The organism is Streptococcus sp. oral taxon 431 (genome assembly GCF_001553685.1).
Lineage (GTDB): Bacteria > Bacillota > Bacilli > Lactobacillales > Streptococcaceae > Streptococcus.
In genome coordinates this window covers 358,358-589,043 of record NZ_CP014264.1, presented here as the reverse complement: position 1 = coordinate 589,043, position 230,686 = coordinate 358,358, and the positions used below count along the sequence as shown (strand labels likewise).

Annotated in this window: 223 protein-coding genes, 1 tRNA gene, 1 other RNA gene, 1 pseudogene and 1 riboswitch (1 of these 227 only partly in view); of the genes and pseudogenes, 58 read left to right on the top strand and 168 right to left on the bottom strand. The window is 40.7% G+C overall.

Features of this window, described 5'->3' with window-relative positions; translation table 11 throughout:
• Positions 1 to 72: 72 nt before the first annotated feature.
• From rplA to AXE83_RS02820, 7 genes are all read right to left on the bottom strand, one after another.
• Positions 73 to 762 carry a 50S ribosomal protein L1 gene (rplA, locus tag AXE83_RS02850; protein ID WP_001085672.1) on the bottom strand — a complete coding sequence of 230 codons (690 nt, stop codon included), beginning with the start codon at positions 760 to 762 and terminating at the stop codon, positions 73 to 75.
• A gap of 96 nt (positions 763 to 858) precedes the next feature.
• A complete protein-coding gene (gene rplK, locus AXE83_RS02845; RefSeq protein ID WP_001085808.1) occupies positions 859 to 1,284 on the bottom strand; it encodes a 50S ribosomal protein L11 in 426 nt (141 codons plus the stop codon).
• Positions 1,285 to 1,479: 195 nt separating this feature from the next.
• Complete coding sequence (locus AXE83_RS02840) at positions 1,480 to 1,962, bottom strand: GNAT family N-acetyltransferase (protein WP_060956360.1); 483 nt, start codon at positions 1,960 to 1,962, stop codon at positions 1,480 to 1,482.
• Entirely contained in the window at positions 1,937 to 2,356 is a 420-nt protein-coding gene (locus AXE83_RS02835) for a ParB/RepB/Spo0J family partition protein (RefSeq protein WP_060955353.1), read from the bottom strand. The genes AXE83_RS02840 and AXE83_RS02835 overlap by 26 nt, the downstream gene beginning before the upstream one ends.
• 26 nt (positions 2,357 to 2,382) lie before the next feature.
• Positions 2,383 to 3,033: a phosphatase PAP2 family protein gene (locus AXE83_RS02830; RefSeq protein ID WP_060955352.1), complete on the bottom strand. Its 651-nt coding sequence runs from the start codon at positions 3,031 to 3,033 to the stop codon at positions 2,383 to 2,385.
• Positions 3,023 to 3,586 carry an ECF transporter S component gene (locus AXE83_RS02825; protein WP_060955351.1) on the bottom strand — a complete coding sequence of 188 codons (564 nt, stop codon included), beginning with the start codon at positions 3,584 to 3,586 and terminating at the stop codon, positions 3,023 to 3,025. Before AXE83_RS02825 ends, AXE83_RS02830 begins: the two co-directional genes overlap by 11 nt.
• A gap of 158 nt (positions 3,587 to 3,744) precedes the next feature.
• Positions 3,745 to 3,979, bottom strand: a riboswitch (FMN riboswitch).
• A 48-nt stretch (positions 3,980 to 4,027) separates the two neighbouring features.
• Positions 4,028 to 4,531, bottom strand: a complete 504-nt coding sequence (locus AXE83_RS02820; protein WP_060955350.1) for a tRNA (cytidine(34)-2'-O)-methyltransferase — start codon at positions 4,529 to 4,531, stop codon at positions 4,028 to 4,030.
• A 393-nt stretch (positions 4,532 to 4,924) separates the two neighbouring features.
• Between AXE83_RS02820 and trkA the strand changes: the two genes are divergently transcribed.
• Together trkA and AXE83_RS02810 are read left to right on the top strand one after the other, a co-directional pair.
• On the top strand, positions 4,925 to 6,274 hold the full coding sequence (trkA, locus tag AXE83_RS02815; RefSeq protein ID WP_060955349.1) for a Trk system potassium transporter TrkA: 1,350 nt from the start codon (positions 4,925 to 4,927) through the stop codon (positions 6,272 to 6,274).
• 3 nt (positions 6,275 to 6,277) lie between these two features.
• Positions 6,278 to 7,717: a TrkH family potassium uptake protein gene (locus tag AXE83_RS02810; RefSeq protein WP_060955348.1), complete on the top strand. Its 1,440-nt coding sequence runs from the start codon at positions 6,278 to 6,280 to the stop codon at positions 7,715 to 7,717.
• Between the two features lie 41 nt (positions 7,718 to 7,758).
• On the opposite strand, the gene AXE83_RS02805 is transcribed toward AXE83_RS02810, so the two are convergent.
• The gene (locus tag AXE83_RS02805; protein WP_037612702.1) at positions 7,759 to 9,015 is read right to left on the bottom strand and encodes an ISL3 family transposase; all 1,257 of its coding nucleotides are present in this window, start codon (positions 9,013 to 9,015) and stop codon (positions 7,759 to 7,761) included.
• A 286-nt stretch (positions 9,016 to 9,301) separates the two neighbouring features.
• Between AXE83_RS02805 and AXE83_RS02795 the strand changes: the two genes are divergently transcribed.
• The 7 genes from AXE83_RS02795 (at position 9,302) to AXE83_RS02765 (ending at position 17,507) form a co-directional block, all read left to right on the top strand.
• On the top strand, positions 9,302 to 9,934 hold the full coding sequence (locus AXE83_RS02795; RefSeq protein ID WP_060955346.1) for a hypothetical protein: 633 nt from the start codon (positions 9,302 to 9,304) through the stop codon (positions 9,932 to 9,934).
• 59 nt (positions 9,935 to 9,993) lie between these two features.
• Complete coding sequence (locus AXE83_RS02790) at positions 9,994 to 10,686, top strand: CPBP family intramembrane glutamic endopeptidase (protein WP_060955345.1); 693 nt, start codon at positions 9,994 to 9,996, stop codon at positions 10,684 to 10,686.
• A 356-nt stretch (positions 10,687 to 11,042) separates the two neighbouring features.
• Entirely contained in the window at positions 11,043 to 12,272 is a 1,230-nt protein-coding gene (gene arcA / locus AXE83_RS02785) for an arginine deiminase (RefSeq protein ID WP_060955344.1), read from the top strand.
• Between the two features lie 67 nt (positions 12,273 to 12,339).
• Positions 12,340 to 13,353, top strand: coding sequence for an ornithine carbamoyltransferase (argF, locus tag AXE83_RS02780; RefSeq protein ID WP_186822203.1), 1,014 nt, complete (start codon positions 12,340 to 12,342; stop codon positions 13,351 to 13,353).
• Positions 13,354 to 13,610: 257 nt separating this feature from the next.
• Entirely contained in the window at positions 13,611 to 14,561 is a 951-nt protein-coding gene (arcC, locus tag AXE83_RS02775; RefSeq protein ID WP_060955342.1) for a carbamate kinase, read from the top strand.
• 90 nt (positions 14,562 to 14,651) lie between these two features.
• A complete protein-coding gene (locus tag AXE83_RS02770) occupies positions 14,652 to 16,160 on the top strand; it encodes a YfcC family protein (protein ID WP_060955341.1) in 1,509 nt (502 codons plus the stop codon).
• A gap of 18 nt (positions 16,161 to 16,178) precedes the next feature.
• Entirely contained in the window at positions 16,179 to 17,507 is a 1,329-nt protein-coding gene (locus AXE83_RS02765) for a dipeptidase (protein WP_060955340.1), read from the top strand.
• Positions 17,508 to 18,007: 500 nt separating this feature from the next.
• Here AXE83_RS02765 and AXE83_RS02760 read toward each other — a convergent pair whose 3' ends face one another.
• The 3 genes from AXE83_RS02760 to AXE83_RS02750 all read right to left on the bottom strand — a co-directional run bounded on the left by AXE83_RS02760 (position 18,008) and on the right by AXE83_RS02750 (position 21,161).
• A complete protein-coding gene (locus AXE83_RS02760) occupies positions 18,008 to 19,552 on the bottom strand; it encodes a peptide chain release factor 3 (protein ID WP_060955339.1) in 1,545 nt (514 codons plus the stop codon).
• A 207-nt stretch (positions 19,553 to 19,759) separates the two neighbouring features.
• A complete protein-coding gene (locus AXE83_RS02755; RefSeq protein WP_060955338.1) occupies positions 19,760 to 20,452 on the bottom strand; it encodes a YwaF family protein in 693 nt (230 codons plus the stop codon).
• Positions 20,453 to 20,486: 34 nt separating this feature from the next.
• Positions 20,487 to 21,161, bottom strand: a complete 675-nt coding sequence (locus AXE83_RS02750) for a YwaF family protein (protein ID WP_060955337.1) — start codon at positions 21,159 to 21,161, stop codon at positions 20,487 to 20,489.
• A gap of 212 nt (positions 21,162 to 21,373) precedes the next feature.
• On the opposite strand from AXE83_RS02750, the gene gatC reads away from it, so the two are divergent.
• The 8 genes from gatC (at position 21,374) to nusB (ending at position 28,240) form a co-directional block, all read left to right on the top strand.
• Positions 21,374 to 21,676: an Asp-tRNA(Asn)/Glu-tRNA(Gln) amidotransferase subunit GatC gene (gene gatC, locus AXE83_RS02745; RefSeq protein WP_060955336.1), complete on the top strand. Its 303-nt coding sequence runs from the start codon at positions 21,374 to 21,376 to the stop codon at positions 21,674 to 21,676.
• On the top strand, positions 21,676 to 23,142 hold the full coding sequence (gatA, locus tag AXE83_RS02740) for an Asp-tRNA(Asn)/Glu-tRNA(Gln) amidotransferase subunit GatA (protein ID WP_060955335.1): 1,467 nt from the start codon (positions 21,676 to 21,678) through the stop codon (positions 23,140 to 23,142). The genes gatC and gatA overlap by 1 nt, the downstream gene beginning before the upstream one ends.
• Positions 23,142 to 24,587 carry an Asp-tRNA(Asn)/Glu-tRNA(Gln) amidotransferase subunit GatB gene (gene gatB / locus AXE83_RS02735; RefSeq protein WP_060955334.1) on the top strand — a complete coding sequence of 482 codons (1,446 nt, stop codon included), beginning with the start codon at positions 23,142 to 23,144 and terminating at the stop codon, positions 24,585 to 24,587. The genes gatA and gatB overlap by 1 nt, the downstream gene beginning before the upstream one ends.
• Positions 24,588 to 24,672: 85 nt before the next feature.
• Entirely contained in the window at positions 24,673 to 25,629 is a 957-nt protein-coding gene (locus AXE83_RS02730; RefSeq protein WP_060955333.1) for a zinc-ribbon domain-containing transport protein, read from the top strand.
• Positions 25,630 to 25,638: 9 nt separating this feature from the next.
• Positions 25,639 to 26,766, top strand: coding sequence for an SPFH domain-containing protein (locus AXE83_RS02725; RefSeq protein WP_045763690.1), 1,128 nt, complete (start codon positions 25,639 to 25,641; stop codon positions 26,764 to 26,766).
• Between the two features lie 80 nt (positions 26,767 to 26,846).
• Positions 26,847 to 27,407, top strand: a complete 561-nt coding sequence (gene efp / locus AXE83_RS02720; RefSeq protein ID WP_000568646.1) for an elongation factor P — start codon at positions 26,847 to 26,849, stop codon at positions 27,405 to 27,407.
• 28 nt (positions 27,408 to 27,435) lie between these two features.
• Positions 27,436 to 27,825 (top strand): Asp23/Gls24 family envelope stress response protein, encoded by a 390-nt coding sequence (locus tag AXE83_RS02715; RefSeq protein ID WP_049548992.1) that lies wholly within the window; start codon positions 27,436 to 27,438, stop codon positions 27,823 to 27,825.
• Positions 27,818 to 28,240, top strand: coding sequence for a transcription antitermination factor NusB (nusB, locus tag AXE83_RS02710; protein ID WP_060955332.1), 423 nt, complete (start codon positions 27,818 to 27,820; stop codon positions 28,238 to 28,240). Before AXE83_RS02715 ends, nusB begins: the two co-directional genes overlap by 8 nt.
• Positions 28,241 to 28,291: 51 nt before the next feature.
• On the opposite strand, the gene AXE83_RS02705 is transcribed toward nusB, so the two are convergent.
• From AXE83_RS02705 to AXE83_RS02635, 15 genes are all read right to left on the bottom strand, one after another.
• Positions 28,292 to 29,017, bottom strand: coding sequence for a CPBP family intramembrane glutamic endopeptidase (locus AXE83_RS02705; protein WP_060955331.1), 726 nt, complete (start codon positions 29,015 to 29,017; stop codon positions 28,292 to 28,294).
• Between the two features lie 381 nt (positions 29,018 to 29,398).
• Positions 29,399 to 30,166, bottom strand: a complete 768-nt coding sequence (locus AXE83_RS02700; protein ID WP_060955330.1) for an acetyl-CoA carboxylase carboxyl transferase subunit alpha — start codon at positions 30,164 to 30,166, stop codon at positions 29,399 to 29,401.
• A complete protein-coding gene (gene accD / locus AXE83_RS02695) occupies positions 30,166 to 31,029 on the bottom strand; it encodes an acetyl-CoA carboxylase, carboxyltransferase subunit beta (protein ID WP_049503080.1) in 864 nt (287 codons plus the stop codon). The genes AXE83_RS02700 and accD overlap by 1 nt, the downstream gene beginning before the upstream one ends.
• Positions 31,030 to 31,216: 187 nt before the next feature.
• The gene (accC, locus tag AXE83_RS02690) at positions 31,217 to 32,584 is read right to left on the bottom strand and encodes an acetyl-CoA carboxylase biotin carboxylase subunit (RefSeq protein WP_060955329.1); all 1,368 of its coding nucleotides are present in this window, start codon (positions 32,582 to 32,584) and stop codon (positions 31,217 to 31,219) included.
• A gap of 11 nt (positions 32,585 to 32,595) precedes the next feature.
• Entirely contained in the window at positions 32,596 to 33,018 is a 423-nt protein-coding gene (gene fabZ / locus AXE83_RS02685) for a 3-hydroxyacyl-ACP dehydratase FabZ (RefSeq protein ID WP_006145014.1), read from the bottom strand.
• On the bottom strand, positions 33,015 to 33,497 hold the full coding sequence (gene accB / locus AXE83_RS02680) for an acetyl-CoA carboxylase biotin carboxyl carrier protein (protein ID WP_060955328.1): 483 nt from the start codon (positions 33,495 to 33,497) through the stop codon (positions 33,015 to 33,017). The genes fabZ and accB overlap by 4 nt, the downstream gene beginning before the upstream one ends.
• A gap of 2 nt (positions 33,498 to 33,499) precedes the next feature.
• Entirely contained in the window at positions 33,500 to 34,735 is a 1,236-nt protein-coding gene (gene fabF / locus AXE83_RS02675; RefSeq protein ID WP_060955327.1) for a beta-ketoacyl-ACP synthase II, read from the bottom strand.
• Positions 34,736 to 34,757: 22 nt separating this feature from the next.
• Positions 34,758 to 35,492 (bottom strand): 3-oxoacyl-[acyl-carrier-protein] reductase, encoded by a 735-nt coding sequence (gene fabG / locus AXE83_RS02670; RefSeq protein ID WP_060955326.1) that lies wholly within the window; start codon positions 35,490 to 35,492, stop codon positions 34,758 to 34,760.
• A 32-nt stretch (positions 35,493 to 35,524) separates the two neighbouring features.
• Positions 35,525 to 36,445 carry an ACP S-malonyltransferase gene (gene fabD, locus AXE83_RS02665; RefSeq protein WP_060955325.1) on the bottom strand — a complete coding sequence of 307 codons (921 nt, stop codon included), beginning with the start codon at positions 36,443 to 36,445 and terminating at the stop codon, positions 35,525 to 35,527.
• Entirely contained in the window at positions 36,438 to 37,412 is a 975-nt protein-coding gene (fabK, locus tag AXE83_RS02660; protein ID WP_060955324.1) for an enoyl-[acyl-carrier-protein] reductase FabK, read from the bottom strand. Before fabK ends, fabD begins: the two co-directional genes overlap by 8 nt.
• A gap of 221 nt (positions 37,413 to 37,633) precedes the next feature.
• Entirely contained in the window at positions 37,634 to 37,858 is a 225-nt protein-coding gene (locus AXE83_RS02655; RefSeq protein ID WP_060955323.1) for an acyl carrier protein, read from the bottom strand.
• A gap of 56 nt (positions 37,859 to 37,914) precedes the next feature.
• Positions 37,915 to 38,889 carry a beta-ketoacyl-ACP synthase III gene (locus tag AXE83_RS02650; RefSeq protein ID WP_060955322.1) on the bottom strand — a complete coding sequence of 325 codons (975 nt, stop codon included), beginning with the start codon at positions 38,887 to 38,889 and terminating at the stop codon, positions 37,915 to 37,917.
• Positions 38,889 to 39,323: a fatty acid biosynthesis transcriptional regulator FabT gene (gene fabT / locus AXE83_RS02645; RefSeq protein WP_000386343.1), complete on the bottom strand. Its 435-nt coding sequence runs from the start codon at positions 39,321 to 39,323 to the stop codon at positions 38,889 to 38,891. The genes AXE83_RS02650 and fabT overlap by 1 nt, the downstream gene beginning before the upstream one ends.
• A 90-nt stretch (positions 39,324 to 39,413) precedes the next feature.
• On the bottom strand, positions 39,414 to 40,199 hold the full coding sequence (locus AXE83_RS02640; RefSeq protein WP_060955321.1) for an enoyl-CoA hydratase: 786 nt from the start codon (positions 40,197 to 40,199) through the stop codon (positions 39,414 to 39,416).
• Between the two features lie 110 nt (positions 40,200 to 40,309).
• Entirely contained in the window at positions 40,310 to 40,870 is a 561-nt protein-coding gene (locus AXE83_RS02635; RefSeq protein WP_060955320.1) for a hypothetical protein, read from the bottom strand.
• A gap of 159 nt (positions 40,871 to 41,029) precedes the next feature.
• Here AXE83_RS02635 and AXE83_RS02630 point away from each other — a divergent pair, with 159 nt between their 5' ends.
• The 3 genes from AXE83_RS02630 (at position 41,030) to serS (ending at position 44,256) form a co-directional block, all read left to right on the top strand.
• Entirely contained in the window at positions 41,030 to 42,394 is a 1,365-nt protein-coding gene (locus AXE83_RS02630; protein WP_060955319.1) for an aspartate kinase, read from the top strand.
• Between the two features lie 2 nt (positions 42,395 to 42,396).
• Entirely contained in the window at positions 42,397 to 42,768 is a 372-nt protein-coding gene (locus AXE83_RS02625; RefSeq protein ID WP_060955318.1) for a DUF956 family protein, read from the top strand.
• A gap of 213 nt (positions 42,769 to 42,981) precedes the next feature.
• Positions 42,982 to 44,256, top strand: coding sequence for a serine--tRNA ligase (serS, locus tag AXE83_RS02620; protein WP_060955317.1), 1,275 nt, complete (start codon positions 42,982 to 42,984; stop codon positions 44,254 to 44,256).
• Between the two features lie 204 nt (positions 44,257 to 44,460).
• Here serS and groL read toward each other — a convergent pair whose 3' ends face one another.
• From groL to AXE83_RS02465, 31 genes are all read right to left on the bottom strand, one after another.
• Positions 44,461 to 46,080, bottom strand: coding sequence for a chaperonin GroEL (gene groL / locus AXE83_RS02615; RefSeq protein WP_060955316.1), 1,620 nt, complete (start codon positions 46,078 to 46,080; stop codon positions 44,461 to 44,463).
• A gap of 15 nt (positions 46,081 to 46,095) precedes the next feature.
• Positions 46,096 to 46,380, bottom strand: coding sequence for a co-chaperone GroES (gene groES, locus AXE83_RS02610; RefSeq protein ID WP_060955315.1), 285 nt, complete (start codon positions 46,378 to 46,380; stop codon positions 46,096 to 46,098).
• A gap of 155 nt (positions 46,381 to 46,535) precedes the next feature.
• Positions 46,536 to 46,931, bottom strand: a complete 396-nt coding sequence (locus AXE83_RS02605) for a single-stranded DNA-binding protein (protein WP_060955314.1) — start codon at positions 46,929 to 46,931, stop codon at positions 46,536 to 46,538.
• 76 nt (positions 46,932 to 47,007) lie between these two features.
• Entirely contained in the window at positions 47,008 to 47,769 is a 762-nt protein-coding gene (locus AXE83_RS02600; protein ID WP_060955313.1) for an SDR family NAD(P)-dependent oxidoreductase, read from the bottom strand.
• A gap of 29 nt (positions 47,770 to 47,798) precedes the next feature.
• Positions 47,799 to 48,425 (bottom strand): YtpR family tRNA-binding protein, encoded by a 627-nt coding sequence (gene ytpR / locus AXE83_RS02595; protein ID WP_060955312.1) that lies wholly within the window; start codon positions 48,423 to 48,425, stop codon positions 47,799 to 47,801.
• Positions 48,426 to 48,438: 13 nt separating this feature from the next.
• Positions 48,439 to 48,756: a thioredoxin family protein gene (locus tag AXE83_RS02590; RefSeq protein WP_060955311.1), complete on the bottom strand. Its 318-nt coding sequence runs from the start codon at positions 48,754 to 48,756 to the stop codon at positions 48,439 to 48,441.
• Positions 48,753 to 49,043, bottom strand: a complete 291-nt coding sequence (locus AXE83_RS02585) for a DUF4651 domain-containing protein (RefSeq protein ID WP_000850671.1) — start codon at positions 49,041 to 49,043, stop codon at positions 48,753 to 48,755. Before AXE83_RS02585 ends, AXE83_RS02590 begins: the two co-directional genes overlap by 4 nt.
• 76 nt (positions 49,044 to 49,119) lie before the next feature.
• A complete protein-coding gene (locus tag AXE83_RS02580; RefSeq protein WP_060955310.1) occupies positions 49,120 to 49,374 on the bottom strand; it encodes a DUF1912 family protein in 255 nt (84 codons plus the stop codon).
• Positions 49,375 to 49,383: 9 nt separating this feature from the next.
• Positions 49,384 to 50,718: a DUF438 domain-containing protein gene (locus AXE83_RS02575; protein ID WP_060955309.1), complete on the bottom strand. Its 1,335-nt coding sequence runs from the start codon at positions 50,716 to 50,718 to the stop codon at positions 49,384 to 49,386.
• Positions 50,718 to 50,951 (bottom strand): DUF1858 domain-containing protein, encoded by a 234-nt coding sequence (locus tag AXE83_RS02570; protein WP_000368732.1) that lies wholly within the window; start codon positions 50,949 to 50,951, stop codon positions 50,718 to 50,720. The genes AXE83_RS02575 and AXE83_RS02570 overlap by 1 nt, the downstream gene beginning before the upstream one ends.
• A gap of 321 nt (positions 50,952 to 51,272) precedes the next feature.
• A complete protein-coding gene (locus AXE83_RS02565) occupies positions 51,273 to 51,455 on the bottom strand; it encodes a hypothetical protein (protein ID WP_060955308.1) in 183 nt (60 codons plus the stop codon).
• A gap of 1 nt (position 51,456) precedes the next feature.
• Positions 51,457 to 52,236: a hypothetical protein gene (locus tag AXE83_RS02560; protein ID WP_060955307.1), complete on the bottom strand. Its 780-nt coding sequence runs from the start codon at positions 52,234 to 52,236 to the stop codon at positions 51,457 to 51,459.
• A gap of 159 nt (positions 52,237 to 52,395) precedes the next feature.
• Positions 52,396 to 52,746, bottom strand: a complete 351-nt coding sequence (gene rbfA, locus AXE83_RS02555; protein WP_001273596.1) for a 30S ribosome-binding factor RbfA — start codon at positions 52,744 to 52,746, stop codon at positions 52,396 to 52,398.
• Between the two features lie 251 nt (positions 52,747 to 52,997).
• Positions 52,998 to 55,751, bottom strand: coding sequence for a translation initiation factor IF-2 (gene infB / locus AXE83_RS02550; RefSeq protein WP_060955306.1), 2,754 nt, complete (start codon positions 55,749 to 55,751; stop codon positions 52,998 to 53,000).
• 16 nt (positions 55,752 to 55,767) lie between these two features.
• Complete coding sequence (locus AXE83_RS02545) at positions 55,768 to 56,067, bottom strand: YlxQ-related RNA-binding protein (protein ID WP_060955305.1); 300 nt, start codon at positions 56,065 to 56,067, stop codon at positions 55,768 to 55,770.
• Positions 56,060 to 56,353 carry an RNase P modulator RnpM gene (rnpM, locus tag AXE83_RS02540; protein WP_006144965.1) on the bottom strand — a complete coding sequence of 98 codons (294 nt, stop codon included), beginning with the start codon at positions 56,351 to 56,353 and terminating at the stop codon, positions 56,060 to 56,062. Before rnpM ends, AXE83_RS02545 begins: the two co-directional genes overlap by 8 nt.
• Positions 56,354 to 56,374: 21 nt before the next feature.
• Positions 56,375 to 57,511: a transcription termination factor NusA gene (gene nusA, locus AXE83_RS02535; RefSeq protein WP_060955304.1), complete on the bottom strand. Its 1,137-nt coding sequence runs from the start codon at positions 57,509 to 57,511 to the stop codon at positions 56,375 to 56,377.
• Between the two features lie 42 nt (positions 57,512 to 57,553).
• Complete coding sequence (rimP, locus tag AXE83_RS02530) at positions 57,554 to 58,033, bottom strand: ribosome maturation factor RimP (RefSeq protein ID WP_000338687.1); 480 nt, start codon at positions 58,031 to 58,033, stop codon at positions 57,554 to 57,556.
• A gap of 126 nt (positions 58,034 to 58,159) precedes the next feature.
• On the bottom strand, positions 58,160 to 58,795 hold the full coding sequence (gene trmB / locus AXE83_RS02525; protein ID WP_060955303.1) for a tRNA (guanosine(46)-N7)-methyltransferase TrmB: 636 nt from the start codon (positions 58,793 to 58,795) through the stop codon (positions 58,160 to 58,162).
• Positions 58,792 to 59,586 (bottom strand): cell cycle regulator CcrZ, encoded by a 795-nt coding sequence (gene ccrZ, locus AXE83_RS02520; RefSeq protein WP_060955302.1) that lies wholly within the window; start codon positions 59,584 to 59,586, stop codon positions 58,792 to 58,794. The genes trmB and ccrZ overlap by 4 nt, the downstream gene beginning before the upstream one ends.
• 161 nt (positions 59,587 to 59,747) lie before the next feature.
• The gene (locus tag AXE83_RS02515; protein ID WP_060955301.1) at positions 59,748 to 60,359 is read right to left on the bottom strand and encodes a CPBP family intramembrane glutamic endopeptidase; all 612 of its coding nucleotides are present in this window, start codon (positions 60,357 to 60,359) and stop codon (positions 59,748 to 59,750) included.
• A gap of 29 nt (positions 60,360 to 60,388) precedes the next feature.
• Positions 60,389 to 60,637 (bottom strand): immunity protein BlpZ, encoded by a 249-nt coding sequence (gene blpZ, locus AXE83_RS02510; RefSeq protein ID WP_060955300.1) that lies wholly within the window; start codon positions 60,635 to 60,637, stop codon positions 60,389 to 60,391.
• Between the two features lie 41 nt (positions 60,638 to 60,678).
• Positions 60,679 to 61,368, bottom strand: a complete 690-nt coding sequence (locus tag AXE83_RS02505; protein ID WP_060955299.1) for a CPBP family intramembrane glutamic endopeptidase — start codon at positions 61,366 to 61,368, stop codon at positions 60,679 to 60,681.
• A gap of 214 nt (positions 61,369 to 61,582) precedes the next feature.
• Positions 61,583 to 61,894, bottom strand: coding sequence for a hypothetical protein (locus tag AXE83_RS02500; protein WP_060955298.1), 312 nt, complete (start codon positions 61,892 to 61,894; stop codon positions 61,583 to 61,585).
• 329 nt (positions 61,895 to 62,223) lie between these two features.
• Entirely contained in the window at positions 62,224 to 62,826 is a 603-nt protein-coding gene (locus AXE83_RS02490; RefSeq protein ID WP_060955296.1) for a CPBP family intramembrane glutamic endopeptidase, read from the bottom strand.
• 502 nt (positions 62,827 to 63,328) lie between these two features.
• Positions 63,329 to 63,733, bottom strand: coding sequence for a hypothetical protein (locus tag AXE83_RS02485; RefSeq protein ID WP_060955295.1), 405 nt, complete (start codon positions 63,731 to 63,733; stop codon positions 63,329 to 63,331).
• Positions 63,730 to 63,882: a hypothetical protein gene (locus AXE83_RS10930; RefSeq protein ID WP_148130295.1), complete on the bottom strand. Its 153-nt coding sequence runs from the start codon at positions 63,880 to 63,882 to the stop codon at positions 63,730 to 63,732. Before AXE83_RS10930 ends, AXE83_RS02485 begins: the two co-directional genes overlap by 4 nt.
• A 197-nt stretch (positions 63,883 to 64,079) precedes the next feature.
• Positions 64,080 to 64,436 carry a hypothetical protein gene (locus tag AXE83_RS02480; protein WP_060955294.1) on the bottom strand — a complete coding sequence of 119 codons (357 nt, stop codon included), beginning with the start codon at positions 64,434 to 64,436 and terminating at the stop codon, positions 64,080 to 64,082.
• Between the two features lie 101 nt (positions 64,437 to 64,537).
• Complete coding sequence (locus tag AXE83_RS02475) at positions 64,538 to 65,887, bottom strand: sensor histidine kinase (RefSeq protein ID WP_060955293.1); 1,350 nt, start codon at positions 65,885 to 65,887, stop codon at positions 64,538 to 64,540.
• Between the two features lie 13 nt (positions 65,888 to 65,900).
• Positions 65,901 to 66,638 carry a response regulator transcription factor gene (locus AXE83_RS02470; RefSeq protein ID WP_060955292.1) on the bottom strand — a complete coding sequence of 246 codons (738 nt, stop codon included), beginning with the start codon at positions 66,636 to 66,638 and terminating at the stop codon, positions 65,901 to 65,903.
• Between the two features lie 4 nt (positions 66,639 to 66,642).
• On the bottom strand, positions 66,643 to 66,981 hold the full coding sequence (locus AXE83_RS02465; RefSeq protein ID WP_049504297.1) for a LytTR family DNA-binding domain-containing protein: 339 nt from the start codon (positions 66,979 to 66,981) through the stop codon (positions 66,643 to 66,645).
• A 280-nt stretch (positions 66,982 to 67,261) separates the two neighbouring features.
• Between AXE83_RS02465 and AXE83_RS02460 the strand changes: the two genes are divergently transcribed.
• Entirely contained in the window at positions 67,262 to 67,591 is a 330-nt protein-coding gene (locus AXE83_RS02460; protein WP_060955291.1) for a hypothetical protein, read from the top strand.
• A 156-nt stretch (positions 67,592 to 67,747) separates the two neighbouring features.
• Here AXE83_RS02460 and AXE83_RS02455 read toward each other — a convergent pair whose 3' ends face one another.
• Positions 67,748 to 68,797, bottom strand: coding sequence for an ABC transporter permease (locus AXE83_RS02455; protein ID WP_060955290.1), 1,050 nt, complete (start codon positions 68,795 to 68,797; stop codon positions 67,748 to 67,750).
• Positions 68,794 to 69,525 carry an ABC transporter ATP-binding protein gene (locus AXE83_RS02450; RefSeq protein WP_060955289.1) on the bottom strand — a complete coding sequence of 244 codons (732 nt, stop codon included), beginning with the start codon at positions 69,523 to 69,525 and terminating at the stop codon, positions 68,794 to 68,796. Before AXE83_RS02450 ends, AXE83_RS02455 begins: the two co-directional genes overlap by 4 nt.
• Before the next feature lie 67 nt (positions 69,526 to 69,592).
• Between AXE83_RS02450 and AXE83_RS02445 the strand changes: the two genes are divergently transcribed.
• The 3 genes from AXE83_RS02445 (at position 69,593) to AXE83_RS02435 (ending at position 71,038) form a co-directional block, all read left to right on the top strand.
• Positions 69,593 to 70,003 (top strand): HIT family protein, encoded by a 411-nt coding sequence (locus AXE83_RS02445; RefSeq protein WP_060955288.1) that lies wholly within the window; start codon positions 69,593 to 69,595, stop codon positions 70,001 to 70,003.
• Between the two features lie 9 nt (positions 70,004 to 70,012).
• Positions 70,013 to 70,300 (top strand): hypothetical protein, encoded by a 288-nt coding sequence (locus AXE83_RS02440; protein ID WP_045763640.1) that lies wholly within the window; start codon positions 70,013 to 70,015, stop codon positions 70,298 to 70,300.
• 84 nt (positions 70,301 to 70,384) lie between these two features.
• Complete coding sequence (locus AXE83_RS02435) at positions 70,385 to 71,038, top strand: hypothetical protein (protein ID WP_083500974.1); 654 nt, start codon at positions 70,385 to 70,387, stop codon at positions 71,036 to 71,038.
• Positions 71,039 to 71,237: 199 nt separating this feature from the next.
• Here AXE83_RS02435 and dnaJ read toward each other — a convergent pair whose 3' ends face one another.
• The 24 genes from dnaJ to recJ form a co-directional block, all read right to left on the bottom strand.
• Complete coding sequence (gene dnaJ, locus AXE83_RS02430) at positions 71,238 to 72,374, bottom strand: molecular chaperone DnaJ (protein ID WP_060955286.1); 1,137 nt, start codon at positions 72,372 to 72,374, stop codon at positions 71,238 to 71,240.
• A gap of 199 nt (positions 72,375 to 72,573) precedes the next feature.
• The gene (locus AXE83_RS02425) at positions 72,574 to 73,206 is read right to left on the bottom strand and encodes a DJ-1/PfpI family protein (RefSeq protein WP_060955285.1); all 633 of its coding nucleotides are present in this window, start codon (positions 73,204 to 73,206) and stop codon (positions 72,574 to 72,576) included.
• 208 nt (positions 73,207 to 73,414) lie between these two features.
• The gene (gene dnaK / locus AXE83_RS02420; protein WP_045763636.1) at positions 73,415 to 75,238 is read right to left on the bottom strand and encodes a molecular chaperone DnaK; all 1,824 of its coding nucleotides are present in this window, start codon (positions 75,236 to 75,238) and stop codon (positions 73,415 to 73,417) included.
• A gap of 374 nt (positions 75,239 to 75,612) precedes the next feature.
• Positions 75,613 to 76,128 (bottom strand): nucleotide exchange factor GrpE, encoded by a 516-nt coding sequence (grpE, locus tag AXE83_RS02415; protein ID WP_060955284.1) that lies wholly within the window; start codon positions 76,126 to 76,128, stop codon positions 75,613 to 75,615.
• 26 nt (positions 76,129 to 76,154) lie between these two features.
• Positions 76,155 to 77,189, bottom strand: coding sequence for a heat-inducible transcriptional repressor HrcA (gene hrcA / locus AXE83_RS02410; protein WP_060955283.1), 1,035 nt, complete (start codon positions 77,187 to 77,189; stop codon positions 76,155 to 76,157).
• 167 nt (positions 77,190 to 77,356) lie between these two features.
• Positions 77,357 to 77,863: a DUF2812 domain-containing protein gene (locus AXE83_RS02405; RefSeq protein WP_060955282.1), complete on the bottom strand. Its 507-nt coding sequence runs from the start codon at positions 77,861 to 77,863 to the stop codon at positions 77,357 to 77,359.
• A 21-nt stretch (positions 77,864 to 77,884) separates the two neighbouring features.
• Positions 77,885 to 78,460: a DUF2812 domain-containing protein gene (locus AXE83_RS10450; RefSeq protein WP_083500972.1), complete on the bottom strand. Its 576-nt coding sequence runs from the start codon at positions 78,458 to 78,460 to the stop codon at positions 77,885 to 77,887.
• Complete coding sequence (locus AXE83_RS02395; protein ID WP_060955281.1) at positions 78,460 to 78,780, bottom strand: PadR family transcriptional regulator; 321 nt, start codon at positions 78,778 to 78,780, stop codon at positions 78,460 to 78,462. Before AXE83_RS02395 ends, AXE83_RS10450 begins: the two co-directional genes overlap by 1 nt.
• Before the next feature lie 119 nt (positions 78,781 to 78,899).
• Positions 78,900 to 80,246 (bottom strand): type I glutamate--ammonia ligase, encoded by a 1,347-nt coding sequence (gene glnA / locus AXE83_RS02390; protein ID WP_045763630.1) that lies wholly within the window; start codon positions 80,244 to 80,246, stop codon positions 78,900 to 78,902.
• 35 nt (positions 80,247 to 80,281) lie between these two features.
• On the bottom strand, positions 80,282 to 80,638 hold the full coding sequence (gene glnR, locus AXE83_RS02385; RefSeq protein ID WP_000659543.1) for a transcriptional repressor GlnR: 357 nt from the start codon (positions 80,636 to 80,638) through the stop codon (positions 80,282 to 80,284).
• Between the two features lie 75 nt (positions 80,639 to 80,713).
• The gene (locus AXE83_RS02380) at positions 80,714 to 81,241 is read right to left on the bottom strand and encodes an FUSC family protein (RefSeq protein WP_025171302.1); all 528 of its coding nucleotides are present in this window, start codon (positions 81,239 to 81,241) and stop codon (positions 80,714 to 80,716) included.
• Positions 81,242 to 81,370: 129 nt separating this feature from the next.
• The gene (gene mraY, locus AXE83_RS02375; protein WP_049508285.1) at positions 81,371 to 82,351 is read right to left on the bottom strand and encodes a phospho-N-acetylmuramoyl-pentapeptide-transferase; all 981 of its coding nucleotides are present in this window, start codon (positions 82,349 to 82,351) and stop codon (positions 81,371 to 81,373) included.
• Between the two features lies 1 nt (position 82,352).
• A complete protein-coding gene (gene pbp2x / locus AXE83_RS02370; RefSeq protein WP_060955280.1) occupies positions 82,353 to 84,608 on the bottom strand; it encodes a penicillin-binding protein PBP2X in 2,256 nt (751 codons plus the stop codon).
• Positions 84,609 to 84,611: 3 nt separating this feature from the next.
• Entirely contained in the window at positions 84,612 to 84,929 is a 318-nt protein-coding gene (ftsL, locus tag AXE83_RS02365; protein ID WP_060955279.1) for a cell division protein FtsL, read from the bottom strand.
• 9 nt (positions 84,930 to 84,938) lie between these two features.
• Positions 84,939 to 85,889, bottom strand: a complete 951-nt coding sequence (rsmH, locus tag AXE83_RS02360) for a 16S rRNA (cytosine(1402)-N(4))-methyltransferase RsmH (protein ID WP_060955278.1) — start codon at positions 85,887 to 85,889, stop codon at positions 84,939 to 84,941.
• 70 nt (positions 85,890 to 85,959) lie between these two features.
• The gene (gene uvrC, locus AXE83_RS02355) at positions 85,960 to 87,783 is read right to left on the bottom strand and encodes an excinuclease ABC subunit UvrC (RefSeq protein ID WP_060955277.1); all 1,824 of its coding nucleotides are present in this window, start codon (positions 87,781 to 87,783) and stop codon (positions 85,960 to 85,962) included.
• A gap of 70 nt (positions 87,784 to 87,853) precedes the next feature.
• Complete coding sequence (locus AXE83_RS02350) at positions 87,854 to 88,555, bottom strand: M57 family metalloprotease (RefSeq protein WP_060955276.1); 702 nt, start codon at positions 88,553 to 88,555, stop codon at positions 87,854 to 87,856.
• A gap of 78 nt (positions 88,556 to 88,633) precedes the next feature.
• The gene (locus AXE83_RS02345; protein WP_060955275.1) at positions 88,634 to 89,800 is read right to left on the bottom strand and encodes an aminoacyltransferase; all 1,167 of its coding nucleotides are present in this window, start codon (positions 89,798 to 89,800) and stop codon (positions 88,634 to 88,636) included.
• Between the two features lie 4 nt (positions 89,801 to 89,804).
• Positions 89,805 to 91,034, bottom strand: a complete 1,230-nt coding sequence (locus AXE83_RS02340; protein ID WP_060956358.1) for an aminoacyltransferase — start codon at positions 91,032 to 91,034, stop codon at positions 89,805 to 89,807.
• Positions 91,035 to 91,242: 208 nt separating this feature from the next.
• Positions 91,243 to 92,022 carry an alpha/beta hydrolase gene (locus AXE83_RS02335; protein WP_060955274.1) on the bottom strand — a complete coding sequence of 260 codons (780 nt, stop codon included), beginning with the start codon at positions 92,020 to 92,022 and terminating at the stop codon, positions 91,243 to 91,245.
• A 68-nt stretch (positions 92,023 to 92,090) separates the two neighbouring features.
• Positions 92,091 to 93,752, bottom strand: coding sequence for a ribonuclease J (locus AXE83_RS02330; RefSeq protein ID WP_060955273.1), 1,662 nt, complete (start codon positions 93,750 to 93,752; stop codon positions 92,091 to 92,093).
• A 230-nt stretch (positions 93,753 to 93,982) separates the two neighbouring features.
• On the bottom strand, positions 93,983 to 94,066 hold the full coding sequence (locus AXE83_RS11715; RefSeq protein WP_075230490.1) for a DUF2695 domain-containing protein: 84 nt from the start codon (positions 94,064 to 94,066) through the stop codon (positions 93,983 to 93,985).
• Between the two features lie 37 nt (positions 94,067 to 94,103).
• Positions 94,104 to 94,373, bottom strand: a complete 270-nt coding sequence (locus tag AXE83_RS02325; protein ID WP_060955272.1) for a hypothetical protein — start codon at positions 94,371 to 94,373, stop codon at positions 94,104 to 94,106.
• Between the two features lie 276 nt (positions 94,374 to 94,649).
• Entirely contained in the window at positions 94,650 to 96,875 is a 2,226-nt protein-coding gene (gene recJ, locus AXE83_RS02320) for a single-stranded-DNA-specific exonuclease RecJ (protein ID WP_060956357.1), read from the bottom strand.
• A gap of 206 nt (positions 96,876 to 97,081) precedes the next feature.
• Between recJ and ssrA the strand changes: the two genes are divergently transcribed.
• Positions 97,082 to 97,429: a transfer-messenger RNA gene (gene ssrA / locus AXE83_RS02315) on the top strand.
• A 551-nt stretch (positions 97,430 to 97,980) separates the two neighbouring features.
• On the opposite strand, the gene AXE83_RS02310 is transcribed toward ssrA, so the two are convergent.
• Both AXE83_RS02310 and AXE83_RS02305 read right to left on the bottom strand, forming a co-directional pair.
• Entirely contained in the window at positions 97,981 to 105,471 is a 7,491-nt protein-coding gene (locus tag AXE83_RS02310) for an LPXTG cell wall anchor domain-containing protein (RefSeq protein ID WP_060955271.1), read from the bottom strand.
• 751 nt (positions 105,472 to 106,222) lie between these two features.
• The gene (locus tag AXE83_RS02305) at positions 106,223 to 116,518 is read right to left on the bottom strand and encodes an Ig-like domain-containing protein (RefSeq protein ID WP_060955270.1); all 10,296 of its coding nucleotides are present in this window, start codon (positions 116,516 to 116,518) and stop codon (positions 106,223 to 106,225) included.
• Between the two features lie 275 nt (positions 116,519 to 116,793).
• Between AXE83_RS02305 and AXE83_RS02300 the strand changes: the two genes are divergently transcribed.
• The gene (locus AXE83_RS02300) at positions 116,794 to 118,263 is read left to right on the top strand and encodes a M protein trans-acting positive regulator PRD domain-containing protein (RefSeq protein WP_060955269.1); all 1,470 of its coding nucleotides are present in this window, start codon (positions 116,794 to 116,796) and stop codon (positions 118,261 to 118,263) included.
• Between the two features lie 331 nt (positions 118,264 to 118,594).
• Here AXE83_RS02300 and AXE83_RS02295 read toward each other — a convergent pair whose 3' ends face one another.
• Both AXE83_RS02295 and AXE83_RS02290 read right to left on the bottom strand, forming a co-directional pair.
• Positions 118,595 to 119,032: an Rrf2 family transcriptional regulator gene (locus tag AXE83_RS02295; RefSeq protein ID WP_060955268.1), complete on the bottom strand. Its 438-nt coding sequence runs from the start codon at positions 119,030 to 119,032 to the stop codon at positions 118,595 to 118,597.
• Positions 119,033 to 119,103: 71 nt separating this feature from the next.
• Positions 119,104 to 119,943, bottom strand: coding sequence for a metallophosphoesterase family protein (locus AXE83_RS02290; RefSeq protein WP_060956356.1), 840 nt, complete (start codon positions 119,941 to 119,943; stop codon positions 119,104 to 119,106).
• Positions 119,944 to 120,088: 145 nt separating this feature from the next.
• Between AXE83_RS02290 and AXE83_RS02285 the strand changes: the two genes are divergently transcribed.
• Positions 120,089 to 120,541, top strand: coding sequence for a universal stress protein (locus AXE83_RS02285; protein WP_049504821.1), 453 nt, complete (start codon positions 120,089 to 120,091; stop codon positions 120,539 to 120,541).
• A 116-nt stretch (positions 120,542 to 120,657) separates the two neighbouring features.
• Here AXE83_RS02285 and AXE83_RS02280 read toward each other — a convergent pair whose 3' ends face one another.
• Positions 120,658 to 122,049, bottom strand: a complete 1,392-nt coding sequence (locus AXE83_RS02280; RefSeq protein ID WP_060955267.1) for a Cof-type HAD-IIB family hydrolase — start codon at positions 122,047 to 122,049, stop codon at positions 120,658 to 120,660.
• Positions 122,050 to 122,114: 65 nt separating this feature from the next.
• Here AXE83_RS02280 and AXE83_RS02275 point away from each other — a divergent pair, with 65 nt between their 5' ends.
• Positions 122,115 to 123,077, top strand: a complete 963-nt coding sequence (locus tag AXE83_RS02275; RefSeq protein ID WP_060955266.1) for an asparaginase — start codon at positions 122,115 to 122,117, stop codon at positions 123,075 to 123,077.
• 406 nt (positions 123,078 to 123,483) lie between these two features.
• Here the strand turns inward: AXE83_RS02275 and ccpA are convergent, their stop codons facing one another.
• A complete protein-coding gene (ccpA, locus tag AXE83_RS02270; RefSeq protein WP_049503580.1) occupies positions 123,484 to 124,491 on the bottom strand; it encodes a catabolite control protein A in 1,008 nt (335 codons plus the stop codon).
• A gap of 205 nt (positions 124,492 to 124,696) precedes the next feature.
• On the opposite strand from ccpA, the gene AXE83_RS02265 reads away from it, so the two are divergent.
• Positions 124,697 to 125,014 (top strand): DUF960 domain-containing protein, encoded by a 318-nt coding sequence (locus AXE83_RS02265; protein WP_060955265.1) that lies wholly within the window; start codon positions 124,697 to 124,699, stop codon positions 125,012 to 125,014.
• A gap of 48 nt (positions 125,015 to 125,062) precedes the next feature.
• Here AXE83_RS02265 and AXE83_RS02260 read toward each other — a convergent pair whose 3' ends face one another.
• The 7 genes from AXE83_RS02260 to AXE83_RS02230 form a co-directional block, all read right to left on the bottom strand.
• Positions 125,063 to 126,346, bottom strand: coding sequence for a hypothetical protein (locus AXE83_RS02260; protein WP_060955264.1), 1,284 nt, complete (start codon positions 126,344 to 126,346; stop codon positions 125,063 to 125,065).
• Positions 126,339 to 127,160: a 2-amino-4-hydroxy-6-hydroxymethyldihydropteridine diphosphokinase gene (folK, locus tag AXE83_RS02255; protein ID WP_060955263.1), complete on the bottom strand. Its 822-nt coding sequence runs from the start codon at positions 127,158 to 127,160 to the stop codon at positions 126,339 to 126,341. The genes AXE83_RS02260 and folK overlap by 8 nt, the downstream gene beginning before the upstream one ends.
• Before the next feature lie 158 nt (positions 127,161 to 127,318).
• Positions 127,319 to 127,873 carry a GTP cyclohydrolase I FolE gene (gene folE / locus AXE83_RS02250; RefSeq protein ID WP_000380927.1) on the bottom strand — a complete coding sequence of 185 codons (555 nt, stop codon included), beginning with the start codon at positions 127,871 to 127,873 and terminating at the stop codon, positions 127,319 to 127,321.
• A gap of 1 nt (position 127,874) precedes the next feature.
• The gene (locus AXE83_RS02245) at positions 127,875 to 129,173 is read right to left on the bottom strand and encodes a bifunctional folylpolyglutamate synthase/dihydrofolate synthase (RefSeq protein ID WP_060955262.1); all 1,299 of its coding nucleotides are present in this window, start codon (positions 129,171 to 129,173) and stop codon (positions 127,875 to 127,877) included.
• Between the two features lies 1 nt (position 129,174).
• Positions 129,175 to 130,125 carry a dihydropteroate synthase gene (folP, locus tag AXE83_RS02240; protein WP_060955261.1) on the bottom strand — a complete coding sequence of 317 codons (951 nt, stop codon included), beginning with the start codon at positions 130,123 to 130,125 and terminating at the stop codon, positions 129,175 to 129,177.
• A gap of 134 nt (positions 130,126 to 130,259) precedes the next feature.
• Positions 130,260 to 131,459 (bottom strand): phosphoglycerate kinase, encoded by a 1,200-nt coding sequence (locus AXE83_RS02235; protein WP_001096781.1) that lies wholly within the window; start codon positions 131,457 to 131,459, stop codon positions 130,260 to 130,262.
• 239 nt (positions 131,460 to 131,698) lie between these two features.
• A complete protein-coding gene (locus AXE83_RS02230; protein WP_060955260.1) occupies positions 131,699 to 136,510 on the bottom strand; it encodes an endo-beta-N-acetylglucosaminidase in 4,812 nt (1,603 codons plus the stop codon).
• A gap of 304 nt (positions 136,511 to 136,814) precedes the next feature.
• Between AXE83_RS02230 and AXE83_RS02225 the strand changes: the two genes are divergently transcribed.
• Complete coding sequence (locus tag AXE83_RS02225; RefSeq protein WP_060955259.1) at positions 136,815 to 138,446, top strand: Na/Pi cotransporter family protein; 1,632 nt, start codon at positions 136,815 to 136,817, stop codon at positions 138,444 to 138,446.
• Positions 138,447 to 138,474: 28 nt separating this feature from the next.
• Here the strand turns inward: AXE83_RS02225 and AXE83_RS02220 are convergent, their stop codons facing one another.
• The 12 genes from AXE83_RS02220 to AXE83_RS02165 form a co-directional block, all read right to left on the bottom strand.
• The gene (locus AXE83_RS02220) at positions 138,475 to 138,771 is read right to left on the bottom strand and encodes a hypothetical protein (protein WP_060955258.1); all 297 of its coding nucleotides are present in this window, start codon (positions 138,769 to 138,771) and stop codon (positions 138,475 to 138,477) included.
• Between the two features lie 24 nt (positions 138,772 to 138,795).
• Entirely contained in the window at positions 138,796 to 139,860 is a 1,065-nt protein-coding gene (pepA, locus tag AXE83_RS02215) for a glutamyl aminopeptidase (protein ID WP_060955257.1), read from the bottom strand.
• 103 nt (positions 139,861 to 139,963) lie between these two features.
• Positions 139,964 to 140,218 (bottom strand): membrane protein insertion efficiency factor YidD, encoded by a 255-nt coding sequence (yidD, locus tag AXE83_RS02210; RefSeq protein ID WP_060955256.1) that lies wholly within the window; start codon positions 140,216 to 140,218, stop codon positions 139,964 to 139,966.
• A complete protein-coding gene (locus AXE83_RS02205) occupies positions 140,218 to 140,943 on the bottom strand; it encodes a pseudouridine synthase (protein WP_060955255.1) in 726 nt (241 codons plus the stop codon). Before AXE83_RS02205 ends, yidD begins: the two co-directional genes overlap by 1 nt.
• Positions 140,930 to 141,499: an SMC-Scp complex subunit ScpB gene (gene scpB, locus AXE83_RS02200; RefSeq protein ID WP_060955254.1), complete on the bottom strand. Its 570-nt coding sequence runs from the start codon at positions 141,497 to 141,499 to the stop codon at positions 140,930 to 140,932. Before scpB ends, AXE83_RS02205 begins: the two co-directional genes overlap by 14 nt.
• A 12-nt stretch (positions 141,500 to 141,511) precedes the next feature.
• Entirely contained in the window at positions 141,512 to 142,246 is a 735-nt protein-coding gene (locus AXE83_RS02195; protein ID WP_060955253.1) for a segregation/condensation protein A, read from the bottom strand.
• Positions 142,246 to 142,980 (bottom strand): site-specific tyrosine recombinase XerD, encoded by a 735-nt coding sequence (gene xerD / locus AXE83_RS02190; RefSeq protein WP_060955252.1) that lies wholly within the window; start codon positions 142,978 to 142,980, stop codon positions 142,246 to 142,248. The genes AXE83_RS02195 and xerD overlap by 1 nt, the downstream gene beginning before the upstream one ends.
• Positions 142,977 to 143,438: a cyclic-di-AMP-binding protein CbpB gene (cbpB, locus tag AXE83_RS02185; RefSeq protein WP_060955251.1), complete on the bottom strand. Its 462-nt coding sequence runs from the start codon at positions 143,436 to 143,438 to the stop codon at positions 142,977 to 142,979. The genes xerD and cbpB overlap by 4 nt, the downstream gene beginning before the upstream one ends.
• Positions 143,435 to 143,956, bottom strand: a complete 522-nt coding sequence (locus AXE83_RS02180) for a metallophosphoesterase (protein ID WP_004251713.1) — start codon at positions 143,954 to 143,956, stop codon at positions 143,435 to 143,437. Before AXE83_RS02180 ends, cbpB begins: the two co-directional genes overlap by 4 nt.
• Entirely contained in the window at positions 143,932 to 144,903 is a 972-nt protein-coding gene (locus tag AXE83_RS02175) for a nucleoside-triphosphate diphosphatase (RefSeq protein ID WP_060955250.1), read from the bottom strand. The genes AXE83_RS02180 and AXE83_RS02175 overlap by 25 nt, the downstream gene beginning before the upstream one ends.
• Positions 144,900 to 145,694, bottom strand: a complete 795-nt coding sequence (gene racE / locus AXE83_RS02170; RefSeq protein WP_049503242.1) for a glutamate racemase — start codon at positions 145,692 to 145,694, stop codon at positions 144,900 to 144,902. The genes AXE83_RS02175 and racE overlap by 4 nt, the downstream gene beginning before the upstream one ends.
• 205 nt (positions 145,695 to 145,899) lie before the next feature.
• The gene (locus tag AXE83_RS02165; protein ID WP_060955249.1) at positions 145,900 to 146,145 is read right to left on the bottom strand and encodes a YneF family protein; all 246 of its coding nucleotides are present in this window, start codon (positions 146,143 to 146,145) and stop codon (positions 145,900 to 145,902) included.
• A 305-nt stretch (positions 146,146 to 146,450) separates the two neighbouring features.
• Here AXE83_RS02165 and AXE83_RS10435 point away from each other — a divergent pair, with 305 nt between their 5' ends.
• A complete protein-coding gene (locus AXE83_RS10435; RefSeq protein WP_083500969.1) occupies positions 146,451 to 151,664 on the top strand; it encodes an SIALI-17 repeat-containing surface protein in 5,214 nt (1,737 codons plus the stop codon).
• 84 nt (positions 151,665 to 151,748) lie between these two features.
• On the opposite strand, the gene AXE83_RS10430 is transcribed toward AXE83_RS10435, so the two are convergent.
• The 6 genes from AXE83_RS10430 to nrdR all read right to left on the bottom strand — a co-directional run bounded on the left by AXE83_RS10430 (position 151,749) and on the right by nrdR (position 157,856).
• Positions 151,749 to 153,097 (bottom strand): IS3 family transposase gene (locus AXE83_RS10430; RefSeq protein WP_150114512.1). Its coding sequence is split into 2 segments (ribosomal slippage): positions 151,749 to 152,656 and positions 152,656 to 153,097, totalling 1,350 coding nucleotides; the frame shifts between segments, so codons are not numbered across the junction.
• Positions 153,098 to 153,284: 187 nt separating this feature from the next.
• Positions 153,285 to 154,595 carry a ribosome biogenesis GTPase Der gene (gene der, locus AXE83_RS02145; protein WP_049508964.1) on the bottom strand — a complete coding sequence of 437 codons (1,311 nt, stop codon included), beginning with the start codon at positions 154,593 to 154,595 and terminating at the stop codon, positions 153,285 to 153,287.
• 13 nt (positions 154,596 to 154,608) lie between these two features.
• A complete protein-coding gene (locus tag AXE83_RS02140) occupies positions 154,609 to 155,322 on the bottom strand; it encodes an NADPH-dependent oxidoreductase (RefSeq protein ID WP_060955246.1) in 714 nt (237 codons plus the stop codon).
• Entirely contained in the window at positions 155,319 to 156,215 is an 897-nt protein-coding gene (dnaI, locus tag AXE83_RS02135; protein ID WP_049549027.1) for a primosomal protein DnaI, read from the bottom strand. The genes AXE83_RS02140 and dnaI overlap by 4 nt, the downstream gene beginning before the upstream one ends.
• Complete coding sequence (locus AXE83_RS02130; RefSeq protein ID WP_060955245.1) at positions 156,216 to 157,382, bottom strand: DnaD domain protein; 1,167 nt, start codon at positions 157,380 to 157,382, stop codon at positions 156,216 to 156,218.
• Positions 157,383 to 157,856, bottom strand: coding sequence for a transcriptional regulator NrdR (gene nrdR, locus AXE83_RS02125; RefSeq protein WP_001203674.1), 474 nt, complete (start codon positions 157,854 to 157,856; stop codon positions 157,383 to 157,385).
• A gap of 139 nt (positions 157,857 to 157,995) precedes the next feature.
• Between nrdR and AXE83_RS02120 the strand changes: the two genes are divergently transcribed.
• From AXE83_RS02120 to AXE83_RS02110, 3 genes are read left to right on the top strand one after another with little or no spacing between them, the layout of a single operon-like run.
• Positions 157,996 to 158,361: a GntR family transcriptional regulator gene (locus AXE83_RS02120; protein WP_000119157.1), complete on the top strand. Its 366-nt coding sequence runs from the start codon at positions 157,996 to 157,998 to the stop codon at positions 158,359 to 158,361.
• Positions 158,362 to 158,364: 3 nt separating this feature from the next.
• A complete protein-coding gene (locus AXE83_RS02115; protein WP_060955244.1) occupies positions 158,365 to 159,060 on the top strand; it encodes an ABC transporter ATP-binding protein in 696 nt (231 codons plus the stop codon).
• A gap of 15 nt (positions 159,061 to 159,075) precedes the next feature.
• A complete protein-coding gene (locus tag AXE83_RS02110) occupies positions 159,076 to 159,807 on the top strand; it encodes a hypothetical protein (protein ID WP_060955243.1) in 732 nt (243 codons plus the stop codon).
• A 33-nt stretch (positions 159,808 to 159,840) separates the two neighbouring features.
• Here the strand turns inward: AXE83_RS02110 and AXE83_RS02105 are convergent, their stop codons facing one another.
• Both AXE83_RS02105 and AXE83_RS02100 read right to left on the bottom strand, forming a co-directional pair.
• Positions 159,841 to 160,536 (bottom strand): LrgB family protein, encoded by a 696-nt coding sequence (locus AXE83_RS02105; protein ID WP_060955242.1) that lies wholly within the window; start codon positions 160,534 to 160,536, stop codon positions 159,841 to 159,843.
• Positions 160,533 to 160,907, bottom strand: coding sequence for a CidA/LrgA family protein (locus AXE83_RS02100; RefSeq protein ID WP_000781321.1), 375 nt, complete (start codon positions 160,905 to 160,907; stop codon positions 160,533 to 160,535). The genes AXE83_RS02105 and AXE83_RS02100 overlap by 4 nt, the downstream gene beginning before the upstream one ends.
• Before the next feature lie 181 nt (positions 160,908 to 161,088).
• Between AXE83_RS02100 and AXE83_RS02095 the strand changes: the two genes are divergently transcribed.
• The 7 genes from AXE83_RS02095 (at position 161,089) to queF (ending at position 164,634) form a co-directional block, all read left to right on the top strand.
• Complete coding sequence (locus AXE83_RS02095) at positions 161,089 to 161,469, top strand: MarR family winged helix-turn-helix transcriptional regulator (RefSeq protein ID WP_060955241.1); 381 nt, start codon at positions 161,089 to 161,091, stop codon at positions 161,467 to 161,469.
• Positions 161,470 to 161,565: 96 nt separating this feature from the next.
• Complete coding sequence (locus AXE83_RS02090) at positions 161,566 to 161,787, top strand: DUF4649 family protein (protein WP_000570260.1); 222 nt, start codon at positions 161,566 to 161,568, stop codon at positions 161,785 to 161,787.
• A gap of 14 nt (positions 161,788 to 161,801) precedes the next feature.
• The gene (trxA, locus tag AXE83_RS02085) at positions 161,802 to 162,116 is read left to right on the top strand and encodes a thioredoxin (RefSeq protein WP_060955240.1); all 315 of its coding nucleotides are present in this window, start codon (positions 161,802 to 161,804) and stop codon (positions 162,114 to 162,116) included.
• 202 nt (positions 162,117 to 162,318) lie between these two features.
• On the top strand, positions 162,319 to 162,972 hold the full coding sequence (gene queC / locus AXE83_RS02080; protein WP_060955239.1) for a 7-cyano-7-deazaguanine synthase QueC: 654 nt from the start codon (positions 162,319 to 162,321) through the stop codon (positions 162,970 to 162,972).
• Positions 162,972 to 163,415 (top strand): 6-carboxytetrahydropterin synthase QueD, encoded by a 444-nt coding sequence (queD, locus tag AXE83_RS02075; protein ID WP_060955238.1) that lies wholly within the window; start codon positions 162,972 to 162,974, stop codon positions 163,413 to 163,415. The genes queC and queD overlap by 1 nt, the downstream gene beginning before the upstream one ends.
• Positions 163,408 to 164,124 carry a 7-carboxy-7-deazaguanine synthase QueE gene (gene queE, locus AXE83_RS11175; RefSeq protein ID WP_060955237.1) on the top strand — a complete coding sequence of 239 codons (717 nt, stop codon included), beginning with the start codon at positions 163,408 to 163,410 and terminating at the stop codon, positions 164,122 to 164,124. The genes queD and queE overlap by 8 nt, the downstream gene beginning before the upstream one ends.
• An 18-nt stretch (positions 164,125 to 164,142) precedes the next feature.
• Positions 164,143 to 164,634 (top strand): preQ(1) synthase, encoded by a 492-nt coding sequence (gene queF, locus AXE83_RS11170; protein WP_000082589.1) that lies wholly within the window; start codon positions 164,143 to 164,145, stop codon positions 164,632 to 164,634.
• A 316-nt stretch (positions 164,635 to 164,950) separates the two neighbouring features.
• Here queF and AXE83_RS02060 read toward each other — a convergent pair whose 3' ends face one another.
• Positions 164,951 to 165,619, bottom strand: a complete 669-nt coding sequence (locus tag AXE83_RS02060) for an MIP/aquaporin family protein (protein WP_060955236.1) — start codon at positions 165,617 to 165,619, stop codon at positions 164,951 to 164,953.
• A 110-nt stretch (positions 165,620 to 165,729) separates the two neighbouring features.
• Entirely contained in the window at positions 165,730 to 166,521 is a 792-nt protein-coding gene (locus AXE83_RS02055) for a DUF2785 domain-containing protein (RefSeq protein ID WP_060955235.1), read from the bottom strand.
• A gap of 274 nt (positions 166,522 to 166,795) precedes the next feature.
• On the opposite strand from AXE83_RS02055, the gene AXE83_RS02050 reads away from it, so the two are divergent.
• Entirely contained in the window at positions 166,796 to 167,560 is a 765-nt protein-coding gene (locus AXE83_RS02050) for a (S)-acetoin forming diacetyl reductase (protein WP_000048146.1), read from the top strand.
• Positions 167,561 to 167,661: 101 nt separating this feature from the next.
• Here AXE83_RS02050 and AXE83_RS02045 read toward each other — a convergent pair whose 3' ends face one another.
• From AXE83_RS02045 to AXE83_RS02005, 9 genes and pseudogenes are all read right to left on the bottom strand, one after another.
• On the bottom strand, positions 167,662 to 168,111 hold the full coding sequence (locus AXE83_RS02045) for a thioredoxin domain-containing protein (protein ID WP_223299869.1): 450 nt from the start codon (positions 168,109 to 168,111) through the stop codon (positions 167,662 to 167,664).
• Positions 168,112 to 168,286: 175 nt separating this feature from the next.
• The gene (gene pepF, locus AXE83_RS02040; RefSeq protein WP_060955234.1) at positions 168,287 to 170,083 is read right to left on the bottom strand and encodes an oligoendopeptidase F; all 1,797 of its coding nucleotides are present in this window, start codon (positions 170,081 to 170,083) and stop codon (positions 168,287 to 168,289) included.
• Between the two features lie 10 nt (positions 170,084 to 170,093).
• Positions 170,094 to 170,837 carry a 16S rRNA (uracil(1498)-N(3))-methyltransferase gene (locus AXE83_RS02035; protein ID WP_060955233.1) on the bottom strand — a complete coding sequence of 248 codons (744 nt, stop codon included), beginning with the start codon at positions 170,835 to 170,837 and terminating at the stop codon, positions 170,094 to 170,096.
• 1 nt (position 170,838) lies between these two features.
• Entirely contained in the window at positions 170,839 to 171,789 is a 951-nt protein-coding gene (prmA, locus tag AXE83_RS02030; RefSeq protein WP_150114555.1) for a 50S ribosomal protein L11 methyltransferase, read from the bottom strand.
• A 137-nt stretch (positions 171,790 to 171,926) separates the two neighbouring features.
• Positions 171,927 to 172,400, bottom strand: a pseudogene (locus AXE83_RS02025) (GNAT family N-acetyltransferase).
• The gene (locus AXE83_RS02020; RefSeq protein ID WP_049509292.1) at positions 172,397 to 172,831 is read right to left on the bottom strand and encodes an NUDIX hydrolase; all 435 of its coding nucleotides are present in this window, start codon (positions 172,829 to 172,831) and stop codon (positions 172,397 to 172,399) included. The pseudogene AXE83_RS02025 and the gene AXE83_RS02020 overlap by 4 nt, the downstream one beginning before the upstream one ends.
• A gap of 49 nt (positions 172,832 to 172,880) precedes the next feature.
• The gene (locus tag AXE83_RS02015) at positions 172,881 to 173,414 is read right to left on the bottom strand and encodes a hypothetical protein (RefSeq protein WP_060955231.1); all 534 of its coding nucleotides are present in this window, start codon (positions 173,412 to 173,414) and stop codon (positions 172,881 to 172,883) included.
• Between the two features lie 28 nt (positions 173,415 to 173,442).
• Complete coding sequence (locus AXE83_RS02010; protein ID WP_060955230.1) at positions 173,443 to 174,516, bottom strand: M50 family metallopeptidase; 1,074 nt, start codon at positions 174,514 to 174,516, stop codon at positions 173,443 to 173,445.
• A gap of 18 nt (positions 174,517 to 174,534) precedes the next feature.
• Positions 174,535 to 175,005, bottom strand: a complete 471-nt coding sequence (locus AXE83_RS02005) for a DUF3013 family protein (protein WP_060955229.1) — start codon at positions 175,003 to 175,005, stop codon at positions 174,535 to 174,537.
• Positions 175,006 to 175,120: 115 nt separating this feature from the next.
• On the opposite strand from AXE83_RS02005, the gene AXE83_RS02000 reads away from it, so the two are divergent.
• The 3 genes from AXE83_RS02000 (at position 175,121) to AXE83_RS01990 (ending at position 177,593) form a co-directional block, all read left to right on the top strand.
• A complete protein-coding gene (locus AXE83_RS02000) occupies positions 175,121 to 176,392 on the top strand; it encodes a replication-associated recombination protein A (RefSeq protein WP_060955228.1) in 1,272 nt (423 codons plus the stop codon).
• Positions 176,393 to 176,654: 262 nt separating this feature from the next.
• Positions 176,655 to 176,727 (top strand) — tRNA-Lys (locus AXE83_RS01995).
• Positions 176,728 to 177,077: 350 nt separating this feature from the next.
• The gene (locus tag AXE83_RS01990; protein ID WP_049509307.1) at positions 177,078 to 177,593 is read left to right on the top strand and encodes a DUF308 domain-containing protein; all 516 of its coding nucleotides are present in this window, start codon (positions 177,078 to 177,080) and stop codon (positions 177,591 to 177,593) included.
• Positions 177,594 to 177,864: 271 nt separating this feature from the next.
• Here the strand turns inward: AXE83_RS01990 and AXE83_RS01985 are convergent, their stop codons facing one another.
• Both AXE83_RS01985 and AXE83_RS01980 read right to left on the bottom strand, forming a co-directional pair.
• A complete protein-coding gene (locus AXE83_RS01985) occupies positions 177,865 to 178,953 on the bottom strand; it encodes an AI-2E family transporter (protein WP_060955227.1) in 1,089 nt (362 codons plus the stop codon).
• 9 nt (positions 178,954 to 178,962) lie between these two features.
• The gene (locus AXE83_RS01980) at positions 178,963 to 180,252 is read right to left on the bottom strand and encodes a hypothetical protein (protein WP_060955226.1); all 1,290 of its coding nucleotides are present in this window, start codon (positions 180,250 to 180,252) and stop codon (positions 178,963 to 178,965) included.
• Positions 180,253 to 180,901: 649 nt separating this feature from the next.
• Here AXE83_RS01980 and AXE83_RS01975 point away from each other — a divergent pair.
• The 5 genes from AXE83_RS01975 to AXE83_RS11525 all read left to right on the top strand — a co-directional run bounded on the left by AXE83_RS01975 (position 180,902) and on the right by AXE83_RS11525 (position 184,337).
• Positions 180,902 to 181,333, top strand: coding sequence for an Rrf2 family transcriptional regulator (locus tag AXE83_RS01975; RefSeq protein ID WP_060955225.1), 432 nt, complete (start codon positions 180,902 to 180,904; stop codon positions 181,331 to 181,333).
• A gap of 77 nt (positions 181,334 to 181,410) precedes the next feature.
• Positions 181,411 to 182,415 carry an NADP-dependent oxidoreductase gene (locus AXE83_RS01970; protein WP_060955224.1) on the top strand — a complete coding sequence of 335 codons (1,005 nt, stop codon included), beginning with the start codon at positions 181,411 to 181,413 and terminating at the stop codon, positions 182,413 to 182,415.
• Positions 182,416 to 182,428: 13 nt separating this feature from the next.
• Positions 182,429 to 183,265, top strand: coding sequence for an alpha/beta fold hydrolase (locus tag AXE83_RS01965; protein ID WP_060955223.1), 837 nt, complete (start codon positions 182,429 to 182,431; stop codon positions 183,263 to 183,265).
• A 1-nt stretch (position 183,266) separates the two neighbouring features.
• Positions 183,267 to 184,145: an SDR family NAD(P)-dependent oxidoreductase gene (locus AXE83_RS01960; protein ID WP_060955222.1), complete on the top strand. Its 879-nt coding sequence runs from the start codon at positions 183,267 to 183,269 to the stop codon at positions 184,143 to 184,145.
• 66 nt (positions 184,146 to 184,211) lie between these two features.
• A complete protein-coding gene (locus tag AXE83_RS11525; RefSeq protein WP_257721057.1) occupies positions 184,212 to 184,337 on the top strand; it encodes a hypothetical protein in 126 nt (41 codons plus the stop codon).
• A 25-nt stretch (positions 184,338 to 184,362) separates the two neighbouring features.
• Here the strand turns inward: AXE83_RS11525 and AXE83_RS01955 are convergent, their stop codons facing one another.
• From AXE83_RS01955 to AXE83_RS01930, 6 genes are all read right to left on the bottom strand, one after another.
• Positions 184,363 to 185,682, bottom strand: a complete 1,320-nt coding sequence (locus AXE83_RS01955) for a glycoside hydrolase family 32 protein (protein WP_060955221.1) — start codon at positions 185,680 to 185,682, stop codon at positions 184,363 to 184,365.
• Between the two features lie 9 nt (positions 185,683 to 185,691).
• On the bottom strand, positions 185,692 to 187,308 hold the full coding sequence (locus tag AXE83_RS01950; RefSeq protein WP_060955220.1) for an ABC transporter substrate-binding protein: 1,617 nt from the start codon (positions 187,306 to 187,308) through the stop codon (positions 185,692 to 185,694).
• 31 nt (positions 187,309 to 187,339) lie between these two features.
• On the bottom strand, positions 187,340 to 188,230 hold the full coding sequence (locus AXE83_RS01945) for a carbohydrate ABC transporter permease (protein WP_060955219.1): 891 nt from the start codon (positions 188,228 to 188,230) through the stop codon (positions 187,340 to 187,342).
• 10 nt (positions 188,231 to 188,240) lie between these two features.
• Positions 188,241 to 189,158 carry an ABC transporter permease gene (locus tag AXE83_RS01940; protein ID WP_060955218.1) on the bottom strand — a complete coding sequence of 306 codons (918 nt, stop codon included), beginning with the start codon at positions 189,156 to 189,158 and terminating at the stop codon, positions 188,241 to 188,243.
• Positions 189,159 to 189,319: 161 nt separating this feature from the next.
• Positions 189,320 to 190,309: a LacI family DNA-binding transcriptional regulator gene (locus AXE83_RS01935; protein WP_060955217.1), complete on the bottom strand. Its 990-nt coding sequence runs from the start codon at positions 190,307 to 190,309 to the stop codon at positions 189,320 to 189,322.
• Between the two features lie 198 nt (positions 190,310 to 190,507).
• Positions 190,508 to 192,220, bottom strand: coding sequence for a DUF262 domain-containing protein (locus AXE83_RS01930; protein WP_060955216.1), 1,713 nt, complete (start codon positions 192,218 to 192,220; stop codon positions 190,508 to 190,510).
• Between the two features lie 446 nt (positions 192,221 to 192,666).
• On the opposite strand from AXE83_RS01930, the gene AXE83_RS01925 reads away from it, so the two are divergent.
• Complete coding sequence (locus AXE83_RS01925; protein ID WP_060955215.1) at positions 192,667 to 193,200, top strand: hypothetical protein; 534 nt, start codon at positions 192,667 to 192,669, stop codon at positions 193,198 to 193,200.
• A 336-nt stretch (positions 193,201 to 193,536) separates the two neighbouring features.
• Here the strand turns inward: AXE83_RS01925 and AXE83_RS01920 are convergent, their stop codons facing one another.
• From AXE83_RS01920 to rpsL, 11 genes are all read right to left on the bottom strand, one after another.
• Complete coding sequence (locus AXE83_RS01920; protein WP_060955214.1) at positions 193,537 to 194,091, bottom strand: hypothetical protein; 555 nt, start codon at positions 194,089 to 194,091, stop codon at positions 193,537 to 193,539.
• 179 nt (positions 194,092 to 194,270) lie between these two features.
• Positions 194,271 to 195,299, bottom strand: coding sequence for a tRNA preQ1(34) S-adenosylmethionine ribosyltransferase-isomerase QueA (gene queA, locus AXE83_RS01915; RefSeq protein WP_060955213.1), 1,029 nt, complete (start codon positions 195,297 to 195,299; stop codon positions 194,271 to 194,273).
• 39 nt (positions 195,300 to 195,338) lie between these two features.
• Complete coding sequence (locus AXE83_RS01910; protein WP_060955212.1) at positions 195,339 to 196,247, bottom strand: LysR family transcriptional regulator; 909 nt, start codon at positions 196,245 to 196,247, stop codon at positions 195,339 to 195,341.
• Between the two features lie 327 nt (positions 196,248 to 196,574).
• The gene (locus AXE83_RS01905) at positions 196,575 to 196,805 is read right to left on the bottom strand and encodes a GlsB/YeaQ/YmgE family stress response membrane protein (protein WP_049504434.1); all 231 of its coding nucleotides are present in this window, start codon (positions 196,803 to 196,805) and stop codon (positions 196,575 to 196,577) included.
• 9 nt (positions 196,806 to 196,814) lie between these two features.
• Positions 196,815 to 198,056 carry an aminopeptidase gene (locus AXE83_RS01900; RefSeq protein ID WP_060955211.1) on the bottom strand — a complete coding sequence of 414 codons (1,242 nt, stop codon included), beginning with the start codon at positions 198,054 to 198,056 and terminating at the stop codon, positions 196,815 to 196,817.
• Positions 198,057 to 198,076: 20 nt separating this feature from the next.
• Positions 198,077 to 198,229 carry a hypothetical protein gene (locus tag AXE83_RS10890; protein ID WP_060955210.1) on the bottom strand — a complete coding sequence of 51 codons (153 nt, stop codon included), beginning with the start codon at positions 198,227 to 198,229 and terminating at the stop codon, positions 198,077 to 198,079.
• A 13-nt stretch (positions 198,230 to 198,242) separates the two neighbouring features.
• Positions 198,243 to 198,920, bottom strand: a complete 678-nt coding sequence (locus tag AXE83_RS01890; RefSeq protein WP_060955209.1) for a hypothetical protein — start codon at positions 198,918 to 198,920, stop codon at positions 198,243 to 198,245.
• Between the two features lie 37 nt (positions 198,921 to 198,957).
• Positions 198,958 to 203,352 carry a PolC-type DNA polymerase III gene (locus AXE83_RS01885; RefSeq protein WP_060955208.1) on the bottom strand — a complete coding sequence of 1,465 codons (4,395 nt, stop codon included), beginning with the start codon at positions 203,350 to 203,352 and terminating at the stop codon, positions 198,958 to 198,960.
• A gap of 113 nt (positions 203,353 to 203,465) precedes the next feature.
• Entirely contained in the window at positions 203,466 to 205,547 is a 2,082-nt protein-coding gene (gene fusA, locus AXE83_RS01880) for an elongation factor G (RefSeq protein ID WP_000090332.1), read from the bottom strand.
• A 319-nt stretch (positions 205,548 to 205,866) separates the two neighbouring features.
• Positions 205,867 to 206,337, bottom strand: a complete 471-nt coding sequence (gene rpsG, locus AXE83_RS01875) for a 30S ribosomal protein S7 (RefSeq protein ID WP_000087876.1) — start codon at positions 206,335 to 206,337, stop codon at positions 205,867 to 205,869.
• A 19-nt stretch (positions 206,338 to 206,356) separates the two neighbouring features.
• On the bottom strand, positions 206,357 to 206,773 hold the full coding sequence (rpsL, locus tag AXE83_RS01870) for a 30S ribosomal protein S12 (protein WP_001142333.1): 417 nt from the start codon (positions 206,771 to 206,773) through the stop codon (positions 206,357 to 206,359).
• Between the two features lie 344 nt (positions 206,774 to 207,117).
• On the opposite strand from rpsL, the gene AXE83_RS01865 reads away from it, so the two are divergent.
• Both AXE83_RS01865 and AXE83_RS01860 read left to right on the top strand, forming a co-directional pair.
• Entirely contained in the window at positions 207,118 to 207,558 is a 441-nt protein-coding gene (locus tag AXE83_RS01865) for a LytTR family DNA-binding domain-containing protein (protein WP_060955207.1), read from the top strand.
• Entirely contained in the window at positions 207,555 to 208,013 is a 459-nt protein-coding gene (locus tag AXE83_RS01860) for a DUF3021 domain-containing protein (RefSeq protein ID WP_060955206.1), read from the top strand. Before AXE83_RS01865 ends, AXE83_RS01860 begins: the two co-directional genes overlap by 4 nt.
• Positions 208,014 to 208,053: 40 nt before the next feature.
• On the opposite strand, the gene mutS is transcribed toward AXE83_RS01860, so the two are convergent.
• Both mutS and argR read right to left on the bottom strand, forming a co-directional pair.
• Complete coding sequence (mutS, locus tag AXE83_RS01855) at positions 208,054 to 210,588, bottom strand: DNA mismatch repair protein MutS (RefSeq protein ID WP_060955205.1); 2,535 nt, start codon at positions 210,586 to 210,588, stop codon at positions 208,054 to 208,056.
• Between the two features lie 199 nt (positions 210,589 to 210,787).
• Complete coding sequence (gene argR, locus AXE83_RS01850; RefSeq protein WP_001231485.1) at positions 210,788 to 211,234, bottom strand: arginine repressor; 447 nt, start codon at positions 211,232 to 211,234, stop codon at positions 210,788 to 210,790.
• A 142-nt stretch (positions 211,235 to 211,376) separates the two neighbouring features.
• On the opposite strand from argR, the gene argS reads away from it, so the two are divergent.
• Both argS and AXE83_RS01840 read left to right on the top strand, forming a co-directional pair.
• Positions 211,377 to 213,068, top strand: coding sequence for an arginine--tRNA ligase (gene argS / locus AXE83_RS01845; RefSeq protein ID WP_060955204.1), 1,692 nt, complete (start codon positions 211,377 to 211,379; stop codon positions 213,066 to 213,068).
• A gap of 602 nt (positions 213,069 to 213,670) precedes the next feature.
• Positions 213,671 to 213,919 (top strand): hypothetical protein, encoded by a 249-nt coding sequence (locus tag AXE83_RS01840; protein WP_006146258.1) that lies wholly within the window; start codon positions 213,671 to 213,673, stop codon positions 213,917 to 213,919.
• A gap of 33 nt (positions 213,920 to 213,952) precedes the next feature.
• On the opposite strand, the gene AXE83_RS01835 is transcribed toward AXE83_RS01840, so the two are convergent.
• The 13 genes from AXE83_RS01835 to AXE83_RS01775 all read right to left on the bottom strand — a co-directional run bounded on the left by AXE83_RS01835 (position 213,953) and on the right by AXE83_RS01775 (position 222,804).
• The gene (locus AXE83_RS01835) at positions 213,953 to 214,162 is read right to left on the bottom strand and encodes a hypothetical protein (RefSeq protein ID WP_060956354.1); all 210 of its coding nucleotides are present in this window, start codon (positions 214,160 to 214,162) and stop codon (positions 213,953 to 213,955) included.
• A 69-nt stretch (positions 214,163 to 214,231) separates the two neighbouring features.
• A complete protein-coding gene (gene nrdI / locus AXE83_RS01830; RefSeq protein WP_060955203.1) occupies positions 214,232 to 214,699 on the bottom strand; it encodes a class Ib ribonucleoside-diphosphate reductase assembly flavoprotein NrdI in 468 nt (155 codons plus the stop codon).
• Positions 214,700 to 214,771: 72 nt separating this feature from the next.
• Positions 214,772 to 215,305, bottom strand: a complete 534-nt coding sequence (locus AXE83_RS01825) for an ABC transporter permease (protein WP_060955202.1) — start codon at positions 215,303 to 215,305, stop codon at positions 214,772 to 214,774.
• Positions 215,306 to 215,367: 62 nt separating this feature from the next.
• Positions 215,368 to 216,654, bottom strand: coding sequence for a response regulator transcription factor (locus AXE83_RS01820; protein WP_060955201.1), 1,287 nt, complete (start codon positions 216,652 to 216,654; stop codon positions 215,368 to 215,370).
• Between the two features lie 2 nt (positions 216,655 to 216,656).
• Positions 216,657 to 218,330, bottom strand: coding sequence for a sensor histidine kinase (locus AXE83_RS01815; protein ID WP_083501019.1), 1,674 nt, complete (start codon positions 218,328 to 218,330; stop codon positions 216,657 to 216,659).
• Positions 218,308 to 218,922, bottom strand: coding sequence for a YesL family protein (locus AXE83_RS01810; protein ID WP_060955200.1), 615 nt, complete (start codon positions 218,920 to 218,922; stop codon positions 218,308 to 218,310). The genes AXE83_RS01815 and AXE83_RS01810 overlap by 23 nt, the downstream gene beginning before the upstream one ends.
• Before the next feature lie 614 nt (positions 218,923 to 219,536).
• On the bottom strand, positions 219,537 to 219,743 hold the full coding sequence (locus AXE83_RS01805) for a CsbD family protein (RefSeq protein ID WP_060955199.1): 207 nt from the start codon (positions 219,741 to 219,743) through the stop codon (positions 219,537 to 219,539).
• Between the two features lie 37 nt (positions 219,744 to 219,780).
• Positions 219,781 to 220,398, bottom strand: coding sequence for an Asp23/Gls24 family envelope stress response protein (locus AXE83_RS01800; RefSeq protein ID WP_060955198.1), 618 nt, complete (start codon positions 220,396 to 220,398; stop codon positions 219,781 to 219,783).
• 11 nt (positions 220,399 to 220,409) lie between these two features.
• Positions 220,410 to 220,580, bottom strand: coding sequence for a DUF2273 domain-containing protein (locus tag AXE83_RS01795; RefSeq protein WP_060955197.1), 171 nt, complete (start codon positions 220,578 to 220,580; stop codon positions 220,410 to 220,412).
• 11 nt (positions 220,581 to 220,591) lie between these two features.
• The gene (gene amaP / locus AXE83_RS01790) at positions 220,592 to 221,155 is read right to left on the bottom strand and encodes an alkaline shock response membrane anchor protein AmaP (protein WP_060955196.1); all 564 of its coding nucleotides are present in this window, start codon (positions 221,153 to 221,155) and stop codon (positions 220,592 to 220,594) included.
• An 85-nt stretch (positions 221,156 to 221,240) separates the two neighbouring features.
• Positions 221,241 to 221,480 carry a GlsB/YeaQ/YmgE family stress response membrane protein gene (locus AXE83_RS01785; RefSeq protein WP_060955195.1) on the bottom strand — a complete coding sequence of 80 codons (240 nt, stop codon included), beginning with the start codon at positions 221,478 to 221,480 and terminating at the stop codon, positions 221,241 to 221,243.
• A 359-nt stretch (positions 221,481 to 221,839) separates the two neighbouring features.
• The gene (cadX, locus tag AXE83_RS01780; protein ID WP_000711083.1) at positions 221,840 to 222,178 is read right to left on the bottom strand and encodes a Cd(II)/Zn(II)-sensing metalloregulatory transcriptional regulator CadX; all 339 of its coding nucleotides are present in this window, start codon (positions 222,176 to 222,178) and stop codon (positions 221,840 to 221,842) included.
• 11 nt (positions 222,179 to 222,189) lie between these two features.
• Positions 222,190 to 222,804: a CadD family cadmium resistance transporter gene (locus AXE83_RS01775; RefSeq protein WP_000615745.1), complete on the bottom strand. Its 615-nt coding sequence runs from the start codon at positions 222,802 to 222,804 to the stop codon at positions 222,190 to 222,192.
• 28 nt (positions 222,805 to 222,832) lie between these two features.
• On the opposite strand from AXE83_RS01775, the gene AXE83_RS11375 reads away from it, so the two are divergent.
• Positions 222,833 to 223,018 (top strand): FanG protein, encoded by a 186-nt coding sequence (locus tag AXE83_RS11375; RefSeq protein WP_080566886.1) that lies wholly within the window; start codon positions 222,833 to 222,835, stop codon positions 223,016 to 223,018.
• A gap of 75 nt (positions 223,019 to 223,093) precedes the next feature.
• Here AXE83_RS11375 and rpmG read toward each other — a convergent pair whose 3' ends face one another.
• The 4 genes from rpmG to AXE83_RS01755 all read right to left on the bottom strand — a co-directional run bounded on the left by rpmG (position 223,094) and on the right by AXE83_RS01755 (position 224,803).
• Positions 223,094 to 223,243: a 50S ribosomal protein L33 gene (gene rpmG, locus AXE83_RS01770; protein WP_001265622.1), complete on the bottom strand. Its 150-nt coding sequence runs from the start codon at positions 223,241 to 223,243 to the stop codon at positions 223,094 to 223,096.
• A gap of 15 nt (positions 223,244 to 223,258) precedes the next feature.
• Positions 223,259 to 223,441 carry a 50S ribosomal protein L32 gene (rpmF, locus tag AXE83_RS01765; protein ID WP_000290417.1) on the bottom strand — a complete coding sequence of 61 codons (183 nt, stop codon included), beginning with the start codon at positions 223,439 to 223,441 and terminating at the stop codon, positions 223,259 to 223,261.
• A gap of 151 nt (positions 223,442 to 223,592) precedes the next feature.
• Entirely contained in the window at positions 223,593 to 223,793 is a 201-nt protein-coding gene (locus AXE83_RS01760) for a PTS ascorbate transporter subunit IIC (protein WP_000796544.1), read from the bottom strand.
• 2 nt (positions 223,794 to 223,795) lie between these two features.
• Complete coding sequence (locus tag AXE83_RS01755; RefSeq protein WP_060955194.1) at positions 223,796 to 224,803, bottom strand: SPFH domain-containing protein; 1,008 nt, start codon at positions 224,801 to 224,803, stop codon at positions 223,796 to 223,798.
• Positions 224,804 to 224,987: 184 nt separating this feature from the next.
• Here AXE83_RS01755 and ilvD point away from each other — a divergent pair, with 184 nt between their 5' ends.
• On the top strand, positions 224,988 to 226,691 hold the full coding sequence (ilvD, locus tag AXE83_RS01750) for a dihydroxy-acid dehydratase (protein WP_060955193.1): 1,704 nt from the start codon (positions 224,988 to 224,990) through the stop codon (positions 226,689 to 226,691).
• A gap of 105 nt (positions 226,692 to 226,796) precedes the next feature.
• Positions 226,797 to 227,165: a hypothetical protein gene (locus AXE83_RS01745; RefSeq protein WP_060955192.1), complete on the top strand. Its 369-nt coding sequence runs from the start codon at positions 226,797 to 226,799 to the stop codon at positions 227,163 to 227,165.
• Between the two features lie 43 nt (positions 227,166 to 227,208).
• On the opposite strand, the gene AXE83_RS01740 is transcribed toward AXE83_RS01745, so the two are convergent.
• From AXE83_RS01740 to tgt, 3 genes are all read right to left on the bottom strand, one after another.
• Positions 227,209 to 227,550, bottom strand: a complete 342-nt coding sequence (locus AXE83_RS01740; protein WP_045763083.1) for a metal-sulfur cluster assembly factor — start codon at positions 227,548 to 227,550, stop codon at positions 227,209 to 227,211.
• A 277-nt stretch (positions 227,551 to 227,827) separates the two neighbouring features.
• Positions 227,828 to 229,645, bottom strand: coding sequence for an acyltransferase family protein (locus AXE83_RS01735; RefSeq protein ID WP_001220901.1), 1,818 nt, complete (start codon positions 229,643 to 229,645; stop codon positions 227,828 to 227,830).
• Between the two features lie 132 nt (positions 229,646 to 229,777).
• On the bottom strand, positions 229,778 to 230,686 hold the 3' portion of the coding sequence (gene tgt / locus AXE83_RS01730) for a tRNA guanosine(34) transglycosylase Tgt (protein ID WP_004250663.1). Its footprint extends 234 nt past the window's final position; only the last 909 of its 1,143 coding nucleotides appear in the window; its start codon lies off the right edge, out of view; it ends in the stop codon at positions 229,778 to 229,780.

The window sequence follows — 230,686 nt, the reverse complement described above, 5'->3', positions numbered from 1 at the left end:
TATACGTATTTATATTTTTTGAATAGAAAAAAGGTTGAGACAAAATGTCCCAACCTTTTGATTCTTTACTAATTAAAGTGAGTTAACGTCAACCTTGATACCAACACCTTGAGTAGTTGTGATTGTCAAGCTTGTTACGTAAGTTCCTTTAGCAGTAGCTGGTTTAGCTTTTTGGATTGTTTCGTTGAATGCTTTGAAGTTTTCAACCAACTTGTCAGCTTCAAATGAAACTTTACCGATGATCGCTTGTACGATACCTGCACGGTCTGCACGGTAAGTGATTTTACCACCTTTAGACTCTTCAACTGCTTTAGCAACATCCATTGTTACAGTGCCAGTTTTAGGGTTTGGCATCAAGTTACGAGGTCCAAGGACACGTCCAAGACGTCCAACAAGAGCCATCATGTCAGGTGTAGCGATAACTACGTCGAAGTCCAACCAACCGTCGTTGATTTTAGCAACAAGGTCATCTTCACCAACAAAGTCTGCACCAGCAGCTTTTGCTTCTTCAGCTTTTGCACCACGTGCAAATACAAGAACGCGAGCTGTTTTACCAGTACCGTTTGGCAATACCATTGCTCCACGGATTTGTTGGTCAGCTTTTTTAACGTCAATGTTCAAGTTGTAAGCAACTTCTACAGTTGCATCAAATTTTGCAAAGTTAGTTTCTTTTGCAAGAGCTACAGCTTCTTCTACGCTGTATGCTTTTGTGCTGTCGATCTTCTCAAGAGCAGCACGAAGTTGTTTGCTTTTTTTAGCCATTTTCTATTCTCCTTGTAAGTGGTTCAATCGATTTTCATCTCCCACGTCACTTCTCGAAATGATGAAGTCTTGCGGGTTATATAGGGATGTTATTGATTAGTCAACAACAGTGAATCCCATAGAACGAGCAGTACCTTCGATCATACGCATTGCAGACTCAATGTTTGCAGCGTTCAAATCTGGCATTTTAGTTTCTGCAATTTCTTGTACTTGTGCACGAGTAACTGTAGCAACCTTAGTTTTGTTAGGTGTACCTGATCCTTTTTCAACACCTGCAGCTTTTTTCAAAAGAACAGCAGCTGGTGGTGTTTTTGTAACGAAAGTAAATGATTTGTCTTCGTATACTGAGATAACAACTGGAATGATCATACCAGCTTGGTCAGCAGTACGAGCGTTGAACTCTTTTGTGAATCCCATGATGTTGATACCAGCTTGACCAAGAGCAGGTCCAACCGGTGGAGCTGGTGTAGCTTTACCAGCAGGGATTTGCAATTTTACAAGTTTTTCGACTTTTTTAGCCATTTTTAAATCCTCCTTTGTGGTTTTGGCGGTAATTTAGAGATTTTTACCTCCCACAAGTATGCTTTACACATACCCATCTATTATACACTATTTTTAAAAAATTGCAAGAGAAATTTTTATTTTTGATATTTCTTTATGTTACACCTTTTTTTGGTGCAATTAATCTTCAAAATCTTCTACCATGATGGAAAGAATTCATTCGCTCAAAGTCAGTACAAAACTCAAGCCCTTTTCAGTAGCACCGCTTTCCACAAATCCAAGAGACTCAAAACATCTTATAGAGATACGATTGAAAGTGTAGATTTCTTGAACGTTCAATTTTTTCCAACCCTTTTGCCGAGCTAGATCAATCAAAGTCTTCAATACCTTGCGTCCAAGTCCCTGATGTTGATAAGTCGGATTGCCAATCACAATAGGAAGATTCTCCTGAGATAAGGTTACATCCCCAATTGGAAGCCACTCTCCCTTTTCTCGAAACTCAATCCAGAACAAATGCCCGTGACTCTCTAAATAGGAATACATAGCATTTAATTTTTCTGAACTATAAGGTATTCTAATACCGTCTACAAGTTCCACCAAATCCACATCTTGATACCAGGCCAAAGCTGCATCCTGATGATCTGCTAAAAAATAGGGAACTAAACGTAAGGAATCATCTATCTGAATGATTTTTGTCATCATTTTCTACTCCTAATACTAGCTCCACTGCTTGATTAAAACCATCACACCAGTTATACCATTTTGCTTCATACTCATCTTGAGGTAAGATATGATTTTTTAAATCAAGAACAGAGTATATCTTTCTTTTCTCACAAGCTTGCGCATAGAGATGATATAGTTCATCACCTCCATCTCTATCAAACTCAGCAGAAATTGTATCCTGGCCTACCAACAAAGCCTGATAAGCCCTGTGATGGCCATCTGTAATCAAGAAGCAATTTCCAAATGCAAGAACGATAATTGGATTGATATTGGGCTTTTCTTTCGACTGATAAAGCATCTGGATATCTTGTAACTTCTTTTCTGATAAGTATAGTTGAGTTGGATGAAGATCTTTTATGTTGACTTCCATTTTATCTCCTCAAGAAGGGGCAATTCCTACTTCTGCTTTCCTTTGAAGCGCCATTGAAAACGCAGTTTATCGTAGAAAGGAAACTCCATAAACAAAACTCCTAGGCCTACACAAAGGCTGGCAATCACATCTGATGGGTAGTGAACTCCCAGATAAATTCTTGATACCAATACACTGACTAAGTAAATGCCAAGTCCGATTTGCACGACTTTTCTCCAAGTTGTATTCTTAATCCGTTGGCTCAAAATCACAATCAAAGATCCTACCATGAGCGTCACAGCTAGAGAATGTCCACTAGGAAAAGAAAAACCTTTTTCCTCTACTAGATGTACTATTTCTGGTCTAGGTCGTTGGTAGATATTTTTAAAAGTTACGATTAAGATTCCAGCTAGAGTCAAATTACCCAGCATGAGATAACTTTCCAGTTTCCATTGCTTACGGTAAAAAATAAAAGCTACAATGAGAACCCAAGTGATAATGACTGGGATATCAATTAAATGTGTGATTGTTCTGAAAAGAAAGGTCAAGGAAGCAGGTAAGTCACCTCGAATAGCAGTCTGGATTGGTTGATCAAAGCCAATCAGCATATTAGGGTAAAACTTGACAATATAACCTAAAATTACAAAAAGCAAAAGGGCAAAAGAGCCCTTCATCAAATATGTTTGTTTATCTTTCATAGTATTTTAAAGTTGGTTTCAAAAGGACAAATAACAACCAGAAAGAGATGGCAAAGATAATACCTTCAATCAGATTAAAAGGCAAGACCATAGTCATCAGGTAGTTGCTCAATCCTAAGATTTTCTCAATATCAAAATTAGCAAACTTAGCGTACAAAGGAACAGCATAGACGTAGTTCAGAACTAGCATAGCTAGAGTCAAACCAAGCGTACCAGCTAGTGAAGCTAGGACGAAACGCATGGCTGTTCGCTCTTTTTTCCAAATCAAACCAAAAGCAAGCACAAAGACTCCCAAGGCAACAATATTCATCGGTAAACCAATATAGGTACTAACCCCTTGATTGTTCAAAAGGATTTTCAACAAGGACCGAAGGAAAAGCACTCCAAAAGCTGCTGGTAAATCCAAGACTACCAAGCCCACAAGGACCGGTAAAATACTGAACTCAACCCTCAAGAAGGATGCCGCTGGCAAAAGCGGAAAGTCAAAGTACATCAACACAAATGAAAGCGCTGATAGAATTGCAATGGTCGAAAGTCGACGTGTGTTTGTCATAACAGGTTCCTCCAATTTTCTATAAAATCAGAAGAAGTTGGAAAGGATTCCTCTATCTACCCTCTATTTTTATATTCCAAAAGTTTCCCCTCACTCTGTTTAAGCAAGCGGTTGCAATTTACCTATAAAAAAATCAATTAGAATAGACAAAGTCATTCTTTCGTCTTCTCCCATCCAGACTATACTGTCGGTTGTGGAATCTCACCACATCAGCTTGCGCTCGCGGACTTCTTTTAGAGTAAGGAAATGGAGATTTTTCTTTTAGACTAGGCGACAAGCTGTAGGCATAACTTTTGGTTAGGCAAAGCTTGGCAACAAAGTATAAAAGGAAAAGAACATTTCCGAGTAAAAGTCACCGCCGGTCGGGAATTACACCCAGCCCTGAAGACCCCTTTATGATAACAAGAAAAGCTTGCAAGCGCAAGCATTTTATCTAAGTGTTTATTTCAATTTATCTGTTTCATAAGTATGAACCAGTTCGAGGCCCACAAAGTTTTGTTGTCGGAGAGCCTCATAGACAATCATACATACTGTATTAGATACATTCAGGCTACGAACATGTTCATCATTCATCGGAATTCTGAGAGCCTTTTCTGGATGCTCACGCATAAATTCCTCAGGCAAGCCCTTATCTTCACGTCCAAAGAGAAAATAGTGATCTCCTTCTGTCGTGAAATCTGCATCTGAATAGACTTTTTCTGCAAACTTGGAAATCAGGTAGAGCTGACCATCCATTTTTCCCATAAAACCAGCCAAGCTATCATAAAAATGAATCTCAAGCTTGTCCCAATAATCTAGACCTGCCCGCTTCATCTTACGATCATCAATAGGAAAACCCATCGGTTTGATAATATGAAGGGGCGCATTCGTTGCTGCGCAAGTACGAGCAATATTACCCGTATTTTGTGGAATCTGGGGTTCAAATAATACAATATGATTTGTCATGCCTTGTTTCCTCTCACTAGTGCAAAAAAATAGCCACACTGCCCGGAGTCAAGCTCAGCAAACAGCGTGGTTAAGGCGTCGTTAACTTACCTCACAACAGGTTTGAAGTAAATCAGCGAAACTACTGTTTTAGTATATCACTTTCAGCTTGATTGTCAATAGAAATGACTTGATTTTTTCAATTTTTTTACAAACATATTTACATTAGTTAAAAATGCTTCTATATTCATTAGAATTAGACGAAAATAGCTGATTTATATCTTAAATTTTGAACAAGTAAGATTATTAATGAGACAATTTTCCACCCTAATAATGAAAAGAGTCGGTTGCCGAGTGCATTTTATTCTAAAAAAGAGTATGATAGATACATATTGAAAAAGTAGGTTATATAACATGAAGATTATTCTTGTCGGAGGGGGGAAAGTTGGTTCTGCCCTTTGTCGTTCACTTGTCGCTGACAATCATGATGTTGTCTTAATTGAACAGAACGAAACAGTTCTTAACTACATGACAAGCCGTTTTGATATTATTGGAATTGCAGGTAATGGGGCTGACTTTGCCATGCTAGAAGCTGCCAATGTTCAAGACTGCGATATTTTCATTGCTATGACTCAATATGACGAAGTCAATATGGTCTCTGCTGTCTTAGCTAAAAAGATGGGGGCTAAAGAAACCATCGTCCGTGTCCGCAATCCTGAGTATTCCAACCCCTATTTCAAAGAAAAAAATATTCTCGGATTCTCTCTCATTGTCAATCCTGAACTCCTTGCAGCTCGTGCCATTGCTAATATCATCGATTTCCCAAATGCTCTTTCTGTTGAGCGTTTTGCAGGTGGTTTGGTTAGTTTGATGGAATTTGTTGTCCGTAAGGATAGCAACATCTGTCAGATGTCTATCGCAGACTTCCGGAAAAAGTTTGGTAATGTAATCGTCTGTGCTATTGAGCGAGATCATAAGCTCATGATTCCAAGTGGAGACATGGTCCTCCAAGACAAGGATCGGATTTTTGTTACTGGCAATCGTGTAGACATGATGCTTTTTCATAACTATGTCAAATCTCGTGTCGTTAAAAGTTTACTCATTATCGGAGCTGGGAAAATCGCCTACTACCTCGTTGGTATTTTAAAAGATAGCCGTATTGATACCAAGGTCATTGAGCTCAATCCAGATCGCGCAGCATTTTTCAGTCAAAAATATCCAAAACTCTATATTGTACAAGGAGATGGAACTGCAAAAGATATTCTCCTAGAAGAAAGTGCCCAACACTACGATGCTGTCGCAACCCTTACTGGAGTTGACGAAGAAAACATTATTACATCTATGTTCTTGGATAGTGTTGGTGTTCAGAAAAACATCACTAAGGTCAATCGAACTAGTCTCTTAGAGATTATCCATGCACCTGAGTTTTCTAGTATCATCACACCGAAAACCATTGCTGTAGATACTATCATGCACTTTATCCATGGTCGTGCCAATGCCCAATATTCAGATCTTCAAGCGATGCACCACCTAGCAAATGGACAGGTTGAGACTCTTCAATTCCTTATCAAGGAAGCTAACAAAATGACTGGCAAACCCTTGTCTCAACTTAAATTCAAAAAAGATTTGTTGATCGCTGCTATTATTCGTAATGGGAAAACAATCTTCCCAACAGGTGAAGATAGCCTTCAAGTCGGTGATAAGTTAGTTGTCATCACACTACTATCAAATATCACCAAGATTTATGATCTGTTAGAGAGGTAAGCTATGAATAGAAGTATGGTACGATTTCTTCTTGCAAAGCTACTCTTGATCGAGGCTGGTCTACTTTTAGTTCCAGTTAGCATTGCTCTTTATTATCGAGAATCGAGTCAAGTTTTTACAGCTCTTTTCTCTACCATCGGGATCCTTGTTGTTCTAGGTCTTCTTGGAATCATCAGCAAGCCTAAAAAACAGCGAATCTATGCAAAAGAAGGGGTCTTAATTGTAGCCCTCTGTTGGATCCTCTGGTCATTCTTTGGTGCCCTTCCCTTTGTCTTTTCAGGGCAAATTCCCAATATGATAGACGCCTTCTTTGAGATTAGTTCTGGCTTCACAACAACGGGAGCAACCATTTTAAATGATGTTTCTGTCTTAAGTCGTTCTCTTCTATTTTGGAGGAGTTTTACCCACCTCATCGGAGGAATGGGGGTACTGGTTTTTGCCCTAGCTATTATGGACAATGCTAAAAATAGTCACCTAGAAGTTATGAAGGCTGAGGTCCCAGGACCAGTATTTGGCAAGGTTGTATCTAAGCTAAAAAATACAGCCCAAATCCTTTACATCCTCTACCTGGCTATGTTTGCCCTCTTTGTGGTTATTTATTACCTTGCTGGTATGCCACTCTACGATAGTTTTGTTATCGCTATGGGTACTGCTGGTACTGGTGGATTTACTGTTTATAATGACGGAATTGCCCACTATCACAGTTCTCTCATCACCTATCTGACAAGTGTCGGGGTTTTGATGTTTGGTGTCAATTTCAATCTCTACTACTACCTCATGCTCCGTCGTATCAAGGAATTCTTTTTTGATGAAGAACTCCGAGCATATCTCTTGATTGTAGCCATATCTACTGGTCTAATCACACTCAACACGCTTCACCTCTATAGCGGAGTTTCTCAAAGTTTTGAGATGGCCTTCTTCCAAGTATCTAACATCATTACCACTACCGGTTTTGGATATGGAGATATCACGAACTGGCCTTTGTTCTCTCAATACATCTTGCTAATGCTGATGGCAATCGGTGGTTCTGCTGGTTCTACCGCTGGTGGTCTCAAGATCATCCGTGGAGTCATCCTGTCTAAAATTGCTAAAAATCAAGTCTTGTCTACCATATCACCTCACCGTGTGTTAACCCTTCAGGTTAATCAAACGGTTATTGATAAGGATACCCAGCACAAGATCCTGAAGTATTTTGTGGTTTATATCATGATTCTACTCAGTTTGATTTTCATCGTCAGTTTAGATACCAATAATTTAATGGTTGTCACGAGTGCTGTTTTCAGTTGTTTTAACAATATCGGTCCTATTTTAGGAACAACTGCAAGTTTCTCAATTTTTAGTCCATTTTCAAAACTTCTACTATCCTTTGCAATGATTGCAGGACGTCTTGAAATCTATCCAATCATACTGCTCTTTATGAAGCGAACTTGGTCTAAACGTTAGAACAATCGGCTCTTTGTCAACTGTAGTGGGTTGAATAAAAGCTAACATCTGGAGAGGACAATCGTTGTCCTCTCCATTTTTATATTCAGAGCGATGAAAATTCGTTTCTTAAAGTTGTCAAAGTTCCTAAAACCAAAAGCATTTCGTTTGATGAGTTTAATGAGATTATTAGTCGCTTCCAATTTAGCGTTGGAATAAGGTAATTGAAGGGCGTTGACGATTTTCTCCTTGTCCTTTAGAAATGTCTTAAAGACAGTCTGAAAAAGAGGATGAACCTTTTTTAGATTGTCTTCAATAAGTCCGAAAAATTTCTTAGGCTCTTTATTCTGAAAGTGAAAAAGCAATAGTTGATAGAGATCATAGTGGTGTTTCAAGTCTTCGGAATAGCTTAAAAGCTTGTCTAGAATCTCTTTATTCGTCAAGTGCATACGAAAAGTAGGGCGATAAAATCGCTTATCACTCAATTTACGGCTATCTTGTTGGATGAGCTTCCAGTAGCGCTTGATAGCCTTGTATTGATGGGATTTTCTATCGAATTGGTTCATAATTTGAACACGAACTCGACTTATAGCTCGGCTTAAGTGCTGAACAATGTGGAAACGATCAAGTACAATTTTTGCATTAGGAAAAAGCTGTTTAGCCAAGTTATAGTAAGGATTAAACATATCCATAGTAATGATTTTCACTCGACATCGGACCGCTCTATCGTAGCGCAGAAAGTGATTGCGGATGATAGCTTGTGTTCTTCCCTCAAGAACAGTAATGATATTGAGCTGATCAAAATCTTGTGCGATAAAACTCATCTTTCCCTTGGTAAAGGCATACTCGTCCCAAGACATAATCTCTGGAAGACGAGAAAAATCATGCTTAAAGTGAAAGTCATTGAGCTTACGAATGACAGTTGAAGTTGAAATGGATAGCTGATGTGCAATATCAGTCATAGAAGTCTTTTCAATCAACTTTTGAGCAATCTTTTGGTTGATAATATGAGGAATTTGATGATTCTTCTTAACGATAGAAGTTTCAGCGACTATCATTTTCGAGCAATGATAGCACTTAAAACGACGCTTTTTAAGAAGAATTCTGGTAGGCATACCAGTCGTCTCGAGGTAAGGAATTTTCGACGGTTTTTGAAAATCATATTTCTTCATTTGACCTCCGCACTCAAGGCAAGATGGGGCGTCATAGTCCAGTTTAGCGATGATTTCCTTGTGTGTATCCCTATTGATAACATCTAGAATCTGGATATTAGGGTCTTTAATATCGAGTAGTTTTGTGATAAAATGTAATTGTTCCATATGATTCTTTCTAATGATGGTTTAGTCGCTTTTCATTATAGATCTTATGGGACTTTTTTTCTACACAAAATAGGCTCCATAATATCTATAGGGGATTTACCCACTACAAATATTATAGAGCCGAACAATCAACTTTACACCCTATCTCTCCTCTTCAAGGAACCCTTGAAGGGGGATTTTTTAGTTTCAAAAGACAAGACAGCTCTAAAAATCGACAATTGGGAATTTAAGGATTTTTCTCTCCTATCTTTTAGCTATAATAAGAAAAAAATATAGGGGATACTTTATGGAAAAAGTCATAAAATCAATTCGACTACTCTTGTTCTTTGCCTTAATCCAACTGGCATTTTGTAGTTGTATCTTTTGGTCTGGAACCTCTCTAGCCCTCAAACAATCCTGTTTTTATTTTCTACTGGCTTTATTGGGCTTATCTGGGTCTTGTGCCTTTATGCATTATTTATCTAGTCACAACCTGAAAAGAGATAGACTGATTGATAGGAGTCGCTTTATCTTTTTATTTTATAGTATGATGATTGTGGTCAACCTCTGCGGGGTTGGACTGGTTCTATCAGATACTATCGTTACTGTCAACTTACTTCAAAAAAAAGCTGTAGAACTCATCCTCCCCTCCTTCTTTTTTCTCTTTGGAGTTGATCTTATTACCTTTCTCCCCTTGAAAAAATGGAAAAGGTTGCAAAAAAATTCCAGTAGCAAGGAAGTGAGATTTTCCATCATCATTATTTCCATTTTAATCTTCCTACGTAATCCAATCACCATTTTATCCATCGCTTTTTATATTGGCCTTGGCGCTTTATTTCTCAGTTTTTTATTCCCAAAAAACTTAAGAGAAGAGGTGTCATTCTACAGTCATTTGATTCGGGATATTCTATTTGTCGTCTGTACCTTCCTCTTATGGTAACAAATAGAATCCTTGCAATAATTATGTTATAATTAAAAAAAATTTTAGGAGATACATCAATGAACTTTTTTAAAGATTTTCGTAAACGACTCGCTTGGTTTGGGATTTTGTTAGTAGCTATCTTTCTATCTCAGACTCCTATGCTAACTCTAGCTATACTAACTAAAATTCAGTTTAATCCAATCTGGTCAACAATTCTTGTGTCCCTTATTTCGATTCTTGTACTTGCTATCTTTTTATACGGAGCCCATAAGAGCAAGTTGCTGGATTTAAAATCTAAACTTCTCACCATTAACGATCTTCCTCGCATTGTCTTAAGCTATCTAGCTATTTATGTTGGAAATCTTGTGGGTGGAATCTGGTTACAACTCGTGAAACAAACAACAACTGCTAATCAACAAGTAATTAACAACCTTGTTTCTGAAAGCTCTCTGATTAGCAGTTTCTTCCTCATCGTTTTAATCGCACCTATTTGTGAAGAAATCATTTGTCGCGGGATTATTCCTACCAAACTCTTCCAAGGCTACGAAAAGTTTGGCTATGTCATTGGTTGGCTAATCTTCCTCCTTGCACATATGCCTTCTAATCTCCCTTCCTTCTTGATTTATGGTTGGATGTCAGCCGTCCTCACTTGGACTGCTTATCGTACCAGACGTTTGGAAATGTCTATCTCGGTCCATATGCTACTTAATAGTATCAGCTTCATCTTACTGGCACTCTTCACAATTTTTATGAAAAATTTCGGTATCTAATACCCAACTATTCATTCCTTTAGGCTAGATCAATCGTCCTGGTCTAAGGGATTTTTTTGTTTCAAGCAGCACTTTATCTCGGAAAAATTCATTTTTTCTACCATCTTAAAAAAATTTTTTTAAATATTTTAAAAATATTTTTATGCATAAATTTTATAGAATATAAAAATAAGTTAATTCAACATGTATATTTGTGAATATTCTTATAAAAAAATGTAAGAAATCCTTTAAAATAGGCATTTTTAAGCCTTTTAGGCCTTATCATATCTCTTGTAATGCATATTAATTTGTGATACTATTAATTTGTAAGCGATACCAATATAATTTGGTACACACGAGAAAAAAGGAGGATTCACATGTCTTCACATCCAATTCATGTTTTCTCAGAAATTGGAAAACTGAAAAAAGTTATGTTGCACCGTCCGGGTCAAGAATTAGAAAACTTGATGCCAGATCACCTTGAGAGGTTGCTCTTTGATGACATCCCATTCTTAGCAGATGCCCAAAGTGAACACGACGCCTTTGCTCAGGCACTCCGTGACGAAGGAATCGAAGTGCTCTATCTTGAACAATTGGCTGCTGAATCATTAACTTCTCCTGAAATACGTGACCAGTTCATCGAAGAATACCTCAACGAAGCAAATATTCGTGGTCGACAAACTAAAAATGCCATCCGAAAACTGCTTCATGATATTGACGACAACCTTGAACTGATTAAGAAAACAATGTCAGGTGTTCAAAAAGTTGAATTACCTGACATCCCTGAAGAAGGCAAAGGATTAACTGACTTGGTTGAATCTAACTATCCGTTTGCCATCGATCCAATGCCAAATCTTTACTTCACTCGCGACCCATTTGCGACTATCGGGAATGCAGTATCACTCAATCACATGTACGCCGATACACGCAATCGCGAAACACTTTATGGTAAGTACATCTTCAAGCATCACCCAATCTATGGTGGTAAGGTAGAGCTCATCTATAATCGTGAAGAAACCACTCGTATCGAAGGTGGAGATGAACTTGTTCTTTCAAGAGATGTCCTAGCAGTTGGGATTTCTCAACGGACCGATGCCGCTTCTATCGAAAAACTCTTGGTTAATATCTTCAAAAAAAATGTTGGCTTCAAGAAAGTTTTGGCTTTTGAATTTTCAAACAGCCGTAAGTTCATGCACTTGGATACCGTCTTCACCATGGTAGACTATGACAAATTTACAATCCACCCTGAAATCCAAGGCAACCTTCGTGTTTATTCCGTTACTTACGAAAATGAAGAACTCAAGATTGTTGAAGAAAAAGGAGATTTGGCAGAACTCCTTGCTCAAAACCTTGGTTTAGAAAAAGTTACACTCATTCCTTGTGGTGATGGGAATATCGTTGCAGCTGCTCGTGAACAATGGAATGATGGCTCTAACACACTCGCTATTGCACCAGGTGTCGTAGTCGTTTATGAACGCAACACTGTGACAAATAAGAAACTTGAAGAATATGGACTTCGTCTCATTAAGATTCGCGGACGGGAATTGGTACGTGGACGTGGTGGACCTCGTTGCATGTCAATGCCGTTTGAACGCGAAGACATTTAGATTCTTCCTATTTCTGCCTAGCATCTGCTAGCAGAATCATGCTTGTTAGAAAAGGATATATAGAATGATACATTCAGTATTTCAAGGAAGAAGTTTTCTAGCTGAAAAAGATTTTACCCGTGCAGAGCTCGAATATTTGATTGGACTTTCAGCTCACTTGAAGGATCTTAAAAAACGAAACATCGAACACCGCTATCTAGCTGGTAAAAATATTGCTCTTTTATTTGAAAAAACTTCTACACGTACACGCGCAGCCTTCACTACTGCAGCAATTGATCTTGGTGCACATCCAGAATACCTAGGGGCCAACGATATTCAACTAGGTAAAAAAGAAACTACTGAAGATACCGCAAAAGTTTTGGGACGTATGTTTGATGGTATTGAATTCCGTGGTTTTAGTCAAGATATGGTTGAGGAATTAGCTAAATTCTCTGGTGTTCCTGTTTGGAATGGCTTGACGGATAAATGGCACCCAACTCAAATGCTTGCAGACTATTTGACAGTACTAGAAAATTTCGGACATCTTGAAGGTTTGACTTTGGTTTACTGTGGTGACGGCCGTAATAATGTTGCCAATAGCCTTCTAGTAACAGGAGCCATCCTTGGGGTGAACGTTCATGTCTTTTCACCAAAAGAACTTTTCCCAGATCAAGCAGTTGTTGCTCTGGCTGAGGGATATGCCAAAGAAAGTGGGGCTCACATTCTCATCACAGAAGATGCTGACGAAGCTGTAAAAGGGGCTGATGTCCTTTACACTGATGTTTGGGTATCTATGGGCGAAGAAGATAAGTTTGCAGAACGCGTCGCTTTGCTAAAACCTTACCAAGTCAATATGGATCTTGTTAAGAAAGCAGGCAATGAAAACTTAATCTTCCTCCACTGCTTACCAGCCTTTCATGATACAAACACAATCTATGGCAGACAAGTAGCTGAGAAATTTGGCGTTAAAGAAATGGAAGTAACTGATGAGGTCTTCCATAGCAAATATGCTCGTCAGTTTGATCAAGCAGAAAATCGTATGCACACCATTAAAGCCGTTATGGCTGCTACACTAGGAAATCTCTACATTCCTAAAGTGTGATACAAACTATAAGAAACAGCTTAGGGACTGAGACTAGTGTTTTAGTCCGGTCCCTTTTTGTAGTAGTAACGAGCTCTGAGTTGGAGTTTGCTGATAGTCACCATTCAAGCAAAAACCTCATAACAATAACAATTAACTGTCTTCCAGTTATTCGCAATTTCAACTCAACTCGTCTGTCAAAAGTCTTTCTTCTCAATTTCCAAATCCAAGCTTTTAACCAAAATTGGCTTTTGTTCATCCAAAAGAAAGGAGCGCTCATGTCTCATCGTAAAATCGTTGTCGCTCTTGGAGGAAATGCCATTCTTTCCACAGATCCATCTGCTCAAGCTCAAGAAGCCGCTCTGGCAGAAACAGCACGCCATCTGGTGAAACTCATCCAAAATGGCGATGAATTGATTATCACCCATGGCAATGGACCGCAAGTCGGTAACCTCCTCCTCCAACACCTAGCAGCGAATTCCGAAAAAAACCCTGCCTTTCCTCTCGATTCACTTGTTGCTATGACAGAGGGTAGCATCGGTTTTTGGCTCCAGAATGCTCTGGAAAATGCTTTACAGGATATTCATCTTGATAAAACTGTCGTTTCTGTTGTCACACAAGTTGTCGTGGACAAGAATGATCCTGCCTTTCTCAATCCAAGTAAACCCATTGGTCCATTCTACTCAGAAGAAGAGGCTAAAGCAGAAAGCGAAAAAACTGGGGCTAACTTTAAAGAAGATGCAGGTCGTGGTTGGCGTAAGGTAGTGGCTTCTCCAAAACCTGTTTATATCAAAGAAATCGATAGTATACGCACACTCTTGGACAAGGGACAAATTGTCATCGCAGCAGGCGGTGGAGGTATTCCTATCACCAAAAATAAAAACGGTTACTTCTCAGGAGTAGAAGCTGTCATCGATAAGGATTTTGCATCGCAATGCTTGGCAGAGCTAGTCGAAGCAGATCTCTTCATCATTTTAACTGGCGTCGATTATGCCTATATCAACTATAACAAACCAAATCAAGAAAAGTTGGAACGGGTAACTGTAAGTCAACTTCAAAAATACATTCAAGAGGGGCAATTTGCTCCTGGTAGTATGCTACCAAAAATCCAAGCTGCCATTGATTTTGTGACTAATCGTCCAGCAGGAAAAGCAGTTATCACTTCTCTTATCAATCTAGGAGCTTTGATTGAATCTGAAAGTGGAACAATCATCGTGAAAGATGAATAGTTTAGTCATACCTTTCAAGAAAGTTTAGTCAGCACTCTTGCCACATCATTCGTTTTTATACTGTGTGACATAGTTTAGGAGGAAAAACAAATGAGTGAAAATAAAAAAAGGTTTCAAATGCCTTCAGCATACACTGTTTTGATTATCATCATTACCATCATGGCAGTTTTAACCTGGATCATTCCAGCAGGTAAGTATGATACCAATGAAGCAGGTAACCTCATCGCAGGTACCTATCAAACTGTTGACTCAAATCCTCAAGGGATTTACGATGTCCTCATGGCACCAATTCGTGCCATGCTCGGTCACAAACCAACCAGCGCTGCTATCGACGTTGCCTTCTTTATCCTTATGGTCGGAGGTTTCCTTGGTGTCGTAAATGCTACTGGTACACTCGATGTAGGAATTGCCTCCATCGTTAAAAAATATAAGGGCCACGAAAAAATGTTGATTCTCATCCTCATGCCCCTCTTCGCACTTGGAGGAACTACTTATGGTATGGGAGAAGAAACTATGGCCTTCTATCCCCTTCTTATTCCTGTGATGATGGCAGTTGGTTTTGATAGTATTACTGCCGTAGCCATCATCTTACTAGGTTCTCAAGTTGGTTGTTTGGCATCTACATTGAATCCATTTGCTACTGTTATTGCTTCTGATACTGCAGGCATTTCATCCATGGATGGTGTTATTCTCCGTGTTATCTTCTGGTTTGTAATGACTGGACTCAGCACCTACTTCGTCTATCGTTATGCAGAAAAGATTCAGAAAGATCCGACTAAATCACTCGTTTACGCTCAACGCGAAGAAGATATTAAACACTTCAATGTTTCTGACAATGAGGATACACCGTCTACCTTGAGCAAGAAACAAAAACATGTTCTCGCTTTATTTGTAGTAACCTTTATCATTATGATTGCAAGTTTCATCCCTTGGGTTGATTTGCATGTTACTATCTTTGAAGACTTCAAAAATTGGTTAATCGGTTTTCCTGTAATCGGAGGCATCATCGGTTCATCTGCTCAACCATTCGGTAGCTGGTACTTCCCAGAAGGCGCTATGCTCTTTGCCGTCATGGGGATCTTGATTGGTGTTGTCTATGGTCTTAAAGAAGGAAAAATCGTCTCTACCTTCTTAACTGGTGCTGCAGATTTGCTTTCAGTAGCCTTGATTTGTGCGGTTGCTCGTGGTATCCAAGTTATCATGAACGATGGTATGATTACTGCAACCATTCTACATTGGGGTGAAGTTGGCCTTCAAGGTCTCTCTCCTCAAATCTTCATCGTATTAACCTATATCTTCTACCTACCTATGTCCTTCCTCATTCCTTCTTCATCTGGTCTGGCTAGTGCAACCATGGGGATCATGGCTCCTCTTGGAGAATTTGTCAATGTCAAAGCCAGCCTGATTGTTACTGCCTACCAATCTGCATCTGGTGTCCTTAACCTAGTGACTCCTACTTCAGGTATTGTCATGGGAGCTCTTGCTCTCGGTCGTGTCAGCCTTGGAACTTGGTGGAAATTTGTCGGAAAACTTGTCATCTCAATTGTCATTGCAAGTATTCTACTTCTTATCTTGGGTACCCTAGTGCCATTCTTATAGTCAAAAGGGGAAATACGGATGAAATCCTATATTACAGAATCAATCAAAGAGGATTTTCTTCAAAGTTTGAAAACAATCATCTCTTATCCTTCTGTTCTCAATGAAGGTGAAAATGGCACTCCCTTTGGTCAAGCCATTCAAGATGTCCTGAAAAAAACGCTAGACTTGTGTCAAGATCTTGGTTTTAAAACCTATCTTGATACTCAAGGATATTATGGGTATGCAGAAGTTGGTGAGGGGGATCTCCTTGCCATCCTCTGCCACCTAGATGTAGTTCCTGCAGGCGATTTGACAGAGTGGGAAACTCCTCCATTTGAAGCTAGTATCAGAGATGGGCGGATTTATGGTCGGGGCTCGCAGGATGATAAAGGACCTTCTCTTGCAGCACTTTACGCAGTCAAAAGCTTACTTGACCAAGGAATTCAATTCAAAAAACGGGTTCGTTTCATATTTGGTACTGATGAGGAAACTCTTTGGCGTTGCATGGCAAGATATAATGCCCTTGAAGAACAGGCCAGCATGGGATTTGCTCCTGACTCATCATTCCCATTAACCTATGCAGAAAAAGGGCTCCTTCAGGTCAAACTTCATGGACCTGGATCAGAACAACTCGCCTTAGATATAGGTGGAGCCTTTAATGTCGTACCTGATAAGGCAACTTATCTAGGACCACTTATGGAACAACTCCAAGAAGCTCTAATAGCTGCTGGCTACGATTATCAACAAAATGATCAGTCCCTTACTGTTCTAGGACTATCTAAGCATGCCAAGGATGCCAGTCAAGGGATTAATGCAGTCATTCGACTAGCCACCGTCCTTGATTCCATTCAATCCCATCCTGCACTTACATTTCTTGCCAAAGAAGTTGGTCAAGAGGGTCAAGGAAAAGGAATCTTTGGTGATATCAGTGACCAGCCTTCTGGACATTTATCCTTTAATGTGGCCGCCTTAATCATTACTCCCGAAAGTTCTGAGATTCGAATTGATATCCGAATCCCAGTCCTTACTGACAAGGATGAACTTGTCAATCAGCTGATAGAGTGTGCAAAATCTTACCAACTTAGCTACCAAGAATTTGACTACCTAGCACCACTTTACGTGGCAAGAGATAGTATGCTCGTCACAACACTCATGCAGGTTTATGAAGAAAAAACTGGTGACAATAGTCCCGCTCTATCATCTGGCGGTGCAACCTTTGCACGTACCATGCCAAACTGTGTCGCTTTTGGTGCCCTCTTCCCAGGAAGAGAGCAAACGGAACACCAAGCAAATGAATATGCAATCCTAGATGATCTCTATCATGCTATGGATATCTATGCTGAAGCTGTTTACCGATTAGCGACCTAAAAAAGACCTCCTAAACTCCGTCCCTCACCAGGGCGGAGTTTTAGGAATTTTGTTAACACCAGCCTACAAGAAAAGCCAAGAAGATATTTTTCTTGGCTTTTTTCAATAGATTTGAGGTATGGGACCAACTAAGGTACTCATTTTCCGCTACAAAACGCAATTAGTATTCCAATGGCAGGCAGCTAGACCACTTTCTAACTATTACGACGAAAAAGTCCACGAATCGATACCATTCGTGGGCTTTTCCTAGTGAAGCGTTTAGGTGAACTGCCATAGCGGTTACCGTTTATTAGATTACGACACGGAGTTTGGCAAATCGATTCTATTTGCCAAACGAAGTTAGTAAGACAGTTAGCTAGTTCTCTTCCTTTCTGTTACGACGTAAAGTTTTACGAATCGATAATATTCGTAAAACTATACTAGTGGAGCGCCTAGCCAAGTTCCATAGAAACTTGGCGTTAGTTACTAAGATTGTTACACAATCAAGTAACTTTGGCGATCTACATCTTTTCCTCTAACTCTACATCCGGATACTTATCTGCAAACCATCGGAGGGCAAAGTCGTTTTCAAAAAGGAATACAGGCTGGTCAAAGCGGTCTTTGGCAAGGATGTTTCGGCTTGAAGACATACGCTCATCCAGATCTTCAGGTTTGATCCAGCGAACCGTCTTTTTACCCATTGGGCTCATAACCACTTCTGCATTGTACTCATTTTCCATACGGTGTTTGAAGACTTCAAACTGCAATTGACCAACGGCACCCAACATATATTCACCTGTTTGGTAGTTGGTATAAAGCTGAATAGCTCCTTCTTGCACCAATTGCTCAATTCCCTTGTGGAAAGATTTTTGTTTCATGACGTTCTTAGCAGAAACTTTCATGAAAATCTCAGGTGTAAAGGTTGGCAGTGGTTCAAACTCAAACTTATTTTTTCCAACAGTTAGTGTATCCCCAACCTGATAAGTACCGGTATCGTAAACCCCGATGATATCTCCAGCTACGGCATTAGTGACATTCTCACGACTTTCTGCCATAAACTGAGTAACATTTGACAGCTTAGCTCCCTTACCAGTACGAGGGAGATTAACACTCATACCACGCTCGAATTCACCCGATACGATACGGACAAAGGCGATACGGTCACGGTGACGAGGATCCATGTTGGCTTGAATTTTAAAGACAAATCCTGAGAAGTCTTTGTTATAAGGATCAACAATTTCTCCGTCTGTTTTCTTGTGTCCATGAGGTTCTGGAGCAAACTTGAGGAAGGTTTCTAAGAAAGTCTGCACACCAAAATTAGTCAAGGCTGATCCAAAGAATACCGGAGTCAATTCACCCGCAAGAATGGCTTCTTCTGAGAATTCATTCCCAGCTTCTTGCAAGAGCTCGATGTCATCCTTCACTTGCTCATAGAAAGGGTTGCTGGCAAATAGCTTGTCCCCATCTTCCAGACTAGCAAAGCGTTCATCCCCTTTGTAAAGTTCCAAGCGTTGGTTATAGAGGTCATACAAGCCTTCAAAGGCTTTCCCCATCCCGATTGGCCAGTTCATTGGATAACTTGCAATACCCAAGACTTCTTCCAATTCTTGCAAGAGATCCAGTGGCTCACGACCGTCACGGTCTAACTTGTTCATAAAGGTAAAGACTGGAATCCCACGGTGTTTGACAACCTCAAATAACTTTTTGGTTTGGGCCTCGATACCCTTGGCAGAGTCCACAACCATGACAGCCGCATCCACCGCCATCAATGTACGATAGGTATCTTCTGAGAAATCCTCGTGCCCTGGAGTATCTAGGATGTTCACGCGTTTGCCATCGTAGTCAAATTGCATAACAGATGACGTTACCGAAATCCCACGTTGTTTCTCGATATCCATCCAGTCAGATTTGGCAAAGTTACCTGTTTTCTTCCCTTTGACAGTACCTGCCTCACGAATCTCTCCCCCAAAGTAGAGCAACTGCTCTGTAATCGTCGTTTTACCAGCATCCGGGTGGGAGATAATGGCAAAGGTACGGCGTTTTTTAATTTCTTCTTGAATGTTCATAAGTTCTCTTTCTTTCTACTTTTTTAATTATTTCAATTTATAATCACTCTTTATTACATCGGACCCTAACATTCCTTTCAACACTCCATTATATCGGATTTTAGGGAGTTTTTCAATTGCTTACACAAGAAAAAGCAGGTCAAGATAGTAGACCTGCTCTTCAGATTCATTTGTTGATTATTTATATCTATCACTCTTAATATCGCTTCACAGATGAATCGTTTCTAGAGCAATTTTCTTTTGCCAACGTTTTTTAAACAAAATATCAAAGAGCACTAGAGCTGCAGATAGAATGATTGAAACCAGAAGATATTTTATCCATATAGGAGCATCTGGGATAAAAGGTGTGGTATTCAAAAGCCCGTAATTCCCACCTGTGACTTGATTAACTCCAACTAGGAAAAGGTTGAGGACAAAAGTGTAGGCGATAATGCGATACTTTTTAAGTAGGTTTTTATCGTAGTGGTTCATGAGATAGACCAAGGAATTAACCAAGAGAGCATAATGCCCAATCAGGAATGAAAAACTGGTAATATGTGGGAAATCATATGGATCAAAAACCGGATAGCCCAAAGCAAATACTGCCCCACTAGCTCCCATAAGGGCAAAATACTGCTTGGTTTTCCATTTATCTGGCAAGAAAACTACTGCAAGCATGGCCAAGCGGCAATGGTAAAGAGGCAGACTGTTCGAAAATGGAATGCTAAAACCAATATACCAAGTGTAAAGAGCTAGCAGTTGCGCTATTTGAATCCACTTAAATAATCGAACAAATTTGGGATTTTTGTAGTAAGTAAAAGAAGCATAAATAGACAAGGCAAGAAGACCTATCATGACACCGTACCAAAAAATCGGAATAGGCGGTGGCGTCGTTTGGGTTCTTGTAATAAAATGATGCATAAAGTCTCCTTAATGTAACGATTTCAGTTGTATATTAACTATTCTTATGTTTATATTTAACGAGTTGATTGATAAGGATGAGAATACCTGTCATCAAACTAGTCACTATCAAATAGTTAAGCAAACTACCATGATCCCCAATCACAGGGGGATTACTCATAAAGCCATAATTCCCTCCTGTCAAGAGGTTGGCTAGAAAGATAATAGCATTGACACCAAAGGTCATCTGACATATTTTCCAAGCATCCCCTTTTTCAACTTTATAATATCTAATAAGATAAATCAAGCAGTTAGCCAAGAGGGCCCAGTGTCCGAAAACATTGTTGACCGAGGAAACATGAGGGAAAGGAAACGGATAAAAGACAGGGTAAACTAAAGCCATAATAGAACCAAATACTCCAACCAAGGCAAAATATTGTTTGAAAAAGGTCTTATTAGGGGCAAAAAGAATCATCCACATAGCCATGCGACTATGGTAAAAAGGGAGAGCCTCAGACAAGGGCAGGCGTGCAGCAATATACCAAGCGTTGATAATCAGTAATTGAATCAATTGACCCCAATACCAAAAATCTCGATAAGGTTTAAAGGAGGCATAGCGAATTGATAGAGCAGCTATGACTAGCAAAGAAGTCGGTAATAAAATGTACCATATCCCCAAGTCTGGAGGCACCGTTTTTTTACTGGTAAAAAGTAAATCCCAAAGTGTCATGTTTCACCCCTAATGTGTTTTCATTTGATCAATCATCCAACTCGTTTTCCAACTTAAAACGACTCTTAGTCTTTCCTCTAATTTCAACCATTATATCGAATTAAAATCCTTTTTTCAATTTCTGCTTCTTTTCAACTTGGCTTACCTTATTTATAGGAAAATATGGTAAAATAGAACAGATAAATAATCATCATTTCACGAAAGGATGCAAGATGAAAATTACGCAAGAAGAGGTAACACACGTTGCCAATCTTTCAAAATTAAAATTCTCAGAAGAAGAAACTGCTGAGTTTGCGACAACCTTGTCTAAGATTGTTGATATGGTCGAATTGCTCGGCGAAGTCGACACTACTGGTGTTGAACCAACGACTACCATGGCAGATCGCAAGACCGTTCTTCGCCCAGACATAGCCGAAGAAGGAACTGACCGTGATCGCTTATTTAAAAATGTACCTGAAAAAGACAATTACTATATCAAGGTACCAGCTATCCTGGATGATGGAGGAGATGCCTAATGACTTTTAACAATAAAACCATTGAAGAGTTGCACAACCTCCTTGTATCTAAGGAAATTTCTGCAACCGAACTAACGCAAGCAACGCTTGAAGATATCAAGGCGCGTGAAGAAGCTATCAATGCCTTTGTCACTATCGCTGAAGATCAAGCTCTTGCTCAAGCTAAAGCTATTGACGAAACTGGAATTGACGCTGACAATGTCCTTTCAGGAATTCCACTTGCTGTTAAGGATAACATCTCTACAGACGGTATCCTCACAACTGCTGCCTCAAAAATGCTCTACAACTACGAACCAATCTTTGATGCGACAGCTGTTGCCAATGCAAAATCTAAGGGCATGATCGTTGTTGGGAAAACCAACATGGACGAGTTTGCCATGGGTGGTTCTGGTGAAACATCTTACTACGGTGCAACTAAAAATGCCTGGGACTACAGCAAGGTTCCCGGTGGATCATCTAGTGGTTCCGCAGCTTCTGTAGCTTCAGGACAAGTCCGTTTGTCTCTTGGTTCTGATACAGGTGGATCCATCCGCCAACCGGCTGCCTTCAACGGGATTGTCGGTCTCAAACCAACCTACGGAACAGTTTCACGTTTCGGTCTGATTGCCTTTGGTAGTTCATTAGACCAGATTGGACCTTTCGCACCAACCGTTAAAGAAAATGCGCTCTTGCTCAATGCTATTGCCAGCCAAGATGCTAAAGACTCTACTTCTGCTCCTGTCCGCATTGCCGACTTTACTTCAAAAATCGGACAAGACATCAAGGGCATGAAAATTGCTTTGCCTAAGGAATACCTTGGTGAAGGGATTGACCCAGAAGTTAAAGAAACTATCCTCAACGCAGCCAAACACTTTGAAAAACTAGGTGCTATCGTGGAAGAAGTTAGCCTTCCACACTCAAAATATGGGGTTGCTGTATACTACATCATCGCTTCATCAGAAGCATCATCAAACTTGCAACGATTTGACGGTATCCGCTATGGTTTCCGTGCTGAGGACGCTAAAAACTTGGACGAGATTTACGTTAACACTCGTAGCCAAGGCTTCGGTGACGAAGTAAAACGTCGGATCATGCTTGGTACTTTTAGTCTTTCATCAGGTTACTACGATGCCTACTACAAAAAAGCTGGTCAAGTTCGTACTCTCATCATCCAAGATTTTGAAAAAGTCTTTGCAGATTACGATCTCATCCTTGGTCCAACAGCTCCAAGCGTAGCCTTTGACTTGGATTCACTCAACCACGATCCAGTTGCCATGTACTTGGCTGACCTCTTGACAATCCCAGTCAACTTGGCAGGCCTCCCAGGAATTTCAATTCCTGCAGGATTTGCTCAAGGCCTACCAGTAGGACTGCAATTGATTGGTCCTAAGTATTCAGAAGAGACTATCTACCAAGCTGCTGCTGCTTTTGAAGCAACAACAGACTACCACAAACAACAACCCGTGATTTTTGGAGGTGATAACTAATGAACTTTGAAACAGTCATTGGACTTGAAGTCCACGTAGAGCTCAACACCAATTCAAAAATCTTCTCACCTACTTCTGCCCACTTTGGAAATGACCAAAATGCCAATACAAACGTGATTGACTGGTCTTTCCCTGGCGTACTGCCAGTTCTCAATAAAGGTGTTGTCGATGCTGGTATCAAGGTTGCACTCGCTCTTAACATGGACATCCATAAGAAGATGCACTTTGATCGCAAAAACTACTTCTATCCTGATAATCCCAAAGCCTATCAAATTTCTCAATTTGATGAGCCAATTGGTTACAATGGATGGATTGAAGTGGAACTAGAAGACGGAACAACTAAGAAAATCGGTATCGAGCGTGCTCACCTAGAGGAAGACGCTGGTAAGAACACCCACGGTACAGATGGTTTCTCTTATGTCGACCTTAATCGTCAAGGCGTGCCATTGATTGAGATTGTATCTGAAGCCGACATGCGCTCACCAGAAGAAGCCTACGCTTATCTAACAGCCCTCAAGGAAGTTATCCAGTATGCTGGTATTTCTGACGTTAAGATGGAAGAAGGTTCCATGCGTGTGGATGCCAACATCTCGCTTCGTCCTTATGGTCAAGAGAAATTTGGTACCAAAACTGAGTTGAAAAACCTCAACTCCTTCTCAAACGTTCGTAAAGGTCTTGAGTACGAAGTGCAACGTCAGGCTGAAATCCTTCGTTCAGGTGGTCAAATCCGCCAAGAAACACGCCGTTATGACGAAGCGAACAAGGCAACTATCCTCATGCGTGTCAAGGAAGGGGCTGCAGACTACCGCTACTTCCCAGAGCCAGACCTACCACTCTTTGAAATCTCTGATGAGTGGATTGAGGAAATGCGTACTGAATTGCCAGAGTTTCCAAAAGAACGCCGTGCTCGCTACGTATCTCAACTTGGTCTATCAGACTACGATGCTATCCAGCTGACTGCCAATAAAGTCACTTCTGATTTCTTTGAAAAAGCTGTCGCCCTCGGTGGTGATGCTAAACAAGTTTCTAACTGGCTCCAAGGTGAAGTCGCTCAATTCTTGAACGCCGAAGGTAAGACACTGGAACAAATCGAATTGACACCTGAAAACTTGGTTGAAATGATTGCTATCATCGAAGACGGTACTATCTCGTCTAAGATTGCCAAGAAAGTCTTTGTTCACCTAGCTAAAAATGGTGGTGGAGCGCGTGAATACGTTGAAAAAGCAGGTTTAGTTCAAATCTCAGATCCCGATGTCTTGATTCCAATCATCCACCAAGTCTTTGCGGATAACGAAGCCGCTGTTGCCGACTTCAAGTCAGGAAAACGTAACGCTGACAAGGCCTTCACAGGATTCCTCATGAAAGCAACCAAGGGTCAAGCCAACCCACAAGTAGCCCTTAAACTACTTGCCCAAGAATTGGCTAAGTTGAAAAACGATCAATAATCAATCTCAATATAACTGTCACAAGTTGATGAAATCAGTCATTGCTTGATGCCTTGCACTTTGTACTCACATAGTTAGGAGACATATGAAAAAGTTATATACTCTTCTCGCCACTTGTTTATTGTTGTTCTTCTTCACACCATTTAACTCAATTGATGCTGGCGTTGGCCATTCGCGAAGTGGTAGCTCTAGCCGAAGCAGTTCAAGAAGTAGCAGCCGCAGTAGCTCAAGTCGCAGCTCCTCTTATAAAAGTAGCTATCGCTCTGGAAGTAGCTCCTCTAGTTCAGGTGGTTCTTTAGGTACTGGTATGAACATGCTTATCATGTTTGGTGTAGGAGGTTTCTTACTCTACATGTTCATCAAATATCTAAGCGACCAGAATTCATCTTCTGGCAAGTCTTACGGTAGTTCAACTGGGTATAATCCACCTAGCCATCGCCGAGTAGAACACAACACACTAGCTGTTAATCGTGTCAAATATGGTGATCCAAACTTTGATGCTGATGCCTTCGCTTCATGGGTTAAAGAAGTCTATATTCAGTTGCAGGCAGCCTGGACTAAAAAGGATTGGAATTTGGTTCGCTCTCTCGAAAGTACTAGTCTCTATTCCCAACATAGTACTCAACTCGAAGATCATATTCGGGCAAAAACAACCAATGTTTTAGAAAAAGTCTATGTTGAAAATATCCGCATCAAAGATTTCTACGAAAATTCAGATGGAAATGATACTTTAGTGGTTATCCTTTCATCTACACTCAGAGACTATGTTATCGATGATAAGACTCGTAAGGTTATCGAAGGAGACCCTCAACAAGATCTATTTACAGTTTATCAAATGAACTTCATCCGCAAACATGGTAGCCAAACTGAAAACACTGTTCAAGATGAAGCTGTTAGCGACCACTGTCCAAACTGTGGTGCTCCACTTAAAATCTCAGCTATTAGCCAATGTGAATACTGCGGAGCTGAGCTCACACGTAGTCCAAATCAATGGGTACTCGATACCTACGATGTTGTGGATGAAGACGAACTTTATAATTAGGAGGAAATTATGGGATTTATTCGTGCCGCCCTATCTTCAGGGCTTAATAGTTTTAACGATAGCAAATTTAAAGAAGCGATCGTACTTCCAAATAACCTAACAGCCGATGCTTTGGCCATTAAAGGCCAACTTCTTTCAAAAGATCCAGATGGCAAATCTAGACAAAGTAATCAAAACACTGGACTACTAACAGATGGTAGTGTCGTTATTGTTCCTCAAGGCTATGTCGCTATTCTAGTGAACAACGGTACCTTCCTTGGAGACGTCTTAGAAGCTGGTAGCCACGAATGGCGTTCTGGAGACAATGCCTGGCTTCTTGAAAAAGGTGGACTAAAGGGTACTTGGGAAAATTTCAAAAACCGCTTCTCGTTTGGTGGTCAAGTCATTACCCAACAAGAAATCATCTTTATTCGTATGCAACCCGTTGCCGGAAATAAATTCGGTACACAGAATGCTGTAGAATACTTCAGTGAACGTTATCAACAATTACTTAACATCCGCTTCTACGGCTTATTTGATATCAAAGTTGCTGATCCAGTCCTATTCTACGTCAGTTCCATTAGTCAACAGATTGAAGACCATAAAGCCTTTACATTACAAAATGTAGCTCAAGGAACACTTCGACAAAATATCGCACCAAAGATTGCCATTGCAATTGCTAAATTTACCAATGAAAACAAGGTAGATATCTATAGCCTTAATGCCAATCAAGATACTTTCAATGAACTAGCTAAACAAGAAGTTAACAAGGTATGGGCTGGACTTTATGGGATTGAAACAACCAACATCCTGCTTGAAGATTTGAGCTATGATCAAGAAAGCTTAGATATTGTCCGTAAGCTTGATAGCGAGCTTGTCGCTATGAAGTACAATACGATTGAGATTGAAGAACGTCGTGCTCGTAATGAAGCTCTCATCGCTGCTGCTAACAATGAAGGCAATGGCAATGGTATGAACATGATTATGGGAATGAACCTAGGACAAACACTTGGTGGTCAACTCAACCAACAAGCCCAAACTCAAGCCCCTGTTCAAAATAACGGGCAAACTGCAAGCAAGAACTTTTACATCGAGGTAGACGGTAAGTATGTTCTCGTAACCAAAGATGAAGAAGGAAATATCGTACCAGTCAACTAATTCAAGCTCATCTGATATTTGAGAATTATTGCATTTTATGGTACAATAAAGAGTAAACTATTTATTAAAGAGGTAAAAACATGATTGAAGCAAGTAAACTAAAGGCTGGTATGACTTTTGAAACAGCTGAAGGAAAATTGATCCGCGTTTTGGAAGCTAGCCACCACAAACCAGGTAAAGGAAACACTATCATGCGTATGAAATTGCGTGATGTCCGCACTGGTTCAACTTTTGAAACAAGCTACCGCCCAGAAGAAAAATTTGAGCAAGCGATCATCGAAACAGTTCCAGCTCAATACTTGTACAAAATGGACGACACAGCTTACTTCATGAATACAGAAACTTATGACCAATACGAAATTCCTGTTGTGAATGTTGAAAACGAATTGCTTTACATCCTTGAAAACTCAGATGTAAAAATCCAATTCTACGGAACTGAAGTAATCGGTGTAACTGTACCAACTACTGTTGAATTGACAGTTGCTGAAACACAACCATCTATCAAAGGTGCTACTGTTACAGGTTCTGGTAAACCAGCAACAATGGAAACTGGTCTTGTCGTGAACGTTCCAGACTTCATCGAAGCAGGACAAAAATTGATTATCAACACTGCAGAAGGAACTTACGTTTCTCGCGCCTAATCTCTAGAAACTAGAAAGAGGTCATTCTATGGGAATTGAAGAACAACTTGGCGAAATCGTCATCGCCCCACGTGTACTAGAAAAAATCATTGCTATTGCAACTGCGAAAGTTGAAGGCGTACACTCTTTTTCAAACAAATCAGTATCTGACACCCTTTCAAAACTTTCTCTTGGTCGTGGCGTATACCTAAAAGAAGCCAACGATGAACTTACAGCTGACATCTACCTCTACCTAGAGTACGGTGTCAAAGTTCCTAAGGTTGCTATGGCTATCCAGAAAGCTGTTAAGGATGCTGTCCGCAATATGGCTGATGTTGAAATCACTGCAGTCAACATTCACGTTGCTGGTATCGTTCCAGATAAAACACCAAAACCAGAATTGAAAGACTTATTCGACGAGGACTTCCTCAATGACTAGTCCATTATTAGAATCAAGACGTGAGCTACGTAAATGTGCTTTCCAAGCTTTGATGAGTCTTGAATTTGGTTCAGATCTAGAAACTGCTTGTCGCTTCGCCTACACGCATGATCGCGAAGATGCAGATGTGCAACTTCCTAACTTCCTTGTGGAGCTCGTTTCTGGTGTCCAAGCTAAAAAGGATGATCTGGATAAACAAATCACTCAACATTTGAAAACTGGTTGGACCATCGATCGTCTGACTTTAGTGGAAAAAACTCTTCTACGCCTAGGAGTTTTTGAAATCACTTCATTTGATACTCCTCAACTCGTAGCTGTTAACGAAGCCATTGAGCTTTCTAAAAGCTTTTCAGATCAAAAATCAGCCCGTTTTATCAACGGACTCCTCAGTCAATTTGTGACAGAAGAAGATTAAGTATAGAAAAAGTGTTTGACTCAAATCAAACACTTTTTTCTTTGCCTTCCACTATCTAAAAAAGTGGTAATAGACATAATTATAAACAAATATCCAGATGGGTTTTACATAAATGAGAAAATTGAAAAAACTATGGCATAGGATGGTAATTTTTAAGTTCTTTGTCCAACGGTAGACCAGAGCATAGAAGAGACCGCCTAAACTATAAATGATCAAACTGATAGGATCTCGGTGAGTTAGGATCAAATGACTAATTCCAAAGATAAGAGCAGATAGGATAACATCCAGATAGTACTTGGACTGGGGGAAAAAGGTATTCATAAAATACCCTCTATCAACCAGTTCCTCCAATATAGGTCCGACGACTACTGTTAAACTAAAACTGAGAACAGTTGATAGAAAAGTTGGTTGCCCATTGGAGTATAGAATCGAAAGAATGTCTTGAAAGATATACTTGTTATCAATTAAGTGATGAAACTGTAACTGAAAAGCATCCACCAATTGACGATCAAAATAAGTAGCCACTAGACCAACTACAAGGTAAAAGAATCTTGACTTCTTAGAACCCTTTTTTTCAAAAATATAGAGCATCTCTTTCTTTTTGAGCCAGTAGATAAATAATAGCAAAAGAGCTATTACTTCAACTGTTGAAAAGATAGAATAGCCATCTATCCCCCATCCTAAAAACTTAGTCAGATGCACAATCCCTAACTCTGGTAGATAAACTGATAGAAATATCAGTAAGATAAAGACTCCCAAATGCCCTAGTTTTTTCATACTCACTCCTAAAAAATTAAAATTACCTTGATGGAGGGAAAGATTAACACCCCCTATTCAGTTTATCAGTTATATACTGATCTAGCACAGCATAAAATCTATAAAAACTTATACTCTTCGAAAATCAAATTCAAACCACGTCAGCTTCACCTTGCCGTACTCAAGTACAGCCTTCGGCTAGCTTCCTAGTTTGCTCTTTGATTTTCATTGAGTATTAATCTATTCTCTGTAGCACTTATAGATTATCATTCCTTATTATATAATATACATCTTTTGTTAACGACTCTCAGTTCCATTTCCTCAACTGTCAATTTTTAATCCTGAAATGAATTTTTGAGAGAAACCAAAAAGCTAGAACCGTTTTTAGTTCTAGCTTTCTTTTTAATACTTTCTAAAGCGTTGATAACGTTCTTCCAAAAGTTTCTCCAAGGATAATTGTTTTAATTGTTCAATTTCTGTTTGAAGTTCATTTTTTACACGAGCTAGCAGCTCTTTGGCAGAGAGACCTCTCTCTGAAATAACCTTATCAACGACTTCCATCTCCAAAAGTTCATGGGAAGTGATTTTCATCAACTCAGCTGCTTCCATTGCACGCGTACCATCTTTCCACAAGATAGAAGCAAATCCTTCAGGACTCAGTACCGCATAGATGGAATTTTCAAGCATCCAAACACGGTCAGCTACTGCTAGAGCTAGAGCTCCACCAGAGCCTCCTTCACCGATAATAATGGCAATAATGGGCACTTGTAAGTCGCTCATTTCAAAGAGATTTCGAGCAATGGCTTCACCTTGACCACGTTCTTCTGCGCCTACACCAGGATAGGCACCAGCAGTATTGATAAAGGTTACAATTGGACGACCGAACTTTTCTGCTTGTTTCATCAAACGAAGGGCTTTTCGATAACCTTCAGGATGAGGTTGACCAAAGTTACGGTTAAGATTATCTTGTAAACTTTTACCTTTTTGGATTCCAACAACAGTCACTGCTTGGTCTCCCAACCAACCGATACCACCAATAATAGCACCATCATCACGGAAGGAGCGATCCCCATGCAGCTCAATAAAATCATCAAAAATTCCTGTTGCGAAATCCAAGGCTGTTAGGCGAGTTTGTTCACGAGCTTCTCTAACGATTTTCGCAATATTCATCAACTCTCCCTCCTGTGTAGTCTTACTAATCGAGCAATCGTATCTGGCAATTCTCGCCGTTTAATAATTGCATCCACAAAACCATGTTCCAGTAAAAACTCTGCTTTCTGGAAGTCTTCTGGTAGGTCTTCTCTTACTGTATTTTCAATCACACGGCGTCCAGCAAAACCTACCAAACTTTGAGGTTCCGCCAAGATGATATCCCCTTCCATTGCGAAGGAAGCTGTTACTCCTCCAGTCGTCGGGTCGGTAAGGATTGTCAGATAAAAGAGACCTGCATTGGAATGACGTTTGACTGCTGCAGAGATTTTGGCCATCTGCATCAAGCTCATGATTCCTTCCTGCATGCGTGCTCCGCCAGAAGCTGTAAACAATACGACAGGTAATTTTTCAGCGGTCGCATATTCGAACAAGCGAGTGATTTTCTCACCAACAACTGTCCCCATTGACGCCATAATAAAGTTAGAATCCATGATGCCAAGGGCAACTTTCTCTCCCTTAATCAAAGCTGTTCCTGTTACAACAGCCTCATCAAGACCTGTCTTTTCACGCATCAAAGTCAATTTTTTACGATAACCTGGAAAATTCAGAGGGTCCTGAGTTTCAATCCCTTTAAACATTTCCAAAAACGTACCCATATCAATGGTTAAAGCTAAACGCTCTTGAGCTGAAATACGGAAGGTATAGCCACAGTGAGGGCATATACGCTCACTCCCCAAGTCCTTTTGGTAAATCGTGTATTTGCATCCTGGACATTGGGAAAAGAGCTCATCTGGAACCTCTGGCTTAATCTGAGGTTGATTTACAGTCGAACGATTGGGATTGATTCGAATATATTTATCTTTTTTACTAAATAGAGCCATACATCCCCCTTTTCGGTCTTATACTCTTTTTATACTCAATGAAAATCAAAGAGCAAACTAGGAAGCTAGCCGCAGGTTGCTCAAAGCACTGCTTTGAGGTTGTAGATAAGACTGACGAAGTCAGTTACATCTATCTACGGCAAGGCGAAGCTGACGCGGTTTGAAGAGATTTTCGAAGAGTATTACATTATTCTTTTTCTTGATAGTGTGGTAAAAATGTTTCCATCAAGAAGGAAGTATCGTAGTCCCCTGCTATCACGCGCCGATCAGAGATTAGATCCAGTTGGAAATCAGCATTGGTAACGACTCCTTCAATTTCGAGTTCATATAGAGCTCGTTGCATTTTCATAAGTGCATCAAAACGATTTTCCCCATGAACAATAATCTTAGCAATCATACTATCATAGTATGGTGGAATGGTATAACCTGGATAAACTGCAGAATCTACGCGCAAGCCCACACCTCCACTTGGTAGATAGAGATTGGTAATCTTACCAGGACTTGGTGCAAAATTAAAGGCTGGATTTTCCGCATTGATACGACACTCAATGGCATGTCCTTTTAGAACAATATCTTCTTGTTTCAAGGCCAATGGTTGACCTGCTGCAATACGGATTTGTTCCTTGACAATATCCACACCAGAAACAAATTCAGTGACTGGATGTTCTACTTGAACACGAGTATTCATCTCCATAAAGTAGAATTTACCAGTCGCTTCATCCAATAGGAACTCAATGGTCCCAGCATTTTCATAACCAACAGATTCAGCTGCACGGACTGCTGCAGCACCAATTTCATTCCGAAGTGTTTTCCCGATAGCAATAGAAGGACTTTCTTCCAAAACCTTTTGGTTATTTCGCTGCAGCGAACAGTCACGTTCACCTAGGTGAATAACATGTCCCATTTGATCAGCAAGAATCTGTACTTCAATGTGGCGGGCAGGATAAATCACCCGCTCAAGGTACATAGCCCCATTACCAAAGTTGGCTTTGGCTTCACTAGAAGCTGTTTCAAAGGCTGATACGAGATCCTCTGCCTTTTCAACCTTACGAATCCCTTTACCACCGCCTCCAGCTGATGCCTTGAGCATAACTGGATAGCCAATTTTTTCGGCAACAGCCAGAGCCTCTTCTGCAGTATGGACTTCTCCATCTGAACCTGGAATGACGGGCACATTTGCCTTAATCATCTGAGCACGGGCGTTAATCTTATCCCCCATGACATCCATTACGCGAGCTGATGGTCCGATAAATTTGATCCCGACTTCTTCACACATAGTTGCAAATTTGGAATTTTCACTTAAAAATCCAAATCCAGGGTGAATAGCTTCAGCTTCAGTCAATACTGCAGCTGAAAGGATAGCGTTGATGTTCAGATAAGATTCTGTAGCCTTCCCAGGGCCGATACAGATAGCCTCATCAGCCAAAAGAGTGTGGAGGGCTTCCTTGTCAGCAGTCGAATAAACAGCGACTGTAGCAATTCCTAACTCTCGTGCCGCACGAATAATACGAACAGCAATCTCACCACGATTGGCAATTAAAATCTTACGAAACATGGAAAACCTCCCTAGTTTCCAATAGCAAAGGTCAGAGTCCCGCTTGCTGCAAGCTTACCATCTACTTCTGCCTTCGCTTCTACTACGGCGATTGTGCCACGACGTTTGACAAACGTTGCTGTCATGACAAGCTGATCACCAGGAACAACTTGCTTCTTAAATTTGACTTTGTCCATACCAGCATAGAAGACAAGCTTCCCTTTGTTTTCAGGTTTTGATAATTCCAAAACACCTGCTGTTTGTGCCAAAGCTTCCATGATTAATACACCTGGCATCACAGGATAAGCTGGGAAGTGCCCATTGAAGAAAGGTTCGTTAATTGTTACATTTTTAATGGCAACGATGGTATCTTCACTGACTTCTAAAACACGATCCACTAAGAGCATGGGATAGCGGTGCGGTAAAGCCTCTTTAATTCCTTGAATATCAATCATTTGATACGTACCAAGCCTTTCCCGAACTCAACCATTTCTTCATTTTCAACAAGAATTTCTGTTACGACACCATCTTTAGGTGCTGGAATTTCGTTCATGACCTTCATAGCTTCGATGATGACCAGGGTTTGGCCTTTTTTAACAGTATCACCGACTGAAACAAAATTAGGTTTGTCTGGTCCGGCAGCCAAGTAAGCAACTCCGACAAGTGGACTCTCTACAAGGTCCCCCTCAGCTACAGATCCAGTAGTGCTTGATTCTGAAACTGTTTCTACATCTGGTATTGTAGTTGGAGCTTGTGGTGCAACTGTAGGTGCAGCTGCTGGAAGCACAGGTTGAGGTGCTGGACTTGTTTCTGCAACAAGTTTTGCTTCATTCTTACTGAAGAGCAACTCATCCGTTCCATTTTTATAAGAAAATTCTTTCAAGCTTGACTGGTCAAATTGAGCCATCAAGTCTTTGATTTCATTTAAATTCATCTTTACTTATTCTCCCAACGTTTGAAAGCAAGAACTGCATTATGCCCACCAAATCCAAAAGTATTTGAGATAGCATATGGAATCTCACGTTCCACGCCTTGTCCATAAATAACGTTTGCTTCAATGTATTCTGACAATTCTGTAGTTCCAGCTGTCATCGGTACATAGTTGTTACGGATTGCTTCAATTGTTGCAATGGCTTCAACTGCACCCGCTGCACCGAGCAAGTGTCCTGTAAATGACTTAGTTGAAGATACAGGTACTTCCTTACCAAGAACAGTTACAATCGCTCCACTTTCTCCCTTTTCATTAGCAGGAGTTGATGTACCGTGAGCATTGACATAAGCTACTTGGTCTGGTGTAATCTCAGCTTCCTCCAAGGCAAGTTTGATAGCTTTAATAGCACCTTGTCCTTCTGGATGTGGTGAAGTCATATGATAGGCATCACAAGTGTTACCGTAACCAACAACTTCAGCTAGGATAGTTGCACCACGTTTTTCAGCATGCTCTAAACTTTCAAGAACCAACATACCTGATCCTTCACCCATAACAAATCCATTACGATCCTTATCAAATGGAATAGAAGCACGAGATGGATCTTCCGTTGTTGAAAGAGCTGTTAAGGCTTGAAAACCTGCAATCGCAAATGGAGTAATAGATGATTCTGAACCACCAACCAACATGATATCTTGGAAACCAAACTTAATAGAACGGAAGGCATCTCCGATAGCATCATTTGATGAAGCACAAGCTGTATTGATAGATTTACAAATCCCATTTGCCCCAAAGCGCATAGCAACATTTCCTGCAGCCATGTTTGGCAAAGCTTTTGGAAGTGTCAATGGTTTTACACGTTTTGGTCCCTTATCATGAAGTCGAAGCACTTGATCTTCAATTTCTTTAATTCCACCGATACCTGATGCAACGATGACACCAAAGCGGTCTCTATCAAGAGTCTCTACATCAAGATTAGCATTGTTCACTGCTTCTTGAGCTGCATACAAGGCATACAAAGAATAGTCATCAAAACGATTGGTATCTTTTTTTACAAAGTATTTATCAAACGGAAAATCCTGGATCTCTGCCGCATTATGAACGTCAAAAGAACTGTGATCAAATTTGGTGATTTCACCAATTCCAATCTTTCCATTTTTAAGACTGTTCCAAAATTCTTCTGGTGTGTTCCCAATTGGAGATGTCAATCCATAACCTGTTACTACTACACGATTTAGTTTCATTTTCATACCTCTATTTTAACTCTTATTGCATGGTTAGTCCACCATCAATTGCAATGACCTGTCCCGTTAGATAATCTTGACTTGCAAGAAAGGCTGTGACCTCTGCGACTTGCTCAGCTTGGCCAAATTGTTTCATCGGAATTTGTGCTAACATAGCATCTTTGACCTTATCAGATAGAACTGCTGTCATATCTGATTCAATCATTCCTGGCGCAATAGCATTTACTCTCACATTACGATTAGCAACCTCACGTGCTACAGACTTGGTAAAACCAATCAATCCTGCCTTTGAAGCAGCGTAGTTTGCTTGACCGATATTTCCCATCAAACCAACAACACTGGACATATTGATAATGGCACCTTCACGAGCTTTTAGCATCTGTTTCAAGACTGCTTGTGTCATATTGAAGGCACCCGTAAGATTGACTTTTAAGACCTTCTCAAAGTCTACTTCTGTCATCTTGAGCAGGAGAGTGTCTTGGGTAATCCCGGCATTGTTGACTAAAACATCAACTGAACCTAGCTCTTCAATGGCTTGGTCCACCATACGCTTTGCGTCCGCAAAATCAGAAACGTCACCAGAAATAGCAAGGACCTTCACTCCGTATGGTTTAAATTCGGCTAGAAGCTCCTCAGAGATTTCACCACGACTATTCAAGACAACATTGGCTCCCAAGCTGGCAAATTTATGAGCAATGGCAAGACCAATTCCTCGACTTGAGCCTGTGATAAAGACATTTTTATTTTCTAGTTTCATGTTTCTCCTTTCAGAACTTCTACCATTTTGGTCTAATTTTCTAAGAGTGCTTGTAAACTTGCTTGATCTTCCACATTAGCCAGTTGAGCAGTTTTATCAATCTTTTTGACAAATCCTGACAAGATCTTCCCAGGACCAATCTCGATAAAACGATTCACACCAGTTTCTTGCATAAGAGCAATACTTTCATAAAAACGCACCGGTTCCTTAACTTGACGAGTCAAGAGTTCTGCAATGCGTTCTTTTTCCATGACCTTTGCTTCTGTATTTCCAACAAGTGGACAAGCAAAATCAGAAAACTCAATCTCTGTCAAGGCTTGAGCTAATTTTTGACTAGCAGGTTCCAATAAAGCTGTATGGAAAGGACCCGAAACATTGAGCGGAATTAAACGTTTTGCTCCGGCCTCTTGCAAAAGTTCAACTGTACGATCTACCGCTACTACCTCACCACCAATAACAATTTGACTCGGCGTATTGTAGTTAGCTGGAGTTACAACACCAAGTTTAGAGGCTTCTTGACAAGCTTTTTCAATTACTTCAACCGGTGTATTAAGCACAGCTACCATTTTACCAGACCCTGCAGGTGCTGCTTCTTCCATATAAGCCCCACGTTTAGCAACTAGAGCCACTGCATCTTCGAAATCCAAGGCACCACTAGCTACAAGGGCAGAATATTCTCCAAGAGACAGGCCTGCCACTATATCTGGTTGGAAACCTTTCTCCTTTAGTAGTCGGTAAATGGCAACGGATGTAGCCAAAATAGCTGCTTGTGTGTAACGAGTCTGATTTAGTTTCGTTTCATCATTGTCAATCAAATCCCGAAGGTCATACCCTAAGACTTGGCTAGCTTGGTCGATAGTTTCCTTGACGATAGCATATTGGTCGTATAGCTCACGTCCCATTCCTAGGTACTGGGCTCCTTGACCTGCAAATAGAAAGGCTGTTTTAGTCATTTCTTGTAACTCCTGCCCAACGAGCAGCTTCTGCTTGAATCTTTTCAGCTGCACCGTAGTAAATACCTTTTAAGATTTCTTCAACAGTTTCTTCTTTCGAAACCAGACCTGCAATCTGACCAGCCATCACTGAACCGCCATCTACATCACCATGGACAACAGCCTTAGCTAAGGCTCCTGCGCCCATTTGTTCAAAAATTTCTAAATCTGGATTTTCTTGTTTGAAGGCATCTTTTTCAGCTTGCTCGAAATCACGAGTCAATTTGTTTTTAATGGCACGAACTGCGTGTCCAAAATGTTGTGCTGAGATAGTTGTGTCAATATCACGAGCTTTTAAAATTTTAGCTTTATAGTTTGGATGAGCATTTGATTCTTTAGCAACTACAAAACGAGTTCCTACTTGCACAGCTTCTGCACCAAGCATAAAGCCAGCAGCTGCACCCTCGCCGTCTGCTATACCTCCAGCAGCAATAACAGGAATTGAAACAGCAGCTACAACTTGACGAACCAAGGTCATAGTTGTTAACTTGCCAATGTGTCCCCCAGCTTCCATACCTTCAGCAATGACGGCATCCGCACCAATTTTTTCCATGCGTTTTGCCAAAGCCACACTTGGGACAACTGGAATAACAGTAATCCCTGCCTCATGGAATCGTTCCATGTATTTACTTGGATTCCCTGCGCCAGTTGTAACAACCTTAACCCCTTCTTCAATCACAAGATCAACGATATCTTCAACAAATGGAGACAAAAGCATAATGTTGACACCAAATGGCTTGTCTGTTAATGATTTAATCTTATCGATATTGGCCTTAACCACTTCCTTGGGAGCATTTCCTCCACCAATGATACCCAGACCACCTGCTTTTGAAACAGCACCCGCCAGGTCACCATCAGCAACCCAGGCCATTCCTCCCTGAAAGATAGGATATTTAATATTCAATAATTCTGTAATACGTGTTTTCATAGTGCCTCCATGAGTCTTGCTTAGGTAATAGTTCGACCATATTATACTTTGACTGTCAAACTATTACCTGAACAAGAGGGAGCGGGTTTCCCTACTCCTTCTCCGTTTATTTAATACTCAATGAAAATCAAAGAGCAAACTAGGAAGCTAGCCGAAGGCTGTACTCGAGTACAGCAAGGCGAAGCTGACGTGGTTTGAATTTGATTTTTGAAGAGTATAAATTATTTTGTTTGCTCTTCAACATAAGCAACCAAGTCACCAACTGTTTTCAAGTTGTCTTCTGCTTCGATTTGGATATCAAAAGCATCTTCGATTTCAGAGATTACTTGGAACAAGTCCAATGAATCTGCTTCCAAATCATCAAAAGTAGATTCAAGTGTTACTTCTGATGCGTCTTTTCCAAGTTCTTCAACGATAATTTCTTGTACTTTTTCAAATACTGCCATGATAGACTCCTTTAAAATAAATAGTTTTTATAACAATGTGTTCACCACATGATTACCTAAATTGTAACAACAAGTGTGCCCCATGTCAAACCTCCACCGAAGCCTGATAAGAGTATTTTTTGGCTACCATTCAAATGGATTAAGCCTTCTTCTACACACTCTGAAAGCAAAATCGGAATACTTGCCGCACTCGTATTGCCATACTTGGTCATATTTGCGGGAAGCTTATCACGATCTACACCGATTTTTCTAGCCATTTTATCCAAGATACGGTTATTGGCCTGATGAAGCAGGAGATAGTCTAGTTCTTCTGCAGATACAGGACTCATCTCTATGGTCTCTTTGATAGACTTAGCAACATCTCGAATTGCAAAGTCAAAAACTGCTCGGCCATCCATTTTCAAGAAAGCGTCTGGCTTTTCTTGAACTGAAAATGGGGAAGTCAAACCTGTCTGTCCATAGGTCAAGCACTCACTACGTGAACCATCGCTATTGAGACTCTCCGCTAGGAAATGTTGCTTATCACTTGCTTCTAACAAGACGCCACCAGCTCCATCTCCAAATAGGACAGCTGTTGAACGATCTGTCCAGTCCAAGGTTTTGGACATAGTTTCACTACCGATGACCAAGCCCTTGCCAAATCGTCCAGATGATATGAATTTCTCAGCAGTTGAAAGGGCAAAGGTGAAACCACTACAAGCAGCAGTTAGATCAAATGCAAAGGCCTTACGAGCACCAATACGAGCCTGTACACGTGCTGCAGTAGAAGGCATCATTGAGTCAGGTGTCATCGTAGCTAGGATGATAAAATCCAACTCTTCAGCAGAAATCCCTGACTTCTCTAGGAGTTGTTTTGCAACTGCCGTTGCCAAATCTCCTGTTGATTCTGTCTTAGAAATGCGACGTTCCTTAATCCCAGTTCGACTTGAAATCCATTCATCACTCGTATCCATAACCTGAGCTAAATCCTCATTTGTGACAATCTGCTCTGGTACATAATGAGCAACCTGGCTTATTTTTGCAAAAGCCATTATTTCAAATCCTCCAAAAATTGATAAAGATTGGTCAAACCTTTACTCATAACGTCCATTTCCTCTGGGCTCATACCTTCGATAATTCTTTCGACCATGGCCTTATGGAAACGTTTATGGAGCCGATGTACCAAGCGACCTTTCTTTGTCAAATGCAGATGTACTACACGACGATCCTGATCTGATCGCAAGCGCTCGATATAACCTTTTCGTTCCAAGTTGTTTAAGCTAGTTGTCACGGTTCCTAGAGTTACCATCAACTCTTTGGACACTTGACTTGGAGTCACATCTGGAAACTTGCCGATCACATCAATCGTGTGCATTTCCTTGATGGAGATATCCTTGAAACGACTACCTCTCAAACTCACTTCCTCAATCACCAGGACGTTATTAAAAATAGATGTTAAATAGTCATTGATCCGTTGGTAGTCCAATTTTCTTCCCTCCCTCATCAAAAAGTTTAACTATCAAAACATTTGACAAAAAAAGTATATCAAACTTCAAAGAATTGCGCAAGTATTTTATTATTTCCCCCAAAATTTTGGACGTCTTCTTTCAGAATGTGCACGAACACCTTCCTTAAAATCTTCGGTATAAGATAGAGTTTCCTGTAGCTCCAGTTCCAATTTGGTATATTCATGCCACTGCTTAAACTCGCTTTCCCAGACCAATTTCTTAATGGCTGCGTAAGAGTTAGTAGAGCCTCTTCTCAACTTCTTCAACAGTTGCTCTCTTGTCTTTTCCAGTTGATCACCAGCACACATCCGGTAGACAGCACCTGCTTCTAAAGCCTTCTCAGCTGTAAAAGCTTCACCGGTCATAGCAAGCTGCGTTGCCCGAGTCGCTCCTAGTGATCGTGTCAGCAAGAATAAACCACCCGCATCAGGAGCCAAGCCTACGCCTACAAAGGCTTGAATAAATTTAGCCTTGTCCGACGCAATACAGAAGTCAACAGCCAAAGCCATATTAGCCGCAGCTCCAGCAACTGCTCCATCCACCTCCATAATGACTGGTTTAGGAATTTGCTTTATTTTATAAGAAATGGCATTGACTAATTCTGCAATCTGAGCCAAGGATGCAATATCATCCTCATCGACAGCTCGTTTCATCTCTACCAAGTCCCCTCCGACAGAAAAAACTTTGCCTCTTGCATTTATGAGAATATAGGAAACAGCACTATCTTTTTCAGCTAATTCTAAGGCTTCTAAAATTTCCTGACACATAGGAATATGAAAGCCATTTGCTACCTCGGGACGATTCAGAGTAAGCATCGCTAGATCGTCCTGAACTTGATAGATAATATGATTCATAGCCACTCCTTTCAAATTAAAATGATGTTTAAATTATTTTATTTTCAAATTATATCTTTTTCCAGCTTTTTAGACAAGAGAAAAATCGACCGAAAGTGTCTCGGCCGATTTTAAAATCTTAGTTTGGTCTCTAAAAATACAGGAAAACCAGTACTTGTATCATCCATGAAATCATAAATCACTTCAAGCATTCGTCCTCCTTCTCTCTGATAGAGCTGTTCTTGGTTGGATCCCTTATGGTAGAATTCTCCTGAAACCATGTAAAAAACACGATTTGGATCTTCAAGGTAGGCAAAAAGATTTCCTGTAAAAGGAGCTTCCTTGTCTCCGTCCTTGTTGACCAGACTTGTAGCTAAGAGTTTTGTGATTCCTCTAAATTGTCCACTTTCATCTATTCGACAATAAAATTTGACTCTAGCTTCATAGTTAGGATTGACGATAAGCTTTTCAGAGAGAATTCGATAGGTCCTTGCCTTACTATCTGACAAGCCGATAGATAAGATAATTTTAGCCCTCTCAACTGAAATCTGACGCTCCTGCGCATACTCCATCGCTAATTCTTCTCCGGTCAAACGGCCACTGGGAAGAGGATGAGACCTTGCTCCGATATTTGTAGGAATCATCACGAAGGTAAGGACTAGTAAGATTAAACAAACTACTCTTTTAATCATCTTCCCCCAACTCCTTTCATTAGAAGAGTCTTTCATCCTACACCTTTATTATAAGCTTTTCTGATGAGACTTTCAAACAATTGTATAGGATATTTTTCAGTTTGAAAAAAGCCCCTCTTTCTGCTATAATCGTATAAAATACTTACTTTAGGAGTTCTTATGAAGGTTGTTAAATTTGGTGGAAGCTCGCTTGCCTCTGCTAGTCAGTTAGAAAAAGTTTTAAATATTGTCAAAAGTGATCCAGAACGTCGTTTTGTGGTTGTATCTGCACCTGGTAAACGCAATTCTGAAGATACCAAGGTGACAGATGCCTTGATTAAATACTACCGCGACTATGTAGCTGGTAATGATATCAGTAAACGTCAAAACTGGATTATTGATCGCTATGCTGCCATGGTTAGTGAGCTAAAACTCAAACCAACAGTTCTAGAAAAAATCTCAAAAAGCATCCGTGCTCTTGCAACTCTTCCAATTGAAGATAATAAGTTTCTCTATGATACCTTTCTAGCAGCTGGAGAAAATAACAATGCCAAGTTGATTGCAGCCTACTTTAACCAAAATGGCTTGGAGGCGCGTTATGTTCATCCTAGAGAAGCTGGTATCGTTGTGACAAGCGAACCTGGAAATGCGCGAATCATCCCATCAAGTTATGATAAAATCGAGGAATTGACAAATTCAACTGAAGTTCTTGTTATCCCTGGTTTCTTCGGTGTTACTAAAGAAGATCAAATTTGTACCTTCTCACGTGGGGGATCAGATATTACTGGTTCTATCATCGCTGCTGGTGTCAAAGCTGACCTCTATGAAAACTTTACTGATGTAGATGGAATCTTTGCAGCTCACCCTGGTATTATCCATAAACCACACTCTATCCCTGAATTAACCTACCGTGAAATGCGTGAATTGGCCTATGCAGGATTCTCTGTACTACACGATGAAGCACTTCTACCTGCCTACCGTGGGAAAATTCCTCTTGTCATTAAAAATACCAACAATCCTGAGCATCCAGGTACTCGTATCGTTCTAAAACACAGTAGTGATGAATTTCCAGTTGTAGGAATTGCTGGTGATTCAGGATTTGTCAGCATTAATATGTCTAAGTATCTGATGAACCGCGAGATCGGTTTTGGTCGCAAAGTTCTTCAGATTCTTGAGGACCTTAATATTGGTTGGGAACACATGCCAACTGGTATCGATGACCTGTCTATCATCTTACGTTCACGAGAATTAACTCCGATCAAGGAAGAAGAAATCCTTCGTCAATTAGTCCAAAAAGCAGAGGTAGACCACGCTGAAATCGAACACGACCTCTCTATCATTATGATTGTTGGGGAAAAAATGAAGCGTCATATCGGGGTAACTGCTACAGCTACTCGTGCCTTATCTGAGAACAAGATCAACATTCAAATGATGTCACAAGGTTCTAGTGAAGTTTCTATCATGTTTGTTGTCCATAAAGACCAAGAAAAAGCCGCTCTTAAAGCTCTCTACCAAGCATTTTTCGGTGAAAATAAGGAAGGCTAAACATGGCACAATCCCTCAACAAGGTCGTCGACTTGCAAACAACTGGAACCTCCTATCTCTCCATTACAGGAAAGGTTGGAAAATTTCTGGTTGGAGATCATGCGCTAGAATTTTACTCAGATCGTAATGTCGAGGACTATATTCAAATCCCATGGTCCAGCGTTAACCAAATTGGAGCCAATGTTTCAGGCCGCAAGGTTAGTCGGCATTTTGAAGTCTTTACAGATCAAGGAAAATTCCTCTTCGCCTCAAAAGACTCTGGAAAAATTCTTAAAATAGCTCGTGAAAAACTGGGAAATGACAAGGTAGTCAAACTTCCTACCTTAGTCCAAATCATTGGTCGAAAAATTAAAAATCTATTTGCAAAAAAATAGAAAGTTTAGTATAATCTTAGAAACGGATAAGTAGGTTACTTCCTTCTTTCAGAAAGTCTGCGGGTGCTGCGAGCAGATAGAAGATTTAATTGAAATTCTACCGTTGTTTTAAATCAAATACAGAATCAAGTGCACACCTGTGAAGTTGGATGGAACCGTGGCCCTGCCACTCCAACGCTTTGTCAGGTGTGCTTTTTTCATAAAGGAGTTTATATGTTAGATATCAAACGTATTCGTACAGACTTTGATGCTGTCGCTGAAAAACTAGCTACACGTGGTGTAGATGCTGCTATCTTGAACGAGATGAAAGAAATCGATGCTAAACGTCGTGACATCTTGGTGAAGGTTGAAACCCTTAAGGCTGAGCGTAACACGGTTTCTGCTGAAATTGCTCAAGCTAAACGTAACAAGGAAAATGCAGATGATAAGATTGCTGCTATGCAAACCCTCTCTGCCGAGGTAAAAGCTCTTGATGCTGAATTGGCAGAAATCGATGCGAAATTGACTGAATTTACTACTACACTTCCAAATATCCCAGCTGATAGCGTGCCTATCGGTGCAGACGAAGATGATAACGTAGAAGTTCGCCGTTGGGGAACTCCTCGTGAGTTTGACTTTGAACCAAAAGCCCACTGGGATCTCGGAGAAGACCTTGGTATTCTTGACTGGGAACGTGGTGGAAAAGTCACTGGAGCTCGTTTCCTCTTCTATAAAGGCCTCGGAGCTCGCTTGGAACGTGCCATCTACAACTTTATGCTAGATGAGCATGGTAAGGAAGGTTATACTGAAGTCATCACGCCTTACATGGTTAACCATGATTCTATGTTCGGTACTGGTCAATATCCAAAATTCAAAGAAGATACATTTGAATTGAAAGATACGAACTACGTCCTCATTCCTACTGCTGAAGTTCCTCTGACCAACTACTACCGTGATGAAATTCTTGACGGAAAAGACTTGCCAATCTACTTTACTGCTATGAGTCCATCATTCCGTTCTGAAGCTGGTTCAGCTGGTCGTGATACTCGTGGTTTGATTCGTTTACACCAATTCCACAAGGTAGAAATGGTGAAATTTGCCAAACCTGAAGAGTCATACGAAGAACTAGAAAAGATGACAGCCAACGCTGAAAACATCCTTCAAAAACTCAACCTTCCATACCGTGTGGTTGCTCTCTCTACTGGAGATATGGGCTTCTCTGCTGCTAAGACTTATGACTTGGAAGTATGGATCCCTGCTCAAAATACCTACCGTGAAATCTCAAGCTGTTCAAATACAGAAGATTTCCAAGCTCGTCGTGCCCAAATCCGTTACCGTGATGAAGCCGATGGTAAGGTTAAACTTCTTCATACTTTGAATGGTTCTGGACTTGCTGTTGGACGTACAGTCGCTGCTATCCTTGAAAACTATCAAAACGAAGATGGTTCTGTTACCATTCCAGAAGTTCTTCGTCCATACATGGGTGGAGTTGAAGTTATCAAACCATAATTAAATAAATGTAAAAAGAGGAGGCTGATACTCAATGAAAATCAAAGAGCAAACTAGGAAGCTAGCCGCAAGCTGTACTTGAGTACGGTAAGGCGACGCTGACGTGGTTTGAATTTGATTTTCGAAGAGTATGAGCTTCCTCTTTTTGAGTAATTCAAAAGAAACAGGTAGAAATCTTTCATTCTACCTGTTTTTATTTATTTATTAGTAACCACCCATCATAGATGGATCCATAGCTGGCGCTGGTGCAGCTGGTTCTGGTTTGTTAGCTACGACTGCTTCTGTTGTTAGAATCAAGCTTGCTACTGAAGCTGCGTTCTGAAGGGCTGAACGGCTAACCTTAACAGGATCGATAATTCCTGCTTCAATCATGTTGACCCATTCACCTGTTGCAGCATTGAAGCCTGTTCCAAGTTCTGCATTTTTCAAACGATCAATAACAATTGAACCTTCATACCCTGCATTATAAGCGATTTGACGAACAGGCTCTTCTAAGGCGCGAAGAACAATATTGCGACCTGTTGCTTCATCGCCTTCTAATTCCAAGGCAGCAACAGCAGAGATAACATTAACAAGGGCAGTACCACCACCTGCAACGATTCCTTCTTCAACAGCTGCGCGAGTCGCATTGAGGGCGTCTTCGATGCGGAGTTTCATTTCTTTCAATTCTGTTTCAGTCGCAGCTCCGACCTTAATAACTGCTACTCCACCTGATAATTTAGCCAAGCGTTCTTGGAGTTTTTCACGGTCAAATTCTGAAGTTGTTGTTTCAATTTGTGATTTGATGACAGCAACACGATTAGCAATTGCTTCAGGATTACCTGCACCTTCTACAATGACTGTACTATCTTTATCAACAGACACTTTAGCTGCTTGACCAAGTGCTTCAATGGTAGCATCTTTCAACTCAAGACCAAGATCTTCTGTAATGACTGTACCACCTGTCAAAATCGCGATATCTTCCAGCATAGCCTTACGACGGTCACCAAATCCAGGCGCCTTAACAGCAACGACGTTGAAGGTTCCACGGATCTTGTTCAAAACAAGAGTTGGAAGAGCTTCACCGTCAACGTCATCAGCAATAATCAAGAGGGGACGACTGCTTTGAAGGATGCTTTCTAGTAGTGGCAAGATTTCTTGGATATTTGAAATCTTCTTATCTGTAATCAAAATGTATGGATTTTCAAGGTCTGCAACCATTTTTTCATTGTCAGTGACCATGTACTGTGATAGATACCCACGGTCAAATTGCATTCCTTCTACAACTTCAAGCTCTGTTTCCATCCCACGTGATTCTTCTATGGTGATGACTCCATCCTTGCCAACTTTTTCCATGGCTTCAGAGATGTACTCACCTACTTTTTCAGAACGAGAGGATACGGCAGCGACTTGTGCAATAGCTTCCTTGCTTGATACTGGAATGGCATTGTTCTTCAAGGCTTCTACAGCAGTTGCAACTGCTGCTTCAATCCCACGACGGATACCGATTGGGTTTGCGCCAGCCGTAACGTTTTTGATCCCTTCACGAACAATAGCTTGGGTCAAAACTGTTGCAGTAGTTGTCCCGTCACCAGCAATATCATTGGTTTTAGAAGCCACTTCTGACACCAATTTGGCACCCATATTTTCAAAATGGTCTTCTAGTTCGATTTCTTTAGCGATGGTTACACCGTCATTGGTAATCAATGGTGAACCGAATGATTTTTCAAGAACGACGTTACGGCCTTTAGGTCCCAAGGTTACTTTAACAGTATCAGCTAGGATATCAACACCACGGACCATTGCTGAACGTGCATCAGATGAAAATTTAATCTCTTTTGACATACTTACTTCCTCCTATTATTCTTCAACGATTGCCAAGATGCTAGCCTCACCTACGATGAGGTATTTTTCATCCCCATCTTTGACCTCGATACCTGCATGAGATTCGACTAAAACTTGATCACCAACTTTTACACTTGGAGCGACTAGTTCACCGCTCAAGGTACGAACACCTTGTCCAGTAGCCACGACTGTAGCTGTTTTCGTTTCTTCTTGGGCTGATTTTGCGAGGACAAATCCCCCAACAGTTTGTTCTTTTTCTTCAATTTTCAAGACCACACGGTCTCCTAATGGTTTCAACATCTGTTTTCCTCCATAATTCAATCATATTATTAGCACTCTTTGTACACGAGTGCTAAACCATATTTCTATTGTATCACTTGGTCAAAAATAGTCAAGAAAAAAGTCTGATTTATAGCATAAAAAGAGTTGGAGAAAACTCTCAAACTCTTGTCATTTTAAAATGGAAGTTCCTCCTCTTCCAAGACCAGGTCTACCAAATCTTGTCCTGCATTATTTTCACGCATAGCACGTTGGGCGCGACTTTCTAAAAGTTGGAAGCCTGTAGCGAGAACTTCGGTCACATAGTTGGTCTGGCCATTCTTCTCAAACTTACGGGTACGAAGTTCGCCATCCACAGAAATGAGACTACCTTTGCTTCCATAACTAGCCAAGGTTTCAGCCAATTTGCCCCAGACCACAATATTGATGAAGTCTGCTTCACGTTCCCCATTTTGATCTTTATAACGGCGATTCACTGCGATAGTTGCTCGTGCAACGGACTTGTCATTGTTGGTTTTGTGCAATTCTGGTGTTGCCACGATTCTTCCAATAAGAATAATTTTATTATACATTTTTTCATCCTCCTACTTATCTATTCGAAGGTAAAAGAAAAAAGTTACAAAATTTGTAACTTTTTTAAAAATAATGTTATTCTCTATGAATCATAAATCCAGTTGCTTGTTGATTAGCCATGATGGTCATATCTGTGATTTGTACACGTCGTGGTTGACTGGTTACATAGACAACAGCATCTGCAATATCTTGCGCCTGCAAGGCTTCAAGTCCCTGATAGACCGTTGCAGCCCGTGCCTCATCTCCATGGAAACGGATCTTAGAAAAGTCAGTCTCTACAATACCAGGCTGAATAGTTGTCACCTTGATATCTGTAGCTATGGTGTCAATCCGAATCCCATCTGAAAAAGTTTTGACAGCTGCCTTGGTTGCTGAATAGACTGCTGCACCAGCGTAGGCGTAAATACCTGCGGTTGAACCCATATTAATGATATGGCCTTGATTTGCAGTCACCATAGAAGGCAAGAGACAACGAGTAACAGACATCAAGCCCTTGACATTGGTATCCAGCATGGTCAACATATCCAACTCTTCATAGTCCTGATAGGGTGCTAAACCGAGAGCCAGCCCAGCATTATTAACTAAAATATCAATCGAACCTACTGCTTCAAGAATTTCTGAACAAACAGTTTTAACCATTGTCATATCGGTCACATCAAGGGGAAAGGTCCAAACTTTTTGATTTGGAAAAGCTTTTGCAAACTCAGTTTTAAGAGATTCGAGTCTTTCTGTTCGACGCCCTATAAGAACGATACTTTCACCTTTTTCTAGATAGGCACGCGCAATAGCTTCACCAATACCTGATGTTGCACCTGTGATCACAACATTTTTTGCCATCTTACTTTCTCCTATCTAACTTAACAAATTTAAGCTGTCCAGTGTTTTGCTGGGTCAAATGGTGTTCCGACAACTTGGTCTTCTGACAATTCAATGACACCACGCTTTTGTGGAGCATTTGGTAAGGCAAGTTCACGAGGACTGCACATCATCCCAAAGCTCTTTTCACCACGAAGTTCCCCTGGGAAAATGAGATTCCCTTTTGGCATCATAGCTCCTGGAAGAGCTACAATGGTCTTTAAACCGACACGCGCATTAGGAGCTCCTGCAACGATTTGCACTGTCTTATCACTCGCAACTGCCACTTGGCAGATATTGAGGTGATCACTATCTGGATGTGCCACCATTTCTACGATTTCACCAACGACAAATTTCGGTTCCTTGTCATTGATAATCTCTTCGGTAAAATCTTGAGCTTGCAATTCTTGGTTCAAACGTGCTACTTGGTCATCTGTTAAGAATACTTGGCCTCGCTTCTCAATCTCAAATAAATGAGAAACTTCAAAAATATTCCAAGCAACAGTTTCACCAGTTTCCTTTAGGAAAACACGTGCCACATTGCCTTTACGCTCAACATCTAGTTTGGCATCGCCACTGTTTTTCACGATGACCATAAGGACATCACCGACATGTTCTTTGTTATATGTAAAAATCATTCTTTCTTTTCTCCTATTTTAATTCTGCTAAAAAGTCGTTTATTTGTGCCTTGGTTTTACGGTCACGATTAACAAAGCGTCCAATCTCCTTGTCCTTATCTAAGACAACAAGACTTGGAATCCCATATACATCCCATAGTTTTGCAAGTTCCATGTACTCATCTCGGTCTACTCGTATAAAGGTAAACTCTGGATTGGCCTCTTCAATCTCTGGCAGAGCTGGATAGATATAGCGACAATCGCCACACCAATCCGCAACAAAAAGGAAGACCTTCTTGCCATCCTGTTCTACTAGATTTGCTAATTCTTCTATACTCTTAGGAGAAATCATATGACTTCCTCCTCGTAGATGAGATCTTCATCTTCGTAGACAAAGGTATAGTGACGTCCATCTTCAAAAATAACACCACCAACAAGACGTTCTAAGCTACTTTCGTACACTTGGACATAGAGAGTTCCAATCTCACCCATTTCTGAGAAATAGTCACGCACAATAGCAGTTAACTCTTCCTGTGTCTTCATGAGTTTGTGATCATCAGCGACTTTCTTAGCACCAAAGGCAAGTGCTCCAAGCCCTGCCACGACTAAACCTGTTTTAATAATATTTTTCGTTTTCATGCTAACATTGTAACACAAAAAGGCTCAAGGAACAATGAAAAAGGGAGTTCCCCTCCCCTTTACCAATATTGAAAACTTAATAGTTTCTCTCTCCAAATAAATCTTCTGGTAAATCATGGAATCCCTTGCCTGTCTTGAAATTTTCAAACTTGCCTAGCAAGAACTGGTAGGCATCTAAGCGGCTTTCATAGCGAATCATGGCATCTTTAGCCCGCTCATCTTGATCTTCTTCATAGACCTTTTGGCTTTCCTTGAGCGCCATATCATTAATCATGATTTGGGTATTAACCCAGGCTTCAAATTCCTTCATAAATTCTTGTTCGTAACTCATTGTTTCTCCTTATTCTATTCCTCGATAATAATCTGTATCAATCTCACGGTAAGGCTGGATATCCTGAACATACTCCAATACACCTTGAAATTCTCCATTTTCATCGTGTACAGCAGCATAAGTGATATGAACAAACTTGCCCCGTGATTCTGACTTGAACCACATCTCGTACTTGTCTTTTTTCCCTTCACGAAGACCTTGCATAATGGTTTTTACCTTATCCAAATACTTGGGCGGATGACATAGTTCGACATTGCGCCCGACTTGAGACGGTGTCCGCTTGAAAATCATCTCATCTGCTGGCGTATTGTCATTGTAATACTGGAAGATATCATCCTTATTAACAAAGGTAATCTCCATAGGCAAATGATTAAGGATAAGATTAGCTTGTTCAACTGAAAGATAGCCATTTCCAAAAGCCTGCTGACTATTTCGGTCCATCACTGCTTCCTTTTCCTTAGGTGTAAAGGTGATAGTAAACTGACCCTCTGGCGTATCAATCACTTGTTGAACCTGTCCATCTACAGTTTCTGGCTGAGTTGGTTCTTCTACACTTTTTTCCTCAACAAAACTTTGACGTTCAGGAACCCATTTCTCAGACGGACGGATGATCGCATAGCCATAAGCATCACTTTCCTCTGCAATCTGAATCCAGTCATCCTGGGTGAAGGATTCGAGCAGAATCATGAGGAGGATGGACTCTTCCTTGAAAATCATACTCTCAAATTCAGTCGCAAAAGCTTCAAAAGCTTCCTTTACGGCGGAAATTGGCACTTCTGGGAGCGACTTAGTTGACGCTAAAGCTGTTTGAAAGAGTTCCCTGATCTGGTCATCCACTCCCCACATAACTTTTGGTGGCGAATCATGTCCGTAACGCTCCATAATAGGAAAGAAGAGCTCTTCCTTCCGCTGGTAGTGACGGTCAAATTGACCTACAAGTCCCATCTGCCGAACCAAACCCTTACGCATCTCCGCAAGCATTTCCTCGTCTTCCATAGACTCATATGTATCTAATAATCTACGAACACGAATCAAGGCAGCACGAAGGGCTAGATTTTCATCTTTAAAAACACGGACAGGATGACCTGGATGCTCGGTATCTTCAACTTCGACGCCCTTAACAGCATTTTTAAAAAGATTGGCATGGACATCACAGAGCTCCATGACATCTTCAAAGGTTACGCCTGAGTCAGAGTTCATCAACTCGTGCTCCATAAGGGAAATCTCGATAGCAGATACACCTGTAAAGGTTGCATCAAAGCGCTCCTGAACGGATTCAGGGGAGGCTCCATTATGCAATTCTAATAAAATATCCCGTAGGACATGAATTCGTTCATCTGCCATTAGTCTAATCCAATCACTTCGTAACCATTTGCTTCCAGTGTGCGTACAATCTTGTCCATAGGAGTTCCCTCGAGCTTAGACCCCTGTTTGAGCGATACTTTTCGTCCGACTGTATTTCGCATCAAGGGATTTGCAAGAGGTTTAAAACCAAGTTCTACTAGGATATCCAAAACTTCTGGATGCTTGTCCACAACTTCCGCAACAGGAATAGATACATCAATGATATTGTCCATCATAACCTCCATCATATTCTCTAACAGTTTTTTCTTTTTTATTATACCACAAGGGCAAAGATTAAAAAACTAGCAGTAGAAGACTTGCTAGTTTATTTCGTATCACTTCATTATTTCTAATTATATAGACTCTTCCTAGTAAAACCTCAAAGTCTTATCCTTACCATGATCATCAGAGAAGTTTGAAAAACCAGTCTATGATCTTGAAAAGAATCTTATAGAACAGTAATTGGAAGGCGAAAGAGACTAAAAACCAGAGAATTTTTATCAGACCGACAATTGGTGTTATAAAAAGAAGAGTGAAGAGCTTCCAAAAAGATTTCATTCTTTATCCTCCGGCTTCATCAACCAAGTAGCTGTATCCATAAGCTTATCTACGAGAAGTAATTTTCCTAAACTTACTACTGTGTTTTCATCTTTTTTTATGGTTTCTGCAACTTTTAAAGCTTGCCTTGTAAGAAGATAATTACCGTAGGTTTTGGCCAGTATTGTTATGATCCCCATGTCATTCTCCTTCGATGATTTCAACCTCTTTTTGGATAGTGGCAACATCTCTTTGATATTGTGCTTCATCGTAGTTAATCAATTTGGACAATTCTTTTTGCAATCTTTCTCCCATAGGTTTCATGGTCGCAAAAGTTAAGCCTCCTGATAGGACTCCACCTAAAATAGGAATAACTTTCCCCATCCCCTTAGCCAATCCTCCCTTGGTCAGATTCACTCCAAAGATTTTCAGAACTTTTTCCAAAATTGGATACCAAAGAGTCTTTGTCAAAGCCTTTTTGTTTACGATTTTCATCACTTGCTTAGCAACTGTAACACCACCAGAACGAAGGAGAGCGCCCGCACCATTTACTCCCAACATCACTCCCAGATAGAGCAAGAGGGTATTTTTAGCTTCTTCACTCAATTCATTTCGCGAAGCCCAGAGATCATCATAGCCGTAAATATAACCTAGCTCCTGAGCTAGTTTCAGTGAAAATGCGTAAAACTGGGCTACATCTGTCGGAATGGTAACTGCCATGGCAATACCTCCAGGCAAACCTGCTAAAACAGATGTTCCACTTGCTAGCAATACATTATCTCTAATACATGCATTAGCCACTCGATCTAAGGTTTCCTGAGATAATAAAGCTGTCGGCCCTTCTTCCAATAATCTAGGAATATCCTTTGAAGCCACTTCCTTAGAGAATTTGTCCATTAAAAATTTTGACCGGTTCACTTTGACGACAGGAAGTTTTACTACCTGTTGCAACACTTGCATCGCCACATCTTCTTTAGCCATCTCTATCTCCATTTTTCATTCATATCAAGCTTTATCTTATCATATTTATGCAATAAATGATATTTTCAAGATTTATTTTATTGATTTCTACTCATCTAATCTGACTAGACAATGACCTACTTATAGACACACAAAAAAGAGGGTTGCCCCTCTTTCAGCTTAATTCTTATCCAGATTGCGTAGCATCTCGTCAATCTTGTTTCCATATTCGATGGATTCGTCTTTGACGAAAGTTAAGTCTGGAATTTTGTACAATTTCAAATTGCGACCAAGTTCACGTTTGATAGTTCCGGTTGCTTTTTCAAGTCCGACTTGAGCTTTCTGATTATCTGAGGCAAGATTACTCAAAATAGTGTAGTAAACCTTAGCCATAGATAAATCACCTAGCATCTGAACATCAGTGATAGTCACACCTTGGACACGCGGATCACGGACTTTCTTTTGCAAAATCTCATTGACTTCGCGCTTGATTTCCATGCCCACACGATCCGTACGGAAATGATTTGCCATACTTTTTCCTTTCTCTCAATTGAACCAAAAGCTAGGCCAGCAGACCTAGCTATTTTTAAACTTATTGATTTTCAATTCAAATTGAAACGAAGTTCAATTTGAACTTATCTGCTTCTTTCGCCGTGGTGAAAGTGATTGGACTGATAATTCAGTTCAATCACTGGGGATTTTTGAGACTCTAGGCTCAAAAATAAGCAATGAAACCATCGGTTTGCTTGCGTCCCTCACCACCTAAGAAAGGAGCAAAAATCTTATCTCTTGATTTCTTCCATGATATAGGCTTCAATCACATCATCCATCTTGAGGTCATTATAGCCATCAATCATGAGACCACCTTCACGGCCGTTTGTAACTTCTTTGACGTCATCTTTATAGTGTTTCAAGCTTGCAAGTTCACCATCGTAAATAACGACACCGTCACGAATAACACGGACTTTAGAATCACGGGTAACTTTACCGCTAGTAACCATAAATCCACCGATTGTTCCGACTTTAGACACTTTGAAGGTTTCACGGATAATTGCTTCACCGATAACTTTTTCTTCAAATTCTGGATCAAGCATACCTTTCATGGCTTCTTCCATCTCTTCGATAACCTTGTAAATAATGCTGTGGAGACGGATTTCTACATCGTCGGCTTCTGCTTGTTGGCGAGCTTGTGGTGTAGGACGTACGTTGAAACCAACGATAAAGGCATTTGAAGCTTCAGCAAGAGTCACGTCAGATTCGTTGATAGCACCAACTGCTGAGTGGACGATGGTAACTTTTACACCTTCCACGTCAATCTTTTGTAGTGAGGCAGAGAGGGCTTCAACTGAACCTTGTACGTCGGCTTTGATGATGACGTTAACAGACTTGAGTTCACCAGCTTTAAGAGTATCAAAGAGGTTTTCAAGACTTACACGCTGTGTAGCTTGACGTTGTTTCATAAGAGCACGTTTAGCACGTTCTTCACCAGCTGCACGAGCAGACTTCTCATCTTCATAAACGGCAAAGTGATCACCTGCCATTGGTGCTTCGTTTAGACCTGTAATGGATACTGGTGTTGATGGTCCAGCAACCTTCACACGACGTCCAAGGTCATTGGTCATAGCACGGACACGTCCAAATGTATTACCTACAACGATTGGGTCTTGAACATTCAAAGTACCTTGTTGAACAAGAAGGGTTGCGACCGCACCTTTTCCTTTATCCAAGCGAGCTTCGATAACAGTACCGATGGCACGAACTGTTGGATCTGCTTTGAGCTCTTGGATTTCAGCTACAAGTAGAACAGTTTCCAAGAGTTCATCGATGTTTTGGTTGAATTTAGCCGAGATTTCTACAAACTCAGAATCTCCACCCCAAGCTGTTGACATAACACCGTGTTCAGCCAATTCGCCGATTACACGTTCTGGGTTGGCACCTGGTTTATCAATCTTGTTAATAGCAACGATGATTGGAACATTAGCTGCTTTTGAGTGGTTGATGGCTTCGATAGTTTGAGGCATAACCCCGTCATCTGCCGCTACGACCAAGATCGTAATATCGGTAACAGAGGCACCACGTGCACGCATAGAAGTAAAGGCCGCGTGTCCAGGTGTATCAAGGAAGGTAATCTTCTTGCCATTTTCCTCAATCTGGTAGGCACCAATATGCTGAGTGATACCACCTGCTTCTCCTGTAGCGACACGAGAATTACGTAGGGTATCCAAAAGGGTTGTTTTACCATGGTCAACGTGTCCCATGATCGTTACAACTGGTGGACGTTCAACCAACTTGTCTTCATTTAGATATCCATCTTCTACGAAGAAACGTTCGATATCCGCATTGTCCACTTCTACCTTTTGTTTAGCTTCAATTCCATAATCAACCATGAGGAGTTCGATTGTTTCTCCATCCAAAGATTGGTTTTGAGTGGCCATAACGCCCATCATAAATAGTTTCTTAACAATCTCAGCTGGTTCACGTTTGATACGTTTTGCGATTTCCGCAACAGTCATACCATCTGTATATTCAAATTCTGTTGGCAATTCATGGAATTTACGCTCTGTAATAGGTTTTGGAGCCTGATTACGGTTATTTTGTTTATTGCCTTTTTTATTTTTCTTATTGTTATTCCAGTTACTATTTCTTTGATTTCTCACTTGATTCTGACTACTTCGATTCTTTTGTTGTTTTCTAGGACCATCTTCCTCATGATCGTAATCATCACGATCTTTGTCTGGTCGGGCTTGTTTCTTACGACGTGTATCCACTACAGCCTCTTTGGCTACAGGAGCTACTTCAACCACTGGTTGAACTGGCTGCGCTTGTTCAGCTAACTTAGCAGCTTCTTCAAAGATTTCCTCAGGTTCCTTGCGTTTGTTTGCTTGAGCCAAGGCTTCTTTGGCAGCTTGAGACTGCTTGAAGCGTTCCTCACTTGAACGAGCATATTCTGCATTTTGCTCTGCTTTTAGAGCAGCTGCACGGGCTTTGAAGTCAATGCGTGGTCCAGCCTGATTTGGACGTTTGTCCTCTTGCTGACGGCGATCATTCCCACGATTTTGCTGACCTTGTTGTTTTTTACCTTGATCATTGAATCGACGGTTGTCACGATTGCCTTGACCTTGTTTACCACCATTACGGTTATCATTTTTTTGACGATTCCCATTTTGTTGATGGTCACGGTTATTGCCCTTATTTTGCTTGCGTCGTTCAGCCTGCTCTTTTGCACGTGCTTCACGCTCAGCCTTAAAGTTTCGACTCTGCGGTTTTGCTGGTGCCACTTTTTCTTCTTTAGGAGCAACAGTTGCTGCTGGTTTTGCCTCTTCCTTAGTGACAACTGGCTTTGGAGCCACAGGTTTCGATTCTACCTTTGGAGCAGGAGCAGGTTTAAAACTTGCTACGATTTTTGAAGCAGCTGCTTCCTCCACACTTGATGAGTGGCTTTTTACATCCAAGCCCAACTCTTTTGCACGCGCTACAACTTCTTTACTTTCTTTTCCAAGTTCTTTGGCGATTTCGTACAATCTTTTCTTAGACAAATCATGTCCTCCTCTTCTATTCCATAAGAGACCTCATTTTCTTTGTAAATCCAGCATCTGTCACAGCTAAAACCTTTCTTGATTTTCCAACTGCTATGCTTAATTCCAGTGTTGAAAACACGGTTACAACTTCTACTTGATAATAGTGACTTTTATCCTGAATCTTCTTGGTCAGGTTGAGAGCAGCATCATGCGCTAGAAATACCAGCTTAGCTTTCTGTTCCTGAATGGCTTTGACAACCATTTCTTCACCCGAGATAATTTTCCCTGCTCGTTGAGCAAGTCCCAAGAGATTACTTACTTTTTGCTTATTCAAGTCCTAACTCTCTTCTTTTTACTTTGTGATCAACATAAGCAATCAACTCGTCATAAAAACTTTCTTCAACTTCCATATTAAAGCTACGGTTAAAGACTTTTTTCTTTTTAGCCTCTAGGGCTTCTGCATTGTCTAGCTTGATATAAGCGCCACGGCCATTAGCCTTGCCTGTCGGATCGATAAAGACTTCGCCTTCTTTGTTCTTGACAATACGAAGTAAATCTCGCTTATCGATCACTTCGTTAGAAACAACAGACTTGCGCAAAGGGATTTTTCTTGTTTTCATCCTTCCCTCCTCTTGCAGCTTTTATTCTTCAGTCAATTCGTCTGTGTCAGCGAAATCAACTTGACCAGCTTCTTCCATCGCTTCAAATTCACTTGCAGACTTGATATCGATACGGTATCCAGTCAAGTGAGCTGCCAAGCGAACGTTTTGCCCACGACGACCGATGGCAAGAGATAGTTTGTTATCTGGCACGACGACCAAGGCACGCTTGCTATCATTTTCATCAAAGATAACTTGGTCAACTTCTGCAGGAGCAATAGCATTGTAGATAAATTCAGCTGGATCTGCTACCCATTCGATAACGTCGATGTTTTCTTCGATTGGGACCATACGATCGCTCTTGGCATCGTAGCGAGCTGGGTGGAATTTGCTAGTAATTTTCTTGATGTTAGCACCACCACGTCCAACGATTGTTCCGATCGCATCCACGTTAGGATTGTGACTACGAACAGCAACCTTTGTACGGTCACCTGCTTCACGAGCCACGCTCATGATCTCAACTGTTCCGTCATAGACTTCAGGAATTTCTTGTTCCATCAAGCGTTTAATCATTTCTGGATGGCTACGGCTCACAAAGACGTTGACACCACGTGGATTGTCTTCAACCTTGTAGACATAAACTTCGATACGATCGTGAGAAGCAAAGACTTCACCAGGGATTTGGTCTTGTTTTGACAATTGAGCTTCGATGCTGCCAAGGTTGACATAGATAAAGCGATTGTCGAAGCGCTCCACTGTACCTGACATGATTTCTTGCTCATGCTCTTTGTAAGTGTTGTAGGTGATAGCACGTGTTTGCTTGCGCATTTTTTCCATGATGGTTTGTTTGGCAGACTGAGCTGCTACACGACCAAACTCACCTGGTGCTTCTTCAAATTTAATCTTGTCCCCAAGCTCGTAAGCTGAGTTAATGGCAAGAGCATCTTTCAAGCTGATTTCCAAACGGCTATCAAATACTTCATCAACAACTTCACGAACAGTATAAACTGTAAAGTCACCTGTCTTTTCGTTGAAATCAATGGCTACACTATCAGACTGCCCATAGCGTCTGCGATAGGCTGAACGAAGTGATTCCACCACTGCATCAATGATGTCTTCTTTTTTGATTCCCTTGTCTTCTTCCAAAATGCGGAAGGCCTCTAGCATTTCTTTACTCATCTTCTATTCACTTTTGAATCTTCAAAAGCTTCCTTTCTTTTACTATAATTTTACTGCTAAACGTGCTTTTGATACCAAACTGTATGGGATTTGGACTGTTTTCTTACGAGTCTTGTCCATATACTCCATAGTCAACTCATCCTCTTCAAAGGCTAGCAAGGTTCCTTCAAAGACCTTTTGCTTATCGATGGCTTGGTAAAGTCCAACATGGATGTATTTCCCAACTGCTCCAGCGACTGCTTCCTTGGTTTTCAAAGGACGCTCCAAGCCTGGACTGGTGATTTCTAGGAAATATTGTTCTGGGAAGGGATCTGGCTTGATAGTATCTAGGACAGGACTGATGATTTCTGTCAAGTCCGCTGTGTCGTTCAAGGTAATTCCCTCTGGTTTATCTACAAAAATACTAAGAATCATGTCACTGCCAATCTTTCCGTACTCGATATCCACGAGTTCAAAGGGAGCTTCAATGACAGGTTCTACGACTTCTCTGACTAATTCTACGATAGTTGCGATTGCGTCCACCTCCTCATAAGCAAGAGGCGAAGATATTTCCCCGCCTCACTTTCTCATATTCTTACTTACAGTATAGCACTTTTGACTACTTATGTAAAGTATAAGCACTCAGAAGGCTTGATTTTAAGCTTTTTCTTAAAATTCTGCCTCAACTCGGTAGATAACTTGACCCTTACTTGAGAATTTTTCTTCATATTCTGTCATGACATTGCCTTCAAAGTCGCTGGCATGCAAGTCCAACCAAACTCCATTGAGCTTCATGCCATATTGAGAAAAACTCACTAGGCTGTATTCAAACAAGCCACGATTATCTGTCTTGAAATGAATCTCACCGTGTTCAGGCAAGATACGCTTGAAGGTATCCAAGAAACTCTTATAGGTTAGACGACGCTTTTCATGGCGTTTTTTAGGCCACGGATCTGAAAAGTTTAGGTACAAGCGATCAATCTCACCATCTTCAAAGTAGTCGGTCAAATCAGAACCATCAACCCACAACAACTTAATATTGGGTACAGCAACTTCCAAGACCTTGTCCAAGGCATAACTCAAAACAGACTTTTGAATATCAATCCCGATATAGTTGAGGTCAGGGTTTTGTTTGGCCATACCTGTCACAAAAGCACCCTTACCACTACCAACCTCAACATGGATAGGATTGTCATTTCCAAATAAATCTCGCCATTTCCCTTTGGCTTCTAAAGGATTTAAGACAACATACTGAGGATTAGCCTCTAGTAATTCTGTTGCCCCTTTACGATTTCTAACTCTCATCTCTTCTTTCCATACTTGTCACGGAAGATGCGCAAGGCATAGATCTCCCGATTGACATTTTCTAGATCTTCATTTGTATAATATTTGGCAATCTGGCTCAAGAAGGATAACTGAGCATACCAAAATAGTTTGTTGATGACTGTTTGGTTGTATTTGTAACCGTAATAAGTCAACCACTCTTTCCACTGATAGTCTGGAATATAGTGACATAGCATATGCGCTACATCAAACATGCGATCCGTTAAACGAACGGAATCCCAATCCACTAAATAAATAAGACCGCTCTCTGTCTCAATCCAATTACTATGTCGTACATCTCCATGAACGATCGTTGCATAATCTTCCCTAAAGTTTGGCAAGCTTCCTCGCAAATCCTCTACTACCATTCTTAGATATTGATTGTTCTTCAAGGATTCTGGAGCATCTTTTAACCAAGCCTGAAGCAAGTCAAAAGGTGTTTCTAAAGAATAGCCCAAACGAGTCAATTGCGTCATCAAAGGACGCGAACGATGCAAGCGGCTCAAAATATTGATAATCTGCTTGCGATTCATATCATAAGGGGTCAAAATTTTACCATTCAACCATTCTTGGGCACACATATCACGCCCATCCGATAAACGGCGAGTCCATAATAATTGAGGAGCGATTTGTTCCTTGGCTAAACCAGGTAGGATTGGAGAGGTGTTCATTTTAATAAAGACGCGCTTCCCATCAGGGTAGCTTCCCATATAAGCTTTTCCGCTTTTCCCAGGTATAGGGGTCAGCGTTAGCTCAATATCACCCAAGTCCATTTCTTTCCTCCGTATAAAGTTTCCTTACTATTCTACTAGTTTTTAGCCTATTCGTCAACCAGTCCAGACCTGATTCTCAAATAAAAGCCTCTGGGGTGGTTTGGGTTATCATTATAGAAAGAAAAAGGTAAGCACAATCTCCTACTTACCTTTCATGATTTTTATAAATAAAATAAGAGTGGCCAACTGTTGTAAAACATATGGACTAGAGTAGAAACCCATAGATTTTGGCTCTTTTTATAAGCAAAGCCCAGTAACAAGCCTCCAAGTAGATAAAAAATAAACGAAGGGACATTAGAAGGTCCATGCATGAAAGAAAAGAGAGAGGAAGTTAGCACAAGCCCTAACCAAGAATTTTCAAATATAGCCCCCTGAAGAAGTCCCCTGAAAATGAGTTCCTCCTGGATGGGTCCAAAAACTGAGGTAGTCAAAATCAAAGACAGAGAAATTCCTCTGCTGACTTCCTCCAAGTGTTGAACTCCTGCGCCAGAAGAAACAGCGAAGAAATGAATATAAACTAGCGTCTCAAGCACACTTAGAAGAAAGATTGCAATGAAAAGCAAAAGTTGTTTCTTGCTTAACATCCCAAAAGAAATCATTTCAAACTGTCTAGCATAAGCAACAGTCATCGAGGTTACAAGAAGACTTACAATAATCAGTGCAGATTCATTTTGAAAAAAATCTCCATGGTTAATCGTATAAGGAACTGTAATGACGATTATTAGTACTAAAAATCCAAAACATAAGGCATGAAATTTATCAAAAAACTCCATCAAATTATCCTCCTCAACAAACAGACTTCCTACATGTCATCCTTTAGTTCTAGCCTTTCCAAAACAAACCATTTTAACAACCAAAATCCGACCACATAGCCAGCCCCTAAGAATATAGCTATTAAAGCTAACATGGGATTCAGGAAATAAAAGACCACCACAGATACAAAGGTTAGCACAAAAACATTAAAGGCAATGGTGTCAGAAGCCAAGTCTAGAATATAGGGCGTCAACCAGTCTAAGGTTTTTGAATCTAGGAAAAATAAGTGTTTATACATGATGACCTCCTCTATGGCTGAAAAGTAAGCCTTTGGTTTTTTTACCCCAATACCCTATGTAGAAAAGTGAGCAAAAATGGTAAGTTTGCGATGATATTATTAACAATATGAATCGTGTAAGAAGGATAGATAGTCTTTGTATAGCGTGTCAAACCACCAAATATACATCCAACTGCTGTATAAACCAGAAGGTCTAGTAGACTAGGAAAACTTGAAAAATGGGGTAAGGCGAACAAAACCGACGGAAATAGAATATCCAGTCCCCATCTTGAATTCTTAAAGAAGGCATGTTGAAGCAGTCCCCTACATACCAATTCTTCCATCAGAGGTCCTAGTACTATTAAGGTTAGGTAAACTCCGAACTCTGCAAAATTGGTCTCACTATAAGCAATAAATAAATTCCAACCTTCGTTTGTCCCCTGAACATGTTTAGCTGTCAGATAGTTAAAGCTTATAAGAACGACAGCTGCTAACATCGTCAGAACAGAATAACTCAACCACTTTTTCCTAGGGATACGAAAGAGATAAGCATGGCTCGACCTGATCAAAATCCAAACCATCAAACCTATAAAGAGAACACTAATGATGTTTCGAATCCAGATAAGATTTCCTACCCAAGACGAGAACTCCCAATAATTTCTCCAAAATTGGGTTGTCCAAGACAACCCGAAAAACAAAAATAAATAGGAAAGAACTGCACTCGTTTTGAAAAGAATAGAATATTTTTTCATAGAAACTCCCTCATAGCTTTGCTATCGTAACTGCCACTAATTATCATTTAATCCTCCAGTATTCAGTCTCGGTAGCTATCACCATGACTTTGATAAGCCAATACATCTACCCTTGTGTACTTTTGTTGCTGTTAAAAACTTTATATTTTTCATCATCTAGGTAGTCAATTCTTTTCAAAATGATAGACCATCATCCTTTTTCTACCTAATTATTTTATAAAACTTGATAGTCTCGATGAAAAGCCTTGGCAGATACTACTCTATGATTTGTGAGGTCAAGATAATCTCCTGGATAGCCAAGGACATACATACTATAACCAGCAAAACCTCCTCCTGCCGTTCCGACTAGGCCAATTTTGAGATTGGTTGCAAGAGAAGACTGAAGTCCTGCCATTAAAATTCGGACATGATTGTCTAGCCATACTATGTAATTCTTTTGCAAGGCGTCTTCTACCCAACCTGATTTAGGAGTATTTTTACCAATTTCCCAAACTTCTACTATTTGATTTTTATATTTTGCTTGCATCTTTTTAATCTTTCTTTTAAGATTCTCACAGGGTTTTTATGTTCTTCTTGCCTGGTCTATGTTTTAGCAGACTATAGATCGTAACAGGGGTACTTACCAGTACAAGAACATGTCTCCAGAGTTCTGTTGAAATCATGAGTACTCTTATACAAAGAACAAGAGATAGCAATATTATTACAACTCGAGCAAATAAATCTAACAATTCGACATACTTTTTCATTTGATTCCTCCATCTATTGATTTCACATCTACCAGATCAGTTCCCTAGTCACTATGACGCTAACTGACCATCCTCTACATTCCTTTGTAAATTTAACCACTGTCAACTACTAGAAGAATGATAAACAATTGTAACAGATATGGACTAAGATAGGCACCGATAGATTTTGACTCTTTTTATAAGCAAAGCCCAGCATCAAACCTCCAAATAGATAATAGATAAATGAAGGAACATTATAAGGAGCATGCAGGAAAGAGAAGAGAGAGGCAGTCAGTATAAGCCCCAACCAAGAATTTTCAAAAACCGCACCTTGAAGGATACCTCTGAAAACAAATTCCTCCAGAATAGGCCCAAAAACTGTCACGCTTGCAATAAAGGATAAGGAAATTCCTGTACTAGTAGCCTCAAGGTGTTGATATCCAGCACCAGAAGAGACTGTAAAAAAACTATAATAACCTATATTTACCAGCACACAAATAAGAAAGCTTCCAATAAAAAGTAGAATTTCTTTCTTCGTTAACCTTCTTAGCGAAACCATATCAAACCATTTCGCATAGGCAATACTCAGTGAAATCCAGAAAGTCTTTGCTATAATAAATATGTACTCGTTTTGAAAAAAATCTCCTTGATTGATGGTATAACCTACTGAAGTAACTATTATAAAGGCTAAAAATCCAACAAACACAGCATGACATTTATTAAAAATGGCCATAAACACAACCTCTCTCCTATTTAGAATCATCAAAATAAGGATTCAAGAATTTTGCATTTTACAGATAATACTTAGCAGATATTATTTTAAAATCATCCATCTTATTTTGATGATCTATTCCAGACCTATAAAACTTCTATGTTCAAGATTCAAAGTGGCTTTTTCTCCATTTTTTATTGAACTGAACGAAGATATAAACCGAAGCAAAGTATGCTAGTGCATCCATTACATAATACCACTCATTTCCCCTAAGCGGATAAAGACAAGTTTGCATGATTACATACAAGATGACAATCGTAATTATTTTTTTCGCCATAAGAATCACTCCTTTATTTCAGTTTAGCATTGGTATCCTTGTAACTTTTACACACTCAGTATAGCACTGCTTTTTTAGGTTTTGCATCCAAATCTTAAATGGTCATCAAAAACTCTTAAATTGCAAGAACCCCTCTTGAAAAATCCCGTAGTCTGAAAACACTGCCTGTAAGTCCTTTTTGTGAGCTTACTTTTTATAATACTTCAAGCCCCAAATGAGCAGCAGCATGATGATTAAGCAGAGAACAGAAGCAATATAACCAATCAGTTGCTGATAGGATTCTGCCGCCGTCATACCTCTATACAAACCGATAATAGACATAAAACCTGTCAATCCGATGAACATGAGTTGATTGGTTCTCGGATTGACCAACTCATCATCTTCAAACTTTCTCACTCTCATTTCTCTAGTGAGGTAAACAATCACCAAAATAGAAGCCAAGTTAACAACCACTAAAAGCAATTGAAAAACTAAGGAAAAATGTAAAAACTGACGAGATAGAAATAAATAAGTAGAGATCAGTACAGGTAACTGACCTAGGAACAATCTCGCAAGGAAGATGTTCCGTTTTTTAGCAAGAAAAGTTTTCATTTCTTTGCTCCTTTCTTTCTCATTAAAGCAAAATAGATTATAACTGCAATCAGATAGGCAATGGTATAAAATAAATGATACCAATTACTATCCCCAATAGGAGACATGATTAGATACAAGATGAAAATGACAAGTATTTTTTTCTTCATAAAATTTCCTCCTAAATGTGTGCTTTATTTTAGTTGAGCTATATCCTTTACACTGCTAGTATAGCACTCCTTTTGACCTTAATTTTCCCAAATCATGAATGGTCATCAAAACCTCCTAAATTGTAGAAAAAATAAAAAGCAAGCACGGAAAACATGCTTGCCCTAATAAACCATAACCAATTAAAATGCTCTCATCCTTACTTCTCTTTTTTCTGATACATTCTCATGATAGCTAGGACGATAAAGGCTGCCCAGCTTGCTAAAACTAGGAGGGTGAGGCCTGTATGTAAGATTTCAGGTGTCCTCTCTATTCGGCTGATGAGACGGACTAAGGAAACCACTGCCATCTGAACGAGGAGCAAGGATTCTGCCCTAACCAATGATGTCTGCTGATTTTCAACTGCATGTAAAAAGGCTGGTAGCAAGACACAGGTTGCAACAATTATAAGCAGATTAGCTCCTGTACCTTCTCCCTCATTGACTAGAGAAAACATGAGAAGATTGGATAGGATGATCAGTACAGAACAAGCTATAAAATAAGATTTCTGGTTCATTTATTTTTCCTCGAACATTGTAAAAAGTCAGGCTGTATAAGGATAAATAGTTGCAGTTTTTTTCAAGTTAAAATGCCAAGGTCCTCTTGCTCACACATTCTCTAATCAGAAGTTGACAGCAAATGAACCGACAAAACCTGACGAAAGACTTGATCTTGACAGGTGGTATTGAGACTGGCATTGGGATAACTTTCCACAATCTTCATGACGGTATAGAGACCAACACCTCGGTCCTCCCCTTTAGAACTAACTCCAAAAGAGAATATTTCAGAAACATCTATGCCCTCTTCTTTGATGGAGTTTTCAATAATGAAGGTCTCCTGTGCTCCATTTTTTAAAAAGGCGATTGAAACGCGAGGTTGACTGGCCTCTACACTGGCTTCAATAGCATTGTCACAAAGGATAGACACAATGGTTAGAAAATCAAGCAGACTCATACTCTCGACCTGAATCTCCTCAGGAACTTCGACATTAAAGACAATGTCCTTTTCTCTAGCTTTTATAAATTTTCCAGCTAGAAGACTTTTGAGGGCACGATCCCGAACATTCACCAATCGGCCCAGGTCATATTTATTGTCCTGCAATTTCTGACTAGAATCCTTTAAGACCGAGTCGTAGACCTCTTTTATCTGCTCCATATCCTCCTCTTCAATACCCAGACGTAAGCTAGTCAAGAGGTTGGTGTAGTCATGACGAAAACTCCGTACTTCCTTGTAAAGTTCCTCTATATGCCGACTATAGCGCTCCATATCTCTATAGCGCAAAGCCTGTTCTTGGTTCAGTTTCTCCTGAAGTTTTTCCTTCAAATAGGTATCCAATTTCTTGATAATCCCCATAAAAAAAAGGAGGTAAAAGACTAGGATTAGATGGCGAACAGTCTTTGATTGGATATCGTATGCATATTCAAAGTAAGACAGACTTTCCATGACTAGAAAGTAAGCCCCCATTATCCAGTTAATCTTAGTCAAGGATTTTTGAAAATCTTTATCTAGGCTCTCCCTTCTCAAGCTAGTGAAATCATAGTCCAACCATTTCAAAAAGACTAATACTATGGAGTAAACGAATATCATAATCAACAAAAAGAGAGGATTTCCATATCCATCTACAATCCCTTTCCCAAAAAACGGAAACACAAAATAGGAGACACTTCTGTAAAAAATATCCATCAATACAATTGGAAAGAGACCATAAAAGAAAAGGAGTTTTTTAGGAAGCCCTCTTAACAATATGAGAGACAAGCTGATGCCGAACAAGGGTTCTATAAAGTATGACAGATAGTCAGTCAAGACTAAAAATTTAAAAGTTGTAACAATTGCTGCTAGAAGAAATTTTAGAAGAAAGGCCTTAAAAATTCTATCGAAAGTGAGACTAATTCCATCTACCTTAAAGAACATGATAATTTCTAGCCCACTAATAGCTAGTGAATACAATATCATCCAAAAAATATACATAAATTCTCCTCACTCAGTGTAAGTTATTGATAGCCTCAGATACTTCCCTGACCTTATAACGGGCGATTAGACAACTTCCACCATTGGGAAAGAAAAGCAGTTTTTCTTTCTTATCCAAACGAACTACATTAGTTGGATTGATAAGAAAAGAGCGATGGCACTGCAAGAGACGGGGCTCCTGCTTGAGAACCTCCTCTAAACTCGCCGTAAATTCCAGCCTGTCCGTCTTGGTATAGAGAATAACACGATGGGGTCTTGGGGACGTTTCGAGATAGTAAACCTCTTTAAAGGGATACTGGAATTGAGCAAATTTTGATTTAAAGTAAAAGCAATCTTCCGCCAAACTTTTACTATCTTGACTATTGGCATAGATAAGGGCTGTCTCGATCCGAGATTCAAACTCCTCTGCCGATAAGGCCTTATCAATGTAGTCCAAAGCAGACACTTGGTAGCGAAAGGACAGGGGCATAAACTCTGAGTGAGTCGTCACAAAGACGATCAGGGCATAAGGATCCCGATCCCGAATCTTTCTAGCCACTTCTAGCCCCTTCATCTCTTCATTTCGAATCTCAATGTCCAAAAAGAAAAGCTGATGCGCCCCCTTTTCATGCACCTCTGCCAGCAGTTGGTCTGGCTTGCCAAAGACTTCAAAAGAACTGGGGATGATACTCTGTTTTTTCAAAAGTTTTTCAATCGTCGTTTCAATCCTAGCTTGTTGGGAAAAATCATCTTCTAAAACAAATATTCTCATCTTCTTATTCTCCTTGTTTCAACCATTTTTGGCGAATTTCTCTATAACGACGTCTGGAATACTGAACAGCATATTGACCTTCTTCTCCAAGAAAAAGAGTCTTTGACTGGAGTTCCATGGATTTTACTCGTTCAAGATTGACCAGACAATTTCGATGACATCTCGTTAAGGTTTCCCCATATTGTTTCTCAAGCTTGCTTAAATTTTGAAACAAATCAAAGCTAGCGTCTTCTGTAACAATTTGCACGGTATGGGCTTTACTTGGATGCGTTTGGATATAGTAGATATCCTTTATGTTTAATTTGAAAATTTCTTTCTCTTTTTGGATGATGATATAAATCATGGATAAAAATCCTCCTGAAGAGAGGATAGCATAAGTCTAGAATCCATTTTTTGCCAAATCCTAAACGGTTCTTAAAAATTCCTAAAGTGTCGAAGTTTTTACAAAATAACTATGATAACCTTACAACTATTTTATCATAAAATCCCGCTATTACCATTCAGGAAATTTCAATGACAATTAAAGATTTGAAGGTAAAAAAAGAGTAAAAAGTGATAGGCTAGGATTATAGAAAGACAAAGGCTTAAAACAACTTTAAAACCATCACAAAGGAGGAATTCTCATGACGGATTCAGACCCCATCAAAAGAGCTCAGACACTGATAACTGAGTTAAACAAAGCTTACCAAGTCTGCAAAAAGGCAACAGCTGACGATGTCCGCTTTCAGGAGCAACTGGACAATATCCTCCGCTTTCTCTCTAAAGCTGAGACAGTGGATAATCGATTCTTGATTGAGCTGGAAAAATTTTACCAGACCTCCAGTCTTCTCATGGGCCTCAGTGCCCTCAATCCAGACGCTCCTACTCGCGCCGCTTGGAGAGCCTATGACCGCTTTCACTTTGACCAAGTCAAGACCAAGTTGAGTCTCTACGGACCAACCCTTATCTTGTAATAGTCTTCAAAAATCTCTTCAAACCATGTTAGACTCTTCTTGAGTAATCTGCGGCTAGTTTCTGGTTTACTCTTTGATGTTCATTGAGGTCACGTAAATAAAAATAAGTTGAGCCAACCTGAACTCAACTTATTTTTTCATCTAATCTTATAAGATTTAGTCCTGCATCTGACGTTTCACCTGATAAGGGAGATACAAGATGTGTAAGACCAATCCAGCTCCAAGCAGGGCTAAAAGAGCTAGTTTTTCTTGGAGGGTAATCACCCCAACTACCAGTTGAACCAATAAAACAAAACCAGTCAATCCTCGGACAACCGCCTGTAATCCCCTTTCCTTTTGCCCCTTGTCTAGCGGGAAAAGTTGAGTCAAATATTGGTAATCAAAGGCGTGATAGAGGGCCAATAACTGAAAGAGCAAGAGGTAGTTAAATAGAACCACCACTGCTGTCGCTATCCAAGCTTGCTCAATAAAGATCAACGCCAGCAAGGATAGGAAGAGGAGACGAAGACTGAGGGCAAAAAGATCTCCATTTCGCAGATAAGAACGAAGATAGAGGTTCTGCCAAATCTTGCTCGGCACCTTCTGAACTGCTTTTAGGATAACATCTAGATAAGCTCGTCTCTTGACGCTGTTTGAAATTCCCTTGACTTGGGTAAAGAGGGCAAAGAAACGAAGTAAAAACTGCTTGCGTTTACTTTCTTGGGCAATCACATAGTCCCAGTCCAGATGATTTGCACTAAAAAACTTGCCAGCTTTTTTCTGAAACAGGAAATATTTCCCGACTCCCAAAAGAAGAACATAGACCCAAAAAACTCCTAAGCCTAAGCCCATGGCTAAAAATAAAGGAGCAAAAAGGAGCAAAAAGAGAGTCTGTACACTAACCCAAAAGATGAAGGAAACTAAACTTTGCTTCTGGATGTGTTCTCTCACTTCTTCTTCAGCTACTAAGAGAAAGAGCTTATCAGGCGCTTCCACATAGGTCGCTATTCCTCCCCAAAGTAAGAGTAAAACAGAGACAATCCCAATTAAACCTAGGATTGGTAGATGATTCTCAGGAAAATGCTGGAGCAGTTGACTATACTGATAGGCTAGAAAACCTACTAAGACCAGTAAAAACAAGACAAAGTGGTCATTGAGCACATAACGCAGATAACCGACACACTCTTTACGAAAAGCCTGCTTTCGCTTTAGAAACAACTCTTTCATCTGTCCTCCTCTTTGGTCAAAGCTAAATAGATATCATTGAGACTTGCTTCCGGCATGGCAAAAGCTTGTCTCAGCTCTTCAAGATCCCCTTTAGCTCTGACTTGACCTTTGTGGAGAATGACAAAAGAATCACACATTTTTTCAGCAGAGTCAAGAACGTGGGTACTCATGAGGATAGACTTCCCTTTTTTCTTTTCAAGATCCAAAAGCTGAATCAAGTCCGAAATCGCCAGAGGATCAAGACCAAGGAAAGGTTCATCGACGATAAAGAGACTCGGATCCACAACAAAGGCACAGATAATCATGACCTTCTGTTTCATCCCTTTTGAAAAATGAACAGGGAACCAATCTAATTTCTGATCCAAACGGAACATCTTTAAAAGAGGTTCTACACGTTTAAAAGCTAGGTTTTGCTCAATACCATAGGCCATGGCAACCGTCTCGATATGTTCTCTGAGAGTTAATTCTTCGTACAAACTAGGAGTTTCAGGAATGTAACCAATCTGCTGACGATATTCTCGCGGATTGGCACCTAAGGTTAGCCCGTCGATGTTTATTTCTCCACTATAAGGTGTCAAAAGTCCAATAATTTCATTGATGGTCGTTGATTTTCCTGCACCATTGAGACCAATCAAACCGACCAGCTGTCCACTCTCGACTGTAAAGGACACATCTTTCAAGACAGGGACATGAACATAGCCCCCAGTCAGATTTTTAATTTCTAACATATTTTCTCCAAATCTGGTATAATGTAGCTATATTATATCAAAATTCAATACAGTAGAGGTAGATTTTATGTCAGATTGCATTTTTTGTAAAATTATCGCAGGAGAGATTCCCGCATCAAAGGTTTACGAAGATGATCAAGTTCTTGCCTTCCTTGATATCTCACAAGTAACACCTGGTCACACCTTGGTCGTACCAAAAGAACACTACCGCAATCTTTTAGAAATGGATGCTGCAAGTGCTAGCCAACTGTTCGCCCAAGTACCAAAGGTTGCTCAAAAAGTCATGAAAGCTACCAAAGCTGAAGGTATGAATATCATCGCCAACTGCGAAGAAGTTGCTGGACAAACTGTTTTCCATACCCATGTCCACCTCGTTCCTCGTTATGGCGCAGATGATGACCTAAAAATTGACTTTGTCGCTCATGAACCAGACTTTGACAAACTTGCCCAAGTCGCTGAAACGATCAAAAACGCCTAAGGAGTCACTATGAAACTATCAAATTTACTACTTTTTGCAGGTTCTGCGGTCGGTTCATACCTCCTCGTTAAGAACCGCCAAGCTATCACTGAAGAGGTTCTAGATACAACTGATCGTGTTGAAGCCATTAAGGATGACTTAGACATCATCCAAGATAGCCTGCAAATTATCGACCAACAAAAAGAACTCATCAAGGAATATCAAAAAGATTTGACCTATAAGTTTAAAGTCTTGGAAAAAGACGTCCAAACAAGATTAGCTGTACTAAAAGAATTGCAGGAAACTGAAGAAAACTAAGGAAAGGGAAACTCCAATTTTCCTTATTTCCCCTTTAAATCCATTTGGGTTAGCAAATCCTAACAGACCAGGGAGGGCATGAAAATGAAACAGTTTTTTAAAGTTCTGACGCGGATCATCCTGATCATTTGTGGTGTCCTCTGCCTTCTTGTAGCCCTAGCATTTCTAATACTGGCCAATCTGTTCAAGGCCTCACCGAGTGACATCCGAGAAGGAAATGAAGCCTTAAAACAAATCTTCATCTCCCTTGACCTGCCTCCTGAAAAAGTAGAATCAAATGGAAGCTATCAATTCGAAGGCGGGGGGTTGGATTTTTATGTGACATTCTCTGATGATGTTGTCAATAGCCACCCAGTCCTAAAAGAAAGTCCTAACCTGACTAAAAATCGACTTAAGGTCTATGTTCTACAGGCAGGTGATATTTCCTACCATTCAGTAGAGGACAACTTATTCAATCATGGTTTATCCCAATTTTTAGAGAAGGAAGGCGAGAAGTATTTCCGAGAAAACGGAAAGAAATCACATTCTTCTTACACAATTCTAACTTTGAATGATCCGGAAAGCATGAAAAAGGGGATCGCATTCTATGAAAAAGCTTTGACCTTGGTGGATATTCAGGATAATTCGGCAATTAAGCACATTGATACCGTCACCGTGAAACCTGGCAAGGAAGCGGAACTCAAGCAACTCATCCAGGACATGGATGAGGCTGGCTTACTCACTCAAAAATATCAATAGCAGATCAGTCGGAGATTATTTCTCCCATGCTCATACACTTCGAAAATCTCTTCAAACTACGTCAGCTCTATCTGCAACCTCAAAGCAGTGCTTTGAGCAACCTGCGGCTAGCTTCCTAGTTTGCTCTTTGATTTTCATTGAGTATAACATTCTAAAGAGTGCACGAAAAAGAGCCCGAAGGCTCTTTTTACTTTATGCTTTATTCTCCTTCAAAGGCATCCTTAATATGGTCAAAGAAGCCTTTTTTCTTTGGATTTACTTTTAAATCACCTGCAGCTGCGAATTCTTTCAAGGCTGCTTTTTGGCGGTCATTCAAACCTGTTGGGGTAACAACATTGACAGTAACATATTGGTCACCAAGGGCACCACCACGAAGGCTAGGCGCACCTTTACCACGTAGGCGGAATCGTTTACCAGTCTGAGTTCCTTCTGGAATGACTAATTCTACATCACCATGAACTGTAGGGATGTCTACTGTATCACCAAGTGCTGCTTGAACAAAATTGAGGTTCAAATTGTAGAAGATAGTGGTTCCTTCACGTTCAAACTTATCACTAGCTTCCACCGAAACTACTACATACAAGTCACCATAAGGGCCTCCATTAAAGCCAGCTTCACCTTGACCAGCTAGGCGGATTTGTTGACCTGTTTCCACACCAGCAGGGATTTTTACGTGTACGCTATGGGCTTGTTTTTCATGACCAGTTCCATGACAGGTTGTACATGGATCTTTGATTTCTTGACCACGACCATGACAGACATCACAGGTTACCTGGCGACGCATCATACCAAGAGGTGTTTGGGTATCAACATTGATCACACCTGAACCATGACAGCGTCCACAAGTAACTGGACTTGTTCCAGGTTTGGCACCAGACCCATTACAAGTACGACAGCTTGCTTCACGATTGTATTTGACTTCCTTTTCTGTACCAAAAATAGCTTCTTCAAAAGTCAAATGAACGCGATACTGGAGGTCGTCACCTTGACGAGGGGCATTTGGATTACGTGATGCACCGCCACCACCAAAGAAGCTTGAGAAGATATCTTCAAATCCGCCAAAACCACCTGCTCCATCGAAGCCACCGAAACCGCCAGCACCACCAAAACCACCATTGGCACCCGCAGCACCGTATTGGTCATAGGCAGCACGTTTCTGTTCATCGCTCAAAGTTTCATAAGCTTCTTGAACTTCCTTGTACTTGTCCTCAGCTCCAGGATCCTTGTTGATATCTGGATGATATTTTTTAGATAATTTCCGATAGGCTCTCTTGATCTCATCTTGAGATGCATTTTTCGAAACGCCCAAACGGTCGTAAAATTCAGTATTGTTCATTTAAGATACCAAGACCGTAAAATTCGACTGAAAAATAGGAAATCTGACGCAGGAGCGATGCTCCTAGACAGATTTATCTTTTTTCCGAGAATTTAGGTCGGATTCAATTCCTTTCTTTCATATTGAGTAAGAAACTTTAGAACTCAGGTTCAATTCCCCGAACACTCTTTGTTCCTTTCTATAATTTATAAGTAAATCTTTAGAGGATGTTTTCTATACTTCGCTTCACTTGATCAAACTCTTGGTCCGATAGAGTAAATATCAAATCCTCTTCAGCATACTCGTTCTGTTCTTTAAAATAGTTATCCGTATTCTCTGCCAAACCTAGACTAAGAATTACTTTTCTTGCAAACTCTTGATGCGCAAAACCAATAGCCGTAATGATTTGTTTATCTTGCACAAGAACTTTCGGTTGGAAATTTTCACGTGGAAGAAATTCAAAATAGTCAAAGAAGTTTTGCCAAATTCCACCTGTAAATTTCGTATCCTTCAACAAGCCTGCTTTCGCCAATAAAAGAGGCGCTGAAGAAATGGCTGCAATGAGGATATCTTGCTCACCAAGGTTCCTCAAGAACGAAAGCAATTTCTCATCCTGTAGGGCAGGTCCTATATTTACCATTCCTGGCAAAATCACACAAGAATACTCTTCTATACGGATCTGATCTAGTGTTTTGGTCGGTTGACAGGGCAAACCATCCTCAGAGACCACCATCGAGTGATCTGAAGCGACATAATCAATCGTGACGTCAAAAGACAGAGCTAAAGTACTTGTTAAAGCGGTTATCTCATAGAGAGAAAAATTAGGATAAATGATACAAAGTACTTTTTTCATACGTAACATCCTCTATTTTACCGAAAAACAGAGGCTGGGTTGCAACCTCTGGATTTCTTCTTATCATTACGACGTTCAAAAACAAAGTCGATTATACTTTGTTTTTGAACTAGTAAGGCTGAATTGATTTTCGGATTAAAGGAATCCTAAAATCTCGGAACCTTTCTTTATTTCAAGAGGTTCCGCTAAAACAATCCACTGGATTGTTTTACTTCTCCGTAAACTCTCCGTCTACGACGTCATCGCCTGCATTTCCTGTTGCTTGTGCGCCTTCTGCTCCTGCTTGGGCTTGTTGCGCTGCTGCGGCTTGTTCGTAGAGTTTAACGGCAAGTCCTTGAGCTTTTTCGTTCAATGCTTCAAGTTTTGCTTTCATTTCGTCCAAGTTGTTGTCTTCTTGGGCTTTCTTAAGCTCATCGAGGGCAGCTTGGGCAGCATCACGTTCTGCATCGAAGCCTTTACCTTCAGTTTCCTTGATTGTCTTTTCAGTCGCAAAGATAGCTTGGTCTACTTCGTTACGAAGGTCAACTTCTTCTTTACGTTTCTTATCTGCTTCAGCGTTAGCTTCTGCATCTTTCATCATGCGGTCGATTTCTTCATCTGTCAAACCTGAGTTAGATTGGATAACAATTGTTTGTTCTTTTTGAGTTCCAAGGTCTTTGGCCTTAACAGATACGATACCGTTCTTATCGATGTCAAATGTAACTTCGATTTGTGGGATACCACGAGGTGCAGCTGGGATATCTGTCAATTGGAAGCGTCCAAGAGTCTTGTTATCTGCTGCCATTGGGCGTTCCCCTTGAAGAACGTGGATATCAACGGCTGGTTGGTTATCTGCTGCAGTTGAGAAGACTTGTGATTTAGATGTTGGAATAGTAGTGTTGCGGTCGATGAGTTTTGTAAATACTCCACCCATTGTTTCGATACCAAGTGACAATGGAGTTACGTCAAGAAGAACAACGTCTTTGACGTCACCAGTGATGACACCACCTTGGATAGCAGCACCCATAGCCACAACTTCATCAGGGTTTACTGATTTGTTTGGTTCTTTACCAGTTTCAGCTTTAACGGCTTCTACAACGGCAGGAATACGAGTTGAACCACCGACAAGGATCACTTCGTCGATATCTGACAAGCTCAAACCTGCATCTGAAAGGGCTTGACGAACTGGAACTTTTGTACGTTCTACAAGGTCACGAGTCAAATCGTCAAATTTCGCACGAGTCAAAGTCATTTCCAAGTGAAGAGGTCCAGCTTCACCAGCAGTGATGAATGGCAAGCTGATTTGTGTTGAAGTTACACCAGAAAGGTCTTTCTTAGCTTTTTCAGCCGCGTCTTTCAAACGTTGAAGGGCCATCTTGTCTGTTGACAAATCAATGCCGTTTTCTTTCTTGAATTCTGCTACTAAGTGGTCGATGATTTTTTGGTCAAAGTCGTCACCACCGAGTTTGTTATCCCCTGCAGTTGCCAATACATCAAAGACACCATCACCCAATTCAAGGATAGATACGTCGAATGTACCACCACCAAGGTCGAATACCAAGATTTTTTCTTCTTTGTCTGTCTTGTCCAAACCGTAAGCAAGAGCTGCTGCAGTTGGTTCGTTGACGATACGTTCTACTTCAAGACCAGCGATTTTACCAGCGTCTTTTGTTGCTTGACGTTGAGCATCGTTGAAGTAAGCTGGAACTGTGATAACAGCCTTAGTTACTTTTTCACCAAGGTATTCTTCAGCGTAACCTTTCAAGTATTGAAGGATCATAGCTGAGATTTCTTGTGGAGTGTATTCTTTACCGTTAGCAGAAACTTTTTCAGAAGTACCCATCTTAGATTTGATAGAGATAACTGTATCTGGATTTGTTACTGCTTGACGTTTTGCCGCGTCACCAACGATGATTTCACCGTTTTTGAATGACACAACAGATGGAGTTGTGCGGTTTCCTTCTGGGTTTGCGATAATTTTGCTTTCAGTTCCTTCAAGAACTGCTACTGCTGAGTTTGTTGTACCTAAGTCAATACCGATAATTTTAGACATATGTTTTTCTCCTTAAATTTATCTTCTTTTTTTCTTTTTGATATTTCCCCTTAAGTGGTGGGGACGTGAGCAACTCCCTTCGGGATTTCATCACTTATTTTTGAGCCTATTGTCTCAAAAATCCCCTGTTTCAGTAGCACAAGCTACTGAAACTTTCACCACGGCGGGAAATATCTTCCTTGCAAGCCTCCGGCTTGCTTCTTATCTTTCTTTCATAGTTTATTGTCGTTTCGGACAAGGTTTCAATGTATATAAGTTGCGACACGAGAAGTCGAAATCGATATTATTTCGACGACGAGTTAGTAAGGAGGCTAGGCAAACGCCATAGCGATTGCCGTTTTCTGACGAGTTGCTTTAGCTACCGTCAGAATTGCCTAGTTATAAACCACTACAATAGCCGGTCTTAGGATGCGGTCATGAAGTTTGTAGCCTTTTTGGAAGACTTGTGCGATGGTATCTGCTGGATGTTCGTCATCTGCTGGAACTGTTTGAATGGCCATGTGGTAGTTATGGTCAAATTCACCATCTGCTGGAATTTCTTCAATTCCTTCTTCTTTCAGAGCATGTATCAAACTTTCTTGGACCATTTCCAAGCCCTTCTTCACATCATCTGTCAACCCTTCGACGGCAAGGGCACGTTCAAGGTTATCAAGTGATGGCAAGATTGCTTTTGCCAAATCTTGGCTACGATAGCGTTGCAAGAGTTGACGCTCTTCATTGGCACGGCGCTGAATGTTTTGCATTTCTGCATGGGCACGAAGATATTTGTTTTCAAATTCCTCGGCACGTTCATTAGCCAAATCCAATTCCGATTTCTCAGGAGCTGTTTCTTCAGCTGTTTCCACAACTTCCTCTTCTTTTACTTCTTCATTTTTAATATCTTGGGCCATTTTCGCCTCCTTTAATGATTTCAATCTTAATTCACTTCATAGTGATTACTGCTGAGATAGCGGTAAAAATCCGTCAACTTCATGGTCAAAACTCGATTAACTACATTGAGTTGATTGACCAATTGTTGATAATCCAGATTGACCGGACCTATAATCGCAAGGATTCCAAATCCACGATAGGGAATCAGGAACTTACTGCTAATCACTGCTAAGTCAGCTAAACAGGATTCTTGGCTATCCGCAACTCGGACACTTTGCGTCTGGTCGCCAATCAGATTTTCTCGAATCTCCAAAGCAACCTTTTGTGGCTGATCAAAAAACTGATAAGCTGCTAGATTAGCAAAATTCAAGAGATTGACTTTGCCAGAAACCACGATATTTTCATTGAACATTTCTTTAAAGATATGTTCGACGAGGTCCATAACATTATCCGTTGTTGTAAAGTAACGTTGGATAATTTGCGGAATCTCTGTCCGAATCTTGTAGTGAATATCCAAAACAGTTTGATCCAGGAAACGCTCTTGAATCATGGTCTTGAGGCGATTTAAATCCTCCTGCAAGAAATTTCTCGGAATCAAAAACTGACTGGTAACTGTTCTAGACTCATCAAGCGTAAAAACTGCCAGTGCTGTATGTTGTCCGAGGACAACGATATCAAAAGCTGTTAGCTTCTGCCTACTTGGTTCTACATCTAGCGCTACAACCGTACAACCACTCAAGTCTGACAAGATTTTCGTTGCCTCTTGAAGGATATCCTCAAGCTTGAAGAACTCCTGATCAAAGGCTTTTACAATCTCATAAACTTGATTTTCAGCTAAACGGTCAAAGGATAGGGAGTGTTTGACATAGTATTGAAATCCAGCCACACTGGGCATCCGACCACTGGAAGTATGAGCCTTTTCAAGCAAACCTTGCTTTTCTAGAGCTGCCATATCATTTCGAATGGTAGCACTACTAGAGTTGATAGACTCTTGCAAGGCTTTGGATCCAACAGGTTCGTGCGTTTTGGTAAAGATGTCAATAATCAGATTTAAAATATTCTGCTGACGTTCTGTAACCATCTCGCTACTCCTCTCTGATAGATCTTTTTTAGCACTCGACACATCCAAGTGCTAACTTATGATTCTATTATACACCCTTAGAAAAGAATGTCAAGACAAAAACTCAAAAAATTAGCACTCTTTTGCCAAGAGTGCTAAAAATCAGTCTGAGGACCTAGAAACTATTGTCAATCAACCAGATATTTCCGTTTAAGTCTGTAAAAACTATAGATTAGATAAGTAATCATAAGAGCATATAGGGCAAAAATAAGGAAGAAAGAATGAGAGAGGCTTTCGCGAAACAGACTCATACAAACAACTAGACCTCCAGAGATAGAAACTATCGATGTACGAAGTCCAGATTTCACAACATCCCATCGAAGATGATTGTTCATGAAAGATTGATCATTTAAATCTACATCACAAGTTGCTTTTCGAAAAACAGTATAAGAACAATTTTCCACAAATTCCCATCCTCTATCCTTAATACTTTGTAAATCTACCTCATTTTTTCTAAGGTAGCTAGTATTCCACACAAGGTAAATTACATCATCTGGTCGGCATTGTTCAAAATAGAAAAAGCCAAAACGATTCGATTTAAATTTCCAACCTTTCAAATGCATCTCATGCAAATAATCTTCTACCTTATCCAAATCAAAAATGGTAAACATTCGAAATTGTACTTTGCTATTCATTGTCTAACCTCCAAAATGGTTCTATTTATCAGATAATTCTTTCCACTTTTGAAACAATCTCCAAAAAACATATGAAATCTGAATCGCAAAAACTATCAATAGAGTACAATCTATGATAACAATCAAAAACATTTCCCAACTGAAATGACTACCTCCACTGACAAACTTTGATAAAATCGGTAGTAGAGCTAAAAAGAGAAGCAAAATAGGAAGCATCCGCATTGTTAAAATCTTCTTGACCATTGCTAACTTCCCGGCCGCGTCATTATAAATTTCAAACTCGGCATCCGACTCAACTCCAGAATAAAGCTTTCTAAAATAGGAAAACCCATTAAAGTTTGTAATATGCTCCCAGCCAAAATCTTTAAACAGTTGTAAATAGGAAGCTCTCTCTGACTTTTTCATAGGATAAAAGTCCAACTGATAAACCACCTGCTCCGGTTGGCACTCTTCAAAAGTATACTTAACCGCAACCACTAAGTTAGAGTAACTTACTTCCTTAAGTTTCCAGCCTTGAGCATGCATTTCTCTGAGATAGAGAGCCTCTCTATCATAATCCGCAATGGTACAAATCCTATAAACAACTTTCTTTTCCATCAAAGCTCCTCCCGACTGTTTCTGTAGAGTCGTTCAATACGTTTCAACTCAATATCTAAAACTTTTCGGCCCAAGTCTGTTATCTGATAGATTTTTCGTTTTTCCTCTTCTCGGACAAAGGAAATCAAACCATCCTTTTCCATCTTTGACAAGGTTCCATACATGGTTCCAGGACTAATCGAAACCTGCGAATCTGTCATTTCTTTGACCGTTTGCGTAATACCATAGCCATGGTTCTCCTTTTGCAGACAGAACAGAATATAAAATCCCGTTTCAGTCATGGGAATGTAGACACGCCTAATCTTATCTGTTAATTCCATTTAACCAGACCTCCTATTCAGTTCGATATATCGCACTTCGTTACATAAAATATATCACACCTCGATATAAAATGCAAGAAAAAAAGATCGTCCTCACGGACAATCTTTTTGATTTATCATTAGTAAAGATCTAGGTAGTTATCAATTTCCCATTGTGAGACAAAAGTTGCATAGCTTGCCCACTCGATGCGTTTGGCTTCAAGGAAGCTAGTATAGATGTGCTCACCTAGAGCTGCTTTAACCACTTCGTCTTCTGTCAAAGCTTTCAAAGCATTGTGAAGAGTTGATGGAAGGTCTGTGATGCCAGCCTCTTTACGCTCTTCAGCAGTCATGATGTAGATATTTTCTTCGATTGGTGCTGGTGCTTCAATTTTGTTTTCGATACCGTTCAAACCGACTTCCAAAAGAACAGCCATAGCAATATAAGGGTTTGCCATTGGGTCCACCGAGCGCAACTCCAAACGTGTTCCCATTCCGCGTGAAGCTGGTACACGGACAAGCGGTGAACGGTTACGGCCAGCCCAAGCGATGTAAACAGGGGCTTCGTAGCCTGGAACCAAACGTTTGTATGAGTTAACGGTTGGGTTCATGATAGCTGTATAGTTGTAGGCATGTTTGATCAAACCACCAAGGAAGTAGTAAGCAGTTTCTGATAACTGCATTCCTTTTGGATCATTTGGATCAAAGAAGGCATTATTTCCCTCAGCATCAAACAAAGACATATTGCAGTGCATACCTGAACCAGCGATACCAAATTTTGGTTTAGCCATAAAGGTTGCATAGAGACCATGTTTACGCGCAATTGTTTTTACAACGAGTTTAAAGATTTGAATCTTATCACAAGCACGAAGAACTTCATCGTACTTAAAGTCAATCTCATGTTGACCTACAGCAACTTCGTGGTGACTTGCTTCAACTTCAAATCCCATTTTGGTCAAGACATTCACAATCTCACGACGAGTGTTGTCAGCAAGGTCAGTAGGTGCCAAATCAAAGTAACCACCCTTGTCATTTACCTCAAGAGTTGGATCTCCATTTTCATCAAGCTTAAATAGGAAGAATTCTGGCTCTGGTCCAAGGTTGAAAGATTTGAATCCAACTTCTTCCATGTGACGAAGAGCACGTTTGAGGTTTCCACGAGGGTCTCCCGCAAATGGTTCCCCTTCTGTTGTATAGACATCACAGATCAATCCTGCGACACTACCGTTCTCATCTCCCCAAGGAAAGACTGTCCAAGTGTCCAAGTCAGGGTAGAGGTACATATCTGATTCGTTGATACGAACAAACCCTTCAATAGAAGATCCATCAAACATAGCCTTATTTGACAAGACCTTGTCTAGTTGTTCATCTGTAGCAGGAATTTCGACGTTTTTCATAGTTCCCAAAATATCTGAAAACATGAGACGGATAAAGGTTACATTTTTTTCCTTAACTTCACGACGAATATCTGCAGCTGTGATTGGCATGGTTTTTCTCCTTATATATGACGACTTGCGGTTGCCTAACCGCGACCAAAAGGTGATTGTTGAGAAGCGAAGCGACTTTGCTGGAGAACTTCATTCCGAAGCGCTCTACGCACTTCAGTTTGACTCACTGGTTTTTTAGACTTCGCCTCACGTTCAGCATATTTTTTCTTGATGGCAGCAATGTTCAGACCTTCAGAGATATAATCTTTAATCTCAAGCAATCGATCCATATCATTCAAAGAATACATACGGCGATTACCTTCGTTGCGATCAGGTTTAATCAATTCCTGGTCTTCATAGTAACGAATTTGGCGCGCCGAAAGATCGGTCAGCTTCATAACACTACCAATAGGAAAAACTGCCATATTGCGACGAAATTCTTTTTCCTTCATGTACACTTCCTTCTTTCTGTCTATTATAGTCTAAAAAAATTCAATCGTCAATCAATAATGTTATATCTTGTGACATTATTTTGTTTTTTTCAGTAAAATGCTCCGTAAACGATCAATATCGTAATTTACAAGAATTGCTACAAAAACACCCATAAAGGTTTCAAAAACTCGAGCAAACACGTACAAAACTGTCTCACCGTTTGGAATTGATAAGGTAATAATCAACATAGCCGCAACTCCACCGATAACACCTGCTTTATTGTTCATAGCAACATTTGTCATAATGGTTAACATGGTACAAATTGGAACAACAAGGAGAGTTACCCAGAAGGCGCCATGAAAAAGATTATTTAAGAGAAAGAAAATCAGGGCATAAAAACCACCGATACTATTTCCGAGAATACGAGAAGTACCAAAATGAACACTCTTGTCAAAGTCTTCTCTTAAACTAAAAACTGCAGTCAAGGCTCCAATCTGAAGTCCTTTCCAACCAAAAAAACCAAAAATCATGAGAACTAAAAAAACAGCGATCCCTGTCTTGAAAGTTCGCATCCCTAACTTAAACTTGGATTTGTCAAATCTATACTTTTTAAAATAACTCATCATTTCAACTTTCTATTTCCATTTTACCATAAATTTACCTATTTTTGAGAAGGGGATGCAATAAACTGATGGAAATAGAAAAGAGAAGGAACTTAATCCTTCTCTATCTGATGATTCCACACTCTCTTTTTAGAACAAATACATGAAAGCCAAAGTCAAGAGACTAGCGAATAAGCCCACTCCCCAGAAAAAGAAGTCGACCTTCCACTCACTCCAAGCTTGGCCTTTCCCAGAAAAGCCCCCCAACTCAAAATGATGGTGAACTGGTGTCATACGGAAGATACGTTTTCCTCCAGTCAACTTAAAGTAGGTGACTTGCATCATAACAGATGTTGTTTCAAAGACATACACTAGACCAATCAAAAGCAGCGTCCATTCTTGGTGCAGTGCCATGGAAATAGCCGCCAACATCCCTCCAAGGGCTAGGCTACCTACATCTCCCATGAAAACTTTAGCAGGCTTGTGGTTAAAGACAAAGAAGCCAAGAAGACCACCAATCATAGCTACAATCACTAGTAAGATATCGAGCTGATTTTGCACATAGGCAATCACTCCATAGGCAGATAGGCTAATCACAACAGAAATACTTGCCAAGCCATCGATTCCGTCAGTCAGATTAACTGCATTTGAAAAACCAACTAACCAGAAGAGGGCAAAGAGAATATACAGAACTCCTAAATGCAAGGGATAACCAAATACATTTAAGATATCTCCTCCTCTTTCATAGAAGAAATAGAAGATCACTCCTCCGACTAACTGGAGCAAGAGTTTTTGTTTAGGATTAAGTCCTTCATTGATTTTGCGGAAAACCTTGAGGAAATCATCCAAGAAACCGACCAAACCATATAAGACCAGGATAAAGAGGATCATTCCGACATTATTGGTTAATTGATTAGTCATGAGAGCAAGGACCAGACTAACTAAAACTCCTGCTAGGAGAAAGACGAGTCCTCCCATTGTTGGTGTCCCAGCTTTTGCTTGGTGTTGTTTGACATCCTCATGCATCTGTTGACCGGTAATCTGTGCTTTGTGGTAAAAACGGATAAAGGCTGGAATTCCTATGACTGTTAGAATAAAGGCAATCACTCCAGCAAAGATAGAAATAAGCATTCTAATCTCCTAATGTTATTTTTATTTTCTGTAAATCTTTTAAAGCTGTATTAGAACGAACACTTTGCTTTTTAACAGTTTCTCCTGTACCTTCAAACTCAACTTCAAGATTCAGCCATTTGGCAAAGGTTTCAACATTTTTCTTAGACCATCCATATAAGTCAGGCATCTCTTCTACCTTATCTGAAAGGAGTAAAATTTGCTGATTGGCATCTAGATTGGTTCCTTCTGCTACAGAGCTTTCTTTGATTTTTGTTCCCGAACCGATAACAATTGGTTGTACAAGGTTACGACGGAGTTCTTCAGCTAAATCTCCAGGGCTAGAGTCCTTAATGCTAGGCATGGCATAACTAGTTGTAGTTGTCACTTGGTCCAAATTCTTAGCCGCAGATTGAAGATTGAGCGTCTCTTTCATGGCTGAAGCTCGCTCCAAAATCGGGTTAGAAAACTCTCCTAGTTGTACTGAAGTAATATGTTCTGGTTGTTGAACTGTCACATAGAGGATAAAATCAGGATTTTCACTCGGATTCATCGATACTACTGAGTAGATATAGTTGGTGCCTCCCTTTAAGTATCCCCCTTTTTGTTCGTCAGCAATCTGGGCAGTTCCTGATTTTACAGAAACAGTCTGACCAGGTACAGTAACGATTGGTTTACCGGTAAGTTTATTGTACATTGTACCATAAACAGGATCTGTACCAACCAAAATCATATTTTCTCGAGTCAGACTAGCCGCTTCTTTTGATACAGGATTACCTACAATTTCCTTTTTGGACTTCCGTACTGTCTGATCATTAGGATCATAAAGGGCACTGATAAACTTAGGCTCTAGCATAACCCCATCATTAGCAATGGCAGTAAAAGCGCGGAGCATCTGGGTTTGGGTAACAGAAATCCCTTGACCAAAGGCACTCATGGCAATATTAACAACGTTATCTGCAGGTAGTTGTCCAGCATACTCATCAGGCATACCAAAACGGGTTGGAACTCCAAACTTAAATCGATTGAGGTATTCTAACCAAGTAGCATCCCCCATCTTTTGTTGGAGCAAGGTCATCCCCACATTACTTGAGTGAGCAAAACCTTGCGAGTATGTCATTATACTCCCAGCTGATAAACCATCATTAACATCCCAGTCTCTGATAGTCGCATCAGCTACCTTCAATTCACTACTATTAAAGTATTCGCCTCCAGAGAAGGTTTTATTGTCAATAGCCGCAGCTAGGGTCATAACCTTCATGGTCGAACCTGGCTCATAGTTACTTTGATAGAGGATATTTCGCCAAACAAAATCATCTGTTAGGCCTTCTTTTGTATTTGCATCAAAAGTCGGTCTTTGGGTAGTGGCAAGAATTTCCCCTGTCTTGGCACTAACCAAGGTCGCATTCATGTACTTGCCCTTAACTTTTTCTTGAAAGGCATCCATTTGACTTTCCATAAAGGACTGCAATGGACTGGATAAGGTCGTGTAGACATCTTTTCCATTTACTGTTTGTTGGGTGACTTGTTCCGTACCTGGAACAATATTACCTAAACGATCTTTTTCATAGGTAATAATGCCGTCTGTCCCTGCCAGCAAGCTATTTAAGGAGCTCTCGACACCAGACGTTCCAATGAGACTTTTTGTCCCATCTTCATTTTCATGTAACTGGGCTAAACCAATAAATGATGAAGCAAATTTCCCATTTGGATAACTTCGGTTGGGACTAGTGGTAAAGTTAACACCCTCGACCTTAGCAGTTTCCAAATCCTGTTTAATGGACATCATATTAGCGTAGGTAATCCCATTTCCTTTGACACCAAAGGAAACCTGTTTGAGATTGGGTTGAGAGAGTTGATCTTTGACGTAGGTCTCCTCCATATCCAAGTACTTATGGAAAATTTCGGCTACCTTATTGTACTGAGATTCCTCAACATATAGAATATCTCCATTCGCAGACTTATAATCCTTATCAATGACCGCATAAACATTATAGGAGGTTGCATCTTCTGCAATCGGAGTTCCATTACGATCATAAATGGTCCCCCTCTTAGCAGGGACTGTTCGAGTCGTTTGATGAACCTTATAAGCTTCTTTGACTAGGTCAACACCAAATTTTGAGCCTGTACCAATAATTACCGCAAAGTTAACCAAAAAAACAGCAAAGAGAAAGACGGCCAGAAGGCTCAAATTCTTTCCCACTAGTCTGCGGTTTTCTGCTGGAGATTTGCGATTTTTAATGGCAAAGCGTATGATTCTTTCTTTCCAGTTTTTCATTTACTACTCCGCCGATCGGATATTTTCATTATTTAATTGCAAGTCTTGAGAATTTGCAATCCCGGTCAAACGTTCTGATCGGATCAATTCATTAACTTCTTGTTTAGCATCATCCAACTCTGTCTTTTTTTCCTCAATTTGTGAATTGACTGTTGTCAAATCACTCTGAACCTGCAAAAGTTGAGTCTGCATATAGACTACACTGATTGCTAAGACAAGGGCTGTGATGGCAATTGAAAGGTAAAAAGCCTTTTCAACACGTGAAAATTTTTTTATACGAGCTTGTAGCAATTGGCTCGTTGTTCCTCTTGTTTCTGCCATTATTTCCTCTTACTTGTGAATTTTTCTTGCCACTCGTAGCTTGGCTGAGTGGGAACGATTATTGGCTTCCAATTCTTCCTTGCTTGGTAAAATCGGCTTCCGAGATACCAATTCCATTTTGGGCTTGAGATCGTCTGGGATGAAAGGTAGTCCTTTAGGAACTTCAACTGTAGAAGCTTCCTTAAATAACTGCTTAGTCAAGCGATCTTCCAGCGAATGAAATGTGATGACTGAAATTCTTCCATCAAGAGCTAGAAGTTCAATCGCCTGCTGGATTGATTCATCTGCAGCACCCAACTCATCATTGACCTCAATACGGATAGCTTGGAAAATTTGTTTGGCTGGGTGACCTTTTTTCTTGAGTTCCTTTGCTGGTTTGGCAGATTTGATAATTTCTGCTAATTCCGTCGTGGTCTCAATCGGCTTCTGTTCACGCGCCTGTTCAATTTTTCGAGCAATCTGTTTGGAAAACTTGTCTTCTCCATATTTGAAAAAGATTCTTACCAAATCATGGTAGTCGTAGTGATTAACGACTTCATAAGCAGTCAAACTAGCTTCCTGATTCATGCGCATATCCAGTGGTGCATCCTTCTTATAGGAAAAACCACGTTCACGCTGATCCAACTGCGGGCTTGACACACCTAAGTCATAACAAATTCCATCAATTTCAGTCACACCTAAGTCATTTAAGCGGTCCTTCAAATGACGGAAATTATCCTTGATGAAGGTGACCATTCCCTTTTCGATATAGGGTGCCAAACGTTTTTGCGCATTATCAATAGCGTTTTGGTCCTGGTCAAAGGCATAGAGATGCCCTTTCTCACTTAGTTTACTTAATAAATACTCGCTGTGTCCTGCTCCTCCCAATGTCGCATCAACGTAAATGCCATCAGGCTTCACATCAAGCATATCAATGGTTTCATGGAGCATGACCGTTACATGATGAAATTCTTTAGTCATATCTTATCTATTTTACCACAATTCTGACTAGCTTGCACTCGCTAAAGCAAAAACCTTCCTTGTTGTTTTATCACTTGTATTCAGCAGGCGACTCTGCTACCTGAGCTAGTTCTACACGCTCTTGGGGATTCAAGTGTTGATGAACAGCCTCTGCAACTGCTCTTGGTATACCAACTTCCACAATCTCGTCCACGCTAGCTTCCTTGATTTTTGCCAGAGATTTGAAATATTTCATGAGATTCTGCTTGCGTTTCGGACCCAGGCCTTCAATTCCATCCAATTGAGAGGAGAAAGAGTTTTTAGAACGCAGTTGACGGTGGAAGGTGATGGCAAAACGGTGTACCTCATCCTGAATGCGTTGTAGGAGGAAAAATTCTTGAGAATTGCGAGATAGCTCTACCACCTCAAGCGGATCTCCAAAAAGCAATTCATGGGTTTGGTGCTTGTCATTCTTTTGCAGACCTGCAATGGGAATATCTAACCCCAACTCTTCTTGAATAACCTGCTTAGCGATATTAACCTGACCTTGCCCCCCATCAATGACGATCAAATCTGGCGGTGTCAAGCCATCACGTTGAACTCGACCATAGCGTCTGCGGATAACCTCTCGCATACTGGCATAGTCATCTGGTCCAACAACTGTCTTAATCTTATACTTGCGGTAATCCTTCTTGCTCGGTTTCCCGTTAACAAAAACAACCATGGCAGAAACAGGACTAGTCCCCATGATATTGGAATTGTCAAAGGACTCGATGCGGACTGGGGTTGGAATTTGTAAAAGTCGCCCTAGATTTTCAATAGCCCCTTGTGTCTTCTCAACTGATTTTTCTAGTAGGTTAAATTTCTGCTCCAAGCTTACACGCGCATTTTTGATAGCCAGATTAACCAGTTGTTTTTTCTCTCCACGTTGGGGTTTGAGAACCTTGGTATCCACCAAAGCCTTAACAGCCTCGTCATCAATATCCTGAGGAATCAAAATTTCATTAGGAACCAGATGAGATTTTTCTTGATAAAACTGCCCAACATAGGTCAGGAAATCTTCATCTGGATCATTGTAGTAAGGAAAAAGGTTGACATCACGCTCAATGAGCTTACCTTGGCGAACAAAGAAAACCTGAACGCACATCCAGCCCTTATCCACATAATAACCAAAGACATCACGGTTTTGGAGGTCCTTAGTCATAACCCGTTGCTTGGTCCGAAGTGTTCCAATGGCCTGAATCAGATCCCGATATTCAGCTGCACGTTCAAATTCCATACTCTGAGCTGCCACATTCATCTTTTCCTTGAGGTCATCGATGATTTTGTCATCCTGACCCTTTAGAAAATCTGAGACTTCTTGAGCCATGTCTTTAAAATAAGCCTCGTCTTTCTTACAGATGGTGTGAGCCACGCACTGGCCAATATGGTAATAAAAACAAACCTTCGATGGTGGATTAGTACACTTGCGAAAAGGGAAAATCCGATCCAGAAGTCGCTTGATTTCATTGGCCGCCCCCACATCCGGATAGGGTCCAAAATAGAGACCTCCGTCTTTCTTGACCTGACGGGTGATAATCAAGCGAGGATAGCGCTCATTGGTAATTTTGATGAAAGGATAGGACTTGTCGTCCTTGAGCATAATATTGTATTTAGGCTTATTTTCCTTAATCAAGTTGATTTCCAGAAGGAGGGCCTCAATATTGGATTCCGTAACAATAAACTCAAAGTCTACAATTTCAGACACCAAGGCTTCTGTCTTGGTATCATGACTCCCACGGAAATAGGACCGTACACGGTTACGTAGATTTTTAGCCTTTCCTACATAGATAATCGTACCGTTTTTATCCTTGTGAATGTAACAACCAGGGCTGGTCGGCAAGAGCTCTAGTTTTGATTTAATCAAGTTATTCATAGTTCCATTATAGCAAAAAGCCCCCTTCATTGCTTACATCAAGGAGCTCTATTTTTCGTTTGAAAATCACTTATTCTCCAGACTCATAAAGTTCTTGAACTGCTTGAACATCTTGAGCCTGAATACCATAATAAGAACCTGCTGGCTGCATGACTGAAACTTCATTGGTATGTTCCAGCCCAATGGCATGACCTAGCTCATGCTCTGCCGTATGCAAGATACGATCATAGGTATAGCCATAGTTTGGATTAGATAAATAATAATGATTCAAACGAACTGTTACAGAAGTGAATTGTTTGGTTAGAAGATTTGTTTGACTCTCCGCCTCACCAGCAACAGATGTGGAACCATCATTCATTTCAGTCGCAAAAATAGTTGCTTGGTCAGGTTCTGTCACAACTACAAAATTAAAAGCGCCAGTCTGATTCCAATTGGCAATAGCCTCAGCGTAGGCTTTTTGGAAGGTTGCATCCATTTGAGGATCAATATAAATAGTCGCCTGTGCTTGGGGCCATTTTACTCCTGAATCTTGATGATGATCAGTCTGAGACAAACCTTGCAACTTACCAGTTTCTTGCCATTGATGCCAACCTGCCTGACCAACTTGAACAAGTTGCCCCGCTTGATTGAAGACACCAGATAAATCCCCTGTCACATACCAGAGAATCCCTAAAGCAATGAGAATTAAGACTACAAGAGTCCACACAAGGCGCCAGAACATGCGCCAAACAAAAGAAAAGAAAGCCCCTATTAAACGAAAAAGCCAGCGCATGTCTCTCCACCTTTCTAGCAAATAAACTTTATTTTACTAAAACAAGCTAAAAGAAAACTAAATACTGGCTTTTTCATCTTAACGTCCTAATATTTTTTTGAATAACTGAATAGCTTTGTATTTTAAAGGCGATGGATGATATCGGAAAGTTCCAGCCTTTCTCACAATATAACCATTAAAGTTCTGCTTAAATCGTAATACGCCATCACTACCATCAAAAACCCCTTGAATACCTAGAAAGTTGTATTTGTCAATTTTTTTTTCCAAAGCCTGCTTCATTGCATGATATTGAAGCAAAAACGGAGCAGAAAATTTCTGATACTCTGTAAATGAACCCCCAAATAAGTATGTTGCTTCTGTATTTGTGTAAATGATTAAAGCACAAGCTAGAGCAATGTTGTCAGATTCACTATCCAAGTTCCTCAAAAGATTTTTTTTCTTTTGTAAAGCTTGATATTGCTGTTTAAATTGCTTTGACTTTTCATCAAGACCAGCCTGCTTCACATTTAAAGCATCTATAGACTGTTGCGGATTAACTTCAGCAATTAGGAAATCCGCCTTATCTCCAAACATATCATACAATTTAAAGTAATAATCTAAATTCTTATCCTCAAAACCTTGTCTTTTACCTGTTTCTTCAATAATTTTTTTGAACGTTGGAATTTCTTCCCGTTCTGCATTTCGAATAAGAATATTAAAATCAAAGGCTGACTGAATGTTGCGAATACTATTTTTATTAAAGGATTTCAATAAGGAAACAGCATCATAATCTTGCAAATCTTTGATGTAATGCCAGCTGACTTCTCCATTAGGATAACCGGTTGGCAAACCATCAAATTGGTAGCCTAAATTGCACAGATCTTGGATAATACTTTTTTCTTCTTCATCTATTGGATTCCCATCGCTGTCAAAAGTTTGATAGGTCTCATAAGGTTTCACAAGCAACTCTAATGCACCATTTTGTTTAGCATATTCTTTTAATCCCTCATAAAAAACTGGAAGGGCACCTTTTTGGGTATAAATAGGCCCAGAATTCAACTCCATATGAAGACCGCCTAACATAGGCAAGCTATAGATCAGAGCTGCAACTTGAATTTCTCCTTCTTGTTTCAAAGAAAGATAAACAACTCGAGCTCCTCGCTTTTCTAACAAATCTCCCATCTGGACAGACTGCATGAAGGAGCAGCTAGGAACTGTTTCCGAATAACGTTGAAACTCTTCTTTAGTGAGTGTAATCAGTTTCATAAACTTACTTTCTATGATGTTTTTTTCTTAGTGTCTTACGAAGGTGATAAAAATAGTTGGCCAATTGATACAAAAAACTTATCGGTAGAGTAAACTCACCTATATATTCTTGAACAACAGGACTAAAGTTGGATTTAAAATCCGTTAACCCATCATCTAAAGTACCTTCAATCCCCCCCATATTAGCCCAATTTTTACCATCATTAAAAGAATCCTCAAAAACTTTTGGATAAAGCACATATTGGGGGTAGAATTTTTTAAATCTATCATCCATTCCAGCATAAAGCATTTCGAGTGTATCGCCGAACGAAACAGAGAGAACCCCCGCTATAACAATTTCTTCCGGATATTTTTGAACAAGTTCTTGAAATTCTATAATGTATTTTTCAACAGATTTTTTCTGTTGTTGTAATTTGGTTAGACGCTTCTTTTGATATTCGTCTGTTTCAGCCAAATCTTTTTTTATCTGGTGTAACTGCTCTCTATACTCCGTTAGACGTTCAGGAATATTAATCTTTGCTAAGTGTAAATACGAATCATCTCCATATATTTCCATTAACTTTTGAAAATATTCCTGATTTCGCAGAGAAACATTCTTACGACGTTCCGTTAAAGCTATAATCGTTTCAAAATTTGAAATATCTGATAAGCTACCACGAAATGTAATAACACCTCTCTTAACTGCATCCTTCATTAACCTCTTAGTATGCTTCGGAAAATCAGAATCTAAATCTTTTTTTAGTATTCTATTAGCTTGGTAACGTGGTTGAATAGTTTCAGACATAGCTATAGTCCTACCAGACCATTGACAATTTGCATCTTTTAAATTTTGAATAGCTTCTATAGATATACTATTCTCAGAAAATTCTTTAGAAGATTTATCAATAGGATATTGTTTTAAGATCAGAGACGGATCAAACTTAATAAAAACAGACCGCTTACTAGCTCCAAATTGTTTTAAGCTTCTCATCACAAATTTTACCAACTCTTTATCTTGATAATCCATGATTGGTCCTCTTGGGATATACATCATAGTATATCCAAGTGGCAATTTTTTTATGAGTATACTTGCAACAGCTACTAATTCTCCATTTTTATAAAAACCTAAACGCTCATTCCCCCAATTATCTTTTATCTTTGCCCAAGAACTACTCTGTAATAGACTAACTTGTGGATGTTGACTAACAAAAGCATCATGTTCTTGGGACGAAATCCCTACTTTAAATTCAAACACTTTAACTCCTCCCATTATATCTTCATATAAATTATAATTTTTTCTATAAAAACACCAAGAAATGGCATCTCACTTTTTGAAGAGATCATCTCCACCAAGTTTCTACTACCATTTTACTACTTTCAATTAAAAAGTCTAGTGAAAACAAACTTTCATTTTCATTTTTAATCTTAAAGGGACAGTCTATATTATTTTATCGACAAAAAAACTAGCTCAATCTCTCTTCCAAAACAAAATCAATCGGCAGCGTAGCCAAAAAACGTTCCAATTGTTTTTCCCAATAATACCACTCGTGATTTCCTGGACTATGGCTATAAGAAATATCAAAACCAAGCTTCTTGAGATTCTTCACCGCGAGGTTATTGGCAGCATACAAGAAATCTTGTTCACCACACCAAGCCCAGAGCTTTGTTTTCTTATCAGACTTTTTAGCGAGTGTTTCAAGTGAGTAAGGGCTATTCACCCAATCATTAACTTTACCAAAAACACCTCGCCAGTAAGCAAGCGACCCAAGATTTTGACTTTCTGGGGAAAACTCTTCGAAACTAAGAGCACCAGAAAGACTAGCTGCATGTGAGAAACGGTTGGTCGACAGCGCCAACTTGAAGGAACCGTAGCCTCCCATTGAAAGGCCAGCGATAAAAGTCTTTTCACGCTTGCTAGACATATTAGGGAAGAAGCGTTTGAGTACTTTAGGCAGTTCTTCTGCTAAAGCTGTATAGTAGTTATAGCCATACTGAGTATCTGTGTACCAGCCATTACTTGTATTTGGCATGACAACAATTAGATTAGTCCCTCGCACTAAGCGCTCTACATTGGTCCGTTTGAGCCAGCTATTATGATTCCCTGACATCCCATGTAAGAGATAGAGGACAGGAATATCCGTAGAATCTGGCTCCTCAACCCGAGACGCATCTGGGTAGAGAACATTCACTCCCCACTCCATATCTAAAACTTCTGAGTAGTACTCAATCTTCATTACTGCCATAACTTGCTCCTTATACACTTAAGATAAGAAAAAGCCGAAACTCGACTTTCTCTACTACTATTTAATCCTTATTTTGCTTCCATGACCACTGGTAAGATAGCTGGGCGGCGTTTTGTTTGATCAAAGAGGAATTTAGCCAAATTGTCACGAACCTTACCTTTGAGGTCTGCCCAATCAAACTCTTCACCTTGGAGGTAGTCTTCAACTGTTTGGTTCACCAACTCTGTACTTTCGCGCAGAATATCCCTACTCTTCTTGAGATAGACAAATCCACGCGTGTGCACTCGAGCTCTAGCGATGATTTTTTTCTCACGACGGTTAACAGTGATAGCCACGATGAAAATCCCATCTTCTGACAAGACCTTACGGTCACGAAGAACGACATTCCCAACATCCCCAATGGCATTCCCATCAATCAAGACATCGCCTGCTGTAACTGTACCAGATGGAACAAAGTCCCCATGCTCATAAGACATGGTTGTTCCCTTTTTAGGGATGAAAATCCGTTCCGGCAACATTCCAACTGCCATAGCAGCCTTGGCATGGGCATCCAACTCACGGTATTCTCCTTGGATTGGGAAGAGATACTTAGGTTGCAAGAGATTGATCATCAATTGCAAATCACGCGCATTTCCGTGTCCAGACACTCGCAAACTTTGGGTAATGGGTTTAACCACACCTCCAGCTTGGTAGATCATATTTTCCACACGTGCCATAACCGCTTCCTTAGCGATTGATGGTGTTGTAACAATATAGACCAGGTCACCTTCTTTGATTTCAACATAACGGTGACGACCAATAGACATCTTGCGTAGGCCGTTAATGGGTTCACCCATACGTCCAGTTTCAAGGATAATTAATTCGTGATCTTCAAAACGAGACATATCTTTTGGTTTAATCAAAAGATTTTCACTTGCTAGAGACAATTTTTTCAAGCGAATGGCTGTACGGACGATATTTTCAATATCAAATCCTGTCAAAACAACACGGCGCCCAGTCTCTGCAGCCGCATCAAATACCTGCTGGATACGAGAAAGGTTACTTGCAACCGCAGCGATGATGATACGTCCATCCCAGTCAGAGATGGTTTGCGTGATTTCTACACCAACTTCATTTTCACTGGCTACTTGGATATTGCTATCTGCATTAGCCGAGTCACTAAGCAAAGCTAAGACCCCTTCGCGACCAATCTCTGCCAATCGACCGAAGTCAGTAGCATAGGATTCACTAGCCGTTTGGTCAAACTTGAAATCTCCTGTGTAAACAACATTTCCTTCAGACGTTTTTAAGACCACACCCAAACTTTCTGGGATAGAGTGGGTTGTACGGAAGAAGGACACAACAGTCCCACCAAAATCAATCTCTGTATTTTCATCAATCACATGGAAATCATCAAATTTCTTGACGCTGTCATTTCCCTTAACAAAGAGTTTAGCCAGTTCGATGGTCAACTCTGAGCCAAATACAGGAACCTTAGCTTCTGCCAAGAGATAAGGAAGGGCGCCAATCGCATCCGCATGCCCGTGTGTTAAGAAAACCCCAGCAATACGGTCGCTATTTTCAAACAGATAGTCCATGTTGGGAATAACGACATCGACACCCAACTGTTCATTTTCAGGATATTTCAAACCTGCATCTAATACAAAAATCGAGTCGTTAATTTCTGCGATGTACATGTTTTTACCATTTTCACGTACACCCCCAAGTGTTGTTAATTTAATAGTATTCATTTTTCCTCCGAATAGTCACTTCAACTGTTTGTAGAGCTTTAAATGCTCTCTTTTTCTGAAAGTCCAATTCACTTTCAGCCGAATCTTTTCCATTCATTATACCATTTTTTTACTAATTTTCAAAATGAATCTTACAGATAATCTAACTTCAACCATCTCTTTCCGTTCAATAACGGACAAAGCAGCACTAATAAGAGGATCAAATGATACAATTGTTACTCCCATCCTGTCTAATCTTCAAATAAGTCAGCAACATTATAAAGCACTTCGCAGTCACAGTAGGCTCCATTTGCTTCTAAAAATCCCAAAATCACTTCCACTTCTAATACTCAATGAAAATCAAAGAGCAAACTAGGAAACTAGCCGCAGGCTGTACTTAAGTACGGCAAGGTGACGTTGACGCGGTTTGAATTTGATTTTCGAAGAGTATAAATCACGCCCTTTTAGAAATGACCTAGTCAAGGTAAAATCAGCAGGACAAGTCAGCGACTCTAACTCCTGATCCAAAAAATCAAACAAATCTAAAAAGGTCTCCCTTGGTATCGGTAAACTAGCTTCAAATTCTTTCTTCTGTTGCTGCTTATACTCTGCCAGTAATTTCTTTTTCTTCTCTTTTTCCATTTTCTCCTCCGACTAACTTCTCTGGTACTTTTGATACTAATACCTAATACTCAATGAAAATCAAAGAGCAAACTAGGAAGCTAGCCGCAGGTTGCTCAAAGCACCGCTTTGAGGTTGCAGATAAAGCTGACGTGGTTTGAAGAGATTTTCGAAGAGTATCACTTTCTTCAACAAGATTCAACAGTCCTTCACTCCTCTCATTATAGCACTAAATTCCTTTCATTGATGTAGTTTTTGATAGCAAAAAAAGAGTCAGCAAGCCAACTCTTTCAATCTCTATTCACTTTTTTCCATCAAGAAATCATAGATTTCTTGGACTGTTCCAAGCGCCATTATCTCTTGCTCTTTAACAGTTTGTTTCAGTTTTTGATAAATCTGACTTTGAGCGATATCACGCTTTTCAGCCTCTTTATTTACCCTCATGACTCCATTTTCAATGGTCACAAAGCCAAGCTCTTCAAATATCTGAATCATTTTGACTAATAGGATTTGCTCAATCTTGAGAAAGGCTGCCAAATCCTTGAGTTTATAGCGAATGTCAAACTCTGGGAACTGATAGATGGTTTTATACAATTTAGCAAACTGCTCTCTCGTTCCATAGCCCGTCAAGTAGTAAGCTTTGGCTATATCATTTTTAAAGTAAAGAGCTGACAATTCCTGCTCCTGACAGATTTTCTTAAGGAGGGATATATCCTCAGGGATATTTTTTACGACAATAGCAGAACAAGAGGTCACATCAGGCAACTCTTGCGTAAAATCCAAAACGGCTACCCCTTCTGGTAACAAGGCATTCTTGCCACGAATGTTAAAGAGCTGAACACCTTCTACACGGGCGTCAACCATCATTAACTGCAAGGTGGTTTGTCCATTCCATTGGTTGACAGAGAGAGTCACCGCCAGTTCCAATTGCTTGGTCTGTGAGTATTCAGTCACCCATTTCCCTTGACCAAAAGCAACCACCTCAAAACTGGATTCACCTTTGGAAATCTTCAGCTTGAGATGAGCATTACCAGCCCCCATAACGCGAGCATTTTCAACTTGAAAATCTCGAATATAGAAGACAGGTTTTTGGTTATCCATCCCAAAAGGAGCTAGACGTTCAAAACTTTTCACCGTCTCCAGACTCAAGGTCTCTAAATCCAGTTCTTCATCTAAAAATAGATTGTTTTTACCTTGGGCATCTGCGCCTTTTTCTCGGATATAGGCTTCCAAAAGATCAGACAAGAATTCCAACTTATCCACTTCAAGGGTCATACCAGCAGCACCTGCGTGACCACCAAAGGCGATAAACAGTTCTCGATGCGGGTCCAAGGCTTCAAAGATATCGACTGCTTCAATGCTTCGAGCACTCCCCTTGGCGCGTCCATCTTCGATATTCAAGACAATGACTGTCTGACCCAGTTCTTCAAGTAAGCGCCCAGCTACAATTCCAAGAACTCCCGGATTCCAGCCTTCCTTAGCCAAAACTTGAACACTTTTCTCAGGATCTACCATACCTTTGGCTTCATCGTAAATGGACTGAACAATTTCCTTACGTTCTTCATTCTTTTGATGAATCAAAAGGGCGATTTCATGCACTTCCTCATCGTCAAATCCAGTCAACAAATCAATAGCTGGATTGGGATCATCCAGGCGTCCTAGGGCATTTAAACGTGGTGCCAATTGAAAACCAACCGTCTCTTCTGTCACATCGCTACTCGAAATCCCAGCGATTTCAAACATTTCCTGCAGGCCCATTCGCTGAGTATTGCGCAAGACCTCAAGACCATATTGGACCATGATACGATTTTCGTCAGTTAAGCTGACCATATCGGCAATTGTACCGATAGCAACCAAGTCTAACAACTCAACCTGCACTTCTTCCAAAAGGGCACAAGCTAGCTTAAAAGCAACTCCACAACCCGCTAGATGTTTGAAAGGATAGTCCGCCCCTGGATGTTCAGGATGAATAATAGCATAAGCATCTGGTAAAACTTCAGGCATAGAATGGTGGTCGGTCACAATAACGTCCACCCCCATAGACTGAGCCAAATCAATAGCTTCATGCCCCGCCACACCATTGTCCACCGTCACAATCAAAGACACACCTTGCTGTTCGATAAAATATTTGTAGACACTGGCATTTGGACCATAACCATCCGTAAAGCGATTGGGAAGATAGACCAGGCATTCAGCGCCTAACTGTTCTAAACTTTCCTTAACAATGGAAGCCGAAGTCATCCCATCCGCATCGTAGTCCCCGTAAATGAGAATCAACTCCCCTTGCTCAATAGCATGGCGAATCCGCTCCACTGCCTTTTCCATATCATGCAGAAGGTAGGGATCATGCAAATCTTCCAAAGAAGGTTCTAAAAATTTTTTCAGACTAGTCTCATCCTTGATGCCTCGTTCAAATAACAAACGAGCTACTTCAGGTCCCAAACCAGCTTTCTTAGCTATCTTTGTAAAATCCGCATCCTCAACTTGCGGAGCAAATTGCCAATTATAAGTAGGAATTATCAAAAAAATCATCCACTCTTTCTTACGATTCTATCTTTTTATTATAACATGATTTCCAGTTTTTCTCTTGATTTTCTAACTAATTTGATGACTCTTCATCGCTCTAAACAGTAACTTTTAAGACATATACATGCCAAAGTGTCATTCCTTTTTTTACTTGATTTTTGCAATTTCCCCTCAGATAAGGTATAATAATTGTATTGTCTTTTGGGGTCGTTACGGATTCGACAGGCATTATGAGGCATATTTTGCGACTCGTGTGGCGACGTAAACGCTCAGTTAAATATAACTGCAAAAAATAACACTTCTTACGCTCTAGCTGCCTAAAAACCAGCAGGCGTGACCCGATTTGGATTGCTCGTGTTCAATGACAGGTCTTATTATTAGCGAGATACGATCAAGCTTTGTCTAGCAGTTTGATAAGAGATTTATAGACTCGCAGTTTCTAGGCTTGAGTTATGTGTCGAGGGGCTGTTAAAACAATACATAACCTATGGTTGTAGACAAATATGTTAGCAGGTGTTTGGACGTGGGTTCGACTCCCACCGGCTCCATTATATTTTAAAAAGGCGGTGGGACAGAAATCGATAGACAAAGTCTCGATTTCGTAGTCCCAGCCCCGCGAGGATGATTATGAGCTTTTTGGAGTCTAAAAGACGAACAAAAAGTTCAATCAGCTACCGCGTCAAAGTTTGATTGCTAATAAAAAGTGAGGTCGGGATCTTTTATCCCAACCTCTTTTTTGTTTGCCTAGTTTACAAGGCTCTATCTCCATATTTAAAAAATAATACTCTTCGAAAATCAAATTCAAACTACGTCAGCTTCACCTTGCCGTACTCAAGTACAGCCTGCGGCTAGCTTCCTAGTTTGCTCTTTGATTTTCATTGAGTATAAACAGTCGACTTTTGTTTTATAGCAGCTATCCTAATGATACTCGATAGGAATTCTCCACTTTAATTTCTATAATTTTCTAGCATTTTAGAAATTTACTTTTTACCACTTTTCCATTAAGTGGCCCAATCAAAAAACCGTAAGAATTTCTTCTTACGGTTTTTCTAGCAAACTCATAGAATCAAGATTCTCAAATTTGCTTTATCTGAGTAATATTTTACTCTTCTTCCTCACGTTTTTTAGCGAAGAGGAGTCCGCCTGTCGCTGCTGCAAGAAGTGCTAAAGCAAGTGAAGCGCTAGATTGTTCTGTACCAGTATTTGGCAATTCTTTCGCTCCTGCTTTCTTAGCTGATTGGTTAGCAGCTGATTCTTTAGTTGCTTCCTTAACAGCATTCTCACTTGCAATTACTGCTACTGAGCCATCTGCAAAGGTTACAACTACTGATCCATCATTATTAACCTTGATATCTGTTGCTGTTGGGTTAGCTTTCTTAACTTCGTCGGCTACCTTAGCTTTTTCTGCGTCTGTTAAGTTAGCTGGATCTTTAACTGGTGTCTTAGCTTCTGGATCTTTAACACCGTTTGAGTCAGCTTCTTTAACTGTCTTATCTGGTGTTACTGTTGCTGTTGAACCATCTGGGAAGGTTACAGTTGTTGTTCCATCTTTACCTACTTCAACATTTGTTGCTGTTGGGTTAGCTTTCTTAACTTCGTCGGCTACCTTAGCTTTTTCTGCGTCTGTTAAGTTAGCTGGATCTTTAACTGGTGTCTTAGCTTCTGGATCTTTAACACCGTTTGAGTCAGCTTCTTTAACTGTCTTATCTGGTGTTACTGTTGCTGTTGAACCATCTGGGAAGGTTACAGTTGTTGTTCCATCTTTACCTACTTCAACATTTGTTGCTGTTGGGTTAGCCTTCTTAACTTCGTCGGCTACTTTAGCTTTTTCTGCGTCTGTTAAGTTAGCTGGATCTTTAACTGGTGTCTTAGCTTTTGGATCTTTAACGCCGTTTGAGTCAGCTTCTTTAACTGTCTTATCTGGTGTTACTGTTGCTGTTGAACCATCTGGGAAGGTTACAGTTGTTGTTCCATCTTTACCTACTTCAACATTTGTTGCTGTTGGGTTAGCCTTCTTAACTTCGTCGGCTACCTTAGCTTTTTCTGCGTCTGTTAAGTTAGCTGGATCTTTAACTGGTGTCTTAGCTTTTGGATCTTTAACGCCGTTTGAGTCAGCTTCTTTAACTGTCTTATCTGGTGTTACTGTTGCTGTTGAACCATCTGGGAAGGTTACTGTGGCTGTGCCGTCGTTTCCTACTTCTACCTTACTTGCTGTCGGGTTAGCTTTCTTAACTTCGTCGGCTACCTTAGCTTTTTCTGCGTCTGTTAAGTTAGCTGGATCTTTAACTGGTGTCTTAGCTTTTGGATCTTTAACGCCGTTTGAGTCAGCTTCTTTAACTGTCTTCGCTGGGGTCAAGACTGCCACTGAACCATCTGGGAAGGTTACTGTGGCTGTGCCGTCGTTTCCTACTTCTACCTTACTTGCTGTTGGGTTAGCTTTCTTAACTTCGTCGGCTACCTTAGCTTTTTCAGCATCTGTAAGAGCTGATGGGTTCACTACTGGGGTGATTGCTGGATCTTTAGTTGCTACCATTGGATCGCTTGCATCTGATGTTTGACCATCTTTTGTAGCTGTAGCAGTTACATTACCTGCTGGAATATCAACGGTTGGGGTGATTGTAGCTTTACCATCTGTTCCTGCTGTTGCTTCACCAATCTTGTTACCATCTTTGTCGAACAATTCTACCTTAGTGCCTGGGTCTGCAGTTACTACAACTGGATCTTTAGTTCCTGCTTTACCTGTAAGGTCTGTATCTACAACTGGTTTGCTTGGTTTAGCTGGTGTTGCTGCTGTAGCTACCATTGGATCGCTTGCATCTGATGTTTGACCATCTTTTGTAGCTGTAGCAGTTACATTACCTGCTGGAATATCAACGGTTGGGGTGATTGTAGCTTTACCATCTGTTCCTGCTGTTGCTTCACCAATCTTGTTACCATCTTTGTCGAACAATTCTACCTTAGTGCCTGGGTCTGCAGTTACTACAACTGGATCTTTAGTTCCTGCTTTACCTGTAAGGTCTGTATCTACAACTGGTTTGCTTGGTTTAGCTGGTGTTGCTGCTGTAGCTACCATTGGATCGCTTGCATCTGATGTTTGACCATCTTTTGTAGCTGTAGCAGTTACATTACCTGCTGGAATATCAACGGTTGGGGTGATTGTAGCTTTACCATCTGTTCCTGCTGTTGCTTCACCAATCTTGTTACCATCTTTGTCGAACAATTCTACCTTAGTGCCTGGGTCTGCAGTTACTACAACTGGATCTTTAGTTCCTGCTTTACCTGTAAGGTCTGTATCTACAACTGGTTTGCTTGGTTTAGCTGGTGTTGCTGCTGTAGCTACCATTGGATCGCTTGCATCTGATGTTTGACCATCTTTTGTAGCTGTAGCAGTTACATTACCTGCTGGAATATCAACGGTTGGGGTGATTGTAGCTTTACCATCTGTTCCTGCTGTTGCTTCACCAATCTTGTTACCATCTTTGTCGAACAATTCTACCTTAGTGCCTGGGTCTGCAGTTACTACAACTGGATCTTTAGTTCCTGCTTTACCTGTAAGGTCTGTATCTACAACTGGTTTGCTTGGTTTAGCTGGTGTTGCTGCTGTAGCTACCATTGGATCGCTTGCATCTGATGTTTGACCATCTTTTGTAGCTGTAGCAGTTACATTACCTGCTGGAATATCAACGGTTGGGGTGATTGTAGCTTTACCATCTGTTCCTGCTGTTGCTTCACCAATCTTGTTACCATCTTTGTCGAACAATTCTACCTTAGTGCCTGGGTCTGCAGTTACTACAACTGGATCTTTAGTTCCTGCTTTACCTGTAAGGTCTGTATCTACAACTGGTTTGCTTGGTTTAGCTGGTGTTGCTGCTGTAGCTACCATTGGATCGCTTGCATCTGATGTTTGACCATCTTTTGTAGCTGTAGCAGTTACATTACCTGCTGGAATATCAACGGTTGGGGTGATTGTAGCTTTACCATCTGTTCCTGCTGTTGCTTCACCAATCTTGTTACCATCTTTGTCGAACAATTCTACCTTAGTGCCTGGGTCTGCAGTTACTACAACTGGATCTTTAGTTCCTGCTTTACCTGTAAGGTCTGTATCTACAACTGGTTTGCTTGGTTTAGCTGGTGTTGCTGCTGTAGCTACCATTGGATCGCTTGCATCTGATGTTTGACCATCTTTTGTAGCTGTAGCAGTTACATTACCTGCTGGAATATCAACGGTTGGGGTGATTGTAGCTTTACCATCTGTTCCTGCTGTTGCTTCACCAATCTTGTTACCATCTTTGTCGAACAATTCTACCTTAGTGCCTGGGTCTGCAGTTACTACAACTGGATCTTTAGTTCCTGCTTTACCTGTAAGGTCTGTATCTACAACTGGTTTGCTTGGTTTAGCTGGTGTTGCTGCTGTAGCTACCATTGGATCGCTTGCATCTGATGTTTGACCATCTTTTGTAGCTGTAGCAGTTACATTACCTGCTGGAATATCAACGGTTGGGGTGATTGTAGCTTTACCATCTGTTCCTGCTGTTGCTTCACCAATCTTGTTACCATCTTTGTCGAACAATTCTACCTTAGTGCCTGGGTCTGCAGTTACTACAACTGGATCTTTAGTTCCTGCTTTACCTGTAAGGTCTGTATCTACAACTGGTTTGCTTGGTTTAGCTGGTGTTGCTGCTGTAGCTACCATTGGATCGCTTGCATCTGATGTTTGACCATCTTTTGTAGCTGTAGCAGTTACATTACCTGCTGGAATATCAACGGTTGGGGTGATTGTAGCTTTACCATCTGTTCCTGCTGTTGCTTCACCAATCTTGTTACCATCTTTGTCGAACAATTCTACCTTAGTGCCTGGGTCTGCAGTTACTACAACTGGATCTTTAGTTCCTGCTTTACCTGTAAGGTCTGTATCTACAACTGGTTTGCTTGGTTTAGCTGGTGTTGCTGCTGTAGCTACCATTGGATCGCTTGCATCTGATGTTTGACCATCTTTTGTAGCTGTAGCAGTTACATTACCTGCTGGAATATCAACGGTTGGGGTGATTGTAGCTTTACCATCTGTTCCTGCTGTTGCTTCACCAATCTTGTTACCATCTTTGTCGAACAATTCTACCTTAGTGCCTGGGTCTGCAGTTACTACAACTGGATCTTTAGTTCCTGCTTTACCTGTAAGGTCTGTATCTACAACTGGTTTGCTTGGTTTAGCTGGTGTTGCTGCTGTAGCTACCATTGGATCGCTTGCATCTGATGTTTGACCATCTTTTGTAGCTGTAGCAGTTACATTACCTGCTGGAATATCAACGGTTGGGGTGATTGTAGCTTTACCATCTGTTCCTGCTGTTGCTTCACCAATCTTGTTACCATCTTTGTCGAACAATTCTACCTTAGTGCCTGGGTCTGCAGTTACTACAACTGGATCTTTAGTTCCTGCTTTACCTGTAAGGTCTGTATCTACAACTGGTTTGCTTGGTTTAGCTGGTGTTGCTGCTGTAGCTACCATTGGATCGCTTGCATCTGATGTTTGACCATCTTTTGTAGCTGTAGCAGTTACATTACCTGCTGGAATATCAACGGTTGGGGTGATTGTAGCTTTACCATCTGTTCCTGCTGTTGCTTCACCAATCTTGTTACCATCTTTGTCGAACAATTCTACCTTAGTGCCTGGGTCTGCAGTTACTACAACTGGATCTTTAGTTCCTGCTTTACCTGTAAGGTCTGTATCTACAACTGGTTTGCTTGGTTTAGCTGGTGTTGCTGCTGTAGCTACCATTGGATCGCTTGCATCTGATGTTTGACCATCTTTTGTAGCTGTAGCAGTTACATTACCTGCTGGAATATCAACGGTTGGGGTGATTGTAGCTTTACCATCTGTTCCTGCTGTTGCTTCACCAATCTTGTTACCATCTTTGTCGAACAATTCTACCTTAGTGCCTGGGTCTGCAGTTACTACAACTGGATCTTTAGTTCCTGCTTTACCTGTAAGGTCTGTATCTACAACTGGTTTGCTTGGTTTAGCTGGTGTTGCTGCTGTAGCTACCATTGGATCGCTTGCATCTGATGTTTGACCATCTTTTGTAGCTGTAGCAGTTACATTACCTGCTGGAATATCAACGGTTGGGGTGATTGTAGCTTTACCATCTGTTCCTGCTGTTGCTTCACCAATCTTGTTACCATCTTTGTCGAACAATTCTACCTTAGTGCCTGGGTCTGCAGTTACTACAACTGGATCTTTAGTTCCTGCTTTACCTGTAAGGTCTGTATCTACAACTGGTTTGCTTGGTTTAGCTGGTGTTGCTGCTGTAGCTACCATTGGATCGCTTGCATCTGATGTTTGACCATCTTTTGTAGCTGTAGCAGTTACATTACCTGCTGGAATATCAACGGTTGGGGTGATTGTAGCTTTACCATCTGTTCCTGCTGTTGCTTCACCAATCTTGTTACCATCTTTGTCGAACAATTCTACCTTAGTGCCTGGGTCTGCAGTTACTACAACTGGATCTTTAGTTCCTGCTTTACCTGTAAGGTCTGTATCTACAACTGGTTTGCTTGGTTTAGCTGGTGTTGCTGCTGTAGCTACCATTGGATCGCTTGCATCTGATGTTTGACCATCTTTTGTAGCTGTAGCAGTTACATTACCTGCTGGAATATCAACGGTTGGGGTGATTGTAGCTTTACCATCTGTTCCTGCTGTTGCTTCACCAATCTTGTTACCATCTTTGTCGAACAATTCTACCTTAGTGCCTGGGTCTGCAGTTACTACAACTGGATCTTTAGTTCCTGCTTTACCTGTAAGGTCTGTATCTACAACTGGTTTGCTTGGTTTAGCTGGTGTTGCTGCTGTAGCTACCATTGGATCGCTTGCATCTGATGTTTGACCATCTTTTGTAGCTGTAGCAGTTACATTACCTGCTGGAATATCAACGGTTGGGGTGATTGTAGCTTTACCATCTGTTCCTGCTGTTGCTTCACCAATCTTGTTACCATCTTTGTCGAACAATTCTACCTTAGTGCCTGGGTCTGCAGTTACTACAACTGGATCTTTAGTTCCTGCTTTACCTGTAAGGTCTGTATCTACAACTGGTTTGCTTGGTTTTTCCCCTTCAACTTCAAAAGTAATCGTAACTTCTTGTGGAGCTTGGTTATAATGAGCTGGGTAAGTAACCACTACGGTTTTAGTATAAGTACCTGCTTCTGTAGCAGTTGGTGCTTGACCGTCTTTCCATTTGAAGCTTGTTGCACCACGGTAGTTATTTGGGAATTCTGGTGTTCCAGCTTTATTGGTTACATAAGTAGCTGGATCAGCAGCAAAACTTCCACCAACTTTGGCAGTGTACTTTTCTTTGACTGCTACTGCTTGGAATTTTGAACTTGCATTATCTATGAAGTTATCCATATAACCAGTCATAATCTCGGTTTTTGCACCAATAGCACCACCTGTACCTTGTAATCCCGCTATATAATCAAGTGGTTTCGACTTATCAAGAATTGGTGTGTCATAAGTAATAGTCCAACTTGGATTTTTACCTAGCCAACCTCCTGCAACATCTGCTGTTAGTGTATATAAAGCCTGTGAACGCGCTGCTGCCTGAGCTGCTGCTTCTGCCTCTTTTCCTTTTAGCGCTGGATTGCCAATATTTTTGTAGAATTCCGCTAGTTTTTTAGTCATCTCATCGCCAGTATAGACGTTCGTTTTACCTTTTGCCCCCATGACATAAGAACCATCATTATTCTTCCAGTCAGTACGGGTACTCATGACTTTGCCATTTTTATCAGTCTGCACAATATTCCAGTTAGTTGGAGTACCTACTGAGTCTTTTGGTACAGTAAAGTAGGTATATCCGCTTACTGCATTTCCAACTCGCCCGCCATTAACAACAGTTGTCCAATGAATGACATTTTTAGCGTTATCAACTTCGTAAGAAATCTTTATATAATCATCAACAACAACCTCGCCCCTTTTTTTATTTGTATACTCAAGGTTTTCAGCCCCTTCTGATGCTCGTGGTGCTGTTGCTCGTAGTGCACGATTAGTACGTGGTTTCGCTACTAAAGAGCCATCTTTGATCGTTTGTGCTGCTGTCAAGTTTGCTCTTGACCCATCTGCAAAAGCAACAACTACTGAGCCGTCTGCTTGGACTTGAACATCAGTTGCTGTAGGGTTTGCTGCCTTAACAGCTGCCACAACTTTTGCTTTTTCTTCATCAGTCAGTGCTGCTGGATTGTAAACAACAGTCACTTCTGGAGCTTGGATGCTGTCTGCTTCCTTAGCTTTTTCAGTCGCAACTACTGGTTCTTCTTTAGAATTTTGAGTAGGTTCAACTGCTTTTTCGGCATTTTCTTCAGTTGCTACTACTGGTGCCACTTCTACAGCTGGCGCTGCATAAGTTGGGTTCTCTTCGGCTGAAACCGGCTTAGTCCCCTCTGTTGTAGAGCTAGTCTCTGGCTTAGCTTCTACTATATCTGCTTTGACTGATGGTGCTACTAAAGCAGCCCCGACCGCAAAAACAAGCGAACAACCGAAAAGGAAATGTTTTCCTTTTTTGATCATACGCCAATTCTTTTGCTCTGCATTTTTACGATTAAAATACATATTTATATCTCCTTTTTTTGTACTTCTTAGCATTTTATCTGCTACATACATCTTTATTATAAAGTATGTCTATCAGAAAGTCAAAAAATTGTATAGAAAACAATAGTAGTAAAATTTTACTACTAATGTTCAAAAATAGCATTTTCTAACCCTTAAGCAATCCTTATTATAATAGGATTTTCAACTCAAAAAATCCTTACAACAATTGTTAAACAGTACAAGTTTATCTCATCAATTTATATCAAAATAGATACATTACTTTACACATTTATAACTTTTGTCCAATTTTAAAATTAGTCTACAATACTTGAAATTAAGAGACATATCCTCTTCTTGATATTTTCCGTATGTACTTAACAACGAACAAGCACCATGAGCAAAGGATCTCAAAAAAATACTCGCTCTAACCTGAACGTCCCTTATATAAAAGATTTCCTCAAATCTAAACATAGCTAGAGTATGGCCAAACTATATATTCACTCGCTTGTTTAATAACAGAAATTTTTATCTAATCCACTTACTTTATAAAGGTGCGATTATCAACGACAAATAACTCTGATTAACTCTATAAAATATAGATAATATTTGAAATTATTCCTATCTCTGATATGTTTCTTTATGAAGAAAAGCCCATAGAAACATTTGTTCTATGGGCTTTGTCTTTAAACTTATCTACAAGAAGATCTTCCTAAGAATTTTCTAGCAAAATTACAGAATTCATATTCTCAAATTTACTTTACTGAATATTTTCTTACTCTTCTTCCTCGCGTTTTTTAGCGATGAGGAGTCCTCCTGTCACTGCTGCAAGAAGTGCTAGTCCAAGTGAAGCGTTAGATTGTTTAGTACCAGTGTTTGGTAATTCTTTCGCTCCTGCTTTCTTAGCTGGTGCTTGAGCAGGTGAATCTTGGTTAGCAGCTGTAACAGTTTTTTCAGCTGGAATGACTGCTACCGATCCATCTTCAAAGGTTACAACTACTGATCCGTCTTTGTTAACCTTGATATCTTTCGCAGTTGGGTTAGCTTTCTTAACTTCGTCAGCTACTTTAGCTTTTTCGGCATCAGTCAAGTTACTTGGATCTGTAACCGGAGTTACTGATGGATTCTTAACTCCATCTGATTCCTTAGCTTTGTCTGATGATTTCTTAACAGTCTTATCTGCTGGGATAACAGCTGTTGATCCATCTGGGAAGGTTACGGTTGCTGTACCGTCTTCACCAACTTTAACATCTGTTGCTGTTGGGTTAGCCTTCTTAACTTCGTCCGCTACTTTTGCTTTTTCGGCATCTGTAAGGGCTGATGGGTTCGCTACTGGTGTTACAACTGGAGTCTTAACGCCATTTGAGTCAGCTTCTTTCACTGTCTGTGCTGGTGTCAAGCTTGCTGTTGATCCATCTGGGAAGGTTACGGTTGCTGTACCATCTTCACCAACTTTAACATCGGTTGCTGTTGGGTTAGCTTTCTTAACTTCTTCAGCTACCTTAGCTTTTTCGGCATCTGTAAGGGCTGATGGGTTCGCTACTGGAGTTACAGCTGGAGTCTTAACGCCATTTGAGTCAGCTTCTTTTACTGTCTGTGCTGGTGTCAAGATTGCTGTTGATCCATCTGGGAAGGTTACTGTTGCTGTACCGTCTTCACCAACTTTAACATCTGTTGCTGTTGGGTTAGCTTTCTTAACTTCGTCCGCTACCTTAGCTTTTTCGGCATCTGTAAGTGCTGATGGGTTCGCTACTGGAGTTACAGTCGGAATCTTAACGACTTTATCATCTGACTTCTTAACAGTCTTATCTGATGGAATAACAGCTGTTGTACCATCTGGATATGTCACTGTTGCCGTACCATCTTCACCAACTTTAACATCTGTTACGGTTGGGTTAGCTTTCTTAACTTCGTCCGCTACCTTAGCTTTTTCGGCATCTGTAAGGGCTGATGGATTAACGACTGGAGTTACAGCTGGATCTTTAATGACTTTATCAGCAGATTTCTTAACAGTCTTCTCTGGAGAGATAACCGCTGTTGTACCATCTGGGAAAGTTACGGTTGTTGTGCCGTCTTCACCAACTTTAACATCTGTTACGGTTGGATTAGCTTTCTTAACTTCGTCCGCTACCTTAGCTTTTTCAGAATCTGTAAGAGCTGATGGGTTCGCTACTGGAGTCACAGCTGGGCTATTAACGCCAGTTGAATCAGCTTCTTTTACTGTCTTCTCTGGAGTTAAGGTTGCTGTTGTACCATCTGAATATGTAACTGTTGTTGTACCATCTTCACCAACTTTAACATCTGTTACGGCTGGGTTAGCTTTCTTAACTTCGTCCGCTACCTTAGCTTTTTCAGAATCTGTAAGAGCTGATGGTTTTACAACTGGGGTCACAGCTGGATCCTTAAGTTCTTTATCAACTGATCTCTTAACAGTTTTATTTGATGGGAGAACAGCTGTTGTACCACTTGGATATGTAACTGTTGTTGTGCCGTCTTCACCAACTTTAACATCTGTTACGGTTGGGTTAGCTTTCTTAACTTCTTCAGCCACCTTAGCTTTTTCAGCGTCAGTCAAGTTACTTGGATCTGTAACTGGGGTTACAGCTGGATCCTTAAGTTCTTTATCAGCTTCTTTTACTGTCTGTGCTGGTGTCAAGCTTGCTGTTGATCCATCCGGGAAGGTTACTGTCGCTGTTCCATCTTCACCAACTTTAACATCTGTTGCTGTCGGGTTAGCTTTCTTAACTTCGTCAGCTACTTTTGCTTTTTCTGCATCTGTAAGGGCTGATGGGTTCGCTACTGGAGTTACTGATGGTGTCTTAACTGGTGTTGCTTTCGCTGGTTCACTTGCTACTGATGTGTTTCCTGATGGATCTGTCGCTTTCGCTGTCACATTTCCTTCTGGAATATTAACAGTTGGCGTAACAGTTGCTTTACCGTTGTTATCAGCTGTACCTTCACCAATCTTGTTGCCGTCTTTATCGAACAACTCTACATTAGATCCTGGCTCTGCACTCACTACAACCGGAGTCTTAGTACCTGCTTTACCAGTTAGGTCTGTATCGACTACTGGTTTCGCTGGAGCTTCTGTATCTGGTGTGCTTGGTTTTGTTGCTTTCGCTGGGTCACTTGCTACTGATGTGTTTCCTGATGGATCTGTCGCTTTCGCTGTCACATTTCCTTCTGGAATATTAACAGTTGGCGTAACAGTTGCTTTACCGTTGTTATCAGCTGTACCTTCACCAATCTTGTTGCCGTCTTTATCGAACAACTCTACATTAGATCCTGGCTCTGCACTCACTACAACCGGAGTCTTAGTACCTGCTTTACCAGTTAGGTCTGTATCGACTACTGGTTTCGCTGGTGCTTCTGTATCTGGTGTGCTTGGTTTTGTTGCTTTCGCTGGGTCACTTGCTACTGATGTGTTTCCTGATGGATCTGTCGCTTTCGCTGTCACATTTCCTGCTGGAATATTAACAGTTGGCGTAACAGTTGCTTTACCGTTGTTATCAGCTGTACCTTCACCAATCTTGTTGCCGTCTTTATCGAACAACTCTACATTAGATCCTGGCTCTGCACTCACTACAACCGGAGTCTTAGTACCTGCTTTACCAGTTAGGTCTGTATCGACTACTGGTTTCGCTGGTGCTTCTGTATCTGGTGTGCTTGGTTTTGTTGCTTTCGCTGGGTCACTTGCTACTGATGTGTTTCCTGATGGATCTGTCGCTTTCGCTGTCACATTTCCTTCTGGAATATTAACAGTTGGCGTAACAGTTGCTTTACCGTTGTTATCAGCTGTACCTTCACCAATCTTGTTGCCGTCTTTATCGAACAACTCTACATTAGATCCTGGCTCTGCACTCACTACAACCGGAGTCTTAGTACCTGCTTTACCAGTTAGGTCTGTATCGACTACTGGTTTCGCTGGAGCTTCTGTATCTGGTGTGCTTGGTTTTGTTGCTTTCGCTGGGTCACTTGCTACTGATGTGTTTCCTGATGGATCTGTCGCTTTCGCTGTCACATTTCCTTCTGGAATATTAACAGTTGGCGTAACAGTTGCTTTACCGTTGTTATCAGCTGTACCTTCACCAATCTTGTTGCCGTCTTTATCGAACAACTCTACATTAGATCCTGGCTCTGCACTCACTACAACCGGAGTCTTAGTACCTGCTTTACCAGTTAGGTCTGTATCGACTACTGGTTTCGCTGGAGCTTCTGTATCTGGTGTGCTTGGTTTTGTTGCTTTCGCTGGGTCACTTGCTACTGATGTGTTTCCTGATGGATCTGTCGCTTTCGCTGTCACATTTCCTTCTGGAATATTAACAGTTGGCGTAACAGTTGCTTTACCGTTGTTATCAGCTGTACCTTCACCAATCTTGTTGCCGTCTTTATCGAACAACTCTACATTAGATCCTGGCTCTGCACTCACTACAACCGGAGTCTTAGTACCTGCTTTACCAGTTAGGTCTGTATCGACTACTGGTTTCGCTGGAGCTTCTGTATCTGGTGTGCTTGGTTTTGTTGCTTTCGCTGGGTCACTTGCTACTGATGTGTTTCCTGATGGATCTGTCGCTTTCGCTGTCACATTTCCTTCTGGAATATTAACAGTTGGCGTAACAGTTGCTTTACCGTTGTTATCAGCTGTACCTTCACCAATCTTGTTGCCGTCTTTATCGAACAACTCTACCTTAGATCCTGGCTCTGCACTCACTACAACCGGAGTCTTAGTACCTGCTTTACCAGTTAGGTCTGTATCGACTACTGGTTTCGCTGGAGCTTCTGTATCTGGTGTGCTTGGTTTTGTTGCTTTCGCTGGGTCACTTGCTACTGATGTGTTTCCTGATGGATCTGTCGCTTTCGCTGTCACATTTCCTTCTGGAATATTAACAGTTGGCGTAACAGTTGCTTTACCGTTGTTATCAGCTGTACCTTCACCAATCTTGTTGCCGTCTTTATCGAACAACTCTACATTAGATCCTGGCTCTGCACTCACTACAACCGGAGTCTTAGTACCTGCTTTACCAGTTAGGTCTGTATCGACTACTGGTTTCGCTGGAGCTTCTGTATCTGGTGTGCTTGGTTTTGTTGCTTTCGCTGGGTCACTTGCTACTGATGTGTTTCCTGATGGATCTGTCGCTTTCGCTGTCACATTTCCTGCTGGAATATTAACAGTTGGCGTAACAGTTGCTTTACCGTTGTTATCAGCTGTACCTTCACCAATCTTGTTGCCGTCTTTATCGAACAACTCTACATTAGATCCTGGCTCTGCACTCACTACAACCGGAGTCTTAGTACCTGCTTTACCAGTTAGGTCTGTATCGACTACTGGTTTCGCTGGAGCTTCTGTATCTGGTGTGCTTGGTTTTGTTGCTTTCGCTGGGTCACTTGCTACTGATGTGTTTCCTGATGGATCTGTCGCTTTCGCTGTCACATTTCCTTCTGGAATATTAACAGTTGGCGTAACAGTTGCTTTACCGTTGTTATCAGCTGTACCTTCACCAATCTTGTTGCCGTCTTTATCGAACAACTCTACATTAGATCCTGGCTCTGCACTCACTACAACCGGAGTCTTAGTACCTGCTTTACCAGTTAGGTCTGTATCGACTACTGGTTTCGCTGGAGCTTCTGTATCTGGTGTGCTTGGTTTTGTTGCTTTCGCTGGGTCACTTGCTACTGATGTGTTTCCTGATGGATCTGTCGCTTTCGCTGTCACATTTCCTTCTGGAATATTAACAGTTGGCGTAACAGTTGCTTTACCGTTGTTATCAGCTGTACCTTCACCAATCTTGTTGCCGTCTTTATCGAACAACTCTACCTTAGATCCTGGCTCTGCACTCACTACAACCGGAGTCTTAGTACCTGCTTTACCAGTTAGGTCTGTATCGACTACTGGTTTCGCTGGAGCTTCTGTATCTGGTGTGCTTGGTTTTGTTGCTTTCGCTGGGTCACTTGCTACTGATGTGTTTCCTGATGGATCTGTCGCTTTCGCTGTCACATTTCCTTCTGGAATATTAACAGTTGGCGTAACAGTTGCTTTACCGTTGTTATCAGCTGTACCTTCACCAATCTTGTTGCCGTCTTTATCGAACAACTCTACATTAGATCCTGGCTCTGCACTCACTACAACCGGAGTCTTAGTACCTGCTTTACCAGTTAAGTCTGTATCGACTACTGGTTTCGCTGGTGCTTCTGTATCTGGTGTGCTTGGTTTTGTTGCTTTCGCTGGGTCACTTGCTACTGATGTGTTTCCTGATGGATCTGTCGCTTTCGCTGTCACATTTCCTGCTGGAATATTAACAGTTGGCGTAACAGTTGCTTTACCGTTGTTATCAGCTGTACCTTCACCAATCTTGTTGCCGTCTTTATCGAACAACTCTACATTAGATCCTGGCTCTGCACTCACTACAACCGGAGTCTTAGTACCTGCTTTACCAGTTAGGTCTGTATCGACTACTGGTTTCGCTGGTGCTTCTGTATCTGGTGTGCTTGGTTTTGTTGCTTTCGCTGGGTCACTTGCTACTGATGTGTTTCCTGATGGATCTGTCGCTTTCGCTGTCACATTTCCTGCTGGAATATTAACAGTTGGCGTAACAGTTGCTTTACCGTTGTTATCAGCTGTACCTTCACCAATCTTGTTGCCGTCTTTATCGAACAACTCTACATTAGATCCTGGCTCTGCACTCACTACAACCGGAGTCTTAGTACCTGCTTTACCAGTTAGGTCTGTATCGACTACTGGTTTCGCTGGTGCTTCTGTATCTGGTGTGCTTGGTTTTGTTGCTTTCGCTGGGTCACTTGCTACTGATGTGTTTCCTGCTGGGTCTGTTGCTTTCGCTGTCACATTTCCTGCTGGAATATTAACAGTTGGTGTGATAGTGGCTTTACCATTTTCACCTGCAGTTGCTTCGCCAATCTTGTTACCATCTTTATCGTAAAGGGCAACAGTTGAGCCTGGTTCTGCGCTCACTTCAACTGGTGTCTTAGTTCCAGCTTTACCTGTAAGATCTGTGTTCACAACTGGTTTCGCTGGTGCTTCTGTATCTTTAGTTACAAACTCTGATAATGGTTTCTTATCTTGAGAACCATCTTTATAGGTTACAACAAGATTTCCATCAGCATCTTTTGTGACTGATTGAATCTTACCATCTTTATCAGCTACAGCTTTACCTTTTTTGTCTGCCAAGTTAGCATCATCGTTGTTTTGAGAGTACTCAAGTTGTAGTTTCTCTTTGATCTTAGCTAAATCATCATCTGTTACTTTAGATGGATCTGCTACAGTAACTTTTTCAGTTGGAGTTACAATATCATATTTTTGACTTTGTGCCTTAAGCATGACACGGAATGAACCTGGGTCAGTTGCGTTTGATGAACCTACGGCTTTATTCTCAATGAATGCACCATCAGCATCAGTTGCAGTTGCATAACGCCAGCCCAAAACCATACCGGCTGGATTTTCTCCTTTAGTCGCTGCTTCTAAGACTTCTGGTTTCAATCCATCTGTTGCTGCTGGAGTACCTCTATAAGTAATGACTGCTGGGGCATCTGCTGTTGCTGGTGTTTCACTAGAGATAACATTTGCTTTAAATCCATATTGAGTATTGATTGTATTCTCTTCACCTGCAACAGAACCAAACGCTCTGTTACCGCCTTGTTTGACAGTAGCACTTACAATTTTTCCGCTATCATCTTTGAATTTGATATCAAATGAGTTTTCTTCTCCAGCATAGACATAAACTTCTTTAGTATCTTTATTAGAGTAAGGAATCTCTACTGTTGGCGCTACTACTGTTGCTGTAGCTGTAGCTGGGTCACTTGCTACCGATGTGTTACCTGCCACATCTGTTGCTTTCGCTGTTACAGCGCCTGCTGGGATGTCTACTGTTGGCGTGATTGTAGCTTTACCGTTTTCTCCCGCTGTTGCTTCACCAATCTTATTGCCGTCTTTATCGTAAAGGGTAACAGTTGAACCTTTTTCTGCAGTAACCTCAACCGGAGTCTTAGTGCCTGCTTTACCTGTTAGGTCTGTTTCTACAACTGGTTTGGCTGGTGCTACTGTGTCTCTTTCAACATTGATTTCTTTCCAACCAACTGGGCTTGAGTACTTACCTTCAACGATGTTAGCGACAGCTTTAGCTTTACCTTCTTTGACAGGTTCTTTCATTTCAAGAACGATAGTATCTGTAAATCCGTCTGTTGAGCTTGACTTCACAACAGCTTTTGATTCATCTTTTGCATACCATGGTCCGTCAATTGAATCACGTTTAAGAGCGACTTCGCTGGCTTTATCAGTATCTTTGTTAGTGTATCCTAGATAAGCCATACCTGCATCGTGTGGTACTTTAACAGTAATTGTCTTAGTAGCTTCGATCAAGCTTTGTTTATCAGATGATTTTTCATCTGGTTGGATTACCGTTTCACCCAAACCTACTGGTACTTCTGTTTCAGCACTTGGCACACCGTTAAGTGTTTGAGTAACTGTAACTTTGTCTTTTGGAGTCAACTGTGGTTGAGTAGTGATGTTACTATTCAATCCTTTTGGAAGAGTTGCTGTCCAAGTTCCGTCTGCTCCAACAGGAACATTTTCAACAAGTGTGTTATCGCCTGACTTGATGGTAACAGTTGCACCTGGTGTACCAGTACCTGAAATTGTCTTATCAGTTGAGCTCACTCCTGCTCCAGGCATATTATTTGCAGTTGCTGGAATAGTTGGAGTGACAACAGGAGCTGCTGGGGCTACTGGAGTTGCTGCTGTTGCTTCTTTTGGTGCGCTTGCTACTGATGTGTTACTTGCCGCGTCTGTTGCTTTGGCTGTTACATTACCTGCTGGAATATCAACTGTTGGCGTGATTGTAGCTTTACCGTTTTCTCCCGCTGTTGCTTCACCAATCTTATTGCCGTCTTTATCGTAAAGGGTAACAGTTGAACCTTTTTCCGCAGTAACTTCAACCGGAGTCTTAGTGCCTGCTTTACCTGTTAGGTCTGTTTCTACAACTGGTTTGGCTGGTGCTTCTGTATCTGCTGCTGGTGTAACTAAGTATGCAGCAGAAATCTTATCTGTAGATTTATCAGCATAAGTAATGACAAGGTTTCCTTTTTCGTCAACATTATATGTTGCACTTGATGGCAAAGAGGTATTTGCAGCCTTAGCAGCAGCAATAATCTTTGTTTTCTCTGCTTCACTTACATTATTTACATCAGCAACCTCTACTTTTGCACCTGCAACTGGTTCATACTTCTTAGCTGACTCAAGAACAGTAACTTTAAGATCACGTGTTACAGTTACGTTTTTCTTACTTGTAACTGCAAATCTCACAACAGTATCACCTGCTGGTTGTGTCTCTGCAACAGTACCTTGGTAAGAAGCATTACGCTGTCTATAGGTCTTTGAACCAGCTGTCGTCAAGTAAGCACCTAAAGGAAGTACACCTGAGATAGCAGTAGGATTTTGAGGAACCCAGAAGTGTTCAATCGCTGTAGCAGCAGCAATAACATCAACGTTAACTTTGTCACCCGGGTAGACTATGATGTGTGATGCACTAACGAGAAGTTGAGTGTTATCACTACCTCTTGATAGCCCACCACCTGCACCAGTCAATGGTGATTTTGTAACCGTAATCGGTGCACTTTTAGCTGACTCACCTCCACCTGCTGGTGTTGAAGTAGCTGTAATCTCTCCTTCAGGAAGGCTGTTTGTAGGGTGAACAGTTGCTACACCTTGGTCGTTAGCTACAGCTTCACCGATCACAACGCCATCTTTGTTGTAAAGTTTGACAGTTGAACCTGCTGGTGCTTTAACTGTCACATCAGCTGGTGTACTTGCTTTACCTGATAGGTTTGAAGTGATTTCTGGACCACTAGTTGCAGCATCCACTGCTGGAGTAACTGGTTTTGGTGTTTCTGGCTGTGGTTGTGGCTGTGGTTGTGGTTGTGGCTGTGGTTTTGGTGTCTCAGCAGGGAGTTTTGGTTTAAGACTTACACCGACTGATGGAAAATCTGAAGTACGAACTCCAATAACAGCATGACCATTTAAACCATTATTTTTTAATGTATTTTCAATAAGCGCTGTAGAAAAACGACCAAAAAGATTGTGATTTTTCCCGTTTGTTACAACTTCATAAACTATATTATCTGGAATCCCTCCACCAATAGTCCTAAACTCTGACATATGGACTTTGTGATTAGCGAATGGCATCTTCTGTGGACGATTTGGAAGATACTGATCCTTTAGATTATCTCCAAATTTCCCAGACTTACCGATCATACGAATACTGCTAATAGTATCATCTGAAGTAACTGCCAAACCAGCAAAAGTATTCGCTTGCTTTTCAGGAACAACCTCAATTCTCCATGTAGTCTTATCGCCGTCAACACTGTAGCGAACTGATTTAAATTGTTTAACACCCTCACCAGTAAATTCACCTTCACCAAGTGATCCGTCAATTGAACGGTATGCCGCACGTTTTCCTCTTGGACGGGCTACTTCAGTTTCCGCTACTGCTGCTTCAGCTTCTTTAACTTCAGTTTTTTCTTCTGTTGCGACTGTTGCTGCTTTTTCTTCTTTGGCAGCAAGCTGAGCTACTGCATCTTTAAGGCTAGCAAGCGCTGCATCTACTTGTTCTTGGCTTGCTTCTGCATTGTCCAAAACCTTTTGTGCTTGATCAAGCGCTGTGTTTAAGCGAGCAAGAGAGTCTTCTGTCTTTCCTGCTTTATCCAAAACTTTCACTTCTTCGACCAACTGGGTCAAAGCTTCTTTGTTAGCTGTTTTAGCAGTAGTGTTTTCGACTACTACTGCTTTTTCCTCAGCCTCTACTGTAGCTGGAGCCACTGGTGTTGATGGAGCTACTTCTACAGCTGGTGCTGCATAAGTTGCATTCTCTTCAGCTGCAATTGGCTTAGCCCCATCTGTTGTAGAGCTAGTTTCTGGCTTAGCATCTACTGTGTCTGCTTTGACTGATGGAGCTACTAAAGCTGCCCCAACAGCAAAGACAAGCGAACAACCAAATAAGAAATGTTTTCCTTTTTTGATCATTCGCCAGTTTTTCTGTTCTGCATTTTTACGATTAAAATACATGAATTTTCTCCTAATTTTAAAATTATAGCATGTCTTTAACATACAATTTACATTATAAAACAAAGGTTCATTTTAGTCAATCATTTTGAATTATATATTTAAAAATTCTTTTCGTACAAAATAATTCTAAACTGACGATTTTTCTTTTAAAATACAATATAATAAGTGCAGGCATATTCTTTGTTTTTTTGATTTACTTGTGATATAATAACTAACATCTCTAAAAATATGATTTTTGTTTGTTATAATCAATTTTATTACAGGAGGAATAATTTATGAGAGCTCTATTAACTCAAAAAGAACAAAGGCAATTAAGAATTTTAGAATATTTATTTGAAAATTCAGACTGGATTCACCTAGATCCCCTGGCAGAAGCCCTAGACATCAACACTCGTATCATCAAAAGTGATATCAAGGAGATGCGCGAAGTCCTCTCTTGCTTCGAAATCCAATCTTCAACAGCTGGTATCAGACTTGCCAATAATAACAATTTAGGCATTGAACGAATTTACCGCCACATTTTGCAAGATTCTTCTAACTTCCAAGTTTTGAGAGCATTCTTTTTATTAGAAGAACCATTTACCTATGAACATCTAGCTCAAACTCTTGATGTTTCGCTTCCTGCACTTCGCAAAAAAGTCGCTGAGATTAATCATATCTTGCAAAATAAATACCGCTTCAAACTCAAGGTCACTCCAATCTCTATCATTGGAGACGAAAAAGACATCCGTTTCTTTTTTGCCCAGTACTTCCATGAAGCCTATGGTTACTTCAAATGGCCATTTACTGATTCTAAGAAAGACATTGAAGAATTTGTTGCTTTCTTTCTTAAAATGACAGGATTTCCTGCCAATTATGCCAACTTGTTGCAGCTAGAAACACAAATAGCTGTTAATTTGCACCGATTTAAGATCGGTGCTACCATCCAAACAACGAGCGATTCTACAAATGATCTTCCTTTATATGATCAACTGCCAGAGTTCAAAGATCAACTCGAACCATTGGCTAAGCGTCTGAATATCGAGGTTAACCGTCATACCTTAGAACAAATCTTTGATTCTTATACTCAAAAAGGAATCTTCTTTACTGTTGAAGATTTTCTAGCCGCCCGTTCAGATGATAAGGAAGTTGAGCACTCTTACCACGCTGCTCGAGATGTCCTCGATAATTTGACTCGTGAATTTGGAATTCACTTTACAAATACAGACGAGCTAGTCTGGCACCTACACAATACCGCTCTTCTTGAACGTCAAGAAATCAACTCAGAATCCATCATTTCTCATAATAAATCCTATACGCTCAAAAAAATCAAGAAATTCTTCCCTGAATTTTACGAAGCAGCTGTTTTCGAAATGATGCGTTATAAGTCTAGCTTGGGACAAAAAGAACTGGCGCACGCTGTCGTCCATCTGGTTTACACTCTCTTGACTCACGCTTCAGATTTGATGGAACAACTGTTAGAATCTCAGAATAAGGTTCGTGTCCTTGTTTTGAGTGAATTTGACTTTGCTCATCCTCGGGCTCTCATCTCTCTCTATAAATACTACACTTCTAAAAATATCCAGTTTGAAACATGGGACAAGGCTACATTGAATGTTGATGAGATTATGGAGGCTGGATATGATGCCATTTTAACTAACTTTGATGTCGAAGGTTTAAATCATCCAAAACTAATCAATATTGGACGTATGCCCCAGCTTCAAGTTATTAGCGAACTGAACACCATCTCGCTTGGTGATCTTTAAAATTACTTTTTTTGAAAGAATAATCATTTACAGTTTTATTTCTATATGGCCACTCAGCTTAACGATACAAAACGAAAAAGCTAGAATTCTGAATATCAGAAAACTAGCTTTTTTTGTTTATTTTTTTATCCTACCAAAGAATTCCCTTATAGGATAACAGAAGGGCAAGGATTAATAATCCATAGAAGAACATAAAGAGCCACTTTGATTATCCTTCCAGAATGACAGTATAAATGCTAATACAATTCCTATAACGAGTTACATTTCTTCCTCCTTTAATGATTCTATTTTATCATCATTATCCACATAAAAAAGAGGATCTAAGATCCTCTTATCCTTCTATCCTACTCTCTGCATCTGCCACCACTTGAGCAAGACTGGTTTGACTCAGCTCCTGCTCCATGGCTAGCTGAATCTTTTGTAATTTCTCATCTAAAACTCCATGGATATTTGCACCAACTGGACAAGCTGGATTGGGATTGTCATGAAAACTAAAGAGTTGACCTGTCTTTCCTAGACACTCAACTGCTTGGTAAACATCTAAAAGACTGATGTCCTCTAGGTCTTTGATAATCTCTGCTCCACCAGTTCCACGCGCGACTGAGATCAACTCTGCCTTTTTCAGTTGAGATAAGGTCTTACGGATAATGACAGGATTAACTCCAACGCTACTAGCAAGAAAATCACTAGTCACCTTACTTTCTTTCCCTTTCAAGGCTATGATAATCAACATATGGGTCGCGATGGTAAATCGACTTGAAATTTGCATAAGGTTCTCCTTTTTCTATTAGACTAGTTCGTTTTTTACTTATATTTATTATATCTCTTGTAGTTGTAATGTCAAGAGTTACCACTCAGCCAGTCATCTAGTTCTGCATCATGCCCTTGACTTTGAGCAATTTCATGAAGTAGTTCCTGATTATGGGTATGGTGAATCCCATTAACCAAGCTTTCATAATAAACTTGGTAGTAGGGTAAATTTAAGTCTTTGGCTAGCTGTAATTCTGCCTCAATATCATAATCGACCCGACGGAAATCGATATCTTTCAATCCTTTTTCGTCAAATTCTAAGATCATGTATTGGGCCCGCAAGTCTTTGCGTAAATTCCCAGATAAAAAGAAGGGTTGCCCAATCGAACCTGGATTCAGGATAAGCTGGCCACCACTACCATAACGAAGAAACTGCTGATGGATATGACCATAAATGGCAATATCGCAATCCGGATTGGTGACAAGACGATCAAAATCCTCTTGCTTACCAAGATGAATCAGCTCTCTTCCCCAGTTTTTATCAGGCAAGTGATGGCTAATCCCTAGCTTCAGATTACCAAACTGACGATGCACTTGCAAAGGATAGTCCTGCAGTGCCTCAATCTCTTGGCTACTAATTTCTTCCATAATATACTGACACTGGCGCAAGAGATAGCGATGGCTCGGTCTGCTTTCATCTAACTTGCGATGACAGGCTCGCCAAAGACTATCTTCCCAATTTCCCAGAACTCTAAGAGTAATGGGTAAAGTGTCCAATCTCTGGAGAATATTTTTTCGTCCTGTTCCAGGCATGAGAATATCTCCTAAAAGCCAATACTCATCAACCCCCGCCTTCTGGGCATCTGCCAGAACAGCCTCTAAGGCTGTTGTATTGCCATGTATATCTGATAATACTGCGATTTTTGTCATATCTTTTCCTCTTAGCTTTTCTATTTTTATTATAACAAACTCCAAGTCAAAGTCAAAAAGCACCTATCTTTCCTATCGTTTTTTACTTTACTTTTTTAGTGAAAAGGATTACAATGAAGGTAATAAGAATGAGGAGGTTTTTGCTATGACACAACGTTATGAAAATATCATGGTAGCAGTTGACGGTTCTAAAGAAGCTGACTTGGCTTTCATCAAAGGGGTTCATTCAGCACTGCGTAACCAAGCAAAACTAACTATTGCTCATGTCATTGACACACGTGCTCTTCAAAGCATCTCAACATTTGATGCCGAAGTTTACGAAGAGTTACAAGTAGAGGCCAACGATTTGATGGCAGAATATGAAAAGCGTGCAAGAGATGCTGGCCTCACAGACATAAAAGTTGTTATTGAGATGGGTAACCCTAAAACTCTCTTAGCTAAAACAATTCCAGACAAAGAAAAGGTTGATTTGATTTTGGTTGGAGCAACAGGGCTCAATGCTTTCGAGCGCCTGCTAGTTGGTTCTTCATCAGAATATATCCTACGCCATACCAGCGTTGACCTTCTCGTCGTTAGAGATAAGGATAAAACTTTGTAATAAAAACAGAAATGAGGTTGGGATTTTTCTCCTAACCTCATTTTTTTCATAAATTGTTGATGCAGTAGTTGGAGCCAGGAAATCAAAACAGCATTCAAGGCTTCCTTTTCTATCGCCTATTTCTTATCAGCTCTTTCCTTGTGACGTTCATAGGCCTTTATCTGACGCTCAATCTCCTTTTTAATGGCTGGTTCTGGAGCATATCTCTCCTCCCAGTCATCTGGTTTTAGGATCTTGTGGGTCACTGGATCAAAATGAGCTTTTCCATCAGGGAACATTTTACCCATATTGGCTTGATGGACAATATCAAAAATCCGTTCTGGATCCACTCCCATCAAAACAAAGCTACCATAGGTGAAATACAAGGTATCAATTAAGGCATCTACTTGCCCTACCAAATCTTGCTTAGCAGGTGTTTTCTTAGCAACTTTCTCTGCTGCTTGATCCAATGCTTGGTGTAACTGTCCAACTGCCCGTTCGAAGTCTTCTTCAGAAGAGCTAGCAGCTCGAACAAACTCGACCAGTTCTTCTATCTTAAATCCCGCTCTATGGGTGGCACCTTCTAAATCCCAAGCTTGTGGCTCTTCTTGAGTTCGTTCATCCATCATGTGGTGGAAGGTTTTGACCTTATTGAAATGATAGTCACGGCTGACAAAGACTTTCTCTGAAGCCAAAACACCAAAGTGTTCCAAGGCCTTGTGAATCCCATCTTGCTGGTTGCTGGTTGTGATATGCTTCGCCACTTCCTTGACACTGCTACTACCATTGCCCATAGCGACTGACATCCCAACACCTGCCAGCATCTCTAAGTCATTGTCCGAGTCACCAAAAGCCATGACTTGATTGAGATCAAAACCATACTCTTTTCCGACTCGGCGAATGCCTTCTAACTTGGAATTTCCTTGGTTGATGACATCGGCTGCAAAAGGATTACTACGAGTTAACTTCAAGTCTTTAAAATCAGCTGCTGCTTTCTCAGATTCTTCTGGCGTCATTAGCATCAAAACTTGATAAATGGGCTGATTCATCAAGTGAAGCAAGTCTTCTTCCTTCTGAGGAACAATCTTACTCACCATTCGATTAAAGGAATGACTAACTGTACGAGTCAACATAGAGGGGACAAAACGACTCACCCTTTGAGAAAAAGAACCTAGGCCAAAAGACATGATTTTCGAACCCAGCATGGCATCCTTGGTCCCTAGAGCAATCTCCTTGCCCTCTTTTTTGGCATAGGTGATCAACTGCCGTAAATGAGACTTGGAAAGAGGACTTGTAAACAAGACTCTGTTTTTATTAAAGATATATTGGCCGTTATAGGTTACGGCAAAATCCAGATCTAAATCTTCCATTAAATCCTTAACAAAAAAAGGTCCTCGCCCTGTCGCTACTCCAACAAGCACCCCCTGGTCCTTCACAATCTTAATCGCGTCCTTAGTGGATTTCAAAACACTCTTGCGATCGTTGACTAGTGTTCCATCGATATCAAAAAAAACAGCTTTGACTTCCATCCTACCTCATTCTCCCCTTTTGTGATACAATGATTATACCACATTTCAGAAAGAGTGAGTAAATCATGCCTAAGAAAATCCTTGTTTTACATACGGGTGGTACTATTTCCATGCAAGCCGATGACTCTGGCGCTGTTGTAACTAGCCAAGAAAACCCTATGAATCATGTATCCAATCCACTTGGAGGAGTTGAAGTCCACGCGCTCGACTTTTTTAATCTGCCAAGTCCCCATATTAAACCCAAGCATATGTTGGCCCTCTATCAAAAAATCAAAGAGGAGGCTGATCATTATGACGGTTTCGTGATTACACATGGGACAGATACCTTGGAGGAAACTGCCTATTTCCTCGATACCATGGAGATTCCTCACAAACCGATCGTACTAACAGGGGCCATGCGTAGTTCCAACGAACTCGGAAGCGATGGTGTCTACAATTATCTCAGTGCCCTACGCGTAGCGAGTGACGATAAGGCTGCTGATAAGGGTGTCTTGGTCGTGATGAATGATGAAATCCACGCTGCTAAGTATGTGACCAAGACGCACACGACAAATGTTAGTACCTTTCAAACGCCGACCCACGGCCCTCTTGGGCTCATCATGAAATACGAGATTCTCTACTTCAAAACAGCTGAACCCCGTGTTCGTTTTGACCTTGATAGGATCCAGGGCTTGGTTCCAATTATTCCAGTCTATGCTGGTATGACAGAAGAACTCCTTGATTTGCTTCCTGTTGACCAGCTAGATGGTCTTATTATCCAGGCCTTTGGTGCTGGAAATGTTCCCAAGGAAACATCACAAAAATTGAACGCCCTTATCCAAGAAGGACTCCCAATCGCCTTGGTTTCTCGTTGTTTTAACGGGATTGCTGAACCTGTTTATGCCTATGAAGGCGGTGGCGTTTGTCTACAAAAGGCTGGTATCTTCTTTGTCAAAGAGCTCAATGCTCAAAAGGCTCGTCTCAAACTCCTCATTGCTATCAATGCTGGCCTTACAGGGGATGAATTACGAGCCTATATGGAAGGATAATACTCTTCGAAAATCAAATTCAAACCTCGTCAACGTCGCCTTGCCGTACTCAAGTACAGCCTGCGGCTAGTTTCCTAGTTTGCTCTTTGATTTTCATTGAGTATAAAAAAGTCGGTGAGATAGAAATTACTAGATCAAGTCTTGTTTTCTAGTCACCCCCGCAAGCCTTCTACCATCACCTTGATTCTTGAACCATTGACCAAAAAGTTTTTACTACTAAAAAGCGAGAGTGGGACAGAAATCGGTAATTCGTTAGAATTCGATTTCGTCGTCCCACCTCCGCACAGTTGAGTAGGGCTGTAAAAGCTGATGAAATCAGCGTAGTAGGGCCCACTCAACCACTGCGTCTTGCTCGACAATCCAAAGACAATTGAGAGGCTAGGACTTTTGTCCCAGCCTCTTCTTGTTAATCTTTACGAGTTGAATGACGTTCTACCAAACCATGTGGCAAAAGAACTTCACGCTCTTCTAACTCTTCCTTATGCATAATCTTCGTCAACATACGCATACTAATAGCACCAAGATCATACAAAGGTTGCGCAATGGTGGTTAGGTTTGGACGAGTATAGCGCGCGATTTGTGAATCATCACTGGTGATAATTTCAAAGTCTTCCGGTACAGAAACTCCCTTGTCAGCAAGTCCGTTCAAAACACCTGCCGCTAATTCATCACCTGTTACAATCGCTGCTGTTGCTTTAGAAGAAATCAAGCGTTCTGCCAAGGCATAACCATCATCATAACGGTATTTTGATTCAAAAACAAGACCTTCACTGTAGTTAATACCCGCTTCTTTCAAAGCATCTTTGTAACCAGCTAAGCGAATCTTGCCATTAATATCATCCACTAATGGTCCACTAACGAAGGCAATTTTTTTATTTCGTTTCAAGAGATGGCGGACTGCATCAACAGTAGCATGTTTATAGTCAATATTGACACTTGGAAGTTGGTGTTCTATGTCAACTGTTCCTGCAAGAACCACAGGTGTGCGTGAGCGTGAAAACTCTGAGCGAATCTTCTCAGTTAAATGATAACCCATGAAGATAACGCCATCCACCTGTTTAGAAAAGAGAGTATTGACCACAGATACTTCCTTTTCATCATCCTCATCACTGTTAGCAAGGACGATGTTGTATTTGTACATTTCCGCGATATCGTCAATCCCCTTAGCAAGGGTAGAGAAATAAGTGTTTGTGATATCTGGAATAACAACTCCAACTGTTGTTGTTTTCTTGCTTGCTAGACCACGAGCTACTGCATTAGGGCGGTAGTCAAGACGATCAATGACCTCTAGGACTTTTTTACGGGTGTTTTCTTTGACGTTCTTATTGCCATTGACAACACGACTGACAGTTGCCATTGACACTCCCGCTTCTCGGGCAACGTCATAAATTGTTACTGTATCATCTGTGTTCATTCCGTTTCCTTTCTACTTTGAAAATTTTGTTTTCATGATTCAACTGTTTTCATTTTACCACTAATTGTAAGCATTTTCAAGCATTTGATGAAGATTCGTTGAAAAAATTTCAAAATCATTCCCATCTTTTTAAAGGTAGTTGACTTTTCTTGATTTTTCTAGCAGTTTGCAGTATGATAATAAAAAAATCAATTAGGAGATAGGGATGGCTTTTACAGATTCTCATAGACGATGCGCTAGTTTCGGTGTAGTGACCAATTTACCCGACGATGTTATCGATTCAATCTGGTATATAATCGATCATTTTTTAAAGCATGTTTTTGATCTAGAAGATGAATTGGAATTTCGGCTTTTGAATAATGAAGGCTCCATCACTTTTCGTTTTTCTAGTCAACATCTTCCAACAACGATTGACTTTGACTTCAACCATCCCTTTGACCCACTCTATCCACCTAAAGTTCTGGTGCTAGATATGGATGGGAAGGAAACCATTCTCCTACCAGAAGAAAATGACCTATTTTAAAAACTCTAGCTTCCCCTATCTACTTAGGAAACTAGAGTTTTCTTTTTGCTAATAAATAGAACGACTGACTACTATACCACTTGGTTTGGTATATTCTAAATCAAGATAATCCTGATAAGTTCCTGGGACGATAAATCCTTGGGGGCTGAGAATGTCTGTTCCAGCTTTACCCACGATAGAGTCAGCCAATAAGACACAATTTGTACTGAGAACAAAATAGGTCTTAAACTTAGACGAACTAAACTTATAAAGAGCGGCATCAGCCTCGTGTTTCAGCTGATAAGAGTAGGTATGCTTGATTTCTCCTTCTCTTCTTTTCATGAGTTGAGAACTTGGTTCCCAAGGAATTAAGAGTTCTTCAATTTCTCTCAGTTGTTCCTCGATTGCTTCTTTCTGTTGTTCAGACAAGCTTAAGCCATAGACAAAGAGAGTTTTCTGGCTTTCTCTCTTACAGAGTTCGATATACTTTTCTCGATTAGCCTTAAATAGAACCCCATCCCCAATCATCCCAAATAAACGCTCCGAGTGCGGATCATAAGAACCATAGGAAATAACCTGACCTTGATAGCAGATATCCACATGCCCCATGGCTAAAAAGAAAGAGGATTCTGAAGTATGGATAAAAATTTCCATATCAACTGTCTGGTCATTTTTTCTCTCTGAATGTACTTTCCCTTCTTCGGACTCATGATTAGAAAACCATTTATTCAATCGACGTAGGGTATTGATAGGAATTAGAGCTGTTACAAAAATGGGCAGGGTCATTCGTATCTTCCGCTTAAGCCTAGGATTACGGATTCCTTTTTCAAAAAAGAAACCATCTCTGAGACTACTTGCCCCTAACATCAGTAAGTAAAAACCAAGTAAGAGCAATTCAAAATTTGTTGCGTCATGAAAAGGGGAGATACTATAGAGACCAAATCCCATCATCCACAAAGCATCAAATAAGTAATTGAGCCTCGGATGGATATGATTATTTCGGTAAATCAACCAGGTAATCAGGCTAATCAAACCTGTAAACAATTGATAACTTCCAATAGCAATGACTAAGACATAGAGGGCTATCTCTTGCAGGATGACTGACTCAAATAGAATGACAGCAAGTCCTAACTTGGCTATGGTTACAAAAATATTTTCTCTACAGGACTTTTCCTGAAACCATCGTGTCAATAAATGCCAAACAGTCGACAAGGAAAAGTAGGCCATCAAGAGTTGATAACCAAGCCTCGGTACAATCTGTCCAAAACAAATCAAGAGAAGACCGAGGATAATAGCTAGCATTCCTTCCCCTAGACTTTTCCATTTACTATAAGTTTCGAAAAACTTAGGCATTTTCTTTCTCCAATTGACGATACAAGTGGCGGATCGGTTGTTTCAGTGTTGGATGGATGAAATGAGGTGCAATTTCCTGCAGAGACTCTAAGACAAAGAGGCGCTCAGCGATATAAGGATGGGGCAAGATAAGGTTGTCTGTATAGATGATCTGGTCCTCTACAAAAAGCAAATCCAGGTCAATCAATCGAGGTCCCCAATGAACCTCTCTGACCCGTCCCATTTCTGATTCAATCTCTAACAAGGTTTCTAACAAGATTGGAGCTGGCAACCAGGTTTCCACTTCAATGACTTGATTGGCAAAGCTATCCTGCTCCACACCACCCCAAGGCTCGGTCGTTAAGACACTAGACTCTTTGAGAATATGGATACCACGAGCTTTCATTTGGTCAATAGCTTGCTTGAGATTAGCCGCCTTATCCCCCATATTGCTTCCTAAAGCGATAAAGGCACACTGTTTGCGACGGTGGATGGTTACTGAACAAGTATCCAGCGGTAGATGGATAGGTGCCCAAGGTTTTTTTAGTTCCAGCTCAATCTCTTGAACGAGAGGGTAGGTCTCAAAAGTACGCTCTACTAGTTTGTAGGCTACTGTTTCAATCAAGTCTTCAGTATTTTCCTGAAACCATGTCGTCCATTGCTGGCAAAGTTCTCCGTAATGGACAGAAGCAGTTAAATCCAAGTCTGTCGCAGCCTTGGTCATATCATAGGATAGGGTGGCTGAAACGACAAACTTCTGCCCCAGTTCCTTCTCACTAGGAAAAAGTCCATGAAAGGCGAAAATTTCTAGGTCTTTAATTCGCATTTGATCCATAACTAGTCCTTTCTAGAAAAATCCGCCCAAAGCGGATTCTTTTTATACTCAATGAAAATCAAAGTGCAAACTAGGAAGCTAGCCGCAGGCTGCTCAAAACACTGTTTTGAGGTTGCAGATGGAAGCTGACGTGGTTTGAATTTGATTTTCGAAGAGTATTATAGTCCCATTAAACGATAAGCCTGATCACGAAGATCCTTATCTGTCTCAAATAGACCACGAGCCACTGTTGTCAAGGTTGCAGTTCCTGGTTTTCGAACACCGCGCATACTCATACACATATGTTCTGCTTCAATGACAACGAAGGCTCCCTTGGCTCCCAAATACTCCATCAAGGCATCAGCCACTTCGATATTCAAACGCTCTTGAATCTGTGGCTTTTTAGAGTAGACTTCCACCGTACGAGCTAACTTTGATAAGCCTGCTACACGCCCATCAGGAATGTAGGCAATATGAGCTCGACCATAAAATGGTAAAAAGTGGTGTTCACACATGGTGTGGAAAAAGATATCCTTTTCCACTACCATATTGTCATCAATAATCTCAAAGGATTTTGACAGGTGCTCTTCAGCAGTTTGCCCAAGACCTGAAAAAATCTCTTGGTACATACGAGCGACACGGGCTGGTGTTTCCTGCAAGCCTTCGCGATTTGCATCCTCACCAACTGCCTCGATAATCATTTTTACAGCTTCTTCAATCTTTTGTGTATCCATTCTAATTTTTCCTCTCCATTAGGTAGGTTCTCACTTGGGCTAAAAAGTATAATGAGCCCGTGATAATCCTAACTGTTTTTTTCTCTTCATTTTCTGATAATTTTTTGTCTAGAAATTCCTGCCAACTTTGGTAGTTGAGATTTCTAGAATCAGCCATCTCTTTCAAGACTTTTTCATCCGTCGCCCGACTATCCTCAAAATGAGTTAGTGTAATCTTAGTATTGGACAAAGTTTCTAGCAAGTCCAACATATCCTCCAAGGCCTTGGTTTTGATACAAGTAAAGAGGATTTCCTTCTGATAGTCCGTAAAGCGTTCTTTCAAAGTAGCCAACAAGGCCTTGATGGCATGGGGATTGTGGGCCCCATCTAAAATCATCAAGGGTTCCCTATAAATAACTTCCAAGCGCCCAGGCCAGCTTGTTTCTTCCAAAGCTTGAGCCACTAAAGCATTATCTGGTAATTTCTGACCAGTCTCTTTGCAATAGCTATCTAACAAGGCCAGCGCCATCCCAGCATTCTCTATCTGGTGCAAACCAAGCAATCCTGTTTGGAAACGACCTTGTCTGATTGAGCTTGAATAATCAAAAATTTCGCCCGTCTCCACACTCTCATGATGGCTAACTTGATAATCTTCCCCATAGGCAAGCCTAGAAGCTTGTTTCGCTTTCGCAATCTGATCGATAACCGACAAGGCTTCTTGGACAATGTGTCCTGTCACTAGAGGAACTCCTTGCTTGATAATCCCTGCTTTCTGCTCTGCTATGGCTTCCAAGCTATCCCCTAAAAGCGCTACATGGTCTAATCCGATAGTCGTGATGCCTGTTAGGATAGGTTGACAGACATTAGTACTATCCAAAAGTCCGCCCATACCAACTTCCATAATCGCCACATCGACTTGCTCAGAAGCAAAATAGTCATAAGCTATAGCAGTGATAATCTCGAATTCTGTCGTTCCTTGCAAGGCTTGAGCATGCTCCCCTTCAAGTAGTGAACGATAATCCACCATCAAGGACTCTAATCTCGCTTCTGGGATAGATTCCCCATTAATGACAATCTGATCGGTATAATGAATCAGATAAGGAGAGCTAAAGACACCAACTCTTAGTCCCATCTTTTCCAACAGATTCTTCAAAAAGGCTATAGTAGAGCCCTTTCCATTGGTCCCACCAATATGGATAACCTTGAGTTTAAGATGAGGATTACCACGTAAGGCTAATAGCTCCACCATCCTCTCCAGACCAAAATGCGGTTGATCTGTCCGGTAGTTTGCTATCCACTGGTTCGTTTCGTTTTTATTCATATTATTTATATTGTTTCAAATCTAAATTTTCCGCATGGTCTGCCAGACGGATGGCTGATGCAACTTCGATTGCCATCTTGTGGCTGGCTACATCATGCACGCGCACCACTTCTACACCCTGTCTAGCAGCAATGCTGGTCACATGAGCCGAAGCAATATCACGATTTCGGAAGCCAGCTTCAGTATCTGGCTTGACTTCAAATCCATTTTCTTCAAGGATATTGATGACAAAGCGCTTGCGAGAAACTCCTAAAAAGATAGGATAGCCCATTTTGTGCAATTTTCCAAGATCACGTAGGAGGATGAGATTTTCCTTTTTGGTCAAGCCAAAGCCAATCCCAGGATCCAGCATGATGTTTCCTTTCGAAATTCCTGCTTTTTCCGCTCTTGCTAGAGCACGGTCAAAGAAGGTTATCATCAATTCTTCTACTGGTAGTTGTTCAAAGTCTGCTAAGTCTTCCTTTGTAAAAGTCTCTCCAAATCCAAAATGAGGAAATATGAGTGAACTAGGGTGCTGAGGGCGTGCCATGACTGGATTAAACATGATGACTACCCGAGCTCCAGCCCTGGCAACCACCTCTGCCATCTTCTCATCACCCATGAGTCCTGTAATGTCATTGACTATATTAGCCCCAGCTCGTAAAGCCGCTTCTGCCACCTGGCTCTTCCAAGTATCTACCGAAATCCGAACATCACTTTCTTGACGAATAGCCTGAATGACTGGAACCACACGCTGGATTTCCTCTTCTATCTCAACATAGCTACTCCCAGGTCGAGTGGATTCTCCACCGATATCTAAGATAGTGGCACCTTCAGCTATCAATTTTCGAGCCTGCTTCAAAGCTTCCTCAACAGCAAAAAACTGGCCCCCATCAGAAAAAGAATCTGGGGTGACATTGATAATTCCACAAATAGCTGTTTTTGTAAGATTGTCTCTTTTTTCCACGTTCATCACTCAAATTTCATTTAGATTGGTATTCCTCTATTTTACTGTTTTTTTTGGATTCTGTCCAATTATCCCTCGGTACTCCCATACTTTAAAAGAGCGCAAAAAAAGGAGAAGCTGAGTTCTCCTTTTTTATATTCTTATTTTTCAGTCAAAGCTGCAAGTCCTGGAAGAACTTTACCTTCGAGAAGCTCCATTGAAGCTCCTCCACCAGTAGAGATCCATGAGAACTTGTCTGCACGACCAAGGTTGATAGCTGCGGCAGCTGAGTCACCACCACCGATGATTGATTTAACGCCTGGTTGTTTCACGATAGCGTCCATGACACCGATTGTACCAGCTTGGAAGTCTGGGTTTTCAAATACACCCATAGGTCCGTTCCATACAACTGTTTTCGCACCAGTCAAAGCTTCGTCAAATTTAGCGATAGATTTTGGACCGATGTCAAGACCAAGGAAACCTGGGTCAACTGCTTCACCTTCAGTGTCTTTCACTTCAGTGTAGTCAGCAAATGCGTTCGCTTCTTTTGAGTCAACTGGCAAGATCAATTTGCCGTTTGCTTTTTCAAGAAGAGCTTTCGCAACATCCAATTTATCTTCTTCCACAAGTGAGTTACCGATTTCGATACCTTGTGCTTTGTAGAATGTATAAGTCATACCACCACCGATAAGAACTTTATCAGCTTTTTCAAGCAAGTTTTCGATAACACCGATCTTGTCTGAAACTTTTGAACCACCAAGGATAGCCACGAATGGACGTTCTGGAGCTTCAACAGCTTCTTGGATGTAAGCAATTTCGTTTTCAAGAAGGAATCCAGCGACTGCTTTTTCAACGTTTGCTGAGATACCAACGTTAGATGCGTGTGCACGGTGAGCAGTACCGAATGCATCGTTTACGAAGATACCATCTCCAAGTGATGCCCAGTATTTACCAAGTTCAGGATCGTTTTTAGATTCTTTCTTACCGTCAACATCTTCAAAACGAGTGTTTTCAACCAAAAGAACTTGTCCATCTTCAAGAGCGTTGATAGCTGCTTCCAATTCAGCACCACGAGTTACACCTGGAAGGAATGTAACTTCTTGACCCAATTTAGCAGCCAAGTCAGCAGCTACAGGAGCAAGTGATTTACCAGCTTTGTCTGCTTCTTCTTTTACACGTCCAAGGTGAGAGAAAAGAATCGCACGTCCACCTTGTTCAAGGATGTACTTGATAGTTGGAAGAGCTGCAGTGATACGGTTGTCATTAGTAATCACGCCATCTTTTACAGGAACGTTGAAGTCAACACGAACGAGAACTTTTTTCCCTTTCAACTCAACGTCTTTAACAGTCAATTTTGCCATTTGGAAAGACTCCTTAATTTTTTTTACGTGTTAATTATATCACAAAATCAATAAAAGAGATAGCAAAACCTTAAACTTTTATCCACAACAATTTTTCTCGATTAATTCAGGACAGTGCTTGTAACTACGACAGAATACTCTACCATTTTTATTCTCCTCCCCTATACAAAAAGATTTGACTCTTAAAAGTCAAATCTTTTTTATTAAATATGAAGTCAGTGTTAGATACACTCTCTATCTTACTCTTCTTTTTTCTTTTGAGCTAGCAAGCCAAAACCACTTAAAACTCCAGCTAGGCCAAGAGCTACTAGATTTGCATCTACTTCTGTACCTGTACTTGGAAGTTGTTTTCCTTCAATTTTTTCAGCTTGTGCTTCTGTTTTTGCTGGTTCTTGCTTCGCTGCCTGGCTTGCTTGAACTGGCGAAACGGATGTTTCAGTCTTAGGCTCTGTTTTTGTAGTTTCCTTCTTAGTATCTTGAGTCGCTGGAGCAGGTGTAACTGGTCTGTCACCTGGTACTTTAACTATTTTTGTACCGACTTCAACAATCTCAGTTACGGCTTCCTTGAGAACTTCCGTTCCCTTAAGACTACGATGTCCTTCAGAATCAATCTCTACAAGGTTTCTACGAAGGCCTGCAACTCCTACTTGAACCAAGCGTCGTTCTCCTAATGGGAGGCTAGGATTTACTCCTTCTTCATGTCCATATGCAAGAACTTCTTCTTCCACAACTAAGCTTGGTTTCTTAACTTCTAAGACTTTTGGACCGTCTAGCGGTTGAACACGGCTTTCTACCTTCGTACCAACTTCAGTGATTTCTGCAACTGCTTCCTTGACTACTTCTGTTTTAAGAAGAGTACGGTTACCTTTGGCATCTACTTCAATCAGACGACGAGTCTGCCCTTCTACACCTACCTGAACAATACGACGTTCACCCAACAAGAGGTCTCCTGCTGGACGTTCTTGGCGTTCGAAGGTTTGAGTTTCTGTTTCAATCACTAACTCAGGTAGCGCTTCAACTGTTGGCGCAGTTTCTCCTTCTTCTAAGCTACCCACATGATGACTTTCTTCTGCAGGAGCTAGTTTCTTATTCAGCTTTTCTTTCATGTCCGCAAAGGCTTCTGGAGTTGGCGTTTGTGAAGATAATAAAGTCTCAGCTTGCGCAATCAACTCAGATTTAGGATCTTTTTCAAGGACAGATTCGAGCAAGCTTTCCAATTCTTCTCTAGCAGTTTGATAACGTTGATTGCCATCCAATTCAGTACCAGCTTGTTTCAAGTCATTCAAGGCCTGGTTGACTGCTTCTTGACTAGCATCATGATTTTCTAAGATAGCTTTCGCTGCATCAAGCTTCTCAACAAGAGCTGCTTGTTTTGCTGCATCAGCAAATGTATAAGCTATTGTTTCTTTGCGTCCTTGAGCAGATGTGATTTCTTGTTTCAGATATTCGTCGTTAATGGCTGCCTTAGGTGATACTAAAACATCAAAGTCGACAGTTTGTCCTTGATAGTGCAACTGAAGTTTTTGACGGCCTGTTTTTTGAGAATCATAGCCTGTAATTTCGACTCCTTGGTCTGTAAAGCTATGTTCAGTCTCCGTCTCATCATCATACAAGACCTTGAAACGTCCTTCTGATAAGTCTAGAGCATCACCTACCAAGAAGTCAATTTTCGGTTGCTTGCTAATATACAAGGCTGCGACTTCTTTTGGACCAGTTTCTTCACCAGTGACTTGAACCTTAAAGCTACCTGCAACTGGAAGACCAAGATAGGTTACTGTTAACTCTTGTTCGCCATGATGGTGAGCATCGTAGCCGTTGACTACAACACCAGCATGACTAAGGTTGATGACTTCATCTGCTTCTTCACCTTCGTATTTGACACGGAGAAGACCACCTTTAAGATTCAATTCCTCACCAACTTGATAAGTTGCCTTTTTAGGTGCTACTTCTAGACTGACAGCCTTAATCTTTCTTTCATCCTGAGGAATCGTCACAGCAAGAGTATTACTGATTTCTTTCCCTGGCAATTGTGTTCGGTAATAAAGAAGACTTGGACGTTTTTCAAAGCTCAATGGTTCTGTCGCCAAATCCCCTCCAACTGCTGTATTTAAGGTAGCTATTGGAGTTTGTGAATCTGCCTTGTCATAGACTGTGATGGTTGCCCCAGCAGGAGCTTCTGAGAAGCCGAGCTGAATCTTATTGTCAGTTAGAACACGCGCTGCAACTTTACTCATTGGAATGTTTTGGCTCTCCGTATCAAGAGTTTCATACATCTTCCAGTTGTAGATACGAATGGCTTTCCACGGTGTTCCATTGTCAGACGTGATGACATTCAAGCGCCAGTCTTGCGCAGTGATTGGGCTATCAAGGGTGATATCCGAAACATGGGCTTTATTGCCACGAACAGCTTTAGCTAGTTTCCATTCGCCTGCTTCATCTTTGTAGTAAAGGTCAAAGTCTTTGGTGTTCATCAAGCCATCATTAACAGACTCTCCACCAGCTCCTGCGTGGTCCATGACCCATCTAACAACACGGCGTGGTTGTGTCAAACGAATATCAACGCTACCACTCAATTGAGCAGAAGACCATTTGTCAGATAGACTGGTGATGGTCCCATTCAACATACCTTCGATACCTTCTCCACCTTCTGTATTTGGGAAGGTACTTCCGATAACAGTCGCTCCTGGAACGATGTTTGATGCTAATGGTCTTGGAAGGCTTGTATCTTGGACAGTCATTCCCCACTCGAAGTTTGTAGTTGCTGCTTCAGAGCGAAGTCCATTCTTCCCAACTGCGACAACCTTCAACTCTTGACTAGTACCAGTTGCACTAGCTGAACGGCTAACTTTTGGTAGGTAGATCGTAGTTGCAGATGAGCCTGTCAATAGGCGCCAAGCATCGCCATCCTTCTCATAAACTTCATAGAAATCAGCATCCTTGTTACCTGTAAATTGAACAATGGCTTCCGCTTCTTGAGCATTTTTCAGAGATTGTTTAGCTACTTTAAGAGCAGTTGGTGCTTGGGGTGCCTCTTGATTATCTGACACTGTCAACTCACCCAAGTTAAATTGGTAATTCTTAAGAGCAGCAGTATTTTCAAAAGTAAGTTTGATACCGTAAATGGTCTGACCTGCCAAGGCACTCAAGTCAAATTCGTCTTTTGTCCAATCGTCTGATAGAGTCAGTTCTTTACGAGCATTCTCGCCACCATAAGTATAGTTTTTCTGAGTCGCAAATTCTACATAGACCTTGCTTCCTTTACCACCTTTATGGGCGACACGGAGTTTCGTTTTATCTGTTACTTCCAGTTTTGTAGAGTAGAGACGAACATCTTGGTTGGTATTTTCAGCTAAATCACCCGCAAACTTGAGTGAATTTCCTCCATTGTAGGCATCTTCAAAGTCATAGTCAGCTTGGAGTTTAGCAGCTGAGGATGTTTGCCACCAACGCCATGTAGGCAAGATACCTGATACAGAACGGTAGTTCCATTCAGAATCCTTAGAGACTTTACCGTCTACAAACCATTTTTTACCATGTCCAGTGTTAAAGGATGTTGTGAAGCTACGTCCAACTGCTGGTGTGCGGTCAGCTACGAGGTTGGCAATCCCGTACCAGTCCTTGTCCTCTGGTTTTTGACCAGTTGGATCTCCTTGATAACCTGTAAAAAAGATGTTCTCATTCTTATGATAGTCTTCGCCTGTCTTACCAAGACTCGTGATAGTATCAGGTGCAAAGAGTCCAAGTGATAAGCGGAGCTTGCCATTTTCATCTAGAAGGGCATCCCATTTCACTTTTGTCTTGTAGGAACCACCTTGTTGCAATTCCAAACCTGCAAAAACATCATACTGACTACGTCCAAGCCATTTTGCCATAGTTACAGAGTAATCATTTTTCTCTTTGGTCCAGTTAAAGTTGGCAAAGAAGTGATCCGCAGGAACCTTGTCCCCCTCTTTTTCCATGAATTGGTAATTGTATTCACCCAAACCATCTTCATGATAACGACCATATTCATAGGTCATGGCGTCATACCAAGAATATTTGACTGGATGATTAACTTGAGCTGCATATTCCTTGGTATAAAGCATGAAGTCACGCATTTTCTTACCAAGAGGCGTCACGATATCACCTGTTGTTTCTTGGTTGATAAAGTAGCCATCAAAACCATAGTATTTAGCCAAATCAACCAACTTACGAGCGATAGGGAAAGTTCCGTCCTCATCTTGTTGAAGGGCTGCAGCAAATTTTTCTTGGTCTGCAATGCTATTTGACCAGTTGAAGAAGAGTGTACCCAATACAGGAACACCATTACGGTGACCAGCATCAATCACGTCTGGAGTTGGGACGAGCCCTTCCCAGAAGACCATGGAATTCAGGTACTGCCAGTAGTCAAAAGCGTAGGCTTTAAACTCTTCACCACCTACAGAAGCATGGTCTTTAGCCTTAGAGTTAGTGTTAGCAAGAGCTTCAACCTTAGCGTCCTTATTAGCTTTTTCGTTAACTACATGTCCACGATAGCGCTTGGCTAGTTCTACTGAAGAGCGGTTAATAGCATCGTCTTCGCGAGCACCTGGTTCCCATTTCAACAAATCTTCCCATGTGTCAAACTTAATTTCTTTTGGTCGAAGACTTTTTTCTTCTTTCTTAGGAACGTCAGAGACTGTTGCTTTTTCTTCTGGCTTATTTTCTGTAGTAGCAGGCGTTTCTTCAACCTTAGGAGTTTCAGCATCTGTGCTAGTTGCTTCCTTATCAGCTGCAGTCAATTGATCCAAACTTGGTTTCTCTTCTGAAACAGGCTGCTCGCTTGTCTTATCTTCCGTCGCTTCCAGCTCCTTCAATACTTCTGGTGCTGGTGTGGTTGCTTCTGCTGGAGTAGTGGTTGACGGTTGCTCTGAAGCTACTGCTGTAGTTGTTGCCCCATTTTCTGGAACGACAGACTCTTCAGCCAAAGCTGGACCTGCAAATAGAACTGAACCAATCATCAATGAGCAGGCACCCACTGACAATTTCCGAATACTATAGCGACAATGTTTTTCAAAAAATGGATTCTTCATCTTTTTCTCCTTTGACTTTCTTATGAAAGTAAGCGCTTTATTTTTGAATTAAAAAAGTAGCTGTTCCAAAAATACACAGAACAGGTCATTTTTATTTTACGATATTTAGAAAAAGAGTCAACACTAGCCCTTCAAGAACTATAAAGAAGTGAAGAATTAATATAAATTAGACAATCATTGACCATTTTTCAAATAAAATCAACATTTTTCTCAAAAAAAGGCATTTACTACTTGTTAGATTTACTTTTATCCTTTAAAATAGAATGGGAGAAATTCCGCGATTATTTTTCGGAGGAAAAAGAAAATGTCCATTAATTGGCAGGAAATTATTTTTCACTTTTTAGGTGGTCTGGGACTATTTTTATATAGTATCAAGACCATGGGAGACGGTTTGCAACAAGCTGCTGGAGACCGCCTTCGATATTACATTGACAAGTACACAAGTAATCCCTTCTTAGGGGTTTTAGTGGGGATTGTCGTCACTGCCCTAATCCAGTCAAGTACAGGTGTAACGGTTATTACGGTTGGACTAGTCAGTGCTAGTCTCCTCACCCTTAGACAGGCCATCGGGATTATCATGGGAGCCAATATTGGAACGACCGTAACGTCCTTCATCATCGGTTTCAAACTTGGCGAGTATGCCCTACCCTTGATTTTCCTTGGAACCATGTTCTTATTCTTTACAAAAAACCGTACTGCAAATAATATTGGACGTATCCTTTTTGGTGTGGGTGGTATCTTCTACGCCCTCAACCTCATTAGTGCTGGTATGAGTCCACTTAAAGACTTACCTCAGTTCAAGGAATACATGGTTACCTTGGGTCAAAATCCTATCTTGGGAGTTGTGGCTGGTGCTGTCATTACCGTACTGATTCAGGCATCTTCTGCAACTATCGGGATTCTACAAGGTCTCTATGCAGGTGGTTTCCTCGACCTCAAAGGTTCTCTACCAGTCCTATTTGGGGACAATATCGGTACAACCTTAACAGTTATTATCGCAGCAGCCGGAGCAAACGTTTCTGCTAAACGAGTTGCAGCATCACATGTTACCTTTAACGTTTTGGGAACTATCCTCTGCTTAATCTTGTTGGGCCCATTCACTTCGATGATTGAGTACTTCCAAGCTTTACTTCACCTCTCACCAGAGATGACTATCGCTTTCTCACATGGTGCCTTCAATGTAAGTAATACCATTGTACAATTCCCATTCATCGGTGCCCTAGCCTACTTTGTTACCAAGCTAATCCCTGGTGAAGATGAAGTTGTTAAATACGAACCTCTTTATCTGGATGAACAACTAATCCAACAAGCTCCTTCTATCGCCCTAGGAAACGCCAAGAAAGAACTTCTCCACCTTGGAAACTATGCTGTTAAAGCATTTGACCTTTCTTACGACTACATTATCAATTCTAACGAAAAAGTAGCTGAAAAAGGACACAAGACTGAAGAAGCTATCAACACAATCGACGAGAAATTAACACGTTACCTCATTAGTCTATCTAGTGAAGCATTGAGCCAAAAAGAGAGTGAAGTCTTAACCAACATCCTTGACTCTTCTCGAGACTTGGAACGTATCGGTGACCACGCTGAAGCTTTGATTAATCTTAACGACTACTTGCAACGCAAGAATGTTCAATTCTCTAACTCAGCCCTAGAAGAGTTGGAAGAGATTTACCGTCAAACAAGCGATTTCGTTAAAGATGCTCTTGAAAGTGTTGAAAATAATGACCTTGAAAAAGCTCAGGCTCTTATTGAACGCCATGAAGCCATCAACAAGATGGAACGTGTCCTTCGTAAGACTCACATCAAGCGCCTCAACAATGGTGAATGTTCTACCCAAGCAGGTGTCAACTTTATCGATATCATTTCACACTATACTCGTGTTTCAGACCACGCTATGAATCTTGCTGAAAAGGTTTTGGCTGAACAAATCTAAGATAAAAAAATGCTTTGATTCTTTCGAATCAAAGCATTTTAAATAGCTCTCCAATCATAATGGAAGAGGCAGCTGCACCCTTGTACCTTGCTTCTTCCTTTTGGATAAAACTGGCCAGATTGACTAACTCTGGCGCAGGTGTTCTAGGATTCTTGAGAAGTTCAAGAGTGACTAATCCTGAAAGTCGAACTGCAAGCAAGCGCTCATTGGTGCTGGGTAATTGCTTAGCAGTCTCTACAAGTGCAACCACTAAATCTTCACTCAAGTTTTGACGGGCATGATTGTAAAGATCCCGAATCAAGGTTTCTAGGTTTGGTTCTTCCATCCCTATTCCCTCCATCTTTTCTGTTTAATAGTTTTTAATCAAATCTACAGTTGAGCGATCTAATTTTTTAACTAAGGCTTGTAAGAAGGCTTGGGCTTCAAGGAAATCATCCATAGCGTAAAGGGTTTGGTGAGAGTGGATATAACGGGCACAAACACCGATTGTTGTTGATGGTACTCCACCATTTTTCAGATGAGCTGCCCCAGCGTCAGTTCCACCTTTTCCACAGTAGTATTGGTACTTGATTCCAGCTTCTTCAGCTGTCGTCAAAAGGAAATCCTTCATACCTGGGAGAAGCAAGTGACCTGGATCGTAGAAACGAATTAAGGTTCCATCACCAATCTTACCTTGACCACCATAAACATCACCTGCTGGTGAGCAATCCACCGCAAGGAATACTTCTGGATCAAATTTTGTTGTAGATGCATGGGCACCACGAAGTCCAACTTCCTCTTGGACGTTAGCACCGAGGTAAAGTTCATTTCCCAGTTTTTGACCTGACAAGTTTTCTGCCAACTCGCTAACCATGAGAACTCCATAACGGTTATCCCATGCTTTTGAGATGATATTTTTTTCATTAGCAGTTAGGATTGCGCTACTATCTGGAACGATAGTATCTCCAGGACGGATACCAAAACTTTCAGCCTCAGCCTTATCTGCAAAACCACCATCAAAAACGATATCTGAAATAGCTGGCATGGTTGGGCCACCTGTGCCTCGAGTCAAATGTGGAGGAACTGAACCTGAGATGACTGGAATTTCACGTCCTTGGCGCGTAAAGAGTTTAAAGCGTTGGCTGCTGACAACCATAGGGTTCCAACCACCAATGCTGACTACTCGGAAGGTCCCGTCTGGCTTGATTTCACTAACCATAAAACCAACTTCATCCATGTGAGAGGCTACCAAAACACGAGGTGCATTTTCAACTTCTGAGTGTTTAACCCCAAAAATACCACCCAAGCCATCAGTCACAACTTCATCTACGTGAGGAGTAATTTTTTCACGAAGATAAGCGCGAACAGGTGCTTCATGACCTGAGATAGCGGAAAGTTCTGTTACTTCTTTGATTTTAGAAAATAATGTTGTCATTTCTATCCCTTCTTTCTTTCAACCATTTTACCACTTTTTATAGGAGAAAGGTAGTGGAAATCAACATTTTACCAAGTAACTTACTCTTATAACAATAAAAGAATCACAAATGTGATCCTTCTTCTCTTGTATTTCGCTTTAATGAAAAATGGTCTGGCACTGGATCTTTACCCGTTTCAGACCAAGGATGGCAACGTAAAATCCGAGCCAAGCCCATCAAAACTCCCTTGAAGCCATGTTTTTCAATAGCCTGAATCATGTAGTTGGAACAAGTCGGTTCAAAGCGACAAGAGGGTGGAAAGGCTGGGGAGATAAAACGTTGGTAAAAGCGCACTGGCGCAATTAAGATTTTTTTCATTATTTATTATTTGTTACAGCCATGGTGTGTAGCTGGCTGATTTCTTTTTTATTGAGACGGCGTGATTCTCCTGGACGAAGTCCTGTCAAGTCTAAATGTCCAAAACGTGTCCGAGACAACTTATCGACTTGGAGCCCAACTGCTTCAAACATCTTTTTAACCTGATGATTGCGTCCTTCATGAATGGTTAGCTGGACAACCGAACGGTTTTTTACAGGATCTACTTTTAGAATTTCGTAAACAGCTGGCTTGGTTTTCTTGCCATCAATCTCAACTCCACGAGTCAAGGGACGAAGATTTTCCTTGTTAGCCACACCTTTAACACGCGCGACATAAACCTTGTCAATCTCATTACGAGGGTGAATCATCTCATCTGTAAAGTCCCCATCATTGGTCAAAATCAAGACACCTGATGTATCCCAGTCCAAACGTCCCACAGGGTAGATACGTTCTTTCACATTAGGCAAGAGGTCGACAACAGTCTTGCGCCCTTTATCATCTGTCACGCTGGAAATCACACCACGTGGTTTATTGAGCAGATAATAGACCTTTTCTTCGTTGTAGATGGGTTGACCTTCAACTTCTACCTTGTCACCAGACTTGATGGTCGTTGCGAGTTCACGTACTACATCACCGTTGACAGTCACCAAGCCTTGCTTGATCAACTCTTCTGCTTTTCTCCTACTGGCCACACCTGCGTGGGCAATATATTTATTGATTCTCATCTTCTTCTATCCTTTCACCAAATAATTGGCTTTCTTGTGCTTGAATGTCAAGCTCATTTATCACTGGCAATTCTTCCAGATGATTAATTCCCATGTAATCCAAGAAATAATCTGTGCTTACATAAAGATTTGGGCGACCCAAAACCTCTTTTTTCCCGTCTTCCTTTATCAGATCAAAAGCCTGCAACTTTGCTAAGGCTCCACTTGAATTAACCCCACGGATGGCATCAATTTCTATCCGTGTGATAGGCTGCTTATAAGCAATGATGGACAAGGTTTCTAGCGCAGCTCGAGATAGACTCTGGTTGATGGGCGCCTTAGAATATTCTTTCAAAATAGCTGCAAATTGAGGCTTGGTTACCAATCTGTAGGCACCACCTGTCTCAATCAAGGCTAAACTGGAATCTGGGTCTTTTTCATACTTTTGGACTAACTTTTCTAAGCTTTGCTGAATCCCAGTCGGTGGCAAAGAAAGGAGCTCAGCCAACTGACGAATCCTTATCCCCTCTTCACCCGCTACAAACAAGAGCGCTTCTATTTCTGCTAAAGTACTCATATTTCCTCTCTATCAAGATCGACTCTGCTCTACTTGATTTTCGTCTTTCTTTTTCATGAGATAGATATCTCCAAAGCTCTCTTTTTGGATTAAGAGAATTTCTTGGGTTTTAATCAACTCCAAGGTCGCTAAAAAGAGCGTGATGACCTCTTGTAAATCCTTGGTTTCTTTAAACAAATCTTGCAAGCATAATTGTTGACCTTCAACCAAAGCTTCTCGGACGATAACCATCATATCCTCAATCTTGTACTCATCTCGTAAAATGGTTGTATGATTTTGCGAGAATTCTTCTTTTTTCTTAGAAAGCAAGTTTGAAAAGGCTAAGAAAAGATCGATAGTAGTCTTATCGTGGACAAGTTCAGCATCCTCATAAATCAACTCTGTCGGCGCTTTTGAGTAATACTGAGCTCGTTCTTGATGCTTGGCTTCCAACTGCTCTCCCAAAAGTTTAAACTTGCGGTATTCTTCGATTTGAGAAAGGAGGTCCTGCTCCAGGTCATCCTCTAGGTCTGTCACTTCTGCAACCTTTGGCAAGAGCTTGCGACTCTTGATCAGCATGAGTTGACTAGCCATGACCATGTACTCACCTGCGACTTCCAAACGCATAGCTTGTAATGTCGAGATATAGGCTAGATATTGCTCGATAACCTCTGTAATCGGCACATCATAGATATCCATCTGGTACTTTGAAACCAAGTGCAAAAGAAGATCCAAAGGCCCTTCAAAATCTTTTAATTTAATATCCATTATCTATATTTTTCCAAGGTCATGACTGTCTTTAATCCTAATTTTTTAGCAATTTCGTACAAGTCAACCTTTTCTTCGATTTGTCTTAAGATGAACTGTTCTCTCAATCCTTGGGCAGATAAGTCTGAAAAACCATTTTCCTTTAGAAAGGCTTCTAACTGACGAAAGGCCCACTGACGGGAGTATGGCTTCCCAGATTTTTCAAAGAGATAGGTCTGCCCCATCAAGGGTTCTAACTCTGCAAGCAAGTTTGTGGGAAGGCTCAAGATTCTTTGTTGAGAAGCTTTATTGATTCTCAATACTTGAAAGTCTAGATTCACATCACTTGTTTTTATGGCTAGAATTTCACTAGGCAAGAGGCCCAATTCAACTATCAATAAGGCTATTAAACGCCCTTCTGGATAGGTACTTTCTTGCCAGAAAGAACTGAGGTCTAAAAGTTCTGACTGAACTTGCTTTTTCTCAGCCTGTTTTGGCAATTCTAAACGATAAAAGGTAGCAATTTTCCCCTTCTGGTATAAAAAGTAAAGAAATTGATTGCAAGCAGAAACCTTGCGCTTTTGGGCACTAATTTTAAAATTTGATAGTTGAGCTTGGTAGATTTTTAAACTTGTCTCAGAGATTCGTTCTCCAATCAAATCTAAAAACTGCTCCAAGTCATACTTATAGGATTGCTTAGAATTCACAGACAAACCTTGTTTTTCTTCTAAAAATGCTGAAATTCCTTCTCTCATTTGCTTCGAATCTCATATTCCTTACTAAAGTCATGCAAGAGAGCATTGACAGCCTTTAGGATTGATTTCCGTGTGATAATGCCTTGGAAGATACCATCCTTGTCAACGACTGGTAGGAAAGACTCATCCACTAACTTATGCAAAACATCCGTCAGTGTATAGTCTGGACTGACAACTGCTACGTCCTTCTTGGTCATGTGTACGATATCCGTATCTGCCATGGCTTCCTGACTCAAGTCCTGCTCCATCTGGTAGGCCAGAATGTCTCTAAGTCCAATGGTTCCGACAAATTCTTTCTCATCAGTCACTACTGGCACTCTGGTATAGGTCATCTGGCTAAGGAGGAGAATTGCATGATCTGCATTGTGGCTATCAATGAGTACAGCCAAATTTTCAGCAGGAGTTAAAAAGGTTTCCTCTTGCTCCAGTAAAAACTGTTCAAATTCTTTGGCAATCATCGAGCAAACTCCTTGGATAAGCCTGGATAGACCTCATGGTTACGGGTCAAAAAGTCCACTTTAAAGTAGCTATCATCAATCTCTACACGGGCATAGAGACATTCTCTGATGGTCCCACGTGGCTGACTGATAGAACCAGGATTTAAAAAGAGGGTCTTTCCTTCCATCCAAGCATTCGGAACATGCAAGTGACCATAAAGACAAATATCCGCATCTTCTTCCTGCGCCCAGAAATCAAGCTTTTGGAAATTGAAGTTAATATCAAATAAGTGTCCATGGGTCTGGATGATCTTGGTAGGACCCAGTTGAGTCACCAAGCGTTCTGGATAATCTGAATAAAAGTCCATATTTCCTCTGACGACCTGGATTCCTTCCCAGAGGGGTGAATCTGGGCGAAGCTCAGAGTCACCATCGTGAAAAATGGCATCGACTTTCCCTAGATAACGGTCACGGATTTCTTCTACAATCAAGCTATCTCCGTGGGAGTCACTCATTACAATGATGGTTTGCTTTGCCATGATGGAAACACCTCCAAAAGTTTCTTAACGGCTAAGGCACGGTGAGATTGACTATTTTTTTCTTCAAGGGTTAATTCAGCTGATGACTTGCCTGTTTCTCCTACTAGGAAAAGAGGATCATAGCCAAAACCATTTTCACCCTTAGGTTCAAAGTTAATGTAGCCTGGCCAATCAGCTTCGACCACCAAGCTTTCCTTACCTGGGCTAGCTACAACCAGGGTGGTGTGGAATTGTGCCGAACGGTCCTTTAGTTCAAAGACCATGGCTAATTCGTGCAAGAGTTTAGCATTATTTTCTTGGTCAGTAGCCCCTACTCCTGCAAATCGAGCCGACCAGACACCTGGTAATCCACCGAGGACATCGACTTTAAGACCAGAATCATCTGCTAGAACCATCTTGCCTGTCAATTTGGAGATGGTTTCAGCCTTAAGGCGAGCATTTTCTTCAAAGGTCATACCAGTTTCAGCAACTTCAGGTAGATCAGGATAGTCATTGAGATTTTCTACATCATAACCTAGCTTATCAAAGATAGCACGAAATTCCTTGGTCTTGCCCTCGTTACGAGTCGCGATCAACAAGGTTTCTCTGACCTTATTTGTCTCAAAGAAATCTTGAACGTTGACTCCTTCTTTAGGCAATTCGACATGCAGAAGTTGACCATTTTCAACTAAGAGCAAGGCACCCTGACGTTGAATGACTTCTAAGTTTCGGTCCGCTTCTTGGTTGAGAATATCTACCACAAAGGAGAGTAGTCGATAGGCTGAACCATATCGTAAAACAGTGACTGAAAGCGGAAATCCTCGCTCCTCATCTCGAAAGATTTTGGCTAAATCAAACAAAGGAAACTCTAAGTCATCATCCGTCAAAGTCCGAATGCCACCAAAAACACTGTAGGACCCGACATACCAGTCCTGGTCGTCCTTGTATTCATAAATTTTGTTTGTCATAATGTTACATGCTCCACATGAATCTCTTTTTCCAGCCATTCTGCTCCTATCTGGGCAAAACTTTGGCTATTTGCAGTTGTATAAAAACGGTGTTGAAGGGGCGCCGCATCTCGGCTACGGTTAATCTCAAAGTAATTGAGCAAGACTGAGATATCACGTACACACTCAGCTCCACTATCGATCAGCTGAACCTTAGGTCCCATGACATTTTGGATGATAGGTCTAAGGAGCGGATAATGGGTACAGCCCAAAATTAAGCTATCTACTTTTCCGACTAAGGGACGCAAAGTTTCATAAACAACTTTCTTGGTCACACTGGTCGATAGAGCACCTGACTCGACCAAGGGAGCAAACTTAGGACAAGCCAAGCTTTCCACTTGTAAATCTGGGTCTAGATCATGAATCTTTTGTCGATAAATATCTGATTTTACCGTCATCGGGGTTCCAATCACACCGATTTTCCCACCTTGACTTGCTTTAATAGCTGCTGATGCACCAGGCAAAATCACACCCAGCACCGGAATATCCAACTTAGCTTTAATCTCTTCCCAGACGACTGCCGTTGCTGTATTACAAGCAATGACAATCATCTTAACATCCTTGGTCAAAAGAAAGTTGACCAGCTGCCAAGTATATTCACGAATCTGCTCAGCAGGACGGGGACCATAGGGAGCCCGTGCCGAATCTCCAATATAGACGATTTCTTCATGGGGAAGCTGGCGCATGAGTTCACGCACAACCGTCAAGCCTCCGACACCCGAATCCAAAAAACCAATCGGTCGATTATCCATACAGTCTTCTTTCTAGTATTTTTTCTGATTGATAGTTCATTATCATTACATTTCTTCCTGAAATTTCTGACAGACTGGGTAGCTCCCGACTGTCTCCCTCTTAATCATAATCAAATATCAATAGAATGCAAGGAAAAAGTCTTGTCTCTAAATATCAGTCAAACATAGTGAGAAGTCTGGAACTTTCATCCCAGACTTTTCCTATTTATTTCTTTTTATTGTTAGCAAGGGCTGCTTTTTGTTGGCGAATGATTTGGTGGTAAACTTGTTGTACTTTAGCTTCGCTTGGCTTTTGACCGCTTGCACTCAACAGAGTACGAACTGCTTCTGCATTCAAACGTGGGTTATCCGCAAATTCTTTTTCGATTTGCTTGCGCACCAAGTACATACCTCCAAGAGCTCCTCCTAGAAAAGCTAAAAGAATCAATACAATTGCTAAAATAAGGTTCATAACATTTCTCCTGTTTCTTTTTGAATCTTCTATATTATACCATAAAGTCCCACGCCTGACTAGTTTGAGTTACGCTTTCATAAGGGTTGGTAATTACTCAGATTATTTTTTATCTCTGATCTTTTTCAATAGAATTAAAAAGAACTAAAATTTGGTAAAATAAAGTCATTTCTCCTGAAAGCCCTTGCAATAGTTTTGTTTATTTGTTATATTAAGATTATCTGAAAAAATCACACATATTTCTGCAAGACTTATTTTTTTAAAAGAGAATGTATGCGCTTACAGATTTGAGAAAGGAGAATTTTGTGGATAAGAGATATTGGGAAAAATCCTGTAAGTATAGCATCCGCAAACTAAGTGTCGGAGCTGCCTCTGTTTTACTTGGTGCTGTTTTTTTAGCAGCACAGGGTGTAGCCGCTGATGGTGTCGAGATTCCGGAAAGTGAGGCAACCATTACTGAAACCTCTGCTAAACCGGATACCAAAGTTGAGGAAGTTGTTACTTCTAACACAGAGACTCAGCCTGTAGCTGAATCAGCTGAAAAGCAAACAAACCCAGGGACAGAACTACCTCAAACTAGTAGTCAGTCAGAGACAAGTGCTACTACCGCCCCTGCTGACAATAAGGAGAGCGAGAAACCAGAATTTCCTGTGAACAAGCAAGAACATTACGAACTACATTACAACCAACCAACTGCTCCTTCCTATGATGGATGGGAAAAACAAGCCCTGCCAGTCGGAAATGGAGAAATGGGTGCCAAGGTTTTCGGACTCATCGGTGAAGAAAGAATCCAGTACAACGAAAAAACACTTTGGTCTGGAGGCCCACAGCCAGATAGTCAAGACTACAATGGAGGAAACTACAAGGACCGCTACAAAGTCTTAGCTGAAATCCGTAAGGCCCTAGAGGACGGTGATCGTCAAAAAGCCAAACAACTAGCAGAGAGAAATTTGGTTGGGCCAAATAATGCCCAATACGGTCGCTACCTAGCCTTCGGTGATATCTTCATGGTCTTTAATAACCAGAAGAAGGGCTTGGAAAATGTTACTGACTATCATCGTGGCTTAGACATTTCTGAAGCTATCACAACTACCTCCTATACTCAAGATGGGACAAGTTTCAAACGAGAAACCTTCTCTAGTTATCCAGACGACGTCACTGTTACCCACTTGACTAAAAAGGGAGATAAGACGCTTGATTTTACCCTTTGGAATAGCTTGACTGAAGATTTGATTGCTAACGGAGACTATTCTTGGGAGAATTCTAAGTACAAACAAGGGACTGTGAGCGTTGATTCTAATGGTATTTTACTCAAGGGAACTGTCAAAGATAATGGTCTGAAATTTGCTTCCTATCTTGGTATCAAGACTGACGGACAAGTCACTGCTCAAGATGGTTATTTGACTGTCACTGGAGCCAGTTATGCAACACTGCTACTCAGTGCCAAGACTAATTTTGCTCAAAATCCAAAAACCAATTACCGCAAGGATATTGATATAGAAAAAACTGTCAAATCTATCGTAGAAGCTGCTAAAGCCAAAGACTATGAGACTCTGAAAAATGATCACATCAAGGATTACCAAAGCCTTTTCAATCGTGTTCAACTAAACCTCGGCGGTAGCAAGTCTAACCAAACTACAAAAGAAGCTCTCCAAACCTATAATCCAACAAAAGGTCAAAAGCTAGAAGAACTCTTCTTCCAATACGGACGTTACCTACTGATCAGTTCTTCTCGTAATCGGACAGATGCCCTCCCTGCCAACTTGCAAGGAGTCTGGAATGCTGTAGATAATCCACCTTGGAACTCAGACTACCACCTCAATGTCAACCTACAGATGAACTATTGGCCTGCCTACATGAGCAATCTCGCAGAAACAGCTAAGCCAATGATCAATTATATTGATGACATGCGCTATTATGGTCGTATCGCTGCTAAAGAATACGCAGGTATCGAATCCAAAGAAGGTCAAGAAAACGGTTGGTTGGTTCATACTCAGGCGACACCATTTGGCTGGACAACTCCAGGCTGGAATTACTATTGGGGTTGGTCTCCAGCTGCCAATGCTTGGATGATGCAGAACGTCTATGACTACTACAAATTCACCAAGGATGAAACCTATCTCAAAGAAAAGATCTATCCAATGCTCAAGGAAACAGCCAAGTTCTGGAATTCCTTCTTGCACTACGACAAGGCTAGTGACCGCTGGGTTTCTTCTCCATCCTACTCACCAGAACATGGAACTATCACGATTGGGAATACCTTTGACCAATCTCTAGTTTGGCAGCTATTCCACGACTATATGGAAGCAGCCAATCATCTGAAGGTCGACCAAGCTTTGGTGACAGAAGTGAAAGCTAAATTTGATAAGCTCAAACCACTTCATATCAACCAAGATGGTCGTATCAAGGAGTGGTTTGAGGAAGACAGCCCACAATTCACCAACGAAGGCATTGAAAACCATCACCGCCACGTTTCTCATCTAGTTGGACTCTTCCCAGGTACTCTATTTGGCAAGGATCAGCCTGAATATCTAGAAGCTGCACGCGCAACCCTCAACCACCGTGGAGATGGTGGTACTGGTTGGTCTAAGGCCAATAAAATCAACCTCTGGGCCCGTCTCCTAGATGGAAATCGTGCCCACCGTTTGTTGGCAGAACAGCTCAAATCTTCAACCCTAGAAAACCTCTGGGATACCCACGCGCCTTTCCAAATTGATGGAAACTTTGGTGCAACCAGCGGTATGGCAGAAATGCTCCTTCAGTCTCACACAGGCTACATTGCCCCATTACCAGCCCTTCCAGATGCATGGAAAGATGGTCAAGTCTCAGGCTTAGTTGCTCGTGGTAACTTTGAAGTCAGCATGAAATGGAAAGAGAAAAATCTTGAAACGCTATCTTTCCTTTCTAATGTTGGTGGAGACTTAGTCGTAGACTATCCAAATATCGAATCTAGTATTATCAAGATTAATGGCAAGGAAGTTCAAGCTAGTCGCCTCAAAGATAACCGTATCCAACTTGCGACTCAAAAAGGTGATGTCATTACCTTTGAAAACTTCCCTGGACGAGTGACTCGCTTATCAGCCCTTCGAAAAGATTCCGTCACAGCTGAACTCGACTTTAACACAGTTGAGGGAGCAAGTCATTATGTCATCCGACGAGAAAGTAAGGATGAAAACAGTCAAACTCCTAGCGTTCGTGAGTTTATCACCAACCAAACTCACTTCATCGATCGCTCGATTGATTCTAGCCATGCCTATACTTATACCGTTAAGGCTATGCTAGGGGATCGTACAACACCAGTTTCAGATCCTGCTTCTATCGATGCCTTCAGTGAGTTGATGGATGACCGTGACAAGCGCATCCAGTACGGCTCAGCTTATGGAAACTGGGCTGACGCAGAACTCTTTAGTGGAACAGAGAAATACGCCGATATTTCAAATGGAAATTACTCCGATAAGGATGCGACTGCAACTATTCCTTTCAATGGACCTGGTATTGAAATCTACGGTCTCAAGTCTTCTCAATTGGGACTTGCTGAGGTTACAATCGATGGCAAATCTGTTGGAGAACTTGACTTCTATACAGCAGGAGCAACTGAAAAAGGTGTATTGATAGGACGTTACACAAATCTTTCTTCAGGTTCTCACCTCATGACTATTACTGTTAAACGCGAACATAAGGGACGAGGAAGTGAACGCTCAAAAATTTCTCTCGATTACTTCAAAGTCTTCCCAGGCCAAGGAGCAACTGTTGAGAAAATCGACGACCGTGACCCTCGTATCCAGTATGGTTCCATGTTTAAGGATTGGAGCGATGCAGAACTCTATGCTTCTACAGAGAAGTATGCTGACATCAACGCTGATGATAGCCTCGCTTCTGAAGCCACTGCAACCATTCCATTCTCTGGAACAGGTATCCGAATCTATGGATTAAAAACAGCATCACTAGGCAAGGCACTTGTCACACTCGATGGCAAAGAAATGCCAGCCCTTGATTTCTACACTCCGGGAGCGACTGAAAAAGGTGCATTAATTGGCGAATTTACCAATCTAGCAGATGGCGATCACGTTCTTACTTTGAAAGTCGATCCAAATTCTCCAGAAGGACGAAAGAAAGTTTCTCTCGATTCCTTTGATATCTTAAAAGCTCCGTCCGTATCACTCGATAGTCCAAGCCTTGACCCTATTAATTCCAAAGATAAGACTGTTACCTTAACCCTACCAACTGGCAATTGGGATGGAGTCGCTGTGACCTTCCCTGGTATCAAAGATCCTCTTCTACTCAGAAAAGTCGATGATGGCCATCTTGTCACATCAGGTGAACAAACTGTTCTAACCATTAAGGATAACAAGGTCCAACTAGACATTCCTGATGCTACAGATCGTAAAGCTGGTAATTCGATAGAAGCTTATGCCATCCAAGATACAACAACTACTAGTCCTGTTGTAACTGTCTTTCCTAAGGACGAAACTGCTCCAGTTGAAGAAAAAATCTTTACAAGCAAAGGGGATGAGCCTGCTCCAGTAGTAACCATTCCTGAGTACACAGATCCTATTGGTACTGCTGGTGAGCAGGAGGCACCTACTGTGAAAAGACCTGAATACACTGGTCCTATCGGAACTGCTGGTGAGCAGGAGGCACCTACTGTAGAAACTCCTGAATACACTGGTCCTATCGGAACAGTTGAGGATCAAGAGGCACCTACTGTGGAAAGACCTGAATACACTGGTCCTATCGGAACTGCTGGTGAGCAGGAGGCACCTATTGTGGAAATTCCTGAATACACTGGTCCTATCGGAACTGCTGGTGAGCAGGAGGCACCTACTGTGGAAATTCCTGAATACACTGGTCCTATCGGAACAGTTGGAGATCAAGAGGCACCTACTGCGGAAAGACCTGAATATACCAAACCTATTGGAACAGGTAGTGGTCAAGCCTCGCCAAGTAACACAGTTCCTGAGTTTAAACTCAAAGTATTGAAAGACAAGACTACAAGAGTTCAAGTTATTAGTGGCACAACTGAACTAGGAGGCGCAAGCTACCTCGACAGTCAAAAAGTTGAAAATAAAGAACTCTTGGGCAAGAAATACGATGCTTTCGCTCTTCAACTCAAGGATAAAGATGGACAGCCAGTTCAACCAAAAGGTGCTGTACTCGTTCGACTACCAGTATCCGGTGATATTCAAGAACTCTATCAATTAACTTCAACAAATGAATTAAAACCACAAGAATTCACCATTCGAGACGGTATGATTGAGTTTATTACTTTTGACGTGAGCACCTACGCTATTGTCTACAAGACAGAAGGCTCAACTGTTAAACCTGTCCCAGCTCATACGGAAGAAAGAAATCTAGAAACCACAAAACCATTGGTTGAAAGTAATGAAGCCAATGATCAGGTCTCTACGAATGATAAACAACTCCCAGCCACAGGTGAACAAGCTAGCTCTCTCCTCTTTATAGCAGGTCTCAGCCTAGCCCTCTCAGCTACTTTCTTACTAAAAGGTAAGAAAAATTAAACATTGTCCCCCTAGGAATATAGATTTATTCCGCTATAAAAAAGGATGGACAATGTACTGACCCCAAAAAGTTAGACAATTAATTTAATCAAAGGATTTAGTTCTGTATTGTACAGGACTAAGTCCTTTTAGTTTTACCTTAATTCGTTTGTTGTTGTAGTAATCAATATAGTCTACAATAGCTTGTTCCAAGTGCTCAAGTGACTGAAACGTATTCTCATAACCATAAAACATTTCAGACTTAAGAATGCCAAAGAAAGATTCCATCATACCGTTATCTGGGCTATTTCCCTTACGTGACATAGATGGTTGGATTCCCTTATTCTTTAAAAAATGATGATAGAAATCGTGTTGGTATTGCCATCCTTGGTCACTATGGAGAATTGTATTTTCGTAATGGTTCTCTGTAAAGGCTTGTTCTAGCATAGCTTTCATTTGTACTAAGTTCGGCGAAGTAGAAAGATTGTAGGAGATAATTTCGCTGTTAAAGCCATCTAAAACTGGTGATAAATAAAGTTTCTGGCTGCTTGCTGGAATGGCAAATTCTGTCACATCTGTGTAGCACTTTTGCATTGGTTTGGTTGCTTCAAATTGACGTTGAATAAGGTTATCTGCTTTCTTGCCAACCTCTCCTTGGTATGAAGAATACTTCCGTTTACGGCGAATTCGAGCCGTTAAACTAAGTACTTTCATAAGACGCTGCACCTTCTTATGGTTCACTACGAAGCCACGATTTCGTAATTCTAGAGTTATGCGACGATAGCCGTAATTTCCGTTATGCTCAGTATAAATTGACTGAATTTCAGCTTTAATATCATAATCCTTATCGCTTTGATCCAGCTGTTTTAAGTGGTAATAATAGGTTGAACGGGCAAGCTTAATAATCTTTAGAAGGATATCTAAAGAAAACTCTGTTACCAGTCCTTGAACAATTTCCGTTTTTCTTCTTGCTCCTTTTCGTCCCTCAATCGGAGTTCTCTCAACTTTTTTAGAATGGCATTCTCCGCTCTCAAGTACTCATTTTCTGCTTGAAGACGTTCTAATTCTGTCATATCTTCAAATCTCTTCTTTGGCTTACATCCCATTTTAGGCGGTCTCCCTCTTGTTTTCTCAACAATAGTATACCCGTTTTTCTTATATTGTGCCAGCCAATTCGAAAGTAATCCACTACTTGGAAGAGCATAATCCAGAGACACCCTAATTTGTGAACGTCCCTCAAGAAGAACTTTATCAATGATCTCTTGTTTTAGTTCAGAAGAATAGTAACAATTCTTTCCTTTTTTGACGATTTCTATTCCATAACGATTAATCAATTTAATCATGTACTGAAGATTAGAAATGTTTATCCCAAATTGATTTGAAAGTTGTCTAAAGCTCTCTCCTTTCTTTCTTAATTCATATATTTGAACTTTATCTTCATAAGTTAATTTCATAATAAAAACACCCCAAAAGTTAGATTTTTATGTCTAACTTTTGGGGTGCAGTTCAAAATCATTCCATCCTTTTTCTATTTCAATAATATACTACAAATCAAATCCTATTCACATCTTTTGTAAATGATTTGGTGGGGTAGATAAGTGGTAGAACAAGTCTTGATGTTCTACCGTTTTTTTATAATCACTATTTCCGTTTTCTTGCAATTAGGTGAATCGGTGTTCCTTCAAAGACAAAGGCCTTGCGGATTTGATTTTCCAAGAAACGCAAGTAAGAGAAGTGCATGAGCTCTTCTTCGTTGACAAAGATGACAAAGGTTGGTGGTTTGGTTGCAACTTGGGTCGCATAGAAGATTTTGAGGCGTTTTCCTTTGTCTGTCGGTGTTGGGTTGATGGCGATAGCATCCATAATCACATCATTCAAGACAGCTGATGGAATACGGGTATTTTGACTCTCGCTGATTTGCTTAATCATCTCAGGCAACTTGTGGAGACGTTGCTTGGTCAAAGCTGAAACAAAGATAATCGGTGCGTAAGGCAGGTATTGAAACTGCTCACGGATATCCTCTTCCCAGTTTTTCATGGTGTGGTTATCTTTTTCAAGAGTATCCCACTTATTGACCACGATAATCATCCCTTTACCAGCTTCGTGGGCAAATCCAGCGATACGCTTGTCATACTCACGAATACCTTCCTCGGCATTGAGAACCATCAAAACTACATCTGAACGGTCAATAGCACGCATAGCACGCATAACCGAGTATTTCTCAGTATTTTCATAGACTTTACCTGACTTACGCATACCAGCCGTATCAATCATGGTAAACTCTTGACCGTCAGCATCTGTAAAATGGGTATCAATGGCATCACGAGTGGTACCAGCAACAGGGCTGGCAATGACGCGATCTTCTCCCAAAATGGCATTAATCAAGCTAGATTTTCCAACATTTGGACGACCAATCAAGCTGAATTTAATAACATCTGGATTTTCTTCTTCAACTTCATGTGGGAGGTTTTCCACAATAGCATCCAGCACATCCCCTGTCCCGATACCGTGAACAGATGAGATAGGCAGCGGTTCACCCAATCCAAGAGCATAGAAATCATAGATATCATTTCGCATCTCTGGATTGTCCACCTTGTTAACGGCTAAGATGACTGGTTTATGAGTTTTATAAAGTTTACGGGCAACGTATTCGTCCGCATCTGTAATTCCTTCTTTACCAGACACGACAAAGACGATAACATCAGCTTCTTCCATGGCAATTTCTGCCTGGTGCTTGATTTGTTCCATGAAAGGCGCATCGACATCATCGATACCCCCAGTATCAATCATACTAAAAGAACGATTGAGCCACTCACCTGTGGCATAGATACGATCTCGCGTTACACCTTCAATATCTTCTACGATTGAGATGCGTTCTCCCGCGATACGGTTAAATAGGGTTGATTTCCCAACATTGGGACGCCCTACAATGGCAACAGTTGGTAAGGCCATGTTTTCTCACTTTCTACAATAACTTCTTCTGCTCAAGATTTTCTCGAGTCGAGCTTGGTTCTGGATTGCCGAATTGCTCCGCTAAACGTTGACTCCAAGTGGTAGTCGCACGCGCACCTGCATATTCAGTCTGTACACGGTCATAGGCTTTAATTGCCTCAGTTGACTGTTCTTGGTATTCTTCCTCAAAGACAACATTCTCTAGGGGCAGTCTTGGTTTTACATCATGCTGTTGATTTGGCACACCGAGTGCAATCCCAAAGACTGGATAGGTATAGTCAGGAAGCTTGAACAATTCTGCTAACTCAACAGACTTGTAACGCACCAAACCGATAATCACTCCACCATAGCCTAAGCTTTCTGCCGCAAGCAAGGCATTTTGTCCAGCCAAAGCCGCATCTACTGAAGTGATGAGGAGTCCTTCCACCCCTTGAGGTTGGAAAACATCCGTATGAAGACGAGCCCCTTTTTCTGCACGGTTTAGATCACCAACAAAAAGTAAAAATGCTGCAGACTGGCGAATCGCTTCCTGAGGAACTAGCTCAAATAAGGCGTCCTTCTTTTCTTGACTTCTGACAAGAATGACCGAGTAGGATTGGAAATTTTTCCAAGAAGAAGCCATTTGGGCAGCTGTCAAAATCTCATTTAAGTCTGCTTGGGGAATCTCTTGCTCCTTAAATCTGCGCACGGAAGTGTGAGCTTTCATTACTTTGATTGTTTCTGTCATCGGCGATTTTCTCCTTCAAGTCTTGTTTCCTCTGCTAAATAACGAATGCGTTCCATGACGCGTCTAGCTTCCCAGGTTTCGTCATTTCCGTTTTTCCCTTTAGCGAAATGCTTCTCCAAATCTTCAAAGTTGAAGTTGGAGGTAAAAAAGGTTGGCAAATCTTCCTGCATACGATATTGGAGAATGACCTGCAGGATCTCGTCACGCACCCAAGCTGTTGATTGCTCAGCACCAATATCATCCAAAATCAAGACTTCAGCAAGCTTAATCTCATCCACCAAGGTCTTGACATTGCCATCACCGATGGCATTTTTGACATCGATGACAAAGCTCGGATAGTGGAGGAGCGTTGATGAAACACCACGTTTTTCTGACAAATCATGGGCTAGGGCAGCCACCATGAAACTTTTACCCACACCAAAGTCTCCATATAAGTAGAGACCTTTTCGAATAGCTGGATATTGCTCCACAAAGGCTAGGAGCTTTTCAAAAACTGGCAAGCGCCCCAAATCATCCAAGTCTACTTGAGCTAAACTAGCCTTCTTGAGACTAGCTGGAAGATTGATTAGCTTGAGACGGTTTTTAATCGCCGCTTCTTTTTCTGCTGCAATTAGCTCTGGAGTCTCTTCATAAGAGACATCTGCATAGCCATGGTTCATGACTAGGATAGGTTTGTAGCCACGCGCGATATAGTCTGTATCTCCTCGGAGGAACTTATCTCTCTCAGTGATGTATTGGTTAAACTTGGAAATACTACGGTTTAACTCCTCCTGACTGAGTGATTCTTTCTGGATAAAGGCTGCAACATCAGGGTCCTTCACAATTTGCTGGACTAAATCCTGATACTGAAATCGGCTTGGTTGACGCTTGAGCACGTCTCCGACACTTTCCATCTAGTCTCCTCCTTTTTCTAATCGAGCTAACATTTCTTTTTTCTTACGTTCTAGTTCTAAGCGAGTTTCTTCGCTAGTTTCATTCTTATATTCAGGATTGCTCCATTTAGGCACATTGGTTTTTGCTGGGGCAGTCTGATTCTGCTTTTGCGTTTTTGCTTTTTGGCCACGTTCACGAATTCGGAGGACAGCCTCCTCAGCACTACGGATATTTTGATAGGCGTAGTCATTAGCTACCTTCATGGCGTATTTTTCATTGATATTGGCCGAATCAACCTTATTAAAGGTCAGGAGCAAGATAACATTAATCACTTCATCCAGCAAGCCCAAGGCAGCCATCTGCTGGAGCAGGTCCCGTTCAGTCTGAGTAATACTTCCCTTGCGGGTCTGCTTAATCTCAGCAAGGAACTGCAAGGCTGTCTTTCTCTTAGCCTCTCGGATAATGGTTGCCTCCTTGGGACTAAAGTCAGAAGTCACAGGCTTTTGCGCTATCTTTTCACGGATGCGTTTGACAGAAATCACTTGCGACATTGCTGTCGCTTTGGCTACTTGATAAGTTTCAAACCAAGTCCACCTCTGCTCGTCTGCTATTGCAAACAAGGCCAAAACATCCGAAGTCTCATCTTGAAAACGAAGACCATCACGGGCCATGAGCTGACGAAAATGCTCCAAATCAAAATCATCTGCTAGAGGCTGACTGCTAGAGGTTTCTTGACTAGCAGACTCGGATAACTGAGGGAAGATTTGACTCAAGGCCACCGAGATAGGTTCCCCTTCAACACTTTCCTGTCTCATGGCTGCAACCGCACTATCCCCAATCATTTTTTCTAACAAGGTCCGATAAACTGTATGTTGTAAAAATTCTTGAGTCGATAGGGGAGAATGAAGTAACAAGTTATAAGACTCCCCCTGTTGATAGAGGGTCACCAATTTCATGGCTGTCAGAGTTTTAAAAGCCTTTAAAAGACTATCCATCCCAAAATTCAAATGATTGAGCATGGCTGCAAAGAGATGCTCCTTTTGACCATCATCCCAAAAAATCACAGCATAAAGATAGAGGCTCAGCGCCTCCTGACCGATAATCGGGAGGTAGCACTGCACCATTGATGAGGTATCTTGCGACACCCGATTATTCTTTACAAAAGAAAAACGGTCATTTGGCTTCATTTATTTTTCCTTTTTCTTTTTAGAGGATTGTGTAATCTGCTGGAGTAGGCTTTCAAGCTCACTCACATCCTTAAAACTACGGTAAACACTGGCAAAACGGACATAAGTAATCTCATCTAGCTCTGCCAACTCTTCCATAACCAAGGAACCAATAACCTCACTCTGAATTTCATTTTCATTGCGACTACGGAGTTTTTGTTCGATGCGATTGACCACCATGCCAATCTCATCACTAGACACTGGACGTTTCTGGGCTGAGCGAATAATCCCGTTAAAGATTTTATCTCTTGAAAATTGTTCCCGTGTACCATCTTTTTTGACCACAACCAGCGTTCTCTCTTCAACACGTTCATAGGTTGTAAAACGATGCTGGCACTCTTCACACTCACGTCTTCTTCTGATTGTATTTCCTTCTTCAGCCTGGCGACTATCGATCACACTTGATTTTGTAGCGCCACATTTTGGACAACGCATGCCTTTCCCTCCTTGTCGTTTTCTTTTCATTATACCATTTTTTAAGAGATTCCCAAAATAATTCTCCTTTTGGCTTGACAAGTTTTTTGTTTTGTTGTATTATTGAATTAACACAAAGGTAATTAGAAAGGAGATCGTGATGTCTTGGACATTTGATAACAATAAACCCATTTATTTGCAGATTATGGAGAAAATCAAATTGCAGATTATTTCCCATAAACTCGAGCCCAATCAACAGCTTCCAACCGTTAGAGAATTAGCTAGCGAGGCAGGGGTTAATCCCAACACCATCCAGCGTGCCCTATCGGACTTGGAGAGAGAAGGCTTCGTTTATACCAAGCGGACGTCAGGACGCTTTGTCACAGAGGATTTGGACTTGATCCTCCAATCCCGTAAGCAACTGTCAGAAGAACAGCTGCAACAGTTTGTAACAGGCATGGTAGAATTTGGTTATGAAAAAGAAGAACTACCGACTGTTTTGAGAGATTATATTGAAGGAGTTTAAACTATGACCTTGTTAGCATTAGAAAATGTGTCAAAATCCTATGGAGCAAGCCCTGCTCTTACAAATGTTTCCCTTGAAATTCCAGCTGGAAAAATCGTTGGTCTCCTTGGCCCAAACGGTTCTGGAAAGACAACCTTGATTAAACTAATCAACGGCTTGCTACAGCCAGAGGAAGGGCGTATCCTTATCAATGGCATGGAACCAAGCCCAGCAACTAAAGCGATTGTTTCTTATCTGCCTGATACGACCTATCTAAACGAGCAAATGAAGGTCAAGGAAGCTCTCACTTATTTCAAGACCTTCTACCAAGATTTTAATCTGGAACGTGCTCAAGGTCTTCTTCGTGACCTTGGCATCGATGAAAATAGCCGTTTCAAGAAACTCTCAAAAGGGAACAAAGAAAAGGTTCAGTTGATCCTTGTCATGAGTCGCGATGCTCGTCTATATGTGCTTGATGAACCAATCGGGGGTGTCGACCCCGCAGCTCGTGACTATATCTTGAACACCATCATCAACAACTACTCTCCAACTTCAACTGTCTTGATTTCAACCCACTTGATTTCAGACATTGAACCAATCTTGGATGAGATTATCTTCCTAAAGGATGGAAAAGTCGTCCGTCAAGGAAATGTTGATGATATTCGCTATGAGTCTGGAGAGTCTATTGACCAGCTCTTCCGTCATGAGTTCAAAGCCTAGTTAAAGGAGATTATTATGTTTTGGAATTTAGTTCGTTATGAATTTAAAAATGTTAACAAATGGTATTTAGCCCTCTATGGTGCTGTGTTGGCTCTTTCTGCTCTTATCGGGGTTCAAGCTAGTTCCCTAAAATCCATCGATACACCTGATCAACAAATGATTATGTTAGTATTTCTAGGTCTGGTTTTTGGCGGACTAATCATTACCTTGAGTATTTCAACTTTGATTTTGATCATCCGTCGCTTCAAAGGCAGTGTCTATGACCGACAAGGTTATCTCACTTTGACCTTGCCAGTTTCCGAACACCAGATTATCTTAGCCAAACTCTTGGGGGCCTTCATTTGGTCTCTCATCAGTTCAGCAGTCTTGGTTCTGAGCATTTATATCATTCTTGTGATCATTGAGCCTAATTTCATTGATTTGCTTACTTTTAAAGACTTGTTCCAACAGTACCTAGACAGTATCGGCTTATCTCTGATTTCATATATCCTCAGCACAGTTTCAGGAATCCTTTGCATCTACTTGGCAATCTCTATCGGACAACTCTTTAATGAATACCGTACAGCTCTTGCCGTTTTAGCCTATATTGTTATCCAGATCGTGCTCGGTTTTGTCGGTCTCAACCTTCGCATAGATACTAATTTCAATATGATGCTTACATTTGAAATCTTTACAGATTTAATCCTAATTGCTGGATTCTACCTCGGTACTTACTATATCTTGAAAAATAAAGTTAATTTGCAATAAAAAATGCCCAGCTACTAGAGCTGGGTTTTTGCGTTAACTTAAAATCAAATTGGCTACGATCGGACTGACAAATACGTAGAGAATACCTGTAACACCGATGGCTAGTCCTCCCATAGCACCTGCAACTGGTCCATAGCGAAAGGCCGTTCCAGTTCCAACTGCGTGACCTGTTCCACCCAGGGCTAGTCCAGCCGCTACTGGATCGTCTATTTTTAGCCACTTTAGAAGTGTTGGGCCGATCACGCTGGTCAAAATCCCCGTCGCTACTACAACTACTAGGGTCACGGTAGTCAAGCCCTGCAACTTTTCTGTAATCCCTACTGCCATAGCGGTCGTTACTGACTTAGGAAAGAGGGAAATGGCTAGGAAAAAGTCCATGCCAAAGATTTTTGCGACTAAGGCTGTAAAAGAGGTATTGACGATGACAGCTAGGAAGCACCCCAGCAAGATACTTCTGACATGATGCTTCATCAAGTGGAAACTCTTATAAAGGGGAATTCCTAGAGCCACTGTTGAAGGAACAATCAAGTTATTAAGATAAACCCCACCTTGGTAGTAATCTTGGTAGGAAATGCCAGTTACCTTTAGAAAGATGATAATAAAAATAGCTGACAGCAGCAAGGGAGTCGTTAAGGGATGAGGATAGCGTCTGAAAATCATCATTCCCCCAAGATAGGCTAAGATTGATAAAGCAATCCCAAATAGGGGATTAGATACAAATTCGCTCATTTGGCACCTCTTTCTTCATAGTCACCTTCATAGCGTTTTTTGATAAATTGAACCACAAGCGCAATCAAGATGATATTAATCACTGCTGCAAAAAAGACAATCAAGACAATCGGCAGAAGATAGGGAGCAATCACATCAAATTTTTCCATAATTCCAACCGCAGGAGGTAGAAAGAGAATGGTCATGTTAGCTAGGAGAAAATTTCCAACCATGTTGACATGGCGAATACGCAGCCATTTGAACTGCAAGGCTAGAAAAAGAATAATCAAGCCGATGATACTTCCAGGGATGGGCAAATGAAAAAAACTGGAGATTCCTTCACCGATTAAAGAAATCACAAAGAGAATCATTAACTGAACATATAACTTCATTGTAAACTCCACAAATAGACTTTCTGCATACCAGTTTACTCTTTTTTCAGAAAATTTCAAGGAAATATAAAAGAAACATCCTTCTTGCTATCCAATCCAAAAAGGTGTATACTAATTGCGTGCGCAAGCATCATAGATGCACTAGTATGATTACACTATTATAGAGGGAAAGGAGATGGACATGACTTACTTAGAAAAATGGTTTGACTTCAACCGTAGACAAGTAGAGCTAGAAGCTATTTTAGAAGAGACCATCGCTGAGCAGAGTGAACAAACCTTGACACTCAAGGAATTTTACCTCTTGCACTTTCTAAATCAAGCTGAAGGCAAATCCCTACGACAAATCGACTTGCCAGACAAGCTCCACCTGAGCCCTAGTGCTGTTTCACGGATGGTGGCTCGCTTAGAAGCAAAAAACTGCGGCTTACTTAGTCGGAGATGCTGCGACCAGGACAAACGAGCTAGTTTTATCTGCCTGACAAGCGAAGGACAGACTACCTTGGCTTATTTACAAACAGCTGTCGAAGAGAGCTTAGAGACAAAAGCTAATTGGTTAGCCTAACATATTTTTTAAAAAACTTGCGTGCGCAATCATTTTTCTTGACATTCTTTTTTTCAAGGAGTAAAATGAAAACATGATTTAGCAAAGGAGAATCCTATGATTGAAATCACCTATCTTGATGCCAGCAAGCAAGAGAGAACCATGACCTTTGAGTCATACGAAGAATTTGAACGTTCTCAACAAGCCTGCCTGATTGGTGTCGCAGACTACTACCCTGTCCAAAAAGTAACCTACAAGGGGCATGATTTGGACTACCATGGGACTTACGGAGATGTTTTCTTCTATCTCATGAAACAAGATTTAAGCCAATATAACTAAAAAGGAGAAATACTATGGCAAAAGCAATTACAGACGCAACATTTGAACAAGAAACTAAAGACGGATTGGTCTTGGTTGACTTCTGGGCAACTTGGTGTGGTCCATGTCGTATGCAAAGTCCAATCTTGGATAAATTGTCTGAAGAACTTTCAGAAGATGTCTTGAAGATCGTTAAAATGGACGTTGATGAAAACCCAAACACAGCTCGTTCATTCGGTATCATGTCTATCCCTACTCTTCTTTTCAAAAAAGATGGACAAGTGGTTAAACAAGTTGCTGGTGTTCATACATCAGAACAAATCAAAGCTATCGTTGCTGAATTGAGTTAATCATACTAGAGACCAAGTGCATTCATTTGGTCTCTTTTTTCTTGTCCTTTGCCATTTTTCAAAAAATATGCTAGACTGTAACTAGAATATCACGATGTTTGGGACATGCCATCGCTAAAAAAAACCTCTACTTGGTATTTTTTAGCTCCCTCTAGGGAGCTTTTTGCGTGCTCTGAACATTTCCCATTTTGGAAGGAGTACTATGAAACGTCAATCAGCCTTGGTCGTCTTTAGTGGCGGTCAAGATTCAACAACCTGCCTTTTCTGGGCCAAGCAACACTATGAAAAGGTCGAAGTCGTTACCTTTGCCTATGGCCAACGTCACCATCTCGAAATTCAAGTGGCTAAAGAAATCGCTGAGGAACAAGGAATTCGTCATCATATCCTAGATATGTCTCTACTAGGACAAATTACTGAAAATGCCTTGACTTCAGATCTAGAAATTGAGCAAAAAGAAGGAGAGGTGCCTAATACCTTCGTTGACGGTCGCAATCACCTCTTTCTGTCCTTTGCTGCAGTTCTTGCCAAGCAGCGTGAAATTGCGGATATCGTGACAGGAGTGTGCGAAACAGACTTCTCAGGCTATCCTGACTGTCGGGATGTCTTTGTCAAATCACTCAATGTGACGCTCAACCTTGCCATGGATTACGACTTTGTAATCCAAACGCCTCTCATGTGGCTAGACAAGGCTGAAACTTGGGAATTGGCTGACCAACTCGGTGCCTTTGACTACGTTCGTGAGAAGACCTTGACCTGCTACAACGGGATTATTGGTACTGGTTGTGGAGATTGTCCTGCCTGCCATCTACGCCAACATGGTTTAGAGGTTTATCTCTCTCAGAAAGGAGAGGCCTGATGTTTTTTGCCCCCAAAGAAATCAAACAAGAAACTGGGGAATCTCTTGTCTACAATCCTCACAGAACCTTAGTCTCAAAAGAATTTACCTTTGATGCTGCCCACCACCTCTTTCACTATGAAGGAAAATGCAAATCCCTGCACGGTCATACCTATCATCTGCAAATCGCTGTCAGTGGATTTTTAGATGAACGTGGCATGACCTACGATTTCGGAGACATCAAAGCTATCTACAAGGACTACTTAGAGCCCCACCTAGATCATCGCTATCTCAATGAAACCCTGCCCTACATGAATACGACTGCTGAAAATATGGTTTACTGGATTTTCCAAACCATGAGCCAAGAGTTGCCAGACGAGCGCGGTCTCCGTTTGGAATATGTTCGCCTCTATGAAACTCCGACTGCCTTTGCAGAGTTTAGACGGGAGTGGTTAGATGACTAAGGAACGTGTCCTCAAACTACCAGTTCTAGAAATTTTTGGGCCTACCTTTCAAGGTGAAGGTCGTGCTATTGGCCAGAAAACCATGTTTGTCCGCACTGCTGGTTGCGACTACCACTGCGACTGGTGCGACTCTGCCTTTACTTGGGATGGTTCTGAAAAACCAACTCGCATGACAGCTGATGAAGTAATCGCTGAGTTAGATAAACTAGGAAGCTACGACTATGTCACCCTATCTGGGGGAAATCCTGCTATCCTAGCAGCCAATATGGCTCAACTGGTCACCAAACTCAAGGAACGTGGGGTCACTCTGGCTGTTGAGACCCAGGGATCCCGCTGGCAAAATTGGTTGAAAGATATCGACCAAGTCACTCTGAGTCCTAAGCCTCCTTCCTCCAAGATGGAAGTCAACTTTGAAACCTTGGACTTTATCGTTTCCCAACTAGACCCAGACAAAGTAACCTTTAAAATCCCTGTCTTTGATGATGCAGATCTAGCCTTTGCCAAAGGCATTCAAGAACGCTACCAACCAGATGTCCTCTTCTTATCGGCGGGAAATCCTGAGCCCAAGGCTACAGGCAATATTGTCCAAGACCAACTGGACCGCCTCAAAGAGCTATGGGAACGCGTCGCTGCTGATGATAGCTGGGGCAATGTCCGCGTCCTTCCTCAACTCCATACCCTCCTCTACGATAACCAACGCGGTGTTTAAGATTAGAAAGAAAAAAACATGTCACAACAAGAAGAAATGAAAAACCTAAGCCTACTGGGCAATAAAGAAACCAACTACATTTTCGAGTATCAACCCGAAGTCCTCGAGTCCTTTGACAATCGTCATGTGGAAAATGATTATTTTATCAAATTCAACTGCCCTGAATTCACCTCGCTTTGCCCTATTACCGCTCAACCAGACTTTGCGACTATTTATATTTCCTACATTCCTGACAAGCTCTGTGTTGAGTCAAAATCCCTTAAACTCTACCTCTTTAGCTACCGAAACCATGGAGATTTTCATGAAAACTGTATCAACACTATCGGGAAAGACTTGGTCAACTTGCTAGACCCTCGCTACTTAGAGGTGTGGGGGAAATTTACACCTCGCGGTGGCATTTCAATTGACCCTTACTACAACTACGGTAGACCTGGAACCAAGTATGAAGGCTTGGCAGAACAACGTCTCTTCCAACACGACCTCTATCCAGAGAAAATTGACAACCGCTAATACTCTTCGAAAATCTCTTCAAACCGCGTCAACGTCGCCTTGCTGTAGGTATGGTTGAGGCTGGGCAAAAACTCAATTTCAGGAGAAAATGAAGTAAATATCCTCACAATAAAACGCATAGCATCAAGTTTTTTCAATACCTGATACTATGCGTTTTTCTAATTCCAAAGACTTTTTTCCCAGCCTCTTCATCTACAACCTCAAGCAGTGCTTTAAGCAACCTGCGGCTAGTTTGCTCTTTGATTTTCATTGAGTATCAACAGATACAAAAAAGCCCTGTTCCTCATCATGAGGAGCAAGGCTTTTTGAGTTTCGATTATTCTTCAGTTCCAAGGAAGTTTTTAGCAACTAGAGCTGCAAGAACTCCACCAACGATTGGTGCAAGGATGAAAATCCAAACTTGTTGAAGAGCTACACCACCTACCAATACAGCAGGAGCCAAGCTACGAGCTGGGTTTACTGAAAGTCCAGTGATGTTCAAGCCAGCTAGAATCAAAGCTGTCAATGACAAACCAATCACAAAACCAGCAATTGCGCCATTCCCTTTGCTTGCTGAAGTTACAGTCATGATGACCAAAACAAACAAGAATGTTGCGATTGTTTCAAACAAGAAACCACCAAAGACAGTTACTCCGTTTGCCAAGGCATTTTCACCAAGACTTGCAGTTGACATACCTGAATTTGCCAAGAGGAAGAGTACAGATCCAGATGCAAGGAAAGCACCAACCACTTGTCCGAGGATGTAGTTTACAAGCTCTGAAGATGACAAACGTTTGTTAACAAACATAGCGATAGAAACAGCTGGGTTCAAGTGAGCACCTGAAACAGTTCCGATTGAGAAGGCTGCGACTACGATTGCCAAACCAAAAGCAAGAGCAATCCCAAGGTGTCCAAGACCTTCAACACCATTTCCAAAAACAACAGCTCCTGTTCCGATGAACACAAGCATAAAAGTACCAATTAATTCAGCAACAAATTTTTTCATGATAAGTCTCCTTTTTTCAAACTATGTATTAGTCTATCAGAAGAAGGAAAGGGTTTCAAGAAATGTGCTTGGAAAATTTTGTGTAAGTTTTCACATTTAATAGTCGAAATCTAATATTGAAAAGATTGAATGACTTCTTTCAAGTCAGCTTGTAAACTATTTCTCTGGTCGAGTTGAACATAGACTTCTAAGAGACAGGATCTAAAATTGGAAAATTTATAAAAATCTTCCGTCTCTTCTATCGGGAAATCAAGTGACTTTATCCAAGAGGTTAGTGTCGCTTGATCCACCTTGCCTTGCAAAATAGGTTCGTAAAGAACTCTGGCTAAGCGCCATTCCTCATCATCTATAAATCGAACCGTAATTCTTTTAAATAGTTGGCCAAGTATGTCAAATACTTCATGAACTCTGTTTTTAGGAAAGTCTGGATGACAAACAACTTCAGTCAAAAGATCAGCCCCATGAGCAAAAGCATGCACCCAACCATATTGAGTTGAAAAACCTGTCGTATCCTCTTCTTTTTCAAGGTAATGCAACCCTTGATTGAGCAACGTATTTCTGATATCAGTTTTAAGCACTTGATAAAAAAGAGACTGTTGGTTGCCATCGGCAGATAAGAGATTGGCATAAATAAGTGCCCTAAAAGAACGTTCAAGCGTTGAAGCTCCTGCCTTATCAATCTCTTTATCTAGGCCACCATCAGAAACAATCATAGCAGCAATCAACTGAAATTGCTCCTTGGTAAATAACTCTTCTTGAATCCCTCTAGCCAGACTGGTAAAAACCAATTCATCGCGAATCTCTGGACTCGGATCCCCTATGTGCTCAAGCAACCACAGGATTTCTTCTTGACGATAGCTCGGTTTTGCTTCTACTACTTTTCTTTTCAATTCTGGATACATCTGCCTACCTCCTATCATACACATCTATTATACAACATTCTTTTCTAGCTATCTTCATTATAAGAAATAAACATGTTAGTCTCAGATAGTTTTTTCACTCTTAGAGGGTTAATTTTTTCCAAAAACCAAGTATTTGTTTGACACAAATTTCACAAAGGTGTATACTGAAACGTGATAGGACTTCTTTTAGAAACCTATCACGACTCACTTATAAACCTTTTGCTGTTCTTTTATGAACGTTTGAATGGTATCACGGATACCGAGGAGGAATCATATGTCTAAAGTAGCTATCGTTACAGGTGCAGGTCAAGGGATCGGTTTTGCAATCGCAAAACGCTTGGTTCAAGATGGTTTTAAGGTTGGAGTTTTAGACTACAACGCTGAAACAGCTGAGAAAGCAGTTGCTGAATTGTCAGCAGATAAAGCTTTTGCTGTTGTAGCTGATGTGTCTAAACAAGCAGAAGTTGCTGCAGCTTTCCAAAAAGTTGTCGATCATTTCGGAGACTTGAACGTTGTGGTAAACAACGCTGGTGTCGCTCCTACTACACCTCTGGATACAATTACAGAGGAGCAATTTGCTCGCACATTTGCTATTAACGTCGGTGGTGTGATTTGGGGAGCACAAGCTGCTCAGGCTCAATTTAAAGCACTTGGTCACGGTGGTAAAATCATCAATGCTACTTCTCAAGCAGGTGTTGTCGGAAATCCAAACTTGACTGTATACGGCGGTACAAAATTCGCTGTTCGTGGTATTACTCAAACATTGGCGCGTGATTTAGCAGAGTCAGGTATCACTGTCAACGCCTATGCCCCAGGTATCGTTAAAACACCAATGATGTATGATATCGCTCATGAAGTTGGAAAAAATGCAGGAAAAGATGACGAGTGGGGTATGCAAACATTCGCAAAAGATATTACATTGAAACGCCTATCCGAACCAGAAGATGTAGCTGCAGCAGTTAGCTTCCTTGCTGGACCAGATTCAAACTACATTACAGGTCAAACCATTATCGTTGATGGTGGTATGCAATTCCATTAAGATATATAAAAAGAGGTTGGAAAATGATCCAACCTCTTTTATCATCTCCACGATTCCAATTTTCGGAGTCGTTTTTTGTCATTTAAAACAATCTTTCTGTCCTATTCATGCTTCAGAAATGAAAGGATTTCTTCAAGACTAGCGGAACTTCCTTGCTCTAAATAGCGTGATTTACTACCATTTTGATAGACTGAAAGATTCGGAACGGTTTGGATATCCATTTCTTTTGCAAAGGCTGTAATTTCATCCTTTTCATCAGAATCACTATCCAAATAATAGACCGTCTGGTGACTTTTTTGAATCGCTAGAGCCAAATTGGGCACAAACTTTTGACAGTAGGGACAGGATTCTCTTCCAATGTAGACGACAAACTCGTCGCCATTTGCAAGTTTGGAGCGCATTTCTTTCATATTGATTGCTTTGGTATACTGAATAGCTTCCTGATAAGTTTTTGGAAGAACAGGCTGACTGAATTTCCAAATCATAAACAAAATCGGCATAGCAATTCCAATGATAAGCAAGCTAAGTTTTTTATTGACACGCACTAGCATCTCCGTCCTTTTCTAAGTATTTTCCCTAGTCTAATCGCCCACGACAAGATATAAAATCCAACCGATAGATCTATAATATCGCACATTCTGAAGACAAAGTCTTTAGTAAACTTTATTAAATAAATGTCATTCTAAAATCTCAACAATATAACTCTATTGTTGCACTTTTATGATTTTATTCTCCCAACTGGGCACTGTAGTTGATAATTTGGTCAACTGTATCAGACAAGAATTGGATGGTATCACGGAGTGGTTTATCCGTTGAGATATCGGCTCTGATAATCATAGCTGATTCAAGTGGTGTTTTGCTACCACCTGATTTGAGGAGATTGAGCCAGTCTCTAGCTCCATTCTCAGAGTTTTTAAGATGAAGGTAACCAGCAGTCGAGATGACAAGTCCTGCTGAATAGGTATAACTATACAAGCCCATGTAATAGTGAGCTTGGCGCATCCAAGTCAGTGCTGCATCATCATCAATCTCAATAGCATCTCCCCAGAAATCCGTCAAGACTTCTTTCATAATACTGTTGAGTTTGCTTGCCCCAAAGGTTTCTCCTTCTTCAATCAGTGTATAAACCTTACGTTGGAAGGCTGCTTCCAAGAGGTGGGTGATAAAGTTATGGAAGTAGGTATCTGTCAAGCGGTGAGCAAGAGCGAATCGTTTCTGACGTGGATCATCAGACTGGTGTTCCAAGTAATCACTTAAAAGCAATTCATTGAAGGTTGACGGTGCTTCGACATAGTAGGTAGACATGTGAGCATTGAAGTAACTTTGGTGATTGTCAGAAAAGATGAATTGACCAGAGTGACCAATTTCATGAATCAAGGTATAAACATCGCTCAAACGACCTGTCCAGCTCATGAGAACATAAGGATGCACACGGTAGGGATCAGCTGCATAGCCACCAGAATCCTTACCACTATTAGCAGCAAAGTCCACCCAGCGTTCTTCTTGATAGCGAGCAACTTCTTGACTGTATTCTTGACCCAAAGGTTCTACCGACTTCATAACCAAATCGTAGGCATCATCAATAGTCACTTCAGGATTCAGAGCACTGTCCAAGTCCAATTTCCAGTCCGCAAAGGTCATCTTCTCAAGACCATTGACCTTGGCAACATGCTTGAGGTATCTCTGAGCGACTGGCGCAAAGTCCTTCATGATGAGGTCAATCTGGCGATCAAACATGGAACGATCTACTTCTTGCTCAGCTAAAAGATAGTCAAATACTGAGTCGTACCCCTTCATATCTGCCAAGAGTTTTTCAGACTTGACTTGGGCTAGATAGGCTGCCGCAGCCGTATTTTGGTGCTTACGAAGTCCTTCTGAAAAGGAACGGAAGGATTTCTCACGAACTTCAGCATCCTCGTGATTTTGGTAGAAATTTTCATAGGTCACAAAGCTATTTTTGTAAGTCTTCCCATGGGCTTCAAAGTCAGCCATTTCAAAGTCGCCAGCTCGCATCTTAGTATAGATATCCTGTGGACTATAGAAAACTTCACCCAGATTAGTCAAGGCCTTCTCCACATCAGCCCCAAGATAGTGGGCTTTTTTGATTTTCGCCTGACGAATAGCCGACGTCAAATGTGGTAAGTTACCCAAACGGTCCAAGACTTCCTCATCTGCAGCCACTAAGGCATCATCAAAGAAGGTTAAGGCGACACTGGCATCTGTCTCAAAGTCCATTCCAGCTTGGGCGATATTGGCATAATCTTCATTACCATAGTCTGTCGTCTGAGGCATAAAGGCGTAATTACCGATATGGCTCATCTGGATATAGATTTGCTCCAATTCTGCAAAGGCCTTTTCAAAATCTTCAAAAGTGTGAAGATTATCCTTGTAGTCACGGCTAAATTGATTGATGTCTTCACGCGCCTTCTCAATCGCACGCAAGAAATCCTCGCGGTCTTGGTATAGGGCTGTTAAGTCCCAAAGTTCCTTTTCAGGAAATTCTGAACGGTGTTTTTGTTCCATCTTTTTCCTCTTATTTCTCTAATTCTAATAAAACACTAAGGGCTGACAGGGCATAAAGCGGTGCTGTTTCTGCTCGCAAAATACGAGGACCAAGACCTGCCAAGACTGCTCCTTTAGCTTCAAAACTCTCGATTTCTGCAGGTGAGAGACCACCTTCTGGACCAAAGATAAAGAGCAATTTAGCTCCTTTTTCCAGTCCAGCAACTGCTTGTATAAGTGCGGCTGATTCTCCTTCTTTAGCCGACTCTTCATAAGCCACCACGATGCGATCAAACTGGCTCAGTTGTGCTAGAAAGTCTGCCTTTTTCTCAAAAAGCGTAATACTTGGGACAAAGTTGCGCTTGCTTTGCTCGGCTGCTCCAAGGGCGATTTTTTCTAGTTTCTCGACTTTTTTCCCTAGTTTTTTACCGTCCCATTTAGCAACTGACCAGTCTGCAGGGAAGGCCCAAATCTGACTGGCACCTAGTTCCGTCACCTTTTGAGTGATAAACTCCAACTTATCTCCCTTGGGAAAACCAGATGCGATAGTCACTTGGACTGGCAGTTCCACATTGTCATCCAATTCCTCAACCAGCTCAAACTGACGCGCCTCCACATTGACCACGCGCGCCAAACGCTTAATGCCATCATCAAATACTAAAGCGACCTCATCATCTTCTTTCAGGCGCATAACCTGAAACATGTGCTTGCTGGTCTCCTTGTCCTCGATGGTGACAGGAGAGACTGCACTGCCCTTGACAAAATACTGTTGCATACTAGCCTCCAATTACACCAGAGATATCCTTGGTCTTCTTGAAGACACAGGCATTCCATTCCCCTTGAATCATATGGGTTTCAAGGAAAAATCCAGCTGACTCAGCTGACTCACGCACCATGTCCCACTTGTCCTTGATAATGCCACTCATGATGAGATAGCCTTCATCCTTGACCAAGCGATAAGCATCCTCCGTCAGATGAATGAGGATATCCGCCAAGATGTTGGCCACGATGACGTCTGCCTCAATCTCCACGCCTTTAAGCAAATCGCCTGGGGCTACATGGATGTTTTCCATACCAGGATTGAGCTCAATATTTTCCTGAGCGACGCGAACCGCCACGTCATCTAGGTCATAGGCAAAGATTTCCTTAGCGCCAAGAAGAGAACTAGCAATAGAAAGAACACCAGAACCAGTCCCTACATCTAGTACTGTTTCGCCGCCACGAAGAACCTGCTCCAAGGCAAAAAGGCTCATCTTGGTTGTTGGGTGGGTCCCTGTCCCAAAGGCCATACCAGGATCTAGCTTGATAATCTTCTCGCCAGTTGTCGCCTCATAGTCCGTCCATGACGGCACGATAGTCAAGTCATGAGTGATACGAGCTGGCTCATAATATTTCTTCCAGTTGTCAGCCCAGTCTTCCTCAGCCAAGGCAGTCGTGCCAATCTTGACTTCTCCTAAGTCCATAAAGTCTGTCAATTCTGCAAGACGCGCCTGCAAATCCGTTTCAACAGCTGCTACATCAACTGTGTCAGGGTAGTAGGCAGTCACCACGATTTCTTCCTGTTGCTCGACTTCTGGGAAAATCTCACCGAAACGGTCGACATTGCCCACATAGTCCATGCTATCTTCAATTGCTACCCCTTGGGCACCTAACTCAATCAAGAGGTTGGAAACCAACTCCTCTCCCTCACGCTTCACTGTAACTTTTAACTCTTGCCATGTTTCCATCATTAAGATACCAAGCCCGTAAAACACAAAGCCAAAATAGGAAACTCTCTGAAGACGTTTGTGTATATAAGAAGTTTATCTTTTTGGCACCGTGTTTAGGGCGGGTTCAGTTTAGAAATTTAACTGAACCATCCTTTCTATTTCTCTATCAATTTTTTCATGTAGACCATATCCATGCCTTCTTTTTCAGGCTCGATATGAGTTTGACGGTAGCCATTCTTCTCGTAGAAGGCAACCATTCCCGCATCCTGTAATACCGTACACAAATCCCATTGTGTGATGGTTGGAAATTCTTTTTCCAGTAAGCTTAAACCTTTAGATCCATACCCTTGTCCTTGATACTGAGGCAAAATCGCTGCCGTTCCCAACCAAGCATTCGTTAACTCGGCATTGGTCTGAACTCGTAAAAATCCGATGTTTTCTTCATCTTATTTTACAAAGTAGTAATAGCTATTGGGACGCTCGACTAATTTCCATTTGATTCGTTCGCGGTCCTCGAGATAAGGGTCATATTCATCATGGTATTTTTCATAAACAGCCTTAAAGCTGGCTCTCTGAATTGCAATAATAGTTTCTAAATCCTCTGCTCCCGCTCGAACAAGTGTTATCATAAACTTTCCTCCAAATAATCCCTCAATCTCCCCTGTAGCTGAGGCACTGCCTGTTTAGAAGTGAGAAATTCTTCAACGGGCATCAGCTTATAAGCCTGACCTTCATCTCCAAAGGTGATATTGTCAAATTGTTCTTGTCTTAGCTGACCAACCATAAAGACCGATTGCTTGTCTTTAAAGATTACGCTAGGATAAATCTTGCTCCAAAGCAGACAGTCTTCATATAAATGAATTCCCAATTCCTCATAAACTTCACGCGCTGCGCACTCGAAAGGGCTTTCGTTTCCTTCACGACCACCACCTGGCAACTCCCACATGTTGGGACAAGGGATATCGTCCTTGTCATCACGTAAGATAGTCAAGACCTTATCCCCACAAATCAAGGCAATCTTGCAACCTTGGAAATCCATTCTGCTATCCAATAATTCCATGATATTTACTCTTTTCTATGATAACAATTACTCTCTAGGAAAATACGAGCTAGCTTTCTTCGATTACTTTTTGGCACTCTGCATCCCAGTATGCTTGCCATCTGCCATGTTTTTTAGCAAAATAAACCGTAAACTCATCGTTTACATAATCTGCAACATAGCGAAGATTAGGCGGGTTTTCCTCACCACTTAATATCCAAGGATGGAAGTAAAAGGTTTTCTCCCACCTATTCTGAGTATAGCCTAGATCCTTAGCATACTGAGGGATGGGTTGTTGCAACTCGCTTTCCAAATAGGACTGAATAGCATTATCAATACTATTTAAACGAGCTAATAGTTGCTGAAACTGCTCTTCTTCCTCCGTCTTAAAACCAACTAGAAATTCAAATTCCACAAAATCTTCAGGAAATTCAAGTTCTGTGATTTTCCCATCCTCAGCATAGCGTCCTTCCTCATTAACAAGGCGACGAGTTCCTGACTTCAATACTCTCTCGAAATCTAGATCCGCAAAGCGATTGCGGGGAAGGAACGACTCACGTTCTTGGGATTTTTTACTAAATAACCGCTTAAATTTCTGAAGCATCGGACAGCTCCCTTTTCTATTTCTCAGCTCACTGAGTCTCTTCTTCCTGTATGGCTTGTTCCAACTCATCTAACCACTGCTGGTAGTAGGATTTCTCATCCCGTAACATCCGGCTGCTATTCATTTTTTGTCTAGCAATCTTCATAGCCTTGTGAGTTTGAACTACATCTTTCTTTGCCTTAAATTGATACCAAGCTTGAATGACCTGCATATCTGCTGTTTTTAGAGATAAAAAGGATTTGACCCCTCGAATACTTGCATATTCTTCCGCCTTCTTATTATCTCCTTCTATCAGAGCAATTTGAAGAAGGTATAATTGAGAAATAGATTTAGACATTGGATTATCTGTTTTCTCTAACACAGACTGAAACTGTTGCTTTGCAAGCTCTATATTATCATCCAATATGAATACCAATCCCTGAAGAGTCTGAACACTTTCTGCAAAACTCCCTCTCACATCCTCATCAACAGACATGATAAAGTCTTTTAAATCATATTCTTGAGGAGCTAGCAAGGTCTGGGCAGAATGCCTCAACATCAGGTAGGCGTATTTCGTATTTTCAGGGTGTTGTAGCAATTCCCAAATTTTTGCTCCATCGGTAATCCCAACTGGCAGAGCATTGAATAAAAGAAGAGATAAATTTAGACAAATCCAAGTGCCTGCAAAATACCAGTTTGTTGTCAAAAAACCAAAAAGTGTTGCCAATAATATCAAGCAAAGGTGAACTATCAAGCCTCCTGAAAGCATCAAGATGATTCTTTGATCACTTTCATTCTCTTTTAAACCAATATACTGAGCACCAACATTTTTTATAACTGCTGTTCGACTAAGATGAAGCCTTCCTGACTTTTTGGTTAAAAGAAAGTTCCCTAATCCAAAAGCCACCAGCCGATAGCCTGTCAAGTAGCCACAAAAAGCATGTCCCAACTCATGAAGAATAAAGATTAAATACATACTTAGAAGAGCGAAGGCATAACCAAAAGTAAAGACTAAAACTGCGGAATACCCCAACTCTGCAAATGCGATTGTTCCACAAGCAAAAGCTAGCATAATAAATACAAAAGCTAGCACATAAACCAAATAAATCCCAATTTTCTTCATAAAATCTCCAACCAACTCCTAGTATCTCGGATAAGGGTAAAATTCTCCTTCTTCCAATCCAACTTTTCCTTCTTCAAAGACTTCTTGGTTCCATTCCATGACGAATTCTTCTGCTTCTGGGTCTTCCAAAAAGTCCATGAGGGCATCTAGTCCAACCTCTGCAGTATCTTTAAGAAATAGCGCAAAATAAGCTAAAAACTCACGAGAAAAACCTTTCTTCGGCAAATAAGGGATGACTGTGAGATAGTCTTCTGCATTAACTGTTGACTTGGCAGGGTTGTAAAAAAGTACCGCTTCTTCAAAAAGGATATCATCTGACGAAACCTCTCCGTCTTCATCTAACATCTCCACCCCTGCAGCATTTTGTGCCTCTAATAGAAAACTCACTTCAACCGCATGATTACGCTTGTCCCAACTAATCTCATAATCAAAAGGAAAGTTCTTTTCCAACTCTTCTTGTAAAACATCTAAAAATCCGTATGTTGCCATTTTGTCCTCTTTCTATACGACTCTTAAATCGCCCCGAATGCTCGGAAATATGCTAAAATAGATACTACCATCTTACCACATTCGTATCAGAAAATCCATGTTAGAAAGGACTGCTATGCCAGACAATCTCGCGCTTCGTATGCGCCCCAAAACCATCGACCAGGTCATCGGTCAGGAGCATCTAGTTGGACCAGGCAAGATTATCCGCCGTATGGTGGAAGCAAATCGCCTATCCTCTATGATCCTCTACGGACCTCCAGGCATCGGAAAAACCAGTATCGCTTCAGCCATCGCTGGAACGACCAAGTATGCTTTTCGGACCTTCAATGCGACAGTTGATAGTAAAAAACGCCTCCAAGAAATCGCTGAGGAAGCTAAATTCTCAGGTAGCCTTGTACTGCTACTAGACGAGATTCATCGTCTTGACAAGACGAAACAAGACTTTCTCCTTCCTCTTTTGGAAAGCGGTCTAGTCATCATGATCGGGGCGACAACTGAAAATCCTTTCTTTTCTGTCACTCCAGCCATCCGCAGTCGTGTTCAGATTTTTGAGTTGGAACCCTTGTCTAACCAAGATGTCAAAGAAGCCATTCAAATAGCCATAACTGACCCTGAACGAGGTTTTGAGTCCCCTGTTGAGTTAGATGATGATGCCCTTGATTTTATCGCAACATCTACCAACGGAGACCTCCGTTCTGCCTTTAATTCGCTTGATTTAGCAGTTCTCTCCACCCCAGAAAATGATGACGGTGTCCGCCACATCACCCTCGACATCATGGAAAATAGTCTTCAGAGAAGCTACATCACTATGGACAAGGATGGAGACGGACACTATGATGTTCTATCTGCCCTGCAAAAATCCATCCGTGGATCCGATGTCGATGCTAGTCTCCACTATGCTGCTCGCTTGATAGAAGCTGGTGACCTTCCTAGCCTAGCTCGTCGTTTGACTGTGATTGCTTATGAAGATATTGGCTTAGCTAATCCAGAAGCGCAAATCCATACCGTAACTGCTTTGGATGCTGCGCAAAGAATCGGCTTCCCAGAGGCTCGTATCCTCATTGCCAATGTCGTCATTGATCTGGCACTTTCACCTAAGTCTAACTCAGCCTACGTGGCTATAGATAAGGCCTTGGCTGATCTTAAAACATCGGGGCATCTACCGATTCCACGTCACTTGAGAGATGGACATTATAGCGGCAGCAAGGAATTAGGTAACGCCCAAAATTATCTCTATCCACATAATTATCCTGGTCACTGGGTCAAGCAAGAATACCTACCAGAAAAAATCCGTGACCACCACTACTTTTCTCCAGAAGATAGTGGAAAATACGAACGGGCCCTGGCTCAACGCAAGGAAACCATTGATAAATTACGAAACTTATGAAATCCTTTTCAAAATTTTTAATTTTCCCTTGATTTTTTTTGAAAAAGTGGTATCATATAATCATAGAAACGCTGTGGTGTACGACTTCACATTTAAGTGTTGACCGACTATTTTTTGTATTATTAGGGAAACAAAAGTCTTCTAACAGCATGTAGGCCGTCTCACACGGAAACAGCTTCAGTTAGAGCGAGTTGCCCACCTGCTTAATTGCGCGGGTTCAATACAAACCGTGAAGTTTCGGCACCAATACAGCTTTTTATTTGCCTCCTTAGCTCAGTTGGTAGAGCAGTAGACTCTTAATCTATGGGTCGCAGGTTCGAGTCCTGCAGGGGGCATCTAAATCAACAGGAAGAAGCCTTGATTTACAAGGCTTTTTTGCTTGTCTGTAACTGATTTGCCCCATCATTTGCCCCACTTTTAAATCTATCTTTTCTTTTTGAATCAAATTACATCTTAACAAATAGTGTAAAGCCAGTTACTTTTGCTTTGATGCCATACAATATTTTCATGTAGAGAAGACAAATTTTATCTTCTCTTTTTATTTTCAAAATAATAAAAACTGATTTTCTTTTCATGAATCAGACTGAAACTTCCAAATTTTCCATTTAGTTTATTGATATTTCCTCTAAAAAGGTGTATAATATTTTTACTATTAAACTATACTATATAACAGGATGGTCTTGAAATGAAATTTTCTAATCGTTTATCGCTATTCCTTGCAGGAGTTATTTTTGTCCTTTTAGCACTCTTTCTATTTACAGACCCAGTAGCTAATCTTGTTGCTTACAGCTGGTGGATTGCATTTGGTTTACTGGTTGCTTCCATAGCAGCTATTTTAGGCTATTTCTCTGTACCAAAAGAGCTTCGCTCACCAGCTCATCTTTTCCAAGGGATTGTTAATCTTCTCTTAGCTCTTTACCTCGTTGCCTATGGCTTTGTGACGCTGCCAGTTGTCATTCCAATTATTTTAGGGATTTGGTTAATTGTAGAAGCCATTATAGTTTTCTTTAAAGGCAATCGTCTGGGATTGATTTTCCCTATTATTGGCAACCATATCATGTGGATAGCGTTGCTTGCATTTTTACTAGGTCTAGTGATTTTGTTCAATCCAGTAGCTACAAGTGTCTTTGTCGTTTATGTCGTTGCCTTTGCATTTTTAATTGTTGGTTTCACCTATATCCTTGATGCCTTTCGTAAATAATCTAGCTGCCATTTTGGGCATATTAAAATAGCTGGGAAGTTACATTCTCAGCTTTTTCTGTTGCCTCTTTAGCTAAGTTGGTAGAGCAGTAGACTCTTAATCTATGGGGCGCAGGTTCGAGCCCTTGTAGGGGCATCTAAATCAACAGGAAAAAGCCTTGAAATCAAGGCTTTTTTACGTCCAATAGCTTTTTGTAGCAAAGTATTTAAAAATAAAAGAGAAGAGAATCTCTCACTCTCTTCTCAGTATATCTTATTAAATTCAGTCTTTCTTAATCTACCTGATTTTCCTTTGCAACGACAAATTCTTTAACCAGTCGATAGATAACAGCAAATACGGGGGTAAAGAATATCATTCCAAGCAGTCCGAAAAGATTCCCTCCGATACTAGCTGCTGCAAGTGTGAAAAGAGCTGGCAAACCAATAGACTGACCTACAACTTTTGGATAAATAAGGTTTCCTTCAATCAGCTGTATAACTTGATATAGAAGAAGAGAAAGTAAGGCTTGAGTAGGACTCACTGTGAAGATAAAAATCGCTCCCACAACACAAGCAATCATAGGCCCTACATAAGGAATGAACGATAGCACTCCTGCAAAGATACCTGTCATTACTCCATAGGGTATCCCAAACATGCTGTAACCAACCGCTATCATAACTCCTATGATAACTGCTTCAATCAGCTGACTCATCAAAAATTGGTCATAAGTCTCTAGTGCTACTTGTCCAATGTAAGTCAACTTTATCACCACCTTCTCTGGAAGAAAAACTTTTAGAAGTCGACTCGTCATCGCTGCCAAATGTTCCTTACTGGATAAAAATGAAAAGGTGAAGACTATAATCAAAAAGGCATTCATCAAACTTGAAAAAATATTGCCGATATTACTAGTCAGACCTGATAAAAAACCTATCAAAGCTTGGCTAATAGAACTAGATTGTCCCTGTATGCCTGATACGATAGTTGACAACATGTCTTTGGTTACAAATTCCGAGCTGCCTAGCAATTTCCCAAGTTGAGTAAGGACTGTTGAAAGGACTGTTCCCAGCTGACTAATAGTCTGAGCTAGGGTTGGCAGCACCAAAACCAAAAGAGCAATCACGATTAAGATAAGAGCTAGGAAAACAAGTACCATGGCAATCGGACGGCGCAACCCTGCCTTTACCTTCATTTTAACTAGGAATTCTTCAATTTTTTTCATGGGAACATTGAGCACAAAAGCAATGACAGCACCATAAATCAAGGTAGAAGTTACTTCAAAGAGAGATACTGCCCCTGATATAAAGCTTGATGCATTCAGAATTACAAGAGTAACCAGCCCTATAAAAAGTATTAATGGGGTGTATTTTTTTACTAAATTCATAAATTCTCCTTAATAAACATGTTTAGATACGACTATACTATTTGGTTTTTCAAACTCTCGGTCAAGGTAAGCTTGGTAAGTTCCTGGTGCGATAAATCCTTTGGGTGAGAGGATATCTGTTCCAGCCTGACCGACTATGGTATCTGCCAGGAGCACACAATTTGTGGATAAGACAAAGTAGGATTTAAACTTAGATTTGATAAATTTATAAAGTTCCCCATCCGTCTCATGTCTGATTTTATAAGCGTAGGTGTAGTCTTCCTTACCATCACCTGTCGTGATTTTATCCGCACTTGGCTCCCATGGAATCGTTAGTTGTTTTAATTCAGCTAATTTTTCCTGAACCGCTTCTTCCATTTCCGGTGTCAAATCTATTCCGTAACCAAATAGCGTTTTTTGACTCTCCCGTTTACATAAGTCAATGTACTTATCACGGTCGCAAAAATATAAAACACCATCTCCAACCATACCAAATAAGGTCTCAGATGACGGATCATAGTTTCCATAAGAAATCACACGTCCTTGATAACAAAGGTCCACATGACCAATAGCTGAAAATAGAGAAGTCTCCGCTGTATGAACGAAAATTTCAAGCTCCGCTGTCTTACCAGACTTCACCATTCCAAGATGGATATCTTCTTCCTCATCAGCATTTTCCAGCATAAATTTGTTAATTTTTGCTAAAGTTCTTGCAGGGATGAGAGCGGCTAGGGCAATAGGTAAGCTCATTCTGACACGACGTTTGAGATGGTTTTTCCCAATTTCCTTTTCAAATAAGAAACCGTCACGGATATTGGACACACCATAAAGGCAAAAATAAGCCCCTAAAACAAAGAGTTGAAAGACAGAATTTCCCGTAGAGGACAAAAGACTAGTCCCACCAAGAAAAACTAGTACGAGACCATCTAGTAAGAAACGAAAACGAGGTCGAATTTTGTTTTTGCGGTAGAGAACATAGGTGACAAGGTTGATACTAGCATGAAAAATCTGATAAATTCCAATCACAAGAGCCAAAATATAAATTGGCACATCAGTAGCAAGATTCGAGCCTAGCAAATATCCCATCACTAACAATTTAACCAGTGCAACTCCCAAGGTGTCCGTTGACTGACTTTTTTTGAAAATACGTAATACTAAATCTAAGACCGTTGCTATCCAAGCTAAAAACAGAACCAGTCGAATAACCGTCACTGGCAACCAAGTTCCCGTGACCATCAAGATAAGACCTAGCAGAACAAACAAGAAACCCTGAACAAGTAATTTCTTACCTGTCAGACCTAAAGAAAGAATTTTTTCCATAAAAGACCTTTCAAAAATAATAATTAAGCCCTTTGATCAAATTGACTGGTAAATAGCTGACGGCACAAACAGCCTGTGCCAGCAAGACATGGCGACTGACTGTAGCAATGTCACCATCTTGTCTTTTGCACTTCTGAAATTTGTTTTATTGAGTCGAAATCAGAGCTTTTAAAAACTAGCTAAACTTGAGAGATAAGTACAATTGAGACGAAAAAATGTCTAACCAATACTACTTGTAAAGGTAAGAAAATATTATTTCTATTCTATTAATGATTTATATACTATCTATTGTGACACAAAACTCACTATAGTTCAACATTTTACTAATTAAAAATCATAAAAGAAGTTTCAAGTCCTCATAACGCTTTGAAAAGAACAAAAAAACGGAATGAAATAACATATAATTAGATTATTAAACAAAGTTTACTAGGCACAAACTAAGATATGTTTGATCAAGCAGAGAGGGGAGATGCTGTTTCTTTAAAACAAGTTTATCTCACTATTTTTTATGAACTGCCTTTCCAGACATCTCTAATCTGATGACACTCTTCAAAAATATTTTAAAAATTTAAAACAAAAGTCTTGCTTTTCATTTTATTTGTGATATACTTGTTCTCGTATTAGATACAAGTTATCCAAAGGAGTTTATATGGATACAAAATTTTCAGTAGCCTTACATATCCTAACCATGATTAGCGAGAGCAAGGATACCTTAAGTTCACAAGCTCTGGCTGAGAGCGTCGGAACCAACGCTAGTTATATTCGTAAGGTGATTGCCTTATTGAAAAACGCTGGCTTAATTACTTCCCATCAAGGAAAAACAGGCTATCAACTCAGTAAGTCCCCAAAGGAAGTGACCTTACTTGAGATTTATTTTTCCACACAAGAAGTCAACCACATCAGCTTATTTCCCGTTCACCAAAATAGCAATCCGGATTGCCCAGTAGGGAAACATATTCAAGCTGCCATTTCGCCACTATTTGCTAGCGCTGAAGCTCAACTTGATAAGGAACTAGCCCAGCAAACCTTAGAAGATGTCATTAACAATCTTTATAAAGATGCCAAACAAAAACGAAACTGATTTGCATGCAGATCAGTTTTAAAAAGACTATGCTTGTATCTCTATCGGATACAACAAAAAATAGAAAAGGGTAGACAATGAAAGTCGCACAACATACTACTTATAACAAAAACAATATCACACTAAACATCACAGAAATCGCAAAACCAAGCATCACAGACAAAGAAGTTTTGGTCAAAGTCACCGCAGCTGGTGTTAATCCTCTGGATAACATGATTTCCCGTGGTGAAGTAAAGGTGATCGTCCCTTACAAACTTCCACAAACTGCTGGAAATGAAGTGGTCGGTATCATTGAAGAGACAGGTAGACAAGTCAAAAATCTCAAAGTCGGAGACCGAGTTTTTGGGCGTTTACCACTTAATCATATTGGTGCCTTTGCAGAATACGTAGCTGTCGATAGTCAGGCTCTAGCCAAGGTTCCAGACTATCTGTCTGACGAGGAAGCCGCTGCTGTTCCTTTGACTGCCTTAACCATTATGCAAGCCTTAGAACTCATGGGGGCTCAAGCTGGCAAAACCATCTTTATCTCTGGTGGTACAGGCGGTGTCGGCGGTATGGCCATTCCGATTGCTAAGGCTAAAGGTTTGAAGGTCATTACCAATGGGGCTGGAGATAGCGCTGAGCGTGTATTGAACCTAGGAGCAGACCGCTTTATCGATTATAAAACAGAGGATTATACAAAAACTGTTAGCCAGGTTGATTATGTCCTCGATACCCTTGGTGGCGCTGAGACTGAAAAACAAATGTCTATCATGAAAAAAGGTGGTCAGCTTGTTTCCCTCCGTGCTATGCCAAATGGTGACTTTGCCAAACGCATGAACCTGCCAAAATGGAAACAGATGATTCTTGGCTTAGCTGGTCGCAAATTTGATAAGATGGCTGACAAATACGGCGTTCACTACCATTTTATCTTTGTGGAAAGCAATGGTGCTCAATTACAAGAGGTAGCTGACCTCTTTAGCAAATTAGAAATCAAGCCATCTATCGATACAGTCTATCCATTTGAAGAAGTGAATAGCGCCTTAGACAAGGTCGCTAATGGTCGCTCACGTGGAAAAACTGTCCTCAGCTTTAAGAAATAAAAAGGAAAAGACAATGTCATATCTTACAACTAAAAATCAATACATCACTGTTGAAGGGAACAAAATTGCCTATCGCGAACTCAGCAAAGGCAAATCAAAACTACCTCTTCTGATGCTGGTCCACTTGGCAGCAACCCTCGACAACTGGGATCCAAAACTTTTGGACTTGATTGCTGAAAAGCACCATGTGATTGTGGTCGACCTTCCTGGTGTGGGAGCCAGTCAAGGAAAAGTGGCCCCAACCATTTCTGGAATGGCTGAGCAGACGATTGCCTTTATTCAATCCCTTGGTTACGATAAAATCAATCTCCTAGGTCTTTCTATGGGAGGGATGATTGCCCAAGAAATGGTCCGAATCAAGCCTGATTTGGTCAATCGTCTCATTATAGCAGGAACAGGACCTCGAGGTGGAAAAGAGATTGATAAGGTCACAGGGAAAACATTTAACTATATGTTTAAAGCTGGACTCGAGCGCATCGATCCTAAACGCTATATCTTCTATAACCATGATGAACAAGGAAAAATCGAAGCTTTGAAAGTTCTCGGACGAATGGGAATGCGAACCAAGGAATTTGCGGACAAAGACATGAGTGTGCCTGGTTTCTTGACTCAACTCAAAGCCATTAAACGTTGGGGGAAAGATTCTCAAGACGACCTAAGATTTATCACCCAACCAACCTTAATCGTCAACGGGGACAAGGATATGCAGGTTCCAACAGAAAATTCTTATGATATGCATGAGAAAATAAAAGATAGTAAGCTGATCATCTATCCAAATGCTGGTCACGGTTCGATCTTCCAATATGCAGAGGAGTTTTCAAAAGAACTCATTGCTTTCTTGGAGGACTAATATGGTCAAAACGATTCTGATTACAGGTGCTACTGACGGTATCGGTAAACATTTGGCAAAGAAATTAGCCAGTGAAGGCCATCAGGTCATCCTCCATGGTCGCAATCCTCAAAAACTTGAGCTGGCGCTTCAAGAGGTTCGGGCCGTTTCCTTGAGAGGCAGAGTTTCGAGCTACTTGGCAGATTTTTCAAAATTAGACGATGTTTATCGATTTGTAGGGGAAATCAAGCGAGACTTTCAAAGGATCGATGTCTTGTTTAACAATGCAGGCCTGTATGCAGGAAAAGAACGAAAAGCGAGTGCTAAAAATGTCGAGTTGACTTTTATGTTATTCGTTCTCGTTCCCTATCTGTTAACAACTGAGCTAAGCCCCTTGTTAGAAAAATCGGCTGACAGCCGTGTCATTAATACTTCTTCCTATATGCATCATTTTGCCAAGGTCAAGGATTTGGACTTTGGATTTGAGAAAGAATACAATCCAGGATTGGCCTATAATAATTCCAAACTCTATACCATTTGGATGACACGCTATCTAGCAAGAGATTTCTTTTTAAAAGGTTCAAACATCACCATCAATTCTTACCATCCTGACTTGATTTCAACCAACTTGGGGAATGATTCCAGTGATGAAAAGACGAAAAAGTCTCTCTTCGGACGCCTGATGAAGTCTCTCTCGAAAGATTTAGATCAGGGGATTGAAACAGGCTATTATCTCACCTTATCAGAGGAAGTCAGGGGCTTTACTGGCTTCTATTTTGATGAAAAGAAAGTGAAGTCGGTATCTGAAAAAGGCTATACAATTGAAAAAGCTCGAGATTTAATCAATTACTGTAATGATAAAATTGAATTGTTTAAACAGAAATATGATCTGCTTAATTAGAAAAAAGTTCTCTTTCCATTTTGCTAGAAAGAGAACTTTTTCTTTAAGAGAAATAACTTATACTCAATGAAAATCAAAGAGCAAACTAGGAAGCTAGTCGCAGGTTGCTCAAAACACTGTTTTGAGGTTGTGGATAAGACTGACGAAGTCAGTTACCTATATCTACGGCAAGGTGAAGCTGACGTAGTTTGAAGAGATTTTCGAAGAGTATTATTTTTTAATCAATTCGTGATAGCTCAGCTGGCACTGTTAAGTAATAAGTTGCCGTCATGCTTGCTTCACCTTGATTGACAAAAATCTCGATGGAATTTTTATCTACAAAAACTTCCAATTCTTTAGCTTCTACATCTACATAGCGGTGGCTCGTATCCTGTTCTTCTTCACCGAGGATTTTCTGAGCCAGATGACTACGATCAATATAGACTTGCTTGGCTGTGCTATCATAACCAAACTCTAGATAATCTGTATCGCTTCCCAAACGGTAACGCTGATCACCATCAATTTGAATGTGATGGCCCCCTTGCTTGATAGGAGTTTGGAATAACTTCCCATCCTTCAATCGAAGTACACGAGGTAAGGTCATGACACCAGCCCACTTATGATCTTGGTCATGAGTTGGAAGTGTACGCCCCCACATCTGCATCCAAGCAATCATGATACGACGATTTTGGCCATCCAACAATGTTTGAGGCGCATAGAAGTCCTGGCCATGGTCGATTTCTTCTACTGTTTCTGGAATGAACTGTTTAGCTTCCCAGTCTACCTGACCTGTAACCAATACAGAGGAATTGATATTGTGGTAAGAATCACCCTCACGTTGATAACGCATTGGTGACATAATGATGCAGTCTTTTCCATCTAACTCAAAGTAGTCTGGACATTCCCACATAAAGCCTTGGTGTTCTACCCCTTTTAAAAAGATGGATTCGAACTGCCACTCTACTAGGTTATCGGACCCTAGTAGAACGACACAGCCCACATTATCTTTGTGTTTGGCAGCAACTACCGAATAATAGCGTCCATCTTTTTCAAAGAGTTTTGGATCGCGGAAATCAGCAGCGATTAGCTCATCTGGCAAGTCTGCACCTGTCGCAACTGGATTTTGGGAAATCTTTTCAAAGTGAATCCCGTCGTCTGAAAATGCCATATTTTGCACTTGACGGACACCGGATTCTTCTTCGATATGTCCAGTATACATGAGCCAGAGGCGATCGTCTTTGACGATAGCTGACCCTGAGAAGCAACCATTGCGGTCGTAGTCTTGGTCAGGAGCAAGTGCCACTGGCAAGTGCTCCCAAGTCACCAAGTCCTTACTTTTAGCATGGCCCCAGTGCATTGGCCCCCAAACGCTATCATAAGGATAAAACTGATAAAAGAGATGGTATTCTCCACGAAAATAGACGAATCCATTTGGATCATTAATCCAGCCAATCTCAGCAGAGAAGTGGTCCTCAGGTTTATATTGAGTATTAACCAGATGCTTATTTTCTTCTATATAGCGATTGGCCCTCTCTACTGTGTATTTTTTATCTCCCATAATCAACCTCTATTTCTTGTTTGCTTGATATTGATCATAGTATTTTTGTTTGATAGCGAGATAGTCAGAAAGTCCGTATTTCTCAAGTTCTTTCTTATAATCATCCCACTCAGCATCAATATTGCCGTTGACAATCCATTCTGCACGTTTGCGGTAGATATAGTCATTCATATCTGCTTCAATGTGGGCAATCTTATCCAAATCTTCCTCAGTCATAAAGACTCTTGGATAGTTGTTGTCATTACTCATATAAGGAACATAGTATTCTTTAATAAGGTCCAAACGCCATTTGGCATCGTCTGGCATAGTTGTCACTTTACCATAGTAAGAGTCCAAGATAGCAAGTGGTCCACCAACTTCAGTTTTTTGACGAAGTTCTGCTGGTGCTGTTCCGTTTAGTGGCAAGTGTTTGAGGCTATTAGTTGCTTGGTCAAATTCAAAGATATTTTGTTGCTTGTCATCTCCATAAGTTCCCCAGTTGTTTTGGACAGATTGAAGAGGTGCGTATTGGGCATCAATCCATTTAGCTGTCAACTCAAGGTTTTTGTTGACGCTAGTGATAACCATCTTATCACGCGCAAATCCCAAACCATTTGTACGAGTTACGTGTTTTTGTCCACTTGGACCAGCAAGGACAGGTAAGACATCATAGTTTTCGTTGCTTCCTGTGACATTGTTCTTGTCCCATGTGAAGTAAACACCGTATTTTTGATCATGACCTTTGGCAATATAGGTATTCCAATCGTGTTCGAAAGCTTCCTTATCGATCAAGCCTTTTTCTTGCAATTGACGGATGAATTTCACACCTTCTTTATAGTCGTCGTTATCTGCTGTAAAGTCAACTTTACCATCGTTTCCAACTACTAAGTGATCATCGTTATCCCCAACACCAAATGCTCCAAAGAGGAATTTGAAGTCTTCGTTTCCGTTACCGCCGATGAAAGTAAATGGAATTTCGTCTGCTTGACCATTTCCATTTGGATCTTGAGTTTTAAATGCTTCTAAAACTTTGATCAAATCATCTGTTGTTTTTGGCATTTCAAGGCCAAGTTTATTAAGCCATTCTTTGTTAATCCAAGCCATATCATTGACACTATGGATAGATTCTTTGCCTTCTCCAAGCTCCTCAATCCATGGGAATGAATAGATGTGTCCGTCTGGTGCTGTCATCATGGCCTTGTATTCAGGTTTTTCCTCAAGAACTTTCTTGAGATTTGGCATATATTTATCAATCAAGTCTTCAACTGGAATGATTACACCTTTCTTAGCCCAGTTCATCAAGTCTACATCTGAAGCACCGTCATTATGGATGGCATCTGGAAGGTCACCACTTGAGATGTCTAGATTTCTCTTTTCAGCAAAATCTGATTGGTAGTTGGTCCAGTCAATATGAACTCCTGTTTCCTTCTCCAAACGTTGCAAAATTAATTTTTCATTCGGGTCTTTTGGTGCTAGAGGTGAACTAGCTGTCATAAACTTCAAGGTTTTCGTTTCTTTGAGTGGGAAGGTTACTCCTTCCAATTTATAGTCTGGACTAGAAGCTGTATTTTTTGAGCCGCAGGCTGCAAGTACTGCTAAACTAGCTGTCAACAAAACTGCTGATTTTGTGAATGTTTTGAATTTCATGAGAAAACTCCTTATATTTTTTTCTATTATATTAACCTTTAAGTGATCCCGCCATAATACCTTTATCAAAGTATTTTTGGAAGAATGGATACATAACAATCAATGGCAAGCTTGAAATGACAATGGTTGCGTATTTGATCAATTCAGCTAAACGTTTCATTTCATTCATAGCTGCTTGCGCTCCAATCATATCTTGACCAGGCTGACTCTGAATGAGAATTTTACGAAGAACAAGTTGCAATGGTTCCAAGTTTGGATCTTTGATATAAATCATTGCATCGAAGTATGAGTTCCACTGACCGACAAAAGCATAGAGGAAGAGAACGAACATAATTGGTTTTGCAAGAGGAAGCATGATTTTGAAGAAAATCTGTAAATCATTTGCACCATCAATGACGGCTGCTTCTACCAATTCTTCAGGCAATCCTTGGAAGTAGGCTCTGGCAAGAATGATATTCCAAACATTGACTGCACCTGGAACAATGATAGCCCAAGGAGTGTTGAGCATACCCAGATCTTTAATCAACAAGTAAGTAGGAACTAGACCACCACCAAAGAACATGGTTACAATCAAGAAGTAGTTAATCCAACGACGTCCAACCAAATCTTTCTTAGATAAGGGATAGGCTGTAAAGACTGAGATCAAAACTGTTAAAGCCGCAAAGCCAAATGAGTATAGTAGAGAGTTGATAAAACCTCTAAGAATGGACTGGTCGCTGAATACACGCTGGTATCCTTCTACTGTCCAGTCAGCAGGATTAAAACTAATCCCTCTACTAACTAAGACCTTAGGATCCATGAAGGATGCTACGACGATATAAAGTAAAGGAAGCAAAGTAATCAAAACGATAAAGACGATAATGATTTTATTCAAAAGCAAGATTCGTTTATCAAATTTTGTATCCATGATTGAATTTTTCATGTTTTCCTCCTTAAATACCTTCGCCATTATTCATGCGTTTAACAACTTGGTTGACTGCAACGAGCAAGACAACGTTAATAACTGCGTTAAATAAACCGACGGCTGTTGAGTAAGAATAGTCACCTGACACAAGACCCACTTTATAAACATAAGTTGAGATAATTTCAGATGTTGGTAAGTTTAGTGATGTCTGCATCAAGAAGGCTTTCTCATAACCGACATTCATAATCCCACCTGCGGCCAAGACAAACTGGATAACCATGATGGGCTTCAAAGCAGGAAGGTCAATATGCCAGATTCGTTGGAAAATATTGGCACCATCTAGTCTTGCTGCTTCGATTAAGGCTGGATCAACGTTAACCAAGGTCGCTGTGTAAAGTGTTGATGCCCAACCCATTCCTTGCCAGATCCCACTAAAGATATAGAGGGGTCTGAAGTAGTCAGGGTTTGTTAGGAAATCAGCTTTGATCCCAAACATGGAAAGAAAACTATTGATTGGCCCTCCAACTGAGAAGAAGAGGAAAATCATACCAACAATAACAACGACAGAAATAAAGTTAGGTGCGTATAAAATAAGCTGAATCCGTTTTTTAGCTTTTTCACTCAAGAGTTGGTTGAGCATAATCGCTAAAATAACCGGTGGCAAAAAACCAAGAAGCAAGCCATAAACACTCAATTTAAGAGTATTGGCTAACAAGATTCCAAAGTTGGGTGAAGACAAGAATTTTGTAAACTCAGAAAATCCTACCCAGTCACTTCCCATTATTCCTTTTAGAGGATTGTAATCTTTAAAGGCGATCAAAACTCCGTACATGGGAATGTACTTAAAGATAAAAGTCAAAACCAAACCAGGGACGGTCATCAATAACAAGAGTTTTTGTTTCTTAATCCGTTCCCAAACAGAAACCTGCTTCGCTTTGCTATTCATAGCAACCTCCTTTTTGAAACGTTTCAATTTTGTCTTAGAAAAGATAGCGCATGGCGCTCTCTCATCATTATTTGAAACGTTTCAATTTTTGTTTTAAAAAATAAATCTCTTTGATTTGACTCTATTTTAACATTGATAGCGCTTTCTGTCAAGACTTATTTTTAATTTTTTGTTGTTTTTCCTTCAATAAATGTTACTGGTAAGATTGTCTGTAAATTAACAGTCTTTCCATCAATGATCTCAAACAAGATACGAACAGCTTCTTGAGCCATTTCTTTCAACGGTTGTTTAATAGTTGAAAGCAGATAATCTCGATCCCCAGCCATTTTTATACCATCATATCCAATGATTTGCACATCATGAGGTATTTGTTTACCATTTGCCTCTAGTATTTCAATAACATCTAAAGCCGCAAAATCATTAATAGCGAAAATACCATCTATGGCAGGATTCTCTGTCAAGAACTGCTCTAACTTCTCATGATAGTCTACAACCGTCTCATCTAGGTCAAAGATACTAAAAGGTATATTTTTGTCTTGGACATACTTCTCAAATGAAATTCTACGTCGTTTAGTCTCATTAATGGTTGTGTTGTGTCCACCTACAAAAGCCAAATGCTGACACCCTTTTTTGATGAGTTGTTTGGCAGCTTCTCGTCCTCCTGCATCATTATCAGACGACACACATGCAATCTCTATATCTGAATAAGTCCGGTCGATACTAACAAAAGGAATTCCTGAAGTTAGGTAGTTCTCGATTGGACTATAGGTAATGGCTACAACTCCATCAACCTTATTATGACGTAGCATCTCAAGATATTCTTGCTCACGGTTGGTTCCATTTATTGAACATAAAAGTAGTTTATTATTTCTCTTGTAAACTTCATTTTCCACATGCATCGCGAATTCAGAAAAGAATGGATGCCAGATACTTGGCAGAATTAGTGCTATCGTCTCTGTTCGATTTTTTTTCATTCCCCTTGCGTAGTAATCTGGGATATAATTCAAGGTTTTAATCGCTTGTTCAACTTTCTGTAAGGTCACTTCTTTGATTCCTTTTTCTTTGTTGATCACACGTGAAACAGTTCCAACACTAACTCCCGCTTCCAGAGCAACATCTTTCATAGTAATGGATTTTTTTTGCTCTACCATATTCTCACCTCCTTGCACTATATAGTAACATGCAACCGCTTTTTTAGCAACTATTTCTTAACGGAGATAGGAAAAGCCTTGAAATTAAGGCTTTTTTTTGATGCTTTTTTAGAAAATTGTTCCATGAAGTTGAGATAGATTTATAAAAAAGACTCTCCAACTATAAGGATTATTTCCGATGTTGATTTTTAACAGCTATTATAAGTTTAATAATTCATTAATCAACATTTCAGTTCTTTGGTCAATCATAGAAGGATCCCATTTTTCATAATCTTTAAGTTCTCGTGTCATCCTTATGTCAGATTGGGCATAGCTTTGTTTTTTAATATCAAAACTACTGTTTCCAATTGATGAGTTTTTTGTACCTAATAACAACGTCAAATTCCCTATTTTCCATAAGTAGTTAGCATGTGCCTCCTCATCTACTGACCATTCTGATAAATCAATAGGAGATTGTGGCATAATGTGCTCTATATGAACCTTTTTATTATCGAATATAACTAATCCTTTCTCAAATTCTTTATTATTTTCAATTCTTCTAAGTATATATCTTGCTAACTTTATGTCTGTTGAAAAATCAAAGCTATTTAACTTGGTACTGATTATTATATCGTCAGGTTGTTCACTTTTTAGTTTGTCAATAATAGACTTCACCAAATCATCAGTCGGCTTATCAGAATTATTTAATTCGTAAGCCAAACTTGAAAATAGTTTTTCAAGCCAGTTTGTACCTTGATTCAATATTTTATTTCGGATTAAAATATTTGCAGAAGCTTCTACGAGGGCTAGTATATTTTTGTCAGATGCATCTTTATTTATAGCTGCTAAAAATAGTGGTTGAAATGTCTTAAATTTTAATTCTTTTAATTCTTGTAGAATATAAATAGCTTGTCTACCATACTCACTCTCAATAAGAAATGTTGGTTCTGAATCTCCATTCAACTCGGAGTATGGAATGGAGAGTTTTTTTAACATTTTCATAAACTTAATGATTTTGCTTGAGTCATTAATTGTTTTTGAAACTGATTTATATAATCCTCTTGCTGTGGTAAAAGCGTACTTAGAATTCCATGAATATCTAATAAAATCTGAGAAGTTTAAATCTCCTAAATCCGTTACAATTTGATTCCACATATCAGTTACTTCTTCTGTATTTTCACCACTATTTCCAAAAAAATCTGATTTGATTAAATCTGCAGCTGATAAATCTAATCCACGTGCATTAATTGTTTGGAATATTTGAAATGCTTCAGTTCGATTTGTAGCAGAAATTTCTACAACAAAAAATTGTTTTGTAAAGACATTACATATCTCATTGATAAAATTGTACTTCTCTTGATCACTATATCCGTCCGTTTTATTAGTGATATAGTCTAAAATTTGGTTATAAGCCCTTAAAATATTATTAACTTTGCCCATTCCCTTCGATTTCTTACCAGCATATAAAGTCTTGGGCTCTAGTGTCTCTATATGATTATCTTTTTGAATTTTATTTCTAAAATCGTCTGCAATTGACCCAATCTGTGTGAGTTTATACTCATAATAGGTGGTGCCATCTCCAATAAGGTCTCTTTGAATGATACCTTTTAAATCTATACTCCCCTCGATTGTCTTCAGGGTATTTAAAATATCTCTTAAAACTGCTAAAAAGATGGTAGAAGTTGTTAAACGTTGCTGGCCATCTATTACCTGAGTTATACCATTCTCATCTTCCGTTGTAATTATAGGTCCAAAGAAATATCTTGATTCACTATCAACTCCTCTTTCCCACTCAGAGTATAAATCTTCTAAGAAATCCAATATCTGATCTTGTCCCCACTCGTAACTTCTTTGATATGTTGGTATTGTAGCATTTAATTCCCTTAAATATCCAAACATTACACTATCTTTTGTCTTAACATTTAGAGCCATTATTTCTCTCCTGTATATTTTATAACCTTATTATACCATAAAAATATACGAACTTATTCAATATAAATAAGGGATTAATTACTCACTGAATTATCAAGCTTATAACGATAAAATAGAATTCCTTATGCTATTTTCATTTGAACAATAAGTTTCTATTTACATATTGTTTATTTATCATAAATTAGAATTAGTTCATAATCCACCTAAATTTTAATTAATTATGATTTTATTATTCTTCGCTTTATTCTTTTAATAGCTCTCTCGTTCTTTTGATTACTCTCCATTGTTCACCATCAATTAAGCTAAGGTTGGCAGCTTGCTAAAAGGTTGACAGAACTTTGCTCCATAGGATATGATGGGAATACCTAGAATTTCAACTCTGCACGACCTAGACTCCGTCTTCTGAAAAAACATTTGCGAGTTCAATTCTATATCTGGAGGTTTCTATGAAAATCTATTATTCAAAATATGTCGGTGTCGGCTATCTAGTCTTTGCAGTGGGTGTATTCTTTCAATTTTTCTTTTTTCTCGCGCATGGATTGATCGACTTTTCCCAGCTTAGTCTTCTCACCGTGGTTCCAACCATTCTCTTTTTTGCTGCCATCTACGCAACGATTGCAGGTATCAAAAGACTTTCTAGTCGCAGACTCTCCTTTGAGTTCACCTTTGAAGGTATTTATGTCTATCCCGGGCTCTTCTTTTCCAAGGAAATCTTCATCCCAAAAGAAGAATTGTTGCGAGCATCGTATGTTGAAGTGGATGTCAGTGACCCTGACCATGCCAACAGCAAGGCTTACTATTTAGATTTTGACCTGAGAGAGGTCACCCAGCTAGAAGATATTTCTAAGTCAAATGTTATCGTCGATACAAGCGTCCTGATATTGCGGCTCGCCCTTAGCCTCTGTCGATTTAGAGAGGAAGAAAAAGCCGAGTTAGCGACCTATCTAAAAGAAAACTACGGCATTGATTTCTTATATTAGCAAGTAAAGAGAGAGTGGGACAGAAATCGGTAATTCATTAGAATTCGATTTCGTCGTCCCACCTCCGCACAGTTGAGTAGGGCTGTAAAAGCTGATGAAATCAGCGTAGTAGAGCCCACTCAACCACTGCGTCTTGCTCGACAATCCAAAGACAATTGAGAGGCTAGTACTTTTGTCCCAGCCTCTTTGATATTATCCTTATTATCTTTCACTTTAACGTGAGCTTGCTAATTATCCAACTTAAACGTCGTATAAACTCGAATGATTTAAAATTTATGCTTCGAGAACATTAAAAAAGCAAGGGCTACTCTCCACCCTCACTTCTTCTTTTCACTCTTAATTACGGTAAAAATGACTATCTTTATCGCTTGGTGATTGGCCGATTGCCAAGACATCTTGGCTACCATCCGTACCAGTCAATTCATTTGCTACACCTGCTGGTGTAAAGATGAGGCGTGCACCTTCTCCACCATCGACAAGATGGATTCCTGTTGAGTAGTAGCCATCTTTTTCCTCTACTTGCCCCATTTCATACTGGAAGGTTCCTTTTGAACTTTGAATGGTCACGATTCCATCCGCTGTGACTGTAGCAGTTGTTCCAGCATAGTTTTCCCACGTTCCAAGGAATTTTGCGTAAGCTTCTGGAGTTTTTTTCTTCTCTTCCTTCTTATCCGTTTGAGTGCTTGCGGAACTTGATGGGCTCGTCTCAGACTTTTGCTCCTCTTTTTGACTAGCTTCTGTTTTACTTGAAGACTCCTTAGTTACTTTAGAAGAAGCCTCTTTGCTTGAAGATGCTGTAGTTTTTTCAGTATTTCCTCCACAAGCAGCAAGTGTCACCACAGCCAACAAGGCAAGAGCTGAAAGACTAGTGTAGCGCAATGTTTTTTTCATGATAATCTCCTTTTAAAATGATGATACAGTCTCATCTGCATCTAAAATAGCTAGCCTGAAATTACATATATTTTTGACGTCTAACCTGTAGTTTTCAGTGTATCATTTATTTCCATATAATTCAATAGCTATTTGACATCAAAAAAGGCTAATCCAATCAGGAATTAGCTCTTCTATTTTTAGTAGATAAACATGGCATCGCCAAAGCTAAAGAAACGGTACTTTTGGTCGATAGCATGTTGGTAGGCTTCTAAGACCAATTCACGGCCTGCAAAGGCAGAAACGAGCATGACCAATGTTGATTTAGGCAAGTGGAAATTAGTAGAAAAAGCATCCACAACCTTCCAGTCATAGCCTGGTTTGATAAAGATATTGGTCCAACCAGAGTCTGCTTGGATTTGCCCTTCAAACTTGCTTCCGATAGTCTCTAGCGTACGGATAGAGGTTGTCCCCACAGCAATGACACGACCACCATTTTCTTTGACCTGACGCAAGGTCGCTGCAGCTTCCTCAGACAATTGATAAAACTCTGAGTGCATCTCATGTTCATCTAGATTATCTACTGAAACAGGTCTAAAGGTCCCAAGTCCAACGTGCAAGGTCAGGTAGACTAGATGAACTCCTTTTTGCTGGATTTCTTTCAGTAATTCCTTGGTAAAATGCAGGCCTGCAGTTGGGGCAGCAGCTGAGCCACTCTCCTTGGCATAGACTGTCTGGTAACGTTCACGGTCATCCAATTTTTCGTGAATATAAGGAGGCAAAGGCATTTCTCCAAGGCTTTCAAGCACTTCAAGGAAAATCCCCTCATACTCAAAGCGAACAATACGACCTCCATGGGTTAATTCCTCGGTCACAACTGCGCTAAGTCGACCATCACCAAAGATAACGCGGGTGCCGACCTTGAGACGTTTGGCTGGCTTCGCCAACACTTCCCATTCGTCTCCTGCTGTATTTTTCAAAAGCAAGAGTTCAACATGGCCCCCTGTTTCTTCTTTTTGACCATGAAGTCGAGCTGGCAAAACGCGGGTATCATTCATAACCAGGGCATCTCCTGGCTCTAGCATTTCAATAATGGAGTGAAAATGGCGATCTTGAAATTCCCCTGTTTTGCGATTGACCATCAAAAGCTTAGAAGCATCGCGCTTTTCCAAAGGAGTTTGAGCAATTAGCTCCTCTGGCAAGTGGAAATCAAAATCATTGGTATTCATTGTAGTCATTTTTCCTTTTCTTTTCTAATAGAGTTTCAATTAGCTATCAAAACGAACTTCTTCAAGCAAATACTCGATGAAGCGTTCACCCATCTTGGACAAGCTTGTTTTCTCATGCTGGATATAAACCAGCTCAATGGGATCATCAATATCAAGTGGAATCGAGACGATATTGTCTCCATTAAGATTACTATTGAGGATACCTGTCGCTATGGTATAACCGTCCAAACCAATCAAGAGATTGAACAAGGTCGCACGGTCACTAACAACGATGGATTTCTTGTGGTGTTCCTGAGATAGAATCTCCTCTGAGAAATAGAAGGAATTATGGGTACCTTGGTCATAGCTCAAATATGGGAAGTCTTCTAGGTCTGCCAATCGCACCTTGTCTCTCTTAGCAAGAGGGTTGGTCTTGCTGACAAAGATATGGGGTTGGGCTGTAAAGAGATGGTGGGCAACTAGATGGTTGTCGTCTAACATCTTTGAAAGAACGTCCCGGTTATAGCTATTTAAAAAGAGAACTCCCACTTCACTTCGGAAGTTCTTGACATCATCGATAATCTCCCAAGTTCTGGTTTCACGCAAAAAAAGCTCGTACTTTTCCATATCGCTTTTCTTAAGCAAGGAAACAAAAGCATTGACCACAAAGGCATAGTGTTGCGAAGACACACTAAAAAGCTCGCGATGAGCGATTGGATTCTTATAACGTTCTTCTAGAAGTTGCGTTTGTTCGACAACCTGACGGGCATAGGATAGAAACTCCATCCCATCACGTGTAAGGGTAATTCCCTTAGGATTTCGGATAAAAATCTCAATTCCCATCTCATTTTCTAGGTCACGAACAGCATTTGATAGACTCGGTTGTGTAATGAAAAGTTGCTTGGCAGCCTCATTCATCGAACCAGTCTCTACGATTTTGATAATATAGTGTAATTGTTGAATTCTCATGCTTTTATTGTACCATACTTGAGGCAATATAAAAAGAACCAGTCACTGAAAGCTCTGTGGCTAAGCTTAGATGAGTGCTTTCAAAGGACTTTATATAGCGACCTAAAAAGAGAGAGTGAGACAGAAATCGGTAATTCGTTAGAATTCGATTTCGTCGTCCCACCTCCGCACAGTTGAGTAGGGCTGTAAAAGCTGATGAAATCAGCGTAGTAGAGGCCACTCAACCACTGCGTCTTACTCGACAATCCAAAGACAATTGAGAGGCTAGGACTTTTGTCCCAGCCTCTCTCTTATTCTTTAAAGTTAATCTGCCTTACATAGCGAAACTCAGCTTCCTCTTTCCCAGAAAATGGCTAGCAAAATCATAGCCCCCAGAACTGATGGGATAATGGCTGTACCGCTTAGGCTTGGTCCCCAAGAACCAAAGATTAATTGTCCTAAAAAGGCACCAATCCAGCCGAGAAACATTTTCCCGAAGCAACCCATACGTTCGCCACGATTGGTGATAGCTCCTGCTAGTAGTCCGATTAAAAGCCCGACAAACATACTTCCAATCATAGTTTCTCCTTAAATTGCCCAATCTCCATTGCGGAAGAGTGGTACGCGTGTTCCATCCTCACGGATACCATCGATATCCATTTGGTTCGAACCAATCATAAAGTCAACGTGAACATCAGAACGGTTAAGTCCTGCAGCTTCAAGCTCTTCTTCACTCATCTCTGCTCCACCAACAACGCTAGTTGCGTAAGCTGCACCAATAGCCAAGTGGTTAGAAGCATTTTCATCGAAAAGGGTGTTAAAGAAGGTAATACCTGACTGAGAAATTGGACTTGGATCTGGTACCAAGGCACACTCACCCAAGGCACGCGCACCAGCATTCTTAAAGACAAGGTCCTTCATAACCTGGTCACCCTTTTCGGCTGTGATATCAACGATTTGACCATTTTCAAATGTCACTTTGATCCCTTCGATAATATTTCCATTGTAGCTAAGAGGTTTTGTAGAAGTGACATAACCATCTGCGCGACGGAAGTCAGGAGCCGTAAAGACTTCTTCTGTTGGTATATTTGGCAAGAATCCTTCACCTTGAGCATTGATTGCTCCAGCAGATTCCCAAACGTGGTTCTTCGGCAAGCCAAGTGTCAAATCAGTTCCTGGTGCTGTGTAGTGAAGGGCTGAGAATTGCTCTTTATTGAGCATTTCCGCCTTGCTCTTGAGGATAGCAGCATGTTTTTCCCAAGCCTTAACTGGATCTTCTTCGTAGATACGGCAAGTTTTGAAGATTTGGTCCCAAAGGAGATCTACTGCTTCTTCATCGCTTGCAGCATTTGGAAAGACCTTCTTAGCCCACTCGAGTCCAGCTGCAGCAGCTACAGTCCAGCTCACCTTGTTGGATTGAGTTGCGATACGCATTGGCTTCATGGCAATTCCCATAGCTTTGGCAGAAGCTGAGAGCTTTTCCGCATCCACTCCGTTCAAGGCACCTGGATCAGAAGAACGAACACCGAGACGACTTGCTTTGTTTTCAAGAAGGTAGTTCATCTCAGCGATCTTGTATTCTGGTACATTGTCCAAACGCTCCATCGGCGCGTGAAGGAATTTCTCACGATTTACAAAGTCATCTGCCCATTGAACGATAACTTCGTGAGCTCCAAGTGCATAGGCTTCTTTGACGATTAAGTGAGCCAACTCGCGTTGCTCCACATCGATAGAGAGAGCCAAGGTGTGACCAGGTTGCACGTTCACTCCGTTTGCAACCAAAAGCTTAGCGTATTTTTCTAGATTTTCTTTAAAATTTGGTAAAACCATTCTGTTTTCTCTTTTCTATTTTATTTTTCTTTCAAAGCAGAAAATAATCCTGCTAAAGCAATAGCACTAGACAAGAGTGCTGTCGATAGAAGAATTGTCTGATCAGCAAGTTCTAACTGATATTCAAAAACCTTTTGAGCTGGCTTGTTTTCCGCAAAAATTCTAAGTTTCATCAAATGTCCTTTCTTATTCTTCGTACTCTCCTAGATAGAGACGTTGAGCCTCTGGGCTGTTAGTGAGGATATCTACATAAGTTTCATAGTCATCAAGCATGGGCTTTCCCAAAGAGATATCTTGTTCTGGATTTATATTTCTCCCATATAGAAAGCAAAGGTAGAGACGCTCATTGAGTGTTGGAAATACTTCAATAGACATGAGTTCAGCCTGACCTACTCGTTCCCAATCCTGTTCTTTGATATCTGGTATGATATAAGCTTGGAAGAGGCCCATAAGTGGATTATCCTCCGGTTGACCACTGTCCTTATCCGCTAGAACTAAAGAACAGCGTCGACCAAAACCAGCTACTTGGCGCTCCCGTCCCTTTACCGAAACAGTAATAGGATGCCCTCCAATATGGCTATAGATCCATTCTTTGGGTAGTTCATAATCTAACAGGGGGTTAACTTCTTTTACAATCGCTACAGGACTATAGCGTAGAAACTGACGAGTAACTGCTTTACAAAAAAGGATATCCTCCTCTTTCAAGGTCACTCCCTTCCAGTTATTTTCTTCGTTAAAATGGTTGAAAAATACCAGATAGGGATCACGCACCATTTGTGCTAATACGTAAACGCCATTTCGCAAGCGTATGGAAATAACTTTCCCTGGTTTCCAAGGTGTTGCTCTGTTTTTCTTTAGCATCATTAACTAACCTCAAACCTACATAAGACATTTCAAACTCTTAAAACAAATCATCAAACAGACTCAACTGGTTATCCTCTGGCATATTGCCGAGAATCCCCATTTCATCCATCTTTTCAACCAAGGTTGATGAGAGTCCACCACGCTTGCGAAGTTCTGTTTTAGAGAGGAACTCACCTTCTTGACGAGCACGAACCAATTGCTTAGCAACGTTCTCTCCCAGTCCATCCATAGCAACAAACGGTGGGATGAGAGTATCTCCATCGATGATAAATTCAGTCGCATCACTGCGATAGAGGTCTAACTTTCCAAATTTAAAACCACGTTCCCACATTTCATTGACGATTTCAAGCGTTGTGTAAAGGTCGATTTCTACGTTGGAAGCTTCATTGTTCTTGCGCTTTTCAGCAATTTCTTGCATCTTGCGTTTGATAGCATCCAAGCCTGCACCCATGGTCTTGATATCAAAAGCTTTGGCACGGATGGAGAAGTAAGCACAGTAATAATAAATCGGATGGTGAACCTTGAAGTAGGCTACACGCAAGGCCATCATAACGTAGGCAGCCGCGTGGGCTTTAGGGAACATGTACTTGATTTTCCCACAAGATTCGATATACCATTCAGGTACATTGTTAGCCTTCATGGCTTCGATATACCCATTGCGCTCTTCTTCAGAGATTTTGAGCCACATTCCCTTACGTACACGCTCCATGATGGTAAAGGCCATCTTTGGATCTAGGCCAGCGTGCATGAGGTAAACCATGATGTCATCCCGACATCCGATAACAGTTGACAAGTCCGCAATTCCAGCCTTAATCAAGTCTTGGGCATTTCCCAACCAAACGTCGGTACCGTGAGACAGACCAGAAAGCTGGAGCAACTCCGCAAAGGTCGTCGGATGAGTTTCATCCACCATTCCGCGAACAAAGTTGGTCCCAAACTCTGGAATACCAAGCATACCGGTTGAAGTCCCGATTTGTTCAGGCGTCACTCCCAGAATATCGGTTCCTGAGAAGAGGGCCATGACACCAGGGTCATCCATAGGAATATCATTTGGATCAATGCCCGACAAGTCCTGAAGTTTCCGAATCATGGTTGGATCATCATGACCAAGGACATCGAGCTTGAGGACGTTCTCATCGATATCGTGGAAGTTAAAGTGAGTGGTCTGCCATTCAGCAGTCACATCATCTGCAGGATACTGCACAGGGGTAAAGTCATAAACATCCATATAGTTTGGAATAACAACGATTCCCCCTGGGTGTTGACCGGTCGTCCGTTTAACACCTGCAGCTCCTTGGGCTAGGCGCTCTACTTCAGCTTCACGGTAGAACTTGCCATAGTCACGCTCGTAACCCTTGACAAATCCATAAGCTGTCTTAGCAGCCACCGTACCAACCGTTCCTGCACGGAAGGCATATTCTTCCCCAAAGATATCACGAACATCCAAGTGGGCGCTCGGCTGGTCCTCCCCTGAGAAGTTCAAATCGATATCGGGAACCTTGTCCCCGTCAAAACCAAGGAAGGTCTCGAAAGGAATGTCCTGTCCATTCTTGCTGAGCTTGTGCCCACAGTTAGGACAGTCTTTATCTGGCATATCAAATCCTGAACCGTAAGAACCATCTGTGATAAACTCACTGTACTGACACTGACCACAGACATAGTGAGGCGAGAGCGGATTGACCTCGGTAATCCCAATCATGGTCGCGACGAAACTGGATCCAACAGACCCACGAGAACCAACCAAGTAGCCTCGTTCGTTGGAGCGCTGCACTAGCATCTGTGAAGCCAGATAGATCACGGCAAATCCATTCCCCAGAATAGAGGTTAGTTCTTTTTCAATCCGCAAATCGACAATATCTGGCAGTGGATTTCCATAAATTTCAAAAGCTTTTTTATAGGTTAATTCGGCAACTGTTTCTTCGGCTTGGTCAATGAAAGGTGTATACAAATCACCTTTAACGACCTCAACAGGCTCAAAAATTTCTGCCAAGGAATTGGTATTTTCAATGACAATCTTACGAGCCAAATCTTCCCCTAGAAAGGCAAATTCATCCAACATTTCATTAGTTGTTCTAAAGTGTGCCTTGGGTAGTGGAGCTGGTTGGGCAGCTTCTCCATGGCCGATCGTTCGGTTAATCATGGCTCCCTGACCTAGACTGCGGACGATGATTTCGCGATAGATTTCATCCTCGGGTTCGAGATAGTGAACATTTCCTGTCGCAAGAACCGGCTTGCCGAGGCAATCTCCAACCTCTATCAAACTCTTGATGATGGTGTGGAGCTCCTCCATGTCCTTGACCTGCTCTTTGGCAATCAGAGGTGCATAGATAGCTGGAGGCATCACCTCGATAAAGTCGTAGTATTTAGCAACTTCGACTGCTGCATCTACACCTTGTGATACGACTGCATCAAAGACTTCCCCTTCCGTACAAGCGGAGCCCAAGATTAAACCTTGTCGATGGGCATCCAGTACTGTACGTGGAATCCGTGGTACCCCTTCAAAATACTGGGTATTGGAGAGAGAAACCAACTTAAAGATATTTTTCAAGCCTACTTGATTTTTCACATAGATAGTTGCATGCTTGACGCGAGCTTTTTTATAAGAATCTGGACTGATTAAATCAAGGTTTAATCGCGCCAAATCTGTCACACCGTGTTTTTCTGCCACTTCCTTGATAAAAATAAAGAGCAAACGGCCAGTTGCTTCCGCATCGTAGTTGGCCATGTGATGGTGTTCTAGGGCAACACCAAAACGTTTAGTCAAAGGCCCTAGACCGTGGCGCTTGTATTCAGGATAGAGATTTCTTGCGAATTCTAGCGTATCTATGACAGGCTGAGTGATTCTTGGTAAGCCATGACGTTCATAGTTGGCATTCATAAAGCCAACGTCAAAGGTTGCATTGTGGGCTACAAGAACGGTATCCTTACAAAATTCTTGGAATTCTTTCAGAACTTGAACCAAGGGCTTGGCATTTTTTACATGGTCATCCGTAATTCCTGTCAATTCAGTAGTAAAGGCTGATAAGGGGTGCCCAGGATTGATAAATTCATCAAATTCAGCGACGATATTGCCCTTATACATCTTAGAAGCTGCGACCTGAATCAAGTCATTATAGATAGCCGAAAGTCCAGTCGTTTCCACGTCAAAGACTACATAAGTAGCTTCAGAAAGGTCCATCTCCACTTCGTTATAGACGATAGGAACACGGTCTTCTACGATATTAGCTTCCATCCCATAGATCAGCTGGATGCCTGCTTTCTTAGCAGCCTTATAGCCATGAGGGAAGGATTGAACATTCCCATGGTCCGTGATTGCTACCGCCTTATGTCCCCATTTAGCAGCTTTCGCAACGAGTTCTTCGACTTCAGGAAGAGCATCCATGGTCGACATATTGGTATGGGCATGAAACTCAACACGACGCTCTCCCTCTGGCATCAAGTCTTTACGCTCATAGTGGACGACTTCCTGAACATCCTGTACATTCATGGTCAAGTCTCGCGTGAAATTATTGACCTCAACATTCCCACGAACACGGAGCCAAGAATTTTTCTTGATCATGTCAAACTTCTGGGCTTCTTCTTCATTTTTAACCCATTTTTGCATGGAGAAGCTAGAAGTGTAGTCTGTCATCTTGAAGTTAATCAAAACACGACCCGTTCTAGTCACCTTCTGCTCGACATCAAAGACAACTCCTTCAAAAACCAATCTATTTTCTTCGGTATTGACCTCGATCATAGGAGTAATTTCTGCCTTGTCAAGTTTAGGCTTAGCAGCTGCCTTCTTGGCTTGAAAATCAAAGACAGGTTTGTCCTCAACTGGAGGAGGCGGGGCCATCTGTTCTAACTGTTCCATAGCCCGAAGAGTTTCTTCATTGGCTGCTTGGATAATCATTTGATTTTCCGTCTGAAAGGCTTCTTGTTCTTCCCTTGTGAGATCTTCATTTTTTTCTAAGATGCAAGAAAGTTTAGGAAAACCAAAAAATTCCAGCTGTTTGCTAAGATTTGGCAGATGATTTTTTCTAAAATGCTCTGTATCTGCCGCTTCTGAAGCTTCAATGATTAACTGGTCATTTTCAAAGCGAACCTGAAAATTCTGATAAATAGAACGAAAACCTTGACTAGCACAAGGACCTTCCGAAAAAGCCTCTCGATAGTAGGCTTGTAAAAGTTCTCTAGAAAATTCCTGATTTCTCGTTTTTATCTCAAAACTAGCCTGATTTCCAGTTTTTGAGAATTCATCCTTCAAACCTCTTTTCAACTCTAAAAAAAGTTCAAAAGGCAAGATATTTTCAAAAACAAAATGAAACTCCCAAACTTTGCTTCGTTTATGAACAATAACTTGTTCTATTTCAGCCTGAGAGAAGGCCTCATGATTTCTCATTTCAGCGGGTATTCCCAACTGATTCATTAAAATTTCAAAAGTGGTTGACATCCATTTTCCTCACAATATACTGCTTCTATTTTACCATATTTGAGGCACTTTTTCCTATTTCTACCAAACAGAAAAAGAAGCCACAAAGTGACTTCTTTTAAAGTGACGGTGAATTATTCTTCACCTTTGTTTTTCTTAATGATTTCTTCTTGTACTGACTTAGGTACATCTTCGTAGTGGTCGAATACCATCATGAATGTACCACGTCCTTGAGATGCAGAACGAAGAACTGTTGCGTAACCGAACATTTCAGCAAGTGGAACGTAAGCACGAACGATTTGGCTGTTACCGTGTGCTTCCATACCATCTACACGTCCACGACGAGCAGTTACGTGACCCATAACATCACCAAGGTTTTCTTCTGGAACAGTGATTGTTACAAGCATCATTGGTTCAAGGATAGCTGGTTGTGCAGTCTTAGCAGCTTCTTTAAGTGCAAGAGATGCAGCGATCTTGAAGGCAGTTTCAGATGAGTCGACATCGTGGTATGAACCATCGTAAAGCTTAGCTTTAACGTCAACCATTGGGTAACCAGCAAGAACACCGTTAGCCATAGATTCTACCAAACCTTTTTCAACCGCTGGGATAAATTCACGAGGAACCACACCACCGACGATTGCGTTTTCGAATTCGAATCCTTTTCCTTCTTCGTTTGGAGTAAATTCAATCCATACATCACCGAACTGACCTTTACCACCAGACTGACGTTTGAAGAATCCACGTGCTTGAGTAGAAGCGCGGAATGTTTCACGGTAAGATACTTGAGGAGCACCTACGTTCGCTTCAACTTTGAACTCACGACGCATACGGTCAACAAGGACGTCAAGGTGAAGCTCACCCATACCAGAGATAACTGTTTCACCAGTTTCAACGTTTGTTTCAACGCGGAATGTTGGATCTTCTTCAGCCAATTTTTGAAGGGCGATACCCATCTTGTCTTGGTCTGCTTTAGATTTAGGTTCAACCATCAATTGGATAACTGGTTCTGGAACGTTGATTGACTCAAGGATGATTTTAGCTTTTTCATCTGTCAACGAGTCACCAGTTGTAGTGTCTTTCAAACCAACGGCAGCAGCGATATCACCTGAGTAAACAGTGTCGATTTCTTGACGGCTGTTAGCGTGCATTTGAAGGATACGTCCGATACGTTCACGTTTACCTTTAGAAGTGTTCAATACGTAAGAACCTGATTGAAGAACACCTGAGTAAACACGGAAGAATGTCAAACGACCTACGAATGGGTCAGTCATGATCTTGAAGGCAAGAGCTGCAAATGGCTCTTCATCAGATGCTGGACGAGTTTCTTCTTCATCTGTATCTGGGTTGATACCTTTGATCGCTGGGATGTCAAGTGGGCTTGGAAGGTAGTCGATAACCGCATCAAGCATCAATTGAACACCTTTGTTCTTGAAGGCAGAACCACACAATACTGGGAAGAATTCAACGTTGATAGTCGCTTTACGGATACCAGCTTTCAATTCTTCGTTAGTGATTTCTTCACCTTCGAGGTATTTCATCATCAATTCTTCATCAGTTTCAGCAACTGCTTCGATCAATTTTTCACGGTACTCTTGAGCTTGGTCAAGGTATTCAGCTGGAATATCTTCTTCAAGGATATCTGTACCAAGGTCATTAGTATAGATTTCAGCTTTCATCTTGATCAAGTCGATGATACCACGGAAGTCATCTTCAGCACCGATTGGCAATTGAATTGGGTGTGCATTCGCTTGAAGACGATCGTGAAGTGTGCTTACTGAGTAAAGGAAGTCAGCACCGATTTTATCCATTTTGTTGGCAAATACGATACGAGGAACTCCGTACTCAGTTGCTTGACGCCAAACTGTTTCAGTTTGAGGCTCAACACCTGATTGTGAGTCAAGAACTGTAACCGCACCGTCCAATACACGAAGAGAACGTTGTACTTCGATTGTGAAGTCCACGTGTCCTGGTGTGTCGATGATGTTTACGCGGTGGTTGTTCCATTGAGCTGTTGTCGCAGCAGATGTGATAGTGATACCACGTTCTTGCTCTTGCTCCATCCAGTCCATTTGTGACGCACCTTCGTGAGTTTCACCGATTTTGTGGATTTTACCAGTGTAGTAAAGGATACGCTCAGTTGTAGTTGTTTTACCAGCATCGACGTGAGCCATGATACCGATATTACGAGTTTTTTCAAGTGAAAATTCGCGTGCCATGAGGTTTGTTTCTCCTATATTTTTTATTTCTATTCTATTATAACACGATTTAATAAAAACGGATAGGCAGGACCTACCCGTTCTCAATGTTTTCCTGTTATTGTTGGTTTCAACTTGCGGAATGGTAAGTTGAATTGTACTCGGGCTAAAGTTAATTAGCCGATATTAGCTCAATTGAACCCGGGCTAAAAGCTCAAGTTAACTGATTTGAACCCGAGCGAGGCCCGGTGCAAAAAAGATAAACTGCTTTGTGTTCACGGAACACTGCATCAGTTTCCTATTTTTGCCTTGGGCCTTTTCCGCTCTTGGTATCATTTTATTACCAACGGAAGTGTGCGAAGGCACGGTTAGCTTCAGCCATACGGTGAGTGTCTTCACGTTTCTTAACTGCTGCACCAGTATTGTTAGCAGCATCCAAGATTTCTTTTGCAAGACGGTCTTGCATTGTGTGTTCACCACGAAGGCGAGCGATTGTTACCAACCAACGAAGTCCAAGTGTTGTACGACGTTCTGGACGAACTTCAACTGGGACTTGGTAGTTAGAACCACCAACACGACGTGCACGTACTTCAAGTACAGGCATAATGTTTTCCATAGCTGTTTCAAATACTTCAAGTGCATCGTTACCAGTAACTTCTTTGATTTGTTCAAAAGCACCGTAAACGATTGAAGCAGCTGTACCACGTTTACCGTCAAGCATAACGCGGTTGATAAGACGAGTAACTAATTGTGAATTGTAAAGCGGATCTGGCAATACGTCACGTTTTGGAGCTCTATTTTTACGACTCATTTCTCTTTATCCCCTTTCCTTATGCTTTTTTCGGACGTTTAGTACCGTATTTAGAACGGCCTTGTTTACGATCGTTAACACCTGCAGTATCAAGTGCACCACGGACGATATGGTAACGTACCCCTGGAAGGTCTTTTACACGTCCACCACGAAGAAGCACCACGCTGTGCTCTTGCAAGTTGTGTCCGATACCTGGGATGTAGGCAGTAACTTCGATAAGGTTGCTCAAACGTACACGAGCAAATTTACGAAGGGCAGAGTTAGGTTTTTTAGGTGTCATTGTTCCAACACGAGTTGCAACACCACGTTTTTGTGGTGAAGAAACGTTTGTTTGAACTTTTTTATGACTGTTGTAACCAACGTTCAAAGCTGGTGATTTAGATTTTTCTACTTTTGATTTACGCGGTTTGCGAACCAATTGGTTAATTGTAGGCATCTACATTCTCCTGTGTTTTTTTTATTTTTGGTGATGATACACTTGGTGACAGCTATCATCTGTGTGTACTTTTGCAACATTTGTCAGCACGTCCCTGTACACTCTTGAGAGACCAAAAGTAAAAAGTACCGTCTATTATTGTACCACGTTTTTTCTATTTTTGTCAATATATTTCTTCTTATTTTTTGACTTCTTTGCTCTAAAAATTCTATGAAAACGGTCACCTGCCAGATAGACTCTTCAACCGACCACATAGACAAAGCTTCTTGTAATTGTCAACAAAATGGTGTTTAATAGATTTGTAAGTAAGAGATCTCTATTACAACTTTTACAAAGGAGAAAATATGAAAGTTAGACTTGACATTGATCAACAATACGCCGAAGAACAAATCATCATAGAAGCACCATCTTTGTCACCTAGAGTTCAAAAAGTTCAAGACTTTGTTCAATCACTGGATCAAAACGAAACTCTTAAAGGAAAATTCCAAGACCAGGTCTACTTGATTCAGATTAGTAAGATTCAACGTATATATATTGAAAATCGCAAAGTCTTAGCTGAAACGGATAGCCAAACCTATGCGCTCGACATTCGTCTTTACCAAGCAAGTGAAATTCTACCTGCTTCCTTTATCCAAATTTCCCAATCGGAAATTGTCAACATCGATGCTATTAGTCATCTAAAACTAACCTCTAACGGCTTGATTGAAATCTATCTAAAAAATGACAGTTTCACCTACTCATCTCGCCGTTACCTCAAAGCTATTAAGGAGAAATTAGAACTATGAAAAAACAAATTTTCCACGATGCCGCAACCGGTATCCTCATCGGCCTCATCCTATCCATTATCTTTTCTTTTATCTATTCACCAAGCAACTATGCACCACTTAGCCCCAACTCTTTGATTGGCCAATTCATGATCCAACAACAGGTACATGGCGCTCTAGTTTTGCTCTACTGTTCTATCATCTGGGCAGCTATCGGAGTCCTCTTTAGTTTTGGTAGCCGTCTCTTTGCCAAAGACTGGAGCCTTCTTCGTGCGACTGTCACTCACTTCTTCCTCATGCTATTAGGTTTTGTTCCTCTAGCAATTCTGGCAGGTTGGTTTCCACTTCGCTGGACTTTCATCCTTCAACTCATCCCAGAGTTTGCCATCGTCTATCTCATCATCTGGGCGATTCTCTATAAAAGAGAATCAAAGAAGGTTGCCCACATCAACCAATTATTGGCTCAGAAGAAATAATGCAACAGAAACCCACTCATAGGACTGAGTGGGTTTTTGCTTATAATTTTTGCTTCCATTCTAACAAGAGGTTCATGGCTTGCATCGGTGTCATGTTGTACACATCTACTTTAGCCAATTCTGCTAGGATAGGATTTTCTTCCGCCGAGTCAAATAGGGAAATTTGTTCAGAGACTGCATGTGTTTGTTTCATTGGAGCAGGACTTTCCTGACCTTGACTCTCTAAGTGCGTTAAAATTTCATCTGCTCTTTTCAGCAAGTCTACCGGTAAACCTGCAATCTTAGCTACGTGAATACCGTATGATTTATCAGCTGGTCCTGCTTCGATCTTGTGAAGGAAGGTAACCTGTCCATTTTGCTCAAGTGTAGCCACGTGAACGTTAACCAGATGTCCCAGACTAGTCTCCAAACTAGTCAATTCATGGTAATGAGTCGCAAAGAGAGTCTTGGCTCCGATATGTTCATGAATATACTCGATAATTGCCTGGGCCAAGGCCATGCCATCATAAGTTGCCGTTCCGCGTCCAAGCTCATCAAAGAGAATGAGAGAATTCTCAGTCGCATGCGCAATGGCATTATTGGCTTCCATCATCTCGACCATAAAGGTTGACTGGCCTGAAACCAAGTCATCTGCCGCCCCGATACGGGTAAAAATTGCATCAAAAATTGGTAAATGAGCACGTTCTGCCGGTACATAAGAACCCATCTGAGCCATGACCGCTGTCATAGCTAATTGGCGCATATAGGTTGACTTCCCGCTCATGTTAGGCCCTGTAATCAGTTGGATGCTAGTATCTTCATCCATTTGGATACTATTGGGAATATAGGTTTGGGCTCCCATGACCTTCTCAACGACTGCGTGACGTCCCTTTTGGATGTCAATTCGTGAATCCTCTCCGAACTCTGGCCGAATCAAGTGCTGATTTTCTGCTACCACTGCCAAACCTTGTAAGACATCGACAGTAGCGATTCCTTGGGCTAGGGCTTGCAGGCGTTGAATATACTTCCCAACCTCCTCACGGATCCGCATAAAAATTTCGTACTCTAAGTTTGCTGATTTCTCACGTGCCTCTAGCATTTCTCCCTCGATACGCGCCAACTCCTCTGTCCCAAAACGCTCCGAGTTTTTCAGCGTAGCCTTACGGAAAAAGTGGGCTGGTACGTTACCAAGCTGCGAATTGGTCACATGGAAATAGTAGCCGTCTTTTTTATTGTAGTCAATCTTGAGCGTACTGATGCCAGAGTTTTCTCTTTCCTTGGCCTCAATCTCAGCAATCCAGCTGGTTCCCTCTCTCAGCACACGACGATACTTATCCAAGGTCTCATCAAAGCCAGTCCGAATAATACCACCTTCGGTAATCACGTGAGGAGCCTCAGGAGCAATGGCTGCGCTAATAAGACTTTCCAACTCAGGAATAGCATCTAATTGTTCAATCAGATAGGCAAGAGCTGGTTGCTCCATTCCTTCTAAAATTGCTCGAATTCGTGGAACACTTCTCAGAGTAGTCGCTAATTGTAAGAGGTCTTTAGGATTGCTTTTCCCAAAAGAAACACGACTAGCCAGGCGCTCAATATCGTAGACTCCCTTAAGGCTTTCCGTCAAATCACTGCGTTCAAAGAAATAATCCAGAAAGACCTGTACAACCTCCTGACGTTCAAGGATACGATCCTTGTCAATCAAGGGACGGTGGATCCAAGAGCGCAAAAGACGCATTCCCATGGCAGTCTTAGTTTCATCTAGCAACCAGAAAAGACTCCCTTGTTTCTTGCCAGAACGAGCATTTTCTACTAGATCTAAACTAGCCTTGGTTGCATAATCCATCTGCAAGAAATCCTTAATTTCATAACGGACAACTGGCTTCAAGTGATTCAACTCTCTCATCTGAGTCCGATGAACGTACTGAAGAAGCTTACTGCTGGCAGCTTGTTCAATAGGCGCCAAGCGTGGATCCAACAGATGTATGTCTTCAAATGATTCTTTCTCATAAGAAAGCACCAAATTCATTTGACGGCTGAGAATCTGTTCTTCCTCTTCAGTTAAGGCATAGCCGATGACAACTTCTCTTGCCTTAAGATTTCGGATTTCACCACAGACCAGGGTAAAATCCAATAAACCTGTCACATAGAAATCACCCGTCACTAAGTCCATGTATGCCAAACCAAATTGCTGACCGTCACGGTCGATAGCCACCAAAAAGTTGTTTTGACTATCTGGTTTACTACTATCGACGACTGTACCAGGGGTAATCACCTGCACAACCTCGCGCTTAACAACCCCTACTGCCTGCTTAGGATCCTCCATCTGCTCAGCAATGGCAACCTTGTAGCCACGCTCCACTAGGACATCAATATACTGTTGTGCTGAGTGATAAGGAACTCCAGCCATGGGAATAGGATTGTCAGCATTCTTATTGCGACTGGTTAGTGAGATTTCTAGTATCTGGGCAGCATTGACTGCATCTTCGTAAAATAACTCATAAAAATCACCCATACGAAAGAGCAAAAAAGCATCTGGATATTGTTTTTTTATATCCACATACTGTTGCATGCCAGGTGATAATTTTTCTGTCATCATCCATTCTCTCCTTGTTAAAAATAGAGAGTGGGACAGAAATCGGTAATTCGTTAGAATTCGATTTCGTCGTCCCACCTCCGCACAGTTGAGTAGGGCTGTAAAAGCTGATGAAATCAGCGTAGTAGAGCCCACTCAACCACTGCGTCTTGCTCGACAATCCAAAGACAATTGAGAGGCTAGGACTTTTGTCCCAACCTCCTTATCTATCCTTCATCAAATCTAACAAACGATCTTCCATGAGTTTAGCAACATGCTGATCTCGGCAGATTACCAAGAGAGTATTGGCACCCGCAACTGTTCCTAAAATCCATTCATCCTTGTTGGCATCGACAACATTGGCTAAAACTGCGGCTTCACCCAATTTAGTGTGCAAAACTAAGGTAAACTCAGCTCTTGCTACACCTTCCAAATGATGGGACAAGAACTCAACCAGGTCAATCTTCTCTGTCTCATTTGCTAGTACATAGTAAACCTTATCATTTTTCTTAACCTTGGTCAAGCCCAGTTCGCGGAGGTCACGCGACAAGGTCGTTTGCGTCACAAAAACATTGCGTGCTTCCAACCGATCCTGGATCTCTTTTTGAGTCCCTAATTTTTCCTCAGTGATCATCTGCTTGATCAACTGATGACGTTCTCTTTTTCTCATAACATCCTCTCGAGTGAATATTTATAACATTTTACAACTATTTAATAAGAACATTATACCAAAAAAACTGAATATTTCAAAAAAATTCTTATCATTCCTCAAAATTGTGATAAAATAGAAGAAAAGTCCAAAGGAGTTTATAATGAATACAAAACAATTGATTGCTAGCGAATTGGCTAGCGTCATTGACAGCCTGGATCAAGAGGCTATTTTAAATTTACTAGAACAACCCAAAAACTCTGACATGGGAGACATCGCCTTCCCTGCCTTTACTCTAGCAAAAGTTGAGAGAAAAGCTCCACAAATGATCGCAGCAGATATCGCTGAAAAAATCAATAGCCAAGCCTTTGAAAAAGTCGTTGCTACTGGACCTTATGTTAACTTCTTCCTTGATAAAAATGCCATTTCTGCTCAAGTATTACATGCTGTTATCACTGAAAAAGAACACTATGCTGACCAAAATATTGGTAAACAAGAAAATGTTGTTATCGACATGTCTAGTCCCAATATTGCTAAGCCATTCTCTATTGGTCACCTGCGCTCAACTGTTATCGGAGATAGCTTGTCACATATTTTCCAAAAAATCGGTTATCAAACGGTCAAGGTCAACCATTTGGGAGACTGGGGTAAACAGTTTGGGATGCTAATCGTTGCCTACAAAAAATGGGGCGACGAAGAAGCTGTAAAAGCTCATCCGATTGATGAACTTCTTAAACTCTACGTTCGCATCAATGCTGAAGCTGAAAATGACCCTAGCTTGGATGAAGAAGCACGCGAATGGTTCCGTAAACTTGAAAATGGAGACGAGGAAGCTCTCGCACTTTGGCAATGGTTCCGTGATGAAAGTTTGGTGGAATTTAACCGCCTTTATAATGAATTGAAGGTTGAATTCGACAGCTACAACGGGGAAGCCTTCTACAATGACAAGATGGATGCAGTTGTAGATATCCTTTCTGAAAAAGGACTTTTGGTCGAATCAGAAGGTGCCCAAGTTGTTAATCTTGAAAAATATGGAATTGAACACCCAGCTCTTATCAAGAAATCTGACGGTGCAACTCTCTACATCACACGTGACTTGGCCGCTGCCCTTTACCGTAAAAACGAATACCAATTTGCCAAATCGATCTATGTCGTTGGTCAAGAACAATCTGCTCACTTTAAACAACTCAAGGCCGTCTTGCAAGAGATGGGTTACGATTGGAGTCAAGATATTGTCCATGTTCCTTTTGGATTGGTAACAAAAGAAGGCAAGAAACTCTCTACTCGTAAAGGGAACGTTATCTTACTAGAGCCTACTGTCGCAGAAGCCATCAGCCGTGCCAAAGCGCAAATCGAAGCCAAAAATCCGGAACTTGAAAATAAAGACCAGGTTGCTCATGCTGTTGGAGTTGGAGCCATTAAATTCTATGACCTTAAAACTGACCGTACAAATGGATACGACTTCGACCTTGAAGCTATGGTATCCTTTGAAGGTGAGACTGGTCCTTATGTTCAATACGCCTATGCTCGTATCCAATCTATCTTACGCAAAGCGGATTTCAAACCAGAAACAGCTGCCAACTATAGCTTGAATGATCCTGAAAGCTGGGAAATCATTAAACTCATCCAAGATTTCCCACGTATTATCAACCGTGCGGCGGATAACTTTGAACCTTCTATCATTGCTAAATTTGCAATTAGCTTAGCGCAAGCCTTTAATAAATATTACGCTCACACTCGCATCTTGGATGAAAGTCCAGAACGCGACAGTCGTTTAGCCCTCAGCTATGCAACTGCAGTTGTCCTCAAAGAAGCCCTTCGTTTGTTGGGTGTAGAAGCACCAGAGAAGATGTAAATCGCCAAAGTTACTTGATTGCGAAGCAATCTAAGTAACTAACGCCAAATCCTATAAGGGATTTGGCTAGGCGCTTCACTAGTCTTTCGATAGAAATATGATCGATTTCTACCGAAAGACGTCGTAATCTTAAAGTTACTGGAACTAAAGTTCCTAATTGTTGGACGCTAGCCGCTTTTATGCGGACTAGCTAACTGCTTCACTAGTCATGGTTCCTAAATTAATCGATTTAGAGGGCCACGACGTCGTAAATGAGGCGAATTGCCTAAACGCTTCACTAATTCACCTAACCAAATAATATCGATTTGGTTAGGCTCATGTCGTAGACTTTTAATCACTTTATTGTAAAGCAGTCTAAATAACTAACGCCAAATCCTATAGGGGTTTTGGCTCGGCGCTTCACTAGTCTTTCGATAGAAATATTATCGATTTCTACCGAAAGACGTCGTAATCTTAAAGTTACTGGAACTAAAGTTCCTAGTCTCTTGACGGCAATCGCTATATGGTGAATTGCCTAAACACTTTACTAGAATGACTTGAAAAGCGGAGACTCTTCGCTTTTCTCTTGCTATTCATTTCTTTATCACTTAGGGAGAATTTTTATGAGCCAATACGCTTATATCTTAGTTGTTATTAGTCTTCTTTTTCTCTTTCTTGTCAACAAATATGAAAAAGAGAAACTTCAAAGACTGCTTCAGGACCAACTATTGAAAGATCAAGATTTTCGTGCAACTATCAAAGAAAAAATCCAAACGATAGAAAATATCAACGATGTCATTGATTACGTGAATAAAGGCTACCGTTTAGGGATCCCCATTTCAAAAGAAATCGTTGACGAAATTCGCAACTAACAAAAAGACTCGAGATGCATTTCTCGAGTCTTTTTATTTATTTCTGACAGCTAAGATTTCTACCAGGATAACAATCCCTAAGGATACCATGGTTCCAAATGGTGCTGCATTTTCATCAAAAATTTTCTCAGAGAACCGTAGCAGAGCAATCGCTAATAGTAGCAAAGCACTGCATAGCATAATATCCTTGAAGCTTGGTTTGCGTTTTATATACTTTAAAAATGATTTCTGTAGTTTACTCATTTCGATTGTCCCCTTTGAAGTAAATCCTTTATCCATAGAATAAAACTCTTCCTCAGAAAATCTAGCCTCTTACAAAGCTTCTAATTCATAGAGTTCTGCAATAATCCCTGCGACCTTCTTGATATCTCCCAGCATTCCACGCATCTCAAAGTCAGCTAGAACGGGGAAACCAAAGCGCTGGCTGTATTGTTTAGCCGTCAAACAGTATTGGTTGTTAAAATTACGATTGCCTGATCCTACGACACCAAAACACTTACTGGCATTGTCTCCATAGGCGATAAAATCACCTACTGGAGTAGTCAAAATCTCCACATCTCCATTGTCAACACCATTGCCACCTTCTAGATAAGTTGGTAGGAAGGCAACATAGGGATTGGCCATCTCAAAGAAGGTCTCTCCTTCCTTGACTAGGTCTTTAATATGAATTTTTTCTACTTCAATGTTCTCATACTGTTCTAATAGGTAAGCCTTCAATCGTGTTACGAAACTCTCCGTATTTCCACTCAGACTGATGTAGACCAAGGAAATTTTTTTCATTTTCTCCTCCTTTTTTGAATCATAAAAAATAACTACCAAGATTGTATCTTGATAGTTATGCTTTGTCAACTCTTAGGCTAGTTCTTCCTCTTCTTGAGTTTCTGTTAATTCTTTTTGCTGACGCCACATTTTATAGAAGACGATTGCTAGGAAGATAACATTGAGTACGATCCCCAAAATAGCTGAACCTTTGGCACCAAGCTCCGCTCCCATACGGATGTTAGGGTCTGTAAAAAGTGAAACCGCATCCTGAACGCCGATAAAGTTGTAGATAGAACCAACGATGGCAACGAAGACATAAGCAAGATAAGTGTAGTTAGCCAATTGAAGGTTTTTACGAATAAGGAAAACCAAAGCCACAACAACTAGAATAACAGATAAGACAACCAAGAGAATGCTGAAGATTGAATGACCATGCTCCGATACCTTAATGGTGTAAGCAACGAGCTCCTTAGCATAAGTAGCATTAACACCTGATGCTGATGTTTCTAGATTGTTCATACCCTCCGCAGTAGGTACTGGAGATATGATTCCAAATAGCGACATTGCTGAGAGTAAGGCTGAAAAAATCAGTAATACCCATAGATAGATTGGTTTCTTTTTCATCAAAGCAACCCCCTTATATTTTTTTAGTTTATTATAGCATATTTTAACAAGCAAAACAAATCCTACAAGTTCGTTTCCACCTGTTTACGGTAGGCTTTAGGAGACTTCCCACATAGTTTTCGAAAGACCTTATAGAAATAACCAACATTACTGTAACCAACCGTATAGCAAATATCCTCAATACTATCATTAGTAGATAGCAAGAGCTGCTGAGCTGCCTTGATACGTTGCTTATTGAGAAGCTCAGCAAAGGTGGAATTGGTTTCCTTCTTGATCAACTGCCCCAAATAAACGGGATTGATAAAGAGATCCCTGCTGATATCCTTGAGAGAAAGCTCTTTTTTGTAGTCTCTACCAATAACTTCAAGCACACTGACTACATTTTCATTCATGCGGTATTGACCAAAGAAGGATGTCAATGTTTCCTTAGTATAAGCGACTAAATCCTCAAAAGTTGTAATGGCATGAATGTTCTTGACAATATCTGTCATATCGTCTGCTTTCAAATGTTCAAAAAGATGGAAAACATCCATGACAAACTGGGTAAAGAGCTGCTTGGTAATGGAAACCCTCGGTGTGTTTTCTAAGACAATCTTCTCAAGTAAGGTCAACTCCTCGATAATCTGCTGGAGATTTCCTTGGATGATCACTCGATAGATGGGCTCGTAATAAGAAAAGAGACTTTCAGACTGATTTAAATTGACCGATCCATAAAAGAGAGTCTTTTCAATATCACGCTTCCATTTTTCAAAGTTGGATTGATAAGGTGCTTCAAAAGGCATGACCAACAAGCCCTCAAATTCCTGATCAGCAAGGACGATCTGCCAGTCTTGACCTAGAACGTAGTAAGGAATGACAAAATTTCCTTGTTTTTCTTTTGAAAGTCCAATCCACCAGTTTTCTTTTTGGTTGAGATGAGTCTTGAAGGCTTCCTCATCGAGTTGCTGACTCAATATTTCGGGCTCATGAGATTTTTCACCAAGCTGACTGGCAATTTTTTCAAGCAAGTGTTCAAGCTCAACCTTATCGACTGGTTTGACCAGATAATCAACGACATTGAGATTCATGGCTTTTTTGACATAGTCAAATTCTTGGTAGCCTGAAAGGAGGATATAGTAAGCATTTGGCAACAACTCCTTCATCTCCCCAATCATTTCAAGCCCTGTCTTGTCAGGCATATTGACATCTGAAATAACAATATCGACAGGATGTTCTCGAACGTAGTCCAGAGCATCGTCAGCATGATTGGCTGTTGCAACGACTTCCATATCCCACTTATCAAAAGGAATCAAACGTTTGAGACCTTCTGTAATCATGTACTCATCGTCCACTAAAAGTACTTTATACATCTTTATCCTTTCTCTTCATTTTGAATGGTAATTCGATAGCGAACACCTTCTTTTTCAACAGATTCTACACTGATATCATACCGGTCACCAAAGTAGAGCACAAAGCGCTCATGCACATTGACAATCCCAATGGACTGCCGTTTCCCACTATAATCCACTGTATGTTCAAAGGTTCTTTGAGCTAATTTGTCCTGGAGCTCTGCTAATTTTTCGGCAGGCATTCCACGCCCATTATCGGTTACCAAAATCTCAACATAGCCTTCTTTTTTCAAGGCCTTGATACTAATCACATTATCTGTACGTCGATAATCAACTCCATGAGCAAAATAATTCTCCACCAAGGGTTGGAGGGTGAATTTTGGAATGCGCATTTCTTCCAAGCCAGGGTCGATCTTAAATCCGTAAGCAATGGATTTTGGATATCGAACCATACAGAGATAACTGTACTTCCGACAAAACTCCACTTCTTGCTTTAATGTTGTTTCTCGCTCATCAGAGATGTTGTTGCGAAGGAGACTACTGAATTCGTAGATAATATCCGCTAGTTCATTTTGGTTTTCCATGACCGCGTACATCCGTATAAACTCGAGGGTATTGTACATGAAATGTGGATTTATCTGAGCTTGTAGAGCGCGCATATGGGCATCTTTTTGACTCAGTTCAAGCTGGTAAATATCATGGATATTTCTCTCCAATCGGTCCAACATATCATTTGTCGTCTCAGCGATTACAAGCAATTCCTGGTCTTTTTTCGTGAGATCAATTCTTTTTCCCTGCTCCCCTTGCGCAATATCATGGATTGTTTCCACTAGGTCAACAACCTGTGTTTGATACTTCGAAAATGTTTTTTTCAAGGTTACATATAAAATAACGATAAAGAGAAGACTCAAAGCAAGAATAAAGACAGAACTAGAGATACTACCACTAAGGACATAACCTCGCGGAACAGCAACCTGAACCTGATAACCATGAGCAGTCTCATCTTGCAACCATTCCTCTCGATCACTTTTTTCACCTTGGTGAAACATTTCCGTTTCAAAAGGAGAGGTGATGCTCACAGCAATTGGGATATTTCCTCTGGTATTGTCAATAGCCTTATAAAAAACATCGGAAGATACAGAAACATAAATAACTCCAAGAGCTTGATCCGATACTGGATCGGATACGGGAACGGCAAAACTATTAGCATCTGGCTTAAAGGCGTCTGCAGAAACCTTGTAACCACTACGATTGTCCCTAGTCGAAACATAAACTTCTGTCGAGTCTTGCAAGACAATGGCTACACCCGTTACAAAATCATTGCGCACATAAAGGTCATCGATATTTTCATAAATGGATACAGAAATATAGGGTGATGCCTTACGTTCCAGTTGCCAGTAAAAATAATCCGGTGTACTAAGGCTAAAATACTTATAAATTCCCTCGATTCGCGCTTGATTATCTACTAAACTTTGGGCTGAACGCGCTGATTCTCGATAGTAATACTCAACCTCACTCACTGTCCGAGTCAAAACCCGCTGGGAAACCTGTCTTGCTTCTTTTTCGCGACTATCCCAGTTCACATAGGAAATCAACAGGGCAAAACTAGCAATGATGACAATCATCACCCAAGTATAGGTTCGAAGGAGCGAATGAAGCCAAAACTGTTTCATTCTATTTGGACGCCAATTTTTCATGAATGTTTTCATAAACAGGCTCCAATAAATCACTAATAAAGAAATGCCACATACCAATCCCTACAAAAATGATAAGGGCTGGCATATAGAAGCCAATGATGGCTAACAAGACGCTACCAAGAAGAACCTTGGCCACTGCTGACAAGCTCATAAAAATTCCGATAAAGGCAAGCTTTAAGGTATTTTGATAGGATAAGTCAAAATAAACTTGCAATTTTAGAGAAACTGTATAGGCCAAAAATACCAAGGCTACCAGAAAGATATTTAAAAATGTTGCTGCCAAGTGGATAATGGTCTGATGCGGCAATTGGATCATGAGATACAACCCATAAATCAAGATCAAGTCAAGTCCCATAAAGGTGTAGAAACTGAGATTGCTTTTAACAAAATTGCTCTTAAATAAAGCCCATGCTTCCTTGAAACGATAAGCACGGTAAGAATAGCCGTGTTCTGCAAATAAACTCATGAGAGTCGCACTAGCTGGCGCTATACCAAAAACCACACCTCCTGCTAGTGTCAATAACCAAAAATAAACCGTTGCAATCATCCCCAAAAAGAAACGATGAAAGACTAGCTCAATAAAATTTCCCACAGTTTGCCTCCAAAAAAATAATCTAGAACTATTATAACATATTTCAAGCGCTCTCAAAAATAGGAGGAAAGAAAAGGCAGTGAGAGTTGAACCTGCTACCTTTTAGAAGCAAGTTCGGAGCAGGTATCCATCCTTGTCAAATGGCCAAATGTTAGTTTATAAAGGATAAATATAATTGTTTAATAATGTTATTTGTGCTATAATAAATATAGATAGTGATACCGATCAATGACCAAAGGAGTTTTCAGAAAAGATAAACATATTTGCAGATTAAATACTTACTATTCAACTTATTTACTGGATTAACAAAATAACGAAAGGAGTATGAATCATGACTTTAAGAACTACTTTGTTTTGTGTTGCGCTTGTATTGACTCTTTTCTCTGATAAATTGTTCAAACAACAATATGTAAAAATCGTAAAAATAATTTGCGCTATAATCTTATTAGTCGCTTCATTATCATATCTGTTCTAAGTTATTTTAAGAATACAGGAATTTGTTTGTCCTGTATTCTTTTTTTCTCTATAAAACGTGCATTGATAAAAACGAATAACAAAAACACCCCCTAACTGGGAGTGTTTTTGAGAAAAATAGAAAGATTACCTAAATTTAATTATTTAGCATCATCTTTATGAAGCATGTTTTTTACACCTTCAACGACACCTTCTACAGCATCTTTTGCATCTTCAGCGACTTCTTTAACTTTAGAAACAACTTTTTCAGCAGCTCCTTCGCTTTCAAGTTCTTTGTCGCCGATCAATTTGCCAACGCCTTCTTTAACAGATCCTGCTGCTTGATTGAATTTTTCTTCTGTAGACATAAGTATGTCCTCCTTTTATTTTTTTCTAAATTAGTAATTATTGAACACGTGGTTCTGCTTTGGCTGCAGCGTCTTTAACAGTTTCAACACCTTGGCCAACTTTTTCTTGAACGAACTCAGCGCCTTCGCCAAGTTTTTCTTGTGCTACTGCAACACCTGAACCGATACCAGATTTCACTCTAGACAATTGTTCTGACGCGAACTCGCCTGTTGATTCTGCCACGTCAGTTACACGATCTTGAAGGCTAACTGAGTCTGTTTCATGTTGTTCTTTAGTTTTGATGTCAACAACATTAACGTTAACTTCAACTACTTCTAAATCAGTCATTTTCGCAACTTCTGATACGATAACGTCTTTGATTTCCTTGTATAGAGTTGGAACGTTTTTTCTGTACTCTACGATAACGTTCAAGTCAACTGCTACTTGTTCTTTACCAACTTCAACGTTAACACCGTGTGTTACATCGTTAGTATTAACAAGTTTTTCTGTAAGATTTGAGAAAAATCCGCCATCAACATGTAATAGTCCTGGAACTCTATCTAGTGAAAGGCCGATAATTTTTTGAATAACTTTATCTTCGTAAGTTAATTCTCCTCGAACATCTTTAGAAACAACATCTTGTTTTTCATTTGCATTTTTTTCTACGTTTGACATATGAAACTCCTTTATTTATTTAAATAATTCTTCTGTACATAGTATCCCAACCAAATTCCTAAAGCTCCACAAATTAAAACAAACATCGTTTTAAAGAAACCAAAGGATAGGATGAAGCAAGCTAGAATAATACCTACTACACCACATAGAATTGGGTATTGATATTTTTTAAACCATTCCATTTTTTACTTCCTTACTTTACACGACTAACAATTTTCTTAGCTGCTTTTTGAGGGTCATATTCTTTCACTGAAACTTCCAGTTTAACCTCTCGATCAATACCAAAGAATTCTTTCAATCCTTGAGTGATTTCGTTTTGAACTACTTCAAATTTGTTAGCAATGTTATCTGAAAGAACAGCTGTACCTTCTACAGAAACGAAACATTTCTTTTTCCGAGTATGTACCTGAATTTTGGGATTTTTGACCATCTTGTGTTCATCCAATAAACATCGAACAAAGCCTTCGATAGCTGAATTTTTTAGTTTTAATTTATCGTCTTTAGTTCCAAGTTTTATTTCCAGATATTGTCTAGGATAAAACAGGATTACTAACATCCATAATAAAACTAAGATAGACAGGCCTAGAAGCCCCCAAAATACATATCTAGCGAGATAATATTCAAATGATGTCTGTCGCCAGCTAGTCAATTGAATCCCTAAATCACTAACCTGGTGGTAATCTATCAAAATAGGAAGGAAAACTGTCAAGATTAAAATACAGAAAATAAACAATAATATTTTCTTTGATTTTGACATATAAAATCCTTTCAATTAAAGCACTAAACTATAGGTTTACCCGTCAATACTAAATTTAATCTATAGTTTATGATTGAGTAAAAACTTAACCTTTTTTACCCAAAAGGAATGATACTACAGCGACAACAATCACCGCACCAGCAATCGATGGAATAATTGACATTCCCGCTAGAGAAGGTCCCCATGTCCCAAAAAGCGATTGGCCGACGGATGACCCAATTAAACCAGCAAAAATATTAGCAATTACTCCCATTGAGCCACCTTTTTTAGTGATTGCTCCTGCAGCGAGGCCGATAAAACCTCCTACAATAATGGACCACAACATAATATGCACCCTCCTTTCACAACCCCAATATATTTGGGTTAAATATAGTATATCATAATGTGAGAGCGCACACAAATTATATGCTCACGAATATATGCTTTAATAAAATTGATGTTTGATTTTAAAAAACTACACGAAAAATGTAATTATTTAGTTAATTTTTATTGAAATTGGCAAAAAGAAAAAACGCTTGAAATCAGCGTTTTTCTTATGTATTGATTCGTATTGAATGCTTACTTCACTTCTATAAAAAGATTAAATAATTTCTATTTTAGCTGTTAGAAACGTTGGTACATCAATGTTTTTAGAATGCTACATAATAAAAGGTAGAGTGAATGGTAGAGTAGTAAAAATAGTTGTTATCCTAGTTGATTAAAAAAGTCTTTGATTTCCTCATCTTTTATAAAATAATATATAATTTTCCCCTCTCTTCTAGTATCCAAGATGTTTTGATTGGCTAGTTTACGAAGATGGTGGGAGGCAGATGCCATACTGAGATTTAGTAAACAGGCTATATCGCAGACACAGAGCTCTTCAACAGCAAGGAGATAAAAGATGATATTTATCTGTTTATTATCGGTAAACTTTGATAAAATACGAAGTGATTTTTGGACTTTTTCCTTTTCAAGGTAGTTCGTTGCGGTTGTAACATTTTGTTGATTTATAATATTCACTTGGCAGATACTATCTTTTTTCATAATTTTTTCTCCTAGCCGAACACAGTCCTTAGCATGTCAAAGCTGTTGTTTTCAATCAGGATATACATCCCCAATCCTAAATAAACAACAGCAATAAACCATCTGCTATATTTTTCCAAAGTTTCTCCAACAGAAGGGACTTGTGCCAATTTTTGGGCAGAAAAAACCAAGAGATAAATCATGACTAGAAAGGTAAGTAAAGCCACTATCAAATTCGCTAAATTTAAGGTAATAAAATATGGGACAAAAACACCAATATTGTCAGCACCACAACTTGCAAAAGTAATCATAGCGACTAAAAAAATCAGGTTTTTATTATCTTTGCGCAAACCATCTTTTGCAATAGCTTCTCCATCAGAATCTCCTAAAAGCAAAACTTTGAGTCCTAGGAAAATTGGAATCAAACCGAGCAAACCTAAAATCTCTTTACTAGGAATATAATTTAAGACAAATGCAAAAAGTAAACTTAGCAATATTAGACTAACAGAGCCTAGAAATTGTCCTAAATAGATGTTAATGATGTCTTTTCTGCTTTTTCTTTTGGCAAAAAATAACATTAGGATAATAAGTAAGTCTACGGCTGTCCCAGAATACAGGATTATTGAAGTAACAACATTTTGAATCATAAAACACCTCATTCAAATATATTTTTGAATGTATTTTAACATTAAACTTTGTAGATGTCAACTTCAGCTCCATCAAAATATAGATAAGAAGGTAGTGTACCAAACATTAAAAAGCCCTGCCATCGAAATGATAGCAGGGCTTAACTTCAATATCCAGATGATATATTTATCTAAAAAAGGTAGAGAAAAAGGTAGAGTTTGGACTGAAATATAGTGAAATGTATTGAAATCGAAAAAAAGAAAAAACGCTTGAATGCGTTTTTCTTCTGTATTGATTCGTATTGAATGATTATTTCACCTCTGTAAACACAACGTGTTTGCGAAGTTTTGGTGAGTATTTCTTCAATTGAAGACGGTCTGGAGTGTTACGTTTGTTTTTAGAAGTAAGGTACAAGCGTTCACCAGATTCTTTGTGTTCAAGTGTAATATTTACGCGCATGGTATCTCCCTTCTATTATTCAGCTGATGCAGCTTTAGCGATTTTACGTCCTTTGTAGTATCCTTTAAGTGATACACGGTGAGAACGTGAGTAATCTCCAGTAGTTTCGTCAAAGTTTACAGATGGAGCTGTTACTTTGTAGTGTGTACGACGTTTGTTTTTCTTCGCTTTTGAAGTGCGACGTGCAGGTACTGCCATTTTGATTTCTCCTTTAGGTATTTATATTCGATTCAATCTACTGATTTTCATCAACCATACTAGGATAACACATTTTTTTTGTAAAGTAAAGTTACTTGACAAAAAAAGATGAAAAAATTCTCCTGTCCGACCTAGCAGACAGGAGAAGGTGTTAAATATCAATCTCAAATGGTTCGTCAATGGTTTCTGATACGTATTTTCCGTCTTTCTTCCGTTGTTTGACACATTCTGTAAGGAGATATTCGATTTGCCCATTGACTGAACGAAAGTCGTCTTCTGCCCATGATGCAAGTGCAGCGTATAACTTTGTTGAGAGTCGAAGGGGAATCTGCTTTTTTTTAGCTTCAGCCATCTTTAGTAAAGACTTCCTGTGTTGACAATTGGTTGTGCATCATGATTGCCACAGAGAACGACTAGGAGATTTGAAACCATCGCTGCTTTTCGTTCTTCGTCAAGTTCTACTAATTCTCCTTCATTGAGACGTTCTAGTGCCATTTCAACCATTCCTACAGCGCCATCAACAATCATCTTACGTGCATCAATAATGGCTGATGCTTGTTGACGTTGAAGCATGACAGCAGCAATTTCTGGGGCGTAAGCTAGGTAAGTAATACGTGCCTCAAGGATTTCCAAGCCAGCATCCTCAACACGACTTTGGATTTCTTCACGGATACGGTTGGCTACAATTTCACTAGAGCCACGGAGGCTACCTTCATCTGCTTGCCCATCACCTGTAGTGTCTACATTAGGGGACACATCGTAAGGATAGATGCGAACAATATTACGAAGGGCGCTATCACACTGCAATGACAGATATTCTTTATAGTTATCAACGTTGAAGACTGCTCTGGCTGTATCGACAACCCTCCAAGTTACCGCGATGCCGATTTCTACAGGGTTCCCTAAGCAATCATTAATCTTTTGACGAGAATTACTTAAAGTCATAACTTTGAGGGAAATCTGTTTCTTGCCAATTTCAAGATTTACGTCATTACCATTTGATGATTTCATTCCTGAAAAAGGAGATTTTGTGCTAACATCACCACTTTGTCCGAGTCGAGTGTGGATTGCAGGATTGACCGCTATGCTGAAGGGATTGACAAAGTAAAAACCAGGTTCTTTGATGGTCCCAGTATAGTTACCAAAGAGGGTCAAAACCAGTGCTTCCTGAGGTTTGACAACTTTTAAACCAGCATGAGCTAGTGCTGAAATTAAGATTAATAAAAGCCCGATAATAATTCCAAAAATGTTTTCCGAACCAGCACCCATTATAAATATAAGGAAACCAAGTACGAGTGCCAACTCAATGAGTACCAATGCTACTACACCATTTGGTTTTGAATTGATTAGTTTTTCAGTCATCAGAATGACCTCCTGTTTTTGATATCTAAATGATATCACTTTAATTTTAAATGTCAACAAAAATATGCAATCTTTTTTAAGAAGATTTCAATGGTTTGAATTGTCTGAAAATTCAAGAATTTTCTTCTGTTCATTGTTTTTAAAATGTGCTATAATGGTAAGAACCGAAATGGGAGGGAACTTAATGACAGAATTAGATAAACGTCACCGCAGTAGCATTTATGACAGCATGGTTAAATCACCAAACCGTGCCATGCTTCGTGCGACTGGTATGACAGATAAGGACTTTGAAACACCAATTGTGGGAGTCATTTCGACTTGGGCAGAAAATACACCATGTAATATCCACTTGCATGACTTCGGTAAGCTTGCAAAAGAAGGGGTCAAATCTGCTGGTGCTTGGCCAGTTCAATTTGGAACCATTACGGTAGCAGACGGTATTGCCATGGGAACGCCTGGTATGCGCTTCTCTCTAACGTCACGTGATATCATCGCGGACTCTATCGAAGCTGCTATGGGTGGTCACAACGTGGATGCCTTTGTGGCTATCGGTGGTTGCGACAAGAACATGCCTGGTTCTATGATTGCCATTGCCAATATGGATATCCCAGCTATTTTCGCTTACGGTGGTACTATCGCCCCTGGAAAACTGGATGGCAAAGACATCGACTTGGTTTCTGTATTTGAAGGAATCGGTAAGTGGAATCACGGCGATATGACTGCTGAGGACGTGAAACGTCTGGAATGTAACGCCTGCCCTGGCCCTGGTGGTTGTGGTGGTATGTATACTGCCAATACTATGGCGACTGCTATCGAAGTTTTGGGGATGAGTTTGCCAGGTTCTTCTTCTCACCCAGCTGAATCTGCCGATAAGAAAGAAGACATCGAAGCAGCCGGTCGTGCTGTTGTTAAGATGCTGGAACTCGGTCTCAAACCGTCTGATATCTTGACTCGTGAAGCCTTTGAAGATGCCATTACTGTGACTATGGCTCTAGGTGGTTCTACAAATGCTACTCTTCACTTGCTCGCCATTGCCCACGCAGCTAATGTTGACTTGTCACTTGAAGACTTCAATACAATCCAAGAACGTGTGCCTCACTTAGCTGACTTGAAACCTTCTGGTCAGTATGTCTTCCAAGACCTTTACGAAGTTGGTGGTGTGCCTGCGGTTATGAAATACTTGTTGGCAAATGGCTTCCTTCACGGAGACCGCATCACATGTACTGGTAAGACTGTCGCTGAAAACTTGGCTGACTTTGCAGATCTTACTCCAGGTCAAAAAGTCATCATGCCACTTGAAAATCCTAAACGTGTGGACGGTCCGCTTATCATCTTGAACGGTAATCTTGCACCTGACGGTGCAGTTGCCAAGGTGTCAGGTGTTAAGGTTCGTCGTCACGTTGGTCCAGCCAAGGTCTTTGACTCAGAAGAAGACGCTATCCAAGCTGTCTTGTCAGATGAAATCGTTGATGGCGATGTTGTCGTTGTTCGTTTCGTTGGACCTAAGGGTGGTCCTGGTATGCCTGAGATGCTATCACTTTCATCAATGATCGTTGGTAAGGGACAAGGAGACAAGGTTGCCCTCTTGACAGACGGACGCTTCTCTGGTGGTACTTATGGATTGGTTGTTGGACATATCGCTCCTGAAGCTCAGGATGGTGGACCAATTGCCTATCTCCGTACAGGCGATATCGTCACTGTCGACCAAGATACAAAAGAAATTTCCATGGCCGTTTCCGATGAAGAACTTGAAAAACGCAAGGCAGAAACAACCTTGCCACCACTCTATAGCCGTGGTGTCCTTGGTAAGTATGCCCATACCGTATCTTCTGCATCACGTGGTGCTGTTACAGACTTCTGGAATATGGAACAATCTGGTAAAAAATAACTAGAAAATAAGCAGTCACTAAATGACTGCTTTTTCTAGTTATTTGTATTTTCTCATAGAATGTTATAAAATCTTTGCTCTAACTATGATTACAAAGGAGAAACAATGTTTTCACAAAATACAGGAATTATGCTCTACGTAGATGATGTAGCAGTGGAGAGAGACTTTTGGTCTGCCATTGGATTTGAAGTTTTTAATCAACCAGAAATAATGGAATTTGAAACTTTTGAGATGAAACCTCACGCTGACAGTACGCTGACTTTCACTATCTATGCTAAGGATTTTATTCGTCAAGTATCACCGGAGGTAGTTGATATGAAACCCAGCCTACTCTTTGAGTCAGCAGATCTTCACGGTCTTCATCAACGCCTAGCTGCAGTGACTGATACCACTAGTTCGATCAATACTCAACCTTTCCCTAACTTTAACTTTGCAAATCCAAACGAACACTATTTTGCAGTTAGAGGAATCTAATAACAAAAAGGCTCTCTGTTTATTAGCAGAGAGCTCTTGTTTTTTAGCGCGGTGGTAGTCCAAGTGCTATACGTCCATAGCGACTGATGCGTGTAATCTTCCAGGCAGGTGACCAGGTAACTTCAACCCTAACATCCTCAATTCCTTCAATCTGTTTCAGACCTGCCACAATTTCAATAGGTAAACTTTCTGCACAGTCACAGGCTGTATCGGTGAAGGTCATGACAATTGTACAAAGACCAGCCTCGTCCAAATGAATCTCGTAAATCAAGCCAAGATTATAGACATCTAATTCCACATCTGTATCGTAAACTTTTTCTAGCTTGTCAATGATTTGATTTCCTAATGCTAAAGCACGGTCATTAATCTTGATGTCTTCTCTCATTGCATTCCCTCCATTTTCTGACTGCACCTATTTTCTCATAATTCTGACAATTTGGCAAGTTTTTCCCAATCAAGACGTGATCCCCCATAAAAACGAAAGCCTAGAGATCGCCATCGTTGGGCCAAACCACCCAAAGATCTAATAACCTAGAGTAAGACGATATTGCCATAGGTTAGAGAGAGAAGCTTAGAGAATGAATTATTTTCTAAAAAGTACTTTCTAAAAAGTACTTTCTAAAAAGAAAAAGTAGAGAACGGTCATCTCTACTTTTTAAATATTATTTTGACTTCACAGGCTTATCTGCCAAGGCCTTGATAGCTGATGCTATCGTTTCTGCGTAGAGCTTAGCACCCTCTTCTAATTTGGTATTATCACTTCCAAAGTGAACTTGGTCCGTTCCTTTCCAGATGTCTGGATGATCTTTAGATACCTGATTCCAGTCTGCAACCTCAATGTAAGGATACTTTTGAGCTACTTCACGCACATAGCTAGCATACTGTTCTACATAAGGCTGAGTTGCTTGAGTTGTATCACCCTCATAAGGTGTCACAAGTACAAGCTGATGTCCCTTAGGTAGATTTGTTATCAAAGAATCGATATCAGCCTTATAATCCTCAGGGTTATTCACTCCAGTAGCAATAACAACTATTTTAGGGAGGACTTTATTCTGACTGTGGTTGAGCATAATAGCATTGGCTTGCTTGGTATTTCTGCTTACTTGACCATCTGTCTGAGCGTCTGGTAGAACCTCTTTAAGTCCAGGTGTTGCACGCAAGGTTACAGAATCTCCGATAATGGATACACCTTCAGCAATATTGTAGCGACTGGCTTCTGCTTGATCCGCCATGGTTTTTGTACGGGTAATATTGGTTTGAGCTTGATTGAGGCCATTTACCATCAAATCCGTTTCAAAAGCACCGACTTGAGGAGCTATGAGCATCACAATCAGTGTCAGCAAGCTAAGAAAACCGACGCTACCTGCAAAGATTGGTTGAATGTGCGGAATTTCTTTTACCCTTTGCAATAAGCTAGTGTTCTTCCCGGCAATGAAAGGTTCAATCACATAGAAAGAAAGGCTTGCAAAGAGATAAGAAAAGATAGTGGTGAGAATCACTGCCGGTAGGTTGCTCATCAACTGAGAGAAAATGATATAAAACGGCCAATGGAAAAGATAAACGGCATAGCTCGTATCAGCTAAGAAGCTAATTACCTTGGGTTCTTCAATCGTCGGAGTTTTCTCATGTAAAACTCGTGCTGCGACTATCATCAGAAGGGCAGCTAAACTTGCCAACAAGAAGCCAAGCAAGTAGGCAAAGAGATAATTAAATTTCACGAAGAAGGTCAATAAGAGTAAAACTCCGAGACCAGCCCCAAATACTAGCAAGGTCTGTTTCAAGTCTAGGGTTTGATTCAAACGTTTGAGAAGAGGTGTCGTATGACGAACTCCTATCAAGGTCGCAAGCACACTTCCTAAAAAGAATGGATAAACATGAGTCAAACTTGAAAAGTAAAGCGTTGAGTATGAGCTAACGATAAAGCTACCAATAAACATTGAAAGAAAGCTAACGACGAAGGTAGCTGAAGATAGTAGAAAGACCATTCCCCGTAGTTGCCCACCTGTTTTAGCTTGCTTAGACATGAGCCAAACTGCCAAGCCCCACAAGATATAGTAATGAACTTCAACCGCTAAACTCCAGTTGTGAACAAAGAGGTGAGGGATAAATTGAGATTCATAACTTCCTCCTGTCAGCATTTCATAGAAGTTAGTCATAAAACCAAGGACACCAGCAATCTGACCACCGATTCCTGCCACATAATCCTGTCGAACCAAGAAAGTAAAAGGCATAACGACCAGGATCATCAAGACGACTGGGGGAAAAATCCGATAGAAGCGTCTCCTGAAAAATCCTAAGATATCAATCTTCCCTTTTTGTCCAAATTCTTCTAACAGGAGTGACGTAATTAGGAAACCTGAGAAGGTGAAAAAGACATCAACCCCGAAGAAACCTCCTGGAAAAACCGTCTGAAAGAAATGGTACAAAAGCACCAAGAGTAAGCCTGTAATCCTGATCAAGGAAAACCATTTAATACGCATACGAGTTTATTCTCCGTTCATTAGAGTAGTAAAAAAACCATCTAATGTTCATTCCATATTACCTTTATTTTATCAAAAAAAGAAGAAAAATCCTAAGAGAAAACTTAGGATTTCAGCTTTAGATTGATAATCTTAGAAATTACGACCTGATTTATTGTAGCCATATTTTTCAACAAAATGCTCACGGAATTCCAAGAGATTGTCATCCATAATAGCCTGACGAACCTGCTTCATAAGATTGAGCAAGAAGTAGAGGTTATGATAACTTGTCAAGCGGATACCAAAGGTTTCGTCAGCCTTGAGCAAGTGACGAAGGTAGGCACGGGTGTAGTTCTTACATGTGTAGCAATCGCACTCAGGATCAAGTGGGGTAAAGTCCTCCGCAAACTGGGCATTCTTGACAACCAAACGTCCTTGGCTTGTCATACAAGTTCCGTTACGAGCGATACGAGTCGGCAAGACACAGTCAAACATATCGACCCCACGAATTACGCCATCAATCAAGCTATCTGGCGCTCCTACTCCCATCAAGTAGCGAGGTTTGTTTTCAGGAAGGAGTTGAGTGGTGAAGTCCAAAACTGCGTTCATCTCTTCATGAGTTTCACCTACTGCCAACCCTCCGATAGAGTAGCCTGGGAAGTCCATGCTGACAAGGTCATGAGCTGACTGACGACGAAGATCTTCAAATCCTGCACCTTGTACAATCCCAAACAAGCCTTGGTCATGTGGACGACGATGAGCTTTTAATCCACGCTCAGCCCAACGGCTGGTACGTTCGATTGACTTCTTCACATAATCATAAGGCTGATAAAATTGAGGACATTCGTCAAAGGACATCATAATGTCTGACCCTAGATTGTTTTGGATAGAGATGGCTTTTTCAGGTGATAGAAACATTTTAGAACCATTGAGGTGGTTCTTAAACGTTACCCCTTCTTCTGTGATGTTACGACTATCCGCTAGAGAGTATACTTGGAAACCGCCACTATCCGTCAAGATAGGTTGGTCCCAGTTCATGAACTTATGAAGCCCACCTGCTCG

Coding starts and splice junctions, on each gene's coding strand:
- rplA (WP_001085672.1), bottom strand. CDS start 762: ATGGCTAAAAAAAGCAAACAACTTCGTGCTGCTCTTGAGAAGATCGAC.
- rplK (WP_001085808.1), bottom strand. CDS start 1,284: ATGGCTAAAAAAGTCGAAAAACTTGTAAAATTGCAAATCCCTGCTGGT.
- AXE83_RS02840 (WP_060956360.1), bottom strand. CDS start 1,962: ATGACAAAAATCATTCAGATAGATGATTCCTTACGTTTAGTTCCCTAT.
- AXE83_RS02835 (WP_060955353.1), bottom strand. CDS start 2,356: ATGGAAGTCAACATAAAAGATCTTCATCCAACTCAACTATACTTATCA.
- AXE83_RS02830 (WP_060955352.1), bottom strand. CDS start 3,033: ATGAAAGATAAACAAACATATTTGATGAAGGGCTCTTTTGCCCTTTTG.
- AXE83_RS02825 (WP_060955351.1), bottom strand. CDS start 3,586: ATGACAAACACACGTCGACTTTCGACCATTGCAATTCTATCAGCGCTT.
- AXE83_RS02820 (WP_060955350.1), bottom strand. CDS start 4,531: ATGACAAATCATATTGTATTATTTGAACCCCAGATTCCACAAAATACG.
- trkA (WP_060955349.1), top strand. CDS start 4,925: ATGAAGATTATTCTTGTCGGAGGGGGGAAAGTTGGTTCTGCCCTTTGT.
- AXE83_RS02810 (WP_060955348.1), top strand. CDS start 6,278: ATGAATAGAAGTATGGTACGATTTCTTCTTGCAAAGCTACTCTTGATC.
- AXE83_RS02805 (WP_037612702.1), bottom strand. CDS start 9,015: ATGGAACAATTACATTTTATCACAAAACTACTCGATATTAAAGACCCT.
- AXE83_RS02795 (WP_060955346.1), top strand. CDS start 9,302: ATGGAAAAAGTCATAAAATCAATTCGACTACTCTTGTTCTTTGCCTTA.
- AXE83_RS02790 (WP_060955345.1), top strand. CDS start 9,994: ATGAACTTTTTTAAAGATTTTCGTAAACGACTCGCTTGGTTTGGGATT.
- arcA (WP_060955344.1), top strand. CDS start 11,043: ATGTCTTCACATCCAATTCATGTTTTCTCAGAAATTGGAAAACTGAAA.
- arcC (WP_060955342.1), top strand. CDS start 13,611: ATGTCTCATCGTAAAATCGTTGTCGCTCTTGGAGGAAATGCCATTCTT.
- AXE83_RS02770 (WP_060955341.1), top strand. CDS start 14,652: ATGAGTGAAAATAAAAAAAGGTTTCAAATGCCTTCAGCATACACTGTT.
- AXE83_RS02765 (WP_060955340.1), top strand. CDS start 16,179: ATGAAATCCTATATTACAGAATCAATCAAAGAGGATTTTCTTCAAAGT.
- AXE83_RS02760 (WP_060955339.1), bottom strand. CDS start 19,552: ATGAACATTCAAGAAGAAATTAAAAAACGCCGTACCTTTGCCATTATC.
- AXE83_RS02755 (WP_060955338.1), bottom strand. CDS start 20,452: ATGCATCATTTTATTACAAGAACCCAAACGACGCCACCGCCTATTCCG.
- AXE83_RS02750 (WP_060955337.1), bottom strand. CDS start 21,161: ATGACACTTTGGGATTTACTTTTTACCAGTAAAAAAACGGTGCCTCCA.
- gatC (WP_060955336.1), top strand. CDS start 21,374: ATGAAAATTACGCAAGAAGAGGTAACACACGTTGCCAATCTTTCAAAA.
- gatA (WP_060955335.1), top strand. CDS start 21,676: ATGACTTTTAACAATAAAACCATTGAAGAGTTGCACAACCTCCTTGTA.
- gatB (WP_060955334.1), top strand. CDS start 23,142: ATGAACTTTGAAACAGTCATTGGACTTGAAGTCCACGTAGAGCTCAAC.
- AXE83_RS02730 (WP_060955333.1), top strand. CDS start 24,673: ATGAAAAAGTTATATACTCTTCTCGCCACTTGTTTATTGTTGTTCTTC.
- AXE83_RS02725 (WP_045763690.1), top strand. CDS start 25,639: ATGGGATTTATTCGTGCCGCCCTATCTTCAGGGCTTAATAGTTTTAAC.
- efp (WP_000568646.1), top strand. CDS start 26,847: ATGATTGAAGCAAGTAAACTAAAGGCTGGTATGACTTTTGAAACAGCT.
- AXE83_RS02715 (WP_049548992.1), top strand. CDS start 27,436: ATGGGAATTGAAGAACAACTTGGCGAAATCGTCATCGCCCCACGTGTA.
- nusB (WP_060955332.1), top strand. CDS start 27,818: ATGACTAGTCCATTATTAGAATCAAGACGTGAGCTACGTAAATGTGCT.
- AXE83_RS02705 (WP_060955331.1), bottom strand. CDS start 29,017: ATGAAAAAACTAGGGCATTTGGGAGTCTTTATCTTACTGATATTTCTA.
- AXE83_RS02700 (WP_060955330.1), bottom strand. CDS start 30,166: ATGAATATTGCGAAAATCGTTAGAGAAGCTCGTGAACAAACTCGCCTA.
- accD (WP_049503080.1), bottom strand. CDS start 31,029: ATGGCTCTATTTAGTAAAAAAGATAAATATATTCGAATCAATCCCAAT.
- accC (WP_060955329.1), bottom strand. CDS start 32,584: ATGTTTCGTAAGATTTTAATTGCCAATCGTGGTGAGATTGCTGTTCGT.
- fabZ (WP_006145014.1), bottom strand. CDS start 33,018: ATGATTGATATTCAAGGAATTAAAGAGGCTTTACCGCACCGCTATCCC.
- accB (WP_060955328.1), bottom strand. CDS start 33,497: ATGAATTTAAATGAAATCAAAGACTTGATGGCTCAATTTGACCAGTCA.
- fabF (WP_060955327.1), bottom strand. CDS start 34,735: ATGAAACTAAATCGTGTAGTAGTAACAGGTTATGGATTGACATCTCCA.
- fabG (WP_060955326.1), bottom strand. CDS start 35,492: ATGAAACTAGAAAATAAAAATGTCTTTATCACAGGCTCAAGTCGAGGA.
- fabD (WP_060955325.1), bottom strand. CDS start 36,445: ATGACTAAAACAGCCTTTCTATTTGCAGGTCAAGGAGCCCAGTACCTA.
- fabK (WP_060955324.1), bottom strand. CDS start 37,412: ATGAAAACACGTATTACAGAATTATTGAATATTAAATATCCTATCTTT.
- AXE83_RS02655 (WP_060955323.1), bottom strand. CDS start 37,858: ATGGCAGTATTTGAAAAAGTACAAGAAATTATCGTTGAAGAACTTGGA.
- AXE83_RS02650 (WP_060955322.1), bottom strand. CDS start 38,889: ATGGCTTTTGCAAAAATAAGCCAGGTTGCTCATTATGTACCAGAGCAG.
- AXE83_RS02640 (WP_060955321.1), bottom strand. CDS start 40,199: ATGAATCATATTATCTATCAAGTTCAGGACGATCTAGCGATGCTTACT.
- AXE83_RS02635 (WP_060955320.1), bottom strand. CDS start 40,870: ATGATTAAAAGAGTAGTTTGTTTAATCTTACTAGTCCTTACCTTCGTG.
- AXE83_RS02630 (WP_060955319.1), top strand. CDS start 41,030: ATGAAGGTTGTTAAATTTGGTGGAAGCTCGCTTGCCTCTGCTAGTCAG.
- AXE83_RS02625 (WP_060955318.1), top strand. CDS start 42,397: ATGGCACAATCCCTCAACAAGGTCGTCGACTTGCAAACAACTGGAACC.
- serS (WP_060955317.1), top strand. CDS start 42,982: ATGTTAGATATCAAACGTATTCGTACAGACTTTGATGCTGTCGCTGAA.
- groL (WP_060955316.1), bottom strand. CDS start 46,080: ATGTCAAAAGAGATTAAATTTTCATCTGATGCACGTTCAGCAATGGTC.
- groES (WP_060955315.1), bottom strand. CDS start 46,380: ATGTTGAAACCATTAGGAGACCGTGTGGTCTTGAAAATTGAAGAAAAA.
- AXE83_RS02605 (WP_060955314.1), bottom strand. CDS start 46,931: ATGTATAATAAAATTATTCTTATTGGAAGAATCGTGGCAACACCAGAA.
- AXE83_RS02600 (WP_060955313.1), bottom strand. CDS start 47,769: ATGGCAAAAAATGTTGTGATCACAGGTGCAACATCAGGTATTGGTGAA.
- ytpR (WP_060955312.1), bottom strand. CDS start 48,425: ATGATTTTTACATATAACAAAGAACATGTCGGTGATGTCCTTATGGTC.
- AXE83_RS02590 (WP_060955311.1), bottom strand. CDS start 48,756: ATGATTTCTCCTAAGAGTATAGAAGAATTAGCAAATCTAGTAGAACAG.
- AXE83_RS02585 (WP_000850671.1), bottom strand. CDS start 49,043: ATGAAAACGAAAAATATTATTAAAACAGGTTTAGTCGTGGCAGGGCTT.
- AXE83_RS02580 (WP_060955310.1), bottom strand. CDS start 49,374: ATGAGTTACGAACAAGAATTTATGAAGGAATTTGAAGCCTGGGTTAAT.
- AXE83_RS02575 (WP_060955309.1), bottom strand. CDS start 50,718: ATGGCAGATGAACGAATTCATGTCCTACGGGATATTTTATTAGAATTG.
- AXE83_RS02570 (WP_000368732.1), bottom strand. CDS start 50,951: ATGGACAATATCATTGATGTATCTATTCCTGTTGCGGAAGTTGTGGAC.
- AXE83_RS02565 (WP_060955308.1), bottom strand. CDS start 51,455: ATGGGGATCATAACAATACTGGCCAAAACCTACGGTAATTATCTTCTT.
- AXE83_RS02560 (WP_060955307.1), bottom strand. CDS start 52,236: ATGGCTAAAGAAGATGTGGCGATGCAAGTGTTGCAACAGGTAGTAAAA.
- rbfA (WP_001273596.1), bottom strand. CDS start 52,746: ATGGCAAATCATTTCCGTACGGATCGTGTGGGCATGGAAATCAAGCGC.
- rnpM (WP_006144965.1), bottom strand. CDS start 56,353: ATGAAAACAAGAAAAATCCCTTTGCGCAAGTCTGTTGTTTCTAACGAA.
- nusA (WP_060955304.1), bottom strand. CDS start 57,511: ATGAGTAAAGAAATGCTAGAGGCCTTCCGCATTTTGGAAGAAGACAAG.
- trmB (WP_060955303.1), bottom strand. CDS start 58,795: ATGAGAGTTAGAAATCGTAAAGGGGCAACAGAATTACTAGAGGCTAAT.
- ccrZ (WP_060955302.1), bottom strand. CDS start 59,586: ATGGACTTGGGTGATATTGAGCTAACGCTGACCCCTATACCTGGGAAA.
- AXE83_RS02515 (WP_060955301.1), bottom strand. CDS start 60,359: ATGGAGTTTTTTGATAAATTTCATGCCTTATGTTTTGGATTTTTAGTA.
- blpZ (WP_060955300.1), bottom strand. CDS start 60,637: ATGTATAAACACTTATTTTTCCTAGATTCAAAAACCTTAGACTGGTTG.
- AXE83_RS02505 (WP_060955299.1), bottom strand. CDS start 61,368: ATGAAAAAATATTCTATTCTTTTCAAAACGAGTGCAGTTCTTTCCTAT.
- AXE83_RS02500 (WP_060955298.1), bottom strand. CDS start 61,894: ATGCAAGCAAAATATAAAAATCAAATAGTAGAAGTTTGGGAAATTGGT.
- AXE83_RS02490 (WP_060955296.1), bottom strand. CDS start 62,826: ATGGCCATTTTTAATAAATGTCATGCTGTGTTTGTTGGATTTTTAGCC.
- AXE83_RS02485 (WP_060955295.1), bottom strand. CDS start 63,733: ATGAAAACTTTTCTTGCTAAAAAACGGAACATCTTCCTTGCGAGATTG.
- AXE83_RS10930 (WP_148130295.1), bottom strand. CDS start 63,882: ATGAAGAAAAAAATACTTGTCATTTTCATCTTGTATCTAATCATGTCT.
- AXE83_RS02480 (WP_060955294.1), bottom strand. CDS start 64,436: ATGAACCAGAAATCTTATTTTATAGCTTGTTCTGTACTGATCATCCTA.
- AXE83_RS02475 (WP_060955293.1), bottom strand. CDS start 65,887: ATGTATATTTTTTGGATGATATTGTATTCACTAGCTATTAGTGGGCTA.
- AXE83_RS02470 (WP_060955292.1), bottom strand. CDS start 66,638: ATGAGAATATTTGTTTTAGAAGATGATTTTTCCCAACAAGCTAGGATT.
- AXE83_RS02465 (WP_049504297.1), bottom strand. CDS start 66,981: ATGATTTATATCATCATCCAAAAAGAGAAAGAAATTTTCAAATTAAAC.
- AXE83_RS02460 (WP_060955291.1), top strand. CDS start 67,262: ATGACGGATTCAGACCCCATCAAAAGAGCTCAGACACTGATAACTGAG.
- AXE83_RS02455 (WP_060955290.1), bottom strand. CDS start 68,797: ATGAAAGAGTTGTTTCTAAAGCGAAAGCAGGCTTTTCGTAAAGAGTGT.
- AXE83_RS02450 (WP_060955289.1), bottom strand. CDS start 69,525: ATGTTAGAAATTAAAAATCTGACTGGGGGCTATGTTCATGTCCCTGTC.
- AXE83_RS02445 (WP_060955288.1), top strand. CDS start 69,593: ATGTCAGATTGCATTTTTTGTAAAATTATCGCAGGAGAGATTCCCGCA.
- AXE83_RS02440 (WP_045763640.1), top strand. CDS start 70,013: ATGAAACTATCAAATTTACTACTTTTTGCAGGTTCTGCGGTCGGTTCA.
- AXE83_RS02435 (WP_083500974.1), top strand. CDS start 70,385: ATGAAACAGTTTTTTAAAGTTCTGACGCGGATCATCCTGATCATTTGT.
- dnaJ (WP_060955286.1), bottom strand. CDS start 72,374: ATGAACAATACTGAATTTTACGACCGTTTGGGCGTTTCGAAAAATGCA.
- AXE83_RS02425 (WP_060955285.1), bottom strand. CDS start 73,206: ATGAAAAAAGTACTTTGTATCATTTATCCTAATTTTTCTCTCTATGAG.
- dnaK (WP_045763636.1), bottom strand. CDS start 75,238: ATGTCTAAAATTATCGGTATTGACTTAGGTACAACAAACTCAGCAGTA.
- grpE (WP_060955284.1), bottom strand. CDS start 76,128: ATGGCCCAAGATATTAAAAATGAAGAAGTAAAAGAAGAGGAAGTTGTG.
- hrcA (WP_060955283.1), bottom strand. CDS start 77,189: ATGGTTACAGAACGTCAGCAGAATATTTTAAATCTGATTATTGACATC.
- AXE83_RS02405 (WP_060955282.1), bottom strand. CDS start 77,863: ATGAATAGCAAAGTACAATTTCGAATGTTTACCATTTTTGATTTGGAT.
- AXE83_RS10450 (WP_083500972.1), bottom strand. CDS start 78,460: ATGGAAAAGAAAGTTGTTTATAGGATTTGTACCATTGCGGATTATGAT.
- AXE83_RS02395 (WP_060955281.1), bottom strand. CDS start 78,780: ATGGAATTAACAGATAAGATTAGGCGTGTCTACATTCCCATGACTGAA.
- glnA (WP_045763630.1), bottom strand. CDS start 80,246: ATGCCAATCACAGCTGCAGATATTCGTCGTGAAGTTAAGGAAAAAAAT.
- glnR (WP_000659543.1), bottom strand. CDS start 80,638: ATGAAGGAAAAAGAATTTCGTCGCAATATGGCAGTTTTTCCTATTGGT.
- AXE83_RS02380 (WP_025171302.1), bottom strand. CDS start 81,241: ATGAGTTATTTTAAAAAGTATAGATTTGACAAATCCAAGTTTAAGTTA.
- mraY (WP_049508285.1), bottom strand. CDS start 82,351: ATGCTTATTTCTATCTTTGCTGGAGTGATTGCCTTTATTCTAACAGTC.
- pbp2x (WP_060955280.1), bottom strand. CDS start 84,608: ATGAAAAACTGGAAAGAAAGAATCATACGCTTTGCCATTAAAAATCGC.
- ftsL (WP_060955279.1), bottom strand. CDS start 84,929: ATGGCAGAAACAAGAGGAACAACGAGCCAATTGCTACAAGCTCGTATA.
- rsmH (WP_060955278.1), bottom strand. CDS start 85,889: ATGACTAAAGAATTTCATCATGTAACGGTCATGCTCCATGAAACCATT.
- uvrC (WP_060955277.1), bottom strand. CDS start 87,783: ATGAATAACTTGATTAAATCAAAACTAGAGCTCTTGCCGACCAGCCCT.
- AXE83_RS02350 (WP_060955276.1), bottom strand. CDS start 88,555: ATGCGCTGGCTTTTTCGTTTAATAGGGGCTTTCTTTTCTTTTGTTTGG.
- AXE83_RS02345 (WP_060955275.1), bottom strand. CDS start 89,800: ATGAAACTGATTACACTCACTAAAGAAGAGTTTCAACGTTATTCGGAA.
- AXE83_RS02335 (WP_060955274.1), bottom strand. CDS start 92,022: ATGGCAGTAATGAAGATTGAGTACTACTCAGAAGTTTTAGATATGGAG.
- AXE83_RS02330 (WP_060955273.1), bottom strand. CDS start 93,752: ATGAATACTATTAAATTAACAACACTTGGGGGTGTACGTGAAAATGGT.
- AXE83_RS02325 (WP_060955272.1), bottom strand. CDS start 94,373: ATGGAAAAAGAGAAGAAAAAGAAATTACTGGCAGAGTATAAGCAGCAA.
- AXE83_RS02310 (WP_060955271.1), bottom strand. CDS start 105,471: ATGTATTTTAATCGTAAAAATGCAGAGCAAAAGAATTGGCGTATGATC.
- AXE83_RS02305 (WP_060955270.1), bottom strand. CDS start 116,518: ATGTATTTTAATCGTAAAAATGCAGAACAGAAAAACTGGCGAATGATC.
- AXE83_RS02300 (WP_060955269.1), top strand. CDS start 116,794: ATGAGAGCTCTATTAACTCAAAAAGAACAAAGGCAATTAAGAATTTTA.
- AXE83_RS02295 (WP_060955268.1), bottom strand. CDS start 119,032: ATGCAAATTTCAAGTCGATTTACCATCGCGACCCATATGTTGATTATC.
- AXE83_RS02290 (WP_060956356.1), bottom strand. CDS start 119,943: ATGACAAAAATCGCAGTATTATCAGATATACATGGCAATACAACAGCC.
- AXE83_RS02285 (WP_049504821.1), top strand. CDS start 120,089: ATGACACAACGTTATGAAAATATCATGGTAGCAGTTGACGGTTCTAAA.
- AXE83_RS02280 (WP_060955267.1), bottom strand. CDS start 122,049: ATGGAAGTCAAAGCTGTTTTTTTTGATATCGATGGAACACTAGTCAAC.
- AXE83_RS02275 (WP_060955266.1), top strand. CDS start 122,115: ATGCCTAAGAAAATCCTTGTTTTACATACGGGTGGTACTATTTCCATG.
- ccpA (WP_049503580.1), bottom strand. CDS start 124,491: ATGAACACAGATGATACAGTAACAATTTATGACGTTGCCCGAGAAGCG.
- AXE83_RS02265 (WP_060955265.1), top strand. CDS start 124,697: ATGGCTTTTACAGATTCTCATAGACGATGCGCTAGTTTCGGTGTAGTG.
- AXE83_RS02260 (WP_060955264.1), bottom strand. CDS start 126,346: ATGCCTAAGTTTTTCGAAACTTATAGTAAATGGAAAAGTCTAGGGGAA.
- folK (WP_060955263.1), bottom strand. CDS start 127,160: ATGGATCAAATGCGAATTAAAGACCTAGAAATTTTCGCCTTTCATGGA.
- folE (WP_000380927.1), bottom strand. CDS start 127,873: ATGGATACACAAAAGATTGAAGAAGCTGTAAAAATGATTATCGAGGCA.
- AXE83_RS02245 (WP_060955262.1), bottom strand. CDS start 129,173: ATGAATAAAAACGAAACGAACCAGTGGATAGCAAACTACCGGACAGAT.
- folP (WP_060955261.1), bottom strand. CDS start 130,125: ATGAACGTGGAAAAAAGAGACAATCTTACAAAAACAGCTATTTGTGGA.
- AXE83_RS02235 (WP_001096781.1), bottom strand. CDS start 131,459: ATGGCAAAATTGACTGTTAAAGACGTTGAGTTGAAAGGGAAAAAAGTT.
- AXE83_RS02230 (WP_060955260.1), bottom strand. CDS start 136,510: ATGAAGAATCCATTTTTTGAAAAACATTGTCGCTATAGTATTCGGAAA.
- AXE83_RS02225 (WP_060955259.1), top strand. CDS start 136,815: ATGTCCATTAATTGGCAGGAAATTATTTTTCACTTTTTAGGTGGTCTG.
- AXE83_RS02220 (WP_060955258.1), bottom strand. CDS start 138,771: ATGGAAGAACCAAACCTAGAAACCTTGATTCGGGATCTTTACAATCAT.
- pepA (WP_060955257.1), bottom strand. CDS start 139,860: ATGACAACATTATTTTCTAAAATCAAAGAAGTAACAGAACTTTCCGCT.
- yidD (WP_060955256.1), bottom strand. CDS start 140,218: ATGAAAAAAATCTTAATTGCGCCAGTGCGCTTTTACCAACGTTTTATC.
- AXE83_RS02205 (WP_060955255.1), bottom strand. CDS start 140,943: ATGAGAATCAATAAATATATTGCCCACGCAGGTGTGGCCAGTAGGAGA.
- scpB (WP_060955254.1), bottom strand. CDS start 141,499: ATGAGTACTTTAGCAGAAATAGAAGCGCTCTTGTTTGTAGCGGGTGAA.
- AXE83_RS02195 (WP_060955253.1), bottom strand. CDS start 142,246: ATGGATATTAAATTAAAAGATTTTGAAGGGCCTTTGGATCTTCTTTTG.
- xerD (WP_060955252.1), bottom strand. CDS start 142,980: ATGAGAGAAGGAATTTCAGCATTTTTAGAAGAAAAACAAGGTTTGTCT.
- cbpB (WP_060955251.1), bottom strand. CDS start 143,438: ATGATTGCCAAAGAATTTGAACAGTTTTTACTGGAGCAAGAGGAAACC.
- AXE83_RS02180 (WP_004251713.1), bottom strand. CDS start 143,956: ATGGCAAAGCAAACCATCATTGTAATGAGTGACTCCCACGGAGATAGC.
- AXE83_RS02175 (WP_060955250.1), bottom strand. CDS start 144,903: ATGACAAACAAAATTTATGAATACAAGGACGACCAGGACTGGTATGTC.
- racE (WP_049503242.1), bottom strand. CDS start 145,694: ATGGATAATCGACCGATTGGTTTTTTGGATTCGGGTGTCGGAGGCTTG.
- AXE83_RS02165 (WP_060955249.1), bottom strand. CDS start 146,145: ATGAACCTTATTTTAGCAATTGTATTGATTCTTTTAGCTTTTCTAGGA.
- der (WP_049508964.1), bottom strand. CDS start 154,595: ATGGCCTTACCAACTGTTGCCATTGTAGGGCGTCCCAATGTTGGGAAA.
- AXE83_RS02140 (WP_060955246.1), bottom strand. CDS start 155,322: ATGACAGAAACAATCAAAGTAATGAAAGCTCACACTTCCGTGCGCAGA.
- dnaI (WP_049549027.1), bottom strand. CDS start 156,215: ATGGAAAGTGTCGGAGACGTGCTCAAGCGTCAACCAAGCCGATTTCAG.
- AXE83_RS02130 (WP_060955245.1), bottom strand. CDS start 157,382: ATGAAGCCAAATGACCGTTTTTCTTTTGTAAAGAATAATCGGGTGTCG.
- nrdR (WP_001203674.1), bottom strand. CDS start 157,856: ATGCGTTGTCCAAAATGTGGCGCTACAAAATCAAGTGTGATCGATAGT.
- AXE83_RS02120 (WP_000119157.1), top strand. CDS start 157,996: ATGTCTTGGACATTTGATAACAATAAACCCATTTATTTGCAGATTATG.
- AXE83_RS02115 (WP_060955244.1), top strand. CDS start 158,365: ATGACCTTGTTAGCATTAGAAAATGTGTCAAAATCCTATGGAGCAAGC.
- AXE83_RS02110 (WP_060955243.1), top strand. CDS start 159,076: ATGTTTTGGAATTTAGTTCGTTATGAATTTAAAAATGTTAACAAATGG.
- AXE83_RS02105 (WP_060955242.1), bottom strand. CDS start 160,536: ATGAGCGAATTTGTATCTAATCCCCTATTTGGGATTGCTTTATCAATC.
- AXE83_RS02100 (WP_000781321.1), bottom strand. CDS start 160,907: ATGAAGTTATATGTTCAGTTAATGATTCTCTTTGTGATTTCTTTAATC.
- AXE83_RS02095 (WP_060955241.1), top strand. CDS start 161,089: ATGACTTACTTAGAAAAATGGTTTGACTTCAACCGTAGACAAGTAGAG.
- AXE83_RS02090 (WP_000570260.1), top strand. CDS start 161,566: ATGATTGAAATCACCTATCTTGATGCCAGCAAGCAAGAGAGAACCATG.
- trxA (WP_060955240.1), top strand. CDS start 161,802: ATGGCAAAAGCAATTACAGACGCAACATTTGAACAAGAAACTAAAGAC.
- queC (WP_060955239.1), top strand. CDS start 162,319: ATGAAACGTCAATCAGCCTTGGTCGTCTTTAGTGGCGGTCAAGATTCA.
- queD (WP_060955238.1), top strand. CDS start 162,972: ATGTTTTTTGCCCCCAAAGAAATCAAACAAGAAACTGGGGAATCTCTT.
- queE (WP_060955237.1), top strand. CDS start 163,408: ATGACTAAGGAACGTGTCCTCAAACTACCAGTTCTAGAAATTTTTGGG.
- queF (WP_000082589.1), top strand. CDS start 164,143: ATGTCACAACAAGAAGAAATGAAAAACCTAAGCCTACTGGGCAATAAA.
- AXE83_RS02060 (WP_060955236.1), bottom strand. CDS start 165,619: ATGAAAAAATTTGTTGCTGAATTAATTGGTACTTTTATGCTTGTGTTC.
- AXE83_RS02055 (WP_060955235.1), bottom strand. CDS start 166,521: ATGTATCCAGAATTGAAAAGAAAAGTAGTAGAAGCAAAACCGAGCTAT.
- AXE83_RS02050 (WP_000048146.1), top strand. CDS start 166,796: ATGTCTAAAGTAGCTATCGTTACAGGTGCAGGTCAAGGGATCGGTTTT.
- AXE83_RS02045 (WP_223299869.1), bottom strand. CDS start 168,111: ATGCTAGTGCGTGTCAATAAAAAACTTAGCTTGCTTATCATTGGAATT.
- pepF (WP_060955234.1), bottom strand. CDS start 170,083: ATGGAACAAAAACACCGTTCAGAATTTCCTGAAAAGGAACTTTGGGAC.
- AXE83_RS02035 (WP_060955233.1), bottom strand. CDS start 170,837: ATGCAACAGTATTTTGTCAAGGGCAGTGCAGTCTCTCCTGTCACCATC.
- prmA (WP_150114555.1), bottom strand. CDS start 171,789: ATGGAAACATGGCAAGAGTTAAAAGTTACAGTGAAGCGTGAGGGAGAG.
- AXE83_RS02020 (WP_049509292.1), bottom strand. CDS start 172,831: ATGGAATTATTGGATAGCAGAATGGATTTCCAAGGTTGCAAGATTGCC.
- AXE83_RS02015 (WP_060955231.1), bottom strand. CDS start 173,414: ATGCTTCAGAAATTTAAGCGGTTATTTAGTAAAAAATCCCAAGAACGT.
- AXE83_RS02010 (WP_060955230.1), bottom strand. CDS start 174,516: ATGAAGAAAATTGGGATTTATTTGGTTTATGTGCTAGCTTTTGTATTT.
- AXE83_RS02005 (WP_060955229.1), bottom strand. CDS start 175,005: ATGGCAACATACGGATTTTTAGATGTTTTACAAGAAGAGTTGGAAAAG.
- AXE83_RS02000 (WP_060955228.1), top strand. CDS start 175,121: ATGCCAGACAATCTCGCGCTTCGTATGCGCCCCAAAACCATCGACCAG.
- AXE83_RS01990 (WP_049509307.1), top strand. CDS start 177,078: ATGAAATTTTCTAATCGTTTATCGCTATTCCTTGCAGGAGTTATTTTT.
- AXE83_RS01985 (WP_060955227.1), bottom strand. CDS start 178,953: ATGAATTTAGTAAAAAAATACACCCCATTAATACTTTTTATAGGGCTG.
- AXE83_RS01980 (WP_060955226.1), bottom strand. CDS start 180,252: ATGGAAAAAATTCTTTCTTTAGGTCTGACAGGTAAGAAATTACTTGTT.
- AXE83_RS01975 (WP_060955225.1), top strand. CDS start 180,902: ATGGATACAAAATTTTCAGTAGCCTTACATATCCTAACCATGATTAGC.
- AXE83_RS01970 (WP_060955224.1), top strand. CDS start 181,411: ATGAAAGTCGCACAACATACTACTTATAACAAAAACAATATCACACTA.
- AXE83_RS01965 (WP_060955223.1), top strand. CDS start 182,429: ATGTCATATCTTACAACTAAAAATCAATACATCACTGTTGAAGGGAAC.
- AXE83_RS01960 (WP_060955222.1), top strand. CDS start 183,267: ATGGTCAAAACGATTCTGATTACAGGTGCTACTGACGGTATCGGTAAA.
- AXE83_RS11525 (WP_257721057.1), top strand. CDS start 184,212: ATGAAAATCAAAGAGCAAACTAGGAAGCTAGTCGCAGGTTGCTCAAAA.
- AXE83_RS01955 (WP_060955221.1), bottom strand. CDS start 185,682: ATGGGAGATAAAAAATACACAGTAGAGAGGGCCAATCGCTATATAGAA.
- AXE83_RS01950 (WP_060955220.1), bottom strand. CDS start 187,308: ATGAAATTCAAAACATTCACAAAATCAGCAGTTTTGTTGACAGCTAGT.
- AXE83_RS01945 (WP_060955219.1), bottom strand. CDS start 188,230: ATGAAAAATTCAATCATGGATACAAAATTTGATAAACGAATCTTGCTT.
- AXE83_RS01940 (WP_060955218.1), bottom strand. CDS start 189,158: ATGAATAGCAAAGCGAAGCAGGTTTCTGTTTGGGAACGGATTAAGAAA.
- AXE83_RS01935 (WP_060955217.1), bottom strand. CDS start 190,309: ATGGTAGAGCAAAAAAAATCCATTACTATGAAAGATGTTGCTCTGGAA.
- AXE83_RS01930 (WP_060955216.1), bottom strand. CDS start 192,220: ATGGCTCTAAATGTTAAGACAAAAGATAGTGTAATGTTTGGATATTTA.
- AXE83_RS01925 (WP_060955215.1), top strand. CDS start 192,667: ATGAAAATCTATTATTCAAAATATGTCGGTGTCGGCTATCTAGTCTTT.
- AXE83_RS01920 (WP_060955214.1), bottom strand. CDS start 194,091: ATGAAAAAAACATTGCGCTACACTAGTCTTTCAGCTCTTGCCTTGTTG.
- queA (WP_060955213.1), bottom strand. CDS start 195,299: ATGAATACCAATGATTTTGATTTCCACTTGCCAGAGGAGCTAATTGCT.
- AXE83_RS01910 (WP_060955212.1), bottom strand. CDS start 196,247: ATGAGAATTCAACAATTACACTATATTATCAAAATCGTAGAGACTGGT.
- AXE83_RS01905 (WP_049504434.1), bottom strand. CDS start 196,805: ATGATTGGAAGTATGTTTGTCGGGCTTTTAATCGGACTACTAGCAGGA.
- AXE83_RS01900 (WP_060955211.1), bottom strand. CDS start 198,056: ATGGTTTTACCAAATTTTAAAGAAAATCTAGAAAAATACGCTAAGCTT.
- AXE83_RS10890 (WP_060955210.1), bottom strand. CDS start 198,229: ATGAAACTTAGAATTTTTGCGGAAAACAAGCCAGCTCAAAAGGTTTTT.
- AXE83_RS01890 (WP_060955209.1), bottom strand. CDS start 198,920: ATGATGCTAAAGAAAAACAGAGCAACACCTTGGAAACCAGGGAAAGTT.
- AXE83_RS01885 (WP_060955208.1), bottom strand. CDS start 203,352: ATGTCAACCACTTTTGAAATTTTAATGAATCAGTTGGGAATACCCGCT.
- fusA (WP_000090332.1), bottom strand. CDS start 205,547: ATGGCACGCGAATTTTCACTTGAAAAAACTCGTAATATCGGTATCATG.
- rpsG (WP_000087876.1), bottom strand. CDS start 206,337: ATGAGTCGTAAAAATAGAGCTCCAAAACGTGACGTATTGCCAGATCCG.
- rpsL (WP_001142333.1), bottom strand. CDS start 206,773: ATGCCTACAATTAACCAATTGGTTCGCAAACCGCGTAAATCAAAAGTA.
- AXE83_RS01865 (WP_060955207.1), top strand. CDS start 207,118: ATGAAAGTTAGACTTGACATTGATCAACAATACGCCGAAGAACAAATC.
- AXE83_RS01860 (WP_060955206.1), top strand. CDS start 207,555: ATGAAAAAACAAATTTTCCACGATGCCGCAACCGGTATCCTCATCGGC.
- mutS (WP_060955205.1), bottom strand. CDS start 210,588: ATGATGACAGAAAAATTATCACCTGGCATGCAACAGTATGTGGATATA.
- argR (WP_001231485.1), bottom strand. CDS start 211,234: ATGAGAAAAAGAGAACGTCATCAGTTGATCAAGCAGATGATCACTGAG.
- argS (WP_060955204.1), top strand. CDS start 211,377: ATGAATACAAAACAATTGATTGCTAGCGAATTGGCTAGCGTCATTGAC.
- AXE83_RS01840 (WP_006146258.1), top strand. CDS start 213,671: ATGAGCCAATACGCTTATATCTTAGTTGTTATTAGTCTTCTTTTTCTC.
- AXE83_RS01835 (WP_060956354.1), bottom strand. CDS start 214,162: ATGAGTAAACTACAGAAATCATTTTTAAAGTATATAAAACGCAAACCA.
- nrdI (WP_060955203.1), bottom strand. CDS start 214,699: ATGAAAAAAATTTCCTTGGTCTACATCAGTCTGAGTGGAAATACGGAG.
- AXE83_RS01825 (WP_060955202.1), bottom strand. CDS start 215,305: ATGAAAAAGAAACCAATCTATCTATGGGTATTACTGATTTTTTCAGCC.
- AXE83_RS01820 (WP_060955201.1), bottom strand. CDS start 216,654: ATGTATAAAGTACTTTTAGTGGACGATGAGTACATGATTACAGAAGGT.
- AXE83_RS01815 (WP_083501019.1), bottom strand. CDS start 218,330: ATGAAAAATTGGCGTCCAAATAGAATGAAACAGTTTTGGCTTCATTCG.
- AXE83_RS01805 (WP_060955199.1), bottom strand. CDS start 219,743: ATGTCTACAGAAGAAAAATTCAATCAAGCAGCAGGATCTGTTAAAGAA.
- AXE83_RS01800 (WP_060955198.1), bottom strand. CDS start 220,398: ATGTCAAACGTAGAAAAAAATGCAAATGAAAAACAAGATGTTGTTTCT.
- AXE83_RS01795 (WP_060955197.1), bottom strand. CDS start 220,580: ATGGAATGGTTTAAAAAATATCAATACCCAATTCTATGTGGTGTAGTA.
- amaP (WP_060955196.1), bottom strand. CDS start 221,155: ATGTCAAAATCAAAGAAAATATTATTGTTTATTTTCTGTATTTTAATC.
- AXE83_RS01785 (WP_060955195.1), bottom strand. CDS start 221,480: ATGTTGTGGTCCATTATTGTAGGAGGTTTTATCGGCCTCGCTGCAGGA.
- cadX (WP_000711083.1), bottom strand. CDS start 222,178: ATGAAAAAAGATAGTATCTGCCAAGTGAATATTATAAATCAACAAAAT.
- AXE83_RS01775 (WP_000615745.1), bottom strand. CDS start 222,804: ATGATTCAAAATGTTGTTACTTCAATAATCCTGTATTCTGGGACAGCC.
- AXE83_RS11375 (WP_080566886.1), top strand. CDS start 222,833: ATGTATTTTAACATTAAACTTTGTAGATGTCAACTTCAGCTCCATCAA.
- rpmG (WP_001265622.1), bottom strand. CDS start 223,243: ATGCGCGTAAATATTACACTTGAACACAAAGAATCTGGTGAACGCTTG.
- rpmF (WP_000290417.1), bottom strand. CDS start 223,441: ATGGCAGTACCTGCACGTCGCACTTCAAAAGCGAAGAAAAACAAACGT.
- AXE83_RS01760 (WP_000796544.1), bottom strand. CDS start 223,793: ATGGCTGAAGCTAAAAAAAAGCAGATTCCCCTTCGACTCTCAACAAAG.
- AXE83_RS01755 (WP_060955194.1), bottom strand. CDS start 224,803: ATGACTGAAAAACTAATCAATTCAAAACCAAATGGTGTAGTAGCATTG.
- ilvD (WP_060955193.1), top strand. CDS start 224,988: ATGACAGAATTAGATAAACGTCACCGCAGTAGCATTTATGACAGCATG.
- AXE83_RS01745 (WP_060955192.1), top strand. CDS start 226,797: ATGTTTTCACAAAATACAGGAATTATGCTCTACGTAGATGATGTAGCA.
- AXE83_RS01740 (WP_045763083.1), bottom strand. CDS start 227,550: ATGAGAGAAGACATCAAGATTAATGACCGTGCTTTAGCATTAGGAAAT.
- AXE83_RS01735 (WP_001220901.1), bottom strand. CDS start 229,645: ATGCGTATTAAATGGTTTTCCTTGATCAGGATTACAGGCTTACTCTTG.